Source organism: Frigoribacterium sp. PhB116 (assembly GCF_004364285.1).
Lineage (GTDB): Bacteria > Actinomycetota > Actinomycetes > Actinomycetales > Microbacteriaceae > Frigoribacterium.
This window is the reverse complement of record NZ_SOBE01000001.1, coordinates 1032460-1259945: the sequence shown is the minus strand read 5'-3', so window position 1 is coordinate 1259945 and position 227486 is coordinate 1032460. Positions and strand designations below refer to the sequence as shown.

The following is a 227486-nucleotide window of genomic DNA, read 5'->3' as shown; positions in this document are numbered from 1 at the left end:
GACGTGCGGTGGCCCGCGTGGCGGAGGCCACCAGGGCCGCGGCCGTCGAGGCGGGCCGGGCTGCCGACGACGTCCGCTTCATCGTGCAGGCCGGCGTGATCACGGCCGAGACCGAGGAGGCGGTGGCCGAGAAGCTGGCCCTCTACGAGTCGTTCGCCAGCGAGCAAGGCGCGCTCGTGCACCGCAGCGTCCCCTTCGACGCGCCGTCGCACGACCCCGCGACGACCGTCCGCGAGGCCCTCGTGGCCGAGGGGCGCCTCGAGCACCCGGCGGCCGCCTCCCTGCCTCTCGACATCACGGTCGGCGAGCTGATCGCGAGCGTGGACGAGGCCTGGGGCGGCGCGTTCTTCGTCGCCGGGACGCCGACGGTCGTCGCCGACGAGATCGAGCGGTGGCTCGACGAGGAGGGGATCGACGGCATCAACCTGCGGCAGTACCACTCGTACGACACGCTGCGCGACTTCGTCGAGCTGGTCGTGCCCGAGCTGCGCCGTCGCGGGCGCGTGCGCGAGGCGTACGTGCCGGGCGAGACGCTGCGCGAGCGGTACACGGGAGGCGGGCCGCGGCTCCCGGCGTCGCACCCGGCGGCGGCGTACCGGCGCTGAGGCGCTGACGCGCTGACGCGCGCCGGGGCGACACGACGCGGCTAGGCGGCGCGACGGACGCGGTAGCGCGCGGGCACCGACGGCACGCGCAGCCAGGTGGTGCGGCGGACGCCGTCCGACGAGGTCCACTCGACGAAGACGGTGCCGAGCTCGGCGAGGGCGCCGATCTCGGTCGGCGTCGCGACGCCCATCGCCGAGCGGCGACGGAGGGCGTCGGAGCGGCGGGCGACGCCGCCGGGCAGCTCGACGACGACGTCGCGGGGGGTCTGGCCGCCGACGCGGCGGAGCACGAGGCAGGCACCGAGCGGCAGGGCCGGGTCGCTGCCGTCGTTCGGGACGTCGAGCCAGGTGAGGAAGAACGACGGCGCACGGCGCAGTCCGACGACGCGCTCGGGGCGCACCCGGCGATCGTGGCGGAGCTGCTGCGGAGCGGAGGCGCGGACGGCGTCGGTGCCGTGTGCGGTCGAGTCCATCGTGGTGTTCCCCTGGGTCGTGGTCGGTCGGCGGCGGTCTCCCGGGGCCTGTACCCAGCGAACCGCGTCCTGGCCCGGGGGACAACGGGGGACGCGGCCCCGGTCCGGGGGGTCGGCGGTCCCCAGTGAGGGGGACATGAGCACCGGCACGGGCTCGGCCCGCTCCGAGTGAGCGCTCACTAGACTGGACGCCGCCACCGAGTCGAAGGAGTCTCATGCACAACTGGGCCGAGAACGTCGAGTACACGACGACCGACCTCCGCACCCCGACCTCGGTCGACGAGCTGCGCGACGTGGTCGCGTCCAGCCGTCGCGTGAAGGCGATCGGCTCGCGGCACTCGTTCAACCGGGTGGCGGACACCGACGGGGTGCTGGTCTCGACCGAGGCCCTGGGGCTCCCGATCGAGCTCGACCAGGCAGCCGGCACGGTGCGTGTCGGGGCCGGCACGACGCACGCCGTCCTCGCCCGCGAGCTGCAGGCACGCGGCCGTGCCCTGCTGAACCTCGCCTCGCTGCCGCACATCAGCGTGGCCGGCGCCGTGCAGACGGGCACCCACGGCTCCGGGGTGCGCAACCCCGCGCTCTCGGCGAGCGTCGCCGCGGTCGAGATCGTGCGGGCCGACGGCTCGCTCGACGTCGTCCGACGCGGTGACGAGGCGTTCGGCGCCTCCGTCGTCGGCCTCGGTGCCCTCGGGATCGTCACGGCGCTCGTGCTCGACACCGTGCCGACGTTCGACGTGGTGCAGACCGTCCACCACGACCTCCCGTGGGAGGCGGCCCTCGAGGACTTCGACGCACTGATGGCGCACGCCTACAGCGTCAGCCTCTTCACGAGGTGGACGGGCGACGTCGTCGGCCAGGTCTGGGCGAAGGCGCGGGTCGGCGACGCGCCGCTCGCGACGCCGCTCGACCTCGTCGCGCTCGGCGCGCGCCCCGCCTCCGAGGCCGTGCACATGCTGCCCGACACGGCGGCCGACGCCGTCACCCCGCAGCTCGGCGTCCCCGGCCCGTGGCTCGACCGGCTGCCGCACTTCCGCGCCGAGTTCACGCCGAGTGCGGGGGAGGAGATCCAGAGCGAGTACCTCGTCCCCGCCGAGCACGCCCCGGCCGCCGTCGAGGCTCTCCGAGCGATCGGCGAGAGCCTGGCCGACGTGATCTTCGTCAGCGAGATCCGCAGCGTCGCCGCCGACGACGCCTGGCTCAGCCCGAGCGGCGGCCGCGACAGCATCGCGTTCCACTTCACCTGGCGTCGCGACACGGAGGCGGTGCTCGCGGTGCTCCCGAGCGTCGAGGAGGCGCTGGCCCCGTTCGACGCCCGCCCCCACTGGGGCAAGGTGTCCGGCCTCGACCACGGGGTGCTGCGTCGTCGCTACCCTCGACTGGACGACTTCGCGGCCCACGCCGCCGCCGTCGACCCCGAGGGCCGGTTCCGCAACGCGCACCTCGACCACACCGTCTTCGGAGGAGCCGCCCGTGCCTGAGACCACCACCGCCACCACCGCCGTCACCGACCCGGCGACGCCTGCCGCCGTCCCCGTCAGCGGCGTGCCCACCGTGCTCGAGCACGGCCCGTACCGGGCCGAGATCGCCGGGGTCGGTGCCACGCTGCGTTCACTGACGCACGACGGTCGCGACCTCGTCGTCCCGTTCGGCCTCGACGAGGTGCGTCCGCTGTACCGCGGCGCGCTGCTCGCCCCGTGGCCGAACCGGGTCGTCGACGGCTCGTGGGACGACGACGGGGCCGAGCGCCAGCTGCCCCTCAACGAGGTCGAGCGGGGCCACGCGCTGCACGGGCTGGTGCAGTGGGCGGACTGGGCGTCCGACCCGGCCGACGAGGCCGACGCGCACCGCGCCTCCCTCGTGACCCGGCTCGCACCGAGCGACGGCTACCCCTACCGCCTCGAGCTCCGGGCCGTGTACGAACTCGGCGACGCCGGCCTCGTCACCACGGTCACGGCGACGAACGTCGGGCAGGGCACGGCTCCGTACGGCGTCGCGCCGCACCCGTACCTCGTCGCCGGCGAGGGCCGGGTCGACGACTGGTCGCTGCTGCTCCCGGCGGCGAGCTACCTCGAGGTCACCGAGGAGCGCCTCGTCCCCACCGGCGTGCACGGCGTCACCGAGCGCGACGGCTTCGACTTCCGCGAGGCCCGCCCCGTCGGCGACCTGTTCGTCGACCACGCCTTCACCGAGATCGACGCGGACGCCGAGGGCCGCGCCACGGTCGAGGTCGTCGCCCGCGACGGCCGCGGCGTCGCGATGTCGTGGGCCGTCTCCGAGCTGCCCTGGGTCCAGGTGCACACGGGCGACCGCCCCGAGCCCGAGCTCGACCGCCTCGGCCTCGCCGTGGAGCCGATGACCTGCCCGCCGGACGCCTTCACGAGCGGCGTCGACCTCGTCCGGCTCGCGTCGGGGGAGTCGCACACCGTGTCGTGGACGATCGCCGCGATCGCCTGACCCGGCCAGGCCGGGGCGCCTACGCGCCGATCGGCTCCGCGTCGAGTCGCTCCGCCTGCCAAGTGACCGCCGAGACGGCGCCGAGCGACCAGCGGTCCAGCACTCCGTCGAGGGCGCGCCGGGTGCGGCGGGCGGCGAGCTCGTCCCGCACCACGACGTCGAAGCGCAGCATCTCGGGCAGCTCGGTGAGCAGCACGGTCCCGGCGTCGGCGAGCTGCACGAGGTACTGCCCTTCGTCGACGCGTGCCGTCGTGTGCTCAGCCAGGAGCCGCCGCGACAGCCAGAACAACCCGGCGCTGTCGTGCGCGGTGTGGACGGTGGCCGTGACGGTGATCATGCGCACATCGTGCCCCGCGTTCCGCTCAGGCCCGTGAACGGCGTGTATCCGGCGTGTGAACCCTGGCCCCCGAGCGCGCGACTTGACATCGGTCGCGGCCTGCCTCATAGTTGCCCCGGACCACAGATGTGAGCGCTCACATGAAACGGTCACATCCGCTATGCCGGGTCGGCACAGCAGCCGCACCGGTGACGCACGGCCCCGACATCGGAGCCGCCCAGCACCACCTGTCACACCCCCCCCGCACCGTCCCGCGCACCAGCGACACACCACCTGACGAAGAGGTCACCTGTGAACCGCACCGCTCGCACCACCCCCGCCGCCTCGGCCCCGCCCCAGGCCGCAGCTGGCTCCTCGGCCGCTCGCGCCGCTTCGTCGGCAGCGCCGACCGCTCGCGTCGCCGCCGCCTCCTCGGCCCTCCGCGCCTCCGCCCCCGCCTAGGCCCCTCTGCTCCGGCGCGCCTCCCCGTGCGCCGGCCGGCTCGCCGTGACCCCGGTCGCGACCCGCCGCCCCCCGGCCCGGTCCCGCGACGTCCCGCCGCTCGCCCCCGCCGATCCCTGCACCACCCACGCAGCACACCATCCGTCATCGACGACGCCGTCGAGATGACACGGACACGAAGGAATCCCCGTGAACAACAAGAAGCTCATGGTCGGCATCGTCGCCGCCGGACTCGCCATCTCGCTCGCCGGCTGCGCCGGCGGCGGTCGTGGCGGCGACAGCGGCAGCGGCGACAGCGGCGGAGACAACTCGGGCGCCCTCATCGGCGTCGCGATGCCCACGAAGGTCTCCGAGCGCTGGATCAAGGACGGCGACGCCGTCAAGAGCGCCCTCGAGAAGAAGGGCTACAAGGTCGACCTCGAGTACGCCGACAACAAGATCCCGCAGCAGGTCCAGCAGGTCAGCAACATGATCACCAAGGGCGCGAAGGTCCTCATCGTCGCCTCGATCGACGGCGGCTCGCTCAGCGACCAGCTCGACTCGGCCGCCAAGGCCGGCATCGACGTCATCTCGTACGACCGCCTCCTGACGGGCAACGAGAACGTCGACTACTACGTCTCGTTCGACAACTACAAGGTCGGCGTCGACCAGGGCACCAGCCTCCTCACCGGTCTCGGCCTCGCCGACGCCGACGGCAAGAAGATCGACGGCGCCGAGCCGAAGAACATCGAGGTCTTCGCCGGCAGCCCCGACGACAACAACGCGACCTTCTTCTTCAACGGCGCGATGGACACCCTCAAGCCCTACATCGAGGACGGCTCGCTCACCATCGGCTCCGGCCAGGCCGAGTTCACGCAGGCCGCCACGCTGCAGTGGGACCCTGCCACCGCCAAGGCGCGCATGCAGAACCTGATCGCGTCGACCTACTCGGGCGGCACCAAGCTCGACGGCGTGCTCTCGCCCTACGACGGCATCTCGATCGGCATCATCTCCGCCCTCGAGGGCGCCGGCTACAGCTCGGACGCGCTGCCGATCGTGACCGGCCAGGACGCCGAGGCCGCCTCGGTCAAGTCGATCATCGCCGGTCAGCAGTACTCGACCATCTACAAGGACACGCGTCAGCTCGCTGACCAGTCCGTCGTGATGGCCGACGACATCCTCAACGGCAAGACGCCCGAGACGAACGACGACAAGACGTACGACAACGGCGAGAAGGTCGTCCCGACGTACCTCTTCCAGCCGACCATCGTCACGAAGGACAACTACAAAGAGGTCCTCGTCGACAGCGGCTACTACACCGAGGCCGACCTCAAGTAGGTCTCCCCTCCCCGGGGCGCAGGAGGTGCGGTGCACCCGCTCCGCACCTCCTGCGCCCCACAGCTCCGCCCCACCCCATGCACGAAAGAAGGAACACGTGGCGAACACGATCCTCGAGATGCGCGACATCACGAAGACGTTCCCCGGCGTCAAGGCCCTGCAGGACGTCACGCTGGAGGTCGAGCGCGGCCAGGTCCACGCGATCTGCGGCGAGAACGGCGCCGGCAAGTCGACGCTGATGAAGGTGCTGTCGGGGGTCTACCCGTCCGGCTCGTTCGACGGCCAGATCCTGCTCGACGGCCAGCCCGTCGACTTCAAGAACATCAACGACTCCGAGGCCGCGGGCGTCGTCATCATCCACCAGGAGCTGGCCCTCAGCCCCTTCCTGTCGATCGCCGAGAACATCTTCCTCGGCAACGAGCAGTCCAAGGGCGGCTTCATCGACTGGAACAAGACCAACCTCGACGCCGCCGGCCTGCTGGCCCGCGTCGGGCTGCGCGACAACCCGGTGACCAAGGTGACCGACATCGGCGTCGGCAAGCAGCAGCTCGTCGAGATCGCCAAGGCCCTCTCGAAGCGCGTGAAGCTGCTCATCCTCGACGAGCCGACCGCGGCGCTGAACGACGACGACTCCGCCCACCTGCTCGACCTCATCAAGAGCCTGCAGGGGCAGGGCATCACGTCGATCATCATCAGCCACAAGCTGAACGAGATCAAGGCGATCGCCGACAAGGTGACGATCATCCGCGACGGCAAGACGATCGAGACGCTCGACATGCACGCCGGCGAGGTCACCGAGGACAGGATCATCAAGGGCATGGTCGGCCGCGACCTCGAGAGCCGGTACCCGGCGCACGAGTCGAAGGTCGGCGAGGAGCTGCTCCGCATCGAGGACTGGACCGTCCACCACCCGCTCGACGCGACCCGCGAGATCATCCACCAGGCCAACCTGAACGTGAAGGCCGGCGAGATCGTCGGCATCGCGGGCCTGATGGGGGCCGGGCGCACCGAGCTCGCGATGAGCGTCTTCGGCAAGAGCTACGGCACGGGCATCTCGGGCACCGTCTACAAGCGCGGCGAGAAGATCGACACGGGCACGGTGAGCAAGGCCATCGACGCCGGCATCGCGTACGCGACCGAGGACCGCAAGAAGTACGGCCTGAACCTGATCGACGACATCACCCGCAACGTCTCGGGCTCGGCGCTCCGCAAGCTGGCCAAGGCCGGCTTCGTGAACAGCTCGGAAGAGAGCACGGTCGCCGAGCGGTACCGCAAGAGCATGAACATCAAGGCGCCCAACGTGGCCGCCCTGACGGGCAAGCTCTCGGGCGGCAACCAGCAGAAGGTCGTGCTCTCGAAGTGGATGTACACCGACCCTGACGTGCTCATCCTCGACGAGCCCACCCGCGGCATCGACGTCGGCGCGAAGTACGAGATCTACACGATCATCAACCAGCTCGCGGACGCCGGCAAGGGCGTGATCGTCATCTCGAGCGAGCTGCCGGAGCTGCTCGGCATCTGCGACCGCATCTACACCCTCTCGGAGGGGCGCATCACGGCCGACGTGCCGATCGCCGAGGCGACCCCCGAGTTCCTCCTGAAGTACATGACCCTCGAACGAGAGAGCCCCGTCAATGAGCGCGCCTAGCCCCACCCAGGCCACCGACCCGAAGCCCACGGGCGGGTCGCCCACCTCCCGTCAGCCGCAGAGCGGCTCCGGCGGCAACCCCCTCGTCGGTGCGGTCTCGTACCTCGGCGGGCAGCTGCGCCAGATCGGCCTCTTCATCGCGCTGATCGTGATCGTGCTGTTCTTCCAGATCACGACGAACGGCATCACGCTGGCGCCGATCAACGTGTCGAACCTGGTGGTGCAGAACAGCTACATCCTGATCCTCGCCATCGGCATGGTGATGGTCATCATCGCCGGCCACATCGACCTGTCGGTCGGCTCCATCGTCGCCTTCACGGGCGCCATGGCCGGCGTGATGATCACGCAGTGGGGCCTGCCCTGGCCCGTCGCGGTCGTCCTCTGCCTCGTGCTCGGCGGCCTGGTCGGCGCCTGGCAGGGCTTCTGGATCGCCTACTTCGGCATCCCGGCGTTCATCGTCACCTTGGCGGGCATGCTGGCCTTCCGCGGCGCGGCGCAGATCGCCCTGCAGAACCAGCAGATCTCGCCCTTCCCCCAGGGGTTCCGCGACATCGGCTCGGGCTTCCTGCCCGCATTCGGCTCGACCGGCTACGAGCCGCTGACCCTGGTGCTCGGTGCCATCGCCGCCCTCGCGCTGATCGGCACGGGCCTCCGCGGCCGTGCCACGCGTCGCAAGTACCAGCTCGAGGACGAGCCGTTCCTGTGGTTCATCACGAAGATGGTCTTCACGGTCGCCCTCGTCATGTACATCGGGTTCCTCCTCGCCAGCTACTCGGGCACCCCGATCGTCCTGGTCGTGCTCGCCGTGCTCGTCGTCGTGTACTCGACCGTCATGAAGAACTCGGTCTTCGGCCGCCACGTCTACGCCATCGGCGGCAACCTGCACGCCGCCGAGCTGTCGGGCATCAAGACCAAGCGCGTCACCTTCCTGCTCTTCGTGAACATGGGCGTCATCTCGGCCCTCGCCGGCCTGGTCTTCACCGGCCAGCTGAACCTCGCCAGCCCCAGCGCCGGCAACGGGTTCGAGCTCGACGCCATCGCGGCCGTCTTCATCGGCGGCGCGGCGGTCACGGGCGGCATCGGCACGGTCACCGGCGCCATCGTCGGAGGCCTGATCATCGGCATCCTGAACAACGGCATGTCGATCCTCGGCGTCGGCACCGAGTACCAGTCCCTCATCAAGGGGCTCGTGCTGCTCGCCGCGGTCGCGTTCGACGTCTTCAACAAGCGTCGCGCCGCCTCGAGCGGCAAGTAGCGGCGAGCAGCGAGCGAGCGAGCACCAGCTCAGCTCGGCTCGGCGAGACTCGTCGACCGGTCGGTCGGTCGACGGATCAGGAGGCGCGGCCCAGGGGGGACCGCGCCTCCGTCGTCCCCGGGGGGTGGCGACGCCGGTGCCTGAGTCCTCGACGAGGCCCGGTGACCTGGCCACCCGGCCATCCGGCCACCCGGCTGGGTCCGGCACCACCGGCCCGAGCAGAAACCGAACGACCTTTAGGATCAGACAGTGGCAACCCTCTTCGACGTCGCGGCCGAGGCCGGCGTCTCGCACCAGACGGTGTCGCGCGTCGTCAACGGCGACCCCACCGTGCGCCCGACGACCAAGGCCAAGGTCGACGCCGCCGTCGAGAAGCTGAACTACCGGCCGAGCCTCACCGCGCGGGCGCTCGCCAGCCGCAAGACCCGGTCGATCGGGCTGATCAGCACCGGGTTCCCCTTCTACGGGCCGTCGAGCACGATGCACGGCTTCAACGGCGCGGCTCGCCGAGCCGGCTACCAGGTGTCGATGGCCACCCTCGACGGCGACGACGCCCGGGCCGTCCAGCAGGCCGTCGACGCGTTCGTCGGCCAGGCGGTGGCCGCCATCGTGCTGATCGCGCCGGACGCCGAGGCTCTCGACGTGCTGCGCTCCTCCCGGGTGGCGGTTCCCCTGGTCACCGCCGACAGCGTCGCCGAGGACGGCCACCACGCCGTGTCGATCGACCAGGCCGCCGGCGCCGAGCTCGCCGTCGAGCACCTCGCCTCGCTCGGCCACCGTTCCGTCGCCCACGTGGCGGGGCCCGAGGCCTGGATGGACGGGCGCGACCGCGAGCGCGGCTGGCGCGACGCGTGCGATCGGCTCGGCCTCGACGCGGGGCCGCTGCTGCGGGGTGACTGGACGCCCGCCTCCGGGCACAGGCTGGGCCTCGAGCTCGCCGAGCGCGGAGGCGTCACCGCGGTGTTCTGCGCCAACGACCAGATGGCCCTGGGCGCCATGCACGCGTTCTGCGACGCCGGCCTCGAGGTGCCCCGGGACGTGAGCATCGTCGGCTTCGACGACGTGCCGGAGGCGGCGCACTTCCTGCCCCCGCTCACGACCGTCAGGCAGGACTTCGAGGCGCTCGGCCGCCGCATCATGGACACGGTCGAGGCCGTGCTCGCGGGCGACGACGAGACCGTCGACGCCGTGCTGCCCGAGCTGGTCGTCCGGCGCTCGACGGCGTCGCCCCGGCGCTGACCCGTCGTCGAGCCCGCGCTGAGCCGTCCCCGGACCGGCGTCGAGCCGACACTGAGCCGGCCTCGGCGGCTCCTCTCCGGGGCCCCCTCCGCGTTGCACGCACGACCCGCGGCGTGTGAGAATGTGAGCGCTCACTTTCGCGTGGGCCCCCCACCAGACCCGCCCCTCCGGGGCTCGCACCACCAGGACAAGGACGTTCCATGGCAGACACCACCGCCGCGCCCGACGCACACGTCGTCGGCGTCGACTTCGGCACGCTGAGCGGACGGGCGGTCGTCGTCCGCGTGTCCGACGGGGCCGAGCTCGGCACCGCCACCCACGACTACGCGCATGCCGTGGTCGACCGGACCCTGCCCGTCGGCGGGGCTCGACTGCCCGCCGACTGGGCACTGCAGGTGCCGAGCGACTACGTCGACGTGCTCAAGCAGGCCGTGCCCCGTGCCCTCGCCGAGTCCGGCATCGACCCGGCCTCCGTCATCGGCATCGGCACCGACTTCACCGCCTGCACGATGGTCCCCACGACGGCTGACGGCACGCCCCTCAACGAGCTCGAGCAGTTCGCCGACCGGCCGCACGCCTACGTCAAGCTGTGGCGTCACCACGCCGCCCAGGGCCAGGCCGACCGCATCAACGAGCTCGCCCGCGAACGCGGCGAGTCGTGGCTGCCGCGCTACGGCGGGCTCATCTCGAGCGAGTGGGAGTTCGCCAAGGGGCTCCAGCTGCTCGAGGAGGACCCCGAGGTCTACGCCGCGACCGAGCACTGGGTCGAGGCGGCCGACTGGATCATCTGGCAGCTCAGCGGCCGCTACGTCCGCAACGCCTGCACGGCCGGCTACAAGGGCATCCTGCAGGACGGCGAGTACCCGAGCGCCGAGTTCCTCGCCGCGCTCAACCCCGACTTCGCCGACTTCGCCGAGACGAAGGTCGTGCACGAGATCGGCGCCCTCGGCGACGCCGCCGGCACGCTGACCGCGGAGGCGGCCGGCTGGACCGGCCTGCCCGAGGGCATCGCCGTCGCGGTCGGCAACGTCGACGCCCACGTCACGGCCCCCGCCGCCAAGGCCACGCAGCCAGGCCAGATGGTCGCGATCATGGGCACGAGCACCTGCCACGTCATGAACGGCGCCGAGCTGGCCGAGGTCCCCGGCATGTGCGGAGTCGTCGACGGCGGCATCACCGAGGGCTTCTGGGGCTACGAGGCCGGCCAGTCGGGCGTCGGCGACATCTTCGCCTGGTACGTCCGCAACCAGGTGCCGCAGTCGTCGGTCGACGCGGCGGAGGCGGCCGGCACCAGCGTGCACCAGTACCTGACCGACCTCGCCTACGAGCAGCCCGTCGGCGCCCACGGCCTCGTCGCGCTCGACTGGCACAGCGGCAACCGCTCGGTGCTCGTCGACCACGAGCTGAGCGGCGTGATCGTCGGCCAGACGCTCGGCACCGCCCCCGAGGACGGCTACCGGGCGCTGCTCGAGGCCACGGCGTTCGGCACGCGACGCATCGTCGAGGCCTTCAACGACTCCGGCGTCCCCGTCACCGAGTTCATCGCCGCCGGCGGCCTGCTCAAGAACCGTCACCTCATGCAGACCTACAGCGACGTGCTCCGCATGCCGATCTCGACGATCCGCAGCGAGCAGGGCCCCGCGCTCGGCTCCGCGATCCACGCCGCCGTCGCCGCAGGTGCCTACCCGGACACCCGCGTGGCCAGCGACGCGATGGGCAGCCTGGACCGCGCCTCCTACACGCCCGACCCCGCCGCCGCCGACGCGTACGACGCGCTCTACGCCGAGTACCTGCTGCTGCACGACTGGTTCGGACGCGGCGGCAACGACGTGATGCACCGCCTCAAGGCGATCAGCAGGGAGGCGCGGGGCGGCTCGCACGCACCGGTCGCCGAGCCCGAGGCGCCCGCCGCCTCCGGCGGCTCGGCCGCCGCCGACACCGCCGCGGAGGTGACCCCGTGAGCTTCATCGACCGCGCGACCGAGACCGCCATCGACGAGACGCGTCGCGCCGTGTGCGACCTGCACGCCGAGCTGACCCGGTACGGCCTCGTGGTCTGGACGGGCGGCAACGTCTCGCAGCGCGTGCCCGGCACGAACCTGTTCGTGATCAAGCCGAGCGGCGTCGACTACGACGACCTGACGCCCGAGAACCAGATCCTCTGCCACCTCGACGGCACGGTCGTCGAGGGCAGCCCGGGCAGCGAGCGGAGCCCGTCGAGCGACACCGCGGCGCACGCCTACGTCTACCGCCACATGCCGAAGGTCGGGGGAGTCGTGCACACGCACTCCACGTACGCCACGGCCTGGGCCGCCCGCGGCGAGTCGATCCCGTGCGTGATCACCGCGATGGCCGACGAGTTCGGCGGCGAGATCCCGATCGGCCCGTTCGCGATCATCGGCGACGAGTCGATCGGCGAGGGCATCGTCGGCACGCTGGACGGCCACCGCAGCCGCGCCGTCCTGATGCAGAACCACGGCGTCTTCACCATCGGGAAGGACGCCCGCGACGCCGTCAAGGCCGCCGTCATGACGGAGGACGTCGCCCGCACGATCCACCTCAGCCGCCAGCTCGGCGAGCCGATCCCCATCCCGGCCGAGAGCATCGACGCTCTCTTCGACCGCTACCAGAACGTCTACGGCCAGAAGCCCTCAGGAGCACTCGCATGAGCATCGACACCACCAGCACCACGCCCTCCCACGTCGTCGACCCCGAGGCCTTCCTCGCCTCGAAGCAGGTCTGGTTCCTCACCGGCAGCCAGGGCCTCTACGGCGAGGAGACGCTGCGCCAGGTCGCCGAGCAGTCGAGGGCCATCGCCGACGAGCTCGCCGCCGCCTCGGGCGTGCCCGTCGAGCTGGTCTGGAAGCCCGTCCTCACCGACGCCGAGACGATCAAGCGCACCATGCTCGAGGCGAACCTCGACGACTCCGTGATCGGCGTCACCGCCTGGATGCACACGTTCAGCCCCGCCAAGATGTGGATCGGCGGCATCGACGCCCTCCGCAAGCCCCTGCTGCACCTGCACACGCAGGCGAACGTCGAGCTGCCCTGGGCCGAGATCGACTTCGACTTCATGAACCTGAACCAGGCCGCGCACGGCGACCGCGAGTTCGGCTACGTCCAGACCCGCCTCGGCGCCCCGCGCAAGACGGTCGTCGGGCACGTCAGCGACCCCCGCGTGCAGCAGCAGGTCGGCACCTGGATGCGTGCCGCAGCCGGCGCCGCCGCCATGCGCTCGCTGAAGCTCGCCCGCTTCGGCGACAACATGCGCTTCGTCGCCGTCACCGAGGGCGACAAGACCGAGGCCGAGCTCGCGTTCGGCGTGCAGGTCAACACCTGGGGCGTCAACGAGCTGGCGGAGGCGGTGGCCGCGGCCCCCGAGTCCGCGGTCGACGACCTCGCCGCCCTGTACGAGCGCGAGTACGACGTCGTCCCCGAGCTGCGTGCCGGGGGCGAGCGCCACCAGTCGCTGCGCGACGGCGCGGCGATCGAGATCGGGCTGCGCTCGTTCCTCGAGGCCGGCGGCTTCGGCGCCTTCACGACCAACTTCGAGGACCTGGGGGCGCTGAAGCAGCTCCCCGGCCTCGCCGTGCAGCGTCTGATGGCCGAGGGCTACGGCTTCGGCGCCGAGGGCGACTGGAAGACCGCGGTGCTCGTTCGTGCTGCCGCCGTGATGGGCGCCGGCCTGCCGGGGGGCGCCTCCTTGATGGAGGACTACACCTACCACCTCGTGCCCGGCGCCGAGAAGATCCTCGGCGCGCACATGCTCGAGGTCAGCCCGTCGCTGAGCACGGCCCGCGCGTCGCTCGAGGTGCACGAGCTCGGCATCGGCGGCAAGGACGACCCGGTCCGGCTGGTCTTCACGGCCGACCCCGGCGAGGCCGTCGTCGTCGCGATGAGCGACGTCCGCGACCGCTTCCGCCTCACGGTCAACGTCGTCGACGTGGTCGAGCCCGACGCCGACCTGCCGAACCTGCCCGTCGGCCGTGCCGTCTGGGAGCCCCGCCCTTCGTTCGCCGTCTCGGCCGAGGCCTGGCTCACGGCCGGCGCCGCCCACCACACCGTGATGTCGACGGCCGTCGGCCTCGAGGCCTTCGAGGACCTGGCGCGCATCCTCGAGACCGAGCTGCTGATCATCGACGAGCACACCACCATGCGCGAGTTCACGCGCGAGGTGCGCTGGAACGCGGCGTACCACCGCCTGGCGCGCGGCCTGTAGCCGCCGGCAGAGCCAGCCGAGGAGGCGGTCCGCGCGGTCCTGAGGGACGGCGCGGGCCGCCTCCTCGTTCGTCTGCGCAGCACGTGCGGGAACACCACCCGTGCCTCCGTGGTTGCAGCCTGCATGACCGTTCCCCTCTCGATCTTGGACCTCGCCCCCATCGCACCCGGAGAGACGGCGCGCGACAGCTTCGCGGCGTCGGTCGCCCTCGCGCAGCAGGCCGAGAAGAGCGGGTACCGACGCGTCTGGTACGCCGAGCACCACAACATGGCGACGATCGCGTCGAGCGCGACGTCGGTGCTGATCGCCCACGTGGCGAGCCAGACGTCGACGATCCGGCTCGGCTCGGGCGGCGTGATGCTGCCGAACCACTCGCCGCTGACCATCGCCGAGCAGTTCGGCACCCTCGAGACCCTGCACCCGGGGCGCATCGACCTCGGCCTCGGCCGCGCGCCCGGCAGCGACCAGGCGACGTTCCGCGCGCTGCGCCGCGACCCGGCGTCGTCCGAGCGGTTCCCGCAGGACGTCGTCGAGCTGCAGGCGTTCCTCGCCGGGCAGTCGCGCATCCCCGGCGTCAGCGCTACGCCCGGGGCCGGGACGAACGTGCCGCTGTACATCCTCGGCTCGTCGACCTTCGGGGCGCAGCTCGCCGCCGCGCTCGGCCTGCCGTTCGCGTTCGCGTCGCACTTCGCGCCGGACATGCTGCACGACGCCGTGGCGATCTACCGCCGCGAGTTCCAGCCGTCGACCCAGCTCGACGCCCCGTACGTGATCGCCGGCGTCAACGCCATCGCCTCCGACGACTCGGACGAGGCTCACCGGCAGCTCGCCGACGTGAAGCGCGCCCGCCTGCTCATGCTGCTCCGCCAGAGCGGGCAGATCACGGTCGACCGGACCTTCGGCGACGACGAGCTCGACCACCTGCTCCGCACGCCCGTCGGCGCGCACGTCGCCAGCATGACGACCTTCACGGGCGTCGGCACGGGCGAGGAGGTGGCGGACTACGTCGCCGAGTTCGCCCGCAGCGCCGATGCGGACGAGGTCATCGTCGCGCACTCGTCGCTCGCCACGTCGGCCCGCCTCCGCTCGGTCGAGCTGCTGGCCGACGCGCACGCCCGCGTCGCCGCGTAGGCCGCGGCAGGCCGACGCGCCCGACAGCCCGACGCCGCCGGGCGTCGACGAGTCAGGAGTCGACGTCGTTCGCGGTCCCGTCGGGAGGCGTCGCGACCGCGGTGGGTCGCCGTCGCCTGAGTCCTCGACGCAGCCGGTGTGGCCGCGTCGTGTCGACGAGTCAGGAGACGACGTCGTGGGCGGCGCCGTCGGAGGGCGCCGAGCCGGGGCCGCGACGACGTGACCTGATCCGTCGACGGGACGGGTCGAGGCGGACCTCCGCAGGGGCCGGGACGTGCAGGAGGCGCGGGCCCTGTCGGACCCGCGCCTCCGGTCGATCTCCCGCCGGGGCTACAGCCCCGAGTGGTCGATCACGGTGCGGCGTCGCCGACGTGCCACGAGCACCGTGCCGGCGCCCGCGAGCAGCAGCGCGAGCACGAGGGCGGGGAGCGCGTCCGAGCCGGTGAAGGCGAGCGGACCGGACCCCGCGGCCGTGCCGGAGCCCGACCCGCCGGTGCCGGTGCCGCTGGCCCCGCCGGTGGCGGGAGCGGAGGGCGAGGGCGAGGGCGACGCGACGGGGTCGGCCACGACCGAGACCGCGGCGCTCCGCACGGTGCCCGTCTGCACGCCCGTGACCGTGACCGTCCGGTCGCCCAGCCCGGCCGGTGCCGTCACCGTGAACGTCGCGACGCCGTCGATCACGTCGACCGTGCCGAGGCTGTCTCCGTCGAACGTGCCCGACGCCTGGCGGTCACCGTCGAGGCCCGAGACGACCACGTCGAAGGTGGCACCCGGCGCGACCTGCGTCGGCGCGGCGATCGTCGCGTCGGCGCTCAGCGAGACCAGGTCGCGGTCGAGCTGCAGCGCGTTCGCGATGGTGAAGAAGTTGTCGGTCTGGTCGATCAGGCCGACGACGTTCGCGGCTCCCGGGCCGTAGCCGGCGACGCGCAGCTGCGTGCCGGTGTGCTGCTGCGACCCGCCCGCCGCGGCGGTGCCGTAGGCGATCTTCATCGTGCTGCCGTCGACGGTGGTCAGCGCGGTGCTGAGCGTGGCCGGGGGAGTCGAGTCGACGATCTGGCTGGTGTGGGCGTGGTCGGCCGTCACGATGACGAGCGTCTCGCCGTCGGCCTCGGCGAAGTCGAGGGCCGAGCGGACCGCCTCGTCGAGGTCGAGCACCTCGCCGATCTGGCCGCACGCGTCGGCGCTGTGGTCGCGCTTGTCTATGGAGGCGCCCTCGACCTGCAGGAAGAAGCCGTCGTCGCCGTCGAGCAGGTCGATCGACTTCTCGGTCAGCGAGGCGAGCGACAGGTCGGTGCTGAGGCGTGCCGGGTTCGGCTGGCAGGTCTGCGGTGCGAGGTCGGCGCCTCCCACGGTCGCGGTCGTCGAGGCGAAGCGCGTGGGGAAGTTGCCGTCCGCGAAGGTGCCGAGCACCGGTGCGGTCTGGTCGGCGGCCGTCAGGGCGTCGAGGCCGGCCTGGTCGGTGACGCGCTGGTAGCCGCGGTCGGTCGCCTGGGCGTCGAGGGTCTGGCCGGTCCACTGGCCGGCGCGCGCCGTCTGGCGGAACGACGCCGCGCCTCCTCCGAGGGTGAGGTCGGCACGGGTGCCGATGATCTGCTCGCTGATCGAGCCGAGGCCGCCCTGGTCGAGGGCGTCCTTGCCACATGCCGCGACCGTGTCGGGGCCGTAGCAGCTGCGCGCCGCGACGTGGGCTGCCTGCACGGCCGGCGTCGCGTCCTGCAGCTCGGCGGTCGACACGTTGCCGGTCTTGAGGCCGTTGGCCTTGGCGATCTCGACGAGCGTGTCCTGCGGGGTTCCCGCGATGTCGACCGAGATCGCGTTGTCGTAGGTCTTCGTGCCGGTGGCCCAGGCCGAGCCGGTCGCGGCGGAGTCGGGCACGTAGTCGGGCTTGCCGTCCTTGCCGAGCGAGTAGGTCGTGTACTGGCCGGTGAGGGGCAGGGCGTCGATGCCGGGCAGGGTCCCGCCGGCGCCGTAGGCGTAGTTGCGGGCCGACGTGATCTCGCTGTCGCCCATGCCGTCGCCGATCAGCAGGATGACGTTCTTCGCCGGTCCGGCCTTCACCGACTCGAGCAGGGCGGCGGTGCTGTCGTCGGCGCTGCGGGCGGCCCCGCCGTTGTCGGCGACGTCGGCCGGCGTCGCCGCGAGGGCGACGGCCGGGCTGAGGACGAGGGCGAAGGAGGCGAGGGTCGCCGCCGCCCCCGTGGCCAGTGCCGCGCGGCGGCGGCGGGTGTTCGTGGGGGTCACGTGTCTGCTCCAGTGATCGTGGTCGCGGGCGGGCGTGCACTCCCTGCACGTCCGAGCCCAGCAGAACCCGCGGTCGTGTCCGCCCGGTGAACGGACGCGGTGCGGCAGGTGAACACCCCCGGACGGGGCGCGTGAGGCGACTGCGGCTACGGCGTGACCACGCTGCGGCTACGGCGCGCCCGCGCTGCAGCTACGGCGCGACGTACAGCCAGAGCAGCACGACCGCAACCGGCTGCAGCACGATCCCGCCGACGAGCAGCGTCCGGCGGACGACGGGCCGCTCGGAGACGGCCGGCGCGCCGAGCAGCGGCGTCAGCGGCAGCAGCAGCCGGAACAGGCTCTGCTGCGGCAGGAACACCGCCACGAGGTAGAGCGCGAAGCTCGCCGTGAACGCGACGGTCTCGTGGCCGAGGCGCAGCGTCGACCGGCGGGTGAACCACACGGCGGCGAGCACGAGCAGCGCGACGACGAGGGCGATGCCCGCGATGCCGAGCCACCGCCCGGCGAGCAGGAACCACGGCGTCAGCGGCACGAAGGCAGGGCGGCCGACGTAGTCGACCCACCAGGCCATCTCGGTCTGCAGGTAGGCGTCGTGCTGACCGGTGGCGAGGTGCGCGACGACGGGCCAGGCGAGCCCGGCCGCGGCGACGGCCGCTCCCGCCGTGACGATCTGCACGAGGTCGCGCCGGGGCAGCACCTGCCACGGCCACGGCCGCAGTCTCGGCCATGACGCCCACGACGCCCACCACGCCCACGACGCCCACGACGCCCCCGACACCCCGGCAGCAGGCTCGTGACCCGACGACGGGCCCGCAGCCCGCTCCGTCCGCCACCGCACCACCAGGTGCACGGCGAGCGCCAGTGCCAGCGCCAGCGCTCCCGGGCGCGTGAACGCCGCGACCACGCCGCACGCGAGCACGAGCCCGTACCGCCGCTGCTGAATGGCGAGCACGCCGCCGAAGAGGAGGAACAGCATCAGCCCCTCCGCGTACCCGACGGAGAACAGGAACCCCAGCGGCCCGAAGCAGAGCAGCAGCACGGCCCAGATCGCGCCGCGGTGCCCGACGGCCCGGTCGACGAGCCGGTAGAGGACGAGCGCGGCGCCCGCGCCGAAGGCGGTCGACAGCAGCAGGGCGGCACCGCTGAACGGCATGCCCGTCGCCACCATCAGCAGGTGGCAGAGCGTCGGGAACACCGGCAGGAACGCCCACTCGTTCGGCAGCACGTTCCCCGCCGCGTCGGTCGGCAGCACGGTCGGGTAGCCCTGCAGGGCGATCGTCCGGTAGCGGTCGGCGTCCCACGACGTGGTGAAGTCGAGCAGCGAGAGCTCGGCGCCCGGCGTGCGGAACTCGACGCCGGCGAGGCGCGCGGCCTCCCACACCACGGCGAGCAGCACCAGGGAGAAGACGCGCGACACCAGGTAGACGGTCAGCACCGTCGACCAGCGGGCGGGCAGCCACGACGCGAGGTCCGGCGACCGGCGCCGACGGACGTCGGGGCGCAGCGAGGAGGCGGTGGTCGCCCCGTCGCTCACGGAGCGTCCCCGAAGCTGGTCATCCGGAAGACGTTACCCCGCGACGGCCGGCGGGGCGGCCCCGGGGCACGCCGGGGTCGCCCAGGGGCCAGCCGGGCCTGCCGGGTCGCCACGGGACGCCCCGGCAGGGCACGATGGCCAGATGACCCTGCCCTCCCTCGCCGCGCTCGGCATCGACCCGGTCACCGCCGCGGTCTACGAGTTCGTGCTCACCTGCGGCGACACCGTCGACGTCGCCGCCATCGCCTCGGCCCGCGAGCTGGACGACGCCGTCGTCGTCACCGCCCTCGAGCAGCTGCGCAACATCGGCCTCGTGCACCGCACCGCCGAGGGCCACGGCCGACAGGCCCCCGGCTACGGGGCCGTCGACCCCCGCGTCGCGGTGTCCGCCCTCGTCGCCGCCCACGACGAGCAGCTCGCCGACGCCCGCACCGCGGTCTCGGGCCTGGGCGCCCTCTTCGACGACGGCCGCCGGGTGGCCGACCCGTCGGGCACGACGACGGTGCTGACCGGCCACGCGGCGGTGGGCGACTGGTACTCCCGGCTGCAGCACCGGGCGAGGGGCGAGTTCCTCGCGTTCGACCGGCCGCCGTACGTGGTCGCCACGAACGAGTCCGTCGAGCGCGGTGCGCTCAACCGCGGCGTGCACTGGCGCGCGATCTACACGGTCGCGAGCTTCACGGTCGACGGCAGCCTGCAGGGAGTCCACCGGCTCGGGGCGGACGGCGAGGAGGCGCGGGTCACCCACGACCTGCCGGTCAAGCTCGCGATCGCCGACCGCCAGGTCGCGCTCGTGTCGGTCGGACCGCTCGACGACCCGACGGCCGCCCCCGAGGCCCTCCTCACGGAGTCGCCCGCGCTGATCGCCGCCCTCTGCGACCTGTTCGAGTCGCGCTGGCGGACGGCCGTCCCCGTGCCCGCCCTGGCCGAGACGGCCGGCGCCGCGGGCGAGGGAGCAGGCGCCGCCGTCGACTGGTCCGAGGTCGCGGCCCGGCTCGCGGCGGCCACGCAGGGCTCGGGCCCCGGCGTCCCGTCCGACGTGCTCGGAGCGGCGGGCGGCCGTGTCTCCGCCGACGGCCCGCCCGACCCCACGACCGGCCTCCGCGCGCCGACCGTCGACGAGCGCGACCTGCTCGCGTTCGTGGCCGCGGGCGCCACCGACGACGTCATCGCCCGCCAGCTCGGGATCTCGCCCCGCACCCTGCGCCGTCGCCTGCACGACCTGTTCGACGAGCTCGGCGCGAGCAACCGCTTCCACGCCGGCGTCGAGGCGGCGCGACGCGGCTGGGTCTGACGCGCGCGTTGACCGGTCGCCCCGCGCCTCCTCGGTCCGTACCCCGTCGAGGAGGCGCGGGTCGGCGGGCGGCCTCGTCCAGTGGGCATCGTGGGGGACCGGGCGTACCCCGTTCGGCTGCGTCCGTGTAAATTCCGTGGCCGATCGAGGACAGTGGCCGGGTTCGGCCATGGCCCCCGGTTGAGGGTCGTCGCATTCTCAGGTAATTCTTACGGATCGACCGTGCCCGACCGGGTGCGGCACCCGGAAGGCACCCTGTGATCACATCGTCCGGCCGACGACGGCCGAAGGCTCCACTCTCCGCACTGCTCATCTCGGGACTCGTCGCCGCCGGCGTCGTCGCGCTGCCGGCCACCTCGGCCCTGGCGGCCGACGGTCCCGCCGTGGTCGGCGACTCCCAGTTCGCGAGCGGGTCGTACATCGTCACCCTGCGCGAGCCCGCGGCCGCGACCTACGAGGGCGGCAAGGCCGGCTTCGCCGCCACGGCCGCCCCCGAGGGCGCGCGCCTCGACGCGCAGGCTGCACCGGTGCAGGAGTGGTCCGAGCACCTCGAGCAGACCCAGGCAGAGGTGGCCGACGCGGTCGGCGCCACCGTCGACGCGCACTTCTCGGTGACGACGAACGCTTTCGCCGCCGACCTCAGCGCCGACCAGGCGCGGGCCCTCGCCGCCGACCCGTCGGTCGCGGCCGTGTCGAAGAACGAGCTGCTGAAGCTCCAGGCGACGCCCTCGACCGAGTTCCTCGGGCTCGGCGACGCCGAGGGGAACGGCGGCGTATGGGACGAGATCGGCGGCCGCGACGCCGCGGGCGACGGCGTCGTGGTCGGGATCATCGACTCGGGCATCGCCGCGGGCAACGCCTCGTTCGCGGGCGACTCGCTCGGCGAGCAGGACAGCGCCGAGCCGCACCTCGAGGGCGACTCGATCGTCTACGACAAGAGCGACGGCGGCACCTTCACCGGCGTGTGCCAGACGGGCGTCCAGTTCACCGCCTCGGACTGCAACACGAAGCTGGTCGGCGCGCGCTACTTCGTCGACGGCTTCGGCGTCGACAACATCGGCACGGAGGAGCAGGGCGAGTACCTCTCGCCCCGTGACGGCAACGGCCACGGCTCGCACACGGCCTCGACCGCGGCGGGCAACGCCGACGTCGAGGTGACCATCGGCGACCGCGACTTCGGCACCATCTCCGGGGTGGCACCGGCCGCGAAGATCGCGGCCTACAAGGTCTGCTGGGACGGCCCCGACCGGGTCGCCACCGACGACGACGGCTGCGCCACGCTCGACCTCGTCGCGGCGATCGAGGCCGCGGTGACCGACGGCGTCGACGTCATCAACTACTCCATCGGCGGAGGCGGCGCGACGAGCACCTTCTCGGCCACCGACCAGGCGTTCCTCGGCGCGGCCTCGGCGGGCGTCTTCGTCGCGGCCTCGGCCGGCAACGACGGCCCCACGCCGACGACCGCGGACAACGCGGCGCCCTGGATCACCACCGTCGCCGCGAGCACGGTCCCGAGCTACGCGGCCACGGCCCTGACCGGCGACGGCGCCTCGTACCTCGGCGGCTCGATCACGGTGCCGACCGGCACCGAGGGCGTCAGCGGCTCCCTCGTCGACGCGGCGACCCTCGCGGCCGACGGGGCGACGGCGGCCGACGCGGCCCTGTGCCGTCCCGACTCGCTCGACGCCGACGCGGCCGCCGCCTCCGGCGCGATCGTGCTCTGCGACCGCGGCGTCTACGACCGCACGGCCAAGAGCGCCGAGGTCGAGCGCATCGGCGGCGTCGGCATGCTGCTCGTGAACCCCGCGCCCAGCTCGGTCGACCTCGACGAGCACGTCGTCCCCACGGTCCACGTCGACGCGGCGTCCTACGACGCCCTGCACGCCTACGCGGCCACCGAGGGCGCGACGGTCACCCTCGTCGACGGCAACCCCGCCGGCCTGCCCGAGCCCGCCACGCCCCAGATCGCCGGCTTCTCGTCGCGTGGGCCGGTGACGGCCGACGGCGGCAACCTGCTGAAGCCCGACATCTCCGCGCCCGGCGTCGCGATCCTGGCCGACGGCGCCAACGCCGCCGGCGAGCCCGGCAGCTACGAGTTCCTCTCGGGCACCTCGATGTCGTCGCCGCACGTCGCGGGCCTCGCGGCGCTCTACCTGTCGCGCACCGTGCACCCCGACTGGACCCCGGCCGAGGTGAAGTCGGCGATGATGACCACCGCCTACGACCTCGTCGGAGCCGACGGCGCGCCGACCCAGGACGTCTTCGCGCAGGGCGCCGGCCACGTCGACCCCACGGCGTTCCTCGACCCGGGTCTGCTCTACCGCAGCGGGACGGCCGACTGGCAGGCGTACGTCGACTCGATCGACACGATCGAGGGCACCGACTCGTCGCTGAACCTGCCGTCGATCAGCGTCGGCTCGCTCGCGGGCACGACGACGGTCACCCGGTCGGTCACCGCGACGGGCCCCGGCAGCTGGACGGCCGAGCCGGTCACCCTGGCCGGCGTCACGGCCGAGGTCTCGCCCTCGACGCTGACCTTCGCGGAGGCAGGCGAGACGCAGGACTACACGGTCGCCTTCACCCGCACCACGGCCGCGCTCGACGAGTTCGCCACCGGCTACCTGACGTGGACCGACGGCACCCGTGACGCGCGCAGCCCGCTCGCGGTGCGGCCCGTCCAGCTGGACGTCGCCGCGGAGTTCGCGGGCGAGGGCGTGACGGGCGAGGCGACGGTCGACGTGACCGCCGGCGACGCGCTGTCGCTGCCGCTCGCCGCCGAGGGCCTCGCCCTCGGCCAGGTCGCGACGGGCTCCGGCACCGCCGGCGCCGACGCCGCCCAGGTGCCGCTCACGGTCGCCGAGGGCACGACGCACGCCCGCTTCGTGCTCGACTCGGCCGAGGACACGGCCGACCTCGACCTGCTGCTCTACACGGCTGACGCGTCGGGCCAGCCCGACGAGCTGGTCGGGGCCGCGGCCACCGGCTCGGCCGACGAGCAGCTCGACGTGGAGACGCCGGCGGCAGGCCAGTACGTGCTGCTCGTCGACTTCTACTCGGGCGCGGGCGACCTCGGCTGGACGCTGACGTCGTACCTGCTCGACCCGGCTGCGGCCCAGGGCGGCCTCGTCGTCGACCCGGCCGTGCTCGAGGCCGGGCTCGGCGAGACCACGACGGTCACCGCCTCCTGGTCCGACCTCGCGTACGAGAGCAGCTACCTCGGCCGCGTCGTCTACGGCGACACGGGCACGGCGAGCTACCTCACCGTCACGACCGGCGAGGAGCCCGAGACGCCGGTCGACCCGGGCCCCGGCCCGGGGGAGCCCGGCGGGCCCGGCCACGGCGGCCCCGGCCACGGCGGCTTCGACCTGCCCGGCCTGATCGGCTGGATCTGGGGCGCCATCGGCGACCTGTTCTACCGCTGGTTCCCGGGGCTGCCCTGGCGCTGAGCCGAGGCTGACGCCGTCGCGGGCTGACGCGATCGCGGGCTGATCGCGCAGGAGGCGGTCCGCACCTTCCCCCCGGAGGGTGCGGACCGCCTCCTCGTCCGCTGTCGGACGACGCGCCGGATGGCCCCTTAGCGCACCCTGCGCCTCCGCGAAACACGAAGGGACTAGGTTCGTCACTCGTGACTGGACAGAGCGGCAACACCATGCGCGTGGTGAGCTACAACCTGCGCGAGCACACGGCCAAGGGCGAGATCCGGGCCCTCGCAGAGGACCACAGCGCCGACGTGCTGTGCCTCCAGGAGGCCGACACGAAGGACATCCCCGACGAGTTCGGCGAGTTCTCGCTCGCCGCGTCGACCCGGAACAACCGTCTCGGCCTCGCGGCGTACTACCGCCGCTCCCGCTTCGAGCTGCTGGGCACGAACGTCTACGCGCTGAAGAAGAGCATGCACGACCGCGTCATGTCGCCCGCGCACGAGCGCCTGCTGGCGATGCACCTGCACGACCGCATCTCGGGCGCGGACGTGCTGATCGGCTCGTTCCACGCCGCGCCGCTCACCGCCACGAACGGGCTGCGCAAGAAGCAGGTCGAGTCGGCCCACCAGCTGATGCGGGCCCTCGCGCCCGGAGTGCCGATGCTCATGGTCGGCGACTTCAACTACCCGTGGTTCCACGGCGGGCTCAAGAAGCGCATCGAGCGCGACGGCTTCGTCCTGACCCGCAGCAGCACGCCGACCTACCTCGGCTACAAGTACGTCAAGGGCCACTTCGACTTCGCGACGAGCTACGACCTCACCATCGAGGACGTCGTCACGCTGCCCGCCGGCATCAGCGACCACCGGCCGATCCTCGTGCGCGCCACCGGGCTCGCCACGGCGTAGCGGCGCTGCCGACGACGAGACCACGACGAAAGGCCCCCGTGCGCGTGCACCGGGGCCTCTCGTCTGTCGTGCTGTCGCGCCGTCGACGCGCAGGGCGCGACGGGCGTCGAGGAGGCGGGTCGCGCCTCCTCGGGACCGCCTAGGCGGCGAGCGCGAGGGCGTGGGCGCTCACGGCGTAGGCCTGCACGATGGTGCGGCTCGGCTCGCGGCGCCAGCTGCGGCCGGGGATGACCCAGCCCTGGGCGCCCTCGACCGTGACGGTCGCGCCGATGCGGACGTCATCGGTGACGACGTCGCTCCAGGCGCGGACGACGAACTCGGCGCCGGAGGCGTCGACGACGACGAACTCGGCGAGGCGGGCGGTGGACAGGACGAGCTCGGTGGTGACCGTCCCGCTCAGGATGGTGATGTTCTCGTTCATGCGTGTTCTCTTCTTCGATGTGTGCTGTGTTGCTCAGCGTCGTGGCACGCAGCGCGGGGCATGCGTGGACCGCCGTTCTCGGCGGTGGGGCGGACGGGTGTCCTCAGGCTCGGGGAGCCTGGTCGGGCCTCGTCTCGGGCGACGACCGGTGAGTAGGCGAGCGGGTGAGGCTCGGACCGGGGTTCTCGAGATGTACAGACAAGATCTGCAGGCTTTTCGACTCGGCCTGCGTGTGGACGACAGGGCCGTGAGTCGGGAACGATCTGAGAGGATCGTTGCCAAGCGACCTGCAACGGTAACACGGCGGGGCCGGATGCGCCAGGGCTGATCCGTGACGTCGCTGAGAACGCCGGGGGAGGCGGTGGTTCGATGGGTGCATGACATCGATCCCCACCATCACCCTGAACAACGGCGTCGAGATCCCCCAGCTCGGCTTCGGCGTCTACCAGGTCGAGCCCGACCAGACGAAGGACGCGACGCTCACCGCCCTCGAGGTGGGCTACCGCCACATCGACACGGCGCAGATGTACGGCAACGAGGCAGGCGTCGGCGAGGCGCTGCGCGAGTCGGGCATCGACCGCTCCGAGATCTTCGTCACCTCCAAGCTCAACAACGGCTTCCACCGTCGCGACGACGCGCTCAAGGCGTTCGACGGCACGCTCGACGCTCTGAAGGCCGACTACGTCGACCTGTTCCTCATCCACTGGCCGCTGCCGACCACGGACGTCGACTACCTCGAGACCTGGAAGGCGCTCGAGGAGATCTACGCCACGGGGCGTGCCAAGGCCATCGGCGTCTCGAACTTCCAGCAGGCGCACCTGCAGCGGCTGCTGGACGAGGCCGACGTGATGCCCGCGGTCAACCAGATCGAGGTGCACCCGTACCTCACCAACGACTCGCTGCGCCTCTTCGGCGTCGAGCATGGCATCCACACTGAGGCGTGGTCGCCCATCGCCCAGGGCAAGGTCCTCGAGGACCCGACCCTCGTCGAGATCGCGGAGCGCGTCGGCAAGTCGACCGCCCAGGTGACCCTGCGCTGGCACGTGCAGCGCGGCGACATCGTGTTCCCCAAGTCGGTCACGCGCTCGCGCGTCGAGGAGAACTTCGCGCTCTTCGACTTCGAGCTGTCCGACGCCGACGTCGCGGCCATCACGGACCTCGACAAGGGCGAGCGAACGGGCCCCGACCCCGACACGTTCGACTACATCCCCAGCTGAGCTGAGCTGAGATGAGTTGCGGTCTGGTCAGGTCCGGCGACTGATCTGACCCGTCCGGCCCGCGGGCCGGACCCGGCTGTGCCGACGGGCCGGTCTCCCCGCAGGGGGAGACCGGCCCGTCCTAGTAGGGTCGTCGTCTGCACGGGAGGCCTACCCGAGGCGTCCCCGCGCTACCAGGAGCGAGTGAACAGGGTGCGAACAGTCGTCGGCGTGCTGCGCCTCGTCGTCGCCGCCGTGGGCACGGCCGCCCTCGTGTCGTACTTCTTCTACACGCTCGGCTTCTCGACCTTCTCGACGGTCAACTACTTCGCGTACTTCACGCAGCAGAGCAACATGGCGAACGTGCTCGTCCTCGCCGTGTCGGGGGCGCTCTCGCTCCGGGGCCGACCCGAGGGCCGCGCCTTCGCCGCGGTGCACGCCCTGGTGACGACCTACGTCGTCGTGTCGGGCATCGTCTACGGCATCATCCTGATCGAGTCGCTGAGCAACGACTTCGCGATCGGCGTTCCCTGGTCGACCCAGGTGCTGCACTTCTGGATCCCGGGGTTCCTCGTCGTCGACTGGGTGCTCGCCCCCGGGCGCACCCGCGTCAGCTGGGCGATGCTGTCGGTCGTGCTCGTGTTCCCGGTCGTCTGGGGCATCGCGACGATCGTGCGCGGCGCGGACGTCGGCTGGTACCCGTACTTCTTCCTCGACCCCGCGCAGGTGCGCTGGCCGGACGAGTTCGTGATGTACAACGCGATCGCCCTGGCCGTCATCGCGGGGGTGATGTCGGCCCTGATCGCCCTCAGTCACCTGCGGCCCGGGCCGCGGCCGGGCGTGCTGCTGCGGCGCGGCCAGCGCGCCGAGGTCGTGGGGGCTGAGGGCGGCGGCGCCCAGGTCGGTGGCGCAGAGGTCGGCGGCGCGGAGGTGTGCGGCTCCGGCGGGGATCAGCCGGCCGGCGCCTCCGACGAGTCCGGGCCCGCGTCGGGGTCGGACGTGGACTCGGGTGCTGCTTCCGGCACGAGGTCGAAGTAGGGCGCGAGGCCGGCCAGCGCGTCGGCGACGGCCTCGTCGTCGCCGAGCTCGAGGCTCGCGACCGCGTCGTCCCCGCCCGCCAGCGCGACGAGCACCGGCTCGCCCGTCGAGGGCATCAGGTTGACGAAGACGCGGAAGCCCGACGAACCGTCGACCGTGGTCAGCACCGTCGCCTCCGTGCTCCAGGCGCGCTCGTCGAAGCGCAGCCAGAGCACCTCCTGCTGGGCAACGCCGAGCGTCTCGATCGCCGCCGTGTGCGTGGTCGGCAGCTCCGGGGCGAACTCGGTCGTCCCCTCCTTCAGGACGCCCAGCGGCAGGGTGACCACGACGCGGTCGACCGACAGGCTCTCGCCGGTGGCGAGGCGGAGGCCGACGCCGCGGTCGCCGTACTGGATCCGGGCCACCGTGCTGCCCCGCAGCACGTCGAGGCCGTCGAGCTGCGCCTCGACGAACGCGGACAGGTCGCCGGTGACGAACGGCTCGCCGAGCGGGAACAGGCTGCCGAGGTCGGCGGCGGCGAGCTCGCCGACGTCGCCCGGGTCCTGTCGCTCGGCGAGGTCGTCCGGCCCGGCGCCCCAGCGGACGGGCAGCGCCTCGTCGAGCACGAACTGGAGGCGGGCGGCGTCGGACACGCCCGTGGCGTCGGGCTCGAGCGACTGCTGCTCGGGCCCCGCGCCGGCGCCGGCGACGGCCTGCGCGACCGTCACGGAGGCCGCCTGGTCGTCGGCCCACCCGGCGGCCGACGCGAGGGAACGCTCGGGGACGCCGACGAGCGAGGTCGCCTGCCCGCCGGAGGACCGCACCTCGAGCACCCCGCCGAGGCGCACGGTGTCGACCCGGCCGAGGGCGAGCGCGGCGACGAGGGCGGCGGCCGCCTCGCCGTCGAGGGAGGCGGCGCCCAGCTGGACGGGGAACGGCCAGTCGCCCCCGGTGTACGAGGTGACCCGGCCGCCCACTCGGTCGCGGGCCTCGACGACGACGACGTCGTAGCCGCGCGCCGCGAGGCTCCTGGCTGCGGTGGCGCCGGACATCCCGGCGCCGACGACGGCGATGCGCTCGCCCTGCTCGGCGACCCCGGCGACGGCGTCCGCGACGTCGAAGCCGCTGGCGCGGGCCCCGCCCAGGGTGCCCGGCGCCGTGCTCGCGGTGGCCTCGCCAGCGAAGAAGACCCGGTCGTCGACCGGCTGGCGGAGCGCCGCGCGGTCGTCGTCGGACGACGACGTGGTCAGGTAGCTGCCCGAGCCCCGCGCGAACGGGTCGTCGGCCCAGCCGCTGCGGCGGAACGCGGACGGCGTCGGCCCGGCCGAGGGCGTCGCGGTCGGGGTCGGGGTGGGCGTCGGCGTGCTGCTCGGGGCCGTCGGCGCGGGGGAGGGGCCGTCGGTCGTGCAGGCCGCGAGCAGCAGCACGGCGGCCCCGGAGGCCGACCCCGTCAGGAACGCTCGACGACTGATGCCCATGGTGCGTCCATCATCGCAGGGCGGGGGCCCGCGCGGCGACGCGCACCGCGAGGTGCGCGGAGGGGCGCACCACCAGGTGCGCGGCGGGGCGGGCCGCGACGCGGTCGCGCTTCAGGCGTCGACGGCCTCGAGCCAGGTGCGCAGCAGGTCGGTGACCTGGTCGACGGGCATCAGCGACGACGCGTGGTCCTGCCCGACGAGCTCGAAGAACGCCGCGGTCGGCATGCGGCGGGCGGCGTCCTGCGACTCGCGGTGCCGTGCCTCGTCGCGGGTGCCCGCGATCAGCAGGGTGGGCACCGACACGTCGTCGAGCTGCTGTGCCGTGAGCCCGCCGCCCGTCTCGGCCGCCCGGAAGAACGCCGCGAGGGCCAGGGGATCGTCGTTCATGAAGGCCAGGCGGGTCGCCGGGTCGAGGCGGCGGCCCATGGTGTCCTCCCAGCGCCCGATGAAGGCGGGCATGCCCCCAGTCAGGAGCGCCTCCTCCCAGTCGTGCGCGAAGGTGGCGCCGATGTTGCCGTTCATCGGTGCCCAGCTGCCGCCGATCGTGGTCAGGGTGCGGAGCAGCTCGGGCTCGTGCGCGGCGATCGACAGGCCGACGCGGGCGCCGAACGAGTAGCCGACGAAGTGGACCGGCGCGAGGCCCGTCGTGGCGAGGACGGCGGCGACGTCGCCGCGGTGCAGGGCCATGTCGTACGAGGCGGCGTCGTGCGGCGCGCCGCTCCGGCCGTGGCCGCGCAGGTCGAGGGCGACGACGGTGAAGTCGCGCTCGAGGTCACGCAGGTAGCCGAGACCGCGCCACGCGCCGCGCGACAGGCCGGAGCCGTGGACGAGCAGCAGGGGCGGGCCCTCGCCCGCCACCTCGTACGCGATCTCGGTGCCGTCGACGGGGTTCTGGACGTGGTCGCGCATCGGACCAGTCTGGCAGCGCGGCGACCCGTCGACGATCCAGGCGTCCTCGTCGCCAGGTCGCTCGGCAACGGCGCGGCTCGTGCCCGCCGGCCCGCGCCTCCTGAGTCCTCGACGCGTCCCGCGCGCCCCGGCGCCGCCGCGGTGATCCGCCGCCGCATCCGTCGAGGGCGGGTGTTCAGGCTCGAGGGCGGGTAGCCCGCGACCCGCCCTCGACCCGGAACGCCCGCCGCCGGCGCGGTCGGGTCGGCGGGGCGGCCGGGCGGCTGGGCGGGCGGCGTGGGCGGCGCGCGGGCACGATGGAGCGATGATCGACGGGTGGACTGCCGCACAGGTGAAGGCGGCCGAGCAGCCGCACCTCGACGCGGGCGAGCCGCTGATGCAGCGGGCGAGCGCAGGGCTCGCGCACGAGGTGGAGGGGCTGCTGCGGGCCCGGGACCGGTGGCCCGCGCCCGTCGTGCTGCTCGTCGGCAGCGGCAGCAACGGCGGCGACGCGCTCCTCGCGGGTGCCGCACTGGCCGACGCGGGATGCGCCGTCACGGTCGTCCCGACCGGCAGCCGGCTGCACGAGGAGGCGCTGGTCGCGGCCCGCGCCTCCGGTGCCGTCGTCGACGACGCGGCCCGGTGGTCGACCGTCGAGGAGGCGGGCGCCCGGCTCCGGGAGTCGGGCGCGGCCGTCCTCCTCGACGGCGTGCTCGGCACCGGCACGAGCACCGACCCGGCCCTGCGAGGCACGGCTCGTGACGTCGTCGCGGCGCTGCTGCCCTGGGTCACGACCGCGGACGGCCCGCCCGTCGTCGCGGTCGACGTGCCGAGCGGCATCGGCCCCGACGGGGGTGCCGTGCCCGACCCGACCGTGCTGCCCGCGGCCCTGACCGTCACCTTCGGCGCCCACAAGGCCGGGCTCCTGATCGAGCCCGCCGCCGCGCTCGCCGGCGACGTGGTGCTCGTCGACATCGGCCTGCTGCCCGACCTCGCGGCGGTGCCGCCCGTGATCAGCATGCCGGAGCCCGCCCCCTGACGGCGGTGTCCTGACGGCCCGTGTCCGAGGGCGCGGCCCGGCAGGTCAGATCTCGCCCGCTACGACTTCCCGGTGCCGCCGCCCTTGCCCGGCGGCACGACCGACAGCGGGCTCGTGATCGACTCGAGCGACTTCCGCTCGGCCGACACCCCGAAGACGAACGCGACCACGCCTCCCACGAGCATGATGCCCGCGCCGAGGAAGTACCCCGCCGTCAGCGGCCCGCGGTCGGTGCCGTCGCCGATCAGCGAGCCGTAGAGCGTCGGGGCGACCGCGCCGGCGATCTGGCCGAGGGCGAAGAAGTAGCCGATCACCTGGCCGCGCAGCTCGAGCGGGAAGATCTCGCTCACCGTGAGGTAGGCCGAGGAGGCGCCCGCCGACGCGAAGAAGAACGACACGCACCAGAACACGGTCTGGGTCGTCGCGCTCAGGACGTCCATGTGGAACAGCACGGCCGACACGGCGAGGACGACCGCCGAGACCCCGTAGGTCAGGAAGATCATCTGGCGGCGGCCCCACGTGTCGAAGAGGTGGCCGAGCAGCAGTGGCCCGAGCAGGTTGCCGATGGCGAACGGGAAGAAGAAGTACTGCGTCGACGCCGGGTCGGTGCCGTAGAAGTTCTGCAGCACCAGCGCGTAGGTGAAGAAGATCGCGTTGTAGAGGAACGACTGCGTGATCATCATCGTCGCGGCGACGAGGGTGCGCTTCGGGTAGTCCTTGACCAGGGTGCGGAAGATGACGCTGAAGGGGATGCGGCCCTGGTCGGTCACCTCGAGCGCCTGGTCGTCGCTGACCGGCTCCAGGGTGCGGCCCTCCGCCTCGACGCGGTGCTCGATGTCGGTGACCGTCGCCTCCGCCTCCTCCTCGCGGCCGTGGGTCATCAGCCAGCGGGGGCTCTCGGGGATGTGCCGGCGCAGGTAGATGATGATCAGGCCGAGCACCGGGCCGATGAAGAAGCCGATCCGCCAGCCGACGTTCTCGGCGAAGTAGTCGGTGTTCAGCAGGAAGAGGTTGGCGGCCGAGCCGAGGGCGGCGCCGCCCCAGTAGGTGCCGTTGATCGCGATGTCGACGCGTCCGCGGTAGCGCGAGGGGATGATCTCGTCGATGGCCGAGTTGATCGCGGCGTACTCGCCGCCGATGCCCATCCCGGCGATGAACCGGAACACCGCCAGGAACGCGAAGTTCGGTGACAGCCCGGCCAGGCCGCTGGCGACGAGGTAGATGGCCAGCGTGAGGATGAAGAGCTTCTTGCGGCCGAGCGTGTCGCTCAGCCGGCCGAAGACCAGGGCGCCCGCCACCTGCCCGAGCAGGTAGATCGTGCCGAGGTAGCCGACCTGCGCGGCGGTCAGGCCGAGGTCGGCCTGGAAGCCGGCGGAGGCGACGATCTGGATCTCGAGGCCGTCCAGCACCCACGAGAAGCCGAGCCCGACGACGATCGTCCAGTGGAACTTGGTCCACGGGAGGCGGTCCATGCGGGCCGGGACCAGGCTGCGGACGCTGCCGCCGCCTCCTCGGGCCGTGGTCGACGACGAGCTGCTCATGGTGGTCTCCCCTGTGCGCGATGTGCATCCGTGCAGAGGGTGCACGAACACCGGCGACGGTACTCCCGGCGCCGGACGCACGACCGCCCTCCCCGGTGGTCGGGGAGGGCGGTCGTGGGGGAGGTGCGGCTAGTGCGCCACGATCGGCTCGGCGCCCTCGGTCACCGGGGGACGACGGACGAAGAACGCCCCGACCACGGCGAAGAGCGAGATGATCGCGCCCACCAGGAACGCGGCACGGACGCCGGCGCTCGCGGCGGCGATGTCGCCGGCCCCGCCGCTCGCCGCGGACACGGTGGCCAGCGTCATGACGGTCACGAACACGGCGGTGCCGGCGGCGCCCGCGACCTGCTGCACCGTGCCGACGATCGCCGAGCCGTGCGAGTAGAGACGGCCGGGCAGCGAGCCGAGGCCCGACGTGAAGAGCGGCGTGAACATCAGCGCGAGGCCGACGCTGAGGGCGACGTGCGCGCCGAGCACCATCGGGATGGGCGTCGACTCGGACACCGTCGAGAGGAACCACAGCACCGCGCTGACGAGCATCGTGCCGGGCACGAGCAGCACGGTCGGGCCGTGCTTGTCGAAGATGCGGCCGACGATCGGCGAGAGCACGCCCTGCAGCAAGCCGCCGGGCAGGAGGAGCAGGCCCGTCGCCAGCGGGTCGAGGCCGTGGACGTTCTGCAGGTAGATCGGCAGCACGATCAGGGTGCCGAAGAGGGCGATCATGCCGACGCCGAGCACGAGGACCGACGTGGTGAAGGTGCGCGACAGGAAGGTGCGGAGGTCGAGCAGCGCCTTGTCGTCACGCTGGAGCGCGCGCTGGCGCAGGACGAACGCGAGCAGGGCGACGACCCCGACGCCGATCGGCAGCCACGCCGGCACGGCCGCCTCGGCGCCCTCGCCGATCGAGCTGAGCCCGAACACGATGCCGCCGAACGCGAAGGCGGACAGGATCACCGAGAAGACGTCGAGCGGCACCGTGCGGGGGATGGTGACGTTCTTGACGCGCGCGGCGCCGAGGGCGAGGGCGCCCAGCGCGATGGGCAGCACGAGGATGAACATGAACCGCCACTCGAAGACGCTGAGGATGATCCCGGAGATGGTCGGCCCGATGGCGGGAGCGACCGAGATGACGATCGAGATGTTGCCCATCGTGCGTCCACGCGTCGCGGCGGGCACGAGCGTGAGCACCGTCGTCATCAGCAGCGGCATCATGATCGCGGTGCCGGACGCCTGCACGACACGGCCGAGCAGCAGCACGCCGAAGCCGGGCGCGATCGCCGAGATGGCGGTGCCGAGGCTGAACAGGCTCATGGCCGTGATGAAGACCGGGCGCGTGTTGAACCGCTGCAGCAGGAACCCGGTGATCGGGATGACGACCGCCATCGTCAGCATGAAGCCGGTCGTCAGCCACTGGCCGGCGGTCACGGTGATGTCGAGGTCGCGGGTCAGGCTCGGCAGGGCCACGCCCATGATCGTCTCGTTGAGGATGACGACGAAGGCGCTGACGAGCAGCAGGCCGATGACGAGCTTGTTGCGAGCCGCGAGGCCTGCGTCGTCCCCGTCGGGGGTCGCGCCGACCGAGCCGGTGTCGGCGGCGGTGGACGCGGCGGTGTCGCTCGTCATGTGATCTCCCTGGGGGCTGGCGGGTCGCGGGGGCGGTGTCTCGCCGTCGAGACACCGGTGCAGCGCTCGACAGGCGTCGTTCATTCCCGATCTGAGGTGAACGGCAGGGGCCGGACGGCAGAGCAGCCGGCCGAGCAGCCGGCCGAGCTGACGACAGGCGGGCACGAGGCGGGGGGCCGACGCGACCGGGTGGTCGCGTCGGCCCCTGCCGTCGAGGAGGCGCGGCTGCGGACTAGACGTCGCGTCGCTTCACGAGGGCGAGCGCGATCGCGAACAGCACCACGACCCAGCCGACCAGCACGAGCAGCGCCTGCCACGGCTCGAGCACGAGCGAGCCGTCGAGGCCCGGCAGCGCGGTGAGCGACTGCCCGTCGACCGGGTAGTCGTAGACGCGCGTCGCGGCCTGCGGCGGGATGAACTCGTAGAGCGAGTAGATCCACGACTTCGCGATCAGCGCCTGGCCGATCGAGAAGATGATCGGCAGCACGAAGACGATGCCGATCGCCGAGGCGATCGCGCCGGCCCCGTTGCGGATGATCGCGCCGAGACCGAAGGCGATCATGGCGATGAAGCCGATGGTCGCGGCGCCGCCGAGCATCGACAGCCAGATGCGACCGTCGGCGAGGTCCGTGTCGACGCCCGAGCTCGAGAGCAGCGGCGTGGACACGAGCAGCGCGACGGCCAGCGCGAGGGCCGACACGACGAAGGTCGTGACGCCGATGAGCAGGACCTTGGCGACGAGCGCCGCCGTGCGGCGGGGGACGGCCGCGAAGGTGGAGCGGACCATGCCTGTGCTGTACTCGCCGGTGATGACGAGGGCGCCGAGCACCGCGGCGACGAGCTGTGCGAACGGTACGCCGATCGTGGCGACGCTGACGGCGAGCGACTGCTGCTGCTCGTCGGTGGCCGGTGCCCCCTCGAAGCCGGACGCGAAGGCGCCGAACAGCAGGGCGAAGCCGATCAGCAGCACCACGATCACCGCGAAGCACCAGGCGGTCGAGCGGAGGCTGCGGAGCTTGATCCACTCCGAGCGGAGCACGTGGGCGAACGAGACCCCCGAGCCCGCCGTGTGGGCGTGGGTCGTCGGGCGGGGCGTGGTGGTCGTGGTCATCGCGTCGCTCCCGACGTCGTGGCGGATGCGGCGTCGGCGGCCGCGGGGGCGCCTCCTGCGTGGGCTGTGCCTCCCGCAGGGACCGTGCCTCCTGCGTGGTACTCGACCGAGTCCTGGGTGAGGGTCATGTAGGCCTCCTCCAGCGATCGGACCAGCGGGGTGAGCTCGTGCAGCACGATGCCCTGGGCGGCTGCGGCCTCGCCGACCTGTGCGGCGGTGACGCCCCGGAGGTCGAGCGCGCCGTCCTCGGTCGTCGTCACGACGACCTCGGTGCGGCTGCGGAGCAGGTCGGACAGCTGGGCGAGGTGCGGGCTGCGCACGCGCACGCCGTCGCCGGACGCCTGGGCGATGACGCTGCTGACGGGGGCGTCGGCCAGGACACGGCCGCGACCGAGGACGATGAGGTGGTCGGCGGTCTGTGCCATCTCGCTCATCAGGTGCGAGGAGAGGAAGACGGTGCGGCCCTCGCCGGCGAGGTGGCGGGCGAGGGTCCGCACCCACACCACGCCTTCGGGGTCGAGGCCGTTGACGGGCTCGTCGAAGATCAGGGTCGCCGGGTCGCCGAGCAGCGCGGCGGCGATGCCGAGGCGCTGGCCCATGCCGAGCGAGAAGCCGCCGACGCGCTTCTTCGCGACGGACTCGAGGCCGGTCAGGGCGATGACCTCGCGGACGCGGGCCTTGCCGATGCCGTGCGTGGCTGCCATCGCGAGGAGGTGGTCGTGGGCGCTGCGACCGCTGTGGACGGCCTTCGCGTCGAGCAGCACGCCGACCTCGCGGAGCGGCGCGCGGTGGTCGGCGTAGGGGCGGCCGTTGACCGTCACCGAGCCCGAGGTGGGCCGGTCGAGCCCGACGATCATGCGCATGGTGGTCGACTTGCCCGCGCCGTTGGGGCCGAGGAACCCCGTGACGACGCCGGGTCGCACGGTGAAGCTGACGTCGTCGAGCGCCACCTTCGAGCCGTATCTCTTCGTGAGTGATCGAGCTTCGATCATGGGGGTGCCTCTCGTCGTCGTGCGGGTGTCGTCGCCGCGGGCACGCATCGTCGCGTGCGGGGGCTGCCGACCTGCGTCGAGACTAGGAGAGGGGCACCGCCGCCGACATCCGCCGACCGGACGACACCCGGCGACCCCGGCCTGCGACCACCGGGGGAGGAGGCAGGCCGGAGGAGCCTGTCGTTACACTCGCCCGGTGACGACAGCCACCCTCCTCGCCTCCCTGCCCCTCGCCTCCGGCGGCTTCCTGCTCTTCGACCCCGAGGCGCTGCTGCCGGCGCTCGGCCCCTGGGCGCTCGCGGGCATCTCGCTGATGGTGTTCATCGAGTCGGGCGTGCTGTTCCCGTTCCTGCCGGGCGACTCGTTGCTGTTCACGGCCGGGCTGCTGCACGAGGCCCTCGAGCTGCCGGTCTGGCTGATCGCCCTCTGCGCCTTCGCCGCCGCGTTCCTCGGCGACCAGGTGGGGTACTTCCTCGGCAACCGCTTCGGCCGGCGCTGGTTCAAGCCCGACGCGCGTGTGCTGAAGACGGCCCACCTCGCCAAGGCCGAGGCGTTCTTCGCCAAGTACGGCGGCCTCTCGCTCATCCTCGGCCGCTTCGTGCCCATCGTGCGCACCTACGTGCCGCTCGCCGCGGGCACGGCCGGCTACCGCTACCCGGCGTTCCTCGCGTTCAACGTCATCGGCGCGTTCCTCTGGGCCGTGGGCCTCACGGTGCTCGGCTCGCTCCTCGGCGGGGTGCCGATCATCGCCGACCACATCGACGTCTGGGCGATCGTGATCGTGCTCGTCTCGGTGCTGCCGATCCTGATCACCGTGCTCCGCAAGGCGATCTCGGCGCGGCGCGCGACGCCCACGCCCGGCGCCTGAGCCGAGCTCGCCGGTCGTGACGTCGCCCGCCGACGTGCCAGCCCCGGGTCCTGAGCCGCTCGGCGTGGACGACGCCGTCGCGAGCCTCGTCGGCCTCCGGGCCCGGACGGGCCGTCGCGTCGTGGTCGGACTCGCGGGCGAGCCGGGCAGCGGCAAGAGCACGACCGCGACGCTGCTCGTCGATGTGCTGGTCGCGGCGGGCACCCCGGCCGTCGTCGTCCCGATGGACGGCTTCCACCTCGCCGGCGCGACCCTCGCCCGCCTGGGCCGGCTCGATCGCAAGGGCGCGATCGACACGTTCGACGGCACGGGCTGGCTCGCCCTCCTCCGTCGCATCCGACGGGTCGAGCTCGGCGAGACGGTCTGGGCGCCCGACTACGTCAGGGGCCTCGAGGAGGCGGTGGCCGGTTCGATCGAGGTCGCCCCCGACGTCGAGGTCGTCGTCGTGGAGGGCAACTACCTGCTCGTCGACGACGAGCCGTGGCGGAGCGCCCGCGCCGAGCTCGACCTCGTCTGGTGGGTGGAGGTGCCGCAGCCCGAGAGGCTGCGGCGGCTCGTCGCGCGGCACGTGCGGCACGGCATGGCCGACGAGGCGGCGCTCGCCTGGGCGACCGGGCCCGACGAGCGCTCGGCCGCGCTCGTGCGGGCCACCCGCCCCCGTGCCGACGGCGTGCTCGCAGGCTGACCCCGGGCCCTGGCCCTGGCCCTGGTCGGTGTCCATGGCGTCGGTGGCCGTCCGTAGGGTGGTGAGCCATGCGCCTCTACCTCATCAGACACGGTCAGACCCCCGACAACATCCGCGGCGAGCTCGGCACGACCGTGCCCGGCCCGGGCCTCACCGACCTCGGCCTCGAGCAGGCCGCCGCGCTGCCCGAGGCGCTCGCAGCGGCGGGCATCGGCGCGATGTCGACCAGCACCATGCTGCGGACGCAGCTGACCGCCGCGCCGCTCGCCGCCTCCCTCGGCCTCGTGCCGACCGTCCGTGACGGCCTCCGCGAGGTCGAGGCGGGCGAGCTCGAGCTCCGCTCCGACCAGGAGGCCGTGTCGACCTACCTCGGCACCGTGCTGCGCTGGGTCGACGGCGACCTCGACGCCTGCGTCCCCGGCGCCGAGGACGGCCACGCGTTCTTCGCCCGCTTCGACGGCGCGGTCGACGAGGCCTGCGCCGCTGGCCACGACGTGGTCGGCGTCGTCAGCCACGGGGCCGCCATCCGCGGCTGGGCGGGGCGACGTGCCTCCAACGCCGACGCCGCGTTCGTGCGCGCCCACCAGCTCGCGAACACCGGCGTGGTCGTGCTCGAGGGGTCGCTCGACGAGGGGTGGGCGCTCGTCGAGTGGGCCGGCGAGCCCGTCGGCGGCGCCCTGCTCGACGACCCGGCCGCGAGCGACCCGACCGGTGAGGCCGTCTGACCTGCGATCCGCGCGACGGGTCGACCGGCTGACCGGCCACGCTCGCTGCGCCCGGATCGGGGGACAGATCACGGGGTCGATGTGACTCGTGTGACTCGAGTGAAGTCTTGTGGCCCCAGCTCTGGGGGTCGTCGGGTGACACCTGAACCTTCTACCTCGGGTTTACCCTCGCCCTCTTCCGCCGTAGGGTGGTCACGCATCCGACCTCGGTGACGAGCTGCCGACAGGCAGCTCGACGCAGGTCGCCCCCCTCGAGTCAGGACACGACCACGTGAGTTCTCCGCTGCCTGCACCGCTCCTGCCGGCCCTGCGTTCGCGCAGCGCGTTCGCCGTCGTCTCGACGTTGCTCCTCGCGCTCGTCTTCGTGGTCGCCGGTGTCGTGGTCGGCGGCTCGCCCGCACGCGCGGCGACCTACCCGACCTGGGACGACGTCAAGGCCGCCCAGGCGAACGAGTCGTCCAAGCAGGCACAGATCTCCGAGCTGCAGGGCCTGCTCGACCAGCTGCAGTCCGACGCGGTGAACGCGCAGGCCGAGGCCGAACGCCTGGGCGCCGCGTTCCAGGCCGCTCAGGACCTCGCCGACCAGGGCGCCGCGAAGCTCGCCGAGCTGCAGGCGCAGGTCGACGAGAAGAACGCGATCGCGGACGAGAGCGAGAAGCGCGCCGGCCAGGTCTCGGCCCAGCTCGCCCGCACTGGCGGCGGCGACGTCTCGACGCAGCTGGTCGGCGACGGCGAGGCCGCCGACGACCTCCTCTACCGTCTCGGTGCCATGAGCAAGATCACCGAGCAGGCCGACGGCATCCGTGAGCAGGCCGTCTCCGACCGCAACGTGGCCCAGTCGCTCGGCGACCAGGCCGCGGTCGCGAAGCAGGCGCTGGTCGGCCTCCGTGACACGGCGCAGGTCTCGATGGACGAGGCGCAGGCCGCGGCCGACGCCGCCACGGCCGCGGTGACCGCTCAGCAGGAGAACGAGTCGCGCCTCCAGGCCCAGCTGGCCGTGCTGCAGGACACGACCGCACAGACGCAGGAACAGTACGAGGCCGGTGTCGAGGCGGAGCGTCAGCGCGTCGCCGCCGAGCAGGCCGCCCGAGCCGCCGAGGCCGCCCGCCAGGCGGAGGAGCTGCGTCAGCAGCGTGCCGCCGCCGCGGCCGCGGCTGCTGCGGCGGCCGCCGCGCGTCCTGCCCCGAGCGCCGGCGCCCCTGCCCCTGCTCCGGCGGCGCCCCCGGTGTCGTCCGGCGGAGGCGGCGGGTCGGGATCCGGCTCCGGCTGGGTCCGCCCCAGCGGCGGCGGCATCTCGAGCGGCTACGGCTACCGCGTCAACCCCGTCTCGGGCCAGTGGAAGCTGCACGACGGCGTCGACCTCGCGCCCGGCTGCTCCACGCCGATCTACGCGGCGGCCTCCGGCACGGTCAACTACGCCGGTGCCTACGGCGGCTACGGCAACTACGTGCGGATCGCCCACAGCGGCGGCCTCAGCACGGCCTACGGCCACATCGTCAACGGCGGCATCAAGGTGCGCAACGGCCAGTCCGTCGTCGCCGGCCAGCTCATCGCCCTCGTCGGCTCCACCGGCAACTCGACCGGCTGCCACCTGCACTTCGAGACGCGCGTCAACGGCGCCTCGACCGACCCGGTGCCGTTCATGGCCGCCCGGGGCGTCAGCCTGCGGTAGCGGGCCCCGGCTCACAGGCCCAGGCTGACCAGCCCCGGCCCCGGCCCGGCCCGGCCCCGGCTCCGGCTCCGGCGCGACGTGCACAGCGTGCAGGGAGCGTCCGGGCAGGGATGGCAGGATGTCGCGGTGACGAACACCGCTCCTCCTGCCCAGGTCTCTCCTCGACACCCACCCCTCGAGCCGGGCGTCCCCGCCGCCTCGTCCGGGGCGGCGCTGCACGTGCAGCACGTCGCGTGGGACGACCCCCGGGCCCTCGAGCTCCGGGCACGCATGGACGCCGAGATGAACGAGCGCTACTCCGACCCCGGCGTCGTGGAGGACCCGGCGGTCACGGCCGCTCGCGACGACGCCCTGCGCGTGCACCCCGAGCAGGTCCACGCGACCGTGCTCGTCACCGACGACGTCGGCCGTGCCGTGGCGCACGCCGTGCTGCGCGACCTCGACGGGGAGTGGGAGGTCAAGCGCGTCATCGTCGACTCGACCGAGCGCGGCCGTGGCCTCGGCCGGGTGCTGATGGCCGAGGTCGAGGCCGTCGCCCGGGCCGCCGGGGCGCCGCGGCTCATCCTGCAGACGGGCGACCGCCAGCCTGAGGCCGTCCGCCTCTACGAGCGTGTCGGCTACCGGCCGATCCCGACCTACGAGCCCTACGTCGAGGCGCTCCCGAACTCGATCTGCTTCGAGAAGGTGCTGGTCGCCCTCTAGGCTGGGCGCGATGATCACGCGACGAGACGCTGCCCTGCAGCTCGACATCCCGCTCGAGATGGCGGTGCGGCACGGCATCCCCGCGAGGCTGACGCTCGACGAGCTGCTCGCGCTCGAGAAGTCACCGCCCGCGTGGCTGCTGCAGTCCCGGGCCAACCGCACGGGCAAGCCCGTCTGGGTCGATCTCGCCTGCGTCGTGTGCGGCTACCACGAGGCCGCCCGGCCGAAGAAGTGGTGGCCCTCATGGACGCACCTCAGCTGCGACGACCACGGCGTGGACGAGCTGCCCGAGCCCGAGCAGGGCACGGCGCGCAGCGAGGTCGCCGGCGTGGGCAGCCGCTTCGTGGCCATCGTCGACGAACGGCCGTAGCCCCCGTCCTCGTGCCGAGCCGGTCAGTTCCGGCCGTGTCCCGAGACCGTCCGGCCGGTCAGTCGCGGTAGCCGACCGACGCCGGCGCGTCGAGGCCGGCCAGCAGGTGCACGAGCGCCTGGCGGGCGTCGTCGGCGAGCATCTGCCGCTGGATGTGCTGGTCGTGCCAGTGGACCAGGTCGGCCGGGACGACGTCGGCCGACCCCTCGGCCCGAGGCGCCTCGACCTCGTCGACCACGACGTAGCGGAACGCCCAGGGGTCGCCCTCGTCGGCGAGCGTGGTCCGGTGCCCGAGCAGGCGGCCCGTCGAGACGTCGACGAGGACCTCGTGGCCGGGGTCGCCGGGGTCGGGCAGGCGGACGTCGACCCGTCCGTGACCGGACTCGGCATCCGGCCCGGCGACGCGGGTGCCGAGGACCGCCGTGCCGGTCGTGTGCCCGGGGGCGCCGTCCGGATCGTTGACGACGTCGTCGTCCGCCGGCGTCGAGGTGGATCGAGGAGGTGCGCTCCGGTCGAGCCCCGACACGACGTCGTCGACCACCCGGGTCACCGCGACCTCGATCGCATCGCTCTCGGTCGCGAGGCGTCGCGCCGCATCGCGGAGCCACCCCTCGAGGACGACCAGGTCGTCGGACGAGAAGGGCTCCGGCTCGAGCGAGTGCACCGAGAAGTCGGCAGCCTCGACGGACCACTCCCACGACAGCACGACGCGCACCATCGCGGTGCTGCGGGGGAGCAGCGCCAGCACGCCTCGTCGCAGGCCGGGCGACCAGTGGAGCTCGGGGTCGTCGAGCAGGGGGCGGACGAGGTCGGCCGACGCCCTCGCGTCGTCCGGCACGTCGAACTCCGCCACCACGTCGCGCCAAGGGGTCGCCCGCTCCGGAACGACGTCGTGCTCGCGCCGGACGGTCAGGACCGTCGCGGGATCGTCGGCGAGTGGTCGTGGGCCCCGGGCGTCGGGGGCGTCACGGGCGGCAGGGTCGGCAGGCACGAGGACGGATCCTGCCACGCCGACCTCCGGCCGAGCCGAGTCGACCGGGCCGGGCCCGGCCGAACCGGGCCGAGACCCGACCCGACCCGGCGTGCCCCGCTAGAACGTCAGTTGGTCGGGCGAGTCGAGCGGCACCCACCCCTCGGGGAGCCCCGAGGGCGGCCGGACCGTCGGGACGACCTGCAGGGAGTCGGCCTCGGCCAGCTGCGCGAGCTCGAGCCCGGTCAGCGCGGCGATGTCGCGCACCGGCACCTGGAAGGTGCGGTACGGCCCGAGCGGGGGCAGCTCGCCCTCGTCGCCGGCCCGTGCGGTCGCCCGCCCGAGGTCGGCGTCGTCCAGCTGGGGCGACTGGTCGAGCATGTAGCCGGAGGTCCGCAGCGCGGCGCCGTCGCGTGTCGCCCAGGCCGCGATCTTCCAGAAGCGGAGCGGCAGCTGGACGCCCCGGTAGGTCGGGTCGTCGGGGTGCAGCACCGGACCGGTCAGCACGCTGAGGCGCTGCTGGTGCACGGCCGCGTACTCGAGCACGAGGTCCTCCAGGCCGAGCCAGAGCTCGGACGACTGGTTGAAGTCGCCCGCCTGCGGGGCCGCGTTCGTGTAGGTGAACGTGTCGAGGTTCGCGCGCGACGCGACCGCCGGCGTGCCCCAGACCGGGTCACGGCGTCGCACGAGGTGGCCGCGGTCGAGGTCGTTGCGGGCGTAGACCTCGGGCCCGCACTGCTCGTCAGCGGCGACGCGCTCGTCGAGGTGCCAGTCGTCGCCCCGTTCGAGGTCGACGAGCGAGGACCCGTCGACGTTCACCGCGGTCAGGGACGCGAGGCGCCGGCGCGGGTCGAGCAGCACGGTGAAGTGCGCGTAGGGCAGCTCGCGCACGGCACGCGGGCCGGGGCGGGGCAGCGGCACCTGCACGGCGAGGAACCCGGGGTCGTACCCGAGGGCGGCCGACGCCTCCGGCTGGTCGTCTGCGATCGTCATCCGCGCCTCCTGGTGCTCGGTCGGTGGTCTGGGTCCATCGTGCACCGCACCTCCGACACCGGTCCGTGCCCCCGAGCCGCCTCAGCTCAGGCGCGGGCGACGAGCGCCGTCTCGCAGAGCCGGCTCAGCTCGGCGGGGCCGCCGCGCCGCACGGCCGCCCGCTGCCGCTCGGCGCCCGTGCCGTCGGTCGTCACGCGGTCGAGCAGGGCACGTGTCCGCTCGTGGTCGCCCGACGCGTCGAGCGCGTCGCCGACGTGCACGAGGAGGCGGTGCAGCACCTCGCGGGATCCGCGAAGCTCCCCGGCGACGGGGTCGAGCAGCTCGCCGCCGAGCCCGTCGCGCGCGGCGTGCCAGAGGCCCGCGTCGAGCAGCTCGGGCTCGACCTCGAGCGGGGCGACGTCCGCCTCGGCCTCCTCGCGGGCCGTGTCGACGAGGGCGCGCACCAGGGTCGCGGCGAGCAGGGCCCCGCCCGTGTCGAGCTGGGCGTCGGCGACCCTGACCTCGACGGTGGGGTGGTCCTCGGCGAGCCGGGCGTTCCACCAGATCGTGCGCGTGTCGTAGGTGCCGCCGACGCCGACGAGCCGACGGATCCGCCGGTCGTAGTCGGCCGCGTCCGCGAAGGGAGGCGGGCAGCCGCCGGTCGACCAGCGCCGCATGTGCATCGCGCGCCAGCTCGCGAAGCCGGTGTCGGCGCCGTGCCAGTACGGCGAGTTGCCGGTGAGGGCGAGCAGCGTCGGCAGCCAGGTGCGGACCCGGTTCAGCACGGCCACGCCGACGTCCCGCGACGGCACGCCGACGTGGACGTGCGTCCCGTTGATGAGGTGGTCGGTGACGAGGCCGCGGAACTCCTCCTCGACACGGTGGTACCGCTCGGTGTCGGTCACCGCGGGCCAGCCGCTGCACATGAAGGGCGTGCCGACGGCCGCGGCGACGACGCCGCGGCTGCGGGCCTGGGCGGCGAGCCGCGTGCGGAAGGTCACGAGGTCCGCCTCGGCCTGGTCCATCTGCGTGAAGACGGGGCTCGACCGCTCGATCTGCGACGCCAGGAACTCGTGGCTGACGAACTTCGACTCGTGGGCCGAGCCGAGCAGCTCGGCGTGCACGGAGGCGGCGACGTCGGCCGGCGTCAGGGTCACGGGGTCGACCAGGATGAACTCCTCCTCGATGCCGAACGTCGTCATGCGGCCCCCTGTCGTCGGGGGGATGCTAGCGACCCGGCCGGGGAGCGCCCGCCGATCGGCCGAGAGGTGACCGTGACGACGGGGTACGCGCCTGGCGTGTGCGGGACGGGCGAGACACGCGGGCCGGGCGCCGAGCCGTCGCGGCCGGGCACGCGAAGGAGGCGCGGTGCAGGCGTGCCTGCACCGCGCCTCCTGGGCGGGACCCGTCCGACGTCAGTCGGCGAGGATCGCGTAGAGCGCGCGACGCGTCTCGTCGAGCTTGGCGGTGGCCGCCGCGCGCTGCGCGTCGGTCACGCCCGAGCGGAACTGCTGCACGACGCCGAAGAGCTTGCCGAGGCTCTCGCGGAACTCGTCCGAGGCCTCGTCCCCGGTCGTGGCGGCCCAGGCCGCCTCGACGGCGTCCGCGTGCTCGGCCACGTAGGTGCGGCCGGCCTCGGTGAGCGAGTACTCGCCCTTGGCGGCCTCGTCGCCCGCGACGATGAGCTCTTCGTCGACGAGCTGCTGCAGCGTGGGGTAGACCGAGCCGGGGCTCGGCTTCCAGACGCCGTCGGTGCGCTCGGCGATGGCCTTGATCAGGCCGTAGCCGTTCGACGGAACGTCGGCGAGCAGCGACAGGACCGCGAGGCGGACGTCGCCCTTGCGGGCTCGGCCGCGGCCGCCGCGGTGGCCGCCGGGGCCGAAGCCGGGGAACCCGGGGAAGCCGCCGAAGGGGCCGGGGCCCCCGGGGCCGAAGCCGGCGCCGCCGGGGCGGCCGCCGCGGGCGAAGGGGCGGCCGAAGCGGCCGCCGCCGGCGAAGCGGTCGTGCTGGTCACGGTGGTCGGAGTGGTCGGGGTTCATGTGGTGTGCGTTGCCCATGGCGAACGTCCTCTCGATCTCAAGTCTGTGTCGCGGTGGTTGTCGCGATGTGTCAAAGATATGTCGCTGACTATCGCTTGTCAAGAGTCGGCAAAAAGAAGGAGGCGCACCCCGGTGGGGGTGCGCCTCCTCGGCCCTGCTCTCGACCAGTCGGCCGGTCGGGCGGTTAGCTGGCCGGTGCGACGCCGAACGCCGTGGCGAGCTTCTCGATCTTCTGCGCGCGGCCGAGACGGGGCAGGTCGCTGCCGTCGCGGATGACGCGGCCGCGGCCCTCGAAGTCGGCCAGGAAGTCCTGGGCCCAGGCGACGTCGGACGGCGTGGGGCTGATGACCTCGTTGATGACGGGCAGCTGCTCGACGTCGAGGCAGAGCTTGCCCGTCAGGCCGAGGGCGACGGCGACGCCCGCCTGCTCACGGAGCACGGGGTGGCTGCTGCCGACGGTGGGGCCGTCGATCGGGCCGGGCAGGCCGCCGATGCGGCTCGCGACGACCAGGCGGGAGCGGGGGTAGGCCATGGCGAGGTCGTCGGCGCTGGTGCCCGTGTCGCGGCGGTAGTCGCCGCTGCCGAAGGCCAGTCGGAAAGCGCCGCGCGCCTTGGCGATCGAGGGGCTCTCCTCGATGCCCAGCGCGGACTCGACCAGTGCGAGGACCCGCACCGCGCCTCCCAGCCGGTCGAACGTCTCGGTGACGTGCTCGGGCGCCTCGGTCTTGGCGAGCATGACGCCCTGGAGGCCCGGCAGGCCGAGGAGGGCGTCGACGTCGTCCGACCAGAAGTCGGTCGAGCGGTCGTTGATCCTGACCCAGGCGCTGCCGCCGGCCGTGAGCCAGGCGACCACGTCGTCGCGGGCGGCGGGCTTGCGGGCCGGGTCGACGGCGTCCTCGATGTCGAGCACGATCTGGTCGGCGCGGGAGCGCGCGGCCTGGTCGAAGCGCTCGGGGGCCGTGCCGGGCACGAGCAGCCAGGAGCGGGCGATGTCGGCCGGCGGCTTCGAGCGGCCGGTCGCGGTCGAGCCCGTCGTGGTCGAGTCCGTGGCGGCGGAGCCGGACGGGGCGGCGTCCGGGGCGCCGGCGGTGGTGGCTGTGTCGGTCATGGGACGTCCTCGTCTGTCTCGTCGTCGCGTCTCGCCGGCTCCGCTCGTCGCGGGCGGCGTGCTCCACCACGCTACCGGGCCGCCCGGAGCCCGCGGGCGACGGCGCGCAGCGACGCGCGGCCACGGGTCTCCGCTCGGCAGGCGAGGGGTCCAGCCCTGACGCGGCTGTCGGGCGTACCGTTCAGGAAGACCACAGGCGACACCCGGGGTCACGGAGCACCGGCGACGTGCCCCTGGGGCGTCGCGAGGCCACGATCACGAGGAGCTGCCATGACCGACGCGAACACCCCGAGAGACCGCGCCGACGAGGGCGACGCCCGCGACCGCGCCCCGCGCGAGCCCGCCCGCGACCCGCTCGACGACGCACCGCTGACCCGCGACGACCACGACCCGGACGCCGACACCGACACCGACGATCGTCGTGCCGCCGACGGCCCCGCCGTCGACTTCGGCGCCCCGGCCGCCGATCGACCCGCCGTCGACTTCGGCTCGCCCGCCGCGTCCGACGGACCCGCCGAGCCTGCCGTCGCACCCGAGGACCGTGTCGAGGACTCAGGTGCCGACGACCGCGACGACGCCGCCGGCCGTCGTGCCGACGACACGTCGACCACGTCTCCTGACTCGTCGACGGACCCGGCCGCGCCGCCTGCGGTCGCGTTCGGCGACGCCCCCGCTGACCGGTCGAGCGACACGGACTCGGCCGACGTCGACCGTTCAGGCGACGACGACGTCCGTGCCGGCGACGGCGCGTTCGCGGCACCGGCCGCGACGACGACGCCTGAGTCCTCGACCGGCGACGAGCACCTCTCGACCTCCGACGAGCGTGCGTCGTCCGACCACGCCGACACCGAGGTCCTCCACGACCGCGTCGAGCCCGCACCCCGCGACGACGCCGACACCACCACCGCCCGTGCGGACGACCCGGACGGTCGTGACGACGAGGCCCGCGTCGTCCCGCCCGTCGTCGCCCCGACGCCCCCCGCGTCGCGTGCCTGGTCCGCCTCGCCCCAGGACGACTCGGGCCGTCCCCTCCACGACGACGACGCCCTCCGCGCCGCCGAGGCCCACCGTGCTCCGGGCGAGGACGGCTCGCGCGTCGACGGCGACGCCGCGGACGACGGCGACCGACGCGACGACTCGCCGACCGTGGTCGCCCCCGTGGCGGCACTCGGCCGCGGCGACGACGCCCCCACCTCCTCCTGGCGCACCGACGACGGCCGTGTGGCCGGTCGTCCGGGGGGCGCCGGTCCGGCCACCGGGTCGCAGGCGTACCCGCTCGTGGCCGAGACCGCGGACCCCGTGGCCCTGCGCCGCGAGCTGCTCACGGAGCAGAAGCAGGAGTTCTCCGGCATCCGCCCCGGCGCCGGCCTCCTCGGCTGGTTGGCCGCGACGGGCTTCGGGGTCTCCGTGTTCGTCGTCTTCGCCGCGATCGCGTCCGCCGTCGTCGCCGCGTCGTCCGGCTCCAGCTCGGGGGGCTTCCGCGGCTACCTGGGCGAGAACGCCGAGGTCCTCTCGATCACGACCGGGATCGTCGTCCTCGTGATCGTCTTCGCCGGGTACTTCGTCGGCGGGTTCACGGCCTCCCGCGTCGCCCGGTTCTCCGGCTTCAAGCAGGGCCTGGCCACCTGGCTGTGGGGCCTCGTCATCACGATCGTCGTCGGGGTGGTCGGCGCCGTCGTCGGCGTCCAGGCCGGCGACCAGTCCGCGCCGAACCCGATGATCCCCTCCATGGACGACATGTCGTCGACCTCGGTCGAGTCGTTCGTGTTCCTGGGCCTCCTCGTGGTGCTGAGCTTCGTCGGGGCCGTCCTCGGCGGCCTCCTCGGACAGCGTTGGCACCGCAAGGTCGACCGCTTCGTGCCCGACCACCAGGTCTGATCCCCTCGGGTCCCGACGGCGGCAGGTCGCCGTCGGGCCCCGCCGTGAGCGGGTCCGGCAATCCGGCAGGGCCCCCGAGTCGAACCACCGACGCACCGAACCACCGACGCACCGAACCACCGACACCGGCCCGCGACGCCGCGCAGCAGCGACGACACGGGCAGCGACACGCAAAGGACCCTCATGCACCTCCTCGACCGCTCCTCCCTCGTCCGCAGCACCCTCGCCGTCGTCGCCGCGGGCACCCTCGTGCTCGGCCTCGCGGCCTGCTCGTCCACCTCCGACTCGGAGAGCAACAACACCGCGCCGACGCACCCCGTCAACGCGACCGAGCCCGCCGAGGAGTCGACGGAGGAGCCCCTGGCGACGATCCCCGCGCTCACGGGCGGCGTGGACACCCAGGTCGCCGTCGACGCCTCCTTCGTCGACGCTCTCGGCACCCTCGGCCTCACCCCCGGGGTCGTCGGCGACGCTACGTTCACCGACGGCACGTTCTCGTTCCCCATCACGGGCGGCAACGTGACCTACTACGACCCCGAGGGCGACGTGCGTCCCTACGTGCAGGGCAACATCGACCACGACGACTCGGGCCTGTCGCTCACCGCCGCCGACGGCACGGTCGTCGAGCTGAGCGACTTCCGCATCGACCCGGGCGAGAGCAAGCTCTACGGCACCGTCACCGCGAACGGGACGATCGCGGCGCAGGACGCCTACCTCTTCACGCTCTGGGGCGGCACGCTCGAGCCCCTGAAGACCGAGGGGACGAACGCCGTCCTCGAGGGCACGACCGTGCACGTCAGCCCCGACGCCGCCGCCCTGCTGAACACCACGTTCGACACCGACGCGGTCCAGGACCAGATGCTCGTCGGCGTCGCGAAGATCACCGTCGCCACCCAGTAGCCCACCGGGTGCAGCCCGTCGGCACCCGTCGGCGTCGCCGAAGGAGCTCCGTCCCGCACCTGCGGGACGGGGCTCCTCTCGTCCCCGGCCTCCGCCTCCTCCGCGCCCCCTCGGCGCGAGGCCGGGCAGGGCTCTTTCGTCGTGCAGCAAGTGAAAGTTCGGCATGCCGAAACCTGTGTAGGGTCGACGCATGGCGACGACACGACCTCGAGGCTCCGCCGTGCAGGAGGCGCCCGTCCGCAACCCGGAACGGCACCCGTACCCGAGGCCGCGCGGCACCCTGCTCGGCCCGGCGTTCGTCGCCGCGATCGCCTACGTCGACCCGGGCAACGTCGCGGCGAACCTGACCGCCGGCGCCCAGTTCCAGTACCTGCTGCTGTGGGTGCTCGTCGCCGCGAACGCGATCGCGGTGCTCGTGCAGTACCTGTCGGCCAAGCTCGGCGTCGTCACGGGGCAGTCGCTGCCCGAGGTGATGGGCCGCCGGCTGCCTCGCCCGGCCCGGCTGGCGTACTGGGGCCAGGCCGAGGTCGTCGCGGCGGCCACCGACGTCGCCGAGATCATCGGCGGCGCGCTCGCCCTGCAGCTGCTCTTCGGCGTCCCGCTCGTCGTCGGTGGCCTCATCACGGGCGTCCTGTCGCTGGGGCTGCTGATGCTCACGCAGTACCGCGGGGGCCACGTCTTCCAGTCGGTCATCATCGGCATGCTGGCGATCCTCACCGTCGGCTTCTGCGCCGGCCTGTTCTTCTCGCCTCCGTCGGGTCCTGGCATGCTCGAGGGCCTGGTGCCGCGCTTCGAGGGCGCGCAGTCGGTGCTGCTCGCCGCCTCCATGCTGGGTGCGACCGTCATGCCGCACGCCGTCTACCTGCACTCTGCCCTCGTGCGCGACCACCACGGCACCGTCGCCGAGGGTGACGACCGTCGTCGGGTGCTGCGGGCCACGCGGTGGGACGTCGTGCTGGCGCTCGTCGTCGCCGGCGGGGTCAACATCTCGATGCTCGTGCTGGCCGCCTCGACGCTGCCCGGCCGCACGGGCACCGACACCATCCCTGGCGCCCACGACGCCATCCGCGACGCCCTCGGGCCGGTCGTGGGCGTGCTCTTCGCCGTCGGGCTGCTCGCGTCGGGCCTCGCCTCGACCTCGATCGGCTCGATGGCGGGCGCCGAGATCATGCACGGGCTGCTGAAGGTGCGGGTGCCCCTGTTCGTACGCCGCGTCGTCACGCTCGTGCCTGCCCTGGTGCTGCTCGCGACGGGCGTCAGCCCGACCTGGCTGCTGGTGCTGAGCCAGGTGGTGCTCAGCTTCGGGATCGCGTTCGCCCTCGTCCCGCTCGTCGTGGTGACGAGCGACGCCCGCCTGATGGGCACGGGGCGGAACGCGACCGGTACGCGCGTCACCGCATGGGCGGCGATCGCCGTCGTCATCGCGCTGAACGTCGCGCTGATCGTCCTGACGGTGACGGGCGGGGGCTAGGGGCCGCGAGCCTGGGAGCAGCGAGCCTAGGAGGCGGTGGTCCGGCCGTCCCGCTCGGTGCGTCCGGTGCGGCTTGCGGCGTCGTCGTCGTCGACCCGCGCTTCCTCGTCCGACTGCGCCTCCTCCGACTGCTCGTCGGCCCGGCGTCGCTCGGCGCGGTCGTGGGCGGCGAGCATCGCCTCCGCGTGCTCGGACTTGGCCTCGCCGACAGCGGCGTCGTCGCCGCGGGCGATGGCGACGCCTTCGCGGACGGTGGCCAGCACCGCCTTGGCTGCCTCCTCCGGGGTGAAGTCGAACTCGCCCCGCTCGCTGCCGTCGCCGGCGTCCGCGTAGTGCTGCAGCTCGTCGCCCTCGCCGGGCCGCGGGGGCTGCTCGGCGTGCTCGACGCAGAGCCGCGCCACCTCCTCCGCGTGGGCGTGCATGACGGAGTGGGCCGCGCCGGGCATCTCCCAGAGCCGCGACGACGGCACGAGCCGTCCGATCTGCTCGACCCAGCTGCGCGGCGCGACCGCGTCGTGCTCGCCGCGGATGACGAGCGTGTGGGCGCGCACCTTCGGCAGCTGCTGCTCGATCGGGTAGGTCATCATCTTCGGCAGCACCTGCGAGAACCAGTGCACCCCGCAGACGAGGTAGGCCCGCAGGGCGAGCACCTTGACCCGGCCGGGCTCGTGCCAGGCGGCCTGCAGGAACCGCCGCGCCGCGACGGTCACGCGCCGCTCGGCCGGGTTGACGACGGGGCCGATCAGCACGAGTGTCGACAGCTCGGGGCGCCGGGCCGCGAGGTCGGTGACGATCTGGGTGCCCATGGAGTGGCCGACGACGATGGGGTCCCTCAGCCCGAGGTCGTCGATGGCGGCGCCCACGAGGTCGGCGAACTGGCGGATCGTGAGCGCCGTGCGGGGATGCGTCACGCCCGCGAAGCCCGGCAGGTCGAGGGCGTGCACGGGGCCGAACGAGTTGAGGTTCGGGGCCAGCCGCTCGAAGTAGTCGGACGAGACCCCGATGCCGGGGACGAGCACGAACGGGCGCTCGCCGGTCGTGCCGATGGTGCTCACGCGCACCCAGAGGTCGCCGCGCTCGACCCGGCTGACGCGCACGCGGGTGCTGGACTCGTCGCGGCCTCGCCTGCGCGTGTGCCCGCGTGTGCCTGTGACGGCCATGCGCCTCCTCGTCGGTGTCCGTGCCGCAGCGCTGCCGGGGCAGGAGGTGCGGGACGGTGGGCGACCAGTCTCGCACCCCGCGGGAGGCGTCGGTCTGGCAGGATCGGCACCACCGTCCCGCGCCCCCGAGGAGGCTCTCGTGCCCCGAGCAGACATCACCAGGACCATCACCGTCGCCGCGCCTCCTGAGGTCGTGTTCGAGGCGGTCACGACGGGGTCGGCCGGCTGGTTGTGGCCCGTCGACGTCGAGCCCCGGGTCGGCGGGGCAGCGGGGCCGGGCGTCGTCACCGTGTGGGATCCGCCGAGCCGGTGGGCGAACCGGATGGAGCAGGGCGACTGGTGGAACGAGCTCGAGCACGTGATCGACGAGCTCGACGGGGCGACGCGGCTGCGGTACCGGCAAAGCAGCGTCTTCGCGGACGACGGCCAGCTCGACGGCGCCGAGACGCACACCGACTTCTACCTGCACACCCTGGCCGAGTACGTCGCGTGGTTCCCGGGGCGGCCAGCGACGTGGATCTCGGCCGAGGCTCCGGCGACGTCGCGCGAGCTGGGGTCGTTCGACCGCGTCGTCGAGGCGCTCGGGCTGACCGCCGGCCACGAGGTCGGCGATGCGCTCGTGATCGACCTGCCGGGCGTCGGCGCGGTCATGTCGGGCATCGACTGGCGCTCAGGGTCGTTCCTCGGGCTGCGGACCGCGGACGCCCTGTACCGCGTCTTCGGACGGGAGCGCTGGGGCGGCGGGGTCGCCGTCACCGTGCACCACTTCGCGGACGACGTGGACGCCGCTGCCGTGGCCGCGGCCTGGGAGCAGCGGCTGCGCGAGGTCTTCGCCTGAGGCAGGCAGGCAGGCAGCGCCTCCGTGTCGGGAGGCGTCGGCTCAGCGGCGCAGGACGGGGTCGAGGGCGCGGAGGTTGCGGCGCAGCAGGAGGCGCAGCGCGAGCCCGGACGCCGGGCCCGCCAGGCGCATCCACCAGGCTCCAGGGCGCCAGACGACGCGGATGTCGAGGGTGACGCGGTCGTCGGGGTGGTGCGTGGCGAGGTAGCTCTCCCAGCCGCGCTGCGGGTGCCCGACCAGGGCCGCGTGCAGGAACCCCGTCGAGCGGGACAGCACCGGCGCGCCGCCGCGCCGCGCCGGTCCGCGCGCGTCGGCGGGCTCGTCCGCGGTCTCGCCGACGGGCTCGTCGTCGAGCACCCGGACGACCTTGCAGGCGACCCGCGGTCGCAGCGGCCCGAACGGGATCGCCCACGAGCTGACGGCGCCGACCTGCACCCGGTCGGGCACCTGCAGAGCCACGAAGCCGGAGCCCCTGTGCACCTGCCAGCCGAGGACGGCGTCCCCGGCGATCCGCGCGTCGTCCGCCCCGTGGCCGACGAGTCGCGAGACGGCAGTCACGTGGAAGCCCTCGGGGACGGGGCCCGACAGCGTGGGCTCGCCCTCGAAGGCCCACGCGTCGACGAACCCGGGCGGGACGCTCTGTGACGACATGGGTCGAGCCTGGCACGTCCGTCGGCACGGCTCGGGCAGGATCGGCGGATGACGACGAGCGCGCCCGGGTTCCTGCTGCTGCACGGCTGGCAGAACAGGCGTCCCGCCGACCACTGGCAGCACCTCCTCGCCGACGAGCTGCGGAGGCGTGGCTCCGCCGTGCGCTACCCGCAGCTGCCCTCGCCGGACGAGCCCGACCTCGCAGAGTGGGAGGCGGCGGTCCGGTCGGAGCACGCCGCCCTCGGCCCCGGCCCGGTGACGGTCGTCTGCCACAGCCTCTCGACCCTGCTCTGGCTGCGGATCCAGGCCGGGGCCCGCCCGCTCGCGGCCGACCGGGTCGCGCTCGTGTCGCCTCCGTCGCCCGAGCTCATCGCCGGGCAGGACGCCGTGCACGCGTTCGTCGACGGCGGCGCGGCCCTCGGCACGGCTAGCGGTGAGGCCGGTGGTCAGGCCGCCGGCGCAGAGTCGCGGGACACGCTGCTGTTCGACGGCCGTCTCCTGGGGACGGGGGCCGTCGGCGACTCGGTCGTCGTGGCCGGCGACGACGACCCGTGGCTCCCGCTCGGCCTCGGCGACACGTGGCGCGGCCGCCTCGACGGCCGCCAGGTCGTGGTGCGCGGCGGCGGGCACCTCAGCCCCGACTCCGGCTTCGGGGCGTGGCCGGCGATGACCGCCTGGGCCCTCGGTCAGCGAGGCGAGGTCGCGCTCGGCTGACGTGCGAGTCGGCTGGCGGCCGCCGGCTCGCAGCTGGCGGCCGCGTGGCTGCGCCGGCAAGGCGGGCGGGTTCGTCCTGCACGGGCGCACGTGACGGACCGCTGACGACGGACCCGCCCGCCCCGCGAGCATGAGCCCCTAGGAGGCGGGGGCCAGGAACGCGGCGGCGGCAGCCGACAGGGAGGCCGGGTCGTCGACGCCGCAGAGCTCGCGGGCAGAGTGCATGCCGAGCAGGGGGACGCCGACGTCGATCGTGCGGATGCCGAGGCGGGTCGCCGTGATCGGCCCGATGGTCGAGCCGCACGGCACGCTGTTGCTCGAGACGAACTCCTGGAACGGCACGCCGGCCTGCTCGCACGCCCGCACCCACTCGGCCGCGCCGAGACCGTCGGTGGCGTACCGCTGGTTCGCGTTGATCTTGAGCAGCGGCCCGCCGTTGACGACGGGCTGGTTCGCGGGGTCGTGCCGCTCGGGGTAGTTCGGGTGGACGGCGTGCCCGGCGTCGGCGCTGAGGCACCACGAGGCCGCGAGCGCGCGCCGGTGGTCGGTCGCGTCGGCGCCGAGGCCCGCCGAGACACGGGCGAGGACGTCCTCGAGGAACGGCCCGGCGGCCCCGGACGGAGTGGCCGAACCGACCTCTTCGTGGTCGAACGCGGCGAACACGGCGACGTGGTCGAGCTCGGCGTCGGCCGTCGCGAGGAGGGCCGCGAGCCCCGCGTGGGTCGACGAGAGGTTGTCCATCCGCCCGGCCGCGAAGAGCTCGCCCGAGAGGCCGAGCACGGCAGGGGCGGCAGTGTCGGCGACGACGACGTCGTAGCCGACCACGTCTGAGCCCGCGAGGCCGGCGAGGCCCGCGAGGTGGCCCAGCACGTCGGCCTGGTCGAGCGGGCCGGCGCCGACCACCGGGGCGAGGTGGCGCTGGGGGTCGAGCTTGAGCCCCTCGGCGTTGACGCCCCGGTCGAGGTGCACCGCGAGCTGCGGGATGCGGAGGAGGGGCCCGGTGCGCACGAGGGGGGTCTCGCCTGAGCGGGTCACCAGCCGCCCGGCGAACTCGAGGTCGCGGTCGAGCCAGGAGTTGAACAGCGGGCCGCCGTAGACCTCGACGCCCGCCTGCACCCAGCCCCGTGTGCCCGTCGTGGGCTTCGGCTTGAGCTTGAAGCCGGGGGAGTCGGTGTGCGCGCCCACGATCCGGAACGGAGTGGTCGACGAGGCGCCGCCCGGCTCGACCCACGCGATCACGGCGCCGTCACGGACGACGTAGCGCCGTCCGGGGCCGGTCGGCCACTCGGCCGTCTCGTCCAGGGCCGTGAAGCCGGCCGCGTCGAGCCGACGAGCGGCCTCGGCCGCGGCGTGGAAGGAGGAGGGGGACGCCTGGATGAAGGAGGCGAAGTCGTCGAGGTGCGCGCGCGAGGAAGTCATCCCCACCAGCTTGCACCATGCCGGCGACGGGTCGGTGTCGCCAGCGGGGCGTCAGTGCCCGGTCTGCCGCGCGACGTCGTCAGCGCACGGTCGTCAGCGCCTGGCCGACTGCACCCGGTCGTCAGCGACCGCCGCTGCCGGTGACCTGGGCGCCGGGCTCGGCCCCGCTCTCGCCGCGGCCGTCCTCGTCGTCGGCGGTCAGCCCGTCCGTCCGGTTCCCGGAGACACCCGAGGGGTCCACGGCGACGTAGCCGTCCTCGCCCGACAGCGGGCCGCCGAGGCGCTCGGTGACGTCGCCCTCGGGAGTCGCGTCCCCGCTCCCGGCGGGGCGGCCCTGGGTGTCGGTGTCCCCGTCGGCCGGGTGCCCGGCGGAGGTCGTGGCGGCGTCGTCGTCGTGGGAGGCGAGCGCGGCCTCCTCGAGGCGCTCCTCGAGGGCGCTTCCCTCGGTGGCGTGGCTCTCGGTCGCGGCGTCGTGGGGCTCGTGGTCGTGGCTGGTGCTCATGGATCGTCCTCTCGTGGGCGGAACTCGTCCGACAGTAGGCGTGGTGCGGGAGGCAGGTCAGGGGACGGTCGGCAGGGCGTGCGACCACAGGTGGAAGAGGGCGTAGGCGCGCCACGGGGCCCAGGGCGCGGACGCGACCTCGGCCTGCTTCGTGGTCACGCCGCCGAGCGCCCGCCTGAGCACGAGGTCGCCCGCGGGGTACGCGTCCCGGTCGCCCAGGGCCCGGACCGACAGGTAGTCGACCGTCCACGGACCGATGCCGGGCAGGGCCAGCAGCGACGCACGGACGGCTGCGACGTCGCGGTCGGGCGCGATGACGAGACCGCCGGCCACGGCCTCGGCGACGGCGTGCAGCGTCCGGCCCCGGGCGCCGGTGACCCCGACGGCGGCCCGGAGCTCGTCGACCGGCAGGGCCGCGACGACGTCGGCGCGGGGGAACCTGCGGAGTCCCGTCCCGGCCACGTCGGTGCCGAGCGCGGCGACGAGCCGTCCCGCGAAAGTGCGGGCCGCGGCGAGCGAGACCTGCTGGCCCAGCACGGTGGTGACCGCCGCCTCCCACCCGTCGGGGCTGCCGGTGATGCGGATGCCGGGCCGTGCGCGGACGAGCGGGCCGAGCACGAGGTCGTCGCCGAGCGCGGCGAGCACGCCGGAGGAGTCGGCGTCGAGGTCGAGCCACCGACGGACGAGACGCTCGACCCGGTCGCGGTCGTCCGGCGAGGGGGCGAGCCCCGGGGAGGCGGTGGCCACGACGTCGACGCCGCTCGGCTCGAGGCGCAGGTCGAGCCGCAGCACGCGCGACGGCTCATCGGCCGCTGCCACGTCGACGAGGCGGGAGTGCGTGCCGGCCGTGACGTCGGTCAGCTCCGCCCCCGGCACGCTGTGCGCCGCGAGGAGGCCGATCGCGTGTGCGGCGTCGTACGGGCCGTCGGTCTCGAGGCGCAGCTCGAGCGGGGCGAGGACGAGGTCGGTCACCGTGCCGCCTCCCACACGCCCGACGACCCTCGTCGGTGGCTGTCGACCAGGTGGGTGTCGACGATCCCGGTGGCCTCCATCAGCGCGTGCATCGTCGTCGGGCCGACGAAGGCGAAGCCGACTGCCTTGAGCGACTTCGAGAGCGCGACCGACTCGGGGGAGGTCGTGGGGACGTCGGCGAGCTCGACGGGACGCGGGGTCGCGGTCGGCCGGTGCGACCACACGAGGTCGACGAGCCCGCCGCGCTCGCGGAGGGCCACCGTCGCGCGGGCGTTCGTGATCGTCGCGTCGATCTTGAGCCGGTTCCGCACGATGCCCGCGTCGGCGAGCAGACGCTCGCGGTCGGCGTCGTCGAAGCCGGCCACCACGTCGGGGTCGAAGTCGCGGAACGCGGAGCGGAACGCCTCGCGCTTGCGGAGGATGGTGGCCCACGACAGCCCCGACTGGAAGGCCTCGAGGCTCAGCCGCTCGAAGAGCCCGCGCTCGTCGCGGACGGGCATGCCCCACTCGGTGTCGTAGTACTCGCGCATCAGCGGGTCGACGGCAGCCCACGGTGGTCGGGCCAGGCCGTCGTCGCCGACCACCACGCCGCTCACGAGCGCGCTCCGGCCGAGAGCTGCGACTCGAGCCCGAGCAGGACCGCCTTGGCGGCCTCGCCGCCGCGGTAACGACCCGGGGTGCCGTCGCTGCGGACCACGCGGTGGCAGGGAACCACGACCGGCAGGGGGTTCGTCGCGCAGGCCGTGCCGACGGCTCGGACGGCCCTCGGGCTGCCGCTCGCGGTGGCGACGCGGGCGTAGCTCGTCGTCTCGCCGTAGGGGATCTCGGGCAGGTGCTCGAGCACGGTCCGCTGGAAGCCCCGGGACAGCCTGCGGTCGAGCACGAGGTCGAAGTCCCGGCGCCGCCCGGCGAAGTACTGGTCGATCTCGACCGCCACCTCGTCGAGCTGCCGGCCGGACCGCAGCACCCGGGAGCCGACCTGCGCGGCGACGCGGTCGAGCACGGCGTCGTGGTCCTCGATGTCGAAGGCCACGCGGACGAGACCGACGTCCGTCGCGCAGAGCAGCAGCAGCCCGACTGGCGAGGGGATGGTTCGCCAGAAGACGTCGACGGTGCCGACGACCGCAGCCTGGTCCGCGAGTCGGGCGCGGAGGAGGTCGAGGTGTGCGTCGAGGCCGGGGCCAGGCTCGGTGTCGGTCGCCTCGACGAGGCGGTGCTGCGCCGTCGTATCGACGTCGGGTGCGGTGTCGTTCACGGGCGTGCTCCTTCTCGGGGTCTCGTACGTCGGGGCCCCTCGGGTCGGGGTGCCTCGGGTCGGATCGCCGTCGAGCCGGTCGAGCCGGTCGGGCCGGTCGGGCGGGTCGGGAGGGTGGGAGTGGAGCCTTTCTCGTCGCGCTCGCCGAGCACGTTGCGCAGGGCGGCGACGCCGTCGGCCGCCGAACGTCGACACGCGGCGTGGCTGCGGCCGGTCAGCTCGGCGACCTCGAGGTGGCTCAGCCCGGCGAGGTGGTGCAGCACGACCGCGTCGCGTTGCCCCTCGGGCAGGGACCGGACCGCGCGGAGGAGGGCGTCGTCGCGGGCGAGGACCTCGTCGAAGGCCGCCGACGACGACTCGCCGTCCGCCCCGGGCTCCGGCAGGTGCTCGACGGGCTGGGGCCGACGGTCCCTGGCACGGATGACGTCGAGGGCCTTGCGACGGGCGACGGTCACGAGCCACGCCTCGACGTTGACGTCGGACGGGAGGTCCGGCCAGGCGACCAGGGCGGCCAGGAACGTCTCCGACCAGGCGTCGTCGGCGTCGGTCGGCTCGAGCAGGGCACGACAGACCCGGAGGACGGTGGTGCCGTGCAGCTCGACGACGCGATCGAAGGGCGGCATCTCAGAAGAGCCGACCGGAGCCGGCCGACGCCGGTGCCTCGTGGTCGAGCAGGAACCGCTTGCGGACCAGCCCGCCGGCGTACCCGGTGAGCGAACCGGCGGAGCCGACGACTCGATGGCACGGCAGGAGGATGTTCAGCGGGTTGGCCCCGTTGGCGGTGCCGACGGCTCGGGCGAGCCTGACGTCGCCGAGGGCGGCCGCGAGCTGCCCGTAGGTGCGGGTCTCGCCCCAGGGGATGGTCGCGAGCTGCTGCCACACGCGCTGCCGGAAGTCCGTGCCGACCGGCGCGAGGGGCAGGTCGAAGGCACGACGCTCGCCGGCGAACCACGCGGCGAGCGGGCTCTCGACCTCGACGAAGTCGGACAGGCCGGTGCCGACCGACGATCGGGCGCCGAAGCTGGCAGGGTCGGGCAGACGACGGTGGTCGGAGAAGAACAAGCCCGTGACGCCGTCCTCGCCGCCGACGAGCGTCAACTCGCCCACGGGGCTGTCGATCGTCGTGTGGACGACGGAGATCGTGCTCATCGGGGCTCCTGTCTCGGCTGATCGTACTCATCATGGAGACGCGCGCCGCGCCTCCTGTGTGAGGTGAGGCGCGGGAACTTGCGGAGGGTGCACGGATCAGAACATGAGCCGCGAGTCTCAGCAGACGCCCCGGCGCGGCCTGGTACTACTGAGGGCGCGCCCTTCACGGGCGCCACCGGCCCGGTCCGGGGACTCCACGCTGTCGGGTGCGTGCGAGCACCCGGGCCGGGTCCTCCTCGTCCAGGGCCTCGTAGGTCGGCGACGCCTCAGCGCCGCGTCTCGAAGCCGCCCTCGCCGGTGGGGGCGAGCTCCTCCACCTCGACGCGCGACACGTCGGCGCCGGCGGGGCCCTCCTCGAGCCAGGCCAGCAGTCGGCCGACAGCCTCGGGCTCGCCCTCGACCTCCACCTCGACGGTGCCGTCGGAGCGGTTGCGCACGAAGCCGTCGACGGCGAGGCGGTCCGCCTCGCCCTCGGTCGAGAAGCGGTACCCGACGCCCTGCACGGTGCCGTGCACGAGGGCGCGTCGTCTGATCACGTCGTCCATCGGTCGACCGTACCCGCGCCTCCCCGTCCCCGGACGCGTCGAGGGCGGGCCTCCGGGCCGAGGACGGGTCGAGACCGACCTGCCGCGCGCTGGGAGACCCGCCCTCGAGGACCGTGCTCAGCGGTCGATGGTCGACATGTCCGAGTAGCGGTCGCCCTTCGGCGCGGCGACGTCGTCGAGCTGGTGCACCTGCTCCTCGGTGAGCTCGATCGCGTCGGCGGCGACGTTCTCGTCGAGGTACGTGCGGCGCTTCGTGCCCGGGATCGGCACGATGCCCTCGCCCTTGGCGAGCAGCCAGGCGAGGGCGACCTGGCCGGGCTTCGCGCCGACCTGGCGGGCGACCTCGTCGACCTGCTCGACGATCCGCACGTTGGCCTTGAGGTTGTCGCCCTCGAACCGCGGGTTGAACCGGCGGAAGTCGTCGTCGGCGAGCTCGTCGACCGAGCGCAGGGTGCCCGTCAGGAACCCGCGGCCGAGCGGCGAGTACGGCACGAAGCCGATGCCGAGCTCGCGGACGGTCGGCAGCACCTCGGCCTCGGCCTCGCGGCTCCACAGCGACCACTCCGTCTGCAGCGCCGTGATCGGGTGGGTGGCGTGCGCGCGGCGGATCGTCTCGGGCGACGCCTCAGAGAGACCGAGGAACCGCACCTTGCCGGCCTCGACCAGCTCGCCCATGGCCCCGACGGTGTCCTCGATCGGCACCAGGGGGTCGACGCGGTGCTGGTAGTAGAGGTCGACGTGGTCGATCCCGAGTCGCTTCAGCGAGCCGTCGATCGAGGTGCGCACGTACTCCGGGCGACCGTCGATCGTGCGTTCGGCCCGCGCCTCCGGATCGGTGACGTTGCCGAACTTGGTCGCGACGACGGCGTCGTCGCGACGGCCCTTGAGCGCCCGGCCGAGCAGCTGCTCGTTGGTGTGCGGGCCGTACATGTCGGCCGTGTCGAGCAGGGTGACGCCGTGGCCGAGAGCGGCGTGGATCACGCGCACCGACTCGTCGTCGTCGGTCCCGCTGCCGGTGTAGAAGGCGGACATGCCCATGAGGCCGAGGCCGATGCGGCCCACGTCGAGTCCGCCGTCGACGCTGCCGAGTGTGGTGTTCTTCATGGCGTCAGGCAACACCCGTGCGCTGTGCGGCGACCGAATGCAGGAGGTGCGATGCAGGTCGTCCCTGCACCGCACCTCCTCGTTCGCCTCGCGCCCCGAGGGGCCGGGGCCTACGCGGTCGTCAGCTCGACCTTGAGCCAGCCCGGCTCACGCCGGTCGAACGCTTCGTACGCGGCGATCGCGTCGCCGACGGGCTCGCGCTCGGTGATGAGCGCAGTCGGGTCGAACAGCCCGGCGGCGACGCGCTCGATCAGCGGGGGAGTCACCGAGTGGTGGTCGCAGTTGCCCATCCGGATCGTGAGGTTCTTGAGCATGGCCGCCCCGATCGGGTACGACTCGACGGTGGGCGAGTAGACGCCGATGATGCCGATCCGGCCGTACTTCGCGACGATCTCGACGGCCCAGCGCGCCGCCTGCGACGGCGCGCTGCCGGGCACCCACAGGTCGCCCTGCGGAGCGGCGTCGGGTGCGACCTGCGCGACCTCCTGCTCGAAGCTGCCCTTCTCCTCGTCGGAGGGAGCGGCAGGGCCCGAGACGGGGTGCTGCGCGTCGACCCCGACGGCGTCGATGACGGCGTCGACGCCGATGCCCCCCGTGAGGTCCTTCACGGCCTGGACCGGGTCCTCGCGGTTGAAGTCGACCACCTCGGCGTTCTGGGCCAGAGCCTGGGCCAGGCGGTCCTCGAGGCCGTCGATCGCGATGACGCGGGAGGCGCCCTGCTGGAACGCGGACGCGATCGCGAACTGCCCCACGATGCCCGCCCCGAGCACGGCGACGACGTCGCCGCGACGGACGCCGGCGAGCTCCGCGCCGAACCAGCCGGTGGGGTAGATGTCGCTGAGCAGGATCGCCTGCTCGTCGCTGACCGTGTCGGGCAGCGGGTGCAGCGTGTTGCGCGCCCAGGGGACGCGCACGTACTCGGCCTGGAGGCCGTCGATCGGCCCGGTCGAGGCCGGCCCGCCGAAGAAGGCGGTGCCCGCGTCCGGCCCGTTCGCGTTGGCGACGTCGCACTGGGCGGTGTGGCCCTCGCGGCAGTACCGGCAGGCGCCGCACGACACGGTGCTGTTGATCACGACGCGGTCGCCGGGGCTGAAGCCGCGCACCGCGTCGCCGACCTGCTCCACGACGCCGACGGCCTCGTGCCCGAGGACGGTGCCCTCTTCCATCGGCGCCATCGTGCCGCGCACGAAGTGGAGGTCCGTGCCGCAGATCGCGCTGCGGGTGATGCGGACGATCGCGTCGTTCGCGTCCTGGATGGTGGGCTTGTCGACCTCGTCGAGACGGATGTCCCCGATGCCGTGCCAGACGACTGCCTTCATGTGTGCCTCCTCGATCGGTGCGGCTGCGCCCACGGGAGTCCGCCGGGCACGGCGTGCACGGTAGGCCCGGGCGACCGGCGGCACCCGCCGAGTCGCCTCCGCGTCCGGGGTACAGACGTGGCTCGTCGGGCGTGCGGGCCCAGGCCGAGACGCGACGACGCCCCCGACCCAGAGGAGGTCGAGGGCGTCTCGCGCTCGTTCCCGAGCCGGTCAGCGCAGGCGGGTCGTCGAGTCCCACAGGTCCTTGCACGGACCCGTCGCCGTCTCGGCCGCCTTGCCGGCGCCCTTGAGGACGCTGCCCCAGTTCTTCTTGACGACGCCTCCGGCCGCGGTCAGCAGCGCGCCGCCCATGCCGTGGTTGCACTCCAGCATGAGCGTCCTCTCCTTCTGGGTCAGGTCGGGGGTGTTGACGAAGATGCGGTCGCCGGTGACCGGGTCGACGGCGCAGCCGACGGAGGGCGCGCAGTAGTCGGCGGGGGCGGCCGTGGCGGCCTGCGCCTGGGCTGCGGTGCCGGCGCCGGTGAACAGGGCGACGGCCAGGACGGTGGTGCCGATGGAGTGACGCTTCTTCACGGGGACCTCCTCAGGTCGAGGCGGCGCCGGGCGGCGTCGCCGATCGTGCGTCCTGGACGCTACCGATCCCGCGGCGGCCGGCGGAAGGCCCCTTGACATCCGACTCGTTCGGTGGGCGGTGGCACAGAGGCGTCCCGATACCCACGGCGGCGCGGAAGTCCGGACGCGTCAGGGGCGTCCGGACCTGCGTGCAGACCGTTCTGTTCGGAGGTCATTCCCAGCTCCGAGCCGAGGAGGCGCGAGTCAGCCTCGCGAGGAGCGGGCCTCCGCCGCCGTGGCCAGCGCTGTGCGACGACGCCGCAACGCGGCCCCACCGGCCACGAGACCCAGCCCTGCGGCGAGCAGCCCGCCCGCGAGCAGGAGCGGCTGGTCGACGTCGCTGCCGGTGAAGGCGAGGGGCCCGCGACCGCCGGCCGTGCCGGTGCTCGTGCCGGCGCCGTTCCCGCCGGTGCCTGCGCCGCCTGCGGGGGGCGTGCTCGGCGTTCCCGCACCGGGGTCGGTGACCGGCGGCTCGACCGGGGGCGCCTCGGTGGCGAGCAGGGCGAAGGTGCCCAGGGTGCGGTCGACGTACGCGACGAACTCGGTCGGGTCTCCTGCGCCCGTCACCGCGAGGCGGTACGTGGTCCCGGGCGTCAGGTCGGCGAACACGAAGCGGCCGGCTGCGTCGGTGGTGGCGGTCGCCACGGGCACGTCGCTGCCGACCGGGAGGACGCTCACCACGACGCCGGGGGCGAGTGCACCGGCCGAGTCGACGACCGTGCCGTCCACGGCGACGGCCGCGGCCGTGGGCACGACGAGGACGAAGGGCGCGGGCGTCTCGCCCAGCTCGGGCGCCGTGAACGGGATGGGGTGCTCGGCGTCGTCCCCGACGACGACCACGTAGTCGGCGCCGGGCGTGAGCCCGTCGGCCTCGAAGCTGCCGTCGGGACCGGTCACGACCGACACGTCGGGGCCAGTCGGCTGCGCGGTGCCCTCGTCGGGCACCGGGATGAAGTCGAGCGTCTCGTTCGCCGCGGGCGTGCCGTCGGCGTTCGCGACCGTGCCGGTGACGTCGACCGTCGGGGCCGGGGAGTCGACGTCGTAGAAGGTGGTCCCGTCGGCGTCGGGGTCGTCCGGCGCGATGGCCTCGAACTCCGTCCCCGAGGCCACGTCGACGACCGAGTACAGGCCGTCGGGGTCGAGCCCGGCGAACTCGAACGTGCCGTCGGCGCCGGTCGTCGTCGTCCCGAGCGGGTCGGTGTCGCCGTCCCCGAACAGCTGGACCACGCGGTCGGGGGCGCGCTGGCCGTCGACCGTCACGACACCGGTGAGGACGGCGGTCGCCGGAGGCGCCACGACGGTCGGGAAGGCGAAGTCCAGCCCGACCTGGTCAGCGGTGGCGAGGGAGAACGACAGGTCCGCGGCGGGAGCGGAGCCGTCCGGCTCCGCGATCGACACCGAGTAGCCGGGAGCGGCGACCAGCGCGGCGAACGAGTACGTCCCGTCCGGGCCCGTCTCCGTCGTGCCGACGACGTCACCTGCGGCGTTCGTCACGGTGACGCGTGCGCCGGCGTACGGCGTCGCCGCGTCGCCCGTCCCCACGGTCGCCGTCCCCGAGGCGCTGAACGTCTTGGTGGCGAACCAGGTCTGGTACACCGGGAACCCGCTGCGCTGCTGGTACGTGATGGTCAGCGTCTCGAGCGGCACGCTCGGGCTGAACCAGCCCGCCGCGCCCTCGGTGTCGGCGGCGGCGGGGTTGCCGACCAGCGTCGCCGTGGCGGCGTCCCAGCGCGGCTGGTCGCCGGTGCCGGCGCTGTCGCACGACGGGGTGCCCGTGCCGGCGCAGTAGTTGTAGGTGCCCTGGAAGCCGAGCTGCGCCGCCGTCACGACCGCGCCTCCGACGCCCGTGGCGGTGATCGTCGCCTGGTCGGCGTCGATGTCGCCGAGCACGAACGACCAGCCGGACGACGGCGTGGCCGACTCGAACGAGTAGGTGGTCACGGCGGCGCCGGCCGCGGTCGGCGAGTCCTGTGAGGGCCGCTGGTTCAGGTACGGCAGCCCGCGGCTGGTGCCGTACTGGGCGCCGGGCGGAGTCGAGGCCGCCTGCCACGTGCTCGAGCCGCTCGGGACCGTCGCCTGCCGTGAGGTCGAGGTGAAGGTCGTGACGGGGAACCCGCCCGCCAGCGTCATCGTCCCGGTGTAGCCGCGTGCCGAGCCGGAGACCTGGAACTCGCCCCAGGACGAGCCCTGGGCGGCGGAGGCGCCGGTCGCGCCCCCGAGGGCGAGGGCCAGCGCGACGACGCCGGTGGTGGTCGCGGCGGCGAGGCCGCGGAGCGAGGCTCGACGCGGCAGCCGCGAGGGCCGGCCAGAACGGGCAGTGGAACGGTCGAGCATGCGGGCCTCCCAGACGGGGGCCGTGGTGCCCCCGGCTGAGGTTATTTCACGAAGGGCCCGCTTGTCACCCGCTGGCCGGATCGCGAGTACGAGAGGCCCCTGCGGTCAGGGGGATCACGTCGCCGTGACGTCCCCCGACCGGCGGTCTAGCGCTTCTTGACGTTCGAGACCGCGTCCTCGGAGTGCGACGCGGTGCCGCTCTTGGCCTTCTTGTCCGCGCGCTTCTCCTTGAGGCTGCGGACGGCGACCTTCGCGGTGGTCTTCTTCGCTGATTTCTCTGCCATGGTGGTGCCTCCGTCTCGGACCGAGCTGGTCCGGTGCGCGGAGCCTACGGGCACATCGTCCTCGCCCCGTCCTCGCCGGGCACTCTCACGGCTCGTGCACTGCGGGCATGGTCCGCGCTTCCTCGATCGGCCGTCAGACCGGTCCCGTCTCCGCGGCGCACCTGCGCGAGGTCGCCGTCGCCCGGACCGCCGCCCAGCGCATCTCCGTCGCGGGCGAGCCGACGGTCGCGGCGACGACGCGGGCGATGCTCGGCAGCGGAGGCGGTGGTCTCGGCCCTCGCCGAGCACGGCGAGCTCTCGAGGCCCGACCTCCTCGGGGCCGTCGCCCGTCACGGCGTCGACACCGCCGGCGAGCGCGGCTCGCACCTGCTGCGCTGGCTGAGCGCCCGGTGCGTGATCGTGTTCGCGGCGCCCCGGGGCACGCAGCAGCGCTTCGCCCTGTTCGAGGAGTGGATCCCCGGCTCCCGCCGCATCGACGACCGGGAGGAGGCGCTCGCCGAGTACATCCGCCGGTGGCTGGCACGGCGCGGCCCGGCGACGGTGCGCGACCTCGCGTGGTGGGGCGGGCTGACGCTGACCGAGGCGCGGCACGCGGTCTCCCTCGTCGACGACGTGGAGGCCACCGTGCTCGACGGCGAGACCTGGATCGAGCGGACGGAGGGGGAGGCGGAGCCGGGGCGTCCCGCACGAGGCGACCTGCGCCTCCTGCCGCCGTTCGGCGAGCTGCTGCTCGGCTACGGGGCCCGGGAGGCGTCGCTCGACCCGGCCGACGCCTCCCGTCTCGTGCCGTCCTCGAACGGGCTGTTCCTGCCGGCCGTCACGGTCGACGGGCACGTGGTCGGCACCTGGCGACGCACGGTCGCGCGCGGCACGGTCGCGATCGAGGTCGATCCCTGGGTAGCGTGGACCGAACGTCGACGCGCCCAGGTGCGACGCCGGGCCGAGCAGTACGCGCAGCACCTCGGCCTCGCGCTCGCCGAGGGCCCCGCGTCGGCGCCCACGTCGCCCTGACCCTGCGTCGTGCCGTCCTCAGCACAGGAACCTCGATGACCGACGACGTCGCGACCCCCACGCCCGGCACGCCCGGGCCTCCCACCCGCACCGAGCGGCTCGACGAGCTGCCGTTCACCCGCAAGCACGGGCGCCTGCTCGTCGGGTCGGGCCTCGGCTGGGCCCTCGACGCGCTCGACGTCGGGCTGCTCTCGTTCGTGATCGCCCAGCTCGCGGTCGTGTGGAGCAGCGACAAGGGGGCCCTCGCCTTCGTCGCCTCGGCCGGCTTCGCGGGCATGGCGATCGGCGCCGCCGTCGGCGGGTCGCTCTCCGATCGGCTCGGCCGCAAGACGGTCTTCGCCCTGACCCTGCTCGTCTACGGCCTCGCGACGGGCCTCAGCGCCCTCAGCTGGTCGGTCGGGGCGCTGCTGGTGCTCCGCTTCGTGGTCGGGCTCGGCCTCGGCGCCGAGCTGCCGGTGGCCTCGACGCTCGTGTCCGAGTTCTCGCCCCGCCGCATCCGCGGGCGCGTCGTCGTGCTGCTCGAGGCGTTCTGGGCCCTCGGCTCGATCGCCGCCGCGCTGGTCGGCTGGCTGGTGATCCCCCTGAGCGACGACGGCTGGCGCTGGGCGCTCCTGATCGGTGCGCTGCCGGCCCTCTACGCCGTGTTCGTGCGGCTGCGGATGCCCGAGTCGGTGCGGTTCCTCGAGGGGAAGGGGCGGCACGACGAGGCCGAGCGGACGGTGCGCGCGTTCGAGGAGGCGGCGGGCATCGCCCAGCCCTCGGCGGCACCGCGAGCGGCGGCCGGCACACGCCCGGCCGACCCGAGCCGGGCCGATGCCCGCCCTGCCGACCCGAGCCGGGCCGACGCGCGCCCGGCCGACGCGCCCCGCGCCTCCTCGGCGGCTGCACTGCTCCGTGACGGCCTCCGGCGTCGCACCGTCGCGATCTGGGTCGTCTGGTTCATGACCAACTTCTCGTACTACGGGGCCTTCGTCTGGCTGCCGACCCTGCTGGTCGAGGCGGGCTTCCCGCTCGTGAAGTCGTTCGAGTACACGCTGCTGATCACGCTCGCGCAGCTGCCCGGCTACGCCGCGTCGGCCTGGCTGATCGAGCGGTGGGGGCGTCGCGGCACGCTCGCCGTGTTCCTGCTCGGGTCGGCCGTCGCGGCGACCGCCTTCGGCTTCGGCGCGGTCAGCGGCAGCGCGACGCAGATCGTCGTGTCGGGCATGTTCCTGTCGTTCTTCAACCTCGGCGCGTGGGGCGCGCTGTACGCCGTCACCCCCGAGCTCTACCCGACTCGGCTGCGCGGCACGGGGGCGGGCTGGGCCGCGGGCGTGGGCCGGATCGCGTCGATCGCGGCCCCGCTGACGGTGCCGCCCCTCCTCGTGCTCGGCGGCACGCCGGTGCTCTTCGCGGTGTTCGGCGGCGTGTTCGTCGTCGCGGCCGTGGCGGCGCTGGCCCTGCCCGAGCTGCGCGGCACGAGGCTGGCCGAGTGAGCCGCTCGACCGCGGCACAGCGTCGCCGCAGCCGCTCTCGCGCCCGGACCCGGGGCGCAGGTCGCCGTGCCCTCATCGGCCTCGCCGTGGTGCTGGTCGGGGCCGTCGTCGTCATCGCGTTCCCGCAGCTGCTCGACGGCGGGGCGACCGGCGGCTCGTCGGGCGGCTCGTCCGACGGGACCGTCCGGCCCCCCTCGGCCGACGCCTCCGTCCCGTCGAGCGTCCCTGCCTCGGCCGTGCCGGCGACCGTCGAGCGCGTCGTCGACGGCGACACGGTCGTGGTGGTCGCCGCCGACGGCGCTCGCGAGCGCCTCCGCCTGATCGGCGTCGACACCCCCGAGACCGTCAAGCCCGATGCCCCCGTCGACTGCTTCGGCCCCGAGGCGAGCGCGTTCACGACCGACGCCCTGCCCGTCGGGTCGACCGTCTGGCTCGAGGACGACGCCTCGCAGGGCGACGCCGACCGCTACGACCGGCTGCTGCGCTACGTCTGGACCGAGGGAGGCGGCCTGCTGAACCAGCAGCTGGTCGCCTCCGGCCTCGGCGAGGAGGACACCTACGACCAGCCGTACCGCTACCGCGACGCGTTCGTCGCGGCCGAGGCCGCCGCCCGTGACTCCGGCGCCGGCCTCTGGGGCGCCTGCCGCTGACCTGGCCTGCCCTGCCCGGCCGGACTCCGCCCCGGCGCCCCGGCGCCCCGGCGCCCCGGCGGCCCGGCGCCCCGGCGCCCTGGGCGCCGAGCCGTCACGACGTGCTCTCGCCGGCCGCCGGGGGAGCACTTCCCGCCGGCTCGTCCCGGCCGGGAGGGGCGAGAGGCCTCAGATCGACGTCTCGAGGGGCTCGGAGGTCGATCCGCGGGCTCTCGACGGACCTCGCCGGCTCGGCCACCAGAACGCCTCGCCCGTGAGGAACACCAGCGCCGGGACGAGCACGGTCCGGACGACGAGCGTGTCGAGGAGCACCCCGATGCAGACGATCACGCCGACCTGCGTCAGCGCGACGACCGGCAGCACCCCGAGCACCGCGAACACGGCGGCGAGCAGCACTCCGGCGCTGGTGATGACCCCTCCCGTCGACGACAGGGCGCGCACCATCCCCTCGCGCGTGCCGTGCCGCAGCCGCTCCTCCTTCGCCCGCGTCGTGAGGAAGATGTTGTAGTCGACCCCGAGCGCGACGAGGAAGAGGAACGCGTAGAGCGTGACGCTCGTGTCGAGGGCCGGGAACCCGAGGAGGTGCGTGAACAGCCACGTCGCGGCTCCGAGGCTCGCCGCGAAGGTGGCGAGCACCGACGCGATGAGCAGCACCGGCGCGACGAGCGAGCGCAGCAGCACGGCGAGGATCGCGAAGACGATCGCGAGGATGACCGGGGCGATCAGCCCGAGGTCGTGGGAGGCGGCGGTGCGCTCGTCGTACGCGGTCGCGTCGGTGCCGCCGACGAGGGCGTCGGCCACCGGGCCTCCGTCGTCGTGCAGGGCGTCGCGCAGGTCCTGCACGGTCGCGGACGCCTCGTCGCTCTCGGGCTCGGCGTCGAGCCGGACGTCGACGCGGGTCAGCCCGTCGGCCTGCTCGCCGGGCGCGGCGCTGGCGACGCCGTCGACGCCCTCGACGACGCGCACGACGTCGTCGGTCGCCGCGGTCGGGGCGAGCACGATCGTCTGGCTCGTGAGCCCCGCCGAGAACGAGTCGTCGACGATCCGCTGGGCCGTGACGGAGTCGGGGTCGCCGAGCAGCTGGTCGGTCTGCGAGAGGCCGACGGCGTAGCCGCCGAGGCCGAGGCAGAGCACGCCGAGGCCGGCGACCGCGGCGACGGCGACGCGGCCGGGCCGGCGCTGGACTCCGCGGCCGAGGCGCTCCCAGAAGCCCTGGCGGGGGCGGGCGTGGCCGGCGTTCGCCCCGTGCGTCGAGGCCGCCGCCGACCCGTCAGCCGAGGGCGAGGCGGAGGAGGCGCGGGGCACGAACGGCCAGAACAGCCCGCGTCCGCAGACCACGAGCGCCGCCGGCAGCACCACGAGGGCGAACGCGATCGCCACGACCACGCCGATCGCGCAGGCGGCCCCGAGTGCGCGGTTGCCCGAGAGCTCGGCGAGCATCAGTGTCGCGAGGCTGAGAGCGACGGTGCCGCCGCTCGCGGCGATCGCCGGGCCGGCGCTCCGCACGGCCGTCCGCATCGCCTCGTGCCGGTCGGGCCGGACGAGCAGCTCCTCCCGGTAGCGGGCCACCAGCAGCAGGGCGTAGTTCGTGCCGGCGCCGAAGACGAGCACCGAGAGGATGCCCGAGATCGACGCGTCGACGGTGACGCCGAGGGGCTCGGCGAGGGCGGCGACCACCCGGCCGGCGAGGAAGTCGGCGACGCCGACGACGACCAGGGGCACGATCCAGAGGACGGGGCTGCGGTAGGTCACGATCAGCAGCACGGCCACCACGAGCACGGTGACGAGCAGGAGGCGGAAGTCGGCCCCCGCGAAGGCGTTCGAGACGTCGTCCTGGAACCCCACCGGCCCGGTCAGGTACGCACGGAGCCCGTCGGGCAGCCCGACGGAGGCGGCGTCGCGGAGGCTCGTCGCCGTGCCGCTCACGTCGGCCTCGACGTCGGCGGCCGAGAGCGGCACCGCGACGAGGGCGGCGGCGCGGTCGTCGCTCACCTGTGGGCGGACGGCCTGCGGCGTGGTCGACTGCTCCGCGAGAGCGGACGCGGCCGTGTCGACGGCCGCGAGGTCGGCGCTCGACAGCTCCGCGCCTCCTCTGCTCCAGACCAGGATCCCCACGGTGGCGTCGGCCGACGGGAACTCGTCGAGCAGCGCGGTGACCTGCGCGGCCTCGCTCGAGTCGGGCAGGCCCGACGGCGGGAACGCCTCGTCGTCGCCCGAGGGCAGTAGGGAGAGCAGCAGCGCGACGACGACGAGCGCGCCGCCGAGCACCGCCCAGGCGGTGCGGTGTCCGCTGACGAGTCGGGCGAGTACGCGCACGGGGTCCTCCGAGAATGATCGAGCAGGATGAGTTGATTCGCTGACAAAGAGTCTTAGCAAGTAAGACTATGGTACACCGGGCGCCGTGCGTCCGGGAGAATCAGACGAGGAGGCGCGATGACCGACACGACGACGACGCCCGGCCCGCGAGGCGGCGGCACCGCAGCCGACGGCGAGCACGGCGGTGCGCACACGGGCGCGCACGACGACCCCGTCCGCCGCGACGTCATCGCCTCGATGCAGCGCCTGACGACCGAGTCGCAGCGCGTCGCCCAGGCGTTCGCCGGCCAGCAGGGGCTCGGCCACATCGACCTCGAGGCGCTGCTGCACGTGATGCAGGCCGAGCAGCGCGGCGACCCTGTGACGTCGGGCCGGCTCGGCGACCTGCTCGGGGTCACCTCGGGCGCCGCGACCGGGGTCATCGACCGTCTCGAGCGCGCCGGCCACGTGCACCGCAGCCGCGACGACGCCGACCGGCGCCGCGTGCTCGTGCACTACTCGGAGGCCGCCCGCGCGGTCGCCGGCCAGTTCTTCGGACCGCTCGGCCGGCTCAGCGCGACGGTGATGGACCAGTTCGACGCCGCCGAGCTGCGCACCGTCCAGCGGTTCCTCGCCGACATGTCCGACGCGATGGCCGAGCACGCCCGCAGCACCGGCGACCGCTCGCCGGCCGCCTCCGCCGCGGGCGCCTCTGCGCCGACACCCGATTCCCCGACAGCACCAGGAGCAGCACGATGACCGACTACGTCTCCGGCCTCGACCTCTTCTCGATCGGCATCGGCCCGTCGAGCTCGCACACCGTGGGTCCGATGCGCGCCGCCCGCCTGTTCCTCGAGACGGTCCGCGACGCCGGCCGCCTGGGCGACGTCGCCCGGGTCGAGGTCGTGCTCTACGGCTCCCTCGCCGCCACCGGCCTCGGGCACGGCACCCCGTCGGCAGTGCTCGCGGGCCTCGCGGGCCTCGCGCCCGAGACGGGCGACCCGGCGACGATCTCGCGCATGCAGGAGGCGGTGGAGGCGGGCGGCGGCATCCGCCTGCTGGGCACGCACCAGATCGCCTTCGCCCGGGGAGACCTGCGGATGGCGCCGCTGACGCGCATCCCGCGGCACCCGAACGCGATGGGCCTCGAGGCTCTCGACGCCGACGGGCAGAGCATCGCGCGCGACACGTTCTTCTCGATCGGCGGCGGCTTCGTCGTGCGCGACGGCGACGACGAGCACGCCGTGCCCGCCCGCGAGGCGCCGCTCGCCTTCCGCGACGCCGACGATCTGCTCCGGCTCTGCGACGCCGAGGGCATCGGCATCGCCGAGCTGGCCTGGCGCAACGAGGTCGCCCTGCACGGTGGAGAGACGGCGCAGGCCGGCCTCGACGCCCGCTGGGCCGCGATGGAGGCGTGCATCGACACCGGCCTCGCCGCCTCCGGCGTCCTGCCCGGCTGGATGAAGGTGCCTCGCCGCGCCCGACAGGTCGCCGAGCGGCTGCGCCTGCAGGAGGAGCGGGCCGAGCGGTACGCCCTCTCCGGCACCGCGATCGAGCAGGGCCAGGCCTCGTCGCTGCTCACCTCCGACCTGCCCGCCCAGTGGCTGCAGGCCTACGCGATGGCCGTCAACGAGGAGAACGCGGGCGGCGGACGCGTCGTCACCGCGCCGACGAACGGCGCCGCGGGCATCGTGCCGGCCGTGGGCTACTACGCGATGCGGTTCCACGGGGCGAGCCGCGCCTCCTTGGCTCGCGACTACCTGCTGACCGCCGCCGCGATCGGCTCCCTCTACAAGCGCAACGCCTCGATCTCGGGCGCCGAGGCCGGCTGCCAGGGCGAGGTCGGCTCGGCCTCGTCGATGGCCGCGGGGGCGCTCACCGGCCTGCTGGGCGGCACGCCGCGCCAGGTCGAGAACGCCGCCGAGATCGCGATGGAGCACCACCTCGGCCTCACCTGCGACCCGGTCGGCGGCTTCGTCCAGGTGCCCTGCATCGAGCGGAACGCCATCGCCGCCGGCACCGCCGTGGCCGCCGCGCGCATGGCCCTGCTGGGCGACGGCAGCCACGTCGTCAGCCTCGACACCGTGATCGAGACGATGCGCCAGACCGGGCGCGACATGGCCGACAGCTACAAGGAGACGAGCCGGGCGGGCCTCGCGGTCAACGTCGTCGAGTGCTGACGGAGGCGCGGGGCCGGCTCGAGACCGGGGCCGCCGAGGAGGCGCGGGCGCTGTCGGACCCCGCCGCTACCGTGGTCGCATGACCCCGCCGCGCCGCCCCTCGTCCCGTTCCGTCGCCAGCGTGAGCGGCGGCACCGACGCCCCGCGGCTCGACCCGCTCGACCCGCAGGGCCTCGTCGACATGGGCGCCGACCTGCTGGGGTCGCGCGACCACCGCGAGCTCGAGCGCTTCGTCGACGCCGACCTGGCCGGCCGCGATCTCGAGGGCTCGTCGTTCTCCGAGTGCGTGTTCGAGTCACCTCGGCTCGACGGCGCCCGGCTGCGCGGCACCCGCATCGTCGAGTCGGTCGTCTCCGACTCCTTCGCCCCCGAGCTCTCGTCGGCCCGGGCGACCTGGCGCGACGTCCGCGTCGAGCGGCCGCGCTGGGGCTCGGCCGAGCTGTTCGACGCCTCGTGGCAGTCGGTGCGGATCGTCGGCGGCAAGATCGACTACCTCAACCTCCGGGGCGCCCGGCTGACCGACGTCGTGCTCGAGGGCTGCGTCGTCGGCGAGCTCGACCTGCAGGGGGCCGAGGCCCTGCGCGTGGCGTTCGTCGACTGCCGTGTCGGCACGCTCGACCTGACCGGCGCCTCCCTCGCCCACACCGACCTGCGCACCACCGACCTCGACCGCGTCGACGGGCTCGACGGCCTCCGCGGCGCGACGATCGACCACCTCCAGCTCGCGTCGATGGCGGGCGTGTTCGCCGCGCACCTCGGCGTCGTCGTCGACTGAGCGGACGCGGGCGCCTGCACCCCCGAACGTGCACCGCACCCCTGAATCAAGGGGTGCATTGCACGTTCGGGGGTGTGGCGCATGAGGCACGCGTCCGTGGACGAGCGTCCGGCGTCCTCGTCGGACGCGGTGCTAGGGTCGCCGTGAGCAACGCGCTCCGGGGTCAGTGCAAATCTGAACCGGCGGTCACAGCCCGCGACCCGGCACGACGCCCTTCGGGGAGTCGTCCGGTTGAACCGGTGGAACTCCGGTGCCGACGGTCACAGTCCGGATGAGAGGAAGCGCGGGCCGGGCGTCGTCTCGTGAGAGCGCGCCCAGCTGAGCGATCCTGCGTCGTCCCCCGGAGCCGCCCCTTCCGGACGGAGACCGACATGACCTCGCTGCACCGCACCTCCTCGTGCGCCCCTGACTCCACGCCACGGGCTGCCGCCTCCGTGACGGCCTCCGTGGCCGCTGCCTCGACCATGACGGCGGGCCGCTGATGTTCACCGGGCTCGTGGAGGAGGTCGGCGAGGTCGTCCGGATCGACGACGTCGGCGACAGCGTCCGGCTCACCGTCCGCGGACCGCTCGTCGTCGACGACGCGGGGCACGGCGACTCGATCTCGGTCAGCGGCGTGTGCCTCACCGTCGTCGACCGCAGCGAGGGCGCGTTCACCGCCGACGTGATGAAGCAGACGCTGAGGGTCAGCACCCTCGCCGGGCTCGGCGCCGGGTCGCCGGTCAACCTCGAGCGCGCCGCGCGGGTCGGAGACCGCCTCGGCGGGCACATCGTCCAGGGCCACGTCGACGGCACGGCGTCCGTCTTCGAGATCGAGCCGGGCGAGGCCTGGCGCCGTGTCCGGCTGACGCTCGACGACGAGTTGTCGCCGCTGCTGGTCGACAAGGGCTCGGTCACCCTCGACGGGGTCAGCCTCACGGTGAGCGCGATCAGCGAGCCGCACGAGCAGCCCGGCTGGTTCGAGGTCAGCCTCATCCCCGAGACGCTCGCCGCAACGACCCTCGGCGGCGCGGTCGCCGGCAGCCGGGTCAACGTCGAGACCGACGTGGTCGCGCGGCACGTGCGCCGCATGCTCGCCCTCAGGGCGGGGGCGACGTCGTGACCGGCGCGGCAGGCGTGGCCGGCGCGGCAGGAGCAGGCGACGCGGCAGGAGCCGGCGACGCGGCCGGCGTGCCTCCCGTCACCGACCCGGGTGCCGCGGCCGACACGGCCGAGGCGACGGGTGCCTCCTCGATCGAGGCCGCGCTCGACCACCTGCGCCAGGGGCGTCCCGTCATCGTGGCCGACGACGCGTCGCGCGAGGACGAGGGCGACGTGGTGCTCTCGGCCGAGCTGGCCACGCCCGAGTGGCTCGCCTGGACCGTCCGGGTCTCGTCCGGCTTCGTCTGCGCGCCGATGGCGGCGGAGATCGCCGACGCGCTCGACCTGCCGCCGATGGTCGCCCACAACGAAGACGCGCGGGGCACCGCCTACACGGTCAGCGTCGATGCGTCGGCGGGCGTGACGACGGGCATCAGTGCCTCCGACCGGGCGACGACGCTGCGGGTCCTCGCCGACCCCGCGTCCGTCCGCGACGACCTGCGTCGCCCGGGGCACGTGCTGCCCCTGCGCGCCCGCCCCGGCGGCGTCCGCGAGCGGAACGGGCACACGGAGGCGGCGGTCGACCTGATGCGTGCGGCCGGCCTCCGTCCCGTCGCCGCCATCAGCGAGATCGTCGCCGACGACGGCGAGATGATGCGCTGGCCCGGGCTCGTCGCCCTCGGCGCCCGCGACGGCGTGCCCGTCGTGTCGATCGCCCAGCTCGTGGTCTGGCTCGACGAGCGCGACCGCCAGGGCTGAGCCCGACGGCCCGACGGCCTGACGGCAGTCACGGTCACAGTCGCTGCCGACCCGTCACTGCCGGTCCGTCGTCCACCTACCCCACCCGCACCACACCACCCGAGGAGACACACATGAGCGTCGAGGGCGCCCCCACCGAGATCGACGTCGACGGGACCGGCGTGCGCGTCGCGATCGTCGCCGGGACCTGGCACGAGACCATCACCGACGGCCTGCTCGCCGGGGCGCTGGCCACCGTCGAGCGCCTCGGCGCGACCGCCGAGGTGCTGCGCGTGCCCGGTAGCTTCGAGCTGCCCGTGGTCGCGAAGGCCGCCCTCGAGGCGGGCGCCGACGCGGTCGTGGCGCTCGGCGTGATCATCCGGGGCGGCACGCCGCACTTCGAGTACGTCTCGGACGCGGCCACGTCGGGCCTGCTGCGCGTCTCGCTCGACACAGGCAAGCCCGTCGGGTTCGGCGTGCTCACCCTCGACGACGAGCAGCAGGGGCTCGACCGGGCCGGTCTGCCCGGCTCGAAGGAGGACAAGGGCGCCGAGGCCGCCCACGCCGCCGTCGCGACGGCCGTCCAGCTCCGTGCGATCGCCGCGGGCGGCTCGGCCCGAGCCGGCTCCGCCGCCTGACGGTCGGCCCTGGTCCTGGTCCTGGTCCTGGCCCTCTCGCCCCGGCCGCCGGCCCCCGGCCCGCGGCCCGCGCCTCCGGCCCGCGCCTCCGGCCCGCGCCCCCGGCCCCCGGCGGGCGTCAGAGCGCGAACGGGACGTCTCGACGTGGGGCCCACGGCTGAGACGTCCCTTTCCCGGCAGGTCGTGTCCTCCGCGGCTGCCGCGGGAGGCTCGGCAGGTCGCGCCTAGAGCACCTCGTCGAAGAAGGCGCGCATCTGGGCCCACGAGCGCCGGTCGGCGACGGCCTGGTACTGGGCGCCGTGCTCGGGGGAGTCGGTGCCGGGCACCGCGAAGGCGTGCATCGCGTCGCTGTAGCTGACGACCTGCCAGTCCGTGGCGCCGGCGGCGCGGAGCTCGTCCTCGAAGGCGACGACGGCGTCGTCGGGGACGACCGGGTCGGCCGTGCCCGTCATCACGAGCAGCGGCGCCGTCACGGCGCCCTCCTCGGCGGGCAGCTGCGTGCCGAGACCGCCGTGGAACGACGCGACCGCTGCCACGTCGGCGCCCGAGCGGGCGAGCTCGAGGGCGCCCGAGCCGCCGAAGCAGTAGCCCATCACGGCGATGCGCGCGGGGTCGACGCCGGGCTCGGCCCGCAGCCGCTCCAGGTTGGCGGCGAGGCGTGCGCGGAACGCGGGGACGTCGCCGTACCAGGCACCGGCCTGGGCGCCCGCCTCCTCGGGCCCCGGGCGGACCCCCTGGCCGTAGACGTCCCCGGCGAGGGCGACGTAGCCGAGGCGGGCGAGCATCACCGCTCGCACCTTGACGTGGTCGACGACGCCGAACCAGTCGTGCAGCACGAGCACCGCGGGACGCAGCTCGTCGGGTTCGGCCGAGGCGGCGGTGTCCGGGGTCGCGAGCCAGCCCTCGAGGGGCGTCCCGTCGTCGTCCCAGACGACGTCGCCGCCCTGGACGGTGCCGGTGTCGGGCACCGTGTCGAGCACGGTGCGGAGTTCGGGGGAGAGGTCGGGCAGCAGCTCTGTCGTGGTCACGAGCGCGACGCTACTCCCGGCCCGTGAGGCGAGGACGTGCGCAGGCGAGGAGGCGACGACACGACGACCCGAGGAGGCGCGGGTCAGCCGACCAGGCGCCTCACGGCCTCCTCCACGACGTCGCAGCGCCGCTCGTGCGGGCCGCCGTGCAGGTTCGTCGCGGACGGCGTGACGAACCAGCCGAGGACGACCCCGAACACCATGGTCAACAGCTCGTCGGCGTTCCAGCCGGGCGCGATGTGGCCGGTCTCCTGCGCCTCCTGCACCGCGGCGCGACGCGCCTCGAGCTGGGCGTGGTCGACCACCCCGGGGCTCGGCAGCGAGGCGCCCTCGATCTGGCCCCAGAGCAGCATGCGCGCGTCGTCGGGGTGCAGGGCCAGGTGGTCGTAGAGGCGCCGGGCCCAGCCGGGAAGGTCGTGGGCGTCGAACGGGATGGCCTGCACCCACCGGTCGATGCTCTCGCCGAGGACGGCGTCGAAGAGGTCGCGCTTCGTCGAGAAGTGGGCGTAGAGCCGTTCCTTGCTCGCCTCGGCCTCGCGCGCGATCGCGTCGATCCGGGCACCGGCCAGGCCGGTGGCGGCGAACTCGCCCCTCGCGGCGGCGAGGATGCGCTCACGGGGCGGGGTCGCACGGCGTTCCATGGCCCGAGTGTAGGGCCGGGCGCGACCGGACGCGACGGTCCGGTCGCCGATCGGCCAGGGCGGCCGCCGCGGCCCAGTGGTCTAGTCGTGCGTCGCGGACGACACGGCCTCGGGCGGCGTCGCCGCCCGCGACATCGGCACGTGCGGGATGCCGTCCTCGCGGAACCCGGGGCCGTCGACGACGAACCCGAAGCGCGCGTACCAGCCCTCGAGGTGCGCCTGCGCGTCGAGCCGCACGAGCCGCCCCTCGGCGCGGTCGAGCGCGAGGCGCATCAGGTCGGCGGCGAGGCCGCGTCCCCGTGCGGCGGGCGTAGTGGCGACCCGCCCGATCCGCAGGGCGTCGGCAGCGGCAGCGGCGCCGGTGTCGTCGGCGTGGTCCACGAGCAGCCGCACGGTGGCGAGCACCTGCTCGTCCTCCTCGGCCCAGAGCATCACCGCGTCGGGCTCGACGTCGCGGCCGTCGAGCTCGGGGTAGGCGCACTCCTGCTCGACGACGAAGACGTCGACGCGCAGCCGCAGCAGGTCGTAGAGGCGAAGGGGGTCGATCAGGGCGACGGAGGAGATGCGGAACTGGACGGTCACCTCACCAGGCTAGGGCCCGAGGCACGCGGTCGCGGCACCGGCGGGTGCATGCAGCGCTCCGTCAGCGCGCCGGGACGGCCCGCACGCCGATCGTCTGGACGCGGGGCGTGCTCTCCGGCGTCAGCCGGATCTCGATCCGCAGCGATCCCCGCCGGGCAGGCAGCTGCCAGACCCGGTGCGAGGGCACGGCCGAGGAGGCGGCTGGCACGTCGGGCTCGTCGCGCACGATCGAGGAGGCGCCGGTCGAGGTCGCCTGCGCGTCCACGAGACCGCCGAGCGAGCCCACCGCCTCGGCCCAGAGCCGACGTCGCCGCTCGAGCGGCACGTCCAGCTCGACGTTCTCGCTGAGCAGGCCCGCGGGCACCTCGCCGCCGCGCACGACGGCCTCGACTGCGGCCGCCGCCGCGAGCGTCTCGGGCCAGGGCTCCACGACGACCCGCGCCTCCTCGGTGTCGGCCATCATGCCGTCGAGCGCGAGCCCCACGGGCACGGACACCTGGGCGTACGTCGCGTTCTCGAACCCGACGACGCCGAGCCCGGTGGCGGTCTGCCAGCGCATGTGGGCCGAGAACCCCGGGTAGCCGCCGCTGTGCGAGACGACCGTGCCGAGGTCGGGGTAGTGCTCGACGACGAGGCCGAAGCCGTAGCCGGCGGGATGCGCCCCGAGGCCGGGCACGAAGCGCTGCAGCTGCTGCATCTCGCGCCGGGAGGCGCGGCTCAGGACGCCGTCGACGTCGCCGCGGCCCTCGTCGTCGAACGCCGATGCGAGCCAGCGGGCCCAGCGGGCGAGGTCGGTAGTGGTGCCGAACAGGCCGCCGATCGGAGAGAAGGCACCGGGGCCGGAGAAGGGGAGGGGCTCCCAGCCGTCGTCGCCGCGGCGGTGGCCCACGGCGAGGCCGCCCGAGGCGTCGACGTCGCTCGTGAAGCCCGTCGACCTGAGGCCGAGCGGCTCGAGGACCGTCTGCTCGACGACCTCGCGGTACGGGCGACCCGTGACCGAGGACACGACGCGGCCGAGCAGGGCCCAGCCGAGGTTGGAGTAGGCGAAGGCCGTGCCCGGCACGCTGTCGAAGCGGAGGCCGCCGCGCAGCAGGTCGTCGAGCTCGTCGTCGGTGATCGACTCCTGTCGGTCGCCCCACGGGTCGTCGGTGGGCAGGCCGCCCGACATGGTCATCAGCATGCGCACCGTCGGCACGGGGGAGTCGGCGGTCGGCAGCGCGACGTCGGCGAAGGCGGGCACGAAGTCCGTGACCGGCGCGTCGAGCACGAGCCGCCCCTCGTCGCGGAGCGCCAGCAGTGCGACGGCGGTGAAGCTCTTCGTGCACGAGGCGATGCGGTACGCCGTGTGGGGCCCGGGCACGGCACCGCCCGGGGAGCCGTCGAGCGTGCCGCGGCTGCCGTGGTGCGTGACGCCGTCGTGGTCGAAGGTCGCGAAGACCGAGCTCGGCGCCTTCTCGTCGGACTGGCGGGCGTCGAACACGGCGTCCACGCCGGAGGTGCGGGGCGAGCTGGTCATCGTGTCTCTCGTCGGGAGGCGGGGCGCGTCAGGCAGGAAGCGTCAGACAGCGGGCGGCGGGGTGCGCCGCATCTTCTCGTAGGCGTCGAGCGCCTCGCGTCGGGACTGCTTCAGGTCGACCATCGGCTCGGGGTAGGCGTCGTCGTCGACCTCGGGCACCCACTCGCGCACGTAGCCGCGGTGCCCGTCGAACTTGCTGGCCTGCAGCTCGGGGTTGAAGACCCGGAAGTACGGTGCCGCGTCGGCGCCCGAGCCGGCCGTCCACTGCCAGTTGGCGGGGTTGTTCGCCTCGTCGGCGTCGACGAGGGTGTCCCAGAACCACGCCTCGCCCACGCGCCAGTCGACGAGCAGGTTCTTGACCAGGAAGCTCGCGGTCACCATGCGCACGCGGTTGTGCATCCAGCCCGTCGTCCAGAGCTGGCGCATGCCTGCGTCGACGAGCGGGACGCCGGTCGTGCCCCGCCGCCACCGGTCGAGGTCGGCCTCGGGGAGGTCCTCCCACGGGAACGCGTCGAACTCGGGCCGGTAGTTCTTCGTCGCGAGGTGCGGGTTCGCGAACAGCACGGTGTGGTTGAACTCGCGCCAGACCAGCTCGCGGAGGAACCCCTGCGCCTGTTCGCGGGAGGCGGCGGGCAGGTCGGCCTGCATGCGGTGCCAGACCTGGAACGGGCTGACCTCGCCCCAGCGGAGGCGGGGCGAGAGACGGCTGGTCGCCTCCTGCGAGGGGAAGTCCCGCTGCTCGTAGTCGGCGAGGTGCCCGGTCGCGAACTCCTCGAGGACGTCGAGGGCGGCGGACTCGCCCGGCGTCCACGTCTCGCGGAGGCCCGCGGCCCAGTCGGGCTGCGTGGGCAGCAGCTGCCAGGAGTCGAGGTCGTCGCTGGCGGGGAGCGCGTCGGGCGCCGTGAGCCGCTCGGGCGCGGCGAGCGGCTCCCGCGGCTCGGGCCGGCTGAGGCACGCGCGCCAGAACGGGGTGAAGACCTTGAACGGCTCGCCTGAGCCGGTCTGCACCGTCCACGGCTCGAACATCAACGAGCCCTGGAAGCTGTGGGCGTCGACGCCGTCGTCGTGCAGCGCTGACTTGAGGGCCGCGTCGACCTCGCGGGCGGCGAGGCCGTAGCGGCGGTTCCAGGACACGGCGCCGGCGCCGGTCTCGGCGACGAGCGCGGGCACCTCCGTGGCCGCCGCGCCCCGGCGCAGCGTCAGCGAGGCGCCGAGCTCGCGGAGGTCGTGGTCGAGCGAGGCGAGGCTGTGGTGCAGCCACCAGCGCGCGGCGCCGCCGAGCGCCCTGATGCCCGGCGACTGCTCGTCGAGTAGGTAGAGCACGACGACGGGGCCGCCGCGGGTGACCGCGGCGTCGAGCGCGGGGTTGTCCGCGATGCGGAGGTCGTCGCGCAGCCAGACGATCGTCGGGCTGGTGGTCGAGGAGGCGGTGCTCACGCGGTGCCGTCCGTCCCGGGCGCCGACACGGCGCCCTCGTCGTCGGGTTCCGGGTCGCCGCCGGACGACCCGGCGCGCAGCCGGGTGCAGAGGTCGGTGAGGGCCACGAGCTCGTCGTGGTCGAGGCTGCCGCCGACCCGCTCGGCGATCGCGGCGGCGTGGCTGACCGCGGTGCGACGGTAGAGCGCCGACCCCTCGTCGGTCATCGACACGATGATGCCGCGGCCGTCGCCCGGGTCGCTGTGCTTCGCGACGATCCCGCGCGAGGCGAGACGGTCGACGAGCCGGCTGATGCTCGGCTGCGTGAGCAGGAGATGACGCGTGAGGTCACGGATGCGCGCGCTGCGGCCCGGCTGGTTCGACAAGTTGAACAGCACGTCGTACTCGTTGAACGAGATCTCGTCGGTGGGGAAGCGCGCGTTGAGCTCGCGCATCACCGTGACCTGTGCCCGGAAGAGCGACTCCCAGGCCCCGACGGCCACCGCTGTGTCGCTCATGCTGCTCCTCGTGCTCGCGGTCCTCTCGAGAGTCTAGGGAAGACAGCCGACACGGGGCCGACGAGGGGCCGGTGGCCGCGCACGCCTCCGGGAACGACAGAAGGCCGGTCGCTGAGCGACCGGCCTTCATTCCCTTGCACCAGAGTTGTCCTGCAATCACATCCTGCCTCGGCCGCCACAGCAAACGACCTCGACCCGCTCACGATATAACGGCCAGGTAACGGTCGTCTAGTTATCGAAACGTTATTTTCCTGGGAACTCTCCGCGAGCGCCCATCACACGGTCGTCCCCCGCCGCGTACCCCGATCGGACGACCGTGCTGGGGTCCTAGAAGAGGTCGGGCGAGGGGGTCGACGCGTGGCGGATCGAGACGTCGGCGTGCCGGTCGAAGCGGTAGCCAGCGCCGCGCACGGTGCGGACGACGTCCTCGAACGCGCCGAGCTTCGCGCGGAGGCGACGCACGTGGACGTCGATCGTGCGCTCGTTCGGCACCTCGTCGTCGCCGTCGGCCCAGAGCCCCCCGATCAGTTCGGAGCGCTCGATCGTACGGCCCTCGCGGAGCACGAGGTACTGCAGCAGCTCGAACTCCTTGTAGGTGAGGTTCGCGGCCTCGCCGTCGAGCAGCACGCGCTTGCGCGAGATGTCGACGACCACGCCGCCGCGGGCGCCGGGCTCCTCGGCCACCTCGGCGGCCTGGCGACGGGCGGCGACGGCCGACGGGTCCTGCAGGGCGAGGCGGACGACGTCCACGTCCCGGCCGCCGGCGCCGGTGGGGGCGATCGCGACCGCGGCGTGCGTCTCGGCGGCCGGGGCGATCTGGGCGACGAGGGCCTTGATCTGCGCCACGATGTCGCCGAGCTCGGTGCCGGTCTGGGCGGCGGTGACCTCGTCGATGCCGACGTAGAGGGCGAAGCCGCGGGCCTCGGTGCCCTCCGGCAGGGCGCGGGGTCGGGGAGCAGCCGGCTCCGCGGGTGCGGCCGCAGTGGCGGCGGCGGCGGCAGTTGCGGTCCGGCTCAGCGGAGCAGCGGTCGAGGAGGTGCGAGCCGGCGAGACGGTGCGGGCTGCGGTGACGGGGCGGTCGAGGATGAGGGACATGACAGGCAGGGTCCTTGCGGGAGGGCGGCAGGACGACTCCGTGCCCGGCGGCGGCCAGGGGCAGGAGCGTCGTGCTCGATGTGTGTCGGTGCTCGATCCCGCCGGCGATGGTGCCGTGCGTCACGAGCAGTCGGTGCGGTGCACCGTCCAGACGCGCGTCGGGTGACGACGCGGATCGTCCGGGAGTCGATGACTCGACGTCCGGGTGGGGACGTGAGCTCAGCTGGCGGTGTCAGCAGCTGCGACTCGGCGAGGTGTGTGGCCGGGTCAGGCACACATTCGACACATGACCGCGTGCATCGGCATCATGATGCCGGCGCTCCCGAAGGCCTCGAGGGAGGTCGGAGCGAACACGTGGGAAGTCATGGAGCGATTCTCGGCCAGGGGCCGGACGCGTGTCAAGGCGACACGACGGAGCGCCCGATCCGTGCGCACGCCGCGAGGGCGTGGCCGGATCGGGCGCTCGGGTCGTGCAGGAGCTGGGTCGCTCAGGCGAGGCCGTAGAGGCGGTCGCCCGCGTCGCCCAGCCCGGGCACGATGTAGCCGTTCTCGTCGAGCTTCTCGTCGACGGCGCCGAGGACGACGTGCACGTCGCGTCCCTCCATCGCGGCCTCGACGGCCGCGAGGCCCTCGGGGGCGGCGAGGATGCAGACGGCGGTGACGTCGACCGCGCCGCGGTCGAGCAGGTAGTCGATGGCGGCGATGAGCGAGCCGCCCGTCGCGAGCATCGGGTCGAGCACGAAGCACTGGCGGTTCGAGAGGTCGTCGGGCAGGCGCTCGGCGTAGGTCGTCGGCTGCAGCGTCTCCTCGTCGCGGACCATGCCGAGGAACCCGACCTCGGCGGTCGGGACGAGCTTCGTCATGCCCTCGAGCATGCCGAGGCCAGCGCGCAGGATCGGCACGACCAGCGGGCGCGGCTGGCTGATCTCGAGGCCGGTGGCCGGGCCGACCGGCGTCTCGATCTCGACGGGGGAGGTCCGCACGTCGCGCGTCGCCTCGTAGGCGAGCAGCGTGACGAGCTCCTCCGTCAGGGCCCGGAAGGTCGGCGACGGCGTGTTCTTGTCGCGGAGCACGGTCAGCTTGTGGGTGATGAGGGGGTGGTCCGCTACGTGCACTCGCATAGGCTCCACGGTAGCGGAGTCGACCGGCCCGCGAGTCCCGTCCCTGGAGCGTCGCCGTGCCCCTCGTCCCGTCGCAGATCGAGGCGTGGATGGGCGACGCGCTCGCCCAGGCCGAGGGCTGCCGGGCGTCCGACGACGTGCCCGTGGGCGCGGTCGTGCTGGACGCCTCCGGCGAGGTGATCGGCGCGGGCCGCAACGAGCGGGAGCTGCTGCAGGACCCGACGGCGCACGCCGAGGTCCTCGCCTTGCGGGCCGCGGCCCGGCACACGGGCGACTGGCACCTGACCGGCACGACGCTCGTCGTCACGCTCGAGCCGTGCCCGATGTGTGCCGGTGCGATCCTCGCGGCGCGCGTGCCGCGGGTGGTCTACGGTGCGTGGGACGAGAAGGCAGGAGGCGCGGGCAGCGTCTACGACATCCTCCGCGACCGCAGGCTGCCGCACCGCGCCGAGGTGTTCGCCGGCGTGCGCGAGGCCGAGTGCCGGGCCCAGCTCGACGCGTTCTTCGCCGAGCGCCGCTAGTCCGCGATGCCGACCCGCCCATGCCCCCGCCCCCGCCGGTGCGGGTGCGGGTGCAGTCGCGGGTGCGGCCGCTAGTCGGCGGCCTTGATCACGATCGCGTCGGTGGGCGGGTCGACCCGGTCCGGCTCGTGCCAGACGTCGGGCTCGACGTAGATGACCCGCGCGATCGGCACGGCCTCGCGCACGCGTGACTCGATCGCGTCGATGGTCGACGACACGTCGCGCAGCGCCGTGCGGCCGTCCATGGCGACCTTGACGGCGACGAGCAGCTCGTCGGGGCCGAGGTAGAGGGTCTTCATGTGCACGATCTGCTCGACCTCGGGGCCGGCGGTGATCGCGGTGCGGATGGCCTCGACGTCGCCGGCGGAGGCGCCCTCGCCCACCAGCAGGCTCTTCGTCTCGATGCCCAGCACGACCGCGACGGCGACGAGCAGCAGGCCGATCGCGAGCGTCCCGATCGCGTCGAAGACGCCGTTCCCGGTGATCCAGGTGAGGACGACGCCGATCATGGCGAAGCTGAGGCCGAGCAGCGCGGCGGCGTCCTCGAGCAGCACCACCGGCAGCTCGGGCGCCTTGGCCCGGCGGATGAAGGCGGGCCAGCTCTGTGCGCCCTTGGCGGGGCGCGCCTCCTTGATCGCGGTGCGCAGCGAGAAGCTCTCGAGGCCCAGCGAGATCGCGAGCACGAGGACGGGCAGCCAGGGCACGTCGAGGGGGTGCGGCTCGCGGAGCTTCTCGACGCCCTCGTAGAGCGAGAAGACGCCGCCGACGCTGAACAGGATGATCGAGACGACGAAGGCGTAGACGTAGCGTTCGCGGCCGTAGCCGAAGGGGTGCTCGGCATCGGCGGCCTTGCGGGCCTGCTTGCCGCCGAGCAGCAGCAGCAGCTGGTTCCCCGAGTCGGCCAGGGAGTGAACGCCCTCGGCGAGCATCGACGACGACCCCGAGAAGAACCAGGCGACGAACTTCGTCACCGCGATCCCGAGGTTGGCGCCGAGCGCCGCGAAGATCGCCTTGTTGCCGCCGGACGTGCTCATGTGGAGGTCCCCTCGTGTCTGGGTCGATCTTAGGATGGCCCGATGGTCACGACTCTCCCCGCCACCGCAGTTCTCGGAGCCGGCTCGATGGGCGGTGCCGTCCTCGCGGGCCTGCTCGGCCCCGACGTCGTCGTCGAGGGAGGCATCCGCGTCACGAACCGCACCGAGGCCAAGGCGGGCCCGCTCCGGCAGCAGGGCGTCACCTCGCTGGCCACCGAGACCGACCCCGGCGCCAACACGGCCGCGGTCGAGGGCGCTCGCCTGGTGCTGATCGGCGTGAAGCCGCACATGGTGGTCGACCTGCTGGCCGAGATCGCCCCGGCCCTCGAGCCCGACGCCGTCGTCGTGAGCCTCGCGGCGGGCGTCACCACGGCCACGATGGAGGCGGCGCTGCCCGCGTCCGTCGCCGTCGTCCGCTCCATGCCCAACACCCCGTCGCACGTCGGCCTCGGCGTCACGGGCCTGAGCGCCGGCTCGCGCTCGTCCGACGACGACCTCGCGCTCGCGAGGCGGCTCTTCGAGGTGGTCGGCGACGTCGTCGTCGTGCCCGAGTCGCAGATCGACGCCCTGAGCACGATCTCGGGCTCCGGTCCCGCCTACGTCTACCTGCTGGTCGAGGCCCTGCAGGAGGCGGCGGTCGGCCTGGGCTTCACGCCCGCCCAGGCCGCGACGATGGTCCAGGGCACCTTCCGCGGAGCGAGCGAGCTGCTCGCCGCGAGCGAACTGACACCCGCCGAGGAGGCGCCCGCAGAGCTCCGCAGGCGAGTCACTAGCCCCGGCGGCACCACCGAGCGGGCCGTCGCCGTGCTCGAGCAGGGCGGACTCGCCGACCTCTTCGGCCGAGCTGCCCAGGCCGCCCTCACCCGCAACCGCGAGATCGCCGAGGGGCGCTGAAGCCGCTGAGGCCGCCCGACCGCGTCGCCCCCCCCGAGGGCGTCAGCCCTCGAGCGCCGCGAACTTCTCGATGGTCCGGCTGTCGCCCGACACGATGATGAGGTCGTGGTTGCTGATGACCGTCTCGGGCGTCGCCTCCTTGAAGGCGCCTCCCGGGCTCTTCACCCCCACGACCGTGACGCCGTACTTCGTGCGGATGTTCGAGGCGGCCAGGGAGGCGCCCCGCACCGGCTTCGGCGGGTACATCTTGACGATCGCGAAGGCGTCGTCGAACTCGATGTAGTCGAGCATGCGTCCCGAGACGAGGTGCGCGACGCGCTCGCCGGCCTCGCGCTCCGGGTAGATGACGTGGTTCGCGCCGATCCGGGCGAGGATCTTGCCGTGCGACTGGCTGATCGCCTTCGCCCAGATCTGAGGCACCTTGAGGTCGACGAGGTTGGCCGTGATGAGCACGCTGGCCTCGATGGACGAGCCCACCGCGACGACCGCGATGGAGAAGTCCTGCGCGCCGATCTGCTTGAGCGCGTCGATGCTGCGGGCGTCGGCCTGGACGGCGTGCGTGACCCGGTCGGCCCACTTCTGCACGAGCCCGGCGTCGGTGTCGACGGCGAGAACGTCGCGGTCCTGCCGCTCGAGCTGGCCTGCGGTCGCGGCGCCGAAGCGGCCGAGGCCGATGACGAGCACCGGCGCGTCGTGCTTGATCCTGTCAACCAACGATCGGTCGCTCCTCGGCTCTCGTGAACAGCTGGCGTCGCTGGCTGGCGGCCAGGGCGACGGAGAGCGTCACTGTACCAACGCGCCCCATCCACATGGTGACCGCGAGGATGTACTTCGCGGAGTCGGGCAGCCGGTCCGTGAGCCCCGTGCTGAGGCCGGAGGTCGCGAAGGCGGAGATGCACTCGAAGAGCACGTGGTCGAGCGGCTCCTTCGTGATGTGCATGATGAGGATGCTCGAGACGGCCACGATCGTCGCGCCCCAGAGCACGACGCTGACCGCGAGGCGCAGCACGTCGCTGGGGATGCGACGGCCGAACGCCTCCATCGAGCGCTGGCCGCGGGCCTCGGCGAAGGCGGCGAGGAACAGCACGGCCAGGGTCGTGACCTTGATGCCGCCGGCCGTCGACGCCGAGCCTCCGCCGATGAACATGAGCATGTCCGTCACGAGCAGCGACGAGCCGTTGAGGTCCGAGATCTGGATCGTCGAGAAGCCGCCCGACCTCGTCATCATGCTGAGGAACAGGGACTGGAACACGGTCGGACCGGCCTCGATGCCGCCGAACGTCTTCGGGTTGTCGAACTCGAGCACGATGTAGAGCACCATGCCGAAGACGATCAGGACGGCCGTCGTCAGCAGGGTCAGCTTGACGTGCACCGACCAGCGGCGGGGGTTCCGCGGGTTGCGGGCCAGGGCGTAGATCACGGGGAACCCGATGCTGCCGAGGAACACCCCGACCATGATCAGGCTGAGGAACCAGTAGTCGTTCTCGAAGGCGGCCAGGCCCTCGGCGTTGGGCGTGAAGCCGGTGTTCGTGAAGGCCATCGCCGAGTAGTAGAAGCTGTCGAGCACGGCGTCGCCGAGGGCGATCCCGTCGATGACCATCCGGGGGATCATCAGCAGCGCGATCACGAGCTGGATCACGAACGAGCTGAGGGCGACGGTCGTCAGCAGGCCGCCGATCTCGCCGAGGCGGACCGCCTGGCCCTCCGGCACCGGGCCCGCGTGGGCGCGGAGCGGGTTGCTGTCCCCGGCGGCCATCAGCCGCGCCCGGAGGCCGAGCTTCCGCGAGACGACGAGGCCCATGATCGAGGCGAGGGTCAACACCCCGATGGCGCCGATCTGCACGCCGACGAAGATCACGACGTGGCCGAAGAGCGACCAGTGGGTCGCCATGTCGACGGTCGCCAGGCCCGTCACGCAGATCACGGACACCGCGGTGAAGAGCGAGTCGGCCAGCGGGGTCACCGTGCGGTCCGCGGACGAGACGGGCAGCGAGAAGACGACCGTGAAGACGAGGATCAGCCCGGTGAAGATGAGGATCGCGAAGCGCGCGGGCGACTTGCGGCCGATGTCGTCGACCCAGTCGGACAGGCGGTGGAACACGCCCCGGGGGCCGGGGGAGGGTCCGCGCCGCGGCGCGACGGAGGCGCGCGTCACAGCCGTCATGGTACATCCGGCCCGTCGTCGTTACTGTGGCTGCATGCCCGACATCTTCGCCGTGATCGCCGACGGCACGCGCCGGGACATCCTCACGGTCCTGCTCGACGCCCACGTCTCCGCCGACTCGCGCACCGGCGACGTCAGCGTCGGCGAGATGGTGACGGCGCTCGGGCTGAGCCAGCCGACCGTCTCCAAGCACCTCCGGGTCCTCCGCGACGCGGGGCTCGTGCACGTGCGCGAGGACGGGCAGCACCGCTACTACGGCATCGAGACCGGGCCGCTCGAGGCGGTCGACGACTGGCTCGTGCCGTTCCTCGGGGCGGACCTCGCCGGTGGCCTCGACGCCGCGTCGGGGGCCTTCGCCGCCTGGGCCGGCGCGAGCGTGCCGGCACCGATCCGGCGGGCCGCCGAGTCGCTGCCGGACGCGACCGACGTCGCGAGCGGGCTGGGACGGGCCGTGGCCGATGCGCAGCACCGCGCCTCCTCGGCGCTGCACGACGCCCAGAGCGCCCTGGACGAGCGCGTGATCGACCCGGTCCGCAAGCGCCTCGGGCGCTGAGCCCCGCGCCCCGACCCGTCCCGGCGGGAGGCCTGCCGCCGCGTCGTCCCCCGGCGGTGCCCGCGACCGTTGCACCCGCGGCACACGCGCCCCTAGAGTGACCACGAGTCACAGGAACACCTCCTGTCGCTCCTGCACCGGCGTCGTCGTCGGGCTCTGCCGACCACCAGCCCCAGGAGGCGACGTGACCCACGATCTCTCGGACGTGAGGTTCCTCACCGTCGCCGAGGTGGCCGGCATGATGCGCGTCTCGAAGATGACCGTCTACCGGATGGTGCACTCGGGCGAGCTCCCCGCGATCCGCTTCGGCCGGTCGTTCCGCGTGCCCGAGTCGGCCGTCGCGGCGGTCCTCCAGAACGGCGTCGCCGACGTCGGCTGACGCGCTTTCGACAATCACGGGTCGCCCTAGTACACTGACCCGAGGCATTTTTCCGCGGTTCTGTTTCGGACCCGGTCGTCCGATCCATGAATCAGTGAGGTCCTCTATGGGTTCTGTCATCAAGAAGCGTCGCAAGCGCATGGCGAAGAAGAAGCACCGCAAGCTGCTTCGCAAGACTCGTCACCAGCGTCGCAACAAGAAGTAGACGATGCGCGAAGTGTGCCCTCGACCGTTCGGTCGGGGGCCACTTCTCGTTGATCGACCTACTTCACCTCTCACGGCGCCCTGCCGGGCGCGGGGCGCCCTGTGGCGTCGCTCCGCCCCGCCGGCAGCGCAGGAGGCGACCGCGCGACCCAGCGCCTCCTGCGACGGCCGCGCTAGGGTCGAGGGCGTGCCCGTTCCCCGCATCTCCCTGCTGACGAAGCCCGGCTGCCACCTCTGCGACGAGGCGCGCGCCGCCCTCGACGCCGTGCTGGCCGAGCCCGAGTTCGCGGCGGCCGAGCTCGGCTACGCCGAGACCGACATCCTCGGCGACGAGGCCCTGCGCGCCGAGTACGCAGAAGAGATCCCGGTCGTCCTGCTCGACGACCGCGTGCACACCATCTGGCGCGTCGAGCCCGAGCGCCTCCGAACCGCCCTCCGGAAGGCCCTCGCATGACCGTCAAGCACGTCGTCATCTGGAACCTCGTCGCCACCGACGACGCGTCGCGCGAGCACGCCGCCGCGCGCATCGACGAGCTGCTCACCGGCCTGGTCGGCACGGTCGAGTCGATCCGCTCGCTCGAGGTCGTCCGCAACGTCGCCTACCCCGACACGAACGGCGACGTCGCGGTCGTCGCCGAGTTCGACGACGCAGCGGGTCTGGACGCGTACGTCGTCCACCCGGCACACCAGGAGGCGGCGGCCGAGATCCGCACGCTCGTCACCGGACGCGGCGCCATCGACTACGAGGCCTGACCAGGCAGGACGAAGGAGGCGCGGTGCAGGTCATCCCTGCACCGCGCCTCCTTCGACGTCGGGCCCTCGGGCCCTCGTTCCCTACGGCGTGAGGCGGGTCGGTCCGCGGAACAGGAACGTCACCTCGCGGAGGTTCGGCTGGTGCAGCATGAGCATCAGCACGCGGGCCAGGCCCATGCCGAAGCCGCCGTGCGAGGGGGCCCCGTAGCGGAAGAAGTCGAGGTAGCCGCCGAGCTCCTCGGGCTTCATGCCCTTCTCGCGGATCTGGGCCTCGAGCACGTCGACGCGGTGCTCGCGCTGGGCGCCCGTGGTGATCTCGGTGCCGTTGTAGATGAGGTCGTAGCTCTTCGTGAGCTGGGGGTCGTCCTCGTGGCGCATGTGGTAGAACGGCCGGATCGACGCGTCGTAGTCCGTGAGGAACACGAAGTCGTGGTCGAACGTCTCCTTGACGTAGGCCGCGATCTGGCGCTCGCCCTCGGGGTCCATGTCGGCGTCCGCGCGGGGCACGACGTAGCCGCGGTCGGCGACGATCTGCTTCGCCTCGGCGAGGGGGATGCGGGGGAACGGCGTCGTCGGCACCGTCAGGTCGACGTCGAAGAGCTCCTTGATCGCCGCCCCGTGCTTCTCGACGACGGCGGTGAACGCGGCGACGAGCAGCTCCTCCTGCATCTGCATGACGTCTTCGTGGCTGTCCACGTAGCTGATCTCGGCGTCGACGCTCGTGTACTCCGTCGCGTGGCGCGAGGTGAACGAGGGGTCGGCACGGAAGACCGGGGCGATCTCGAATATCTTGCCGAAGCCGGCCGACTGGGCCATCTGCTTGAAGAACTGCGGGCTCTGCGCGAGGAACGCGCTGCCCTCGAAGTACTCGACCTTGAACAGCTCGGCGTTCGACTCGCTCGCCGACGCCATGATCTTGGGGGTGTGCACCTCGACGTAGCCGCGCTCGACCCAGTAGGTGCGCATCGCGTGCTCGAAGGTGGTCTGGACACGGAAGATCAGGGCGTTGCGAGGGACGCGCAGGTCGAGGAACCGCCAGTCCATCCTCTTGTCGATCCCGCTGTCGGCGGCGATCGGCGTCTCGGGGTCGGCGAGGCTGTCGACGACGAGGCCGTCGATCTTCACCTCGATGCCGCCGAGCTTGACGCGCTCGTCGTGCTTGAGCTGGCCCGTGACCGTCACGAAGCTGCCCTGCGAGAGGCCCGAGACCGCGTCGGCGATCTCGTCGGTCTCGCCTGCCTCGGCGAGCACGTCGGCGGCCGTGCGGGGACGGACGAGCTGGACGGCGCCGGACTCGTCGCGGAGGACGACGAACTGCACCTTCTTCTGGTCACGGACCGTGTCGACCCAACCGGACACCGTCACGGGGCCGTCGGGGAGGGGCGAGAGGTCGCTGATGAGGGTGCGTTCGATCACGGGGCCAGAGTTTACCGCGACGTCGAGCTTTCGGCCTCCCGTGAGGGACGTGGGAGTGCAGGCCCGATCTAGACTGGTGGCCATGCCCGCCCAGCAGATCCACCTCGTGCGCCACGGCGAGGTGCACAATCCCGACCACGTGCTCTACGGCCGACTCGAGGGCTTCGGGCTCAGCGAGCTCGGCCACCGGATGGCCGCCTCCTCGGCCGCGATGCTGCAGGCGCAGGGCGCCCCCGTCGCCGCCGTCGTCGCGAGCCCGCTGCAGCGCACCCGTGAGAGCGCCGCGCCCTGGGCCGCGGCGTTCGACCTCGACGTGCAGGTCGACGAGCGCCTGATCGAGCCGACGAACAAGTACGAGGGCCGCCGTTCGGACTTCACCGTCGCGAAGCAGCTCGCCGTGCCGGCCGAGTGGCCGTGGATCGTCAACCCGCTCAAGCCCAGTTGGGGCGAGGCCTACGTCAGCATCGCGGCGCGCATGCTCGCGGCCGTCGACGAGGCCTGGTCGAGCGTCGACTCGGGCGACGTCGTGCTGGTCAGCCACCAGCTGCCGATCTGGATGGTGCACCGCAGCGTGACGGGCGCCCGCCTCTTCCACGACCCTCGTCGTCGTCGCTGCTCCCTCTCGAGCATCACGACGCTCGAGCGGCACGGAGGGCGGTTCGTCGAGGTCGGCTACCAGGACCCCGCGGCGGACCTGCTCGAGCGTGCCGTCGACCTCGGGGCCGTCTGATGCGCCGCGTCTCCTTCGCCGTGGGCGTCGTCGCGGCGGCCTCGGCCCTCGCCCTCGTGCTCACCGGCTGCACCTCGCAGTCGGACCCCCTGGCCGAGCAGTACCGTGCGGGCGGCACCGAGAACTACATCAGCGGCGCCGGCACGGTCACCGAGGTGCCCGAGGCCGACCGTGACGACCCGGTCGAGTTCACCGGCACGACCGACGAGGGCGACGACTTCTCGCGGGCCGACCACGACGGCGAGGTCGTCGTCCTCAACTTCTGGTACGCCAGCTGCCCGCCCTGCCGCAAGGAGGCGCCCGACCTGCAGCAGCTCAGCACCGACTTCGCCGACGACGGGGTCCAGTTCGTCGGCGTCAACGTGCGCGACCAGGCCGACACCGCCCGCGCCTTCGCCGAGAAGTTCGACATCACCTACCCGTCGATCGTCGACACGAACGACGGCGCGGTCCAGCTCGCCCTCGCCGGCACCATCGCGCCCAACGCGGTGCCGACGACGATCGTCCTCGACAAGCAGGGCCGCATCGCGGCGCGCGTGCTCGGCGGCCTCGACGGCCCCAGCACGCTGAAGACCCTGATCAGCGACGCCGTCGCCGAGCAGGCCTAGAGGTGTACCAGGGCAACCCCTTCTTCGAGGCGGTCGCGGGCGGCCAGCTCGCGGTCGCCCTGCCGGTGGCGTTGCTCGCCGGCCTGATCTCGTTCCTCTCGCCCTGCGTCCTGCCGCTCGTGCCGGGCTACCTCGGCTACGTCGGGGGCCTCGCCGGAGGCGGTCGTCGCGCCGCCGGGACGCCCACGACCACCGCCTCCTCGACCGCCTCCCGCGACCGTCGACGGATGGTGATCGGCGTCCTCCTCTTCATCGCCGGCTTCTCGCTCGTCTTCGTCGGCGGCAGCCTCGCGTTCTCGGCCGCGGGCTTCTGGCTGATCCAGTGGCGCGACCTGATCGTCCGCCTGATGGGCCTCGTCGTGATCGCGCTCGGCCTCGTCTTCGTCGGCCAGTTCACGTTCCTGCAGCGCACGATCAAGCCCGGGTTCGCCCCGGCGACCGGCTTGGCCGGCGCCCCCTTGCTCGGCATCGTGTTCGGCATCGGGTGGACGCCGTGCATCGGCCCCACCCTCACCGCCATCTACGCCCTGTCGTTCACGAGCGGCTCGGCCACGTCGAGCGTGCTGCTCGGGCTCGCCTACTGCGTCGGCCTGGGCGTTCCCTTCCTGCTCGCCGCCCTCGGTTTCGGCTGGGCGACGCGCTCCATCTCGTTCGTCAAGCGCCACATGCGCGCCGTCAACATCGTCGGAGGCTCGATCCTGATCGCCATCGGTCTGCTCATGGTCACCGGGCTCTGGTCCTCCCTCATGTCGCACCTCGGGGCGGTGATCGCGAGCTATGGCACGATCGTCTGACCCCGAGCGCCGCACGTCGGTCGACCAGGGGGACGGGCCCGACCAGGCCGACGTGACCGACGTCTCGTCCGACCCGCTCCGCCCGAGCGACCACTACGACTCCGCTCCCGCCCGCACGCCGGGCGACCAGGGCGCGGGCTCCGCCGACATCGTCCAGCCGCGCCTGGGGCTCGTCGGCTACCTGCGCTTCTTCTGGCGGCAGCTGACGAGCATGAAGACGGCGCTGTTCCTCCTCATGCTGCTCGCCGTCGCGGCGATCCCAGGCTCGCTCGTGCCGCAGCGCACCTCCGACCCCAACGGCGTCGTCCAGTACCGCGCCGAGCACCCCGACCTGTTCCCGGTGCTCGACAAGCTCGGCGTCTTCGACACCTACTCGTCGCCGTGGTTCTCCGCCGTCTACCTGCTGCTCTTCATCTCGCTGATCGGCTGCATCGTGCCGCGCACGAAGCACCACTTCGAGGCCCTGCGCTCGAAGCCGCCGAAGACGCCCGCGAGGCTCTCGCGGCTGGCGGGCTACCGTTCCGTGACGCTGCAGACCGCAGGAGGCGCGGCGGACGCCGCCCTCGCCCCCGCCTCCGTCGTCGAGCAGGCCCGCGCGCAGCTGAGGCGCGCGGGGTACCGCACGCAGGTCTTCGGCGACTCCGTCAGCGCCGAGCGCGGCTACCTGCGCGAGACCGGCAACCTCGTCTTCCACACCGCGCTCGTCGGCGTGCTCCTGACCGTCGGGATCGGCGGCGGATTCGGCTACACGGGGCAGCGGGTGGTCGTCGAGGGCCAGACCTTCACGAACGCCCTCGTCTCGTACGACTCGTTCAACCCCGGCCGCTGGTTCAGCGACGCCCAGCTGTCGCCGTACAACATCACGCTCGACAAGTTCACGACGACCTACGAGGAGTCGAACGCGGACGCTCTCGGACAGCCGCTCGACTACACGGCCGACGTGACCACGACGACCCAGTCGGGCGAGACGAGCGAGCACGAGATCAAGGTCAACAGCCCGCTCTCGATCGGGGGCTCGAACGTCTACCTGCTCGGCAACGGCTACGCGGTCGACGTCACGGTGAAGGCGCCGGACGGCTCGGTCGCCTTCCGCGACACCATCCCGTTCCTCCCGCAGGACGCGAACCTCACCTCGCAGGGCGTCGTCAAGGTGCCGGACGGACTGTCGGACCAGATCGGCATGATCGGCTTCTTCTACCCGTCGGCCGTCGAGACCGGCGACGGGTCGGGCATCCTCGCCTCGAGCTACCCCGACCTGCTGAACCCGGTGCTGAGCCTCAACGTCTACCAGGGCGACCTCGGCCTCGACGCGGGCGTGCCGCAGTCGGTCTACTCCCTCGACACCGACGGCATGACCGAGATCGCGGGCGCCGCCGCCGACCAGTCGGCGCTGCAGCTCTCGCCCGGCACCACGGCCGACCTGCCCGACGGCCTCGGCACGGTGACCCTCTCCGACGTCAAGCGCTTCGCCTCCCTCGACGTGCACCACGACCCGTCGCAGCTCTGGGTGCTGCTCTTCGCCGGGCTCGTCTTCGCCGGCCTGCTCACGGCGCTGTTCGTGCCGCGCCGCCGTGTCTGGGTCAAGGCCACCACGACCGACGGGGGAGTCCTGCTCGAGTACGCCGGCCTCGCCCGCGGCGAGGACCCGACGCTCGCCCGCGCCGTCCGGGACATCGCTCGGACGCACCTCGCCGGTCTCGGCGTGCCCGCCGACGCGGCGCGTGCCGCGACGAGCGACGACGACCGCAGCGACGACCAGAGCGACGACCCGAGCGCGGCCGCTGCGTCTCCGTCCGGCTCGACCTCGAACGACCCTGCCCGCTCGACCGAGGCGCCCAGCCGCGCCGGACGTAGGATGCGACCGTGACCGAAGACCTCGCCAACTTCTCGCTCGTCGCCGTGTACTCGGCGATGGCGATCTACACGATCTCGTTCGTGGCCTTCGCCCTCGACCTCGCCAAGCGCTCGGGCGATGCCCAGCAGGCGCCTGCGTCGAGCGTCGCCGCGACCGCAGGGCCCGATGTGGGCTCGGCCCGCGGTGCAGGTCGCGGCTCGGCCCGCGCCGCCGTGTCGGGCGGCAGCACCATCGTGCTCGACCGCGAGGCCGCGACCGCCGTGTCGACGGGCGACGGCCGGGGCGACGGCCCCGACGGCACCTCCGGTCCCGGCTCGACCCGACGCCGTCGCGGCTCCAGCTTCGAGCGCGTCGCCACGGCGATGATGGTGCTCGGGCTGCTCGTGCACGTCTCGAGCGTCGTGACCCGAGGCCTCGCCGCGGACCGCGTGCCGTGGGCCAACATGTTCGAGTTCTCGCTCACGGGCACGGCGATCATCGTCGCGGTCTACCTGGTCGCCGGTCGCTTCGTCGACCTGTCGTTCCTCGGTGCCTACGTGATGGGCCTGAACCTGGTGCTGCTCGCGATCGGCAGCGTCAACTACTACGTCGAGGTCGTCCCGCTCCAGCCGGCGCTCCAGTCGGCCTGGCTCGTGATCCACGTGCTCGTGGCCATCCTCGGCACCGGCTTCTTCGCGATCGCGGCCGGCCTCTCGATCGCCCAGCTGATCCAGACGAAGCGCGAGCAGGCCCGGCTCTCCGGCCTCCGCTTCATGGACACCCTCCCGGCCGCGGACCGCCTCGAGGACCTCGCCTACCGCGTCGCCCTCGTCGGCTTCGTGCTGTGGACCTTCACGCTCATCGCGGGTGCCGTCTGGGCCGAGCGCGCCTGGGGCCGCTACTGGGGCTGGGACACCAAGGAGGTCTGGACGTTCATCATCTGGGTCCTCTACGCCGGCTACATCCACGCCCGCGCGACCCGCGGCTGGCGCGGCGCCCGGTCGTCGTGGCTGTCGATCATCGGCTTCGCCGCGGTGCTGTTCAACTTCGGCGTCGTCAACGTCTTCTTCAAGGGCCTGCACGCCTACTCGGGCCTCTGACCTGCCTCCTCATTCAGGAAGATCTGTCCTGATCCCCGCACCGGGGCGACCATTCGTCCTGATCCGTGCACGAATCAGGAAGTCTGCGGCCGCAGCTCCTGAGTTGTGGTTCGGGAGCGGCAGGCGCTCCGCTCGGGCCTCAGCGCGCGAGCAGCCCGTAGGAGGCGCGCACCCGTCCCAGCCACCACTCCCGTCGGGCGTCGGGCGCGGCGTGCTCCCGCAGCAGGTCCACGTCGACGTCGATCCGCCGTACGTCGACGGAGCCGTCCACGGGCACGAGCGGCTCGCGCGTGACGTCGGCGGCCAGCAGGGCCGCGGTGCCGAGGCCGCAGTCGTAGGGCAGGTCGGGCAGCGCGGCGGCCAGGTACGCCCCCATGCTCAGGCCGACCGAGGTGTCGAGGGCGCTCGAGACGACCACGGGCAGCCCGGCCTCCGACACGATCCGGAGGGCCGTGCGGATCCCGCCGAGCGGCTGTGCCTTGACGACGAGCAGGTCGGCCGCGCCGGCACGGGCGACGGCGAGCGGGTCGGCGGCCTTCCGGACGCTCTCGTCGGCGGCGATCGGCACGCCGAGGTCGGCCGTGCGGCGTCGCAGCGCGGCGAGCTCGGGCACGGTGGCGCAGGGCTGCTCCGCGTACTCGAGACCGAGCGGGGCCAGGGCCCGCAGCGCCTCCTCGGCTCGGTCGACGGTCCAGCCGCCGTTGGCGTCGACCCGGACGCGGCCCTCCGGCCCCACGTGCTCGCGGGCCGCGGCGACGCGGGCGACGTCGTCGGCGAGCGACTGCCCGCGCTCGGCGACCTTGACCTTGACGGTGCGGCAGCCGGGGAACCGGGCCAGCACGCCCGCGACCTCGTCGGGCCCGACCGCGGGCAGCGTTGCGTTGACGGCCACGCGGGAGGTGCGGGGCGAGGGGGCAGGACCCCAGCCGAACTCGACGGCCGCCGCCAGCCAAGCCGCCGCCTCCTCGGGCCCGTACTCGACGAAGGGACTGAACTCGGTCCAGCCGCGAGGGCCCTCGACGAGGAGCGCCTCGCGGACGTCGATGCCCCGGAACCTCGTGCGGAGGGGCAGCTGCACGACGTGCGCACCGGCCAGCAGGTCGTCGAGCGGCGGCAGCTCGGTGCGGGGGAGGAGGGGGTCGGCGGGCGTGGTCACCTCGCCAGTCTCGCACCGCGCCCGCTAGGGTCGGTCTCCATGGCCGCGCCCGATCTGACCCCGTCCGACGACGCCGAGACCCCCGCCGCCGAGCACGCCGAGAGCACTGAGGACGTCCAGCGAGGCGATTCCGTCGAGCCCGTCGAGCGCACCGACGACGTCGAGTCCACGGACGGCGGGTCGCGCGACGCCGAGGGGCTGGCCATCTTCGACGACCAGACCCATGACGACTCGGTCGAGCCGGGCCGCAGCTCGCGGCTGGGCGTCGTCGTCCTCGTCCTCGCCGTGGTTCTGCTCGCCCTCGACGGCGTCGCGATCGCCCTGCTCGCGGCCGACGGCGTCACGGCCGCGGCGTCGATCGCCCTCGTCACGATGCTCGCCTCGATCGGCGTGGGCGTCGTCGCGCTCGTGGCCGTGGCCACGCGCCGGGGCCGCTGGCCCGCCGTGGCCGCGGTGCTGCTGAGCGTGCTCGCCAACCCGTTCGTGTTCGTCTGGCTGCTGGGCACGCTCGTCCCCTCGCTCTGACCGTCGGCGAGCTGCCCCCGGTCGTAGGCTGGTGGGCATGTCCGCAGCCGTCTCCGACCTGTTCGATCCCGCTGAGTGGCGAGAGGTGCCGGGCTTCGACGGCCTGACCGACGTCACGTACCACCTCGACGTCGAGGGCCGGGTGGCCCGCGTCGCGATCGACCGGCCCGAGGTCCGCAACGCGTTCCGGCCGCGCACCGTCGACGAGCTGTACCGCGTGCTCGACCACGCGCGGCAGCAGAGCCGCGTGGGCGTCGTCCTGCTCACCGGCAACGGCCCCAGCCCCAAGGACGGCGGCTGGGCCTTCTGCAGCGGCGGCGACCAGCGCATCCGCGGCCGTGACGGCTACAAGGCCGAGGGCGCCGAGGCGAACGTGGCCGACCCTGCCTCGGCGGGGCGCCTCCACATCCTCGAGGTGCAGCGGCTGATCCGGTTCATGCCCAAGGTCGTCATCGCGGTCGTGCCGGGCTGGGCGGCGGGCGGCGGCCATTCGCTTCACGTCGTCTGCGACCTCACGATCGCCAGCCGTGAGCACGGCAAGTTCAAGCAGACGGACGCCGACGTGGGCTCGTTCGACGCCGGCTACGGCAGCGCCTACTTCGCGAAGCAGATCGGCCAGAAGCTCGCCCGCGAGGTGTTCTTCCTCGCCGAGGAGTACAGCGCCGACCGCGCCCACGAGATGGGCGCCGTCAACCGCGTCGTCGCGCACGCCGACCTCGAGCAGGAGGCGCTGGCCATGGCCCGCGTCGTCCTCACGAAGTCGCCCACCGCGATCCGCATGCTCAAGTTCGCGTTCAACGCCACCGACGACGGCATCGTGGGCCAGCAGGTCTTCGCGGGCGAGGCGACCCGCCTCGCCTACGGCACCGACGAGGCCGTCGAGGGGCGCGACTCGTTCCTCGAGAAGCGCGAGCCCGACTGGTCGCCGTTCCCGTGGCAGTACTGACGCCGACGCCGACGCCGACGGCGCAGGCGGCAGGACACGACACGAGGAGGCGCGGCGCGTGACCCGCCCCCTCCTCCCCGTCGACGCGCGTCGCCCGCTCGACGTGCTCGAGGCGCTCCGCGAGGCCCTCGCAGGCGGTCCGGCCGTCGCCCCGCGGACCGACGACCACGTCCCCGCCGACCTTCCCGCCACCGTGCCGCAGCCCGTGGCGCTCGTCGTCGAGACGAGCGGGTCGAGCGGCGTGCCCAAGCGCGTGATGCTGCCCGCCGACGCCGTGCTCGCCGGCGCGGCCGCCGCCGACGGCGCGCTGAGCGGCCCCGGGCAGTGGGTGCTGGCGCTGCCGGCGCACTACGTCGCGGGCACCAACGTCCTCGTCCGGAGCATCGCCGCCGGCACCGAGCCCGAGGTCCTCGCGCCGGGGCACTTCGACCCGGTCGCGTTCGCCGAGGCAGCGAGTCGCCTCGAGCACCCCGTGCGCTACGCGTCGCTGGTGCCTGCCCAGCTCGCCGCGGTGCTCGACGCCGCCGAGCACGACGCCGACGTGGCCGACGCGGCGCGGAGCTTCGCCGCGGTGCTGGTGGGCGGGCAGGCGACGCCCGCGTCCCTCGTCGACCGGGCCCGCGCCTCCGGCATGGCGGTCGTCCGCACCTACGGCTCGAGCGAGACGAGCGGGGGCTGCGTCTACGACGGGGTGCCCGTCGGCCGCACCCGGGTCGCCGTCGTCGACGGGCAGGTGGAGCTCGCCGGTCCTTCGCTCGCCCTCGGCTACCTGGGCGACGACGCCCGCACCGAGGCGGCCTTCGTCGTCCGCGACGGGGAGCGCTGGTACCGCACCGGCGACGCCGGCAGCGTGTCCGACGACGGCGTGCTCACCGTGAGCGGGCGTCTCGACGACGTCGTGGTCTCGGGCGGCGAGAAGGTGTCGCTCGGGCTGGTCGAGCGGCTCGTCCGCGAGCAGCCCGGCCTCGCCGACGCCGTGGTCGTGCGGGCGCCGCACGACCGGTGGGGCGAGGTGCCGGTCGTGGTCGTGGGCGAGGGGGGAAGCCCCGGGCCGCGCCTGCTGCCCGGGTCGCCCCGCCTCCCGGAGCTGTCCGAGCTGCGCGCGGTCACCGCCGCCGCCCTCGGCCGCGCCGCGGCGCCCGACCGGCTCGTCCTGCTCCCCGAGCTGCCCCTCCTCGCGAGCGGCAAGCCCGACCGCCGCGCCCTGGAGGCCCTCGTCGCAGGCGAGGACCCCGCCCGGAACTAGGATCGGTCCCGTGGCACGAGCGACGACATCCCAGAAGAAGAAGCGCGGCGGCCGACCGGGAGGCCGGCCGGGCGCCCAGCGCGCCCGCCGCGTCACGCCCGGCGACTGGATCGGCGGCGCCCGCCTCCGCACCCTGCCGCTCGGAGTCGCGCCCGTCGCACTCGGCACGGGAGTCGCGCGGGCGAACGGCAGCTGGGACCTCCCGCTGGCCCTGCTCTGCCTCGCGATCGCCGTGTTCCTCCAGATCGGCGTCAACTACGCGAACGACTACTCGGACGGCATCCGCGGCACCGACGCGCACCGGGTCGGCCCGGCACGTCTGACGGGTTCGGGCAGCGTCCGGCCCAGGACCGTCCTGCGCGTCGCCCTCGTCTTCTTCGGCCTCGCCGCGCTCGCCGGCCTCGTCGTCGTCGTGACGACCGGCTACTGGTGGATGCTCGCGGTCGGGGCCGCCGCCGTCGTCGCCGCCTGGTACTACACGGGCGGCAAGCGCCCCTACGGCTACAACGCCCTCGGCGAGGTCTTCGTCTTCGTGTTCTTCGGGCTGGTCGCCACCGTCGGCACCGCCTTCGTGCAGGTGCACAGGTTCCCCGCCGACGCGTGGGTCGCCGGCATCGCCGCCGGGCTGTTCGCCTGCGCCGTGCTGATGGTGAACAACATCCGCGACATCCCGCAGGACGCGGCGGCGGGCAAGCGCACCCTCGCGGTCGTCGTCGGCGACACCGTGGCACGGGCGCTCTACGCCCTGTTCCTGCTGCTGCCGTTCCTGCTGCTCGTCTACTTCGGCTTCCTGTACTTCAACGCGCCGTACGTCTACTTCGTGCTCATCACGGCGGTGCCGGCAGCGGTCATCGGCGTGACCGGCAAGACGCCGCGCGAGCTGATCCTCGCCCTGCAGCTGTCGTCGTTGACGGCGCTGCTGTTCGGCCTCGGCCTCGGGGCCGCGCTCTTCTTCTAGATCAGGAGGCGCGTCCCGCGTTGCGCTCGTCGCGTGCGGCCTCGTCGTCGCGGGCGTCGCGCTCGGCCAGCTCGGCGTCCTCGGCGAGGCTGTCGCCGTCGAGCGGCTCCGGCTTCGAGCGGCGCTCCGCGAGCTCCAGCGCGACCTGCCGACGCAGCGGCGCGAAGAACAGGTACGAGACGCAGAACGCCACGACTGCAGCGATGAGCGTCGCGAGGTACGGGTTCGGCAGCAGGAGCACGAGCACGACCAGCGCGACGAGGAACACGCCGAGGCGGACGATCGTGTACTTGACCCAGGGTTTCACGCGGCGAGTCTACGCGCGCCACCTGCGCCTCCTCGTCCCTGCGCGCACCTCCCTGCCCACCATCAGGCGACGCCCTGCCGGCCCGCCTATGCTCGGTCCATGGTGAAGTTCTTGGTCGTGGCGATCGTCGCAGCGTCAGCGTTCGTCATCTATGCCCTCATCGACTGCCTCTTCGCTGAGTCGTCGAGGTTCCGGGCCCTCAACAAGCCTCTCTGGGCTCTCATGATCGTGCTGCTGCCGGTCATCGGCGCCGTCCTCTGGTTCTTGATCGGCCGTGCGCGCAAGTCCGGCCAGTCCGAGACGCGACGCTTCGTCGCCCCCGACGACGACCCCGAGTTCTCGGGTCGTTCGAGCTCGACGGTCAGCGACCTCGACCGCGAGACGACCGACGAGCGCATCCGCCGCCTCGAAGAAGAGCTGGCCGAGCTCGACGGTGACGACAAGAACGACAAGAACAACGCCTGAGGCCGACTCCGTGACACGTCTCGAGGACGACCGGCCCGACGTCGCCGAGTCGGAACTGCCTGAGAGCGCCGGCCAGATCGGTGCGGACCAGGTCGATGCCGACCGAGCTGCCTCCTCGCCGTCGACCTCGGGCAGCGTCGCCACCGACTACGCCGTGGCCCTGCTCGCCGGCCTCGTCGACGCCGGGGTCCGCGAACTGGTCCTCAGCCCGGGTTCCCGATCGCAGGCGATCGCCCTCGCCGCCGCCGAGTTCGAGCGTGCCGGCCGACTGCGACTGCGTGTGCGGATCGACGAGCGCTCGGCGGGCTTCCTCGCGCTCGGCCTCGCCGTCGAGTCCGGCGTCCCGGCCGTCGTGGTCACCACCTCCGGCACGGCGGTCGCCAACCTGCACCCGGCGGTGCTCGAGGCCCACCACTCCGGGGTCCCGATGATCGTGCTGACGGCCGATCGTCCCGTCGAGCTCCGGGGCATCGGCGCCAACCAGACCACGCAGCAGCCCGGCATGTTCGGCGTCGCCACCCGGGCCGGACACGACCTCGAGGCTCCCCGGTCGGGCCCGGTCGACCCGGCGGCCGTGCGCTCGGTCGCGCGTGCCGCCGTCGCGACGGCCCTCGGCGCCCCCGACGCCGACCGGGCCGAGAGCGCCCCCGCCGTCCCTGGTCCCGTTCACCTGAACGTCGCGTTCCGCGAGCCGCTGTCGGCAGCGCTCGACTCGCTCCCCGCGGCCCGTCCCGAGCCGGTCGAGGCCGCCTCCTGGTCCGACGCCGCCCGTGTCGCCGCCGTGAGCGTCGAGGTCGACGTCGAGCCGGGCACGGTGGTCGTCGCCGGCGACGGGGCCGGTCCCGAGGCGGAGTCGCTCGCCCGTGCCCTCGGCGCACCGCTCGTGGCCGAGGTCTCGAGCGGAGCCCACTTCGGCCCGAACCTCGCACTCGGCTTCCGCACGCTGCTCGGCGACGCCGAGCTCGGCGGCGCCGTGCGTCGGGTCGTCGTGCTCGGACACCCGACCCTGACCCGCCAGGTCCCTGCCCTCCTCACGCGCGCTGGCGTCGAGGTCGTCGTCGTGCGCGGGGCGACCGCCGACGCGTACGACCCGGGCCGATCGGCCACGGTCGTCGACGCCGTCGACGTGGTCGAGACCGCAGGAGGCGCGCCCGACGACCGTGCCCACCGCGCCTGGGTGGGTCGCTGGGTGCACTCCGGACGCCGCGTCGTCGGCGACGACGAGGCCGCGCCCGACCTCGAGGCCGCGACGAGCGACGACGGCTCGGCCCGGGCCGAGTTCCTCCGGGGCGAGGTGGCCCTGCTGCGGCGTCCCGTGACCCGGCGCGCGCTGGCCGAGACCCTGTGGCGCGTGACGTGGCCGCACGACCGGCTCGTCCTCGGCGCCTCCCGCCTCATCCGCGAGGTCGACGAGGTCGTGCCCGGCAAGAAGATCCGCGTCCACGCCAACCGCGGTCTTGCGGGCATCGACGGCACGGTGGCGACGGCCACCGGCATCGCCCTCGCCAGCCAGGCCGACGACCGGGCACGCGGCGTCACCCGCGTGCTGCTGGGCGACCTGACCCTGCTGCACGACGTCGGCTCGCTCCTGTTCGGCGACGGCGAGGTGCGGCCCCGGCTGCAGGTCGTGGTCGGCAACGACGGAGGCGGGACGATCTTCGACGGCCTCGAGGTCGCGGCCACGGCCCCGGCCGACGCGATGCGCCGCGTGCAGTTCACGCCGCACTCCGTCCGGCTCGCGGGGCTGGCCGCCGCGTACGGCTGGCACCACGTGCTCGCCTCGACCCGGGCCGAGCTCGACCAGGCGCTCGCGAGGGCCTGGGACGGCCCCGTGCTGATCGAGGTGCCGCTCGCACGCTGACCGAGCGGCGATCAGGACCCGGCCGTAGGCTCGGGCCCATGGCCAAGACCTGGACGACCCAGCCCACCGAGATCCTCCGTGCCGGCCCCGAGCTGAGACTCGCCGAGATCGATCCTGCCTCGACCCCCGGCTTCTCCGGCGACAAGCGCTACGCCGCCCAGGTGCTCGAGTCGGGCCGCGACACGCTCGGCGAGCTGCAGGAGAAGCTCTTCGCCGGCAGCCGCACCGGGGGGTCGCAGGGGAACGTCCTGCTCGTGCTCCAGGGCACGGACACCGCGGGCAAGGGCGGGATCGTGCGCCACGTCGTCGGCGCCGTCGACCCGCAGGGCGTCGCGCACCACGCCTTCAAGGCCCCCACCGAGGAGGAGCTGGCCCACGACTTCCTCTGGCGCGTGCGTCGCGAGCTGCCCGGGCCCGGCATGATCGGGGTCTTCGACCGGTCGCACTACGAGGACGTCCTGATCGGGAAGGTCCGGCGGCTCGCCCCGCCGGAGGAGATCGAGCGCCGCTACGACGAGATCGTCGAGTTCGAGCGCGAGCTCGTCGACGCCGGCACGACGATCGTGAAGGTGATGTTGCACCTGTCGCGCGACGAGCAGAAGGAGCGTCTCACCGAGCGGCTCGACCGCCCGGACAAGCACTGGAAGTTCAACCCCGGGGACATCGAGGAGCGCCTGGTGTGGGACGACTACCAGGACGCGTACGAGACCGCCCTGCGTCGGACGTCGACGGACGCGGCGCCGTGGTTCGTCGTGCCCGCGGACCGCAAGTGGTACGCCCGCGTGGCCGTGCAGCGCCTCCTCGTCGACGCCCTCGAGGCCCGGGGGCTCGGCTGGCCGCCCGCCGGCTTCGACGTCGAGCTCGAGCGGACCCGGCTCGCCTCGACCTAGGCCCGGCTCCGCAGGGAGTCGCCCGCGCCCCTCGGCAGCCGCAGCCCCTCCGGCAGGCTCAGCAGGGCCAGCGCGGCGAGCACGACGAGCGCGACCTGGTAGCCGGTGGCGGCGCCTCCGACGCCCTCGGCCGTGGCGACCGTGTCGGCCACCCGGACCGTGAGGGCGGTCAGCGCGACTCCGAGCCCGACGGCGAGCTGTCCCGTGATCGACGCGATGGCGTTCGCCGGGGCGATCTGGGCGGCGGGCACGTCGGCGAACTGGAGGGTGTTGTAGGCCGTGAACCCCACCGAGCGGAAGACGCCGCTGACGAGCAGGATCGCCGCGACGAGCACGGGCGACGTGTCCGGCCCGACGAGCGCCGCGGCGACGAAGGTCGCGGCCAGGCCCACGGTGGCGACGACGATGATCGGCACGATCCGGAACCGGTGCATCAGGGGAGTGGTGAAGGGCTTGACGCCGAGGTTGCCGACGAAGACCCACATCAGCATCAGGCCGGCCTCGACGGGCGACCAGCCGAAGCCGTCCTGCAGCAGCAGCGGGACGACGAAGGGCACCCCGTTGACGACGGCCCGGTAGAGCGAGCCGCTGAGGTTCGTGACCCGGAACGTCGCGACGCGGAACGGCTCGAGATCGAGGAGGGGGTGCCTGGCTCGACGGAACCACCGGCCGGCCGCGAGCCCGAGGCCCACCGCCAGGACAGCGAGCACGACGCCCGCCAGCACGGTCGCCTGGTCGCCGAGCAGCTCGAACGCGACCACCAGGGCCACGATCGCGCCGACGACGAGCAGCAGCCCCGGCCAGTCGAGCGGGTGCCGGTCGCCGACCTCGGGCGACGGCACGACCCGCCAGGCCGCGACGAGCAACAGGGCGCCGATCGGCACGTTGACGAGGAACACCCACTCCCAGCCGAGGTGCTCGGTGAGGAGGCCGCCGATCAGGGGCGCCACGACGGGCGCCGCGAGGGCCGGCCAGGTCAGGTAGGCGATCGCCTTGATCAGCTCGGACTTCTCGGTGCTGCGCAGCACGATGAGGCGCCCGATCGGCACCATCATCGCGCCCGCGGCGCCCTGCACGACCCGAGCCGTCGTCAGCGCGACGAGGTCGGGGCTGAGCGCGCACGCGAGCGACGCCAGCGTGAACAGCACCACGGCGGCGAGGAACACCCGCCGTGCGCCCCACCTCTCAGCGAGCCAGGCGCCCAGCGGGATGAACGCGGCCACGGCGACCAGGTACCCGGTGACCGCGATCCCCAGCTGAGCGGGCTGCACCCCGAAGTCGCGAGCCACGGAGGCGGTGGCCGTCGACAGGATCGTGGCGTCGAGGTTCTCCATGAAGAAGGCCGCCGCGACCACCAGCGCCACCGGTCGCGACCAGCGCGGCGCGGCCGCCGCCTCCTCGGCTCCGGGCCCCGGCGCGGGGGTCGACGTCACAGCGAGAACGCCCCGACGACGGGCTGGAACTTCATCGTCGTCTCGGCGACCTCGCGCTCGGGGACGGACTCGGCGACGACGCCGGCACCGGCGAACGCCCGGACGGTGCCGTCGGGGTGCACCTGCGCGCAGCGGAGCGCGATCGCCCACTCGCCGTCGCCGTCGGCGCCCACCCAGCCGACGGGCCCGGCGTAGCGGCCGCGGTCGAACGGCTCGAGGCGGCGGATCAGGTCCAGCGCCCGCGGCGTCGGGGTGCCCGCGACGGCGGCGGTCGGGTGCAGCGCGGCGATCAGGTCGAGCGACGACGACCCGTCGGTGAGCCGCCCGCGCACGTCGCTGGCGAGGTGCCACAGGTTCGGGAGCTTCAGCGTGAACGGCTGCTCGCCGGTCACGACGTCGTCCGCGTGCGGGCCGAGCGAGAGGAGCAGGCTGCGCAGGGCGAACGCGTGCTCGTCGAGGTCCTTGGTCGAGGTGGCGAGGGCGTGGGCGGCCTGCTCGTCGGTGACGGCGTCGACGCCTCGCGCGCTGCTGCCCGCGAGGACGCGCGCGCTGACCTCGCCGCGCTCGGTGCGGACGAGGGTCTCGGGACTGGCCCCGATCAGGCCGTCCACGGCGAACGCGTAGCAGTCGGGATAGGCCGTGAGCAGGGTGGCGGCGACGAGCCGCAGGTCGGCCTCGGCGGGCATCCTGCCCACGAGGTCGCGCGCGAGCACGACCTTGCTCACCTCGCCGTGCCGGATCGCCTGCACGGCCTGCGCGACGGCCGCGCCGTAGCCGGGCCCGGACAGCTCGCCGTCGACCAGCCGGAGCTTCGCGGCCGCGCCCACGGGCGACGCCGGGGGCAGCTCGGCCCCGTCGACCCTCGTGATCCAGGCGACCCCGTCACGTCGCCCGAGCACGATGCGCGGCACGATCAGGACGCTCGTGTCGGCCGACTCGTCGTCGAACGCGAACGAGCCGAACGCCATCAGGCCCGTCCCCGGCACGCCGACCTCGTCGACGACGGAGGCGCGGCTCGCGACCGCGCGCCAGGCGTCGGCGGCGTCGCGCATCCGGTCGGGCCCGGTGAACTCGAGCCGCAGCGCCTCGCCGATGCCGGCCATGCCCGCGCCGCCGCGGACGAAGACGAGCGGGCTGCGCCGGTCGACGACGTCGAGGAGGGGGCTGATGTGGTCGATCTGCGTGGTGCGGACGGACAAGGAGGGGACGTGCAGCGACGAAGGGACCACGTCTCGACCCTACTCGGGCCACGCACGGGGCATGCCGGTAGGATCGACCATCGTGACCAAGGCCGATATGAACAAGCAACCCGACGAGGTCGCGTCCATGTTCGACGGCGTCGCCCGCCGCTACGACCGCACGAACGACGTGCTCTCCGCGGGCAACGCCGTCCTGTGGCGCGTCGCGACCGTCAAGGCGATCGGCGCGGGCCCGGCAGACCGGGTCCTCGACATCGCCGCGGGCACCGGCACCAGCTCGGCGGCCATCGCCGCGCGGGGCGCCGAGGTCGTCGCGCTCGACTTCTCGCACGGCATGGTCGAGGTCGGCCGCGAGCGCCACCCCGAGATCGAGTTCGTCGAGGGCGACGCCGAGCAGCTCCCGTTCGACGACGCGACGTTCGACGCCGTCACCATCTCGTTCGGCCTGCGCAACGTCAACCGGCCGAAGCAGGCGCTCGCCGAGATGTACCGGGTGCTCAAGCCCGGCGGCCGTCTCGTCGTCTGCGAGTTCTCGACGCCGCCGTTCGGCCCCCTCCGCGCCGCCTACGGCACCTACCTGCGGCACGTCATGCCGGTCGTGGCCCGGGCCGTGAGCAGCAACACGCCCGCCTACTCGTACCTCGCCGACTCGATCGGCGCGTGGCCCGAGCAGCAGGTGCTGAGCCAGTGGCTGCGCGGCGCGGGGTTCACCCGGGTGGCGCACCGCAACCTGACGCTGGGCATCGTCGCCCTGCACCGGGGCCGCAAGCCGGCCGACCCGTCGACCCGCGCCTCCGCGGCGAAGAAGAAGTAGCCGCCGCCCCCGGGCGGTCGACCAGACCAGACGAAGGTGACCCCTGTGAACCCGAGTGTGCCGCTCACCCGCCGCAGCAGCTCCCTGAGCTCGTCGCTCGGCCTGGGCGAGAAGCTCTTCGCCTCGCCCGCCGACCGGCGCTTCGTGCAGTCGGTCGACGACGGCCTCGAGCTCGTCGAGCAGGGCCTGCTCCGCGAGATCGCGTTCGCCGACGAGATCGCCGACGCGACGACGCGCTACCTGCTCGCCGCCGGCGGCAAGCGCGTGCGCCCGACCCTGACCCTCCTCATCGCGCAGCTCGGCGACGGCGCCACCCCGGGCATCGTCGCGTCCGCGCAGGCGACCGAGATCACGCACCTCGCGTCGCTGTACCACGACGACGTCATGGACGAGGCGCAGATGCGTCGAGGGGTGCCCAGCGCCCAGACCGTGTGGGGCAACAACGTCGCGATCCTCGCCGGCGACCTCCTCTTCGCCCGGGCGAGCACCATCGTGTCCGGCCTCGGACAGGAGGCGATCCTGCTGCAGGCCGAGACCTTCGAGCGGCTCTGCCTCGGCCAGCTGCACGAGACCGTCGGGCCGCGCGAGGGCGACGACCCCATCGCGCACTACATCGACGTGCTCGGCGACAAGACGGGCTCGCTCATCTCGACCGCGGCCCGTGCCGGCGTCATGTTCTCGGGGGCGCCCCGCGAGTACCTCGCCCCCGTCGCCGAGTTCGGCGAGAAGATCGGCATCGCGTTCCAGCTGATCGACGACGTGATCGACCTCTCCGACCAGGCCGAGGAGACGGGCAAGCGCGCCGGCACCGACCTGCGCGCAGGCGTCGTCACCCTCCCGCTGCTCTACCTCCGTCAGGAGGCGCAGACCGACATGGAGGCGGCGGCCCTGCTGGGCGTCATCGACCAGGTCGTCGACGCCACCCGTGCGGCGGAAGACGGCGCAGACCCGGTCGACGAGGCCGAGTTCGCCGAGATCGTCCGTCGGCTCCGCGAGCACGAGGTCACCGACCGCACGCGCCGCGAGGCGCACCGGTGGGCGTCGGAGGCGCTGGCCGCCCTCGAGGCACTGCCGGCGGGCCCCGTCAAGAAGGCCCTCACCCGGTTCGCCGACCGCGTCGTCGAGCGGTCCGCCTGACCGGCGACGCGCCTCCTCGGAACCGACTGCACCGCTGCACCGCACCTGATCACCACAGACACCGCACCGTCCGCACGGCCGGCACCGCCGAGCCGTACACCAGCAGAGAGAGACAACTCGTGACCACCCTTCGACTGGCCATCGTCGGAGCCGGCCCCGCCGGCATCTACGCCGCCGACATCCTGCTCAAGGCCGAGAAGGCCTTCGACGTGTCGATCGACCTGTTCGAGCAGCTGCCTGCCCCCTACGGCCTGGTCCGCTACGGCGTCGCCCCCGACCACCCGCGGATCAAGGGCATCGTCAACGCCCTGCGCGACGTGCTCGACAGCGGCGACATCCGCGTCTTCGGCAACGTCCGCTACGGCGAGGACATCACCCTCGACGACCTCAAGCAGCACTACAACGCGGTCATCTTCTCGACCGGCGCCATCAAGGACGCCGACCTCGACGTCCCCGGCATCGAGCTCGAGGGCAGCTACGGCGCCGCCGACTTCGTCAGCTGGTTCGACGGGCACCCCGACTTCCCGCGGACCTGGCCGCTCGACGCGCAGTCCGTGGCCGTGGTCGGCGTCGGCAACGTCGCCCTCGACGTCTCGCGCATCCTCGCGAAGCACGCCGACGACCTGCTGCCGACCGAGATCCCGGACAACGTCTACGCCGGGCTCAAGCAGTCGTCGATCACCGACGTGCACGTCTTCGGCCGTCGCGGACCTGCCCAGGTCAAGTTCACGCCGCTCGAGCTGCGCGAGCTCGGCGAGGTGCGCGACGTCGACATGGTCGTCCACGACGAGGACTTCGACCACGACGAGGCCTCGAAGACCGCGATCGCGACGAACAAGCAGGTCTTCGTGATCGACAAGGTGCTGAACCAGTGGCGTCAGCGCGAGGTCGGCACGGCGTCGCGTCGGCTGCACCTGCACTTCTACGCGAAGCCGCTCGAGGTCGTCGGCGACGACGAGGGCCGTGTCGCGGCGTTCCGGTACGAGCGCACCCGGCCGGACGGCCAGGGCGGCGTCGAGGGCACCGGCGAGATCCGGAAGGTCCCGGTGCAGGCGATCTACCGCGCCGTCGGCTACTTCGGCTCGCCCCTCGACGGCATCCCCTTCGACGAGCGTCGCGGCGTGATCCCGAACCACGAGGGCCAGGTCATGGACGACGACAACCAGATCATGCCCGGCGTCTACGCCACCGGCTGGATCAAGCGCGGGCCCGTCGGCCTGATCGGGCACACGAAGTCCGACGCCATGGAGACCGTCAAGCACGTCATCAACGACCAGGCGAGCTGGTGGCAGCCCGCCGACACGTCCGACGAGGCGATCCCCGCCCTGCTCGAGCAGCGCGGCGTCGAGTACACCGACCTCGAGGGCTGGCACCGCCTCGACGAGCACGAGCAGTCGCTCGGCGCGCAGCACGAGCACGAGCGCGTGCGCGTCAAGGTCGTGCCCCGCGACGAGATGGTCCGCGTCTCGCGGTCCGGCTCCGGTGCAGGCCCGGACACGGGCTCCGACTCCGACGCGGCGGTCGTCTCCGTCTGACCTGCCGTCGCCTCCTCTCGGAGGCGACCCGCGCCTCCTGCGCCCTGCCCTCGGGCGGACCGCAGGAGGCGCGTCGTCGTCTCCGGGGCGCGCTCCCGGCGCTGGCGTCACCGGCCCCGGCGCTCGTGGCTAAGCTGGTCGACATGGCAGACAGCTCTTTCGACGTGGTCAGCAAGGTCGACAAGATGGAGGCGGACAACGCCCTCCACCAGGCGCAGAAGGAGATCGAGCAGCGCTACGACTTCAAGGGCGTGGGCGCGTCGGTCGACTGGAGCGGCGAGAAGCTGCTCCTCAAGGCGTCGACGGAGGAGCGGGTCAAGGCCGTCCTCGACGTCCTGGAGTCGAAGTTCATCAAGCGCAGCATCAGCCTCAAGCACCTCGACGCGGGAGAGCCCTTCGCCAGCGGCAAGGAGTACCGCATCGAGGCCGCCCTCAAGGAGGGCATCGAGCAGGACGCGGCGAAGAAGATCGGCAAGATCATCCGCGACGAGGGCCCCAAGAGCGTCAAGAGCCAGATCCAGGGCGACGAGCTGCGCGTGCAGTCGAAGAGCCGTGACGACCTGCAGGCCACCATGGCCCTGCTCAAGAAGGCCGACCTCGACGTCGACCTCCAGTTCGTCAACTTCCGCTGACAGCCGGCCCGGCCCGGCCCGCACCCGCCGCCTCTGCCTGCCCCGGCCGCCTCTGCCCGTGGGCCGCTGCCGCCTGGTCTGGCACCGTCGGCCCGAAATTTGAGAGGGATCCGAGCGCGGGTCGCTGTTGGTGCCGTTCATCTCAGTGCGCGGAGGCGAGGAATGTCTCCCTTTGAGATGCCGAGCGTCCACATTGCCGCTTCGACCGTGGCGAGGACGCCCGGCCAGGCGAACATGACGTCCGGGTAGGGGAACTCGAGCACCGTGTAGCCGAGGACGACCATCTCGGAGATCCGTCGTCGGTCGGAGTTGTACGACGCGGCCGAGGAGTGGTGGTCGACGCTCACGCACTCGACGATGAGCCGGTCGCCGATGAGCAGATCCGGCCGGATCGACTCGGTGAGTCCCGGTTGCACGAGTGTCTTGATCCCCGCGTCCGCGAGTCGAACGCGCGCGATCGACTCCGTCCCCGACTCCGCCCGGGGGTCTGCGAGATCGACCGCGGCGCGCAGGCGAGCAGGCAGCCGTCGGCGAACCAGCTCGACGTCGACGGGGTCGACGACGTGTCCCGCTCGTTGGACCGAGTCGAGCACGGCCACCGCCTCCCACACGGGGAGGTGCAGCAGGGACTGGGCCACTGCAGGGACGGGCGAGACGACCAGCCTGTCGGCCAGCGGGTCGAGGTGGTGCGCGTCGCGGAGGACGACGACCGACTCGTCTCGTCGGGTGAGGCGGCGGCCCGCGTCGTCGGGGTGACGGAGCCGGTGGTCGTTCGAGCGGACGCTGACGAACAACGGCGCACCGTGCGGTTGCCATCCGCCGATGAGCGCCGTCGAAGACGGGCCGGCCAGCGCGCCGCCTACGCGGGCGGACCGGATGATCTCCGGCGCGAGATCCGGCGCCGCGTAGAGGCCGTGGCGGACGCGGAGCAGGTGACCAGCGCGCCACGCTCGGTCCAGCATCTCCTGCGAGGCGCCGTCCTCCAGGAGCTGACGGCGTGAAGCGAGGCCACCGTGACGAGCCAGCGGCTCGGAGAGAAGAGCGTCCATCAGCTGAGGGTGCTGAATCGGCTGCGGTCTCTCCCGCCGCGCAGAGCGTGCTGTGGACAAGACGAGGTGTCCAGGGGCCGGGGGAGGGCTCGACCGTGTCGATCAAGTCGAACATGCAAACGGAGACAGATTCGCGCTCTGGCGACGGCAGCGCGTGATGATCGACGGCAGGAGGGCGCGGATCGCTCTCAAATCACGGAAGAAGAGGCGGAAGGGCGGAAGGGAGGGAGGGGGTGGGGCGGGGTGGTCAGCGGGAGGCGCCGGAGGCTGTATATTTGTCTGGCGCCTCCGGTCGGTGATTACATGGGCCGGGCGTGCATGGCAAGTTACCCAAGCGGCCAAAGGGATCTGACTGTAAATCAGCTGGCGTAGCCTTCGGGGGTTCGAATCCCTCACTTGCCACAGTTCACCGCTCCTCCGGGAGCAGGCGACACCACGACGGACTCGAGAGATCGGGTCCGTTCGTCGTTTCTGCGGTCGATCGAGCACGACCGCCAGGAGACCTCATGGACGACACCAGCACCAGCACCGAGAACAGCACCAGCACCGGCACGAGCCCCCGGGACGTGGCCGAGCTCCTGGCCCTCGCCGTCGACGTCACCACGGCCGCAGCCCGGCTCGCGGCCGCGCGGCGTGCCGAGGGGGTCGAGGTCGCCGACACGAAGAGCAGCCTCGTGGACGTGGTCACGCACACCGACCGCGAGGTCGAGTCGTTCCTCCGTGCCCGTCTCGCCGCGCTGCGTCCCGGCGACGGCTTCCTCGGCGAGGAGGGCGACCCCGACGACTCCTCCACGGGCCTCACGTGGGTAGTCGACCCGATCGACGGCACCGTCAACTTCCTCTACGGGATCCCGCAGTGGGCGGTGAGCGTCGCCGTCGTCGAGGGCGGCCCCGATCCGCTCACCTGGTCGGCCCTCGCCGCCTGCGTCGTGAACCCGCTCTCGGGCGAGGTGTTCACGGCGAGCCGAGGAGGCGGCGCCTGGCTGGGCGAGGACCGTCTCGTCCCGTCCGCCCCCGCCTCGCTCGCGGAGTCGCTCTTCGCGACGGGGTTCTCGTACGAGGCCGGCCGGCGGGTCGAGCAGGCCGCCGTGGTCGGCCGCCTGATCGGGCAGGTGCGCGACCTTCGTCGCCTGGGAGCCGCCTCCCTCGACCTCTGCGCCGTCGCGGCCGGTCGTCTCGACGTGTACGCCGAACGTGGCCTCAAGCCGTGGGACCACGCCGCCGGCGTGCTCGTCGCGCAGGAGGCGGGCGCGGTGGTGCGCGGCGAGAACGGCCAGGCGCCGAGCGGCAGGCTCGTGGTCGCGTCGGCACCGAGCGTCGCCCGGGCGGCCGATGCTCTCCTCGAGGATGCAGGGTTCTGACCTGCGTCTCGCGAAAAGGTCTCTGATCAGGCCTTCCTGCGAGAAGTCCGGCGTCTGCACCACCGTGACACCCGAAGGCGGGTAGCCATCTGGTGAACGAGCGGCTACCCTTGACGAGTTCGTTACTTCTCCGTGACCTTCGTCCGGAGTCGTCTCGTCCTCGACCTCGAGAGCCGATGAGCCCTCTCCCGCCCGAACCCCGAGGATCCATCACCCGTGTCGAAGTCCCACCCCATCGCCGAGCCCGAAGGCGACCAGCAGTCGCGTCGTGCACCCGTCGATCAGCGGGATGACGCGACCGGAGCCCCGGTGCAGCAGGTCTTCACGACCCGCCGCGAGGCCCGTGAGGCCGAGCGTCGCGCCGCAGCTTCCGTGTCCGTCCCCGTCGCGTCCCCTGCTCCCGACGTGTCCGGTCCCGTCGCTCCCGTGCCTGCTCCCGCCGTGACCGCTCCTGTCGCGTCGACCGCCGCCGAGACCGCCCCGGCCCACGCCACGAGGGCCGAGCGCCGCGCCGCCGAGGCCGAGGCTGCTCGCCGTCGAGGCCGTCGCCCGGCCGTCGCCGAGGCTGTGTCCGCCCCTGAGACGAACCGCGCGACCGCGCGTGCCGCGCAGCGCCCCGTGGCCCCGCGAGCTGCCGCCGCCCCGCGAGCCGCTGCCGCCACGACGGCTCGGGCTGCGGCCCCCCGTCAGCGCAGCGCGTTCCGCAGCGCGGGCAAGCGCGTCACGGTCGTCGGCGCCATGGTCTTCGCCGGCGCGATGCTCGTCTCCACCTCCGTCCCCGCCAACGCCTTCTTCGTCGACACCGCCGAGCGGACCGTGGCCAAGAAGGCCACCGCGAGCCAGACCTTCGTGGCCGGCGCCGCCGCCGACGACGCCGCGTCCCGCGACGGCTACTCCGTCACCGAGATGAAGGTCGCGCCCGTCAGCGAGTACGCCTCGACGAGCTCGAGCACCTTCTCCAACGACGTGGCCGGCACCGTCCAGTGGCCCTTCGCCACCGGGGTGCCGATCAGCAGCGGCTTCGGCGCTCGTCACGTCTCGAACTGCGGTTTCTGCAGCACCTTCCACAACGGCCTGGACTTCGTGCCGGGTGCGGGCTCGCCCATCCAGGCGATCGCCGACGGCACCGTCAGCGCGGTCACCGGTCCGGGCGGCGCCTTCGGCAACCACGTCGAGATCGAGCACGTCATCGGCGGCCAGAAGGTCACGTCCACGTACTCGCACATGCAGACCGGCTCCGTCCAGGTCTCCGTCGGCGAGAAGGTCACCGTGGGGCAGCTCGTCGGCAAGGTCGGCAGCACCGGCAACAGCACCGGCGCCCACCTGCACTTCGAGATCCACCTCGGCGGCGTGCCCGTCGACCCGTACCCCTGGCTCACCGCCAACACGAACTGACCCGTCGGAGGTGCCTACGGGCCCGAGCGGGTCGGTGACCGGCCCGGTGCGGCCAGTGACCAGCCGGCGCACGAGCTGCGGGGCTCGCCCCCGACACGACGAAGCCCCCGACCTCGGTCGGGGGCTTCGTCGTGCGGGACGGCAGGGGCGCGGCGCTCAGCCCACGTCGTCGACCGAGGCGAGCCACACGGCGGCGTTGGGCGGCAGCGCCGGCCCGTCGAGCGCCATCGTCGACAGCAGCACGTCGCCGACCGGCAGCTCCACCGCCACTTCGCCCGTGTTGGCCACCACAGTGACGCCGCCGCTGCGGAAGGCCACGACGCTCGCGTCGTAGCCCTCGACCCAGGTGAGGTGGGCGGCTCCGAGCTCGTGCTCCGCGCGCAGGGCGAGGGCCGAGCGGTAGAGCTCCAGCGTCGACCCGGCGACGCCCTGCTGCTCGTCACGGGCGTAGGTCGACCAGTCCTCGGGCTGCGGAAGCCAGGAGGCGCCGGTCGCGCTGAAGCCGAAGGCCGGCGCACCCGACTCCCACGGGATGGGCACGCGGCAGCCGTCGCGCCCGTAGCGCTCGCCCTCGGTGCGGAACCACGTCGGGTCCTGGCGGCTCTCGTCGGGCAGGTCGACCGCCTCCGGCAGTCCGAGCTCCTCGCCCTGGTAGAGGTAGGCGCTGCCGGGCAGCGCGAGCATGACGGCGGAGGCCGCCCGGGCACGGGCCAGGCCGAGCTCGGGGATCGGCAGGCCCGCGCTCTTCGGGCCGATGCCGTGGCCCTGCGGGTTCTCGGCCGTGAGGGCCAGGCGGCTGGCGTGGCGCACGACGTCGTGGTTGCTCAGGACCCAGGTGCTCGGGGCGCCGACGCTCGAGAACGTCTCGATCGACTGGTCGACGACCCGGCGGATCGCCGTGGCGGACCAGCCCGTCTCGAGGTAGGCGAAGTTGAAGGCCTGCTGCATCTCGTCGGGACGCACCCACTTCGCGAGCTTCGACAGGGGCTCGACCCACGCCTCCGCGACCATGACCCGGTCGCCGGGGTACTCGGCCAGCACCTGGTGCCACTCGCGGTAGATCTCGTGCACGCCGTCCTGCGCCCAGTAGGGCGGGGTGGCGTCGGCGGTCTCGCCGCCGCCCATGCTGCCGGCGTCGGCGGGCGGCGTGTAGTCCGGCAGGCCGTCGGCCTTGATCATGCCGTGGGCGACGTCGACGCGGAACCCGTCGACGCCCCGGTCGAGCCAGAACCGCAGCACGTCGACGAAGTCGGAGCGCACGAGCGGGTTCGTCCAGTCGAGGTCGGGCTGGGAGGTGTCGAAGAGGTGCAGGTACCACTGCCCCGGTCGGCCGTCGGGCTCGACGAGGCGCGTCCAGGCCGGTCCGCCGAAGACGGACTGCCAGTTGTTCGGCGGCAGGTCGCCGTCGGGCCCCGTGCCGTCGCGGAACATGTAGCGCGCACGCTCGGCCGAGCCGGGGGCCGCGGCCACGGCGGCGCGGAACCACGCGTGCTCGGAGGACGTGTGGTTGGGCACGAGGTCGACGATCAGCCGGAGGCCGAGCTCGGTCGCCCGGGCGCGCAGGGCGTCGAAGTCGTCGAGCGTGCCGAAGAGCGGGTCGACGTCGACGTAGTCGGCGACGTCGTAGCCCGCGTCGTGCTGGGGCGACGTGTAGAACGGCGAGAGCCAGACCGCGTCGACGCCGAGGTCGGCGAGGGCGTCGAGCCGCGAGGTGATGCCGGGCAGGTCGCCGACGCCGTCGCCGTCCGCGTCGGCGAACGAGCGCGGGTACACCTGGTAGATGACGGCCGTGCGCCACCACTCGCCGCCGCGCTCGGCGCCGGACGACGGGGTCGACTCGATGTCGGGGGCGGTCGTGGTGTCGGTCTCGGCGGGGGAGTCGAGCGTGTCGCCCGTGGTCTCGTGTGAGGACATCCCGCCACGATACGGCAGCGGCAGGGCGGCTCCGCCCGGTAGCGTGGGGCTCCCACGACACGGATCGGCGGACCTCTGGACTCCTTCATCGACCTCGCGAACGGCGACTGGTCCGACGACCCCCGCCCGTTCCCCCTGGCCCTCGGCACGAACGTCTTCGGCTGGACGGTCGGTGCCCCGACGGCACTCGAGCTGCTCGACCTGTTCGTCGGCGACGGGGGCCGCGTCGTCGACACGGCCGACGTGTACTCGGCATGGCTGCCCGGCAACTCGGGCGGCGAGTCCGAGGCGATCATCGGCCGCTGGCTGGCCCGCCCGGGCAACCGCGACCGCGTGCTCGTGAGCACGAAGTGCGGCCAGCACCCGGCCGCGCCCGGCCTGTCGCGGGCGAGCATCCGCAGCGCCGTCGAGGCCTCGCTGACCCGACTCCGGACCGACCGCATCGACCTGTACTCGGCGCACTTCGACGACGACGAGACGCCGCTCCGCGAGACGGTGACCGCGCTGAGCGAGCTCGTCGACGAGGGGAAGATCCGCTTCGCCGGCGCCTCCAACTACTCCGCCGGGCGGCTGCGCCAGGCCCTGGCCATCGCCGACAGCGACGGCCTGCACCCGTTCGTCGCCGTGCAGCACCCCTACAACCTGGTGAGGAGGGGCGAGTACGAGACCGAGACCGCCCCGGTCGTCGACCACTTCGGCCTCGCCGTCCTCCCGCACTCGTCGCTCGCCAGCGGCCTCCTGACCGGCAAGTACCGGGGCAGCGACGCTCCCCGGTCGTCGCCGCGCGAGGGCCGTGCGGCGAGCTACGCGACCCCGCAGGCCCTCGGGGTCGTCGAGGTCGTGGCCGAGGTCGCGGAACGGCACGGGGTCGCGCCTGCCGCCGTCGCCGTCGCGTGGCTCGCGTCGAGGCCCGGCGTCGTGGGCGCACTGGCCAGCGCCCGCACCGTCGAGCAGCTGGACGACCTGTTGGGCTCGGCGTCGGTCGAGCTCGACGACCGCGACCTGGCGGCCCTCGACGCGGCGTCCGCACCGCCGGCCTCGTAGGAGGAGGAGGAGGCGCCTCGCTGGCGGCGTCGACTCCCGGCAGGCGCCCCGTCAGCGTCCGAGGACGACGATCGTGCGGACGCTCGGGTCCCACCGCCGACCCGCGACGAGGCTCGGGGTCGTGGCGGGCGCCGGGGCGCCGGCGCCCTCAGGGGCCTCGCGCGCCTCCTCGTCCTCGAACGCCTCGACCGCGGCGAGGGCCCGGCCGACCGCCTCGGCGTCGAGCCGGCTCGCCAGCGTGACGTGCGGCACCCAGAGACCGGGGGAGGAGTGGGTCACGTCGTCCTCGCCGCCCACGATCGCGTGCACCTCGGCCTGGAGCTCGAGCAGGGCACGCGTCGCGACGATGGAGCGCACGAGCACGTGCCCCCGGCCGTGCCCGAAGACCAGGGGCGCGCCGAGCACGACCGGCAGCGGGAGCAGGCGGTCGAGCAGCTCGGTCAGCGCCGGGTCGGCCGCGCCGTCGATGCCCCGCCGCGCCAGCAACGTCACGTGCGGGGAGTTGGAGCTGCTCGCGTGGTCGGCCTGCGAGGGCAGACCGGCGTCGGAGAGCGCAGCCCACTGGGCACGGATCCGGGCGTCGGCGGGCCCGTCGAGCAGGAGTTCGATGCTGTGCACCCGTCGATGATGGCCTCGAGGAGGAGGCGCGCGCCCGGTGTCCTCAGAGGGCTCGCGGCTCTGCTACCCTTGTCTGGTGCCGATCGGCAGTCGCCCTCCTGGGCGACTGAGCGAGGTCACGCCCCGATAGCTCAGTGGTAGAGCACTTCCATGGTAAGGAAGGGGTCGTCAGTTCAAACCTGACTCGGGGCTCCGGCTGGTCACGGTCACACCGTGCAGACAGCTTGCGGCGGGGTAGCTCAGTTGGTTAGAGCACACGGCTCATAATCGTGGTGTCGCGGGTTCGAGTCCCGCCCTCGCTACCGCAAGGCCCTGAACGTGCATCCGCACGAGCGGGGCCTTTCTCCTTCTTCGGGCTGTTCGTGTTCGGGCTGTGCCTCCTGAGGTTGTGCATCCTCGGGCTGTCCCCCTCCGGCCTCCGTTCCTGATCACCGTGCGCCGCCGGTCGCCTACGCTCGAGGGATGTCCCCGAGCATCCACAGCATCGGCACGGCCGTTCCCTCGACGATCATCGGGCAGGACCACATCCGTGACGTGTTCCGCAGCCAGCCGGGGCTCGGCCGCCTCGCACCGCGGCTGATCGGGGCCGTCTTCGACGGTGCCCAGATCGACACCCGCCACACGGTGATCGACGAGCTCGGCGCCGAGCAGCCCGGCCAGCCCGAGCAGCCCGGCCAGCCCGACGCCGCCCCTGTCTTCTTCGACCGTGCCGAGGGCCGCATCCTGCGCCCCGGCACCGGAGCCCGCAACGACGTCTACGTCGAGCGGAGCCCCGACCTCTTCGTCCGGGCAGCCGAGGAGGCGCTGGCCGGCGTCCCGGGGATGACGGCCGCCGACGTCACCCACGTCGTCACCGTCTCGTGCACCGGCTTCTTCGCGCCGGGCCCCGACTACCTCCTGGTGCGCCGGCTCGGCCTCGCGGCCTCGACCCGTCGGCTGCACATCGGGTTCATGGGCTGCTACGGCGCCTTCCCCGCTCTGCGGGCGGCCCGCGACACGTGCCTCGCGGAGCCGGACGCCGTCGTGCTCGTGGTGTGCGTCGAGCTCTGCACCCTGCACCTGCGCAGCTCGGACGACACCGACGCGATCGTCGCCTCCTCGGTCTTCGCGGACGGCGCCGCGGCGGCCGTCGTGTCGTCCCGGCCTGCGGCGGCCGGTGCGCCGGTGCTCGACCTCGACGTGCTCGAGACCGTGCTCACGCCCGTCGGCGAGGACGACATGGCGTGGAGCATCGGCGACCAGGGCTTCGACATGGTGCTGAGCAGCTACGTGCCGCACATCGTCGAGGAGCACGTCGACTCCGCGCTCGCCCCGCTGCTCGAGGCCGGCGGCGTGGCCGTCGACGAGATCGACGGCTGGGCCGTGCACCCCGGCGGCCGCAGCATCCTCGATCGCGTCGAGTCGCAGGTCGGCGTCAGCGAGGCGCAGATGGCGCCGTCGCGCCGGGTGCTGCGCGACTACGGCAACATGTCGAGCGCGACGGTCCTGTTCATCCTCCGTGAGCACCTCGAGGGCCGTGGAGGCGCGGACGACTCACCGGCACCTCCCGCCGTCCGCAGGGTGTGCGCCATGGCCTTCGGGCCCGGCCTCACCGTCGAGAGCGCCTTGCTCACCCGCCGGGTCGGCGGCTGACCGTGGTCGTCTCCGAGACGAGGAGGTCGCGGGATCCCCGCGGCCCCCTCGTCGACGTGGGGCAGCGCGACACCGGGCTCCGTGAGCTGATGGACGACCCTGCCTGCGACCTGGGCCGGCTGAGGCGCACCTACGCCGTCTTCCCGCTCGTCAACGGGCTGGTGGCCGGCTGGCGACGCGCGTACCGAGAGCGGATCCGGCCGCTCCTGTCGGCCGACCGGGCGACCACCCTGCTCGACCTCGGATCGGGCGGCGGCGACCTCGCGCGCTCGCTCGCCCGGTGGGCCCGCCGCGACGGGCTGCGCCTGGAGGTGACGGCCGTCGATCCCGACCGGCGTGCCCACGACTTCGCGAGCGCCCGTCCGGCCGACGGCGTCGTCCACCGGTGCGCGTCGAGCGGAGACCTCGTCGAGGCGGGCGCGCAGTTCGACGTCGTCGTCTCGAACCACGTGCTGCACCACCTCGACGACGCGTCCCGGGCCGACGTCCTGGCCGACAGCGGTGCGCTCGCCCGCCGGCTCGTGCTGCACAGCGACATCCGGCGGTCGCGCGCTGCCTATACCGGGTACTGGGTGGGGACACTGCCGCTCGCGCGCACCTCCTTCGTCCGGGTGGACGGGCTGCGCTCGATCCGCCGCAGCTGGACCGACGCGGAGCTGGCCCGCGAGCTGCCTGCCGGATGGAGGGCCGTCCGCCGACCGCCCTTCCGCGTCTGGGCCGTGCTCGACCTCGCCGCCGACGCCGCCGCTCCGGGCTCAGGCGAGGCCCGACGCGCAGGCGACGTCGAGCCCGGGCCGCGCTCGTGATCACCCACGACGTCGTCGTCGTCGGCGGGGGGGCGGTCGGCGTGCTGGCCGCGGCCCTGCTGTCGGCGCGCGGCCTCGACGTCGCGGTCTGGGAGCGCCGTGCCGAGGCGCCGACGCTCTCGCGTGCCATCGGGGTCCACCCGCCGTCCCTCGACGTGCTCGACCGGGTGGGCGCGGCCGAGCCGCTCGTCGCCGACGCGGTGCCCGTGCGTCGCGGGGTCGCCCGCATCGGCGGGCGCACCCTCGGCACGGTCAGCTTCGACCGGGCGCACCCCCGGTGGCCGTTCGTCGCCGCCCTGCCGCAGCACCGCACGGAGCAGCTGCTGCGCGACAGGCTGGAGTCGCTCGCGCCGGGCTCGCTCCGGCGCGGTCTCTCGCTCGACGGGCTCGAACAGGAGCCGGACCGGGTGCTGCTCCGCGGCACGGCCGACGACGGACCGGTGGAGGCGGCCGCCCGCTTCGTCCTCGCGGCCGACGGTGCCCGCAGCCCGTTGCGAGACGCCCTCGGCATCGACGCGCCCCTGCGCCGCTACCCCGACCGCTACGTGATGTGCGACGTGGACGACAGCACCGGTCTCGGCGCCGACGCGGTCGTGCACCTCGAGCGTCGGGGCGTCGTCGAGTCGTTCCCGTTGCCGGGCGGGGTGCGGCGCTTCGTGGTGCTGCTCGATCCTCACGCCGCCGACACCGGGACCGCGGCCGAGGCAGGCGCCGCGCCCGGCGCCGAGCTGGTCGCGGGCCTCGTCGCCGAGCGCACCGGCCTCGACATCGACCCCGGCACGGCGACCATGACGAGCGCCTTCGGGGTGCAGCGCCGGCTGGCGCGGCGCACCGTCGCCGGGCGGGTCGTCCTGATCGGCGACGCCGCCCACGAGATCAGCCCGATCGGCGGCCAGGGGATGAACCTCGGCTGGCTCGACGCGGACGCCGTCGCCCCCGTCCTCGCGCGGGCCCTGCGCTCGGCGGGCGGGCGCCGCCTCGACCCGGCCGTGTTCCGGGCGTACGAGGAGGCGCGTCGCCGGTCGGTCGCCCGCTCGGCCCGGCAGGCGGAGGTCAACATGGCCCTCGGCCGTCCCGTCGGGCCCGTGGTCGGCGCGCTCCGGCAGGTCGGCCTGTCGGCGGCGCTGCACCTTCCGACCCGACGGCTCCTCGCGTCGCTGTACTCGATGCGCTTCGTCTGACCCGGAGCTGCGCGCCGGGGCGGAGGGGACGTCTCGTGCCGGTCAGGCGACGAGGGCCGTGCCCGCCAGCGCGAGGGAGGCGACCAGCACGAGTGCCGCCGCGATGACCAGCCGGAACAGCCCCCGAGTCGCGCCGCCCCGACGGACGAGCCTCGCCCCGACCACGGACAGCACGAGCGCGGCGGCGGACCCGACGAGGCCCGCGCCGGTGCGGACCGGCGTCAGGGAGCCGTCGAGGAGGAGCCCCCCAGCCGTCACGACCGCCGCCGTCCCCAGGGCGGCGAACGCCACGAGCCCCGCCCGCAGGCGTCCGAGCCGGTGGGGCAGCCCGACGACGCCGGTCCGGGCGTCGTCGTCGAGGTCGGGCAGCACGTTGGTGAAGTGGATCGCGACGCCGAAGGCAGCGCCCACGACCAGGGCCCAGGCCGCCGGTGCGGCCGGAGGCGCAGCAGCGAGGGTGACCACGGCGGGCAGGGCCCCGAAGCCGACGACGAAGGGAACGGCCGACCACGCCGTGCGCTTGAGCCCCAGGTTGTAGGCCCAGCCGGAGGCGAGGAAGACGAGGTGGGCGACGCCGGCGGCCCAGCCGAGGACGAACGTGAGGCCGACGGCGAGGACGGTCACGACGGTGACGGCGGCCACCGCGGTGCTCGTCGAGACGAGTCCGAGCGCCAGGGGCTTGTCGCGCCGACCGACCTGGCGGTCGCGCGCGGCGTCGACGAGGTCGTTCGAGAGCCCGATCGAGAGCTGGCCGGCCAGCACGGCGGCACCGAGCAGCAGGGTGCGGCCGACGCCGAGGCCGACCGCCGCCCCGAGGACGACCGAGAGCACGGTCACCGCCACGGTCGGACCGGGGTGTGTGGAACGCGCCAGGGCGACGACGGTCGAGCCGTCCGATCCCGTCACGGTCGCGGCCTGGCTCGACGAGGACGCGCCCGAGCGCTGGTCCGAGGCGAAGCCCTGGAGCAGATGCGGGCTGAGTCGACGCGGGACCATCCACGGAGGTGAGATCGAGTGAGCACGCCCGGGCCGGGGGAGACCCGGACGTGCTCGTCAGCCGCTCGCAACCTTCGGTGGGACACGTGGATCAGGACCTGTCCCTGGCTGTCGATCGAGGGCTCGCGTCGAGTTACCATCCCAGACGTGGGGGAAGTGTACGACGCGAGCCCTCGCACCGGTAGAGCCATCGAGCAGACTCGGCTACTGGCCGCGACCGGTCTTCTCCTGCAGGCGGTCGATGTGCTCGCTCGCCTTGGCCTTGCTGAGGTCGGCGGGCAGCTCTTCGCCTGCCTCGCGGGCGAGCGTGTCGAGGTAGCTCTTCTGCGGGCCGGTCATCGGCTCGTCGCCGGTCACCCAGTCCTCAGGGTCCTTCGAGGCGGTGGTGGAGGGGTCGGGACGTTCGCCGCCCAGGGTCTCGCCGCTGCCTTCGTCGGCGCTGCCCGCGTCGGCGCCGGAGGCAGGTGCCCCGCCGCCCTCGGGTGCTGCGGGGTCGACGGGCGTGATGTCAGGGTCGATGTTCGAGTCGCTCATGGGGAGAACGTACGCCGCGCCCCCGACATCGGCCCCGGTTAGACTCGACGCCGTGCCTGTGAACCCCGATCTGCAAGGGCGGGTCCTCCCGCCGGCCCCCGCCTACCTCGTCGGCCGGGAGAAGGTGCGCGAGTTCGCCCGTGCCACCGGCTCGACCAGCGCCCTGTCGCTCGACCCCGAGGCCGCGCGCGCCGCCGGCCACGCCGACGTCGTCGCCCCGCCGACCTTCCCCGTCGTGGTGCAGGAGGCGACCCTCGCGCAGCTCCTCGCCGAGCCCGACGCGGGCATCGACTTCTCCCGGGTGGTGCACGGCGAGCAGCGCTTCCGCTACAGCCGCCCCGTGGTGGCGGGAGACGAGCTCACGGCCACGCTCACGGTGACCAGCGTCAAGTCCCTCGGCGGCAACTCCATGGTGACCGCCTCCTCCGACATGGTCGACCAGGCCGGGGCGCACGTCGTCACCGCCGTGTCCACCCTCGTCGTGCGGGGGGACGACGCGTGAGCGCCCTCGAGGTCGGCCAGGTCGTGGCCCACAAGACCTACCCGCTGACGCGCGACTCGCTCGTCCGCTACGCCGGCGCGTCCGGCGACTTCAACCCGATCCACTACCGCGACGACGTCGCCGAGTCCGTCGGCCTGCCGGGCGTGCTCGCCCACGGCATGCTGACCATGGGCACGGCGGTGCAGCCCGTCGTCGAGTGGCTCGACGGGTCGGGCGACGACGCCGGCGTGATCGGCTGGGTCTCCGACTACCAGGTCCGCTTCACGCGTCCGGTGGTCGTGCACCCGGCCGACGGCGCCGAGCTGTCCGTCACCGCGAAGGTCGCGGCGCTCGACGACGAGGCCGGCACGGCGCGGGTCGACCTCACCGTGACGGTCGACGAGAAGACCGTGCTGGGCAAGGCCCAGGTCGTGGTGACCCTGGCGTGACCTCCTTCTCCGAGCTGACGACGATGCGGGTCGGAGGCGAGCCCGCGCGGTTCGTCACGGCCGACGCCACGGACGAGCTGATCGACGCCGTCCGCGCGGTCTGGGCCGACGACGAGCCCTGGTTCGTCCTCGGCGGCGGCTCGAACACGGTCGCCTCCGACGAGTCGTTCGACGGCACCGTCGTCCACGTCCGCACGCGCGGCGTCGAGCGGCTCGACGACGTCGACGGCCGGGTCCGCCTGCGGGTCGCCGCGGGCGAGCCCTGGGACGACCTCGTGGCACGCACGGTCGACGAGGGCTGGTCCGGTCTCGAGGCGCTGAGCGGCATCCCCGGCTCGACGGGCGCCTCCCCGATCCAGAACATCGGCGCGTACGGACAAGAGGTGTCCTCGACGGTCGTCTCGGTCGACTTCCTCGACGCCGACACCGGGGAGTTCGTCCGCGTGCCCGCCGCCAACCTCGGCCTCGGCTACCGCACGAGCGTGTTCAAGCAGGGCCGGGCGGGCGTGGTGACCGCGGTCGAGTTCGCGCTCCGCGACGCAGGAGGCGCGAGCGAGCAGGTCTCGTACCCGCAGCTCGCCGGGGCCCTCGGCGTCGACCTCGGGGCCCGGGTCTCGGTCGCCGACGTGCGGTCGAGCGTGCTGGCCCTCCGCGCCTCCAAGGGCATGGTGCTCGACGCCGACGACCGCGACACGTGGTCGAGCGGCTCGTTCTTCACGAATCCCGTGGTGTCCCGTCAGGGGGCCTCGGAGCTGCCCTCGGACGCCCCGCGCTGGCCCATCGACCCGGAGCCCGAAGATCAGGTGGTGCCGCTCGGCGAGACTCCGGCACCGCCGCCTCCGCCGACGAGCGGGGCCGTCAAGCTCAGCGCTGCGTGGCTGATCGAGCACGCGGGCGTCGCGCGCGGCTTCCGTCTGCCGGGCTCGGGGGCCGCGATCTCGACGAAGCACACGCTGGCCCTCACCAACCGGGGCAGCGCCTCAGCCGACGACGTGGTCGAGCTCGCCCGCTTCGTGCAGCAGCGGGTGCTGGCCGAGTTCGGCGTCCTGCTCCGCCCCGAGCCGGTGCTGCTCGGCCTCGACCTCTGACCTGACGTCAGGCGCGTGTCGAGGGCAGCCAGCCCCGCTCCATCGCGAGGGTGACCGCGCGCGTGCGGTCGCCCACTCCGAGCTTCTCGAAGACGTGCTGCAGGTGGGTCTTGACGGTGGCCTCGCCGACGAAGAGGCGCAGTCCGATCTCGCGGTTCGAGCAGCCCTCGGCGACCAGCACGAGCACCTGGGTCTCGCGGGGGCTCAGGGGCGTCGGCGTCGAGCCCGAGGAGCCGTCCGCGGCAGCTCCGCCTGCGCCCTCTGATCCCGAGGCGTCCGCCTGCGACGCCGTCCGGCGAGCACGCCCCACGAGCAGCGCGGCCATCGACGGCGCGAGCGCGACCTGCCCGGCGACGACCGAGCGGAGCCCCGCGAGCAGCTCCTCCTCGGGCGCCGCCTTGAGGAGGTACCCGCTGGCCCCCGCCTCGACGGCGCCGAGGATGGCGTCGTCCGACTCGTAGGTGGTCAGCACGACGACGCGGGCGGTCGGCACGTCCCGCAGCACCGCCTCCGTCGCGGCGACGCCGTCGAGCCTCGGCATGCGCAGGTCCATGAGCACGAGGTCCGGTCGCAGCTCGGTCGCGAGCTCCACCGCCTCGACGCCGTCGGAGGCCTGGCCGACCACCTCGAAGTCGGGCGTCGCCGTGAGCATCGCGGTCAGCCCCTGCCGCATGATCGGGTGGTCGTCGACGACCAGGGTGCGCACGCTCACGACTGCTCGCCGCCGGGCAGGTGCGCCGTCACGGTCGTGCCGCCGGGCGCGCCCGCGTCGCCGGTGCCGCTCACGATCTCGAGCCGGCCGCCGGCCAGCCGCAGCCGCTCGTCGAGGCCGTCGAGCCCGAAGCCGTCGCGGGACGCAGCAGGATCGAACCCGCGGCCCTCGTCTCGCACCGAGAGGACGACGTCCCCGGCGATGCCGGCCCCGCGGGCGAGCGCGACGTGCGCCGAGCGCGACCCGCTGTGCTTGCGGACGTTGGCCAGCGCCTCCTGCGCCGCCCGGATCACCACGACCTGGTGGTCGCGCGGCAGGACGAGCCCCGGCTCGACGTCGACGCTCACGGCCACGCCGCTCTCGCGCGAGAACCGCCCGGCGAGGCGTCGCAGGGCGTCGGCGAGGTCGCCGCTGTCGAGCCCCGAGGAGGCGGTGGCCGCGACGAGCGTGCGGGCGTCGGTCAGCGCGTCCCTGGCCGACGACTCGATGAGCTCGAGCTGGGCGAGGCCGGCGGCGGCGTCCCCGGCGGCGACCGACGACCGCGCCTGCTGGCTGAGCATCACGAGCCCGGTGAGGCTCTGAGCGACCGTGTCGTGGATCTCGCGGGCGAGGCGCTCGCGCTCGGCCACGGTGCCGGCCTCGCGGTGCCGGGTCGCCAGCTCGTCCTGGGCGGCGCGCAGCTCGTCGAGCAGCCGGCCCCTCTCGACGCCGGTGTGGGCGATCGACGAGATCCAGAAGCCGAGCGCGATGCTGAAGAGCAACGAGAGCCCCTCGCTCGTGGCGGCGGTCGCGAGCGTGTCCGCCGACCAGCCGAGGCTGACGACGAAGCCGGCCGAGATCGCGAGGCACAGGGCGACGTTGGCGACGATCGCCGAGCGGGGCGTCGGGAGCACGGTCCAGAGCAGGGGCATCAGGAACGCCTGCACCACCGCGAGCTGCGGGGCGCCCGAGACGGCGAGCCCGCCGACGACCACCACCGCCGCGACCACCACGACCTCTGCCCTGCCCACGTGGTCGTCGTCCCTCCGCACCACCGGCCGAGCGAGCAGCAGCCAGGTCAGGACGAACAGCCCGGACGCGGCCAGGGCGAGCGGGCGGCTGCCGACGGCGCTGCCGCCGTCGGACTCGCCCGCGAGGGCGAGCACGACGAGCACCACGGCGGTCGCCCCGGCCCCGACGTCCCACCAGCGCATCGCGACGCGGCTCGTGCCGCGGCTCACGCCAGGCCCCGCGCCGCGGTCGGCGGTGCGGGCGCCCTCGGCTGCCGTGGCGGTCATGTCCGTCACCGTACCGTCCCGCGCAGCCGCGGTCAGGCGTCCTTCCGGCCCCAGCGGAACGTCAGTCGGGCCGCGATCGCGCCGGCCACGAGCCAGACGCCCAGCCAGAGGGCCACGCCCGGCAGGTCCCAGGTGCCGCCGACCTCGGCCGCCGCCGACGACTCGGGCAGGAACACGCTCCGCATGCCCTGGGCGAGCCACTTCAGCGGGAACGCCGAGGCGACCTGCTGCAGCCACGTCGGCAGCTGCGCGAACGGCAGGTAGACACCGGACACGAACTGCAGCACGAGCGTGATCGGCACGATGACGGCGGAGGCGCTGCGCCCGGTGCGAGGGACCCGGGACAGGCCGATCCCGATCAGCGCCGAGCCGGCGAGGCCGAGCAGCCACACCCACGCGAACGTCGCCCACGACGACGCCTCGGTCGGCAGCGGCACCCGGAACAGCACCCGGGCGACGACGAGGAGGAGCGCCACCTGCAGCAGGTTCGTCACGACCACCTGCCCCAGCTTCCCGAGGAACCAGGAGGCGACGGGCAGCGGCGTGCCCGCGAGCCGCTTGAGGGTGCCGTCCGAGCGCTCGACGGCGATGTCGATCCCGAGGGCCTGGACACCCGAGAGCAGGATGCCCGCGGCCATCATCCCCGGCAGGTAGTACGCGGCGGCGTCGACGACCGAGCCGTCGGGCCTCACCCCGAACGAGCCGGACGCGCTGAAGGCCGTCGAGAAGATCGCCAGCATCACGACGGGGAAGAGGAACGTGAAGAACACCGTGTCGCCGGCGCGGAAGTAGGTCCGCACCTCGTGGCGCACCTGGACGCCGGCGAGGGCGAGCACGCGGCGGAGGCCGGCCGTCGAGGAGGCGCCGGTCCGGTCCGAGGGACCACGGGACGAGCGCGTCGCGGTCGCGGTCCGCGGAGCCCCGGTCACGACGCCGCCGCCTCGGCGACGAGCTCGAGGTAGACGTCCTCGAGCGACGGGCGCACGACCTCGAGGTCACGCAGCTCCGCGCCCGCGCCGTGCAGGCGCGCGACAAGGCCGCCAGGGTCGGCGGTCCGCTCTTCGTGACTGCCCGCGGCGTCCGACCACCGCACCAGCGGGGTCCGGGCCGCGACGCTGCCGATCTCGTCGGGGCGTCCCTCGGCGACGACCCGCCCCTCCGTGATGACCGCGACCCGGTCGCTCAGCTGGGCGGCCTCGTCGAGGTAGTGGGTGGTGAGCAGGATGCTCGTGCCGTCGTCGGACAGCGACCGGATCAGCCCCCAGAACTGCCGCCGCGCCTCCGGGTCGAAGCCCGTCGTCGGCTCGTCGAGGAACAGCAGCTCGGGGTCGCCGACGATGCCGAGAGCGACGTCGACGCGGCGCCGTTGGCCGCCCGAGAGCGCCCGGACGCGGCTGCCCGCCTGCGCCTCGAGCCCGACGGCGGCGACGACCTCGTCCACGTCGCGCGACCGCGGGTAGAGAGCGGCCATGTGGGCGACTTGCTCGCGCACGGTCGAGGTGCCCTGCTCGGCCGAGGTCTGCAGCACGATGCCGATGCGCGCCTTCCAGTCGAGCCCGCCGTGTCGCGGGTCGGTGCCGAGCACGAGGGCCTCGCCGCCGGTGCGGTCGCGGTGCCCCTCGAGGATCTCGATCGTCGTCGACTTGCCGGCGCCGTTCGGGCCGAGCAGGCCGAGCGTCTCGCCGGCCCGGAGGTCGAACGAGACGCCGTGCAGGGCGGTGGCGTGCCCGTAGGTCTTGGTGAGGTCGCGCACTCGCACGACGGGCTGTGGGGTCATGCTCCGAGCCTCGGGGAGGAGGCGCGGGCGCGGCACCCCGGACCGGGCTACCCGCATCCCCCGACCGGTGGATGCAGCCGGGGGACCGCCTCGCCGGAAGGCGCTGGAGGCCGCGACGGCGAGCCGGTCCGGCCGACCCGGCCCGCGCCTCCTACGAGAAGAGGCGCTGGAGGCGCTGCACGCCCTCGAGCAGCTGGTCGTCGCCGAGGGCGTACGACAGGCGCAGGTAGCCGCTCGGCCCGAAGGCCTCGCCGGGCACCGTCGCGACGTCGGCCTGGTCGAGGACCACGTCGGCGAGCTCGAGGGAGGTGGTGGGCGTGACGCCGCCCCACTCGCGGCCCAGCAGGCCGCTGACGTCGGGGTAGACGTAGAACGCGCCCTCGGGGGTCGGGGCGACGACGCCGTCGATGGCGTTCAGCTCGTCGACGATGCGGCGACGACGGACGTCGAAGGCCCGTCGCATCGACTCGACCTCGTCCTGCGGGCCGGTGAGGGCCGCGAGAGCGGCGCGTTGCGAGACGTTCGACACGTTCGACGTGAGGTGCGACTGCAGGTTGGAGGCGCCGGCGATCACGTCGGCCGGGCCCACCATCCAGCCCACGCGCCAGCCGGTCATCGCGTAGGTCTTGGCGACGCCGTTGACGAGGATCGTCTGCTCGGCGAGCTCGGGCACGGCCTCGGTGATCGAGACGGCGCGCACGCCGTCGTAGACGAGGCTCTGGTAGATCTCGTCGCTGATCACCCAGGTGCCGGTCTCGAGCGCCCAGCGGCCGATGGCCTCGACCTCGGCGGGGGAGTAGACGGCGCCCGTCGGGTTGGAGGGCGAGCAGAACAGCAGCACCTTCGTGCGGGGGGTGCGAGCGGCCTCGAGCTGCTCGACGGTGACCTTGTAGCCCTGGTCGGCGCCGGCGAAGACCTCGACCGAGACGCCGCCGGCGAGCGAGATCGCCTCGGGGTAGGTGGTCCAGTACGGCGCCGGCAGCAGGACCTCGTCGCCCTCGTCGATCAGCGCCTGGAACGCCTGGTAGACCGCCTGCTTGCCGCCGTTGGTCACGACCACCTGCGTCGACCGCACCGTGGTGCCGCTGTCGCGCAGGGTCTTCTCGGCGATCGCCTCGCGCAGCTCGGGCAGGCCCGCGCCGGCCGAGTAGCGGTGGTTGCGCGGGTCGCGGGCCGCCGCGACAGCCGCCTCGACGATGTGGTCGGGCGTGGGGAAGTCGGGCTCGCCCGGGCCGTAGCTGATGATCGGCCGGCCCTCGGCCAGGAGCGACTTGGCCTTGGCGTCCACCTTGAGGGTGGCCGACTCGGCGATGGAGGCGATGCGGGACGAGAGGCGGCGTGTCGGCTGGGTCACGACGGCCACCCTATCCGGCGGTCCGCGGCCCCGACAGGGCGCTCCGGCGCGCCCCGGCTTTGCAACACCGCAGGCCCTCGCCTACACTTGACGAGGCGGTCGGACACCGCGGAGTCGGCGCGCGCCTCAGGGCGAGCACGAGTCGCAGTCCGGCCCGGGGGCTCCGGCCCCATAGGGCGGTGGCTCAATTGGTAGAGCAGCGGTCTCCAAAACCGCAGGTTGCAGGTTCGAGTCCTGTCCGCCCTGCAGCCCGGCCGGGTCGCCCCGACTGGTCCACCAGAGACCAGCGGTGCGGCCCGGATCACGGACCAGGCCCTCGGGTCGACCCTCGGAAGGTAGTACGACAGTGGCGAGAAAAGACCTCGACGTCCCCAGTGAGGACGTCGTCGACAAGGCGAAGTCGGACAGCGCAGCGCGTCGCAGCCCCTTCGCCCGCATCGCCTTGTTCATCCGCCAGGTGATCGCCGAGCTCAAGAAGGTCGTCACCCCGACCCGCAAAGAGCTGCTGAGCTACACCGGCGTCGTGCTGGTCTTCGTCGTCATCATGATGGCGCTGGTCACCGGCCTCGACTCCCTCTTCGGCCTCGTCGTCGGCTACGTCTTCGGCAACGGCCCCACCGGCAGCTGACGCTGCCCGCCGGCTGACGGGCCACCTGGTCCGCGCCGTGCCCCTCGACCCCGTGGGATCGGCGAGGGCGACCCGGTCCGCCGGCTCCCTCTCCACACGGCCCCACTCTTCAAACGGAAGTTGAAATCCAGTGCCTGACAACGAGCGCGACGACATCGATCTCGCCCCCGCCGCCGAGCAGTCCTCCGAGGTCGCCGAGACGCAGGAGGGCGACGTCGCCGACGTCGACTCTGACGGCGACCAGGGCTCGGCCGAGGAGTCCGCGATCACCGTCGTCGACGAGGGCGACGAGGGCACCACCGACACGGACGACCTCGACGGCCTGCTCGACACGCTCGCCGAGGCCAGCGACCCCGAGGCCGACGCCGTCGTCGACGACGCGCTCGACATCGACGACGCCGCCGAGGCAGAGGCCGCCGTCGAGGCGACCGACGACGAGGCCGACACCGAGGCCGAAGAGCTCGCGAACGAGGGCGACGCCGTCGGCGCGAACGCCGTCATCGCCGAGGCCGAGCAGTCCGTGCAGGACGCCGACGCGCAGGTCGCCCAGAACGACGTCGACCTCGACGTCGTCAGCGAGCAGGCCGACGCGGTCGCGACCGACGCCGAGGACGAGGCCGAGGCCGAGGTCGACCCCTACGAGGCCTTCCGCTACGACCTCCGCGGCAAGCCCGGCAAGTGGTACGTCATCCACAGCTACGCGGGCTTCGAGCGACGCGTCAAGCAGAACATCGAGAACCGCATGGTCTCCCTGACCATGGAGGACTACATCTACCAGGTCGAGGTCCCCATGGAGGACGTCGTCGAGATCAAGAACGGGCAGCGCAAGCTGGTCACCCGCGTGCGGATCCCCGGCTACGTGCTCGTCCGCATGGACCTCAACGAAGACTCCTGGTCGGTCGTCCGCCACACCCCCGGCGTCACCGGCTTCGTGGGCAACGCCCACAACCCGACTCCCCTCCGCTTCGAGGAGGCCTTCCAGATGCTGAAGAGCCTCGTCCAGGTGCAGGAGGCGGCACCCGCCGCCAAGGGCTCGGCCAAGGGCGGCAAGCAGGCCCAGCGGGTCATCCCCGCCGAGGTCGACTTCGAGATCGGCGAGACGATCACCATCAAGGAGGGCTCGTTCGCCGGTCTTCCCGGTACGATCAACGAGATCAAGCCCGAGAGCGGCAAGCTCACGGTGCTGGTCTCCCTGTTCGAGCGCGAGACTCCCGTCGAGCTCAGCTTCGACCAGGTCACCAAGCTCTAGTCCTCAGGACGACAGCCCCACAGCTCCCCTAGATCACCGGAGTCCGCACCGCGGACCACCGGGAGAGCGGACCGCGACCGCGGCCAGCTCGAAGCCCACGAGAAGGAAAAGAACATGGCACCGAAAAAGAAGGTCACGGGTCTGATCAAGCTTCAGATCAACGCCGGCGCCGCGAACCCGGCCCCGCCCATCGGCCCGGCCCTGGGTCAGCACGGCGTGAACATCATGGAGTTCTGCAAGGCGTACAACGCCGCGACCGAGTCGCAGCGCGGCAACGTCGTCCCCGTCGAGATCACCGTCTACGAGGACCGCTCGTTCACGTTCGTGCTCAAGACCCCGCCCGCCGCGGAGCTCATCAAGAAGGCCGCCGGCGTCGCCAAGGGCTCGTCGACCCCGCACACCGACAAGGTCGGCAAGCTCACGATGGACCAGGTCCGTGAGATCGCCACCACCAAGCAGGCCGACCTCAACGCCAACGACATCGACGCCGCGGCGAAGATCATCGCCGGCACCGCCCGTTCCATGGGCATCACGGTCGACGCCTAGCCACACCCCCTCGTGCAGGCGACCCGCCTGCACGCACCAGACACCAGTGGGAGAGCCGGCCAGGCTCGCTACCACGTCCCCAGTACGAAGAGGTCCAACATGGCTCAGAAGTCCAAGGCGTACCGCGCCGCCGCCGAGAAGATCGAAGCCGGCAAGTTCTACAGCACCAGCGAGGCCGTCGCCGTCGCTCGTGAGACCGGCTCCAAGAAGTTCGACTCCACCGTCGAGGTCGCGCTGAAGCTCGGCGTCGACCCCCGCAAGGCGGACCAGATGGTGCGCGGCACCGTCATCCTCCCGCACGGCACGGGCAAGACCGCCCGCGTCATCGTCTTCGCCACGGGCGCTGCGGCCGAGGCCGCCATCGCCGCCGGTGCCGACGAGGTCGGCGGCGACGAGCTCATCGAGAAGGTCGCGGGCGGCTACACGTCGTTCGACTCGGCCGTCTCGACGCCCGAGCTCATGGGCAAGGTCGGCCGCCTCGGAAAGGTCCTCGGACCCCGCGGCCTCATGCCCAACCCCAAGACGGGCACCGTGACCCCCAACGTCGCGCAGGCCGTCAACGACATCAAGGGCGGAAAGATCGAGTTCCGTGTCGACAAGCACGCCAACGTGCACTTCGTCATCGGCAAGGCCGGCTTCTCGGAAGAGCAGCTGAACACCAACCTCGATGCCGCCCTCGACGAGGTCGTCCGTCTGAAGCCGTCCTCCTCCAAGGGCCGCTACATCACCAAGGGCACGCTGTCGACGACCTTCGGTCCCGGCATCCCCCTCGACATCAACGTCTTCTAGGCCGCAGCTGCTCAGGCAGCGCACCTCGATCACCTGATCGTCACGACAGGCCGTCCCGCTCTCGAGCGGGGCGGCCTTCGTCGTCCCCGGCACACGGGCGCGGCGAGCACGAGGAGGTGCGGGTGCGGCACCATGGAGGCGTGACCGTCACCGCCCGCCCCGCCACCGCCTCCGACGCCCCTGCCCTCGCCTCCGTGGCGGCCCTCACGTTCCCCCTGGCCTGCCCGCCCGGCACCGCCCTGGCCGACATGGCTCGCTTCGTCACCACGGTGCTGAGCGAGCAGCGCTTCGACGAGTACCTCGCCGACCCGACTCGGCACGTGCTCGCCCTGCAGGACGACGCGGCCGCCCCGGGCACCCCGCTGCTCGGGGCCCCGCTCCTCGGGTACGCGATGCTCGTCACGGGCGACCCCGCCGACGCCGACGTGGCCGCCGTGGTCGAGGCGCGACCTGCCGTCGAGCTGAGCAAGCTCTACGTGGCGCCCGACGCCCACGGGCAGGGCGCGGCGCGGGTGCTCATGGAGGCGGCGCTGGCGACGGCCACGGCGACCGGCGCCTCCTCGATCTGGCTGGGCGTCAACCAGCAGAACGCCCGCGCCCAGGCCTTCTACGCCAAGCACGGGTTCGAGCGGGCCGGCACGAAGCAGTTCACGGTGGGCACGGAGACGCACGACGACTTCGTCCTCGTGCGCGCGCTCTAGGCCGCGACCCGGACCCGACGCCAGCGCGGCGACGTCACTCGTCGGCGACCCTCAGGACGAGCTTGCCCCGCGTGTGGCTCTGCTCGAGCCTGCTGTGCGCGTCGGCGGCGTCGGCGAGGTCGTAGATGTCGTCGACGTGCACGCGGAGGTCGCCGGAGTCGATCAGGCGCGAGAGGACCGCAAGGGTCGACGCGTCGGGGCAGACGGCGAACCCGGTCGAGCGGATGCCCCTCGCCTCGGCCTTCTCGGTGAAGGCGCGCCACGAGCGGAGCGGGGCGTGGACCGCGAGGCCGCCCGGGCGCAGCACGGCCAGCGACTGCTCGGCGACGTCGTCGTCGTCGACCAGCCCGATGACGACGTCGACGTCGCGAACGCTCCGGGCCAGCTCGGCCGAGCCGTAGTCGACGACCTCGTCCGCGCCGAGGTCGCGGAGCCAGCCGCTGTTGCGTTGCGACCCGGTGGCGACGACGTGCGCGCCGAAGTACGACGCGAGCTGCACGGCGAAGTGCCCGACGCCTCCTGCACCGGCCTGGACGAGCACACGCTGGCCCTCGTGCGCCTTGGCGACCTCGACGACCATGCCCCAGGCAGTGAGTGCGGCGAGCGGGACGCCCGCGGCCTCGACGTGCGAGAGGGTCGCGGGCTTCCGGGCGAGGGAGGTGGCGGGCACGCTGATGTACTCGGCGTACGTCCCGCTCGTGTGCGGGAACGCGGCCATGCCGAAGACCTCGTCGCCGGGGCGGAGCGGGTGTGCGGCGTAGGGGGCCTCGACGACGACGCCGCTGAAGTCGTGGCCGAGCACCGCGGGCCAGGCACGGACGCCTCCGCTGTCGGCGCGGCCGGCGCGGGCCTCGGCGTCGACCCGGTTCACGCCCGCGGCGTGCACCTTGACCAGCACGTCGGAGCCGACGCGGCACGGCCACGGCACGTCCGCGGCGATCAGCTCCTCGGGTCCGCCGGTCTTCTCGATCACCATGGCACGCATCGTCGTGTGCGTCATCGGGCTCCCCTGTCCGTCCGCGGCACCCGACAGGGGCGCCCGTCACCCCAGTGTCGACAGCAGATGAGTCGGTCGTGTTTCGCGGGTGTCACCGTCTGGCGAAACCTCGCTACGGTGACGGGATGAGACCGTCGACGACCACCGTGCCCGCCGTCGTGCCCGCCGCGCTCCGCCTTCTCGCGGCCCTGGCCGTCGTCGCGGCGGTCGTCGGCCAGTGGGTGCGCAGCATCGAGAGCCCCGTGTACCAGTTCGCCAACTTCTTCGGCTACTTCACGATCCAGTCGAACCTGATCGCGGCCGTGGCGTTCGTCGTCGGGGCGGTGTTCCTGCTGCGCCGCCGGGCCGCGCCCGAGTGGAGCGTCGTGCTGCGCGGCGCCGCGGCGACCTACATGGTCACGACCGGCATCGTCTACAACGTGCTGCTGACGAACGTCGCCCTCGACAACTCGTTCAACGTGCAGTGGTCGAACGACGTCCTGCACAAGTGGATCCCGTTGTTCGCGCTGCTCGACTGGGTGCTGGTGGGCGACCGGGGGCGCATCGCCTGGCGGCGGCTCGGGGTGTTCCTGGTCTACCCGCTGGTCTGGCTCGTCGTGGTGCTGCTGCGCGGGCAGTCGTTCGTGCCGTACCCGTTCCTCGACGTGGAGCGCCTCGGCGCGGGCGGGGTCGCGGTCTGGTGCCTGGTCATCGCCGTGGTCATCGCCGGGCTGAGCGCGGTCGTGATCGGGCTGAGCCGGGTGCGGGTCCTCGGGGTCGACCACGAGGCAGCGCGCCGCGGGGCTCAGCGCAGCGGATCGTAGGGCGGCGGTTCGTAGGCCCGGACGCCGGGGGCGAACGGGTCGACGGGAGCCTGGCGGGCCAGCGTGTCGAGCACGGTGTCGGCGAGGCCCACGAGGCGGTGGATCTCGTCGTCGTCGCGGTCGACCCACCGGCACTGCGGCACGGAGTCGACGGGGACGAAGTCGAGGTGCTGCTCCCACACGACCAGGGTGCGCTCGGCCCCGAGCACGTACTGCTGCCAGAACACCTGCCGCAGGTACGACCGCGGGATGCTCGTCCAGGCCTTCTTCGTGGTCTTGATCTCGCAGAGCTCGACGGTGCCGTCGTCGCGCACGGCCACGCCGTCGGGCGTGGCGAGGTGGCGCTGCTGCTCGTGGGCGTGGAACAGCTTCGAGCTCGGCGCGATGCGGTGCTCGGACAGCACCCAGCGGGCGATCTCGGGCTCGCGGGCGCGCCCGTGGTCGGTGTAGGCGTTGCCGCCGAAGCCGTTGCCGTACAGCTTGTCGAGCACGACGGCCTGCACGGCCCGCGGGCTCGAGAGGCGCGCCACGTCGGTGGCAGTGATGCCCCGGCTGCGGGCCCGCAGCCACGCGATGCGGTCGGTCGAGTCGGCGAGCACCCGGAGCTCGTGCGCCGGACGGCGCGGAGCCGGGGGAGGCGCGGCGAGGGTCTCGTCGTCGTCCCAGAGCGAGAGCATGGGCTGGACGACGGACATGCCTCCATTGTCGCTCGTGACCGGGGCAGGTCGCGACAGGGCGCCTCCTCGTGTCGGCCGCAGCGGAGGCGAGACGGAGGCGAGACGGAGGCAAGAGGGAGCCGCGGTCGGCGCCGGCCGGGCGTCAGACGGCGGCGGCGAGCTCGTCGATGGCTGCGGGGGAGAGGGCGTGGTGGATCGCGAGCATGCTCGCGCCGATCACGGCCGCCTTCTCGCCCGACCGCGACTGGACGATGCTGAGGTGCTCGGTGGCGAGCGGCATCGAGCGGGAGTAGACGACCTCCCGCACGCCGGCGATGAGGTGCTCGCCGGCCTGGGCCATCGAGCCGCCGATCGCGATCGTCGACGGGTTGATCATGTTCACGCAGGCCGTGAGTACCTCGCCGATGTCGCGTCCGGCCTGGCGGACGGCCTGGATGGCGTCGATGTCGCCGGCGCGCACCAGGTCGATCACCTCGGCGCCGCCGGCGACGTCGTGGCCCTCGCGGCGCAGGGCGGCCGCGATCGCCGGGCCGGAGGCGACGGCCTCGAGGCAGCCGACGTTGCCGCAGTGGCAGGCGATGCCGGCGCCGCGCGGCACCTGCACGTGGCCGATGTCGCCCGCGATGCCCTGGGCGCCGCGCTGCAGCCGGCCGCCCGAGATGATGCCGGAGCCGATGCCGGTGGCCACCTTGACGAACAGGAAGTGGTCGACGCCCGGCCAGGCGAAGCTCCGCTCGCCGAGGGCCATGATGTTGACGTCGTTGTCGACGAGGACCGGCACGTCGAGGTGCCCGCGCACCCAGCCGGGCACGTCGAAGCCGTCCCAGCCGGGCATGATCGGCGGGTTCACGGGCCGACCGGTGCTGAACTGCACGGGGCCGGGGAGCCCGATGCCGACGCCGATCAGGTCGCGGCGGGTGCGCCCCAGCTCGGCGAGCAGGGCGTCGGCCTCGGCGACCATCGTCGCGAGCACGCGCTCGGGACCGTCGGCGATGTCGAGCAGCGAGCGTCGCCCGATGAGGGTCTCGCCGACGAGGTCGGTGAGCACGAGGTTGAGGTGGCCGGCACCGAAGTCGGCCCCGAGCACGACCCGGGCCGACGGCACGAGGGCGACGCGGGAGGGCGGGCGACCGCCCGTCGAGACGGCGTCGGCGAAGGGCCCGACGAGCCCGAGCTCGACGAGGGCGTCGAGCCGCAGCCCGACGGTCGACCGGGCGAGGCCGGTCATCGCGGCGAGCTCGGCACGGGTGCGCGGGCGACCGTCGCGGAGCAGCTGGAAGAGCTCGCTGGCACCGGTGCTGCCGAGCGCGGACGACCGCGTCGTGTCGGACATGCTGAGCAGTAAAGCACAGGGCGAGGCGACTGCCGAGACAAGGGCGCCGATCGATGACGACTTTTGCTTGCGCTCCGACAGAAGTGGTCCTATGGTCGGTCTCGATCAGCGGTGATCGACTCCCCACGAGGGGCAGCGGCGCCGTACTCGCCCCACTCGAAGAGGAGTCCCCCTGGTGACATCACCGATCTCGGTCCAGCTCTACACGGTCAGGGACGCCATCGCGGCCGACCTGCCCGGCACCCTCCAGCGCCTCGCCGACATCGGCTACACGCAGGTCGAGCCGTGGGGCTTCGTCGAGCGCGTCGAGGAGTACGCCGAGGCGCTGCCCGCCGCCGGCCTCACCGCGCCGAGCGCCCACGCCAAGCTCGTCGGCCAGGACCTCGAGCCGATCTTCGCCGCGGCCGTCCGGCTCGGCGTCGGCACCGTCATCGACCCGCACATCCACGAGACGCGCTGGGTCACCCGCGAGGACGTCGAGGCGATCGCCGCCGAGTTCGTCGCGATCTCTGACGCCGCAGCGGCCCACGGCCTCTCGGTCGGCTACCACAACCACGAGTTCGAGCTCGAGTCCGTCATCGACGGCACGCCCGCCCTCGAGATCTTCGCCGCGGCCCTGCCGGCCGGCGTCGTGCTCGAGGTGGACACCTACTGGGTCGAGGTCGGCGGCGTCGACGCGGCCGAGCTGCTGGCCCGTCTCGGCGACCAGGTGCAGTTCCTGCACGTCAAGGACGGCCCGAAGAGCAAGGACGACTCCGAGCAGGTCGCCGTCGGCAAGGGCGTCATGCCCGTCCGCGACATCCTCCGGGCCGCCCCGCAGGCCCTCGCCGTCGTCGAGCTCGACGACACCCGCGGCGACGTGTTCACCGCCCTGACCGACAGCTACGAGTTCCTGCAGGGAGTCCGCGCATGACCGACACCGCCACGACCGCCGACACCGTCGCCGCCCGCGACGCCCGCACCGGCCCCGTCGGGGTCGGCGTGATCGGCGCCGGAGTGATCAGCGACCAGTACCTCGGCAACCTGACGAAGTTCCCCGACCTCGAGGTGCTCTTCGTCGCCGACATCGACGAGCCCCGCGCCGCGGCCCAGGCCGAGAAGTGGGGCGTGCCCGGGAGCGGCTCGGTCGACGAGCTGCTCGCCCACGACGGCGTCGAGATCGTCGTCAACCTCACGATCCCCGCCGCCCACGTCGAGGTCGCGCTCAAGGCCGTCGCGGCCGGCAAGCACGTCTGGGGCGAGAAGCCCTACGCCCTCGACCGCGAGAGCGGCGCCCGTCTGCTGCAGGCCGCGAAGGAGGCGGGGGTGCGGGTCGCCGTCGCTCCCGACACGTTCCTCGGGTCGGGCATCCAGACCGGGCTCCGCGTCGTCCGCCGCGGCGACATCGGCACGCCCCTCACCGGCCTGACGCTGTTCCAGGTGCCCGGCCCCGAGTCGTGGCACCCGAGCCCCGAGTTCCTGTTCGCCTACGGTGCGGGCCCCATGTTCGACGTCGGCCCGTACTACCTCACGACCCTCGTGCAGGTCTTCGGCCCGGTCGCGAAGGTCACCGCCACCTCCTCGAAGGCCCGCGAGACGCGCGTCATCGGCTCCGGCCCCAAGGCGGGCACCGAGTTCCCCGTCGAGGTGCCCACGCACATCAGCGCCCTGCTGCAGTTCGAGAACGGCGCGAGCGCGCAGGCCGTCTTCAGCTTCGACTCGAAGCTGGCCCGAGCCGGGTTCGTCGAGATCGCGGGCACCGAGGGCACGGCCGTGTTCCCGGACCCGAACGAGTTCGAGGGCGACACCGTCGTGCACACCGGCGGCGAGGAGCCGACCGTCGTGCCCGCGTCCGGCTCGACGTTCACCCGCGGCACCGGCGTGGCCGAGCTCGCCCAGGCGATCCGCGAGGGCCGTCGCGAGCGCGTCCCCGGCGAGCTGGCGTTCCACGTGCTCGACGTCATGGTCTCGCTGGCCGAGTCGGCCGAGCGCGGCGAGGGCGTCGTCGTCGAGTCGTCGCTCGAGCCCACGCCCGAGCTGCCCGAGGACTGGGACCCGTCGGTCCCGACGCTCGGCTGAGCCGTCGGCGGGCCGGCCTCGACGACGAGGCCGGCCCTCCACCGGGACACCGTCCCCCCTCCACTTCCCCTCCCACAGCACCACAGCACCACAGCGTCGAAGCACCACCGCACCACCGCACCACAGCCACACAGCACTTCCCCCGCTCGATGAAGAGACCTCTCGAAGATGAGAAACCAGGAGAAGACATGAACACGAAGAAGTTCCGCTGGGTCGCCGCCCTCGCCGTCGGCGTCGTCGCGGCAGGCTCGATGACCGCCTGCTCCGCCTCCGGCGGCAGCGGCGACAGCGACACGATCACCTACTGGGCCAGCAACCAGGCCCCGACGGTCGAGCGCGACGCCGAGATCCTGCAGGAGTCGATCGACCGGTACACCGAGGAGACCGGGGTGGAAGTCGACCTCGAGGTCATCCCGTGGTCCGACCTCTACAACCGCATCCTCACCGCCGTCTCGAGCGGCGAGGGCCCCGACGTGCTCAACATCGGCAACACCTGGGCGGTGTCGCTGCAGTCGAGCGGCGCGTTCGTGCCCTGGGAGGGCGAGGCCCTCGACGAGATCGGCGGCCAGGACCGCTTCGTCCAGTCGAGCTTCGCCACCGGCGGCGCCGAGGGCCAGGCCCCGACCTCCGTGCCGATCTACGGCCTGTCGTACTCGCTGTACTACAACACGGCCATGTTCGAGGCGGCCGGCATCACCACGCCGCCCGCCACGTGGGACGAGTTCGTCGAGGACGCCAAGAAGCTGACGATCGACACCGACGGGGACGGCCAGATCGACCAGTGGGGCGTCACGATGGCCGGCTCGAGCATCACGAACAACGCCCACCAGGCGTTCGTCCGCGGCCTGCAGAACGGCGGCTCGCTCTACGACGACGACGGCAACCCCGACTTCGGCAACGACGGCGTCGTGACCGGCGTCAAGGAGTGGGTCGACCTGATGGCCGTCGACAAGGTCGTCTCGCCGTCCGACGCCGAGAGCGTCAACGGCTCCGACATGGCCGCCACCTTCGCCGACGGCCAGGCCGCGATGTTCTTCGACCAGGCCCCCGGCGACAACCTGAAGTCGCGTGACTTCACCGACTACGCCGCGGCCCCCGTGCCGATGGAGACCGCCGACGCCACCGGCCTCGAGGGCACCCAGAGCCACGTCGCCGGCATCAACGTCAGCGTCTTCGAGAACTCGGGCAACAAGGAGGCGGCGATCGACTTCGTCAAGCACCTCACGAGCGACGACGAGCAGAAGTACCTCAACGAGTCGTTCGGCTCGCTGCCCGTGGTCACCACCGCGTACGACGACCCGGCGTTCCAGACGGACGTCATCAAGCTGAAGCAGACGATCCTCGCGGACCACGCCCAGCCCATGCCCCTCTACCCCTCCGAGGGACAGATGGAGACCCTGGTCGGCACCGCGATCAAGGACCTCCTCGCCACCGCGGCCCAGGGCGGCTCCGTCAGCGAGGCCGACGTCAAGTCGGCCCTCGAGGACGCGAACAGCCAGATGACCACGGGTCAGTAGCCCCGTCCCACCGTGCGGGGACCCGTCCGGTCGGCAGCGCCACCGCTGCCGGCCGGACGGGCCCCCCTGCCCCGCCCGAGAGGACCGTCATGACCGTCAACGTTCTGCCCCCCGCCACTGCCGAGGAAGAGTCGGCCCCCGATCCGCACCAGCTGGCTCCGATCGAGCCCGCGAAGCGCAAGAAGCACCGCTCGCCGCTCGCCTACTTCCTGGTCGCCCCCGCGGCCCTGGCCGAGCTCCTCGTCCACATCGTCCCCATGGTGCTGGGCATCTGGATCGCGTTCATCACGCTGAACCAGCTCAGCATCGCCAACTGGGTCAACGCGCCCTTCGTCGGCCTGCAGAACTTCGTCACGGCCCTCGACCCCAGCTCGCCGATCGCCGGCCAGCTCTACGGGGCCCTCGGCCGCACCCTGCTCTTCACCGTGATCGTCGTCGCGATCGCGTGGAGCATGGGCATGCTCGGCGCCGTGCTGCTGACCAGCTCGTTCAAGGGACGGGGCCTGCTCCGCACCCTGTTCCTCGTGCCCTACGCGCTGCCCTCGTACGTCGGCACCATCGCCTGGGCCTTCATGTTCAACCAGCGCGACGGGGCCATCAACCGGTTCCTGGTCGACGACCTCGGGATCCTGCAGGACCGGCCCTTCTGGCTCCTCGGCGGGAACTCGTTCTGGGCGATCGTCATCGTGACCGCGTGGCAGTTCTGGCCCTTCGCGTTCCTGATGCTGCTCGCGGCGCTGCAGAACATCCCCGGCGACGTCTACGAGGCCGCCAGCCTCGACGGCGCCAGCCTGTGGAAGCAGTTCACGAACATCACGCTGCCGATGGTCAAGCCGGCCAACGCCGTGCTGCTGCTCATCATGAGCCTCTGGATCTTCAACCAGTTCAACGTGCCCTACGTGCTCTTCGGCCCGGCCTCGCCCGAGCAGGCGACGCTCATCTCGCCGCTGATCTACCAGCAGAGCTTCAACAACTGGAACTTCGGCCTCGGCGGTGCCATGAGCGTCATGCTCCTGGTCGTGCTGCTGATCGCGTCGGCGTTCTACATCCGGATGGTCCTCCCGAAGGGGCAGAACGACAATGATTGAGACCCGCGGCTTCAAGATCTTCCGTTTCTTCGGGCTGGCGTTCCTGTCGCTGGTCGTGATCATCCCGCTCTACGTGGTGCTCACGACCTCGATCAAGCCGCTGGCCGACGTGCAGGGCCTCTTCACCTGGATCCCCTCGCGCGTCACCCTCGAGCCGTACGTGCAGATCTGGCAGACGGTGCCCCTGGCGTCGTACTTCAAGAACAGCCTGATCGTGACCATCTCGGCGACGATCCTGTCGGTGGCGATGGCCGTGCTGGCCGCCTACGCGCTGGCTCGCCTGCGCTTCCGGGGCCAGCGCAGCTTCAGCCTCGTGGTGCTGTCGACGCAGATGTTCCCCGGCATCCTGTTCCTCCTGCCCCTGTTCCTGATCTTCGTGCAGATCCAGCGCACGGTCGGCGTGCAGCTGACGGGCAGTTACCTCGGCCTGATCATCACCTACATGACGTTCAGCCTGCCGTTCTCGATCTGGATGCTGACGGGCTACTTCGCCTCCATCCCGAAGGAGCTCGAGGAGGCCTCGATGATCGACGGCACGGGTCGCCTCGGCGCCCTGTTCCGCGTGATCATCCCCGTCGCGAAGCCCGGCATCATCGCCGTCGCGGTCTACGCCTTCATCACGGCCTGGGGCGAGGTGCTCTTCGCCTCGGTGCTCACGAGCAAGGACACCCGCACCCTGTCGATCGGCCTGCGGGCGTACGCCTCGCAGCAGGACGTCTACTGGAACCAGCTGATGGCGGCCTCGGTCGTCGTCTCGCTGCCCGTGCTGATCGGCTTCATGCTCGTGCAGAAGCACCTCATCACCGGTCTGTCCTCCGGTGCCGTCAAGTGACGCCGACCGGCCGGGCCTGACGGGGGCGGAGCGGTGACCGACGTGGGGGAGGCGGCGCCTCCACTCGCGGACGTCGCCCCGACCCGGCGGGCCGCGGCCTCGGTCGCGCCCCTCCGGGTCGGGGTCGTGGGCGGCGGGTTCATGGGGCGGGTGCACACGGCCGCCGCCAGGGCGGCCGGCGCGCAGGTGGTCGCGGTCGCGTCCTCGAGCCCGGCCAGCGCCTCCTTCGCGGCCGCCGCCCTGGGCGTCCCGACCGCCCACGACAGCGTGCAGGACCTCCTCGACGACCCCGGCGTCGACGTCGTCCACCTCTGCACGCCGAACGCCCTGCACGCAGGGCTCGCCCTCGCCGCGTTCTCGGCCGGCAAGCACGTGGTCTGCGAGAAGCCCCTCGCGACCTCGACGGCGGAGGCCGACGAGCTCGTGCGGGCGGCCCGGGCGGCCGGCAGGACCGCCGCGGTCCCGTTCGTCTACCGGTACCACCCGATGGTGCGGGAGGCACGGGCCAGGGTGGCCTCCGGCGTCACGGGACGCGTGCTCAGCGTCCGCGGGAGCTACCTGCAGGACTGGCTGCTCGACCGCGACGACGTCGACTGGCGGGTCGAGTCGGCCTCGGGCGGCCCCTCGCGCGCCTTCGCCGACATCGGCAGCCACCTCGTCGACCTGGTCGAGTTCGTCCTCGGCGACCGCGTCGCAGCCCTCTCGGCCGTCCTCGACCGGGCCCACGCCGAGCGCGGCGGCCGCCCGGTCGACACCGAGGACGAGGCAGCGCTCGTCTTCGAGACGGCCGCCGGGGTCATCGGCACCCTCTTCGTGTCACAGGTGGCGCCGGGGCGGAAGAACCGCCTCCTCGTCGACGTCGCCGGCACGGCGGAGAGCCTGGAGTTCTCGCAGGAGGAGCCCGACCGGCTCTGGATCGGGCGTCGCGCCGCGTCCGAGGTCGTGTCGCGCGACGCGGCCCGGCTGGTGCAGGACGCGGCCCGTCTCTCGACGCTCCCGGCCGGGCACCCGATGGGCTACCACGACGCCTTCGCCGCGTTCGTCCGCGACGTGCACGACGCCGTGCGCGGCGGCCGGCCGGAGGGACTGCCGACCTTCGAGGACGGCCGCCGCGCCGTCGTCGTCACCGAGAGCGTCCTGCTCGCCGCCGCCGAGCGGCGCTGGGTGGACGTCCCCTCGTGATCGACCGCCCCGTGGACCAGGATGGAGCTGCGCCGGGCGCCGACGCACCGACGACGAGAGAGGCCGACATGGGCGAGAGCTCGCACCCCGTCACGCTGTTCACCGGCCAGTGGGCCGACCTGCCGCTCGAGGAGGTGGCGGCGCTCGCCGCGGGCTGGGGCTACGACGGCCTCGAGATCGCCGCGTCGGGCGACCACCTCGACCTCGAGCGCGCCGACGAGGACGACGCCTACCTCCGCGGCCGGCTCGACGTGCTCGAGCGGCACGGCCTCGGCGTCTGGGCCATCTCGAACCACCTCACGGGGCAGGCCGTCTGCGACGACCCGATCGACTTCCGGCACCAGGCGATCGTGCGGCCGAGCACGTGGGGCGACGGCGAGCCCGAGGGCGTCCGCCAGCGCGCGGCCGAGGACATGAAGCGGGCGGCCAGGGTCGCCCGGCGGATGGGCGTCGACACGGTCGTCGGGTTCACCGGCTCGTCGATCTGGCCGTACGTCGCGATGTTCCCGCCCGTGCCCGAGAGCGTCATCGACGCCGGCTACGAGGACTTCGCCGCCCGCTGGAACCCCATCCTCGACGTCTTCGACGGCGAGGGCGTGCGGTTCGCCCACGAGGTGCACCCGTCCGAGATCGCCTACGACCACTGGACGAGCGTCCGCGCCCTCGACGCGATCGAGCACCGCGATGCCTTCGGCTTCAACTGGGACCCGTCGCACATGCTCTGGCAGGGCGTCGACACGATCGGGTTCATCGTCGACTTCGCCGACCGGATCTACCACGTCGACTGCAAGGACACGCGCGTCCGGCCGAGCAGCGGCCGCGCCGGGGTGCTCGGCTCGCACCTGCCCTGGGGCGACCCTCGTCGCGGCTGGGACTTCGTCTCGACCGGGCACGGCGACGTCGACTGGGAGTCGGCCTTCCGCACCCTCGACGCCGTCGGCTACGCCGGGCCGATCTCGATCGAGTGGGAGGACGCCGGCATGGACCGGCTGCACGGGGCGCCCGAGGCGCTGGCCCACGTGCGCTCGCTGCTCTGGCCGCGGCCCACCGCCTCCTTCGACGCGGCCTTCTCGAACCAGTAGCCGCTCCGCCCACGAACAGGGAGAACCCCGTGCCCCGCACCCTCCAGCCCGGACAGTCGAGCCGCGTGCTCGTCGTCGACCCCGCGACCGGCGAGGTCGAGGTCGCCCTCGAGAGCTCGAGCGTCCTCGTCGAGGCGCCCAACTGGAGCCCCGACGGCCGCTGGCTCGTCGTCAACGCCGACGGGCTGTTGTGGCGGCTGCCCGCCGAGGCACGGGGGGTCGACGAGACGGCCCTGGTGCCCGTGCCGATGGGCGACGTGCCCGAGATCAACAACGACCACGTGATCGCGCCCGACCAGGGCAGCGTGTTCGTCAGCTCGCGCGACGGCCACCTGTACGAGGTCCCGTGGGACGGCGTCGCGCCCGGCGGCGAGGCACGCCGCGTCACGCACGAGCACCCTGCCGACCGGAACCACAAGAACTACCTGCACGGCGTCTCGCCCGACGGCGCGACGCTCAGCGTGATCGTCGGTGCCCTGCCCGAGGCCGCGGCCGACCCGGACGACGAGGAGGCGCGGGCCGGCTGGCAGACGAACGTCGTGCTGGTCTCGGTGGCCGACGGCGCCCCGACCTCCGTCACCGCGGACGGCCACCCCGACGACGGTGCGGAGTTCTCGCCGGACGGTCGGCACGTCTGGTTCAACTCGGAGCGGGCGTCGGGCGGCGTGGCGGGCCACGCGCAGCTGTTCCGCGCCCGGCCCGACGGCGGCGAGCTCGTGCAGGTCACCGACGACGAGCTCGTGAACTGGTTCCCGCACGTCTCACCCGACGGGGCGACCCTGCTCTGGCTCGGCTACCCGACGGGCACGCTCGGCCACCCCGAGGACCACGACGTCGTGCTCCGCACCCTGCCGCTCGGCACCGACGGGCTGCCGACGCCGGGGGAGCAGCCGCGCGACGTGCTGCGGCTGCTCGGCGGCCAGGGCACGGTCAACGTGCCGTGCTGGGCACCCGACTCGGCTCGCTTCGCCTGCGTGGACTACCCGCGCGGCTGAGCACCCACGACGTCAGACGCTGAGGGCGGGACCCGGCGCCGAGCCGGGGCCCGCCCTCGGGCTCGGACGTCAGGCCGTCGGCAGCAGCTCGGCGACCTTGCCGCCGGCGATGCGCAGGCGCCGCTCGGCGCGCCGGGCCACGGCCGAGTCGTGCGTCACGATGACGAGGGTCAGCCCGCGGTCGCGCCAGACGCCCTCGAGCAGGTCCATGATCTCGTCCCGGGTGGCCTCGTCGAGCGACCCCGTCGGCTCGTCCGCCAGCAGCACGGTCGGCTCCTTGACCAGGGCGCGCGCGATGGCGACCCTCTGCTGCTGGCCGCCGCTGAGCTCGCCCGGCAGGTGGTCGGCCCGCTCCGCGAGCCCGACCGAGGCCAGCGCCTCCTTCGCCCTCGTCCGTCGCTCGGGGCGGGGCACCGAGTCGTCCGCGAACGCCGTCTCGACGTTCTCCGCGGCCGTCAGCGTCGGGATCAGGTTGAAGCCCTGGAACACGAAGCCGACGTCGCGGGCCCGCACCGCCGCCAGCGAGCGGTCGCCCGCCGCCGAGAGGTCGGAGTCGCCGAGCCTCACCGTGCCGCTCGTCGGCCGGTCGAGCGCGCCGAGCATCTGCAGCAGGGTCGACTTGCCGCCTCCGGTCGGGCCCTGGATCGCGACCATCTGGCCCGCGGGGATCTCGAGGTCGACCCCGTCGAGGGCCGTGACGCTCTTCTTCCCCTGCGAGTAGGTCTTGGTGACGGCGGTGAGCGTGTACATGGGCGTGGTGCCTCCGGAGGCGGTGGTCGGGTCGGTGAGTCCGGCGGGTGCCGGCAGGGCGGTGGCGCGGACGTCTGTGCCGGTCGGCTCCGAGGCCGCCCCGGTCACGCGACGCTCCTCAGCGCCTCGGCCGGGCGCAGCCGCGACGCGCGCCACCCGCCCACGGCGCCGGCGAGCAGCCCGCCGACGACGGCAAGGCCGACCGCGAGGAGCACGACCGAGATCGTGACCGGGGCGTGCAGGACGACGTCCGTCGTCGCCGTGGCCAGCTGCTGGCCGAAGCCGCCGCCGCCTGCTGCGGCCGCACCTCCTGCGTCGGTTGCCGCTCCGGGCCCGCCGGCAGCCCCGCCGGGACCTGCCGCGGTGGTCGTGGCCGCAGCCGACAGGGTCGGGGCGACGAGGTTCACCACGAGCAGCCCGACGAGACCTGCCGCGACGCCGACGACGCCGCCGACGAGGCCCTGCACGAGCGACTCGCCCGCGACCTGGCGGGTGATGCGCGCGTTGCTCCAGCCGATCGCCTTGAGGGTGCCGAACTCGCGGGTGCGCCGGCTGACGCCCGCGACGGTGAAGAGGATCGCGATGAGGAACGCCGCGGCCAGCACGATGACTGAGAGCCAGGTGCCGAGCTTGCCGATCAGGTCGGAGGCGGTCGTCAGCGAGCCGGAGACGCTCGACGCGAGGTCCGACTGCGTGCTCACGGTCGCGTCGGGCAGGGCGGCCTGCAGGTCGGTCTTCAGCGCGTCGACGCCGCTGGCGCTCGCCGCGGTCACGTACACGTCGCTGATCTGGTCGGTCAGCCCGCTGAGCGCCTGCGCGGTGTCGAGGGGGACGTAGGCGTCGGAGGCGGTGGCCGCGTCGGACGACGTGGACGCGACGATCCCGACCACGGTGAAGTCGGTGCCGCCGATCGCCAGGGTGTCGCCGACCGCGAGCTCCGCGCTCGTGGCGTACGTCTGGTCGAGGACGACGACGTCGGCGCCCGCGTCGTCGGCGGTGAGCGTCCGGCCGTCGACCAGCGACGCGCTGGTCAGGGGGCCGACCGCGGCCGCGCTCGGGTCGAGGCCCGTGACCGAGAACTGGTCGACGTCGAAGGCGCTGCCGCCGGCGCCGTCCGCCCCGCCCGTGGGAGGTGCGGGCTGGCTGCCCGAGTCGGTCCCGTCCGTGCCGTCGGTGCCGGTGCCGGTACCGTCTCCGGTCGTGCCGTCGGTGCCGGCGCCTCCTGCGCCCTGGGAGAAGTCGGGCAGCGTGCCCGAGAAGCTGGAGTTCTCGAGGCTCAACGTGGCCGTCGCGGCGGACACGCCGTCGACGCCCTCGACGGTCGCCAGGGCCGACGAGGCGAAGGTCGCCGTGCCGCGGGCGGCCGAGAGGGTGCTCTGCGCGACCTCGGTGCTGCCGTCGTCGGTGGTCGTGCCGTCGCCCGAGCCGAAGGCGAACTGCTGGCCGGGCCCGCCGCCGTCGGCGCCTGGCTCGGCGGTCTGCGTGATCGTGACGTCGGTGCCGACGCCGTAGACGGACTCGAGCACGGACGACTGGGCGTTCCGCACGCCGGCCGCCACGCCGCTGACGACGATGACGAGCGCGATCGCGAGCGCCATGCCGGCCGCGATCACCACGGTCTGCTTGCGTCTGTTGCTCAGCTCTCTGAGCAGGTAGGTCAGGAACATCGGGGTCTCCTCGGTGCAGGGGGGATCCGCGGGGGATCAGGTCGGAGGCGACGCTAGGGAGGCGGTCTCGCAGCACCCGATGGGCCGTCCATGAGCTTCCTATGAGAGACGCGCAGGCAACGCATCGGAGCAGCACAGTCCGTTCATAGGAACCGGCTCGAAGCTGAGTGCGTGACCACGACGACCCCCACCCCCGCGCAGGCCCCCCGACTCACCCGGGCCGACGGCTCGCCCCTCCGAGTCCTCGTCGTCGACGACGAGAACAGCCTCACCGACCTCCTCTCGATGGCCCTCCGCTACGAGGGGTGGGACGTCAAGGCCGCCGCCGACGGGCAGGGCGCCCTCGCGCTGGCCCGCGAGTTCCAGCCCGACGCGATCGTGCTCGACTGGATGCTGCCCGACATCGACGGCATCCAGGTGCTCGGCCGCCTGCGTGCCGGGGGCGACGACACCCCGATCCTGTTCCTCACCGCGAAGGACTCCGTCGAGGACCGCGTCTCCGGGCTGACGGCGGGCGGCGACGACTACGTCACCAAGCCGTTCTCCCTCGAGGAGGTGGTGGCCAGGCTCCGCGGCCTCATCCGTCGGTCCGCGTCGGCCGTGAGCGAGGCCGGCGACAGCCGCATCGTCGTCGGCGACCTGGTGCTCGACGAGGAGAGCTACGAGGTGCACCGCGGCGACCGCGAGGTCGAGCTGACCGCCACCGAGTTCGAGCTGCTGCGCTTCCTGATGCGGAACCCGCGCAGGGTGCTCAGCAAGGCGCAGATCCTCGACCGCGTCTGGAGCTACGACTTCGGCGGCAAGTCGAGCGTCGTCGAGATCTACATCTCGTACCTCCGCAAGAAGATCGACGCGGGCGAAGAGGCGATGATCCACACCGTGCGCGGCGTGGGCTACGTCATCAAGCCCACGTCGTGAGCGCGGCCGCACCCGGAGGGTCCCGTCTCGGCGGGCTCCTCGGGCGCGTGCCCCGCGCCTCCGCCCCCCTCACGCTCCGCAACCGCCTGATCCTCAGCATCGTCGCGATCGTGGTGCTCCTGACCGTGGTCATCGGCAGCGTGAGCGTGGTCGCGCTCCGCGGCTCGCTGATGCGCCAGCTCGACGACGACCTCACGAGCGCCACCGGCCGTGCCGTGGCCGCCGCCTCCGTCGGGGGATCGTCCGGCCGCCCGAGCCTGAGCCCGGACAGCGACGCGCTCGGGGCACCGCGCCAGGCGCCGGGCACCTTCACCGCCGTGCTCGTCGGCGACGTCGTGCAGCAGGCCTTCACCGTCACCGAGGCGGGCGAGCTCGAGGATCCCCTCACCGACGAGATCACCTCTGCGCTCGCGACCGTGCCCGACGCGGGCGGCCCGGTCACCGTGTCGCTCGGCTCGGACCTCGGCGGCTACCGGGTCGAGGCGGTCCCCGTGACCCTCACGTCGCGGGGCGGCGGCACCGTGTCGTCGGGCTACCTCGTCGTGGGCCTGCCCACCGACAGCGTGACCCAGACCGTCGCCGGGATGATCGCCTCCATCGCCTTCGTCACCCTGCTCGGCCTCGTCGTCGCGATCCTCATCGCGTACGCCGTCGTGCGGCGGGCGCTCCGCCCCCTCGAGCGGCTCTCGGACACCGCGCTGCGCGTGGCCGAGCTGCCCCTCGACCGCGGCGAGGTGGCCCTCGCCGAGCGGGTGGACGAACAGGACACCGACACGCGCACCGAGGTCGGCCGGGTGGGAGCCTCGCTCAACCACATGCTCGGCCACGTCGCGGCGGCGCTGGAGGCGCGGCAGCAGAGCGAGAACAAGGTGCGGCAGTTCGTCGCCGACGCCTCGCACGAGCTGCGCACCCCCCTGGCGTCGGTGCGCGGTTACGCCGAGCTGACCCGGCGGATGGGCGCGGGCCTGCCCGACGACGTCGTGTACGCGATGGGCCGCATCGAGTCGGAGTCGCTGCGCATGACCTCGCTCGTCGAGGACCTGCTGCTCCTCGCCCGCCTCGACGAGGGCCGCGACATCGTCGTGGCCGACGTCGACCTCACCCGCGTGGTGCTCGACGCCGTCAACGACGCAGGGGTGGCCGACCCGGCCCACGACGTCGACGTCGTGCTGCCCGACGAGCCGGTCGTCGTGCCCGGGGACGCGATGCGCCTGCACCAGATCGTCGCGAACCTGCTCACCAACTCGCGGACCCACACGCCGGAGGGCACGCCCGTGCACGTCGCCCTGGGCGTCGACGAGTCGGCGCGCCGTGCCGTCGTCACGGTGTCCGACGAGGGCCCGGGCATCGACCCTGCGGTGCTGCCCGTGCTGTTCGAGCGCTTCGCCCGGGCCGACAGCTCGCGCTCGCGCAAGGCCGGCTCGACCGGCCTCGGGCTCGCCATCGTCGAGGCCGTCGCGCACGCCCACGGCGGCGACGTCTCGGTCGCCAGCAGTGCCGACGGCGCCGTCTTCACGGTGCGGCTGCCGCTCGCCGCGCCGCCCGCCTCGGCCGTCTGACGCTCGCCGTCTCGGGTCGGGACCGGCCGCGGCCACGACCCGACCGCAGGAGGCGCGACTTGCGTGGACGCGCCTCCTGCGTCTACTGTGTACCCAGCCCAAGACCGCCGGTTGTCCCTGTCTGCTCGCAGACGGAGACCGAAGGTTCTCGAGAGAGAGCGACCAGCGCAGGTGTGTGAAGTCGTTCCTCGCTTCTGCGAGATCCAGCTCCGTGCGCCAGCGCCGGAGCTTTTTCCATGCCCCGTCCTCGGACGAGACGTGAGCGAGTGCCCGGGGGCTGCCGGCACACCCACGTTTTAGGAGAGCCATGGCGAACAAGGAAGCATCGGTCGCCGAGCTCACGGAGAACTTCCGTAGCTCGACCGCCGTTCTGCTCACCGAGTACCGCGGTCTCACTGTGGCAGAGCTCAAGGAGCTCCGCACCGCCATCAGTGCAGACGCGACGTACGCCGTGGTGAAGAACACGCTCAGCAAGATCGCGGCGAACAACGCCGGCATCAGCTCGTTCGACGACGAGCTCGTCGGCCCGTCTGCGATCGCCTTCGTGCACGGAGACCCTGTCGCCGTCGCCAAGAGCATGCGTGACTTCGCCAAGGCACACCCCGCGCTGATCGTGAAGGGCGGTTACTTCGACGGTAACGCCCTGACCGCAGCCGAGGTCACCAAGCTCGCCGACCTCGAGTCGCGGGAGGTGCTGCTGGGCAAGCTGGCCGGCGCCTTCAAGGCCTCGCTGTTCGGCGCTGCTTACCTGTTCAACGCTCCGCTGTCGCAGGCCGTCCGCACGGTCGAGGCGCTGCGCGCGAAGCAGGAAGCCGACAGCTAACAGCTGTCGCAGCAACCACCACCACTTACAGAACACAACAAGGAGAACACCATGGCGAAGCTCACGCAGGACGAACTGATCGAGGCCTTCAAGGAGCTCACGCTCATCGAGCTCAGCGACTTCGTGAAGAAGTTCGAAGAGGTCTTCGAGGTCACCGCTGCTGCCCCCGTGGCCGCTGCCGGTGCCGCCGGCCCCGCCGCCCCCGCCGAGGAGGTCGAGGAGAAGGACAGCTTCGACGTCGTCCTCGAGGCTGCCGGCGACAAGAAGATCCAGGTCATCAAGGAGGTCCGCGCGCTCACGAGCCTCGGCCTCGGCGAGGCGAAGGCCGTCGTCGACGGTGCCCCCAACACCGTCATCGAGGGTGCGAACAAGGAGACGGCCGAGAAGGCCAAGGCTCAGCTCGAGGCTGCCGGCGCCACCGTCACCCTCAAGTAGTCAGGGGGGCCGCACGGCCCCTCGCGACCTCGGTCGCACAGCACTGCCTGCTCTCACGAGCACAGGAGGCGCCGCTCCCCACGGGGAGCGGCGCCTTCGTCGTTCCCGGGTGCGGTCCACGGCAGCGGGTTCGGCGGGTCCCCGTCACCCACGGCGGGTCAGCGCGGACCCGCAGTGGGCGACGCGGACCCGCCGGATGCCGCTCCGACCCGCCGCGCGCAGCCTCAGCCGCGGGCGACGACCGAGTGGCGGCGGCCGTAGAGCGCGTACACCGCGACCCCGACGCCCATCCACACGGCGAACGCGGCCCAGGTGATGCCGCCGAGCGTCACCATGAGCAGCACGCACGTCGCGAAGCCGAGCAGCGGGACGACCGGGTACAGCGGCACGCGGAACGTGCGCTCGAGCTCGGGCCGGTTGCGGCGCAGCCAGATGACCGACAGGTTGACGAGCGCGAACGCGAAGAGCGTGCCGATGCTCGTCGCGTCGGCGAGGGCCCCGAGGGGGATGAACGCCGCGGTGACCGCGACCGCGCCGCCGACGATCAGGGTGCCGGCGACGGGCGTGCGCGTCCGCGGCGAGATCCGGCCGAGGACGGACGGCACGAGCCCGTCCCGGGCCATCGACAGGAAGATGCGCGTCTGCCCGTAGAGCACGGTCAGGACGACGGAGGCGATGGCCGCGACCGCGGTCACCGCGAAGAGGAAGGCCACCCAGGGCTGGCCCGTGATGTCGGCGACGATCGTCACGAGGGTCGCCTCGCCGTCGGTGAAGTCCTGCCAGGGGCGGGCGCCGACCGCGGCCACGGCGACGAGGATGTACAGCACCGTGATGACGACGATGGAGGCGACGATCGCCCGCGGCAGGTCCCGCTTCGCGTCCCGCGCCTCCTCGCCGGCCGTGGACGCCGCGTCGAAGCCGATGTACGAGAAGAACAGGCGGGAGGCGGCGGCCGAGACCCCGGCCGCCCCCATCGGCGCGAGGGGCTCGAAGTTGCCTGCGCTGAAGGCCGTGAACGCGACGGCGACGAAGAAAACGAGCAGGCCGACCTTGGCCACGACCAGGACGGTGTTGACCCAGGCGCTCTCGCGGGCCCCGGGCACGAGCACGAGGGTGGCCAGCAGGACGAGCGCGGCGGCGGGGAGGTTCAGCAGGCCTCCCTCGGCGGGCGGGCCCGCGACGACGTCGGGCAGCGAGAGGCCGAAGACGCGCAGGGCCTCGTCGACGTACTGGCCGGCGCCCACCGCGACGGCCGCGACCGACACGGCGTACTCGAGCACGAGGCACCAGCCGCAGACCCAGGCGACGCCCTCGCCGAGGGTCGCGTAGGCGTAGCTGTAGCTCGAGCCGGAGACGGGCACGCTGCCCGCCATCTCGGCGTACGACAGTGCCGAGAGCAGGGCGGCGACGCCGGCGAGGACGAACGCGAGGAACACCGCGGGCCCGGCGAGGGGCACGGCGGTGCCCAGCACCACCAGGATGCCCGTGCCGAGCGTGGCCCCGATGCTGATGGCGGTCAGGTGCCAGACGCCGAGGGTGCGCCGGAGGCCCCGGGCGTCGGACGCCTCGGCCTCGCGCGCGAACGCCTCGAGGGGCTTGCGACGCAGCAGCTGCTCGCCGAGCCGCGGGCGAGCAGGAGCAAGGGCAGGGGCAGGGGCAGAGGCAGAGGAGGCGGGGGTCAGGTCGTCGGGCACCGCGAGAGGCTACCGCCTCGGGTCAGTCCTCGTCGACGTGCAGCCCCAGCTGTCGCACCCGGGCGATGGCCTCGCGGCGAGACGTCGCCTGCAGCTTGCGGTAGATGCTCCGGACGTGGCTCTTGACCGTGTTCACCGAGATGAACAGCTGGCTGCCGATCTGGCCGAGGGTCTGGCCGGTGGCCAGGTGGCGAACGATGACGAGCTCGCGGTCGCTCAGCGGCTCCGCGAGGGGCGCCACGTCGGGGCCCTCGGCCGAGTGCAGGCGGGCGAGCACCCCGAGGGTGGCCTGCGGCTGGTCGCGCTGCACGGCGCGGGCGACGAGGTGGTCGAGGAGGGGCTCCGGCAGGGTGCCGAAGATCCAGCCTGCGCCCGAGTGGCCGGCCTCGAGCAGGGCACGGTCGAAGGCGATGTCGGCCTGGGCGGTGTCGCCCTGGGCCAGGTGGGCGGCCGCGGCGACGGCGTGCACGTGCCCGATGGTCCGCTCCGAGTGCAGGTCGCCGAGCACCAGGCACGCCTCGAGGTCGTCGAGCGCCGCCTGCGGCTCGCCGGTCGAGAGGTGGATGAGGGCGAGCACGCGGGCGGGGCACTCGATGTGGCGGTCGCCGGGCGAGAGGGGCTGGGCCAGGCGTCGCGCCTCCTGCGCCTGTCCGAGCTGGAGCATCGTCTCGGCGCGGAGGGCCGTGGCCGACCGGCCGAGCACGACGGCGCCCGTGAATCCCTGCACGAGGCGCGAGATGCGGCCGAGGTGGTCGAGCACCTCGATCGACCGGCCCTGGGCGAGCAGCACGCTGGCCTCGGCGAACCAGCCGAGCGCCTCCCAGTCGCTGCCGCGCGCCGCCAGGTGCACGCGCGCGACGAGGTCGTCGTGTCCGCCGGGGGACTCGTCGCGCTCGAGGGCGAGGTGCAGCCGCGCGATCTGGGCGAGGGCGCCGAACGAGCTGGCGAGCAGGTCGGTGCCGTCGGCGAGCTCGGCGGCGTTCTCGAGGTGCTCGTCGGCGAGCGCGAACTCGCCGAGCAGCACGGCGACGTAGGCGAGGGCGGACAGGCACTCGACGCGCTCGGCGATGCTGAGGTGCTCCTCGCCGAGGCCCGAGGCGAGCCCCAGCGCGAACTGGGCCTGGTCGTACTCGCCGTAGTGCAGCCGGATGAGGCCGAGCTGCAGAGAGAAGGAGGCGCTGAGGCTGATGCGCGCCGTGATCGACTCGGAGAGGTCGCTCTCGATCATCGTGCGCGCGACCTCGAGGTGCTCGTGGGCGACGACGAGGTTGCCGAGGGTCCGCAGTGCAGCGCCGAGGTGCACGTGGTAGCCGGCCCGCACCTCGAGGGGCAGCCCGGGGTCGGCGTCGATGGCCTTGGCCACGCCGCGGAACCACGGGAGCGCCGCGCTGCGCGAGCGGGAGCCGACCGAGCGGTAGCTGGCGGCGAGGGCGAGCAGGATGAGCGGCCTGCCGCTCCACTCGGCCTCGGGAGCCGAGCGGACGGCCTCGCGCAGGCGGGCTCCCTGCAGGGGGGCTATCTGCGTCCAGGCCTGCTCGATGGCGTCGAGCGAGGCCCGCGCGTCGGCGGGCTGGAGCTCGACCCCGGTCGGGTCGGGTGATGCATCGTCAAGGGTGCGCACGGGTCCTACCTCTGCCGCATCGGGTAGTTCCCCGTCGGGTAGGGGAATGCGGCGTCAGGGCGTGGTCAGGAACCCTGAGCTCCTAGCATAAATGAGCGATGTTCCCGTCCGCGCGCATCGCGGCCAGATTGCCCCAGGAGTGGGGGGACGCGCCGCGGGCGTAGCCTCGCTCCATGAGCAGGATGGACTCCGTCGCCGCGGGCGGCGGCATGCGCGGTGCGGGCGGCACGGGCGGCGGCGGAGGCGGTGGCGCAGCCGGCGGGGCGGGTGGCGGCCGTCCGGGCGGAGGCGGTGGAGGCGGCGGCCGTGGCGGCCGCGTCTCGAGCGGCGACGCGGCGGCCCAGAAGGCGGCCAACGCCGCCGCGCCCAAGATCCCCGACCTGTTCCGACGGATCCGCGGCCTCTTCTCTCCCCACCGGAGGGCCCTCGTCGTCACCGTCGTGCTGGTGCTCGTCGGCGCGGCGATCAGCGTCGCGCCTCCGCTGCTGACGAAGCAGGCCTTCGACCGCGGGCTCTTCCCCGCGGGCGGCCCCGACGTCCCGGTGCTGATGGAGCTCGTCGGCCTGATGATCGGGCTGTGGGTGCTGTCGGCCGGCATCGGCGTCTGGCAGACCTGGCTCACCGCCACGGTCGGGAACAGCGTGATGGGCGCCCTCCGCATCCGGCTGTTCGGGCACCTCCAGCGCATGGAGCTCGCGTTCTTCACCCGGACGAAGACGGGCGTCATCCAGTCCCGCCTGCAGAACGACGTCGGCGGCGTCGCGAACGTGCTGAGCAACACGATCTCGAGCGTGCTCGGCAACACCGTCACGGTGATCGCCGCGTTCATCTCGATGCTCGTGCTCAGCTGGCAGATGACCGTCGTCACCGTCATCCTGCTGCCGCTGCTCGTCGTGGCGCAGCGCCGCGTCGGCCAGGTGCGCGCACGCATCGCGACCAAGACGCAGGAGTCGCTGTCGGACATGACGGCGATCACGCAGGAGGCGCTGAGCGTCAGCGGCATCCTGCTCGCGAAGAGCTTCAACCAGCAGCGCAGCGAGGTCGAGCGCTACTCGGCCGAGAACCGGACGCAGATCGGCCTGCAGGTGCGCCAGCAGATGAGCGGCCAGTGGTTCTTCGCCGTCGTCCAGATCTTCCTGTCCGTGATCCCGGCGCTGATCTACCTGGTGGCCGCGTGGCTGATCCTCCGCGACGTCCCCGTCACCGCCGGCACGATCGTCGCCTTCACCACGGTGCAGGCGCGGCTGACCTTCCCGCTGATGGGGCTCCTCCGGGTGGCGCTCGACCTGCAGACCTCGGGCGCGCTGTTCGCCCGCATCTTCGAGTACCTCGACCTGCGGCCCGCCATCACCGACGGCGGGGCCTCGGCGACGGTCGACGAGGCGCAGCTCGGCCGCGTCGAGTTCGACGACGTCGAGTTCGCGTACCCCGACGCCGAGCCGGGGCAGCGGACCCTCCGCGGCGTCTCGTTCGACATCGAGCCGGGCCAGTTCGCGGCGTTCGTCGGCCCGAGCGGCGCCGGCAAGACCACGGTGTCGTACCTGATCCCGCGGTTCTACGAGGCGACGGGCGGCAGCGTGCGCTTCGCCGGCACCGACGTCCGCGACCTGCGGCAGGAGTCGCTGGTCGAGAACATCGGCATCGTCAGCCAGGAGACCTACCTCTTCCACGCGACGATCGGCGACAACCTGCGCTACGCACGTCCGGACGCCACCGACGAGCAGCTCATCGACGCCGCCCGGCAGGCGAACATCCACGCGACGATCGCGTCGTTCCCCGACGGCTACGACACCGTGGTGGGCGAGCGCGGCTACCGCCTCTCCGGCGGCGAGAAGCAGCGCATCGCCATCGCCCGCGTGCTGCTCAAGGACCCGGCCGTGCTGGTGCTCGACGAGGCGACGAGCGCGCTCGACACCGTGTCCGAGCGGGTCGTGCAGGAGGCGCTGGACACGGCCACGAGAGGGCGGACGACGATCGCCATCGCCCACCGCCTCTCGACCGTCCGCCACGCGGACGTCGTCTTCGTCGTCGACGGCGGCCGGATCGTCGAGCGCGGCACCCACGACGAGCTCGTCGCGCTCGGCGGCGTGTACGCCGACCTCTACGGGCAGCAGGTGGCGTCGACGACGTGACCGGCGCCTCCTCGACGGGTGTCGGAGAACGCGGACGGGGTACACGCCACGTCGACAGTGTGTAACACCTCTGGCGCTGAGGCTCCGATCAGTGGTACTTCTGGGGGACGGATCAGATGAGGCTGCGTCATGTCGAGCGAGGCTCGGCCGACGCACCAGGGGAAGAGGCCACGCGTGTCCAGCTCCACCTCCACCACCACCAGCATCGACGAGGCGACCACGACGCCGACCCGGCGGCGCTCGCCGCTGCGGGCCTTGTTCGGGCGCGGCTCGCTCGACATCCAGTCGACCCTGCTCGTCATGCTGCTCGCCGTCAGCTTCCTGGCGGCGATCGTCATCGGCAGCGTCGGCTACGTCAACGGGCGGGACTCGCTCCGTGCGGCGGTGTTCGAGCAGGTCACGAGCATCCGCGAGTCGCGGGCCCGCGACGTCGAGCGCACCCTCGCGGGCGTCCAGCAGGCCGTCGTGCTCGACAGCCGCAACGACAGCGCCGCGCAGGCGTCCCTCGACTTCAACGCCGGCTTCGCCGCGCTCGACGAGCAGCCCGTCGACCCCGCGCGCCAGCAGGCGGTCACCGCGTACTACGAGGACACGTTCGTGCCCCGGCTCGACGAGGCGACCGGCTCGACGACCGACCCGTCGCTGATCGAGCCGACCTCGCCGGCCCAGACGTACCTGCAGTCGCTCTACACGGTGCCCTTCGACGACGACTTCGACGCCTCGCTCGCGCTCGACGTCGCCGACGACGGCAGCGCGTGGTCTCAGGCCCGGGCCGACCACCACGACTACTTCCGCGAGATGGTCGACCAGCTCGGCTACGAGGACGTCCTGCTGCTCGACCTCGACGGCGACGTCGTCTACTCGGCCTTCTCCGGCGTCGACCTCGGCACGAACGTCGAGGACGGCCCGTACTCGCGGACGGCGCTCGCCGACGTCTGGGCGACGGCGCTGGAGTCGAACACGGTCGACTCGTCGTTCACGACCGACTTCCAGCCGTACGCCCCGTCGCTCGGCGTCCCGACAGCGTGGATCGCCTCGCCGGTGGGCTCGGGCGCGGACGTCACCGGCGTGCTGGCCGTGCAGGTGCCGACCGACACGATCGACTCGGTCATGACGGGCGACCAGGGCTGGGCAGACCAGGGCCTCGGCCGGACGGGCGAGGCCTACCTCGCCGGGCCGGACGAGACGATGCGCTCGACCTCGCGCGAGCTGATCGAGCACCCCGACACGTTCGTCGACGACGTCGTCGACCACGGCACCCCGACCGGCGTCGCCGAGCGCCAGGTGGCGACCGGCAGCTCGGTGCTGCTGCAGCCGGTCGCGACCACCGCCGTGGACGCGGCCCTGCAGGGGCGCGCCGCCACGACGGTCAACACGGACTACCTCGGCCACGAGGTCCTGGCGGCCTACGCGCCGATCGACGTCGACGGCCTGAACTGGGTGATCGTCGCGAAGGTCGACACGTCCGAGGCGTTCGCGCCCGTCGACGTCTTCACCCGGAACCTGCTGCTCTCGACGGCGGCGATCATCGTCGTGGTGTCGCTGCTCTCGCTGCTGCTGGCGCAGGTGTTCGTCCGGCCGGTGCGGCGCCTCCAGCACGCGGTCAACCGCGTCAGCGGGGGCGAGATCGGCGTCGAGGTGCCCGTCAAGGGCCACGACGAGTTCAGCGAGCTGGGCGGCGCCTTCAACGACATGAGCCGCAGCCTCCGGGTCAAGCAGGACCTGATCGACGAGCAGCGGCGCGAGAACGACCGCCTGCTGCTGACCCTCATGCCGGAGGCGATGGCCAAGCGCTACAAGGAGGGCGAGGAGACGATCGCCGAGGACCACACCGACGTCGCGGTCGTCTACGCCGACGTCGCCGGGTTCGACGACTTCAGCCGGGGGATGCGCTCGGGCGAGCGGCTCGCCCTGCTCAACGGGTTGTGGCGGTCGTTCGACGAGGCGGCGGAGCGGCTCGGCGTCGAGAAGGTGCGGAGCAGCCAGCAGGGCTACCTCGCCAGCTGCGGGCTCACGGTGCCCCGCATCGACAACGCCCGCCGGGTGGTCGACTTCACCCTCGAGCTGCAGGGCATCATCGAGCGCTTCAACGCGACCAACTCGTCCCGCGTCGCGCTGCGTGCGGGCATCGACACCGGCCAGGTGACCAGCGGCCTGGTCGGCCGGACGAGCATGGTCTACGACATGTGGGGCGACGCCGTCACGCTGGCCCACCGGGTGCAGGACGTCTCGTCGCAGGCGGGAATCTACGCGACCGAGCGGGTCGTGCAGAAGATCGGCGACGGGGTGCCGGCAGTCGACTCGGGCACGGTCACGACCCAGTCGGGCGAGCAGCGCGTGTTCCGCCTCGAGCGGCCGGCCGCCTGATGACGTCGCTCTGGCAGCAGCCGTGGTTCTGGCCGGTGCTCGCCGTGGTGGTCGGGCTGCCGGTGCTGCTCATCGTGCTCACCGAGATCGCGAGCACCCTGCAGCGTCGCGGCAACCCCGGCGCACGAGTCGTGCGGCTGCTCCGCACCTACGTGGTGCCGACGGCCGCCGTGTCGATCTTGGTCGCCCAGGTGACGATCGCCGTCGACTCGGAGGACTTCACCTGGACGCGCGTCGCCGCGACCGCCTTCGGGTTCCTCGTGATCGTCGCCGTGCTGAACGCGGTGAACCTCGCCCTGTTCACGAACGCCGAGAAGGGCAGCTGGCGCGACCGCCTGCCGTCGATCTTCGTCGACATCGGCCGCATCGTGCTCATCGCCATCGGGCTCGCCGTGCTGTTCAGCACGGTCTGGGGCACGGACGTCGCGGGGCTGTTCACGGCGCTCGGCGTCACCTCGATCGTCCTCGGCCTCGCGCTGCAGGGCGCGATCGGCAGCGTCGTCTCCGGGCTGCTGCTGCTGTTCGAGCAGCCGTTCCGCCTCGGCGACTGGCTCGACGCCGGCGGCGTGCGCGGCCGTGTGGTGCAGGTCAACTGGCGCGCGGTGCACATCGACACGGGCAACGGCATCCAGATCACCCCGAACGCGTCGCTCGCCGGCTCGTCGTTCACCAACCTCAGCCGCGGTGACGGCAGCTACACCGTGACCGCCCCCGTGGCCTTCACCACCGACGACCCGCCCGCCGAGGTCGTCGCGCTGCTCCAGAGGGTCGCGGGCGGCCTGCCCGAGCTGTGGCCCGGCACGACGCCGGTCGCCGTCCCGCTCGGCGGCGCGGCCTACGAGGTCTCGTACGAGGTGCGCGGGCCCGCCCACGAGGGCTCGTCGCTCGCGACGCTGCGCAGCTGGCTCTGGTATGCCTCGCGCCGTGCGGGGCTCGGGCTCGACGGCGACACCACCGACGCGTTCGTGACGCCCGAGCGGATCGAGCAGGCCGTCTCGGCCGTCGCCCCGACCCTGCAGGTGACGGCGGACGACGTGCCTGCCCTCGTGCCGTCGGTGCGCCTCGAGCGGTACGCCGCCGGCGAGGTCGTGCTGCCGCTCGGCGTCGTGCCGGAGGCCCTGCGCTTCGTGCTCAGCGGCGCGGTGGCCCTCGGGGTCCCGACGCCGGGCGACGCGGTCCTGCCCGTGTCGCGCGTCGAGCGGGGCGACTTCGTGGGGCAGACGGTGCTCACGCGCCAGCCGACCACGACCCGGGCGGTCGCGGTCTCCGAGGTCGCGGTGCTCGTCGTCTCGGGCGACACACTCGACGCGCTCGTGCGGGTGAGGCCTCGCCTCGCGCGGGAGCTGGGCGAGGTCATCGACCGGCGGGGTGCCGCCGCGCGCGAGGTCGCGGAGGCGTCGGGCGAGGCCGGAGGCCCCCAGGGGCAGCTGGCGTCCTGACGGGCCGGCGCCGCGCCTCCTCGGCCCGGGCGGTCAGCTCGTGCAGCCGGCCGGTGCAGGCGGCTCGGGCCTTCGGCTCGGGCGGTCGGCCCGGGGGCCGCGCTGGGCTGTGGATGGAGGGCGAGCGTCGTTCAGTCGCGGAGGGCGAGCATCGCCCGCATGGCGTCGACGTCGCTCTGCTGCGTCATGATCATGCCGCTCGCGAAGGCGTCGACCTGGGGGTCGTCGCTGCGGGCGAGGACGGCCTGGGCCATCTCGATGCCGCCCAGGTGGTGGTCGATCATCAGGGTGAGGAACAGCCGCTCGGCGTCGACGCCGTCGGCGGCCCGCAGCTCGGCCATCTGCTCGGGCGTCGCCAGGCCGGGCATCGGCTCGCCGGGGACGTGGCTCGGCGCGGGGGAGCCGGACGCGGCGCCGCCGTGCTCGTGCCCGGAGAGCTGCCCGTCGAGCGTCGGCTGCGTCATCCAGGTCATCACCGGCTGGGAGGGAGCCTGCGGCACGCCCCACACCTCGAGCCAGGCGTACATCTGGCCGGCCTGCTGCGACTGGGTCGCGGCGATGTCGTAGGCGATGGTGCGCACGTCGTCCGAGGTCGAACGGTCGCGGATGGCGAACGACATCTCGACGGCCTGCTCGTGGTGCACCTGCATGTCGCGGGCGAACCCGGCCTCGACGCTGTTCGTGCCGGGCACGACGGGGGCCGACGAGGTGAGGCGCCCCACGGCGACGCCCGTCCCGAGCGCGAGCAGCAGCGCGACCGCGGCGGCGATCACGAGGCGCAGGCGACGACCGGAGGAGGCGCCGGCAGCGCCCGCCTCGGTCGTCACGTCGTCGAGGTCGTCGCGGTCGTGGGCCCTGCGGAGGTCGTCGGTCACGACACCTTGCCGGGGCCGTCGACGCCGCCCGTGCAGGGCGCGCCGGGCTCGGGGGCGTCCGCCGACTTCCAGTACTTGGTGACGAAGTCGGAGACGGCGTCGGCCTCGGGGTCGTCGAAGGCGAGCTGGGCGCCCCAGGCGCTGACGGCCATGGGGCTGTCCATGCCCTCGTAGGGCGAGACGACCGAGTAGGTGGAGGGCGCGAGGTCGGTGATCTGCTCGATCTGCTCGTCGGTGACCTGGGCCGGGTCGTAGGTGAACCAGATCGCGCCGTGCTCGAGGTCGTGCACGGCGTTCTCGTTCGGCACCTGCTCCGTGTACACGCCGCAGTTCATCCAGACCGCGGCGTGGTCGCCGCCGGCCGGGGGAGTCATCTCGTAGTCGACGGCCCCCGTGACGTGGTTCGCGGTCAGGTCGTCCCAGGTCTGCACGCCGGCGACGTCGATCTCGCTGCGGTCGGCCCGGGGCGTGCCGCTCGTCACGACGACGGTGACGATCAGGGCGACCGCGGCGGCGCCCGCGACGGAGGCGGTCACGATGCCGATGGTCCGGTTGCGCTTCGACCTGGCCTGCTCGCGCTTGAGCGCGGCGACCTTCTCCTGCCGGCGCGCGTCCCGCTGCTGCTTCACGCTCATCGAGCTCGGGTCGGGCGTCGCGCCCGGGTTCTTCTTGTCGCTGCTGGCCACGGATGGGGTCCTCTGGTGTCGGGGATCTCGGGGTCTGTCGGTGCCCGCCCAGTCTGCCCCGGCGGGTCGTCCCCGGCGACAGCGCGCGCCGTGCGGCGGCAGGACGTCGGGGATGTGTCACCGATTTGTCCCACACCTGTCTGGGAAGACCGTCACAGCCGACCCGACTCGCCCCGTCATCTGCCGGGGGCCGCCGGTAGAGTCGTGGGGCCGGGGCGACACGTCCCTGCCCCACCCGCCACCGCCTCCTGGTGCCGCACGACGGCCCACGAGGTGCGGAGCAACCGCGAGGGAGCGATCCCGACCGTGAAGGAGCACCCGTGAAGTACGCCGAGACCGTCCTCGACCTGGTGGGCGACACCCCCCTGGTGAAGCTCAACAAGGTCACCGAGGGCATCACGGCCACGGTGCTCGTCAAGGTCGAGTACCTCAACCCCGGCGGCTCGTCGAAAGACCGGATCGCGACTCGCATCATCGACGCGGCAGAGCGTGACGGACTCCTCCTGCCCGGCGGCACCATCGTCGAGCCGACGAGCGGCAACACCGGCGTGGGCCTCGCGCTCGTCGCCCAGCAGCGCGGCTACCGCTGCGTCTTCGTGCTGCCCGACAAGGTCGGCGACGACAAGCGGAACGTGCTCAAGGCCTACGGCGCCGAGATCGTCGTCACCCCGACCGCCGTCGAGCCGTCCAGCCCCGAGTCGTACTACAGCGTGAGCGACCGGCTCGTCCGCGAGATCCCCGGCGCCTTCAAGCCGAACCAGTACGCGAACCCCGCCGGCCCGCAGAGCCACTACGAGACGACCGGTCCGGAGATCTGGCGCGACACCGAGGGCCAGGTGACCCACTTCGTGGCCGGCGTCGGCACCGGCGGCACGATCAGCGGGACGGGCCGCTACCTGAAGGAGGTGTCCGGAGGATCGGTCCAGATCATCGGCGCCGACCCCGAGGGCAGCGTCTACAGCGGCGGCACCGGCCGCCCCTACCTCGTCGAGGGCGTCGGCGAGGACTTCTGGCCCTCCGCCTACGACCCCACCGTCGTCGACCGCATCATCGCGGCGTCCGACGCCCGGTCGTTCGAGCTGACCCGCCGTCTCGCCCGCGAGGAGGGCCTGCTGGTCGGCGGGTCGTCCGGCCTCGCCGTCGCCGCCGCGCTCGACGTGGCCCGCGACCTCGGTCCGGACGACGTCGTCGTGGTGCTGCTGCCCGACGGCGGACGCGGCTACCTCGGCAAGATCTTCAACGACGCCTGGATGCGCTCGTACGGCTTCTCCGACAGCGTCGACGGGCGCACGGTGCGCGACCTGCTCGCCTCCAAGACCGGCTCGCTGCCCGCCCTGGTGCACGCCCACCCGTCCGACACCCTGCACGACGTGATCGGCATCATGACGACCTACGGCGTCTCGCAGATGCCGGTGCTCTCGGCCGAGCCTCCCGTCGTGATCGGCGAGGTCGTCGGCGCGGTCGAGGAGAAGACGCTGCTCGAGGCGGTCTTCGCCGGGGGAGCGAGCATGGGCGACGCCCTGTCGACCGTGGTCGGCGCCCCGCTGCCCCTGATCGGCGTCAACGAGTCGGTCGAGAGCGCGCGCGCCGCGCTCGAGACCACCGACGCGCTGCTCGTCACCGACGACGGCAAGCCCGCCGGGGTCGTCACGCGGCACGACGTCCTGGCCTTCCTCTCTTCCTGACGGCCCTCCGGCCGCGCCTGGCTCCTCTCGCAGGGATCCTCGGGCCGGACTCCTCCCGCCAGATCCCCCAGACACTGAAGGGCACCTCCATGAGCACCTCCGACCACGGCTTCTCGACCAGGGCCATCCACGCCGGCCAGGAGCCCGACTCGCGCACGGGCGCCGTCGTGCCGCCGATCTACCAGTCGTCCACCTTCGTGCAGGACGGCATCGGCGGCTTCCGCGACGGCTACGAGTACGCCCGGTCGGCGAACCCCACCCGGGACTCGCTGCAGGAGCTGCTGGCCTCGCTCGAGGGCGGCACCGCGGCCTTCAGCTTCGCCTCCGGCCTCGCGGCCGAGGACGCGCTGCTGCGGTCCGTCCTCCGCCCCGGCTCGCGGGTCGTGATGGGCAACGACGTCTACGGCGGCACGCACCGGCTGGTGAACCGGGTCTGGACGCCGTGGGGCGTCACCCTCGAGACCGTCGAGATGACCGACCTCGACGCCGTCCGGGCCGCGGTGCGCCCCGGCGAGACCGACGTGCTCTGGGTCGAGACCCCGAGCAACCCGCTGATGAAGGTCAGCGACGTCACGGCGCTCGCCGAGATCGGGCACGCCGCGGGCGCGCTCGTCGTGGTCGACAACACCTTCGCGTCGCCGGCCCTGCAGCAGCCGCTGGCCCTCGGGGCCGACGTCGTCGTGCACTCGACGACGAAGTACATCGGCGGGCACTCCGACGTCGTCGGCGGCGCCGTCGTCGTGCGCGACGACGAGCTCGCAGAGAAGATCGGCTTCGTGCAGTTCGGCGCGGGCGCCGTCTCGGCCCCGATGGAGGCCTGGCTGACGGTGCGCGGCATCAAGACGCTCGCGGTGCGCGTCGAGCGGCACTCGTCGAACGCCCTCGCGATCGCGCGGGAGCTCGAGGGGCACCCCGCGATCGAGCGCGTCTTCTACCCGGGCCTCGAGTCGCACCCGGGGCACGAGCTGGCCGCCCGCCAGATGAGCGCCTTCGGCGGGATGCTCTCCGTCTCGTTGACGGCGGGGGCCGCCACGGCCCGCCGCTTCGCCGAGTCGACCGAGATCTTCCAGCTGGCGGAGTCGCTCGGCGGCGTCGAGTCGCTGATCGGCTACCCGACCGAGATGACGCACGCGTCCGTGCGCGGCACCGAGCTCGAGGTGCCCGACACCGTCGTCCGCCTGTCGGTCGGCATCGAGGACGTCGCCGACCTGCTCGCCGACGTTCGTCAGGCGCTCGACCGCGCGCAGGCCTGATCCCGAGAGGCGCCTCCCGGCGGGGCGCCTCCCGGCAGGACCCGGCGTCGGAGGCGGCACCTAGGGTGAGAGCATGACGACCGCCCCCGAGAGCACCCTGCCCGCGGGCGGCGTGCTCTCGTCGGCGTACCGGCTGGCCACGCTCGGCATGGTGGCGCTGATCGGCATCGCGGCGTTCGAGTCGCTGGCGATCACGACGGTGATGCCGATCATCGCGCGCGACCTCGACGGCGAGGCGCTCTACTCGGTCGCCTTCGCCGCCCCGCTCGCATCGGGGGTCGTCGGCATGGTGGTGGCCGGCAACTGGGCCGACCGCAGCGGTCCCCGGGTCGTGGTCACCGCCTCCATGGTCCTCTTCGCGGTCGGCCTCGCCATCGTCGGGACCGCGCCCGACATGGTCGTGCTGCTGCTCGGCCGTCTCGTGCAGGGGCTCGGCAGCGGCGCCGTCATCGTCGGCCTGTACGTCATGGTGTCGAAGCTGTACCCGCCGGCGCTGCACCCGTCGATCTTCGCCGGGTTCGCGGCGGCCTGGGTGGTGCCCGGCCTCGTCGGCCCCGTGGTCGCCGGCACCGTCGCCGAGCTGGCCAGCTGGCACTGGGTGTTCCTCGGCGCGGTCGTCATCGCCCTGCCCGCCTTCGCGATGATCCTCCCGAGCCTCCGGCGCGTCCCGCCGACGCTGCCGGGCGTCGACGGCGACCGCGTGCCGTGGAGCATCGGGCGCATCGCGTGGTCGGTCGCCGCAGCCCTCGCCGTCATGGCCCTGAACCTCCTCTCCGAGCTGCCGCTCGCGGCCGCTGCGGCCGTGCTCGCCGCCTCCGTCGTGGTGCTCGTCGTGGCGCTCAGGCCCCTACTGCCCCGTGGCGCCCTCGTCGCGGCCGCGGGCGTGCCGGCCCTCGTGCTGCTGCGCGGTCTCGTGGGCGCGGCCTTCCTCGGCAGCGACGTCTACCTGCCGTACATGCTGTCGGCGCAGTACGGCTTCGCGCCTGCCGCCTCCGGCATCACCCTGACGCTGGGCGCCGTCGCCTGGGCCGCCGCGAGCTGGGCGCAGGGGCGGCTCGGCGACCGGGTCGCCCAGCGGACCGGCATCCGCATCGGCATCGTGCTGGTGCTCGTGGGCGTCCTCTCCGCCGGTGCGTCGGCCCTGGGGCACCTGCACCCGGCCGTCGTCATCACCGGCTGGGCCCTCGCCGGCGCGGGGATGGGCTTCATGTACCCGCGCTTCTCCGTCCTCGTGCTGCGCTGGTCGCGCGACGACGAGAAGGGCTTCAACAGCTCGGCCCTGACGATCGCCGACTCGTCGGGCTCGGCGATCGCGCTCGCCGTGACCGGGGCCGCGTTCCTCCAGCTCGGCGGTGCCGACGAGCCCGCCGCCTTCGTCGCGTGCTTCGCCGTCGCCGCGGTCGTGGCGCTCACCGCGCTGCTGGTGAGCGGTCGCGGGGCGCCGCGCGGTCGTTGAGCGCGGCTCCTCGCCCCTCGGTCGAGGGGTGCCCGTCGAAGTCTGCATAATGGTCTGCAGCGCGCGATGTGTACGGTCACATCGCCGATCAGCGATGGAGCGACGTGAAGCACGAGGTCGAGAAGGTGCGCGCGCCGAACATCCGCGACGTCGCGGCCCTCGCGGGCGTCTCGTACCAGACGGTGTCGCGGGTCCTCAACGACAGCCCGAGCATCCGCCCCGCGACGCGGCAGCGCGTGCTCGACGTCATCGACCAGATCGGCTACCGCCCGAACCAGGCCGCCCGGGCGCTGTCGACGAGCCGGTCGAAGGCGATCGGCGTCCTCACCCTGCAGAACGTCCACTTCGGGCCGCAGACCATGGTCAACGCCATCGAGGTCGAGGCGAGGGCGGCCGGGTACCGGCTCAGCATCGCCAGCACGTCGCGCGCCGACGACGACGTGCGGGCGAGCGTCGACCTGCTGAGCAACCAGGCGGTGGAGGCGATCATCGTCATCGCGCCCCAGCGCAAGTTCTTCGCCGTGCTCGACGAGCTCGAGCTGAGGGTGCCGATCGTCGCGCTCGACTCGTCGCCGCGCACCAACGCGCACAGCCTCGCCGTCGACCAGCACGCCGGTGCCCGCCTGGCGACGCGGCACCTGATCGACCTCGGCCACAAGCACATCGTCCACGTCGCAGGCCCGCAGGACTGGATCGAGGCCGACGAGCGGATGCAGGGCTTCCTCTACGAGATGGCCGAGGCCGACCTCTCGGTCGAGCCGCCGATCCTCGGCGACCTGACGGCCGACTTCGGCTACCTCGCCGGCCGCGAGCTGCTGAGGCGACGAGACTTCACCGCCGTCTTCTCGGCGAACGACCTCATGGCGGTCGGGCTGCTGCACGCGTTCCGCGAGGCCGGTGTCGACGTGCCGCGCGAGGTCAGCGTCGTCGGGTTCGACGACTCGCCGACCGCACCCCACCTCTGGCCCCCGCTCACGACCGTGCGCCAGGACTTCGCGCTGATCGGTCGGCGCGCCGTCGAGCTCGTCGTCGCCGAGCTCGACGGCAAGCCCGTCGAGGGGCGCACCCTGATCGCGCCCGAGCTCGTGATCCGGGGCTCGACCGATCGTCCGTGGTTCCTCTAGGGGGTGGCCCCGTGCTCGTGCCGGGCGGCGGCCGGGCATCCTCCCGAGGGCCCGGCGACACGCGGTGGACGGAGGCATTTGACAGGGACCCCCGCCGGGATTAGCTTTGCTCCAGTCGCGGTGTGAACGGTCACATCCCGAGTCTCACAGGCCTTCCCGAAGGGCCTGGACCGGGGCGACGAGAGAAGACGATGGTTCCCGCCGGCCCTGGCCGACGGTGACGACGACGAAGTCGATACATGGAGGTCAGCGTGCGCGCAGCACAGATCACGATGAGCGGGAGCCGCGGGGGTGCCGGCCGTGGCCGTTGACTCTCCCGTCATCCTCGAGATGCGCTCCATCACGAAGGAGTTCCCGGGCGTCAAGGCGCTCGACGACGTGTCGATGCAGGTGCGCGCCGGCGAGGTCCACGCGATCTGCGGCGAGAACGGCGCCGGCAAGTCGACGCTGATGAAGGTCCTCTCGGGGGTCTACCCCTTCGGCACCTACGCCGGCGACATCGTCTACCAGGGCGACGTGATGAAGTTCCGCGACATCAAGTCCAGCGAGTCGTCCGGCATCGTGATCATCCACCAGGAGCTCGCGCTGATCCCCGAGCTGTCGATCACCGAGAACATCTTCCTCGGCAACGAGCCGACCCGCTTCGGCGCCATCGACTGGCCTGCCGCGAAGACCCGCGCCGTCGACCTGCTCGCGCGCGTCGGCCTGAAGGACGACCCCGACACGGCGATCAAGAACCTCGGCGTCGGCAAGCAGCAGCTCGTCGAGATCGCCAAGGCGCTGAACAAGAACGTCAAGCTGCTCATCCTCGACGAGCCCACCGCGGCCCTCAACGAGGCCGACTCGCAGCACCTGCTCGACCTCATCCGCGGCCTCAAGGGCCGCGGCATCGCGTCGATCATGATCAGCCACAAGCTCAACGAGATCGAGGCCATCGCCGACTCGATCACGATCATCCGCGACGGCAAGACGATCGAGACCCTCGACGTCCAGGCCGACGGCGTCAACGAGGACCGCATCATCCGCGGCATGGTCGGGCGCAACCTCGCGAGCCGCTTCCCGGACCGCACCCCCTCGATCGGCGAGGTGTTCTTCGAGGTCAAGGACTGGTGGGTCCGTCACCCGCAGACCGCCGAGCGCTTCGTCTGCAAGGGCTCGTCGATCACCGTCCGCAAGGGCGAGATCGTCGGCCTCGCCGGGCTCATGGGCGCCGGCCGCACCGAGCTGGCCATGAGCATCTTCGGCCGATCGTACGGACAGTTCGTCTCCGGCGAGATCGTCAAGGACGGCGAGCGCATCGAGATCAAGAACGTCCGCGACGCGATCGACCACGGGCTCGCCTACGTCTCCGAGGACAGGAAGGTGCTCGGCCTCAACCTGCTCGACGACATCAAGCGCTCGACCGTGGCGGCCAAGCTCAGCAAGATCTCGCGCGCCTCCGTCGTGAACACCTACGAGGAGCACTCGATCGCCGAGGAGTACCGCAAGAGCCTCCGCGTCAAGACGCCCACCGTCGACGAGGGGGTCGCGAAGCTCTCCGGCGGCAACCAGCAGAAGGTCGTGCTGGCGAAGTGGATGTTCACCGACCCCGACCTGCTCATCCTGGACGAGCCGACCCGCGGCATCGACGTGGGCGCGAAGTTCGAGATCTACAACATCATCAACCAGCTCGCAGCCCAGGGGAAAGGCGTGATCGTCATCTCGTCCGAGCTCCCCGAGCTGCTGGGGCTCTCCGACCGGATCTACACGATCTTCGAGGGCACCGTCACCAACGAGATCGACGCGGCGGACGCCGACGCCGAGACGCTCATGCGCACCATGACGTCGAAGAAGAAGGAGCAGGCCGCATGAGCGGAATCAAGGACCTGAAGAAGGTCTTCGGCGGCAACACGTCGAACGCCCGTCAGTTCGGCATGATCGCGACCCTCGTGGTGGCCATCGTCATCTTCCAGTTCCTGACGGGCGGGCTCACCCTCGAGCCGACGAACCTCATCGCCCTGGTCAGCCAGTACTCGTACATCCTGATCCTCGCCATCGGCATGGTGATGGTCATCGTCGCCGGCCACATCGACCTCTCGGTCGGCTCGGTCGCGGCGTTCGTCGGCATCATGGTGGCGACGTCCATGACCACCTGGAACTTCCCGTGGCCCGTCGCCATCGTCTTCGGCCTCGTCGTCGGCGCGGCGATCGGTGCCTGGCAGGGCTTCTGGGTCGCCTACGTCGGCGTCCCCGCCTTCATCGTCACGCTGGCGGGCATGCTGCTCTTCCGCGGCGCCAACCAGTTCGTCGGCAACGCGACCACGCTGCCCGTTCCCGAGGCCTACACGGTCATCGGCGCCGGCTACCTGCCCGAGTTCGGGCCGAACACCGGCTACAACAACGCGACCCTGCTGCTCGGCCTGGTCCTCGCCGCCGTCGTCGTCTGGCGCGAGTTCCGCCTCCGTCGGGTGCAGCGCACCATGGGCAGCGAGATGGCCCCGCTGTGGGTCAGCTTCGTCAAGCTCGCCGTGCTCGTCGCGATCATCCTGTACGCCGCCACGCTCTTCGGCGGCGGCCGGGTCGGCACCTCGTTCCCCGTGTCGGGCATCATCCTCGGCGTGCTCGTGCTGGTCTACGGGTTCATCACGCAGAACACGATCTTCGGCCGGCACATCTACGCGGTCGGTGGCAACTCGCACGCCGCCGAGCTCTCGGGCGTCAACGCGAAGCGCATCAACTTCTTCGTGATGATGAACATGTCCGTGCTCGCCGCCCTCGCCGGCATGATCTACGTCGCCCGGGCCGGGGCCTCCGGTCCCCAGGACGGCCTGAACTGGGAGCTCGACGCCATCGCGTCGGTCTTCATCGGCGGCGCGGCCGTCGCCGGCGGCATCGGCACCGTGACCGGCTCGATCGTCGGTGGTTTCGTCATCGCCGTGCTGAACAACGGCCTGCAGCTCATGGGCGTCGGCTCGGACAAGGTGCAGATGATCAAGGGCCTCGTGCTGCTGATCGCCGTGGCCGTCGACGTCTACAACAAGAGCCAGGGCCGACCGTCCATCACGGGCTTCCTGACACGCGGCCTCCGTCGCGACAAGGACGGCATCGCCGCACCTGCCGCGTCGATCGAGACCTCGACCGCCGGCCGCCAGTCCGGCGTCGGCTCGACGACCGATGCCCCCGCCGGCGCGGTCCAGCCGAACGGCGACCTGACCGACGTGCAGCGACCCAAGTCGACCACGCCCAACTAGACCCGCACCGCCGCGTGCCCGTCCACCGACGGCCGGGCTCGCATTCCCCGGGAGCACCAGTTCCCACACCTGCAACCCCCCTACAAGAAAGTAGACACAGCATGCGCAAAATCGCGCTGGCGACCATGGCGGTCGCCGCAGCAACGACGCTGATCCTGAGCGGCTGCTCGAACTCGGCTCGCACCGACGCCGGCTCGGGCGACGCGGCCTCCGGCTTCGAGCAGGGCTCGACCATCGGCGTGGCCCTGCCCGCGAAGACCAGCGAGAACTGGGTCCTCGCCGGCGACCTGTTCACCGACGGCCTCACCGAGGCGGGCTTCAAGCCCGACGTGCAGTACGCGGCCGCCTCCGGCACCGTCGCGAACCAGCAGGAAGAGATCCAGTCGATGGTGACCAAGGGCGCGAAGGTGATCATCATCGGCGCGGCCGACGGTGCTCAGCTCGGCACCCAGGTCAAGGCCGCGCACGACGCCGGCGCCGTCGTCATCGCCTACGACCGCCTCATCCTCAACACCGAGGACGTCGACTACTACGTCGCCTACGACAACTTCAAGGTCGGCGAGCTCCAGGGCCAGGCCCTGCTCGACGGCATGAAGGCCAAGAAGGCCGAGGGCCCGTACAACATCGAGCTCTTCTCCGGCTCGTCCGACGACGCCAACTCGGCAGTCTTCTTCGACGGCGCGATGAGCGTCCTGCAGCCGGCCATCGACGACGGCTCCGTCGTCGTCGCCTCCGGCCAGACCGACATCAAGCAGACCGCGACCGACGGCTGGAAGGCCGAGAACGCCCAGCGCCGCATGGACTCGCTGCTCACCAGCACCTACAGCTCGTCCGAGCTCGACGGCGTCCTGAGCCCCAACGACACGCTGGCCCGCGCCATCATCACGTCGGTGCAGTCCGCCGGCAAGGACGTCCCGGTCGTCACCGGTCAGGACTCCGAGGTCGAGTCGGTCAAGTCGATCATGGAGGGCGTGCAGTACTCCACGATCAACAAGGACACCCGCAACCTGGTCGCGCAGGCCATCGACATGGTGACCTCGCTGTCCGAGGGCGACAAGGCCGAGACGAACGACGACGAGTCGTACGACAACGGCTCGAAGATCGTGCCCGCGTTCCTGCTGCCCCCGCAGATCGTCACCAAGGAGAACGCCGCTGAGGCGTACGCCAACGACCCCACCCTGGGTCCGCTGACGAAGTAGCACCACCCCGCACCACCCGCACCACCACGAGAGCCGATCGCCCTGCACCGGGGCGGTCGGCTCTCGCCGTTCCCGACCACTACGGTGGTGCCGTGACGGCAGGGGACGAGGAGGCGACGGTCGCGAGCCCGCACCCGGTCACGATCGAGCTGTTGCTCGCGTCGCCCCGCTCCCGCTACGTCGGCCGCCCCGCCGACGGGCCCGAGCCGCCTCCGGCCGGGCCCGAGGTTCACGACAGCATCGAGCTCCGCGCCGGCCTCGGGATCGTCGGCGACCGCTACTTCGCGAAGCCCGCGCACCGGGGCGCGTCGGTGACGCTGTTCGCGGCCGAGTCCCTCGAGACGGTCGCGCGCCTCCTCGGCCTCGACGAGCCGCTCGACGTGGTCGCGACCCGGCGCAACGTCGTCACGCGCGGCCTCGACGTCGACGCCCTGCGCGGACGCACCATCAGCCTCGACACGGGCGACGGCCCGGTCCTGCTGCGCGTGAACAGGCCGGCGAACCCGTGCGCCTGGATGGACCACGTGCTCGCTCCCGGGGCGTTCCGGGTCATGCGGGGGCTGGGCGGGATGCGCTGCGAGCCGCTGACAGACGGCGTCTTGCGGCTCGGCCCCGCGAGGGTCGAGCTCGACCCGGCCGACCCGGCCGACGCGCACCCGGCCTAGGGGCGCGAGGAGGTGGCGGTCACTGCCACCAGGACGGCGTCATGGCGGCCATGGTGTCGAGCAGCGCCTTGCGGCTGGTGCGCTTGCCCCGCAGCCAGGCCTCGATGGCCCCGACGAGGGCGTGGGCGAACCAGCCGGCGGCGATGTGGACCGACAGCCCCTCGGGCAGCGAGCCCTCGGGCAGCCGCTCGATGTGCTGCAGGGACGAGGTCTCGAAGTGGCCGGCGAGCGCCTGGTGGATCGACGCGTCCAGCGCGTCCGGCAGCGCGAGCCGGTACATGTCGCGGTAGCGGACGACGTGGTCGACGACGCGCTCGATGGCCCGGCTGGTGAACTCCGCGCCGTCGGCACCGGTCGAGGCCGCGCGGGCGGCCTGGTCGTCGAGGCGGATCTGGTCGAGCTCCGGCGTGATCACGTCGGTCAGAAGGCCGCCCGGCGACGTCGCGTGGCTGTAGAACGTCGCACGGTTGATCCCCGCGGCGCGCGTGACGTCGGCCACCGTGATGGTCGACACGGGCTGCTTCGACGCGAGCTCGACGATGGCGCCGTGCAGCGCCTTGGTCGTCTGGACGATGCGGGCGTCGACCATGGAGGCCTCCTGGATGTCGTGCCGTGGCCGCGGCGGGGGCCCCGGCTGAGCCGATCCTAGTGGTGCTCGACAGCCGTCGGCCTCGGCGACGCTGTGTCGCGAAGTCGGACTCCGTCGTGCGGCGGAGGCCGAGACTGAGGCCGAGACTGAGGCACTGTCGGCGGGGCCGAGGCGGGGCTACGATCGATGTCGACCACGCCCGTCGTCCGTGCGCAGCGTCACCCCTCCCACCCACCACCACGTCCAGGTCGCACGGTGTCGGATCGAACCGATTCGAGTGCGCCTGGCCGGCCCTGTCGTGAGGACACCCCCGTGAGCATCGTCGTCCACCCCGGTGACGCCCTGACCCGCCGCCAGAGGCTCGTCTACGTGATCGTCCTGGGCGCGCTGACCGCGCTCGGCCCGCTCACGATCGACCTCTACCTGCCGGCGTTCCCCTCGCTCGAGGACGACCTGCGCGTCACCGCGGGCCTCGTGCAGCTCACCCTCACGGCGACGACGATCGGCTTCGGTGTCGGGCAGCTGCTCGTCGGGCCCTGGAGCGACAAGGTCGGCCGCCGACTGCCCCTCATCGTGGCCACCGCCGTCCACATCGGCGCCAGCATCGGTGCCGCCGCCGCGCCCGACATCACGTGGCTCGCGGTCTTCCGCGTCCTGCAGGGCATGGGCGCCGCCGCCGGCGGCGTCGTCGCCATGGCCACCGTGCGCGACCTGTTCGGCGGCCTGCCGCTGGTGCGCATGCTGTCCCGCCTCGCGCTCGTCACCGGCCTCGCGCCCGTGCTCGCCCCGGTCGTCGGCTCGCAGCTGCTCCGGTTCACCGACTGGCGCGGCATCTTCTGGTTCCTCGTCGCCTACGGCGTGCTCATCCTGCTCGCGGCGATCTTCCTGATCGTCGAGACCCTGCCCGAGTCGGACCGACACGGCGCCGGCCACACGACCCTCCGGCAGCGCTACAAGGCGCTCTTCAGCGACCGCGTCTTCGTCGGCGTCGCGCTGATCGGCGCCATGGTCTTCTCCGGCCTCTTCACGTACCTGTCGGCCTCGTCCTTCCTCTTCCAGGACGTCTACGGCCTCGACGCCCAGCAGTACGGCTACCTCTTCGCGGTCAACTCGCTCGGCATCGTCGTCGGCGTCCAGGTCAGCTCGCGACTCGCCCGTCGGGTGCCCCCGGCCTACATCCTCGCGGGGTCGACGACCGTGCTGATCGTCAGCGCCGGCCTGATCGTGCTGCTCGACTCGCTGCACGTGGGGCTGCTCGGCATCCTCGTGCCGCTGTGGTTCTTCATCGCGGCGTGCGGCTTCACGTTCCCGCAGGTGCAGGTGCTCGGCCTCGCGAACCACGGCGCGGAGGCCGGCACGGCGGCGTCCCTGCTCGGGGCCCTCAACTTCGGCCTCGCCGGAATCATCTCGCCGGTCGTCGGGTTCCTGGGGATCGACACCGCCGTGCCGATGGGCAGCGTGATGATGGTCACCTCGGCGGTGGCGATCCTCAGCCTGTGGCTGCTGGTCCGGCCGCGCAGCGTCCCGGCGCTCGCCCACTAGGGCGGGCCGCGGAGGCGCGGAGCAGCCCCCAGGAGGCGCCGGCCGGCCCGGGCGGGCCGCGCCGCACCTCCGTCGGTACTGTCGGCGGATGGACACCTCCCCCCTCGCCCCGAAGTCGGCCACCCCGCGGGAGGCGACCGTCGCGCGTCGCGTGCAGCGCCGGTGGTGGGTCTTCAGCGCGCTCGGCGCGATCGGGGTCGTGCTGCTGATCGGCGTGGTCGTGACGGCGAGGGCGGGGCGGCTCGGCATCGACGAACGGGTCATGAACGAGCTCGTCGAGCACCGCAGCGACTTCTGGATCGCCCCGGCCCTCCTCTTCGACACGGTCGGGGCAGGGCTGATCGGCGTCTTCGTCGTGCCGATCGGCGTCGCCGTGGTCTTCCTGTTGCGGCGGCGCCCGTGGGCGGCTCTCTACTGGATCTGCGCGTGCGCCCTGAGCGCCGGCGTCGTCCAGGTGATCAAGCACACCTTCGGGCGGGCGCGGCCGACCGAGATCCTCGTGGTGAGCGACTACGGCTCGTTCCCGTCGGGCCACACCGCCAACGCGGCGACCCTCGCCGTCGTGCTCGGGGTCGTGCTCCGCCGCGTCTGGGTCTGGGCGGCCGGCGTCGTCTGGACCGTGCTGATGCTGCTCAGCCGCACCTACCTCGGGGCGCACTGGCTGACCGACACGATCGGCGGGCTGCTGATCGGCGCCGGCGTCGCGGTCGTCCTCTGGGCCCCGGTCGCCCACCGGCTGCTCGACGAGCAGGAGCGGGTCCGGGGCCGCGGCTGGGCGTGGCAGACGCGCGTCGGCACGGGTGCCTAGGCTGACCCCATGACCGACCCCCTCGACCAGGCCAGGGCGGAGGCCGCGGCGGCGGTCGCCGCCGCCGAGCAGGCGAAGCGCGACGCGGAGTCGGCGTTGGCGCGGGCCGAGCAGCTCGCGGCCGAGGCCGAGGCGGCGGCGCAGGAGGCGGGCGACGCCGAGCGGGACGCACGGGCGGCAGCGGGAGCGGCGGCAGCGCAGGACGCAGGCGCGTCCGACCCGGTCGCCGCCGCCGGTCCTGCCGAGGCGACGACCGCCTCCTCGGGTCCGCTCTCGTCCGGTGCCGTCGACGCGGTGCGCGCCGGCTACGCCCCCGAGGGCCCGGCCCTCGAGATCGGCTCGCTCGTCAACGGCGACGCGCTCGCCGACGTCCCCGTGCGGATCCCGCTCGGGATGCTGAACCGGCACGGCCTGATCGCGGGCGCGACGGGCACGGGCAAGACGAAGACGCTGCAGGTGCTCGCCGAGCAGCTGTCCGCGGCGGGCGTGCCCGTCTTCGCGGCCGACGTGAAGGGCGACCTCTCCGGCCTCGCCGCCCCGGGCGAGTCGAGCGAGAAGCTGCTCGCGCGCACCCGCGGCATCGGCCAGGACTGGACGCCCCTGGCGGCGCCGGCCGAGTTCTTCTCGCTCGGCGACGGCGGCCCTGGCGTCCCGGTGCGGGCGACGGTGAGCGGCTTCGGGCCGATCCTGCTCAGCAAGGTGCTCGGCCTGAACGACACGCAGGAGTCGAGCCTCGGCCTCGTCTTCCACTACGCCGAGCAGGCGGGGCTGCCGCTGCTCGACCTCGCCGACCTCCGCAGCGTGCTCACCTACCTGACGAGCGACGACGGCAAGGCCGAGCTCGCCGAGCTCGGCGGGCTCAGCAAGGCGACCGTCGGGGTGGTGCTGCGCGAGCTGATCACCTTCGCCGACCAGGGCGCCGACGCGTTCTTCGGCGAGCCCGAGATCGACACGGCCGTGTTCCTCCGCACCGCGGCCGACGGTCGCGGCATCGTCAGCCTGCTCGAGCTGCCCGGCGTCCACGACCGGCCGGCGTTGTTCTCGACGTTCCTGATGTGGCTCTTGGCCGACCTGTACAACGACCTCCCCGAGGTGGGCGACCTCGACCGACCTAAGCTCGTGTTCTTCTTCGACGAGGCCCACCTGCTCTTCGCGGGCGCCTCGGACGCGTTCCTCGACCAGGTGACGCGCACCGTGCGGCTGATCCGGTCGAAGGGCGTCGGCATCGTCTTCGTCACGCAGACCCCGAAGGACGTGCCCGGCGACGTGCTCGCCCAGCTCGGCTCACGGATCCAGCACCAGCTGCGGGCCTTCACGCCCGACGACGCCAAGGCGCTGCGGGCGACCGTCTCGACCTACCCCACGAGCGACTACGACCTCGGGGCCGTGCTGACCAGCCTGGGCACGGGGGAGGCGGTCGTCACCGTGATGAACGAGAAGGGCGCGCCCAGCCCGGTCGCGTGGACGCGGGTCCGGGCGCCCCAGGGCTCGATGTCGCCCCTGCCCGCCGACGAGATGGCCGCCCAGGTGGCTGCCTCGCCGCTCTGGCCGGTCTACGGCACTCCGGTCGACCGCGACTCCGCGCGCGAGATGCTGGCCCGCAAGCTCGAGGCCGCCGCGCTGCGCCGTCGCGAGCTCGACGAGGCGACCGCGCGCGACGAGGCCCTCGTGCTCGAGGCGAAGGAGGCGGCGGCCCGGGAGAAGCACGACGCCGCGGCCCTGAAGGCGGCCGAGAAGGAGCGGAAGGCCGCCCAGGCCGAGTACGAGCGACAGCAGCGAGAGTTCGAGAAGGCCGAGCGGGCCGCCGCGTCGACGAGGGCGCGTCGGGCGGGCGGCTCGACCCGCTCCTCCTCTGGTTCGTCGTCGGGGCGCGGGCGTGTGGGCGGCAGCGGCGCGGGCGGCGTGCTCGGCGACGTGCTCGGCTCGAGCGCCGGCAAGACGATCGTGCGCGAGGTCGTCAAGGGGATCTTCGGGACGCTGCGCCGGCGCTGAGCCCGGCGGGGCCCGGGGCCCACGGTCTCGGGCTCGCCCGGGGTGCTCCGCGCGACTCGGGAGGGCTCAGCCCGTGAAGGCCTGCCAGAAGAGGGCCAGCAGGCCCGTCGTGACGGCGAAGGCCAGCACGACCAGCGTGGTGCTGAGCCACCGTCGGCCCTCGTACCACGACCGGCTCTCGGGCCAGGTGCGGTAGAACTCAGGCCCCGACATCGGCCGCGAGACGGTCGTCACGGCACTGCCGAGCGCATCGGTGACGGCGGTGATCGCCTCGTCGGGCCAGTAGCCGCCCCGCATGCGGAAGAGCACCTCGCCGTCGTGGCCGAGGGCGATGAGCTGCGGCACGGTCTCGGTCGAGGCGCCGCGGTAGGTGCGCGCGACGAGGACGGTCGCGACGGCGTCTCGGGGGAGCCGTACGCTGCCGGGGAGCCAGCCGCGCTTGAAGAACTCGGTCGAGCTGACGCCGGCGTGCGAGACCCGGAAGCGCCAGTACATGAGGAGCCCCACGACGACGGCGACATCGGCGACCCACAGCACGGCCGGCCAGCGACCGGTCGGCCAGGTCAGCCACAGCAGGGCCGCGAGCACGGGCACGAGGCTGAAGACGGCGGTCAGTACGGCGGTCCGGGCGATCGTGCGCCGGGGCACGGCGATCACCTCGAAGTCGTCGCGCGCGACGCCAGTCACCATGTCAGCCCCCTCGGCCCTCGGCTGCCTCCCCCCTCAGAGAGGACGGCCGTCTCCCGACGGCCTGCCGTGGCACCGATCATAAGGGAGGCGTCCCCCGGGCCGGACCGCTCTGTCCGGTCCGCGAAAGCCCGGCGCGGCGTCCTCCCGGCGTCGGTGGCCGGTGTGTGCCCGACAGCCGCGTCAGCGGTCGCGGAGCTTCTCGAGGTCGCGCCGTTCGCGCTTCGTCGGTCGACCGGCCCCCCTGTCCCGGACCGCCACCACGGCAGTCTCCTCGCGCGGGGGAGGAGGCGGTGTCAGGTCGGTCATCGCCTCGGCGGCGACGGAGGCGCCGACCCGCTTCACGAGGCACGTGCGGACCACGAGGATCCGGTCGAACCCGGCCACGCGGACCCGGACCTCGTCGCCGGGCCGGACCGACTGCGACGCCTTGACCCGCTCGCCGTTCACCCGGACGTGCCCGGCGCGGCAGCCCGTCGTCGCCGCCGAGCGCGTCTTGTAGACACGGACCGCCCACAGCCAGCTGTCGACTTGGGCGGAGGCGGGGGAGTCCATCCGACGATGCTACGTCGGGCCGGCCGCGCGCCGCGTGCCCGCCGCCCGCCGCAGGTGCGTCCGCAGCACCTCGCGCCGTCCGCTACCATGGACGAGGTCGTGCGCCAGTGATGCTGTCGCTCGCCCTGGAGGATTCGCCTAGTGGCCTATGGCGCACGCTTGGAAAGCGTGTTGGGTGCAAGCCCTCAGGGGTTCGAATCCCCTATCCTCCGCGTCGCGATGGCCCTCCCCTTCGGGAGGGCCATCGCTCGTCCTCCTCTGGTTCGCCCTGCGGGCGACACGAGAAAGGCCCTCCCCTTCGGGAGGGTCTTTCTCGTTCTCCTTGCGGGCGACACCGGGCGGCGGGCCTAGGAGGCGGCGGTGCCGTCGAGCATCAGCGTCATGTACCGAAGGTCGAGCCAGCGGCCGAACTTGACGCCGACCTCGCGCAGCAGCCCCGCGTCCTCGAAGCCGAGCGACCGGTGCAGGCGCACCGAGCCCTCGTTGCCGGCCTCGACGAGGGCGACCATGACGTGGTGGCCGGCCTCCGCGGCCCCGGCGACCAGCGCCTCCAGCAGGCTGCGGCCGATGCCGGCCCCCTGGTGCCCCTCGCGCACGTAGACGCTGTTCTCGACCGTGTGGCGGTAGCCGTCCTTGGCGTGGAACGGGCCGAAGCTCGCGTACCCGACGACGAGGTCGCCCTCGACGGCGACGACGGCGGCCGTGCCCGGGCGGCTGTGGGCGGCGAGCCAGTCGCGGCGCCCCTGCAGGTCGGGCTCCACGTCGGTCCAGATGGCGGTCGAGCGGGCGACGGCGTCGGCGTGGATCTCGAGGACCCCCGGCAGGTCGGATTCGGCGGCAGCGCGGATGATCACGGCACGATCATAGGAGGGGCCGACCCCGGCGAGGACACCGACGTGCGAGCCGCCCGACCCTGGGAACCGTCGGAGGCGCCGGTCAGACCCGAGGGCGCCCGCGTAGGTTCTGGTCATGACTGACGACACCTACACCGCGTCCTTCCTCGGCGACGACGGCCAGGAGGCCCGCACCGAGCAGCTCGAGTCGATCGGCGGCCAGCCGCAGAAGAGCCTCGTCCGGCCCGCGGCCGACGGCGGCGACGACGTCAACTGGGAGCTCGACCCCGACGCCTCGACCGAGGGCAACGCGGTGTACCGCTCCCTCGGAGTCGCGCAGCACGACTACTCCTGAGCCGTCGAGCCGCGGTGACCGGATGACCGGGACCCACCGAGAGCTGTCGCGGGGGTAACATATCGCCACGGCGCACCCGCGCCCCTCGGCCAGACCGCGCACGACGGCGTGCGCACAGGAGGCGCTCGTGACCACACGACGTGACGGATCCCGCTCGGTGCTGCGCAAGAAGCCCGTGCAGCAGATCGAGGACGAGACCGGGGGCACCGGCCTCTTCAAGAGCCTCGGCCTGTGGCAGCTGACGGCCATCGGCGTCGGCGGCATCATCGGCGTCGGCATCTTCTCGCTGGCGGGGCTCGTCGCCCACGGCGACGACGCGAACCCGGGCGTCGGGCCGGCCGTCCTGTTCTCCTTCTTGATCGCCGGTCTCGCGAGTGCCGCGGCGGCGCTCTCGTACGCCGAGTTCGCGGGCATGATCCCGCGGGCCGGCTCCGCCTACACCTACGGCTACGTCGCCCTCGGCGAGATCATCGGCTGGTTCATCGGCTGGGACCTGCTGCTCGAGTACGTGGCCATCGTGGCCGTCGTCGCGATCGGCATCTCGGGCTACTTCGACGCGTTCCTCTCGGGGCTCGGGCTGCACCTCCCCGACGCGATCGCCTCGACGCCCGACGCGGGGCAGGGCGGCGTGGTCAACCTGCCCGCGATCGTCGTCTGCCTGGTCGTGACCTTCATCCTGAGCCGGGGATCGAAGGCGTTCGGCCGCTTCGAGATCGTCGCCGTCGGCATCAAGGTGCTGCTGGTGCTGTTCATCATCGGCATCGGCCTGTTCCACCTGAGCGCCGAGAACTTCTCGCCCTTCGTGCCCAACGGCTTCGGGCCGGTCTTCACCGGGGCCGCCACCGTCTTCTTCGCCGTCTTCGGCTACGACGCGATGAGCACCGCGGCGGAGGAGAGCGTCGACGGCAAGAAGCACATGCCGAAGGCGATCATCCTGTCGTTGATCATCGCGATGATCCTCTACGTCGCCGCCACCCTGGTGCTCACCGGCATGCAGGACTACCGCGAGATCGACCCGGCCGCCGGCTTCGCCTCGGCGTTCAGCAGCGTCGGCCTGCCGGTGGTGGCCACGATCATCTCGGTGTTCGCCGTCATCTCGATCCTCACCGTCATGCTGACGTTCCTGCTCGGCGTCACGCGGGTCTGGTTCTCGATGAGCCGCGACGGCCTGCTGCCCGGCTGGTTCGCGCGGACCGATCGCAAGGGCGTCCCGCAGCGCGTCACGTGGATCGCGGGCATCGCCTCCGCGCTGCTCGCCGGGGTGTTCCCCATCCGCGCCGTCGCCGACCTGACGAACATCGGCATCCTCGCTGCGTTCGTGGTGGTCTGCGTCGCGGTCATCGTGTTCCGCTACCGCAAGCCCGACGAGCCGCGCACGTTCCGCCTCCCGTTCATGCCCTTCGTCCCGGCCTTCGGGGTGCTGGCGAGCGGGTTCCTCATCTCGCAGTTGCACTGGGAGACCTGGCTGCGCTTCGGCATCTGGCTGGTCGTCGGCCTCGTGCTCTACTTCGGCTACGGCCGCAGGCACTCGCTGCTGAACCCGGACAGCCCGCGCCTGCCGCGCTGAGCTCCCCGGCGCCTCCGAGCCCGCCGGACGTAGGCTGGGCGACGTGTCCACCCGCATCTACATCACGTCCGCAGAAGGCCACACCGGCAAGTCGACGATCGCCCTCGGCGTCCTCGACACGCTGAGCCACGAGGTCGGCCGGGTGGGGGTGTTCCGTCCCGTGGCGCGGTCGACGCGCGAGCGCGACTACGTCCTCGAGCTGCTGCTCGCCCACGACAGCGTCGACCTCGACTACGAGGAGTGCGTCGGCGTCACCTACGACGACGTGCACCGCGATCCCGACGCGGCGCTGGCCGCCATCGTCAGCCGGTTCTCCGCCGTCGAGCGGCAGTGCGACGCCGTCGTGGTGATCGGCTCCGACTACACCGACGTCGGCAGCCCCACTGAGCTGTCGTTCAACGCCCGGGTGGCCGCCAACCTCGGCGCCCCCGTGCTGCTCGTGCTCGGCGGCCGCAGCGCCGCCGACGGCACGACTCCCCGCACCGGCGCGGACATGCGCCAGGTGGCCGAGGTCACGACGGCCGAGCTCCGCAACGAGCACGCCAGCCTGCTCGCCGTCGTCGCGAACCGGGTCGACCCCGAGCACCTCGACGACGTCGTCGAGGGCGTGGGCCAGGCGCTCGCCGGGAGCCCCTCGGGCACCGTGCCCGTCTGGGCGCTGCCGGAGGACCGCCTCCTCGTCGCGCCCACCGTCCGCGCCGTGCTCGAGGCGACCGGCTCGACGTTCCTGCGTGGCGACGAGGCCCTGCTCGACCGTGAGGTCGAGGGGGTCGTCGTCGCCGCCATGTCGATGGAGAACGTCCTGCCGCGGCTGATCGAGGGGGCCGTGGTGGTCGTGCCCGGCGACCGGTCCGACGTGCTCGTCGCGACGGTGCTCGCCCACGCGTCCGAGACGTTCCCGTCGCTCGCCGCGGTCGTGCTCAACGGCGGCTTCGCGCTCGCCCCCCAGGTCGACCGGCTGATCGAGGGCCTCGGCAGCACGCTGCCGATCGCCCGCAGCGAGCTCGGCACCTACGACGCCGCGCTGGCCATCACCCAGACCCGGGGTCGCCTCGCCGCCGACTCGCCCCGCAAGTACGACCTCGCGCTGTCGCTCTTCGAGACGCACGTCGACGGCGCCGAGCTGCTGCGCCTGCTCGAGGTGAGCCCCTCCGGCGTCGTCACGCCGCTGATGTTCGAGCACCAGCTGCTCGAGCGCGCCCGCAGCGTCAAGAAGCACATCGTGCTGCCCGAGGGCGACGACGACCGCATCCTGCGCGCCGCGTCGACGCTGCTGCAGCGCGGCGTGGCCGACCTGACGCTGCTGGGCGACGAGGGCGTCATCCGCGCACGCGGCGCCGAGCTCGGCCTCGACCTGGCCGACGCCCGCGTGCTCGACCCCTTCGACGCCAGCCTGCAGGTGCAGTTCGCCGCCGAGTACGCGAAGCTGCGGGCGCACAAGGGCATCTCCGCGAGCATGGCGATGGACACGGTCACCGACGTCTCGTACTTCGGCACGATGATGGTCAAGCTCGGCCTCGCCGACGGCATGGTCTCCGGGGCGGCGCACACGACGGCCCACACCATCCGTCCCGCGTTCGAGGTGATCAAGACGGTGCCGGGCGTCGGCGTCGTCTCGAGCGTGTTCCTCATGGCGCTCGCCGACCGGGTGCTGGTCTACGGCGACTGCGCCGTCATCCCCGACCCGACCGCCGAGCAGCTCGCCGACATCGCGATCTCGTCGGCCGAGACCGCGGTGCAGTTCGGCATCGAGCCCCGCGTGGCCATGCTCAGCTACAGCACCGGCGACAGCGGCTCGGGCGCCGACGTCGAGAAGGTCCGCGCCGCGACGGCGCTGGTGCGCGAGCGCCGCCCCGACCTGCTCGTCGAGGGACCGATCCAGTACGACGCCGCGGCCGACCCGGTCGTGGCCGCCGCCAAGATGCCCGACTCCGAGGTCGCGGGCCGCGCGACCGTGTTCATCTTCCCCGACCTGAACACCGGCAACAACACGTACAAGGCCGTGCAGCGGAGTGCGGGGGCGGTCGCGATCGGGCCCATCCTGCAGGGCCTCCGCAAGCCGATCAACGACCTCTCCCGCGGCGCGCTCGTCGGCGACATCGTCAACACGGTGGCCATCACCGCCATCCAGGCCGGCACCGAGGCGGCCGCCGCCGAGACCACCACCACCACCGAAGGGAACACCCCGTGAGCGCAGTGCTCGTCGTCAACTCCGGCTCGTCGTCGTTCAAGTACCAGCTGATCGAGCTGGACGACGAGACGACGCTCGCGTCGGGTCTGGTCGAGCGCATCGGGGAGGCGGTGGGCCAGACCCGGCACCGCAACCACCTGACGGGTGCCGAGAGCAGCAACGACTCGCAGCCGATCGCCGACCACGCGGCCGGGTTCGAGGCGATGATGGCCGCCTTCGCCGCACAAGGCCCCTCCTTCGACGAGCACCCGCCCACGGCCGTCGGCCACCGTGTCGTGCACGGGGGAGTGGACTTCGACCGGGCCACGCTCGTCACCGACGAGGTGGAGAAGGCGATCGACCGCCTCTCCGCGTTGGCGCCGCTGCACAACCCCGCGAACCTGCAGGGCATCAGGGCCGCGAAGGAGGCGTTCGCCGACGTGCCCCACGTGGCGGTGTTCGACACGGCGTTCCACCAGACGCTGGCGCCCGCTGCGTACACCTACGCGATCGACGCGGAGCTGGCCGAGAAGCACCACGTGCGCCGGTTCGGGTTCCACGGCACCTCGCACAAGTACGTGTCCGAGAAGACCGCCGAGTTCCTCGGCCGTCCGCTGGCCGAGCTCAAGATCATCGTCCTGCACCTCGGCAACGGCGCCTCCGCCGCAGCGATCGACGGCGGCCGCTCGATCGAGACGAGCATGGGCATGACGCCCCTCGAGGGGCTCGTGATGGGCACGCGGTCCGGCGACATCGACCCGGCAGCCGTCTTCCACCTGCACCGCGAGGCGGGCCTCGACTTCGACGAGCTCGAGACGCTGCTCAACAAGGGCAGCGGCCTGCTCGGCCTGACGGGCAGCGGCGACATGCGCGACGTGCAGGACAGCGCCTCGCGCGGCGACGCCGTGTCCGAGTCGGCGCTGGCCGTCTACCGCCACCGCATCCGCCACTACGTCGGCGCCTACGTCGCGCAGCTCGGCGGACTCGACGCGGTCGTCTTCACCGCGGGCGTCGGCGAGAACAACGCCCTGCTGCGCCGCCGCACGCTGGCCGGGCTCGACTTCTTCGGCATCCGGATCGACGACGACCGGAACGAGCTGGCCTCGCGCGACGCTCGCCGGATCTCGCCCGAGGGAGCGTCCGTCGACGTCCTCGTCGTCCCCACGAACGAGGAGCTCGAGATCGCCCGGCAGGCCGCCGCGCTCCGCTAGGACGTGCCAGGCCGGCCGCGTGCCGGACGACAGAGGCCCCGGAGGCGCACGTCGCGCCTCCTGGGCCTCTCTCGTCGACGGCAGGGGCAGCCCCCTGCGTCGACCTCAGTACTTGATCGTGGCGAGCGCGTCCGAGACGGGAGTCTCGCCCGAGACGAGCTCGAACTGGGTCTTCACCGCGGTGCCCTCGATGATCGCGGTGGCGATCACCTCCGCCACGTCGGCGCGGGAGACCGTGCCCCGCTCGACGGTCTGGCCCACCGTGACCTGGCCGGTGCCGGGGTCGTCGGTGAGGCCGCCGGGGCGCACCACGGTCCAGTCCAGGCCGTCGCGGGCGCGCAGGTCGGCGTCGGCCTCGCTCTTCGCGCGCATGTACACCTGGTAGACGGCGTCGTCGTCCTCGGCGGGCAGCTGGGCCTTCTCGGCGTCGAAGTCGTCCGTGCCGATGGCCGAGACCATCACGTAGCGGCCGACGCCCGCCTTCTCCGCCGCGTCGGCGAGCAGGACCGCTCCGTCGCGGTCGATCGTGAGCTTGCGCTCCGCGCCGCTGCCGCCCCCGCCGCCGGCAGCGAAGACCACGGCGTCGGCACCGTCGAGGTGGCCCGCGAGGGTCTCGACGTCGGTCTGCTCCAGGTCGAGGACGAGCGCGCGAGCACCCGCCGCCTCGAGGTCGGACGTGTGGTCGGGGTTGCGGACGATGCCCACCGTGTCGTGCCCGGCGTCGGCGAGTCGGCGTTCGAGGAGCTGGGCGATCTTGCCGTGTCCTCCGGCGATGACGATTCTCATGCACCCAGGGAACACCCCGTGTCGCGCAGACCACCCAGGAGCCGCTAAACTTCTGGAGGCTCCTCACGTGGCGCCATCCAGGCCAACTCCCCCAGGGCGGAAACGCAGCAAGGGCAACCGGGCTCTGGCGGGTGCGTGAGGGGTCTCTACTTTTTAACGCGCCGCCGCCCCTGCGGCGCGTCGGCGCGGCCTCGTGCCTGGTGCGGACGGGACCAGCCGGTCACCTTCTCGAGACGGGCGCCGCTGCCCCTGCGGCGCTTCGGCGCGGCGTCCTGCCTGGTGCGGACGGGACCAGCCGGTCGCGTCCTCGAGACGGTGCGCCGCCGCCCCTGCGGCGCTTCGGCGCTGCGTCCTGCCTGGTGCGGACGGGACCAGCCGGTCAGGTCGCTGTGCTGCAGGTGACTCCCAGCAGGCCGAAATTGACCGTTCGAGTCCCCGAGACGGGCGACGACCACGGCGCGGTACCGGCCGTGCCCTGCACGCGGTAGGTCGCGGCGCTGACGCCGAGGATCTCCGCTGGCACCTGGTAGCTCTTCACCGTCACGGTGGCGACCGGCAGCGTCACGCCGTTCCGGTACACGTTCCACGACGGCGGCTCGACTCCGCCCGCGGGGAGCGGCGTCGGGACGTCCCACGACAGCACAGGGGCCCCGAGGAGACCGCCGCCGGTGCACCCGATCGTCGAGGCGCCCACGAGGGTCCCCGTGGTCGCCGTCCCGGTCGCGCGGGTCGTGTCGGCGAAGGCGGCGAGGGTGGACTCGGGGGGCACCGCAGCGAGGCTGGCCGCGAGGGCGAGCGCGACGACGGTCGACACGGCGGCGGTGCCGGCAGTGCCGGAGGTGCGGTGCCGGCCGGCCGCGTGGCGCGGCCCGTCATCGTGGCGGGCACGCACCTCCTCGGCTCGGCCTCCGTCGGCAGGTGCCGGCTCGTGGGCGGTCGCGGCGAGGTCCTCGGCGCGCGGGCGGCGGAAGCCGATCATGGCGAGCATGCCGAAGAGCGTGCCGATCACGAACACCCAGCCGGGGGCGAGCGCCTGGTCGACCCACTCGCCGAGGCGGGGCGTCGACCAGAAGACACGGTCGGCCTCCGCGACGACGATCGGGTCCGGGTCGGTCACCGGGTTCGCGTCGCCCTTGAGGACGAGGGACCGGGAGGCGCCGCCCGCGTCGTCCGTCTCGACCACGCGGTGGGTGACGCGGACGCCGTCCGCGCGGGGGACGCTCACGACGTCGCCGACGGCCACGTCGGCCGCCGGCACCGTCCGCGCCAGCGCGAGGGCACCCGTGGGGATGTCGGGGGACATCGAGCCGGACCGGAAGATGAGGGGGGTGACGCCCGCGAAGACGGCGAGGGCAGCAGCCGTCAGGCAGACCACGCCGGTGAGGGCGCCGGCCCAGAGGACGACCTCGCGCGCGAAGAAGCGCGCCCGGGCGTTGCGGCGGGCGTGGTCGACCGGCGGCCGGTCGTGCCGCGCGCGTCCGGGGGAGGACGCCATGCGTGGCTCCCCTCGTCGCGCGTCGGGCAGGTGGATCGTGAGGGGAACGGCGGAGTCGGGCACCCGACGCCGGACTCCGCCGTTCCCGTGTCCGGGCCGCGTCCGCCACGGGTGGCGGGGGCCTCGGGACGCCCGCCCTGGGAGGCGGGGGCTGGGAGGAGCTGCGGGGCAGCTACTGCTGGGTGGCGGTCACCGTCATGGTCGCCGTCACGGTCTTGCCCTGCACCGTGTTGGTCGCGTCGGCAGGGACCTCGGCGCGGACGCAGAGGTACTCGACCTGGGTGGCCGCCAGGGGCCGGGCGGCAGCCGTGGCCGGGCCTGCGCTGAGCTTCGTCGTGCTGGGCGTGACCACCGTGGCGGGGGTCGTGCCGAACGTGGCGGAGCTGCAGGTCGGGGGCGTGCCGACGTTGTAGGTGCCCGTGCCGAGGCTCGCGACGCCGAAGTTCAGCACAGGGCCGAGGACAGCCGCGTCGGCGCCGCCGGCGACCGTCGTGTACGTGTAGTTGAAGGGCAGGCTGCCGCCGTTGCGCACCGTGAGGAGCGCGTACGTCGAGTCGCCGGGCTTCGCCGCGGTCATCGTCAGGCCGGTGAGGGCCGTCGTGACGTCCTGGTCGTTCAGCTTGAGGTCGAGCGTGCCCGTGCTGAAGCTGCCGGTCGCGGTCACGGTGTCGGTGAACGCCGCGAGGGTCGCGACGGTGCCGAGCCCGAGCACGGTGCCGAGCGCGAGGACCGCCCTGACCTTGCCCGAGACGGAGAGGCGGTGGGCGCGTGAGGACGCCGTGGCTGCAGACATGCGGGTGTCTCCTGATCCTGATCCTGACCGGTCTGCCGCGAGGGTGGGTCGCGGCCGGTGCGTCACCGCTGGTGAGACGGTTCGGCACGAGCTGGTGAGGCTCGTCCGGTGGGTCGAAGATACCAAGGAGGCGCGGGTTGCGCCAGAGGTCGCACCCACCCCCGATGAGGGGTCGCGTCGCCCCCTGCCCGGCGCGGACGTCGGTGGCCCCGACTACTCTTGTCCCGTGGTCACAGCCCTGTATCGCCGTTACCGGCCAGAGAACTTCGCCGAGCTGATCGGACAGTCGCAGGTGACCGATCCGCTCCGCACGGCGCTGCGCGCCGACCGCGTCAACCACGCCTATCTGTTCAGCGGCCCCCGGGGCTGCGGCAAGACGACGTCGGCCCGCATCCTGGCGCGCTGCCTCAACTGCGCCCAGGGCCCCACCGACACGCCGTGCGGCGTCTGCGACTCGTGCGTCGAGCTCGCCCGCGACGGGGGCGGCTCGCTCGACGTCATCGAGATCGACGCCGCCAGCCACAACGGCGTCGACGACGCGCGCGACATCCGCGACCGCGCCGTGTTCGCCCCGGCGCGCGACCGGTTCAAGATCTTCATCCTCGACGAGGCCCACATGGTCACGCCGCAGGGCTTCAACGCGCTGCTGAAGGTCGTCGAAGAGCCGCCGGAGCACGTCAAGTTCATCTTCGCCACGACCGAGCCCGACAAGGTGATCGGCACGATCCGGTCGCGTACCCACCACTACCCGTTCCGGCTGGTCCCGCCCGCGCAGATGCTCGAGTACGTGCAGCAGCTCGCCGAGAGCGAGGGCGTCGCAGCCGCCCCCGGCGTCCTGCCCCTCGTGGTCCGGGCCGGCGGCGGGTCGGTGCGCGACACCCTGTCGTTGCTCGACCAGCTCATGGCCGGCAGCGAGAGCGGCGGCATCGAGTACGAGCGCGCCGTCGCCCTGCTCGGCTACACGCACGCAGCCCTCCTCGACGACGTCGTGGTCGCCCTCGGGCAGCGCGACGGCGCGGCCGCCTTCGCGGCCGTCGACCGGGTCGTCCAGACGGGCCAGGACCCGAGGCGCTTCGTCGAGGACCTGCTCGAGCGGCTCCGGGACCTCATCGTGGTCGGCGCGACCGTCGAGGGCGCCTCCGCCGTCCTGCGCGGCGTCACGCCGGAAGAGCTCGACCGGCTCGTGCAGCAGTCGCACGCGTTCGGAGCCGCCGAGCTCTCGCGCTCGGCCGACGTCGTCAACCGGGCCCTCACCGACATGACGGGCGCCACGTCGCCGCGCCTCCACCTCGAGCTGATGATCGCCCGGGTGCTCGTGCCCGAGGCCGACGAGACGACGCGGGGCGCGCTGGCCCGCGTCGAGCGGCTCGAGCGCCGCGTCGGCGTCGACGGCGCCGCAGGCGACGCCGCCCACCCCGCACGTCCCGTACAGGCGGCCGTGGCCGCGTCGGCTGCCCCGGCCCGAGGAGCAGGTGCCGCCGGTCAGCAGGCCGGCGGCCCGTCGTCCGTCTCGCAGACGGCGGCCGCCGGCCCGGCGGCGACGTCGTCGGACCCCGCCGCGGCCTCGGCGGCCTGGGGCGCCGTCGCCCCCGACATGCCGAGCACGCCCGCGGCTCCTGGCCCTGACGTGTCCCCGGCCGCCTCCGACGGTCCCGCCGCTTCCGACGGTCCGGCTGCCGCCGAGTCGGCCGCGACCGAGCCGGCGACGCCCACGGCTGCGCACTCGGCCGCCTGGACGCAGACGCCTGCGGTCGAGGGGGCCGTCCCGCCCGGTGCCGGTGCGGGTCCCGACGGCTCCGCCTCTCCTGTCGGCCCGGTGTCGCTGCAGCAGATGCGTGACGCCTGGCCCGAGATCGTCGAGGCCGTCGAGAAGGCGCGTCGCACCGCGTGGATGGTCGTCGTCACCGCGAGCGTGCAGGGCTATGCCGACGAGGTGCTGACCCTGGCGTTCCCCAGCTCGCACGACGTCGACGAGTTCAAGAAGCCCCAGGGCTCCGGCGAGGGCGTCAGCGAGTACCTCCGCCGCGCGATCCAGCAGGTGCTCGGCGTCCGGGTCAAGTACATCGCCCGAGTGGAGGGCCCGGCCGACGGCCCGACCCCGGCGGCCGCCGCCGCCGTGGCTCCGACCGAGCCGGCCACGGCGCGCGACGAGCCGGCGCCGGTCGTCCCGGACGAGAGGGCGGCCTCGTCTTCTCCTGCTCCCGAGTCGCAGGCAGCGTCGGCACCCGCCTCGGCTCCGGCACCTGCCTCGGCCTCCACCGCGGCTGCCTCGGCCCCCCGGGAGTCGCGCCCGGCATCGCGGCCTGCGCAGCCCGAGGCGCGGCCGACGTCCGGCCCCGTCACCGGCTGGGACGTCGCGACGATCCCGCAGACGCCCCCGCCCGAGCCCGACGAACCCGAGTTCATCACGGAGGAGCCGCCCGGCGGTGCCCCCACGGTCGACGCGACGCCACCGCCCTCCGACGCGGCCCCGGCCGCACCGGCGACGCCGTCGACCGCTGCCGCAGCACCTGCCTCGGCACCCTCACCGGCGCAGGGCCCGAGTGCGAGCCAGCGCCGCGCCGCCGCGGGCGACCCCCGGCGGGGCATCCCGGCCGGGTCGCGCTACGGCGAGGCCGTCGTCCGCGAGATCCTCGGCGCCCAGTTCATCGAAGAAGAGACGATCGCTCCCCGCGTCACGCCTCAGAGAAGCGAGTAGTCCGTGTACGAGGGCATCGTCCAAGAGCTGATCGACGAGTTCGGCCGCCTCCCGGGCATCGGGCCGAAGTCGGCGCAGCGGATCGCCTTCCACATCCTGCAGACCGAGACGTACGACACGACGCGGCTGTCGGAGCTGCTGGTGGACGTCCGCACCAAGGTGCGGTTCTGCGAGGTCTGCGGCAACGTCACCGAGCAGGAGCGCTGCTCCATCTGCCGCGACCCGCGGCGCTCACCGGCCACCATCTGCGTGGTCGAGGAGGCGAAGGACGTCCAGGCGATCGAACGGACCCGCGAGTTCCGCGGGCTCTACCACGTGCTCGGCGGGGCCATCAGCCCCATCGACGGCGTGGGGCCGGACGACCTGCGCATCCGGCAGCTCGTCCAGCGCCTCGCCGACGACACGGTGCAGGAGGTCATCATCGCGACCGACCCCAACCTCGAGGGCGAGGCCACGGCGACCTACCTGTCCCGGATGCTCGCGCCGTTCGGGCTGCGCGTCACGCGTCTCGCCTCCGGGCTGCCGGTCGGCGGCGACCTCGAGTACGCCGACGAGGTCACCCTCGGGCGCGCGTTCGAGGGGCGGCGGCTCGTCTCCGAGTAGACCAGTGACTCAGGGTCGAGCGGCTCAGGGTCGAGCGGCTCAGGGTCGAGCGGCTCAGGGCCGGACCGCTCCAGGGCGGGCGGCTCAGAGCCGCGCGCGACGGGCACGGACGACGCTGTAGAGGCCGAAGGCGATCAGTCCGATCGCCACGACCGACAGCACCACGACGCCAGCTGGCAGGCCCGCGAGAGCCTTGAGGGCGCCGTCCAGCCCGCTGGCCTCCTCGGGGTCGGCTGTGAGGGCCGCGACCGCGAAGAGCACGCCGACGACGGCGATCGCGACGCCCTTGGCGACGTAGCCGACGACGCCGAGCGCGACGGTCACGCGACCGGCGGTCCCCGACGGCACGACCAGGTCCTCACGGAACTCCTGCCGGAGGCCCTTGGCGACGAAGTAGACGCCGATCGCGACGACGGCCAGCCCGAGGACGACGAGCAGCACGACTCCGCCGGGCGTCGCGATGAGGCGCGAGCTGAGGCTCTGCGTCTGGTCCGAGCTGTCCGACGACCCGCCCCGGGCGAAGGTGAACGCGGTGGCGCCGACGGCGAGGTAGGCGACGCCCTTGCCGCCCTCCTTCGCCCGCTCGGCCCACGCCTCCTTGTCCGTGCCCCGCACGAGAGCCGCCTCGAGCACCTGGAACAGGCCGAGGGCCCACAGGCCCACGACGACGACCCACAGCACGGCGGCGCCGCCGGGCCGCGAGGCGAGCTGGCCGAGCGCGCCGCCCTGGTCGGCCTCGCCGCCGCCGCCCGCCGCGACGCCGAGGGCGATGCCGCCGATCAGGACGTGGAGCAGCCCGTTCACGGCGAACCCCACCCGCGCGAGGGTGCGGAGGGCACGGCTGTCCTGGAGGCGGCTGGCGGATCCGCGGGCATCCGCGACGGCGTCGGTCATGCCCCCACGCTAGAGGTCGCGAGAGCAGTCGGCCCGGCCGGCCAGGGGCGAGGAGGCGGCCGTCCACAGGGCCGTCGCGACCGGTCGTCACACGGGCCGGGCACCTCCTAGAATCATCGGACGCAGGCGCCGCCAGCCCGACCGCGCCCGCCTCCTCCTGCCACCCACCTCCTGGAGCCGCCACCGTGAGCTTGATCGTGCAGAAATTCGGCGGGTCCTCCGTCGCCGACGCCGAGAGCATCAAGCGCGTCGCGAAGCGCATCGTCGAGACGCGCAAGGCCGGGAACGACGTCGTCGTCGCGGTCAGCGCCATGGGCGACACGACCGACGAGCTGCTCGACCTCGCCGCCGAGGTGACGCCGATGCCCGGCGGCCGCGAGCTCGACATGCTCCTCACCGCGGGCGAGCGCATCAGCATGGCGCTGCTCGCCATGGCGATCCGCAGCCAGGGCGTCGAGGCCCGGTCGTACACGGGCAGCCAGGCGGGCATGATCACGGACGCCCAGCACGGCAAGGCGCGCATCGTCGACGTCACGCCGGGGCGCATCCGGGAGGCGCTGGACGCCGGGTCGGTCGCCATCGTCGCGGGGTTCCAGGGCTTCAACCGCAGCACGGGAGACATCACGACGCTCGGGCGGGGCGGCTCCGACACCACGGCCGTGGCGCTCGCCGCCGCGCTCGACGCCGACGTCTGCGAGATCTACACCGACGTCGACGGCATCTTCACGGCCGACCCCCGCGTCGTGCCCCGCGCCCGCAAGCTCGACCGCATCACGAGCGAGGAGATGCTCGAGCTCGCCGCCGCGGGCTCGAAGGTGCTCTACATCCGCGCCGTCGAGTACGCCCGACGCCACGGCGTCACCCTGCACGTCCGCTCGTCGTTCCACAACGGCGAGGGCACCTTGGTCGTCAACCCGAAAGAGGGAGAGAACGTGGAAGAGCCCATCATCAGCGGTGTCGCGGGCGACCTGAGCGAGGCGAAGGTCACCGTCGTCGGCGTCCCCGACGTCCCCGGCAAGGCCGCACAGATCTTCCGCACGGTCGCCAAGACGAGCGCGAACATCGACATGATCGTGCAGAACGTCTCGGCCGCGTCGACCAGCCGCACCGACATCTCGTTCACGCTGCCGAAGTCCGAGGGCTCGGTCGTGCTGAACGCGCTCGAGTCCGACCGGGCCGAGATCGGCTTCGAGTCGCTGCAGTACGACGACCAGATAGGCAAGCTCGCCCTCGTCGGCGCCGGCATGCGCACCAACGCCGGCGTCTCGGCGCGCCTCTTCACGGCCCTGTTCGAGGCCGGCATCAACATCGAGATGATCTCGACGAGCGAGATCCGCATCTCGGTCGTGACGCGCGCCGACACGCTCGCCGAGGCCCTCCGCGTCGTGCACACGGCCTTCGAGCTCGACGCCGACGTCGAGGCCGTCGTCTGGGGCGGCACCGGTCGCTGACCGGACCGCCCGCGACGATCCTCCCCGGTCACCATCCCCCCACCCTCACCACCCCCAGGAGCACGAGATGTCTGAAGGTCTGCGCGTCGGCGTGGTCGGAGCCACCGGCCAGGTCGGCAAGGTCATGCGGAAGCTGCTCGCCGAGCGCGAGTTCCCGATCGCCGAGATCCGCTTCTTCGCCACGGCGCGCTCGGCAGGGACGACCCTGCCGTTCCGCGGCGTCGACGTCGTCGTCGAGGACGTCGAGACGGCCGACCCGAGAGGGCTCGACATCGCGCTCTTCTCGGCCGGCGCCACCGGCAGCCGGGCGCACGCCCCCCGCTTCGCCGAGGCCGGCGTGCTCGTCATCGACAACTCGAGCGCCTGGCGGATGGACCCTGAGGTGCCTCTCGTCGTCAGCGAGGTCAACCCCCACGCGATCGACCAGGCCGTCAAGGGCATCGTCGCCAACCCGAACTGCACCACCATGGCCGCGATGCCGGTGCTCAAGGTCCTCGACGCCGAGGCGACGCTCGAGCGACTGATCGTCAGCACGTACCAGGCCGTCAGCGGCAGTGGCCTCGCGGGCGCCGACGAGCTGCTCGGCCAGGCACGTGCGGCCCTCGAGGGCGACGCCGCGGGCCTCGTCCACGACGGAGGCGCGGTGCAGATGCCTCAGCCGGCGGTCTACGTGCGCCCCATCGCCTTCGACGTCATCCCGCTCGCCGGCTCGATCGTCGACGACGGCCTCGACGAGACCGACGAGGAGAAGAAGCTCCGCAACGAGAGCCGCAAGATCCTCGAGCGTCCCGACCTGCTCGTCAGCGGCACCTGCGTGCGCGTGCCGGTCTTCACCGGGCACTCCCTGTCGATCAACGCCGAGTTCGCGACCGAGCTCACCGCCGCTCGCGCCCGTGAGCTCCTCGCGGACGCGCCGGGGGTCGTCCTCACCGACGTGCCCACGCCCCTCGAGGCCGCCGGCAAGGACCCGTCGTTCGTCGGTCGCGTCCGTCAGGACGAGGGCGTGCCCGGCAACCGCGGCATCGCCCTCTTCATCAGCAACGACAACCTCCGCAAGGGCGCGGCCCTGAACGCCGTGCAGATCGCCGAGATCGTCGCGGCGCGCCGTCTCGCGACGGCGTAGGTCCCGCCACCGAACCCGCACCTCCGTCGCTCCGAAGACCGGGCATGACCCGTCTCGTGCCCGGCCTCGTCGCCCTGCTCGCCGCTGCCGCCGCAGTCCTGACGGGCTGCGCCGGGGCCGTCACCGACGGCCCGGCCGCCTCGTCGGCGATCCCGGAGGGCGACGGCCCGGTCGTGGCCTTCTACGGCGACTCGTACACCCTCGGCACGGGGGCGTCCGATGCGTCGCACCGCTGGTCGACGATCGTCAGCGAGGAGCGCGGCTGGCGCGAGTACAACCCCAGCGTCAACGGGCTCGGCTTCGTCAACCACCGCACGTCGTTCGAGGGCGGCGACCTGCCCGGCCTCGTCATCGACGTCGACCCGGACATCGTGTTCGTCACGATGGGGCTGAACGACAATTTCTCGTACGACGCCCGCGCCGACGAGATCCGCGCCCAGATCGGCGACGACCTCGACCGCATCGCGTCCGCCCTGCCCGATGCGCGCCTCGTCGTCGTCGAGCCGTTCTGGTACACCGACGATCGACCGGCGAGCGTCGACGTCATCACGGGGTGGGTCCACGACGCGGCCGACGAGGTCGGCGCGGACTGGGTGCCGGGCGCCTCCCGGTGGCTCGAGGGGCACCCCGAGTGGATGGCCGCGGACGGTCTGCACCCGAACGACGAAGGCTACGCGGAGATGGCCCGGCGGATGGACGCCGAGCTGACGACACTCGGGCTCTGAGCCGGGGCTGCCCGTCGGCCCCCTCCGTGAGCTCGTCGTCGAGCCGGGGGCCGGTCCGTACCCAGACGCCGCGCCTAGACTGCACCTCGTGACCGAAGCATCGAAGGCAACGAAGCCCGTCGACGTCGCCCTCATCGGGGCCGGCGTCATGAGCGCCACGTTGGGCGCCATGATCAAGCAGCTCGAGCCCACCTGGACGATCCAGGTCTACGAGGCGCTCGGCGACGTCGCCCAGGAGTCGAGCAACCCCTGGAACAACGCGGGCACCGGCCACTCCGCCCTCTGCGAGCTCAACTACACGCCCGAGCGCGCCGACGGCACGATCGACACGAGCAGCGCCGTCAAGGTCAACGAGCAGTTCCAGGTCTCACGTCAGTTCTGGTCGTTCCTCGTCGCCGAGGGCGCCCTCCCCGAGCCGTCCGCCTTCATCAACTCGACGCCGCACATGAGCTTCGTCTGGGGCGAGGCCAACGTCGAGTACCTGCGCAAGCGGCACGAGGCGCTGCAGGGCCACCCGCTGTTCGCCGGCATGGAGTTCAGCACCGATGCCTCCGTCATCCGCTCGTGGGCCCCGTCCCTCATCCTGGGCCGTGCCAAGGACCAGCCGATCGCCGCGACCCGCATCGAGGCCGGCACCGACGTCGACTTCGGCAGCCTCACGCGCCTCCTGCTGACTTACCTCGAGGAGAACGAGGCGCGCATCGAGCTCGACCACCGCGTCACCGGTCTGACGAAGCTCGCCGACGGCACGTGGCGCGTCGCCATGCGCCGTCAGGTCGGCGGCACGCCCACGAGCGTCGACGCCCGGTTCGTCTTCGTCGGCGCCGGGGGAGGCGCGCTGCACCTGCTGCAGAAGTCGGGCATCGACGAGATCAAGGGCTTCGGCGGCTTCCCGGTCAGCGGCGAGTTCCTCCGGACCGACGACCCGGCCGTCGTGGCGAAGCACGCCGCCAAGGTCTACGGCAAGGCCGCCGTCGGGTCGCCCCCGATGTCGGTCCCGCACCTCGACACCCGTGTCGTGGACGGCCAGGCGAGCCTGATGTTCGGGCCCTACGCCGGCTTCAGCCCGAAGTTCCTCAAGAACGGCTCGTGGTTCGACCTCTTCGCCTCGATCCGTCCGCACAACCTGTACCCGATGATCCGGGCCGGGCTGGCGAACCTCTCGCTCGTCAAGTACCTGGTCGGCCAGCTGATGGCGAGCAGCGACAGCAAGTTCGAGTCGCTGCGGGAGTTCATGCCCGACGCCGACCCGGCCGACTGGTACCGCATCACGGCGGGCCAGCGCGTGCAGGTCATCAAGAAGGACGCGAAGAAGGGCGGCGTGCTGCAGTTCGGCACCGAGGTGGTCTCGGCGGCGGACGGCACGATCGCGGGCCTCCTCGGGGCCTCGCCGGGCGCCTCCACCGCCGTCCCGATCATGCTGTCGGTGCTCGAGCGCTGCTTCCCCGACCGGATCGCCGGGTGGACCCCGACGCTCCGCCGCATGGTGCCGACCTACGGCGACCAGCTCGCCGACGACGAGGCGCGCGCCGCCGCGACGCTCGGGGCGACCGCCGAGGCCCTGCGCATCCACGCGTAGCGGCTCGATCCGCCCCGCGGCCTGCCGAGCCGACCTGAGGAGGCGCGGACCGCTCCCGGCTTGACGTCCGATCGAACGTGTGTTCGACTCTCGTCATGAGATGGAGCGAACAGGCGACGACGGCGACCGACTCGTCGGCCCTGCCCGGGCTGGCGAAGCTGTCGAACCTGGTCGCCTCGGTCACGACGCCCGAGTTCGCGGGGGTGACGTTCCACGAGATCCTCGCGAAGAGCGCCCTGAACCGCGTGCCGGGCAGCGACTCCGCCCTGCCCTTCGGCTGGACGATCAACCCCTACCGCGGCTGCAGCCACGCCTGCGTCTACTGCTTCGCGCGGCCGACGCACGAGTACCTCGACCTCGACGGCGGCGACGACTTCGACCGGCAGATCGTCGTCAAGGTGAACGTCGCGGAGGTGCTGTCCCGAGAGCTACGTCGCCCGACGTGGCAGCGCTACCCCGTCGCGCTCGGCACGAACACCGACCCGTACCAGCGCGCCGAGGGCAAGTACCGGCTCATGCCGGGCATCATCGCGGCCCTGGCCGACTCGGGCACCCCGTTCAGCATCCTGACCAAGGGCACCCTGCTGAGGCGCGACCTGCCGCTCCTCGTCGAGGCGGCCCAGCACGTGCCGGTCGACATCGCGATGTCGATCGCGATCCACGACGACGACCTCCAGCAGTCGGTCGAGCCGGGCACGCCGACCACGGCCGCGCGTCTCGCGACCGTCCGCGCGGCGACCGACGCGGGGCTCCGCTGCTCCGTCTTCATGATGCCCGTCCTGCCGTGGCTGACCGACGACCTCGACCACCTGCACCGGGCCCTGGCAGCCGTGCGCGCCTCCGGGGCGACGAGCCTGCTGTACTCGGCCCTCCACCTCAAGCCCGGCGTCAAGGAATGGTGGTCCGCCTGGCTCGAGCGTGAGCACCCGGAGCTCGTCACGCGGTACCGCGACATGTACGCGACGAGCACCTACGCGCCCCTCGGCTACCGCAAGTGGCTCGCGGCCCGCATGCGACCCCTCCTGGCCGAGCACGGGCTCGAGCACGGCGCGGCCGACCCGGCGACGGGCTCCACCCGTTCGAGTGCGCTCGACGACGCCGCGACGGCCAGGGGCACGCTGGGCTTCGGCGCGGACGGACGGCCCCGGTCGCTCATAGCCCACGAGCTGCCGGGCGGTGCACGGTCGTCTCAGCCACGTCTCTTCTGACCGCGGCAGCGCTCGTCGTCCCTCCGTCCCCGAGGTCGGGGCACAGCCGTCCCGGTGGCTCGGCCCGTCCCGCGAGGTGACCCTAGATAACGGGGTACAGCACGAGTCCTCGTTCTGGCATGATCGTCCTGCCCGACACGTCGACCAGGAGGGGGCCGCCATGCTGCTCGGCCTCCCTGCACACCTCGTCCCGCAGACCGTGGGCCGGGCGCTGTCCCGTGCCTGCCACGTCATCGCGAGCGTCGTCCTCGCGAGTGCCGGCCTGTTGCTGATCGTGAACCAGGTCGCCGAGCCGTCGTACCTGCTCTGGCCTGCCCTCGTGGCGTTGTTGCCGATGCTCGGCATGCTCTTCGTCGTCGAGCGGTTCCGCAGCACGACCGCCGTGCTCGCGTACCTCGCCATCGGCTCGGCGTGCCTCTACTGGTACGCCGTGACCCTGTTCGCTCAGATCCCGGCGGTCCAGGCGTCGGACGCCTTCTCGCTCTCCCTGCCGAAGATCGCCCTCGTCATGGTCGGCGGCAGCGGGCTGCGTTCCCGGGGCAGCCTGCTCTGGGCCACCGCGGGCTTCGCCCTGGGAGAGCTGGTCACGCAGCTGGCGACGTGGCAGACCGGCGCGACGCCGCGTCTCGACGTCGCGGTCCTCTTCGCGTGGCTCCTCGTGTCCGTGACGGCGACGTCGTCCCTGCTCGCACGGGGACGGGTCGGCCGTGCCCAGCCGAGCCTGCACCGGGCGGCCTTCGACCAGCAGAAGCAAGCCATCCGCCACGACGTGGAACAGCAGGCGTCCGCGCTGCTGCACGACACGGTGCTGAACCACCTCGCCTCCATAACGGCCGGCGGGCCTGGTCCGCTCGACCCGGCGACCGCGGCGTCGATGGCGACCGACCTCGAGGTGCTCGTCGGCCAGGAGTGGCTCGTGGACGAGACCAGGACCCCGGCCCCGGCCTCCCCGACGACCGGGCCGGGCGACTGGACGACGTCCGAGCTGGGCCTCGCCGTCGCACGGGCGCGCGAGGGCGGGCTCGAGGTCGGCGTCACGGGAGACCTCGGCTCCGTGACGCGGCTCGCGCCCGCGGTGTGCCGCGCCCTGGGCCTCGCCGTGGCCCAGTGCCTCACCAACGTCGCCGTGCACAGCGGCACCGATCGTGCCGAGGTCGTCGTGTACGGCGACGGCGTCGACCTGACGGTGATGGTCATCGACGACGGGGTCGGTTTCGACCCCGCGGCCACGGCGCCCGACAGACTCGGCCTCAAGAACTCGGTCGAGGCCAGGACGAGGCGCGTGGGGGGCTCGGCGCAGATCTGGTCCTCGCCCGGCCGCGGCACGTCGGTCATGCTCCGCGTCCCGGTCGCGCCGGCCGAGTCGGTCGTCCCGCCTGGTTCGGCGACGGAGGCCGGCCCGATCGCCGCCGGTCCCGGCCCCGTCGACCTGGCGTCCCGCACAGCCGGCGGGGGAGCACCGTGACCCGCCGCAGCCCGCAGCAGGTCGATCCGCTCGGCGCCCTCAGCTCCCGCCCCGTCACGGCGCTCGCCGCGGTCGCGGCGGTCGTCTACGCGACGGTGTCGACCGTCCTCACGCGCGACGAGATCGTGATGCCCGCTGCTGCCGTCGGGGCCCTCGCGGCGCTCGGGGCGGCCGGGGTCGTCCTGGTGCTCGCGTCGAGTCCGCTCCGGGCACCGCTCACCCGGTGGTCGGTCGCGGGCGTGGTCGCGCTCGGTGCCCTCGCCGCCGTCCTCGCCGCCGTCGCCTCCGCGGGCCACAACTCCATGGTCCGCGACGACTGGGCCTCCCTCGCCGTCGGGCTGCTCCTCGTGGGCCTCGCACCGTACCGGCCCGCGCTCGACCTCGTGGCGGCGGGGCTGGCGTCGGCCGTGGTCCTCACGGCGATCGTGCTCGTCGAGAGGGAGGCGTTCCTCACCGACGTCCCCGTCCTGGTGTTCGTCGTGGTCGCCGTGACCCCGGTGCTGGCGCTCTCGCTCGCCGGGGCGTCGTTCTCGGCCGCCTTCACGACGCTGGTGGAGCGATGGATCGCGGGCGCCTCCTCGGCTCGTCAGGCGAGCGCGGACGAGTTCCGCTCGAGCGTCGCCCGGAGCGTGCAGCAGGACAGGGTGACCATCCTCAACCGCGACGTCGCGCCGTTCTTCGGCGAGGTCGTCGCCGCGGGCGTCGTCACGGAGGCGGATGTCGAGCGGGCCCGCCGCATCAGCGCCGACCTCCGCAGCACCATGGTCGCCGAGGCGGACCGCAGCTGGCTCGAGCAGGTGCTGGCCGACCCCGCCACCCGCGTGTCCGGGGTCGTCGTCGACGTCGGCCGGGCAGCTGGCCGGATGACGGCCGCGCACCGCACGTCGCTGCGGGCCCTGCTCGTCGCCTTCGGCGAGAGCGACGCCGTGCTGCCCGACACCGTCCGCATCGAGCTCGAGCAGGGGCTGGACGCCGAGGAGGAGCGGGTCGAGGCCCGCATCAGCGTCGCCACCGCCTCGTCCGAGTCCGCCGTCCGCCACCGTTTCGCGCCCTACCTCGCCGTCGTGCGGATCGTCTTCGACGACCTGCAGGTCGATCCCGCCCCGCCCCTCCTGACACTAAGGTTTTCTTATGACCAGCACTGAGCCGAGCGGCCGCTCGTCCCTCCGTCCGGGCTTCGGCCGGCCAGCCGCTGCCCCGTCGTGGAGCACCGTCGGGCCCGGTTCCGAGGGGCCTGCGACCCGTCGCGTCCGCCTCGCCATCCTCGACGACCACGAGGTCCTGCTCGACAGCCTGTCGAGCTGGATCAACGTCAACGCCTACGACTTCGACCTGGTCCTCACGGCGCACACCTGGCTGCAGCTCGTGCACAGCGACAACTTCCCGACCGACCTCGTATTCCTCGACTTCCAGCTGAAGGAGCCGGTCTCCATCGAGGCCCGGGTCCGCACGTGCCGCGCCGCCGGCGCCAAGGTGATCGTGCTGTCGAGCCTCGACACGCGCGAGTCGCGTGAGCGCGCGCTCGACGCGGGTGCGTCGGCGTTCCTCTCGAAGGCGCTGCCGATGCGCGAGGTGATGGACGCGGCCCGCCAGGTCATGGGCGTGGCTCGTGACGCGTCGCCTCAGCGCGACTGGCGCCCGCTGCCGGTGGGGGCCGCGAACCAGAGCCGCCCGAAGCTCAGCGCGGGCGAGTCGGAGGCGTTCCGTCTCTACGTGTCCGGCTTCAGCACCAACGAGGTCGCCGCCCAGATGAACGTGCAGTACGAGACGGCGAAGACCTACCTCCGTCGGGTCCGCGAAAAGTACGCGAAGGCCAACAGGCCCGCGAGCAAGAAGTCCGAGCTGATCCGTCGCGCGGCGGAGGACGGCTACCTGCAGTAGTGGCGAAGCTGTACTTCCGCTACGGCGCGATGAACAGCGGCAAGAGCACGGCGTTGCTCCAGGCCGCGTACAACTACGAGGAACGCGGTCAGCGCGTCCTGCTGGCCAAGCCGCGGGTCGACACCAAGGGCGACGACGCGATCGTCTCCCGGCTGGGCGTCACCCGGCCCGTGGACGTGACGTTCGCTCCCGACGACGACGTGCGGGAGGTGTTCTGCCGTTCGCGGGAGCGCGTCCGGGCTGAGACGGGGACCGACCTGTCGTGCCTGCTCGTCGACGAGGTGCAGTTCCTCACTCCGGTCCAGGTGGACGACCTGTTGCGCATCGCAGTGCTCGAGGGCGTCCCCGTCCTCGCGTACGGCATCAGGACCGACTTCCGGACGATCGCGTTCCCGGGCAGTCGCCGACTCCTGGAGGTGGCGCACTCGCTCGAGGAGCTCAAGACCATCTGTCGGTGCGGCCGCAAGGCGGTCTTCAACGCGCGCAAGGTCGGCGACCGCTTCGTCTTCGACGGTGACCAGGTCGCCATCGACGGCCGAGAGGTCACGTACGAGTCGCTCTGCGGCGCCTGCTACCTCGCCGAGAGCGACGGCCGCCTCGCCTGACCCCTCAGGGCGTCTCCAAGCACGTGATCCCGCGCGCCCTCGGTGAGTCGGCGGGTTCCCGTAGCCCGCAGCGGGTCCGCGCCCACCCGCCGACGGCGACGCCGACCCGCCGGCTGCGACTGTGGCCCGCCGTCGGCGACACCGACCCGCCGGCTGCGACGCCGCCCCGCAAGCGGCGACGCTGAGCCGCCGGCGGCCATCGTGACCCGTGGTCGGCGAGCGTGGCCCCGAGCTCTGCTCGGTGGTGCGTCGACGCCCGCGGGAGCACGATCGCGGGGCGTGATCTCAGCCGAGGGCGGGTCAACCGGGTCGAGGACGGGTCCGTGTGGACCCGCCCTCGACCCGAATGACCCTCCCTCGAGCAGGGGCGGGGCGGGTGGGGACCGCGCCACCAGCAAGCACACGAGAAAAGGCCAGACCCGAAGGGTCTGGCCTTTTCTCTTCTCGTCGGGGTAGCGGGATTCGAACCCACGACCTCCTCGTCCCGAACGAGGCGCGCTACCAAGCTGCGCCACACCCCGAGGTGTCGCTCGGCCCACGGGCCGAGTGGAGCAACCTGACAAGGATAGCGGATCTTTCGACCTGCTCGCACCACCCGGCCGAGTGAGCTCGGTCAGGCCGTCAGCGTCACCACGACGGCCTCAGGCCGGCAGTCGAAGCGGACGGGCGCGTAGATCGAGGTGCCGAGCCCGGCCGAGATCTCGAGGTGTGCCGTCTTCCTGGCATGGCTCCATGTGCTGAGGCCGCTGACCTTGCTCCGTGGCACGTCGCAGTTCGTCACGAGCGCCCCGTAGCCGGGCACCCGCACCTGGCCGCCGTGCGTGTGGCCCCCGAAGATGACGTCGGCCCCGTTGTTGACGAACGAGTTGAGCACGCGCTGATACGGCGCGTGGGTGACCCCGATGCTGATGGGGTCAGGCCCGCGACGGTCGTCGTGCCAGCGGACGTTCTCGCGCAGGTCGTCCAGTGCCCCGGGGAGGCGGTCGAGGCGGTCCCAGCCCCGGTGGGCGTCGTTCACGCCGAACAGCTCGAGGCGCGACCCCCGGATCTCCATCGCCCGGGCTGCGTTGTTGAGGTCGAGCCAGCCGAGGTCGGCGAAGAACGACTCCATCCGGCCGATGTCGAGCGGTGTCGGCGTCCGGGTGATGCCGCTGGGCCCGCCGAAGTACGCGAACGGGTTCTTGGCGACAGGCCCGTAGTAGTCGTTGGACCCGTTGACGAAGACGCCGGCCACCCCCCGGAACGGCTCCAGGGTGTGTTCGAGCGCCGCGTGAGCGTCGACGTGCCCGATGTTGTCGCCCGTGTTGAGGATGAGGTCGGGCTCGTAGACGGAGAGCCCGCGGACCCACTCCTGCTTCTCGGTCTGCCAGGGAGCCAGGTGCAGATCGCTCAGGTGCAGGATCGTCAGCGGACGGGACCCTGCCTCGAGCACGGGCAGCACCTCGTGCCGCACCGTGAACCGGTTGCGCTCGACGAGGCTGCCCCAGGCGAGGGCACCCAGGCCGACGGCCGCGCCCGCCAGTGCGGTCGCGGCCGTCGCCCTGCCGAGGGGGAGCGGCGTCACTTGCAGTTGCCCGGGTCGGCGCCCTGGGCGTTGCCGTACAGCGTCAGGCCCACGGCCGAGTCCTTCGCGACGGTGGTCGCCGCCGCAGGATCGGTAGCCGCCACACGACACTGGTTCTTGCCGTCGCCTGCGGTGAAGGCCGTGACGGACACCTTGTCGCCTGCGAAGCCCGCCCGTGTCAGGGCCTTCGTCGCGTTCCCGATCGATTGGCCGGTCACGTCCGGGATCTGGGCCGCTCCCGAGCCGTCGCTGGTGTAGACCTGCACCGTCTCGCCCTTGGGGATGACCGCGCCGGGGCCGGGATACGTCCCGACGACCTGACCGGCGGGCAGAGCCGACGCCTGGGTGCCGCCGTCCGCGTAGACCAGCGACAGGCCCTTCAGTATCGTCTTGGCAGCCTCGACACTGCTCCCCGTCACGTTGGGGACGGACACGCCAGAGCCTCGGAGGACCGAGGAGTTCGGACGCGGGAAGGGCGTGCCCGGGTAGACCGTGTTGTTGATGGTCTGCACGGCCTTGAACAGAGAGGTGCGGGTGTTCGCGTAGGTCCCGCCCATGATCGGGGAGCCCACCTGGCGGAGGCTCACCTTGGCGCCGTCGGCGTTGCCCTGCCAGACCGCCGTCGCGAGCTTCGTGGTGGCCCCGATGATCCAGATCTGGTCCTTCGCGTCGGTCGTGCCCGTCTTGCCGATCTCGGGGAAGCCGTCGGCCGGGAGCCCGCCTCGTCCGGTGCCGTTCGTCCAGAGACCGGACATCGCCTGCGCGGCGGCAGCTGCCACCTCGGGCCCGACAGCCTGGTTGCAGTCCTGCGGCTGGCCGCCGAGGGCGTTGCCCTCGTCGTCCACGATGTTGTCCACGACGATCGGGGCGCAGTACTTGCCGCCTGCGGCGATCGCAGCATAGGCAGTCGCCATTGTCAGGGGCGCGATCTCGTCCGCGGTGCCGAGGATCGACGACGAGTAGGCGCTGAGCTCGCCGCCGTCGGCGCGGTGCACGCCGAGCTTCTGGGCGACGCCGCGGATGTCGTTGAGGTCGAGCTTCGACGCCATGGCCGCGTAGGCGGTGTTGACCGACTGGGCGGTGGCTGTCGTGACCGACATGAGACCGGGTCGCTCGCCGGCGTCGTTCTTGGGGGCCCAGCCGCCCTGCCGCTGCCCGTCGGCGGTCAGGTAGAAGGTGCGCGGCGACGCGTTCACCGACTCGGTGATCCCGTGGCCCTGCTCGATCCAGTCGATCAGGGTGAAGGGCTTGTAGGTCGAGCCGGGCTGGAACCCGCTCGAACCGCCGTAGTCACGGTCGGTGCTGTAGTTGACGGAGGTCTGGGTGCGGTCGCCCGCGTCGACCTCGGAGAAGGTGGTGTTCTGCGCCATGACGATCACGCGGCCGGTGCCGGCCTCCACGCTGTTCACCACGCTGCCGAGCTTGAGGCGCGTCTCCGTCGCCGGGGCCCACTTGTCGAGCTCGATCTTCGCGTTCGAGGTCATGTCGAGGTTCAGCGTCGTGTAAACGTTGAGCCCGCCGGTGTTCCACGTCGCGAGACGCTCTTCGGCGGACGCGCCCAGGACGGCCAGGTTCTTGATGTTCTTCTTCACGAAGTCGCAGAAGTACTGGGCGCCCGTGGCCGTCACGGCTGCGCAGCCCTGTGTCGGCGCCGTGAGGACGACGTAGCTGGCGACGTCGGTCGCCAGCGACACCTCCTCGGTCTCCTTGTCGATGAAGCCCTCGGCGTACATCGACTTCAAGATCACGTCGCGACGCGCCTTGTTGCCCTCGTACTTCTCAGGGGTCGACAGGTTCCGCGTGTCCGGGTATTGGACGATCGCGATGAGGCTCGCGGCCTCTTGGGTCGAGAGGTCGCTGGCGTTCTTGTTGTAGTAGTGCTGCGCGGCGGCCTGCACGCCGTAGGTCTGGTCGCCGAAGTAGGCGATGTTGAGGTACGCGAGGAGGATCTCGTCCTTCGTGTACTTCTTCTCGAGGCCGATCGCGAACTTCATCTCCTCGAGCTTGCGATCGATGGTGGTCTTGATCGCGTCCTTGTAGGCCGCTTCTTTCTCGTCGGGGTCGGCGATGAGCTGCGACTGCGCGATCCGGATGTTGCGGACCAGCTGCATAGTCAGGGTCGAGCCGCCGCCGCTCGCTCCGAGCTCGCCGCCGCCCAGCGACCCGACGCCCGCACGCACGAGGGAGGTGACGTCGACGCCGCCGTGCTCGTAGAAGCGTCGGTCCTCACCGGCCACGACAGCGTCCTTCAGGGTCTGCGAGACCTGGTCCCACTTGAGCTCGACGCGGTTCTCGCTGTAGAGCGTCGCGAAGGGGACGTCCTGCCCGCCCTGCTTGGCGTAGAGCGTGTTCCGCTGCTGGAGCTTGCCGATCTCGATGTACTCGGGGATCGACTCGAAGACCCCGATCGTGCTGGAGGCAGTCATGCCGGCGACCGCGATGGCGGGGGTCACCCCGATGGTCACCAGGAGGCCGGCCAGGACGCTGAAGCCGACGAACCCGAAGAGCGCCCCGATGACGGACGTGGGCTTCGATTTTTGGGCAGACATAAGATCAGGGTAAGTGACACCGCTGACATCCGAGCTGACAGGAACCACAAATGGTCCTTTGGGAGTACATGACCACGCCGCTCATGGTGCACAACAGCACCGCGATCCTGAACAACTGGGGGAGCGACGGCTGGGAACTGGTCCAGGTGACCCAGGGCCCTGAGGGCGGCCCCGTCGCCTGGCTGAAGCGCCAGAAGCAGGAGGCGTAGTGGCCCGCGTCGACGACCGCCTCGCGGAGCTGGGCCTCGCCCTCCCCACGGTGGCGGCCCCCGCGGGCGTCTACGTGCCGGCCGTCCGGGTCGGGACGTCGGTGTACACGGCGGGGCAGCTGCCCTTCGTCGACGGCGCGCTGCCCGCGGTCGGCAAGGTGGGCGACGGTCCGGGGCTCGTCGCCCCCGCGCTCGCCCGCGAGCTCGCCGCGACCTGCGTCCTCAACGCACTCGCCGCCGCCGCCTCCGTGCTCGGCTCGCTCGACGACGTGGTGCGGGTCGTGAAGGTCACCGGGTTCGTCTCGTCCGACCCGGCGTTCTCCGGTCAGCCGGGCGTGCTCAACGGGGCGTCCGAGCTGCTGGGCGAGATCTTCGGCGAGGTCGGCGTCCACGCGCGGAGCGCCGTCGGCGTCGCCGTCCTGCCCCTCGACTCCCCGGTCGAGGTGGAGCTCCTGCTCGAGGTCGTGCCGACCGCCTGATCGACGCCGGGCCCGAGGCCCCGGGACGAGCGCGGGGCCGGCGTCGCGTCTCGGGGCCTCGTCCGTCAGCGCATCTCCGCCGAGATCACCGTCATGACGGCCGAGTCGGCCAGGGTGGTCGTGTCGCCGACCTCGCGTCCCTCGGCGACGTCGCGGAGGAGGCGCCGCATGATCTTGCCGGAGCGCGTCTTGGGCAGCTCGTCCACGAGCACGATCGAGCGGGGCCGGGCTATCGCGCCGATCTGCTGCGCGACGTGCGCCTTCAGGGCGACCGCCGCCTCCTCGGGGGTGAGGCTCTTCTTCTTCTTGTTGCGCAGCACGACGAAGGCCACGACGGCCTGGCCGGTGGTCTCGTCCGCCGCGCCCACGACGGCCGACTCGGCGACGATGGGGTGCGAGACGAGCGCCGACTCGATCTCCGCCGTCGAGAGCCTGTGGCCGGACACGTTCATGACGTCGTCCACGCGGCCGAGCAGCCAGATGTCGCCGTCCTCGTCGAGGCGTGCGCCGTCGCCGGCGAAGTAGCGGTCGCCGAAGCGGCTCCAGTACGTCTCCGCGTAGCGCTCAGGGTCGCCCCAGATGCCCCGGAGCATCGACGGCCAGGGCTCGGCGACGACGAGCAGGCCGCTCTCCCCGTCGGCCACGGAGGTGCCGTGGTCGTCGACGACGTCCACCGTGATCCCCGGCAGCGGCGTCTGCGCCGCACCCGGCTTGGTCGACGTGAGCCCGGGCAGGGGGGAGATCATGATCGCCCCCGTCTCCGTCTGCCACCAGGTGTCGACGATCGGCGTCCTGCCCGCGCCGATGACCTCCTGGTACCAGAGCCACGCCTCCGGGTTGATCGGCTCCCCCACCGACCCGAGCAGGCGCAGGGACGACAGGTCACGTGCCTGGGGGATCTCGCGGCCGGCCTTCATGAAGCCGCGGATCGCGGTGGGGGCCGTGTAGAAGAGCGAGACGCCGTACTTCTCGACGATGTCCCACCACCGGCCCGGCGCGGGGGAGTCGGGCGTGCCCTCGTAGAGCACCTGGGTGGCGCCGTTCGCGAGCGGCCCGTAGACGACGTAGCTGTGGCCCGTGATCCAGCCCACGTCCGCGGTGCACCACCACACGTCGGTCTCCGGACGGAGGTCGAAGACCGTCGCGTGGGTGGTCGCGACCTGCGTCAGGTAGCCGCCGGAGGTGTGGAGGATGCCCTTGGGCTTTCCGGTGGTCCCGCTCGTGTACAGGATGAACAGGGGGTGCTCCGCCTCGAAGGACTCGGGCTCGTGATGGTCGGAGACGCCCTCGAGTGCCTCGTGCCACCACCGGTCACGCCCGTCGACCCACCCGACGTCGTTCCCGCCGCGGCGGACGACGAGCACGTCCCGGACGCTGGACTCGCCCCCGACGGCGAGCGCGGCGTCGACGGCGGGCTTGAGGGGGGCCACGGAGCCCTTCCGCCACCCGCCGTCCGCGGTGATGACGAGCACGGCCTGCGCGTCGTCGATGCGGGCTCGGAGGCTCTCGGCGCTGAAGCCGCCGAAGACCACGCTGTGGACCGCGCCGAGCCGGGCCACGGCGAGCATGGCGACCACCGCCTCCGGGACCTGGGGCAGGTAGATGACGACGCGGTCGCCGGCCGCGACGCCCATCGAGGCGAGGACGTTCGCGGCCCTGCTCACCTCGGAGGTGAGCTCGGCGTAGGTGACCGACCTGCTGTCGCCCGGCTCGCCCTCCCAGTGGAGCGCGACGCGGTCGCCGTGCCCGGCCTCGACGTGCCGGTCGAGGCAGTTGTACGCGACGTTGAGGCGACCGTCGGCGAACCAGCGGGCCACGGGCGCTCCCGACCAGTCGAGGGTCTCCGTCGGCTCGACGTCCCAGGACAGTCGCCGACGCGCCTGGTCGCCCCAGAAGAGCAGCCGGTCGGCGGCGGCCGACTCGACGAGCTCAGCTCCGGCCACGGCCCGCGCGGCGAAGTCGGGCGACGGGGGGAAGGCGGCCGCGGACGGGGACTGCAGCACCTCCTCGTCCGTGGCGGGGCTGGTGGGGGAGTCCTGGCGGTCGACCATCGTCGTCCTCTCGCGTCGTTGCGGATGCGGGCGCCTCGCGCCCCGAGCGAGACTACTCCGGGCCGCGCCGCCGCCCGGGCCAGGGGCCTGGCCGGAGAGCGAAGCGCCCGGACCGGACACGGGCGCGATGCTGGCACCCGTCCGCCTCCGTGGGGTACAGTGGACTCGTCCGGATTCAACCCCGGTGTGCAGCGCGAGCGATTCCCCCCGATCCAGCGCTGCCGTGGCGGCACCAGTTCCCCCCAACTGGTGCCGCCCCTCTTTTTTCCCGGTGGATCGTCCGACGATCACCCGGGTGATTCCTCCCCAGCGCGTGCCGCCTGGTCTTCTTCCCCAGGATGCACAGCCCTGTCTGTCTTGATCGTGCCGGGCAGCTAGCGTCCGGACATGACCGGAGCGCCTCCCGCCCCCACCCCGGGCCTCACCCCCGACCACCCGTTCGTCGCCCTCGCCTCGGAGCCCGGGCGCTTCGTCGCGGCGGCCCCGCCGGGTGCCGCCGCGAGATGGGGTACACAAGTCGCGAACGGGGTACACAGCCCTCGGGTCGACAGGTCGTGGCTGGGAGCGCTCGCTCCCCTCCTGGACGACCCCGGCGTGACGGACGTCTTCGTCACGGGCGGGGCGGGCACGTGGGTCGACCGGGGAGGCGGCGCACGCCCCGAGCCGCGCGTCCACCTCTCCGAGGCGGCCGTGCGCGACCTCGCCGTGCGGCTCGTCGCCCGGGGAGGGCGCCACGTCGACGAAGCGAGCCCGTGCGTCGACGTACGGCTCCCGGGCGGCGTGCGCGTGCACGTCGTCCTGCCGCCGATCTCGACATCCGGCACGGCGTTGTCCATCCGCTTCCCCCGGGCCGTGCCCCCGACGCTCGACGACCTGAGCCGGGCCGGCTTCTTCGCCGACGCCGACGAGGGCGTCGTCCGGTCGTGCGTGGACCGACGAGCCAACGTGCTCGTGACGGGCGCGGGAGGCACCGGCAAGACCACGTTCCTGGCGGCCATGCTGTCGGCGGCGTCGCCGGGCGACCGCATCGTCACCGTCGAGGACGTGGCCGAGCTCCGCGTCGTCCATCCCCACGTGGTCTCGCTCGAGGCCCGCCAGCCGAACCTCGAGGGGGTGGGTGGCGTCGACCTCGCGCGGCTGCTGCGGGAAGCGCTCCGCATGCGTCCCGACCGCCTCGTCGTGGGGGAGGTCCGTGGAGTCGAGGTCCGCGACCTCCTGTCGGCGCTGAACACCGGACACGACGGCGGGGCCGGGACCCTGCACGCGAACGGCCTCGCAGACGTCCCCGCACGTCTCGAGGCGCTCGGGGCGGTCGCCGGTCTCGCGCCGACGGCCCTGGCACGCCAGGCCGTCAGCGCTCTCGACGCCGTCTTCCACCTCGACCGGGCAGGCGGACGGAGGCGGCTGGCCGTCATCGGCAGCCTCGGCACGTCGGCGTCGGGCGAGCTCACGGCCCGGGAGGGCCTCGTCGGCGCCGACGCCGGCGGCCGACGGGGCCGGTGACCGGGCGGGGGCGTCGTCGACCTCCGCCCACCCCCGCGGCGACCGTCGTCGATCGACTCGCCGTCCTCCTCTCGGCCGGCGTCACGCCAGCGTCCGCCTGGAGGCACGTGGGCGAGGCCGAGCCTGACGGGCCCGTCCGTGCCGTGGCGTCCCACGTCGGCCGTTGCGCGGACGAGGGCATCCTCGTGTCGGCGTCCCTGCGGCAGGCCCTCGAGCACCGGCCCTTCGGCACGGCCCGGGACGGGGAGCGGCACGCGGTCGAGTGGGCCCAGGTCGCCTGCGCCTGGCACGTGGCCGAGCGGAGCGGGGCTCCGCTGGCCGAGTGCCTGGGCAGCTTCGTGGCCGCCCTCCGCCAGGCCGACGCCGCTCGACGCGAGGTGGAGGTGGCGCTGAGCGGCCCGCGCTCGACCGGGCGGATCGTCCTCGCCCTCCCCCCGGTGGGTCTCCTCTTCTCCCTGGGGCTCGACTTCGACACCGCCTCGGTGCTCTTCGGCAGCCCGGTGGGCTGGGGCTGTCTCGTGACGGGAGGGGCTCTCGTCCTCGCCGCCCGTGCCTGGAACGGTCGGCTGGTGCGCTCGGCCGTCCCGAGCGCCTCCGTGCCGGGCCTCCGCCTCGAGCTCCTCGCCGTGGCCGTCTCGGGGGGCGGGTCCTGGCAGGGCGGGCTCGACCTCGTCGACGAGGCCTGTCGGGACAGCCCGGCAGCCGGCGCCGAGGACGACGGGGGCGGAGAGACGGTCCTGGAGCTCTCGCGGCGAGCGGGAGCCCCGGCGGGCGCGCTGCTGCGCGCGGCGGCCGCGGAGCGCCGTCTCGACGCGACGACGGCGGCGCGCTCAGCGGCGTCCAGGCTGGGATCGACCCTGATGCTGCCCCTGGGTGCCTGCGTGCTGCCGGCGTTCCTCGTGGTGGGGGTCGTCCCGCTCGTCGTCGCGCTCCTCTCCTCCACAGCCGACGTCCTCTGACCGTCCGTGCCCAGGAGGCGCGGCGCGGTCGGCGGCAGCATGCCCCGTCGTCGGAGACTCGCTCCCGACCACGACACGTGGTCGCCACCGACGAGAGAGAGCAGCACATGAGCACGAGCCCCACGACCACGACCACCGCCGACGACCGTACCTTCCCGCGCGTTCCCGTCCCCGTACCCGTACCCGTCCACGCTGCCGGGCGGGCCGACCGCGCCTCCCGGACCAGGAGGCGGTGGCTGTCGGAGGACGGGGCCGCCACGGCGGAGTACGCGATCGTGATCATGGCCGCCGTGGGCTTCGCGGGGCTCCTGGTCGTGATCATGCGGTCGGACGAGGTGCGCGGGGTCCTGAGCGACCTCGTGCGCTCGGCCTTGTCGGTCGGCTGAGACACGGTGAGCAGGGTCCTCCGCGACACCGGGAGCGTCACGGCCGAGTTCGCGGTCGTCCTTCCCGCCGTCCTCGCGGTCGTCGCGCTGGCCGTCGGGGCGGTCGGGGCCTCAGCACAGTCCGTCCGGCTGGCCGACGCCGCCGCGGTGGCCGCCCGGCAGACGGCGAGGGGAGACGTCGACTCCGTCTCGGCGACGCTGGCCGCGCTGGCGCCGGGTGCCGAGAGCAGCGCGTCCATCGAGGGCACGATCGTCTGCCTCACGGTGGCCAGGGCAGTCTCCCTCGGGCCCCTGTCCGGCGTCGTCACCCTGCGGGCCCGCAGCTGCGCGCCGGCCGCCGGCGGATGAGGCGGCGAGAAGAGACGAGGGGGAGAGAGGGGACGGCCGTGGCCGGCCGGACCGATGACGACGACGCGGGCAGCGCCTCCGTCTTCTCGGTCTCGGCCGTCGTCGTGGTCGCGGTCCTGGCCGCGGCGGCCCTCGCGGGGACGCAGGCGCTCGCTGAGCGCAGCAGGGTGGCGGGCGCCGCGGACGCCTCCGCCCTGGCCGCCGCGGACGCCGCCGCCGGGCTGGTCACGGGCGGCGGCGGGCCGTGTTCCGTGGCAGCGTCGCTGGCTCGGGCGAACACGGTCGAGCTCTCCTCCTGCGACGTCGACGGGCTCGTCGTGACGGTCGTCGTGACAGGGTCGGCGCCCCTGCTCGGGGTCGCCGTGCGCGCCTCGGCGACGGCGGGACCGCCGCCCTCCGCAGGGCGCCGGACGGGCCCCGGGCCGTGAGCCGGTGCGCCGGAGGGTGTGTGTATGGTGTGCCTGTCGGCAGCGCACGATCCGTCGGTCCCGTGTCAGGGACGGCGGGAGGACCGCCCGCCTCCGACCACTTGACCGGTCCTCGAGATCGGGTACAGACGTTCCCCGAAGCAAGGAGTCCCGTGCCAGGCACGAAGAAACTGGTCATCGTCGAGTCGCCCGCGAAGGCCAAGACGATCGGGCAGTACCTCGGCAGCGGCTACGAGGTGCTCGCCTCCGTCGGGCACATCCGTGACCTCGTCGAGCCCAAGAACCTGCCCCCCGAGCTCAAGAAGGGGTCGCTCGGCAAGTTCAGCGTCGACGTCGAGAACGGCTTCGAGCCCTACTACGTCGTCTCCGACGCGAAGAAGAAGACGGTCTCCGAGCTCAAGCGTGCGCTCAAGGGCGCGGACGAGCTCTACCTCGCGACTGATGAGGACCGCGAGGGCGAGGCCATCGCGTGGCACCTGCTGCAGGAGCTGAAGCCGAAGGTCCCCGTCAAGAGGATGGTCTTCCACGAGATCACGAAGGACGCGATCCAGAAGGCCCAGGAGAACACCCGCGAGCTCGACACGGCTCTCGTGGACGCCCAGGAGACCCGCCGCATCCTCGACCGCCTCTACGGCTACGAGGTCTCGCCGGTCCTCTGGCGCAAGGTGGGTCCGGGCCTCTCGGCCGGTCGCGTGCAGTCGGCGGCGACCCGCCTCGTCGTCGACCGCGAGCGCGAGCGGCTCGCGTTCGTCTCCGCCTCCTACTGGGACCTCACCGCCACCTTCGAGCCTGCCGCCGACGCGCTGCCCTTCTCCTCCCGCCTCGTGCGGGTCGACGGCACCAGGGTCGCGAGCGGTCGGGACTTCGACGACCGCGGCCAGCCCAAGGGGCAGGCCGTCGCGCTCGACGAGGCCTCGGCCGGGGCGCTCTCCCGTGCGCTCCAGGCGTCGGACGTCGACATCGTCGTCTCGTCGGTCGAGTCGAAGCCCTACACGCGCCGTCCCGCCGCCCCGTTCACGACGTCGACCCTGCAGCAGGAGGCCGCCCGCAAGCTGCGGTTCTCCGCCCGCCAGACGATGAGCGTCGCCCAGTCGCTGTACGAGAACGGGCACATCACCTACATGCGCACCGACTCGCCGTCGCTCTCGCAGCAGGCGACGAACGCCGCCCGGTCCCAGGCCGCCTCCCTGTACGGTGCCGACACGGTGCCCGAGAAGCGCCGCGTCTACACGGGCAAGAGCAAGAACGCCCAGGAGGCGCACGAGGCGATCCGCCCCTCCGGCGACACGTTCCGCACGCCGAGCGACATGCAGTCGACCCTGAGGGGCAACGACTGGAAGCTCTACGACCTCATCTGGAAGCGCACCGTCGCCTCGCAGATGGCCGACGCCAAGGGCTCGACGGCCTCCGTCGTCGTGACGGCGACGACGCAGACCGCCGTCGCGGGCGTGTCCGCCGAGGGGGCCGCCCGCACGGCGGCCGAGTTCGTCGCCACCGGCACCGTCATCACCTTCCGCGGCTTCCTGAACGCGTACGAGGAGGGTCGCGACGAAGACCGACACGGCGCGGCCGACAGCGCCGAGGCCAAGCTCCCGCCGCTGACGGAGGGCCAGCAGCTCACCCTCGACGAGATCGAGGCGAAGGGGCACGACACGAGCGCGCCGCCGCGCTACACCGAGGCGAGCCTCGTCAAGACGCTCGAAGAGCTGGGGATCGGGCGGCCGTCGACGTACGCCGCCATCATGTCGACCATCGTCGACCGCGGCTACGTCACGCCCCGGGGCACGGCCCTCGTGCCGAACTGGATCGCGTTCTCCGTCGTCCGGCTGCTCGAGGAGTACTTCGGCGACCTGGTCCAGTACGACTTCACGGCCAGCATGGAGGACGACCTCGACCTCATCGCCGGCGGCGACGCCGACCGGGTCGACTGGCTCAACGGCTTCTACTTCGGCAACGACACGCACCGCGGGCTCCGCAAGGTGATCGACAACCTGGGTGAGATCGACGCGAGGGACATCAACTCCATCCCGCTCGGCGAAGGGCTCACCCTGCGCATCGGGCGCTACGGCCCCTACCTCGAGGCTCCGGGCGACGACCCCGAGACCCCCCGCCGGGTCAACGTCCCCGAGGACATGGCTCCGGACGAGCTGACGCCGGCCCGCGCCCGTGAGCTCATCGACGCTCCCGTCATCGGCGACCGCGTCGTCGGCGTCAACCCCGAGTCCGGCAAGGAGGTGCTCGCGAAGGACGGCCGTTTCGGTCCGTACGTGACCGAGCGCACCCCGGAGGAGATCGCTGCGGACCCCGCCACCGGCGAGGTCGTCGAGGCGGCGACCGCCACCGCCTCACCTGCCGCCACGGACGGCACCGCGACGAAGAAGGCGCCCGCCAAGAAAGCCCCGGCGAAGAAGGCCGCCCCCAAGGAGCGGACGGCGTCCCTGTTCAAGAGCATGAGCGTCGACACCATCGACCTCGAGACCGCTCTCGCGCTGCTCGACCTGCCGCGGACGGTCGGAGTCGACCCGGAGACGGGCGACGAGATCCAGGCCCAGAACGGCCGCTACGGTCCGTACCTCAAGAAGGGCACGGACACCCGGTCGCTCACCAGCGAGGACCAGATCTTCGAGATCGACCTGCCCGGCGCCCTCGAGCTCTACGCCCAGCCCAAGTACGGGGCGAAGCGGGCCAGCAGCGCCCTCGCCGAGTTCGAGGCCGACCCGGTCAGCGGCAAGCCGATCAAGATCAAGGACGGCCGCTTCGGGGCCTACGTGACGGACGGCGAGACGAACGCCACCATCCCCCGCGGGGAGACCGTCGAGGAGGTCGACTTCGAGCGCGCGATCCAGCTGCTCGCCGACAAGCGCGCCAAGGGCCCGGCCAAGAAGCCGTCTGCGAAGAAGCCCGCTGCCAAGAAGCCGGCTGCGAAGAAGCCCGCGGCCGCGAAGAAGCCCGCCGCCGCGAAGCCGGCTGCTGCCGGGGCCGCTGCCGCGAAGCCGGCGGCCGTCAAGAAGCCGGCTGCCGCGAGGAAGCCCGCCGCCGCGAAGGCCGCTGCCACGGCGGCGGCCACGGACGGCGACGCGCCGGAGGCCTCGTAGTGGCCGGTCTGTTCATCACCCTCGAGGGCGGCGACGGATCGGGCAAGACCACGCAGGCGGCCCTCCTCGAGGCGTGGCTCGGTGAGCAGGGTCGCCGTGTCGTCCGCACCCGGGAGCCCGGAGGCACCGACCTGGGCCTCGAGCTCCGGCAGATCGTCCTGCACCGCCGGGGACACATCGCGGCCCGGGCTGAGGCCCTGCTCTACGCGGCCGACCGAGCCCACCACGTCGAGACCCTCGTGCGCCCGGCCCTCGACCGCGACGAGGTCGTCCTGCAGGACAGGTACGTCGACTCGTCCGTCGCCTACCAGGGCGCGGGCCGCGTGCTGGGCGGAGACGAGGTGCGCGAGCTGTCCGTCTGGGCGACCGGCGGACTGACGCCTGACCTCACCGTGCTGCTCGACCTCGACCCGCAGGTCGGCAGGTCGCGCCTCGACGCTGCCGAGAAGTCCTGGGACCGGCTCGAGTCGGAGGCCGCGGCGTTCCACGGCCGGGTCCGGGACTCGTACCTCGCGATCGCCCGTGCCGAGCCCGCCCGGTTCCTCGTGGTCGACGCGACGCTGCCGGTCGCCGAGGTCGCGGCGGCCGTGCGGGCGAGGGTCGCCGACCTCCTCACCGAGCAGTGAGCAGCGAGCGATGAGCGGCTGGGACGGCCTGACCGGCCAGGCCGACGCCGTCGAGCTCCTCGAGGCGGCTGCCTCCGCCGATCCGTCCCGCTCGGCGATGACGCACTCGTGGTTGATCACCGGCCCGCCCGGTTCCGGCCGTTCGAACCTCGCCTACGCCTTCGCGACCGCGTTGCTGTCCCGGGGCCACGACGACGAGGCGACGAGCCGCCAGGTCGACGCCCGGTCGCATCCCGACCTGGCCGTGCTCAGCACGGAGCGGATCATCATCACCATCGACGAGGTGCGGTCGCTGGTCGCGTCGTCCCAGTTCTCTCCCTCGGTCGGCCGCTACCGCGTCGTCGTCATCGAGGACGCCGACCGGATGACCGAGCGCACCAGCAACCTGCTGCTGAAGGCCCTCGAGGAGCCGCCGCCCCGCACTGTGTGGATCCTCTGCGCCCCGAGCGAGGCCGACCTCATCCCGACGATCCGGTCCCGCGTCCGCAGCATCCGCCTCCGGACGCCGACCGTGGCCGACGTGGCCGCCCTGCTCGAGCGTCGCGACGGCATCGACCACGAGACGGCCGTCACGGCGGCCCGTGAGGCGCAGAGCCACATCGGCATGGCGCTCCGTCTCGCGACGGACGAGGAGGCGCGCGAGCGCCGCCGACGGACGCTCGAGACCGCGCTGGCCATCCGCAGCGTGTCCGACGCGGTGAACGCGGCGACCACGATGCTCGCCGTCGCCGGGGACGACGCCAAGGCCATCACCGAGCAGCGTGACGCCCAAGAACGCGCGAGCGCCCTCCGGTCGCTCGGCGTCGAGCCGGGCGGGACCGTGCCCCCGGCCCTCCGCAGCCAGCTCCGCGCGCTGGAGGACGACCAGAAACGTCGGGCGACCCGGAGCCTCCGCGACGGCATCGACCGCATCCTCGTCGACCTGCTCTCGCTGTACCGCGACGTCCTCCTGCTGCACCTCGGGGTGGCGGAGGAGCCCATCAACCAGGCGGTCCGTGGCCGGCTCGACGAGGCGACCGCGGCCTCGACGCCGGCGAGCACTCTCGCAGTCATGGACGCGATCGCCGTCGCACGTCGACGGATCGAGTCGAACGTGGCCCCGGCGCTGGCGCTCGAGGCCATGCTGGTGGCCGTCAGCCGACACGCGGTCAGGTGAGGCAAGATGGCGGCATGACCGACCCGACTGCCGCCCCGGGCCTGCGTGAGCGCAAGCGCCTGGCCACCCGACGGGCCATCCAGCTCTCCGTCCTCGACCTGATCGGCGAGGAGGGACTCGAGGCCGTCACCGTCGACATGATCAGCCGCCGCGCCGACGTGTCGCCCCGCACGTTCTTCAACTACTTCACGTCGAAAGAAGAGGCCGTCGTCGGCGACCTGCCCGACCTGCCCGAGGGCGAGTCCCTCGACCGGTTCCTCGGGGCGCACGACGAGCCGATCATCGACGGCCTCATCCGCCTCCTCGACGAGGCCGTCGTGACCGCGACGTTCGACCGCGACCTGGTGCAGCGTCGACGCATGGTGCTGCGCAGCCACCCCGACCTGCTCGCCCGCCGGATCGCCTCCACCCGCGTGCTCGAGGAGCGCCTCACGGGCATCGTCGCCCGTCGTCTGGCCACGGCCCCCGGCCGTGCCGACGACGCCACTGAGGAGTCCGACCTCAGCAGCGCCCACCTCCTCACCCTCGTGGCCATCGCCGCCCTCCGCCACGCCTGGGGCGAGTGGATCGACGACGACGACGCCGACCACGCGACCGACCACCGCTACGGCCTGCGCGCGCGCATGGAGGCGTCGTTCGCCGAGCTCGGCCGAGTCGTGACGCGACAGGTCTGAGAATCCGCTACAGTTGGTGATCGTGCCGCGAGGCACGGGTTCTCGATCTGATCGAGATCCGCCGCTTTAGCTCAGTCGGCAGAGCGTCTCACTCGTAATGAGAAGGTCTGGGGTTCGATTCCCCAAAGCGGCTCCCACGAAGGCCCGGTCCGTCAGGATCGGGCCTTCTGCCGTCCTGAGCGTCCCCGGAGACCCCTCCTCCGCAGCCCCGCCGACCAGCGGCCCCGCCGACCAGCCTGACTGGTAGACAGGTCGCATGAGCATCCGATGGGGAATCCTCGGCGCCGGCGGCATCGCCGACACCTTCGTGAACGACCTGGCCGCCGCAGGCATCGCCGTCGCGGCCGTCGGGTCGCGTGACGCCGACAAGGCGAGGCGCTTCGCCGACGACCACGGCATCACGACCGCGCACGGCAGCTACGACGACCTCGTGGCGGATCCGGAGGTCGAGGCGGTGTACGTCGCGACGCCGCACGTGTTCCACGAACAGAACGCCCTCCTCGCGATCCGGGCGGGCAAGCACGTCCTCGTCGAGAAGCCGTTCACCGTCAGCGCCGACGAGGCGGGGCGCGTGCTGGCCGCTGCTCGTGAGGGCGGCGTCGTGGCCCTCGAGGCGATGTGGACCCGGTACCTGCCGCAGCAGGCGCGCCTCCGTGAGGTGGTCCGCAGCGGCGCTATCGGCGAGCCGCGCCTCCTCACGGCCGCCCACATGCAGTCGTTGCCGACCGACCCGCAGCACCGTCTCAACGACCCGGCCCTCGGCGGCGGCGCCCTGCTCGACCTCGGCGTCTACCCGGTCTCGTTCGCCCACGACCTGCTCGGGCCGGTCGCGGCCGTCGCGGCCACGGCCGTGCTCAGCGACCAGGGCGTCGACAGGCGCACCGGGATCACTCTGCGCCACGCGAACGGAGCGACGTCGAACCTGTTCTGCGCGCTCGACACCGCGGGCCGCAACGACGCCGTCCTGCACGGCAGCGCGGGCCGCATCGAGATCGACCACACCTTCTACGCTCCCGGCGGCTTCACCGTCCTCGACGCGGACGGCGAGGTCCTCGAGCGGTTCGACTCCGACGAGGGCGACCTCCGCGGGATGCACCACCAGGCGCTCGAGCTGGCCCGCCTGGCCGATGCCGGCGAGCTCGAGAGCCCGGCGCTCACCTCCGACGGGATCGTCGCCGTGATGGCCACCATGGACGAGGTCCGCCGCCAGGTCGGCGTGCAGTACCCCGAGCGCTGAGCCTGCCCACTGGATGGGCCCGCTGAGTCGGCCCGCTGAGGTCCGGAGCCGGGGAGGCGCGGACGCGGCCCCCGGAGGAGGCACGCGTTTCGTAGGATGTCCTCGATGAGCGAGCAGGACGCGACCCCCGACGACCGCCCCTCCGACGACGGCGCCCCCGAGGTACGCGCGGAGGCGACCGAGACGCGGGCCGAGGGCACGGACGTGACCGCAGGGCGAGGCCGGACGCGAGACGTGCGCGCGTCTGCCGCGCGCCTCCTGCGGGAGCACCCCCGCACCGCTCTCGTGACCGCCGGCGTCCTCGCGTTCGCCCTGCTCGGCGGCGGTGCGGTCGCCGCCGGAGCCGCGACCGCCCCCGATGCCCCCGTCGCGTCGAGTGCCCTGTCCGGAGCGGACGGCGACGGCAGCGCCGAACCGGCCGACGTCGTCACCGTCACGCCCGGCCCCACCGAGGCGCCCGACCCCCAGCGGGTCGCGCCTGCGGTCGTGCCCCCCGCGACCAAGCTGCGCACCTGCTCGGTCGCCGCTGCCGCCTCCGACCCGCGTCTCGCCCAGTTCGAGGGATCGGTCGTCAACGCCACGACGGGCGAGATCCTGTTCGACCGGAACGGGTCGACCCCGGCCCGGACCGGCAGCGTGCTCAAGACGCTGACGAGCGCCGTCGCCCTCGCGGTCCTGGGCGGCGACCACCGTCTGACGACCACGGTCACGGGCGACCCGGGCAGCGGGACGATCGCCCTCGTGGGCGGCGGTGACGCGACCCTCAGCGCGACGGGCCGCAGCGTGTACTCCGGCGCGCCGACGCTCAGCGACCTCGCGGGGCAGGTCGCCGCCTCCCTCGGCGGTCAGCCGGTCTCGCAGATCACGCTCGACGCCACCTGGTGGAGCCAGGCCGACAAGTGGGACCCGTCGTGGAAGCGCACCGAGCAGACCATCGGCTACCACAGCGAGGTCACCGCGTTGATGGTCGACGGCGACCGGGCCGACCCCTCCGCGGTCACGAGCCCCCGCAGCACCGACCCGGTCGGCCGGGCCGGCGAGGCCTTCCGGTCCGCGCTCGTCGCCGCGGGCGTCTCGGGGGCGGCGTCGGCGTCGATCTCGCAGGGCACGGCGAGCAGCGCGACGGTGCTGGGCTCGGTGCAGTCGCAGCCGGTCTCGACCCTCATCGGCCAGATGCTGCCGAACTCGGACAACACGCTGGCCGAGATGCTCGCGCGGGCCTCGTCGCGGGAGTCGGGTGCGGACGGGTCCGCCGCCTCCTTGACGGCCCTGTACCGGTCGGCGCTGAGCGGCACCTACGGGCTGGACGCGTCCGTCGTGACGATCGTCGACGGCTCGGGGCTCAGTGAGGACAACGCGGTGCCGTCGACCTTCGTGGCCCGTCTGATGATCCAGGTGCGTGACCGCGCCCACGGTCTCGGGGCCGTCTACGACGCCCTGCCGATCTCGGGCCAGACCGGGACGCTCGCGTCGCGCTTCACCGGCTCGAACGCCGCCGCGCGCGGTGCCGTCCACGCCAAGACCGGCTGGATCGACACCGCGTACACGCTCGCTGGCTCGATCGACTCGGCCGACGGGACGCCGCTGACCTTCGCCTTCTACGCCATCGGCCCGGTGCAGGACAACGCCCGCAGTGCCCTCGACACCCTCACGGCGTCGGTGTGGCGCTGCGGGAACTCGCTCGCGAACAGCTGACCGGGACAGCCCGGCACAGGCACAGCACCAGCACCAGCACCAGCACCAACACCGGCACCAGCACAGCACCAGGCCACAGAGGGAGGATGGGAGCATGACCACCGCGCTCTTCGTCATCGACGTCCAGAACGACTTCACCGAGGGAGGCGCCCTCGCCGTCACCGGGGGCGCAGGCGTCGCCGCCCGGGTGACGGAGCGCCTCCGGGGCGAGCGGGCCCGCTGGGACGTCGTCGTCGCCAGCCGCGACTGGCACGACGACCAGGGCGACAACGGCGGCCACTTCTCGGCCGAGCCGGACTACGTGGACACCTGGCCGCCGCACTGCGTCCGCGGCACGGCGGGCGCCGAGTACCACCCCGAGCTCGACGTCTCGCTCGTCGACGAGCACGTGCGGAAGGGGACGGGCAGCCCGGCCTACTCGATCTTCGAGGCCGCCACCGAGCACGGAGAGTCGCTCGTCGAGCTCGTGGCCCGGCACGGCGTCACCGACGTCGACGTCGTGGGCCTGGCCACCGACCACTGCGTCCGCGCCTCCGCGCTCGACGCGGCGAAGGCCGGGCTCCGCGTCCGGGTCCTCACCGACCTCGTCGCCGGAGTCGCAGAGGGGCCGAGCGTGGCCGCCCTCGACGAGCTGCGCGCGGCCGGCGTCGAGACGGTGAGCTCGTGAGCGCCGCCGACGAGGCCCGCGTCCTCGCCGCCGTGCCCACCGGCCTCCACGTCGACGGGGCCTGGGCCCCGGCGACCGCGGGCCGCACCTTCGACGTACGCGACCCGTCGACCGGCGACGTGATCGCGACGGTCGCCGACGGCGACGCGACCGACGGGCTCCGCGCCCTCGACGCCGCCGTCGCCGCGCAGGCGGCCTGGGCGGCGACGCCTCCCCGCACCCGCTCCGACGTCCTGCGGCGGGCCTTCGACCTGCTGCGCGAGCGCGCCGACGACCTCGCGCTGCTCATGACGCTCGAGATGGGCAAGCCGCTCGCCGAGTCGCGCGGCGAGGTGGCGTACGGCTCGGAGTTCGTCCGCTGGGCCAGCGAGGAGGCGGTGCGCGTCTCGGGCCGCTACGGCACGAACCCGGAGGGGACCGGCCGGACCGTGGTGCTGAAGCGCCCCGTGGGCCCGTGCCTGCTGATCACCCCCTGGAACTTCCCCCTCGCGATGGCGACGCGCAAGATCGCGCCCGCCCTCGCGGCCGGCTGCACCGTGGTCGTGAAGCCCGCCGACCTCACGCCGCTCACGACGCTCGCCCTCGTCGGGATCCTCGCCGAGGCCGGGGTGCCCCGCGGCGTGGTGAACGTGGTGACGACGACCTCGGCCGGCGACGTCTGCGAGCCCCTCATCCGTGACCCGCGCCTCCGCAAGCTCAGCTTCACGGGGTCGACGCCGGTCGGCTCGACCCTGCTCGCCCAGGCGTCCGAGCGCGTGCTCCGCACGTCGATGGAGCTCGGCGGCAACGCGCCGTTCCTCGTCTTCGACGACTCGGACCTCGACGCGGCCGTCGAGGGCGCCCTGCTGGCCAAGTTCCGCAACGTCGGACAGGCCTGCACCGCCGCCAACCGGTTCCTCGTGCACGAGGCGGTCGCGGACGAGTTCGTCCGCCGCGTGACCGAGCGCGTCGCGGCGATGACGCTCGGCCGCGGCACCGACGACGGGGTCGACGTCGGCCCCCTGATCGACGACCGAGCCGTCGAGAAGGCCGAGCGCCTCGTCGGGGACGCCGTCGCCCGCGGCGCCGTCGTGCGGACCGGCGGCGCGCGCGTCGACGGCCCGGGCACGTTCTACGAGGCGACCGTCCTCGACGGGGTGCGGCCGGGCAGCGAGCTGCTCACGACGGAGATCTTCGGCCCCGTGCTGGCCGTCTCGACCTTCGCCGACGAGGAGGAGGCGGTGCGGCTGGCGAACGACACCGAGTTCGGTCTCGTGGCCTACGCGTTCACCCGTGACCTCGCCCGCGGGCAGCGACTGGCCGAGACGCTCGAGACCGGGATGCTCGGCCTCAACGTCGGCGTCGTCTCGAATGCCTCCGCCCCGTTCGGCGGCGTCAAGGCGTCCGGCCTCGGCCGCGAGGGCGGCCTGGAGGGCATCCAGGAGTACCTCGAGACCGTGTACCTGATGACCCCCGACCCCTTCGCCGCATGAGCGCCCCGGCCCCGCAGCAGTCCGAGCGAGCCACGGAGTCGCAGCAGTCCCGCCTCCGGGTCGGCATCGTCGGCTACGGCCTCGCCGGCCGGGTGTTCCACGCGCCGCTCGTGGCCGCCGACGACTCGTACGACCTCGTCGCCGTCGTCACGCGCGACTCGGACCGCGCCGACCAGGCCAGGACGTCCCACCCCGGGGTCGAGATCGTCCCGCGCGCGGGCGACCTGCACGCGCTCGGCCTCGACCTGGTGGTCGTCGCGACGCCGAACGCGACGCACGCCGACGTGGCCGCGGACGCCCTGCGGGCCGGGTCCGCGGTCGTCGTCGACAAGCCCGTCGCGACCACCGCCTCCTCGGCTCGTCAGCTGATCGAGCTCGCCGAGTCGCTCGGCCGGTCGCTGACGGTGTACCAGAACCGTCGCTGGGACGGCGACTACCTCACGGCCTCGCGCCTGGTGCGGGACGGCGCACTCGGCGACGTCCACACCTTCGAATCGCGCTTCGAGCCGTGGAAGACCGCGAACCGCGCGGGCTGGAAGTCGGAGGCGACGGCTGCCGAGGGCGGCGGGATCCTGTTCGACCTCGGTCCGCACCTCGTCGACCAGGCCCTGCACCTCTTCGGCCCGGTCGTCGACGTGCACGCGGAGATCGCGCGGCGACGCCCGACGGGAGCCGCCGACGACGACGTGTTCGTGTCCCTCCGGCACCAGGGCGGTGTCCGGTCGCGGCTCTGGATGAGCCACGTCGCGGCGCAGCCCGGCCCGCGCCTCCGGGTGCTCGGCACGGCCGGTGCGTACGTCGTCGACGGGCTCGACCCGCAGGAGGCGCAGCTCGCGTCGGGCACGTCGCCCCGTGACCCCGGGTACGGTCGCGTCCCCGACGAGCGACACGGCCTCGTCGGGATCGGAGCGGAGGCCCGGCCCGAGCCCACCGACCGGGGCCGGTACCCGCTGTTCTACGAGCAGCTCGCCCGTGCCCTCCGCGGGGCCGGGCCGCTGCCGGTCGACCCGCGCGACGCCCTCGCGGCGCTCGAGGTCATCGAGGCGGCACGGGAGTCGGCCGGCGCGGCCTGACATGCGGCGCGGCCTGACACCGGGCACCGCGGCATCGACCCGCGGCCGGTCCGTGGTGGGTCAGATCCGTGTGTCCCAGTCGACGC

Annotated in this window: 211 protein-coding genes, 7 tRNA genes, 1 other RNA gene, 1 pseudogene and 1 riboswitch (2 of these 221 only partly in view); of the genes and pseudogenes, 140 read left to right on the top strand and 80 right to left on the bottom strand. The window is 73.0% G+C overall.

Annotated features, from left to right (window positions below; translation table 11 throughout):
- A protein-coding gene (locus EDF20_RS05725; protein WP_243833380.1) for an NtaA/DmoA family FMN-dependent monooxygenase crosses the window boundary here: on the top strand, positions 1–605 show its end. 823 nt of this gene lie to the left of the window's left edge; only the last 605 of its 1428 coding nucleotides appear in the window; the start codon falls outside the window, past its left edge; its stop codon occupies positions 603–605.
- A 41-nt stretch (positions 606–646) separates the two neighbouring features.
- Here EDF20_RS05725 and EDF20_RS05720 read toward each other — a convergent pair whose 3' ends face one another.
- Positions 647–1078, bottom strand: coding sequence for a hypothetical protein (locus EDF20_RS05720; protein ID WP_133737946.1), 432 nt, complete (start codon positions 1076–1078; stop codon positions 647–649).
- A gap of 215 nt (positions 1079–1293) precedes the next feature.
- Between EDF20_RS05720 and EDF20_RS05715 the strand changes: the two genes are divergently transcribed.
- Complete coding sequence (locus EDF20_RS05715; RefSeq protein WP_133737945.1) at positions 1294–2559, top strand: D-arabinono-1,4-lactone oxidase; 1266 nt, start codon at positions 1294–1296, stop codon at positions 2557–2559.
- Positions 2552–3535 (top strand): aldose 1-epimerase family protein, encoded by a 984-nt coding sequence (locus EDF20_RS05710; RefSeq protein ID WP_243833379.1) that lies wholly within the window; start codon positions 2552–2554, stop codon positions 3533–3535. Before EDF20_RS05715 ends, EDF20_RS05710 begins: the two co-directional genes overlap by 8 nt.
- Before the next feature lie 19 nt (positions 3536–3554).
- Here the strand turns inward: EDF20_RS05710 and EDF20_RS05705 are convergent, their stop codons facing one another.
- On the bottom strand, positions 3555–3872 hold the full coding sequence (locus EDF20_RS05705; RefSeq protein WP_123546797.1) for a hypothetical protein: 318 nt from the start codon (positions 3870–3872) through the stop codon (positions 3555–3557).
- Between the two features lie 291 nt (positions 3873–4163).
- On the opposite strand from EDF20_RS05705, the gene EDF20_RS15605 reads away from it, so the two are divergent.
- From EDF20_RS15605 to EDF20_RS05660, 9 genes are all read left to right on the top strand, one after another.
- Entirely contained in the window at positions 4164–4313 is a 150-nt protein-coding gene (locus EDF20_RS15605; protein ID WP_158614623.1) for a hypothetical protein, read from the top strand.
- 189 nt (positions 4314–4502) lie between these two features.
- Positions 4503–5630 carry a multiple monosaccharide ABC transporter substrate-binding protein gene (gene chvE / locus EDF20_RS05695; protein WP_233568993.1) on the top strand — a complete coding sequence of 376 codons (1128 nt, stop codon included), beginning with the start codon at positions 4503–4505 and terminating at the stop codon, positions 5628–5630.
- Between the two features lie 97 nt (positions 5631–5727).
- Positions 5728–7278, top strand: a complete 1551-nt coding sequence (gene mmsA / locus EDF20_RS05690; RefSeq protein ID WP_123546795.1) for a multiple monosaccharide ABC transporter ATP-binding protein — start codon at positions 5728–5730, stop codon at positions 7276–7278.
- Positions 7265–8533, top strand: a complete 1269-nt coding sequence (mmsB, locus tag EDF20_RS05685) for a multiple monosaccharide ABC transporter permease (protein ID WP_123546794.1) — start codon at positions 7265–7267, stop codon at positions 8531–8533. Before mmsA (EDF20_RS05690) ends, mmsB (EDF20_RS05685) begins: the two co-directional genes overlap by 14 nt.
- A gap of 249 nt (positions 8534–8782) precedes the next feature.
- On the top strand, positions 8783–9772 hold the full coding sequence (locus EDF20_RS05680; protein WP_133737943.1) for a LacI family DNA-binding transcriptional regulator: 990 nt from the start codon (positions 8783–8785) through the stop codon (positions 9770–9772).
- A gap of 200 nt (positions 9773–9972) precedes the next feature.
- Positions 9973–11733: a ribulokinase gene (gene araB, locus EDF20_RS05675; protein ID WP_123546792.1), complete on the top strand. Its 1761-nt coding sequence runs from the start codon at positions 9973–9975 to the stop codon at positions 11731–11733.
- Between the two features lie 5 nt (positions 11734–11738).
- Entirely contained in the window at positions 11739–12440 is a 702-nt protein-coding gene (locus EDF20_RS05670; RefSeq protein WP_233569060.1) for an L-ribulose-5-phosphate 4-epimerase, read from the top strand.
- Positions 12437–13990 carry an L-arabinose isomerase gene (araA, locus tag EDF20_RS05665; protein WP_133737942.1) on the top strand — a complete coding sequence of 518 codons (1554 nt, stop codon included), beginning with the start codon at positions 12437–12439 and terminating at the stop codon, positions 13988–13990. The genes EDF20_RS05670 and araA overlap by 4 nt, the downstream gene beginning before the upstream one ends.
- 123 nt (positions 13991–14113) lie before the next feature.
- On the top strand, positions 14114–15121 hold the full coding sequence (locus tag EDF20_RS05660) for an LLM class flavin-dependent oxidoreductase (protein ID WP_123546789.1): 1008 nt from the start codon (positions 14114–14116) through the stop codon (positions 15119–15121).
- Positions 15122–15451: 330 nt separating this feature from the next.
- Here the strand turns inward: EDF20_RS05660 and phoA are convergent, their stop codons facing one another.
- Together phoA and EDF20_RS05650 are read right to left on the bottom strand one after the other, a co-directional pair.
- Positions 15452–17362, bottom strand: coding sequence for an alkaline phosphatase (gene phoA, locus EDF20_RS05655; protein WP_243833378.1), 1911 nt, complete (start codon positions 17360–17362; stop codon positions 15452–15454).
- A 190-nt stretch (positions 17363–17552) separates the two neighbouring features.
- Positions 17553–18896, bottom strand: a complete 1344-nt coding sequence (locus EDF20_RS05650; RefSeq protein WP_133737941.1) for a hypothetical protein — start codon at positions 18894–18896, stop codon at positions 17553–17555.
- A 142-nt stretch (positions 18897–19038) separates the two neighbouring features.
- Here EDF20_RS05650 and EDF20_RS05645 point away from each other — a divergent pair, with 142 nt between their 5' ends.
- The 3 genes from EDF20_RS05645 (at position 19039) to EDF20_RS05635 (ending at position 24517) form a co-directional block, all read left to right on the top strand.
- On the top strand, positions 19039–20190 hold the full coding sequence (locus EDF20_RS05645; protein WP_166644755.1) for a helix-turn-helix transcriptional regulator: 1152 nt from the start codon (positions 19039–19041) through the stop codon (positions 20188–20190).
- Positions 20191–20447: 257 nt separating this feature from the next.
- A complete protein-coding gene (locus EDF20_RS05640; protein WP_133737940.1) occupies positions 20448–23636 on the top strand; it encodes a S8 family peptidase in 3189 nt (1062 codons plus the stop codon).
- Positions 23637–23815: 179 nt separating this feature from the next.
- Entirely contained in the window at positions 23816–24517 is a 702-nt protein-coding gene (locus tag EDF20_RS05635) for an endonuclease/exonuclease/phosphatase family protein (RefSeq protein ID WP_314103501.1), read from the top strand.
- A gap of 139 nt (positions 24518–24656) precedes the next feature.
- Here the strand turns inward: EDF20_RS05635 and EDF20_RS05630 are convergent, their stop codons facing one another.
- Complete coding sequence (locus EDF20_RS05630) at positions 24657–24938, bottom strand: hypothetical protein (protein WP_133737939.1); 282 nt, start codon at positions 24936–24938, stop codon at positions 24657–24659.
- 377 nt (positions 24939–25315) lie between these two features.
- Between EDF20_RS05630 and EDF20_RS05625 the strand changes: the two genes are divergently transcribed.
- Both EDF20_RS05625 and EDF20_RS15600 read left to right on the top strand, forming a co-directional pair.
- The gene (locus tag EDF20_RS05625; RefSeq protein ID WP_133737938.1) at positions 25316–26155 is read left to right on the top strand and encodes an aldo/keto reductase; all 840 of its coding nucleotides are present in this window, start codon (positions 25316–25318) and stop codon (positions 26153–26155) included.
- Positions 26156–26347: 192 nt separating this feature from the next.
- Positions 26348–27172, top strand: a complete 825-nt coding sequence (locus EDF20_RS15600; RefSeq protein ID WP_148050049.1) for a Pr6Pr family membrane protein — start codon at positions 26348–26350, stop codon at positions 27170–27172.
- On the opposite strand, the gene EDF20_RS15595 is transcribed toward EDF20_RS15600, so the two are convergent.
- Positions 27085–28629 (bottom strand): FAD-dependent oxidoreductase, encoded by a 1545-nt coding sequence (locus tag EDF20_RS15595; RefSeq protein ID WP_166644754.1) that lies wholly within the window; start codon positions 28627–28629, stop codon positions 27085–27087. The two genes, EDF20_RS15600 and EDF20_RS15595, sit on opposite strands and share 88 nt — an antisense overlap.
- A gap of 111 nt (positions 28630–28740) precedes the next feature.
- Positions 28741–29538, bottom strand: coding sequence for an alpha/beta hydrolase (locus EDF20_RS05615; RefSeq protein WP_123546782.1), 798 nt, complete (start codon positions 29536–29538; stop codon positions 28741–28743).
- Between the two features lie 304 nt (positions 29539–29842).
- Here EDF20_RS05615 and EDF20_RS05610 point away from each other — a divergent pair, with 304 nt between their 5' ends.
- A complete protein-coding gene (locus EDF20_RS05610) occupies positions 29843–30556 on the top strand; it encodes an NAD(P)H-hydrate epimerase (protein ID WP_133737937.1) in 714 nt (237 codons plus the stop codon).
- Between the two features lie 59 nt (positions 30557–30615).
- Here EDF20_RS05610 and EDF20_RS05605 read toward each other — a convergent pair whose 3' ends face one another.
- From EDF20_RS05605 to EDF20_RS05590, 4 genes are all read right to left on the bottom strand, one after another.
- A complete protein-coding gene (locus EDF20_RS05605; RefSeq protein ID WP_123546780.1) occupies positions 30616–32097 on the bottom strand; it encodes an MFS transporter in 1482 nt (493 codons plus the stop codon).
- A 129-nt stretch (positions 32098–32226) separates the two neighbouring features.
- Entirely contained in the window at positions 32227–33723 is a 1497-nt protein-coding gene (locus EDF20_RS05600; protein WP_133737936.1) for a DHA2 family efflux MFS transporter permease subunit, read from the bottom strand.
- Between the two features lie 232 nt (positions 33724–33955).
- Positions 33956–34834 (bottom strand): ABC transporter permease subunit, encoded by an 879-nt coding sequence (locus tag EDF20_RS05595; RefSeq protein WP_133737935.1) that lies wholly within the window; start codon positions 34832–34834, stop codon positions 33956–33958.
- Positions 34831–35826, bottom strand: coding sequence for an ATP-binding cassette domain-containing protein (locus EDF20_RS05590; protein ID WP_133737934.1), 996 nt, complete (start codon positions 35824–35826; stop codon positions 34831–34833). Before EDF20_RS05590 ends, EDF20_RS05595 begins: the two co-directional genes overlap by 4 nt.
- Positions 35827–36022: 196 nt before the next feature.
- Here EDF20_RS05590 and EDF20_RS05585 point away from each other — a divergent pair, with 196 nt between their 5' ends.
- From EDF20_RS05585 to EDF20_RS05560, 6 genes are all read left to right on the top strand, one after another.
- Positions 36023–36694 (top strand): VTT domain-containing protein, encoded by a 672-nt coding sequence (locus EDF20_RS05585; protein ID WP_133737933.1) that lies wholly within the window; start codon positions 36023–36025, stop codon positions 36692–36694.
- A gap of 64 nt (positions 36695–36758) precedes the next feature.
- Entirely contained in the window at positions 36759–37379 is a 621-nt protein-coding gene (locus EDF20_RS05580; RefSeq protein ID WP_123546776.1) for a nucleoside/nucleotide kinase family protein, read from the top strand.
- Between the two features lie 68 nt (positions 37380–37447).
- The gene (locus EDF20_RS05575) at positions 37448–38104 is read left to right on the top strand and encodes a histidine phosphatase family protein (protein WP_133737932.1); all 657 of its coding nucleotides are present in this window, start codon (positions 37448–37450) and stop codon (positions 38102–38104) included.
- 271 nt (positions 38105–38375) lie between these two features.
- Positions 38376–39776, top strand: a complete 1401-nt coding sequence (locus EDF20_RS05570) for a peptidoglycan DD-metalloendopeptidase family protein (protein ID WP_133737931.1) — start codon at positions 38376–38378, stop codon at positions 39774–39776.
- A 126-nt stretch (positions 39777–39902) separates the two neighbouring features.
- On the top strand, positions 39903–40478 hold the full coding sequence (locus tag EDF20_RS05565; RefSeq protein ID WP_243833377.1) for a GNAT family N-acetyltransferase: 576 nt from the start codon (positions 39903–39905) through the stop codon (positions 40476–40478).
- A 10-nt stretch (positions 40479–40488) separates the two neighbouring features.
- Positions 40489–40848, top strand: coding sequence for a hypothetical protein (locus EDF20_RS05560; RefSeq protein WP_133737930.1), 360 nt, complete (start codon positions 40489–40491; stop codon positions 40846–40848).
- A gap of 58 nt (positions 40849–40906) precedes the next feature.
- Here EDF20_RS05560 and EDF20_RS05555 read toward each other — a convergent pair whose 3' ends face one another.
- The 5 genes from EDF20_RS05555 to EDF20_RS05535 all read right to left on the bottom strand — a co-directional run bounded on the left by EDF20_RS05555 (position 40907) and on the right by EDF20_RS05535 (position 45937).
- Positions 40907–41857, bottom strand: a complete 951-nt coding sequence (locus tag EDF20_RS05555) for a hypothetical protein (RefSeq protein ID WP_133737929.1) — start codon at positions 41855–41857, stop codon at positions 40907–40909.
- An 81-nt stretch (positions 41858–41938) separates the two neighbouring features.
- On the bottom strand, positions 41939–42811 hold the full coding sequence (locus EDF20_RS05550) for a DNA/RNA non-specific endonuclease (RefSeq protein WP_133737928.1): 873 nt from the start codon (positions 42809–42811) through the stop codon (positions 41939–41941).
- Between the two features lie 86 nt (positions 42812–42897).
- On the bottom strand, positions 42898–43992 hold the full coding sequence (locus EDF20_RS05545) for a glutamate--cysteine ligase (RefSeq protein ID WP_133737927.1): 1095 nt from the start codon (positions 43990–43992) through the stop codon (positions 42898–42900).
- Positions 43993–44205: 213 nt separating this feature from the next.
- Positions 44206–44847: a PadR family transcriptional regulator gene (locus EDF20_RS05540; RefSeq protein WP_243833376.1), complete on the bottom strand. Its 642-nt coding sequence runs from the start codon at positions 44845–44847 to the stop codon at positions 44206–44208.
- Positions 44848–45013: 166 nt separating this feature from the next.
- Entirely contained in the window at positions 45014–45937 is a 924-nt protein-coding gene (locus EDF20_RS05535; RefSeq protein WP_133737926.1) for a CoA ester lyase, read from the bottom strand.
- A 270-nt stretch (positions 45938–46207) separates the two neighbouring features.
- Between EDF20_RS05535 and EDF20_RS05530 the strand changes: the two genes are divergently transcribed.
- From EDF20_RS05530 to EDF20_RS05520, 3 genes are all read left to right on the top strand, one after another.
- Complete coding sequence (locus tag EDF20_RS05530) at positions 46208–47815, top strand: hypothetical protein (protein WP_133737925.1); 1608 nt, start codon at positions 46208–46210, stop codon at positions 47813–47815.
- A gap of 183 nt (positions 47816–47998) precedes the next feature.
- Positions 47999–48715 carry a hypothetical protein gene (locus tag EDF20_RS05525; RefSeq protein ID WP_123546766.1) on the top strand — a complete coding sequence of 239 codons (717 nt, stop codon included), beginning with the start codon at positions 47999–48001 and terminating at the stop codon, positions 48713–48715.
- Positions 48716–48905: 190 nt separating this feature from the next.
- Entirely contained in the window at positions 48906–50186 is a 1281-nt protein-coding gene (locus EDF20_RS05520; RefSeq protein ID WP_133737924.1) for an Nramp family divalent metal transporter, read from the top strand.
- Positions 50187–50212: 26 nt separating this feature from the next.
- On the opposite strand, the gene EDF20_RS05515 is transcribed toward EDF20_RS05520, so the two are convergent.
- Positions 50213–51346, bottom strand: a complete 1134-nt coding sequence (locus EDF20_RS05515; protein ID WP_133737923.1) for an alpha/beta fold hydrolase — start codon at positions 51344–51346, stop codon at positions 50213–50215.
- A 139-nt stretch (positions 51347–51485) separates the two neighbouring features.
- Here EDF20_RS05515 and EDF20_RS05510 point away from each other — a divergent pair, with 139 nt between their 5' ends.
- On the top strand, positions 51486–52184 hold the full coding sequence (locus tag EDF20_RS05510) for an SRPBCC domain-containing protein (protein ID WP_133737922.1): 699 nt from the start codon (positions 51486–51488) through the stop codon (positions 52182–52184).
- 42 nt (positions 52185–52226) lie between these two features.
- On the opposite strand, the gene EDF20_RS05505 is transcribed toward EDF20_RS05510, so the two are convergent.
- A complete protein-coding gene (locus tag EDF20_RS05505; protein ID WP_133737921.1) occupies positions 52227–52835 on the bottom strand; it encodes a DUF1990 family protein in 609 nt (202 codons plus the stop codon).
- Between the two features lie 48 nt (positions 52836–52883).
- Between EDF20_RS05505 and EDF20_RS05500 the strand changes: the two genes are divergently transcribed.
- A complete protein-coding gene (locus EDF20_RS05500; RefSeq protein WP_133737920.1) occupies positions 52884–53549 on the top strand; it encodes an alpha/beta hydrolase in 666 nt (221 codons plus the stop codon).
- 138 nt (positions 53550–53687) lie between these two features.
- Here the strand turns inward: EDF20_RS05500 and EDF20_RS05495 are convergent, their stop codons facing one another.
- From EDF20_RS05495 to EDF20_RS15590, 13 genes are all read right to left on the bottom strand, one after another.
- Complete coding sequence (locus EDF20_RS05495; protein ID WP_133737919.1) at positions 53688–54968, bottom strand: M18 family aminopeptidase; 1281 nt, start codon at positions 54966–54968, stop codon at positions 53688–53690.
- A 121-nt stretch (positions 54969–55089) separates the two neighbouring features.
- Positions 55090–55470, bottom strand: a complete 381-nt coding sequence (locus EDF20_RS05490; RefSeq protein ID WP_133737918.1) for a hypothetical protein — start codon at positions 55468–55470, stop codon at positions 55090–55092.
- A 57-nt stretch (positions 55471–55527) separates the two neighbouring features.
- Positions 55528–56442, bottom strand: coding sequence for an AlkA N-terminal domain-containing protein (locus EDF20_RS05485; RefSeq protein WP_243833375.1), 915 nt, complete (start codon positions 56440–56442; stop codon positions 55528–55530).
- Complete coding sequence (locus EDF20_RS05480; RefSeq protein ID WP_208292577.1) at positions 56439–57038, bottom strand: DNA-3-methyladenine glycosylase I; 600 nt, start codon at positions 57036–57038, stop codon at positions 56439–56441. The genes EDF20_RS05485 and EDF20_RS05480 overlap by 4 nt, the downstream gene beginning before the upstream one ends.
- The gene (locus EDF20_RS05475) at positions 57035–57697 is read right to left on the bottom strand and encodes a methylated-DNA--[protein]-cysteine S-methyltransferase (RefSeq protein WP_133737917.1); all 663 of its coding nucleotides are present in this window, start codon (positions 57695–57697) and stop codon (positions 57035–57037) included. The genes EDF20_RS05480 and EDF20_RS05475 overlap by 4 nt, the downstream gene beginning before the upstream one ends.
- Complete coding sequence (locus EDF20_RS05470; RefSeq protein WP_133737916.1) at positions 57694–58320, bottom strand: sigma-70 family RNA polymerase sigma factor; 627 nt, start codon at positions 58318–58320, stop codon at positions 57694–57696. The genes EDF20_RS05475 and EDF20_RS05470 overlap by 4 nt, the downstream gene beginning before the upstream one ends.
- 1 nt (position 58321) lies before the next feature.
- On the bottom strand, positions 58322–58846 hold the full coding sequence (locus EDF20_RS05465; protein ID WP_208292576.1) for a methylated-DNA--[protein]-cysteine S-methyltransferase: 525 nt from the start codon (positions 58844–58846) through the stop codon (positions 58322–58324).
- Positions 58847–59112: 266 nt separating this feature from the next.
- Positions 59113–59391, bottom strand: coding sequence for an acylphosphatase (locus EDF20_RS05460; protein WP_133737915.1), 279 nt, complete (start codon positions 59389–59391; stop codon positions 59113–59115).
- 117 nt (positions 59392–59508) lie between these two features.
- Positions 59509–60495, bottom strand: a complete 987-nt coding sequence (locus EDF20_RS05455; RefSeq protein WP_133737914.1) for an aldo/keto reductase — start codon at positions 60493–60495, stop codon at positions 59509–59511.
- A gap of 110 nt (positions 60496–60605) precedes the next feature.
- Complete coding sequence (locus tag EDF20_RS05450; protein WP_133737913.1) at positions 60606–61814, bottom strand: alcohol dehydrogenase catalytic domain-containing protein; 1209 nt, start codon at positions 61812–61814, stop codon at positions 60606–60608.
- Between the two features lie 210 nt (positions 61815–62024).
- A complete protein-coding gene (locus EDF20_RS05445; RefSeq protein ID WP_133737912.1) occupies positions 62025–62387 on the bottom strand; it encodes a hypothetical protein in 363 nt (120 codons plus the stop codon).
- Positions 62388–62630: 243 nt separating this feature from the next.
- Positions 62631–64760, bottom strand: a complete 2130-nt coding sequence (locus EDF20_RS05440; RefSeq protein WP_133737911.1) for a carboxypeptidase-like regulatory domain-containing protein — start codon at positions 64758–64760, stop codon at positions 62631–62633.
- Between the two features lie 146 nt (positions 64761–64906).
- On the bottom strand, positions 64907–65044 hold the full coding sequence (locus EDF20_RS15590; RefSeq protein ID WP_166644753.1) for a hypothetical protein: 138 nt from the start codon (positions 65042–65044) through the stop codon (positions 64907–64909).
- Between the two features lie 33 nt (positions 65045–65077).
- Here EDF20_RS15590 and EDF20_RS05435 point away from each other — a divergent pair, with 33 nt between their 5' ends.
- The 3 genes from EDF20_RS05435 to EDF20_RS05425 are packed head-to-tail and all read left to right on the top strand — an operon-like array spanning position 65078 to position 68180.
- A complete protein-coding gene (locus tag EDF20_RS05435) occupies positions 65078–66055 on the top strand; it encodes a winged helix DNA-binding domain-containing protein (RefSeq protein ID WP_133737910.1) in 978 nt (325 codons plus the stop codon).
- Positions 66056–66090: 35 nt separating this feature from the next.
- Positions 66091–67530: an MFS transporter gene (locus EDF20_RS05430; RefSeq protein WP_133737909.1), complete on the top strand. Its 1440-nt coding sequence runs from the start codon at positions 66091–66093 to the stop codon at positions 67528–67530.
- Positions 67527–68180 carry a thermonuclease family protein gene (locus EDF20_RS05425; RefSeq protein WP_133737908.1) on the top strand — a complete coding sequence of 218 codons (654 nt, stop codon included), beginning with the start codon at positions 67527–67529 and terminating at the stop codon, positions 68178–68180. The genes EDF20_RS05430 and EDF20_RS05425 overlap by 4 nt, the downstream gene beginning before the upstream one ends.
- 168 nt (positions 68181–68348) lie before the next feature.
- On the opposite strand, the gene EDF20_RS05420 is transcribed toward EDF20_RS05425, so the two are convergent.
- Complete coding sequence (locus EDF20_RS05420; protein WP_133737907.1) at positions 68349–70496, bottom strand: MMPL family transporter; 2148 nt, start codon at positions 70494–70496, stop codon at positions 68349–68351.
- Between the two features lie 117 nt (positions 70497–70613).
- On the opposite strand from EDF20_RS05420, the gene EDF20_RS05415 reads away from it, so the two are divergent.
- From EDF20_RS05415 to ribH, 6 genes and pseudogenes are all read left to right on the top strand, one after another.
- A complete protein-coding gene (locus tag EDF20_RS05415; protein WP_133737906.1) occupies positions 70614–71234 on the top strand; it encodes a MarR family winged helix-turn-helix transcriptional regulator in 621 nt (206 codons plus the stop codon).
- A complete protein-coding gene (locus tag EDF20_RS05410; RefSeq protein WP_133737905.1) occupies positions 71231–72655 on the top strand; it encodes an L-serine ammonia-lyase in 1425 nt (474 codons plus the stop codon). The genes EDF20_RS05415 and EDF20_RS05410 overlap by 4 nt, the downstream gene beginning before the upstream one ends.
- 79 nt (positions 72656–72734) lie before the next feature.
- A complete protein-coding gene (locus tag EDF20_RS05405; RefSeq protein ID WP_123546745.1) occupies positions 72735–73430 on the top strand; it encodes a pentapeptide repeat-containing protein in 696 nt (231 codons plus the stop codon).
- Between the two features lie 150 nt (positions 73431–73580).
- Positions 73581–73717: riboswitch (FMN riboswitch) on the top strand.
- 194 nt (positions 73718–73911) lie between these two features.
- Positions 73912–74532: a riboflavin synthase gene (locus EDF20_RS05400; protein ID WP_133737904.1), complete on the top strand. Its 621-nt coding sequence runs from the start codon at positions 73912–73914 to the stop codon at positions 74530–74532.
- 131 nt (positions 74533–74663) lie between these two features.
- Positions 74664–75251, top strand: a pseudogene (gene ribB / locus EDF20_RS05395) (3,4-dihydroxy-2-butanone-4-phosphate synthase); the annotation flags it as partial.
- 131 nt (positions 75252–75382) lie between these two features.
- Positions 75383–75886, top strand: a complete 504-nt coding sequence (ribH, locus tag EDF20_RS05390; RefSeq protein ID WP_133737903.1) for a 6,7-dimethyl-8-ribityllumazine synthase — start codon at positions 75383–75385, stop codon at positions 75884–75886.
- A 224-nt stretch (positions 75887–76110) separates the two neighbouring features.
- Here ribH and EDF20_RS05385 read toward each other — a convergent pair whose 3' ends face one another.
- The 8 genes from EDF20_RS05385 to upp form a co-directional block, all read right to left on the bottom strand.
- Positions 76111–76914 (bottom strand): dienelactone hydrolase family protein, encoded by an 804-nt coding sequence (locus EDF20_RS05385; RefSeq protein ID WP_123546742.1) that lies wholly within the window; start codon positions 76912–76914, stop codon positions 76111–76113.
- Positions 76915–76997: 83 nt separating this feature from the next.
- The gene (locus EDF20_RS05380; protein WP_123546741.1) at positions 76998–77555 is read right to left on the bottom strand and encodes a TetR family transcriptional regulator; all 558 of its coding nucleotides are present in this window, start codon (positions 77553–77555) and stop codon (positions 76998–77000) included.
- A gap of 81 nt (positions 77556–77636) precedes the next feature.
- Positions 77637–78137 carry a GNAT family N-acetyltransferase gene (locus EDF20_RS05375; RefSeq protein WP_133737902.1) on the bottom strand — a complete coding sequence of 167 codons (501 nt, stop codon included), beginning with the start codon at positions 78135–78137 and terminating at the stop codon, positions 77637–77639.
- A gap of 61 nt (positions 78138–78198) precedes the next feature.
- On the bottom strand, positions 78199–79653 hold the full coding sequence (locus EDF20_RS05370; RefSeq protein WP_123546739.1) for a serine hydrolase domain-containing protein: 1455 nt from the start codon (positions 79651–79653) through the stop codon (positions 78199–78201).
- 42 nt (positions 79654–79695) lie between these two features.
- Positions 79696–81090: a deoxyribodipyrimidine photo-lyase gene (locus tag EDF20_RS05365; RefSeq protein ID WP_133737901.1), complete on the bottom strand. Its 1395-nt coding sequence runs from the start codon at positions 81088–81090 to the stop codon at positions 79696–79698.
- Positions 81087–81587, bottom strand: a complete 501-nt coding sequence (locus EDF20_RS05360) for a MarR family winged helix-turn-helix transcriptional regulator (protein WP_133737900.1) — start codon at positions 81585–81587, stop codon at positions 81087–81089. Before EDF20_RS05360 ends, EDF20_RS05365 begins: the two co-directional genes overlap by 4 nt.
- Positions 81588–81914: 327 nt before the next feature.
- The gene (locus EDF20_RS05355; protein ID WP_133737899.1) at positions 81915–82682 is read right to left on the bottom strand and encodes a winged helix-turn-helix domain-containing protein; all 768 of its coding nucleotides are present in this window, start codon (positions 82680–82682) and stop codon (positions 81915–81917) included.
- A gap of 488 nt (positions 82683–83170) precedes the next feature.
- Positions 83171–83803: a uracil phosphoribosyltransferase gene (gene upp, locus EDF20_RS05350; protein ID WP_123546735.1), complete on the bottom strand. Its 633-nt coding sequence runs from the start codon at positions 83801–83803 to the stop codon at positions 83171–83173.
- A gap of 56 nt (positions 83804–83859) precedes the next feature.
- Here upp and EDF20_RS05345 point away from each other — a divergent pair, with 56 nt between their 5' ends.
- Positions 83860–84324, top strand: a complete 465-nt coding sequence (locus tag EDF20_RS05345; protein WP_279586169.1) for a nucleoside deaminase — start codon at positions 83860–83862, stop codon at positions 84322–84324.
- Between the two features lie 71 nt (positions 84325–84395).
- On the opposite strand, the gene EDF20_RS05340 is transcribed toward EDF20_RS05345, so the two are convergent.
- Positions 84396–85358: a cation diffusion facilitator family transporter gene (locus EDF20_RS05340; RefSeq protein WP_133737898.1), complete on the bottom strand. Its 963-nt coding sequence runs from the start codon at positions 85356–85358 to the stop codon at positions 84396–84398.
- Positions 85359–85400: 42 nt separating this feature from the next.
- On the opposite strand from EDF20_RS05340, the gene proC reads away from it, so the two are divergent.
- A complete protein-coding gene (gene proC, locus EDF20_RS05335; RefSeq protein WP_133737897.1) occupies positions 85401–86252 on the top strand; it encodes a pyrroline-5-carboxylate reductase in 852 nt (283 codons plus the stop codon).
- A gap of 42 nt (positions 86253–86294) precedes the next feature.
- Here the strand turns inward: proC and EDF20_RS05330 are convergent, their stop codons facing one another.
- Positions 86295–86966: a TrkA family potassium uptake protein gene (locus tag EDF20_RS05330; protein ID WP_123546732.1), complete on the bottom strand. Its 672-nt coding sequence runs from the start codon at positions 86964–86966 to the stop codon at positions 86295–86297.
- Positions 86959–88416 (bottom strand): potassium transporter TrkG, encoded by a 1458-nt coding sequence (locus EDF20_RS05325; protein WP_123546731.1) that lies wholly within the window; start codon positions 88414–88416, stop codon positions 86959–86961. The genes EDF20_RS05330 and EDF20_RS05325 overlap by 8 nt, the downstream gene beginning before the upstream one ends.
- Positions 88417–88450: 34 nt before the next feature.
- On the opposite strand from EDF20_RS05325, the gene EDF20_RS05320 reads away from it, so the two are divergent.
- The 5 genes from EDF20_RS05320 to EDF20_RS05300 all read left to right on the top strand — a co-directional run bounded on the left by EDF20_RS05320 (position 88451) and on the right by EDF20_RS05300 (position 90305).
- Positions 88451–88969, top strand: coding sequence for a metalloregulator ArsR/SmtB family transcription factor (locus EDF20_RS05320; protein ID WP_123546730.1), 519 nt, complete (start codon positions 88451–88453; stop codon positions 88967–88969).
- A gap of 184 nt (positions 88970–89153) precedes the next feature.
- The gene (locus EDF20_RS05315; protein ID WP_123546729.1) at positions 89154–89348 is read left to right on the top strand and encodes a helix-turn-helix domain-containing protein; all 195 of its coding nucleotides are present in this window, start codon (positions 89154–89156) and stop codon (positions 89346–89348) included.
- Between the two features lie 106 nt (positions 89349–89454).
- Positions 89455–89553 carry an AURKAIP1/COX24 domain-containing protein gene (locus EDF20_RS05310; protein WP_003792170.1) on the top strand — a complete coding sequence of 33 codons (99 nt, stop codon included), beginning with the start codon at positions 89455–89457 and terminating at the stop codon, positions 89551–89553.
- A gap of 186 nt (positions 89554–89739) precedes the next feature.
- Positions 89740–90006, top strand: a complete 267-nt coding sequence (locus EDF20_RS16030; RefSeq protein ID WP_233568987.1) for a glutaredoxin family protein — start codon at positions 89740–89742, stop codon at positions 90004–90006.
- The gene (locus tag EDF20_RS05300) at positions 90003–90305 is read left to right on the top strand and encodes a Dabb family protein (RefSeq protein ID WP_123546727.1); all 303 of its coding nucleotides are present in this window, start codon (positions 90003–90005) and stop codon (positions 90303–90305) included. Before EDF20_RS16030 ends, EDF20_RS05300 begins: the two co-directional genes overlap by 4 nt.
- Positions 90306–90386: 81 nt before the next feature.
- Here the strand turns inward: EDF20_RS05300 and aspS are convergent, their stop codons facing one another.
- A complete protein-coding gene (gene aspS / locus EDF20_RS05295) occupies positions 90387–91721 on the bottom strand; it encodes an aspartate--tRNA(Asn) ligase (RefSeq protein WP_133737895.1) in 1335 nt (444 codons plus the stop codon).
- 82 nt (positions 91722–91803) lie between these two features.
- Between aspS and EDF20_RS05290 the strand changes: the two genes are divergently transcribed.
- Genes EDF20_RS05290 through ccsB form a run of 5 tightly spaced genes read left to right on the top strand, consistent with a single transcriptional unit; the run spans position 91804 to position 96787 of the window.
- A complete protein-coding gene (locus EDF20_RS05290; protein ID WP_133737894.1) occupies positions 91804–92451 on the top strand; it encodes a histidine phosphatase family protein in 648 nt (215 codons plus the stop codon).
- Positions 92451–93059: a TlpA disulfide reductase family protein gene (locus tag EDF20_RS05285; RefSeq protein ID WP_133737893.1), complete on the top strand. Its 609-nt coding sequence runs from the start codon at positions 92451–92453 to the stop codon at positions 93057–93059. The genes EDF20_RS05290 and EDF20_RS05285 overlap by 1 nt, the downstream gene beginning before the upstream one ends.
- A gap of 2 nt (positions 93060–93061) precedes the next feature.
- Positions 93062–93853: a cytochrome c biogenesis protein CcdA gene (locus EDF20_RS05280; protein WP_133737892.1), complete on the top strand. Its 792-nt coding sequence runs from the start codon at positions 93062–93064 to the stop codon at positions 93851–93853.
- Complete coding sequence (locus EDF20_RS05275; protein ID WP_133737891.1) at positions 93837–95720, top strand: cytochrome c biogenesis protein ResB; 1884 nt, start codon at positions 93837–93839, stop codon at positions 95718–95720. Before EDF20_RS05280 ends, EDF20_RS05275 begins: the two co-directional genes overlap by 17 nt.
- Positions 95717–96787: a c-type cytochrome biogenesis protein CcsB gene (ccsB, locus tag EDF20_RS05270; protein ID WP_243833373.1), complete on the top strand. Its 1071-nt coding sequence runs from the start codon at positions 95717–95719 to the stop codon at positions 96785–96787. The genes EDF20_RS05275 and ccsB overlap by 4 nt, the downstream gene beginning before the upstream one ends.
- A 139-nt stretch (positions 96788–96926) precedes the next feature.
- Here the strand turns inward: ccsB and EDF20_RS05265 are convergent, their stop codons facing one another.
- On the bottom strand, positions 96927–97943 hold the full coding sequence (locus EDF20_RS05265) for an o-succinylbenzoate synthase (RefSeq protein ID WP_243833372.1): 1017 nt from the start codon (positions 97941–97943) through the stop codon (positions 96927–96929).
- A gap of 39 nt (positions 97944–97982) precedes the next feature.
- On the opposite strand from EDF20_RS05265, the gene EDF20_RS05260 reads away from it, so the two are divergent.
- The 4 genes from EDF20_RS05260 to EDF20_RS05245 are packed head-to-tail and all read left to right on the top strand — an operon-like array spanning position 97983 to position 101618.
- Entirely contained in the window at positions 97983–98468 is a 486-nt protein-coding gene (locus tag EDF20_RS05260) for a hypothetical protein (protein WP_133737890.1), read from the top strand.
- 37 nt (positions 98469–98505) lie between these two features.
- Positions 98506–99414, top strand: a complete 909-nt coding sequence (locus EDF20_RS05255) for a 1,4-dihydroxy-2-naphthoyl-CoA synthase (protein WP_133737889.1) — start codon at positions 98506–98508, stop codon at positions 99412–99414.
- Positions 99415–99472: 58 nt separating this feature from the next.
- Positions 99473–100660, top strand: coding sequence for an AMP-binding protein (locus EDF20_RS05250; protein WP_166644752.1), 1188 nt, complete (start codon positions 99473–99475; stop codon positions 100658–100660).
- Between the two features lie 10 nt (positions 100661–100670).
- A complete protein-coding gene (locus tag EDF20_RS05245; protein ID WP_233568984.1) occupies positions 100671–101618 on the top strand; it encodes a 1,4-dihydroxy-2-naphthoate polyprenyltransferase in 948 nt (315 codons plus the stop codon).
- A 1-nt stretch (position 101619) separates the two neighbouring features.
- Here EDF20_RS05245 and EDF20_RS05240 read toward each other — a convergent pair whose 3' ends face one another.
- Positions 101620–101925: a DUF4229 domain-containing protein gene (locus tag EDF20_RS05240; protein WP_123546720.1), complete on the bottom strand. Its 306-nt coding sequence runs from the start codon at positions 101923–101925 to the stop codon at positions 101620–101622.
- A 99-nt stretch (positions 101926–102024) separates the two neighbouring features.
- Between EDF20_RS05240 and EDF20_RS05235 the strand changes: the two genes are divergently transcribed.
- From EDF20_RS05235 to EDF20_RS05225, 3 genes are all read left to right on the top strand, one after another.
- Positions 102025–102390: a PLD nuclease N-terminal domain-containing protein gene (locus EDF20_RS05235; RefSeq protein ID WP_133737888.1), complete on the top strand. Its 366-nt coding sequence runs from the start codon at positions 102025–102027 to the stop codon at positions 102388–102390.
- 76 nt (positions 102391–102466) lie between these two features.
- Positions 102467–104251, top strand: a complete 1785-nt coding sequence (gene menD, locus EDF20_RS05230; protein WP_208292592.1) for a 2-succinyl-5-enolpyruvyl-6-hydroxy-3-cyclohexene-1-carboxylic-acid synthase — start codon at positions 102467–102469, stop codon at positions 104249–104251.
- Between the two features lie 38 nt (positions 104252–104289).
- Positions 104290–105141 carry a PPK2 family polyphosphate kinase gene (locus tag EDF20_RS05225; RefSeq protein WP_133737887.1) on the top strand — a complete coding sequence of 284 codons (852 nt, stop codon included), beginning with the start codon at positions 104290–104292 and terminating at the stop codon, positions 105139–105141.
- On the opposite strand, the gene EDF20_RS05220 is transcribed toward EDF20_RS05225, so the two are convergent.
- Together EDF20_RS05220 and EDF20_RS05215 are read right to left on the bottom strand one after the other, a co-directional pair.
- Positions 105138–106574, bottom strand: coding sequence for an MFS transporter (locus EDF20_RS05220; RefSeq protein ID WP_243833371.1), 1437 nt, complete (start codon positions 106572–106574; stop codon positions 105138–105140). The genes EDF20_RS05225 and EDF20_RS05220 overlap by 4 nt on opposite strands.
- Positions 106571–107803 (bottom strand): isochorismate synthase, encoded by a 1233-nt coding sequence (locus tag EDF20_RS05215; protein WP_133737886.1) that lies wholly within the window; start codon positions 107801–107803, stop codon positions 106571–106573. Before EDF20_RS05215 ends, EDF20_RS05220 begins: the two co-directional genes overlap by 4 nt.
- Before the next feature lie 52 nt (positions 107804–107855).
- Between EDF20_RS05215 and EDF20_RS05210 the strand changes: the two genes are divergently transcribed.
- The 4 genes from EDF20_RS05210 (at position 107856) to EDF20_RS05195 (ending at position 111891) form a co-directional block, all read left to right on the top strand.
- On the top strand, positions 107856–108587 hold the full coding sequence (locus tag EDF20_RS05210; protein WP_208292575.1) for a demethylmenaquinone methyltransferase: 732 nt from the start codon (positions 107856–107858) through the stop codon (positions 108585–108587).
- A 45-nt stretch (positions 108588–108632) separates the two neighbouring features.
- Positions 108633–109724 (top strand): polyprenyl synthetase family protein, encoded by a 1092-nt coding sequence (locus EDF20_RS05205; protein ID WP_133737885.1) that lies wholly within the window; start codon positions 108633–108635, stop codon positions 109722–109724.
- 119 nt (positions 109725–109843) lie between these two features.
- Complete coding sequence (locus tag EDF20_RS05200) at positions 109844–111259, top strand: FAD-dependent oxidoreductase (protein WP_133737884.1); 1416 nt, start codon at positions 109844–109846, stop codon at positions 111257–111259.
- A gap of 143 nt (positions 111260–111402) precedes the next feature.
- Positions 111403–111891 (top strand): YajQ family cyclic di-GMP-binding protein, encoded by a 489-nt coding sequence (locus EDF20_RS05195; protein WP_123546714.1) that lies wholly within the window; start codon positions 111403–111405, stop codon positions 111889–111891.
- Between the two features lie 137 nt (positions 111892–112028).
- On the opposite strand, the gene EDF20_RS05190 is transcribed toward EDF20_RS05195, so the two are convergent.
- On the bottom strand, positions 112029–112940 hold the full coding sequence (locus EDF20_RS05190; RefSeq protein WP_133737883.1) for a type IV toxin-antitoxin system AbiEi family antitoxin domain-containing protein: 912 nt from the start codon (positions 112938–112940) through the stop codon (positions 112029–112031).
- A 320-nt stretch (positions 112941–113260) separates the two neighbouring features.
- Here EDF20_RS05190 and EDF20_RS05185 point away from each other — a divergent pair.
- The 3 genes from EDF20_RS05185 (at position 113261) to EDF20_RS05175 (ending at position 115696) form a co-directional block, all read left to right on the top strand.
- Positions 113261–113342 (top strand) — tRNA-Tyr (locus tag EDF20_RS05185).
- Positions 113343–113446: 104 nt separating this feature from the next.
- On the top strand, positions 113447–114301 hold the full coding sequence (locus tag EDF20_RS05180) for an inositol monophosphatase family protein (protein ID WP_133737882.1): 855 nt from the start codon (positions 113447–113449) through the stop codon (positions 114299–114301).
- A gap of 216 nt (positions 114302–114517) precedes the next feature.
- Positions 114518–115696: a M23 family metallopeptidase gene (locus EDF20_RS05175; RefSeq protein ID WP_133737881.1), complete on the top strand. Its 1179-nt coding sequence runs from the start codon at positions 114518–114520 to the stop codon at positions 115694–115696.
- Between the two features lie 156 nt (positions 115697–115852).
- On the opposite strand, the gene EDF20_RS05170 is transcribed toward EDF20_RS05175, so the two are convergent.
- Positions 115853–117610: a glycoside hydrolase family 13 protein gene (locus EDF20_RS05170; protein ID WP_133737880.1), complete on the bottom strand. Its 1758-nt coding sequence runs from the start codon at positions 117608–117610 to the stop codon at positions 115853–115855.
- Between the two features lie 75 nt (positions 117611–117685).
- Here EDF20_RS05170 and EDF20_RS05165 point away from each other — a divergent pair, with 75 nt between their 5' ends.
- Positions 117686–118654: an aldo/keto reductase gene (locus EDF20_RS05165; RefSeq protein WP_347876489.1), complete on the top strand. Its 969-nt coding sequence runs from the start codon at positions 117686–117688 to the stop codon at positions 118652–118654.
- A 51-nt stretch (positions 118655–118705) separates the two neighbouring features.
- On the opposite strand, the gene EDF20_RS05160 is transcribed toward EDF20_RS05165, so the two are convergent.
- Entirely contained in the window at positions 118706–119272 is a 567-nt protein-coding gene (locus EDF20_RS05160; RefSeq protein ID WP_133737878.1) for a 2'-5' RNA ligase family protein, read from the bottom strand.
- A gap of 120 nt (positions 119273–119392) precedes the next feature.
- Here EDF20_RS05160 and EDF20_RS05155 point away from each other — a divergent pair.
- From EDF20_RS05155 to EDF20_RS05135, 5 genes are all read left to right on the top strand, one after another.
- Positions 119393–119464, top strand: a tRNA-Thr gene (locus EDF20_RS05155).
- A gap of 36 nt (positions 119465–119500) precedes the next feature.
- Positions 119501–119574 (top strand) — tRNA-Met (locus EDF20_RS05150).
- A gap of 160 nt (positions 119575–119734) precedes the next feature.
- Positions 119735–120904 (top strand): 3-oxoacyl-[acyl-carrier-protein] synthase III C-terminal domain-containing protein, encoded by a 1170-nt coding sequence (locus tag EDF20_RS05145; protein WP_133737877.1) that lies wholly within the window; start codon positions 119735–119737, stop codon positions 120902–120904.
- Positions 120905–120906: 2 nt separating this feature from the next.
- The gene (locus EDF20_RS05140; RefSeq protein ID WP_279586168.1) at positions 120907–121710 is read left to right on the top strand and encodes a class I SAM-dependent methyltransferase; all 804 of its coding nucleotides are present in this window, start codon (positions 120907–120909) and stop codon (positions 121708–121710) included.
- Positions 121707–122891 carry an NAD(P)/FAD-dependent oxidoreductase gene (locus EDF20_RS05135; protein ID WP_133737876.1) on the top strand — a complete coding sequence of 395 codons (1185 nt, stop codon included), beginning with the start codon at positions 121707–121709 and terminating at the stop codon, positions 122889–122891. Before EDF20_RS05140 ends, EDF20_RS05135 begins: the two co-directional genes overlap by 4 nt.
- Before the next feature lie 42 nt (positions 122892–122933).
- Here EDF20_RS05135 and EDF20_RS05130 read toward each other — a convergent pair whose 3' ends face one another.
- Complete coding sequence (locus tag EDF20_RS05130) at positions 122934–123887, bottom strand: UbiA family prenyltransferase (RefSeq protein WP_133737875.1); 954 nt, start codon at positions 123885–123887, stop codon at positions 122934–122936.
- A 204-nt stretch (positions 123888–124091) separates the two neighbouring features.
- Positions 124092–124301: a DUF3072 domain-containing protein gene (locus tag EDF20_RS16025; RefSeq protein WP_223269422.1), complete on the bottom strand. Its 210-nt coding sequence runs from the start codon at positions 124299–124301 to the stop codon at positions 124092–124094.
- A gap of 172 nt (positions 124302–124473) precedes the next feature.
- Here EDF20_RS16025 and EDF20_RS05120 point away from each other — a divergent pair, with 172 nt between their 5' ends.
- The 3 genes from EDF20_RS05120 to EDF20_RS05110 are packed head-to-tail and all read left to right on the top strand — an operon-like array spanning position 124474 to position 126439.
- Complete coding sequence (locus EDF20_RS05120) at positions 124474–124923, top strand: MaoC family dehydratase N-terminal domain-containing protein (RefSeq protein WP_133737874.1); 450 nt, start codon at positions 124474–124476, stop codon at positions 124921–124923.
- A complete protein-coding gene (locus tag EDF20_RS05115) occupies positions 124920–125351 on the top strand; it encodes a MaoC/PaaZ C-terminal domain-containing protein (protein ID WP_133737873.1) in 432 nt (143 codons plus the stop codon). Before EDF20_RS05120 ends, EDF20_RS05115 begins: the two co-directional genes overlap by 4 nt.
- On the top strand, positions 125348–126439 hold the full coding sequence (locus EDF20_RS05110; RefSeq protein WP_279586167.1) for a UDP-N-acetylmuramate dehydrogenase: 1092 nt from the start codon (positions 125348–125350) through the stop codon (positions 126437–126439). Before EDF20_RS05115 ends, EDF20_RS05110 begins: the two co-directional genes overlap by 4 nt.
- 7 nt (positions 126440–126446) lie before the next feature.
- Here EDF20_RS05110 and EDF20_RS05105 read toward each other — a convergent pair whose 3' ends face one another.
- The 5 genes from EDF20_RS05105 to EDF20_RS05085 all read right to left on the bottom strand — a co-directional run bounded on the left by EDF20_RS05105 (position 126447) and on the right by EDF20_RS05085 (position 131559).
- Positions 126447–127151 (bottom strand): response regulator transcription factor, encoded by a 705-nt coding sequence (locus tag EDF20_RS05105; protein ID WP_279586166.1) that lies wholly within the window; start codon positions 127149–127151, stop codon positions 126447–126449.
- Positions 127148–128428 carry a sensor histidine kinase gene (locus tag EDF20_RS05100; RefSeq protein ID WP_133737872.1) on the bottom strand — a complete coding sequence of 427 codons (1281 nt, stop codon included), beginning with the start codon at positions 128426–128428 and terminating at the stop codon, positions 127148–127150. The genes EDF20_RS05105 and EDF20_RS05100 overlap by 4 nt, the downstream gene beginning before the upstream one ends.
- 32 nt (positions 128429–128460) lie before the next feature.
- Positions 128461–129264, bottom strand: coding sequence for an ABC transporter permease (locus tag EDF20_RS05095; RefSeq protein ID WP_133738117.1), 804 nt, complete (start codon positions 129262–129264; stop codon positions 128461–128463).
- Between the two features lie 89 nt (positions 129265–129353).
- Positions 129354–130205 carry an ABC transporter ATP-binding protein gene (locus EDF20_RS05090; RefSeq protein WP_123546701.1) on the bottom strand — a complete coding sequence of 284 codons (852 nt, stop codon included), beginning with the start codon at positions 130203–130205 and terminating at the stop codon, positions 129354–129356.
- 151 nt (positions 130206–130356) lie between these two features.
- On the bottom strand, positions 130357–131559 hold the full coding sequence (locus EDF20_RS05085; RefSeq protein ID WP_123547306.1) for a pyridoxal phosphate-dependent aminotransferase: 1203 nt from the start codon (positions 131557–131559) through the stop codon (positions 130357–130359).
- Positions 131560–131732: 173 nt separating this feature from the next.
- Between EDF20_RS05085 and EDF20_RS05080 the strand changes: the two genes are divergently transcribed.
- The 6 genes from EDF20_RS05080 to EDF20_RS05055 all read left to right on the top strand — a co-directional run bounded on the left by EDF20_RS05080 (position 131733) and on the right by EDF20_RS05055 (position 135472).
- Positions 131733–131805 (top strand) — tRNA-Trp (locus EDF20_RS05080).
- Between the two features lie 100 nt (positions 131806–131905).
- Positions 131906–132187: a preprotein translocase subunit SecE gene (gene secE, locus EDF20_RS05075; RefSeq protein WP_123546700.1), complete on the top strand. Its 282-nt coding sequence runs from the start codon at positions 131906–131908 to the stop codon at positions 132185–132187.
- A 130-nt stretch (positions 132188–132317) separates the two neighbouring features.
- Positions 132318–133436 carry a transcription termination/antitermination protein NusG gene (nusG, locus tag EDF20_RS05070; protein WP_123546699.1) on the top strand — a complete coding sequence of 373 codons (1119 nt, stop codon included), beginning with the start codon at positions 132318–132320 and terminating at the stop codon, positions 133434–133436.
- Positions 133437–133550: 114 nt separating this feature from the next.
- Complete coding sequence (gene rplK, locus EDF20_RS05065; RefSeq protein WP_123546698.1) at positions 133551–133982, top strand: 50S ribosomal protein L11; 432 nt, start codon at positions 133551–133553, stop codon at positions 133980–133982.
- A gap of 99 nt (positions 133983–134081) precedes the next feature.
- Positions 134082–134771: a 50S ribosomal protein L1 gene (gene rplA, locus EDF20_RS05060; protein ID WP_123546697.1), complete on the top strand. Its 690-nt coding sequence runs from the start codon at positions 134082–134084 to the stop codon at positions 134769–134771.
- A gap of 140 nt (positions 134772–134911) precedes the next feature.
- A complete protein-coding gene (locus tag EDF20_RS05055; protein ID WP_123546696.1) occupies positions 134912–135472 on the top strand; it encodes a GNAT family N-acetyltransferase in 561 nt (186 codons plus the stop codon).
- A gap of 34 nt (positions 135473–135506) precedes the next feature.
- Here the strand turns inward: EDF20_RS05055 and EDF20_RS05050 are convergent, their stop codons facing one another.
- Positions 135507–136472 (bottom strand): NADP-dependent oxidoreductase, encoded by a 966-nt coding sequence (locus EDF20_RS05050; RefSeq protein WP_233568980.1) that lies wholly within the window; start codon positions 136470–136472, stop codon positions 135507–135509.
- A gap of 122 nt (positions 136473–136594) precedes the next feature.
- Here EDF20_RS05050 and EDF20_RS05045 point away from each other — a divergent pair, with 122 nt between their 5' ends.
- Positions 136595–137272, top strand: coding sequence for a Pr6Pr family membrane protein (locus EDF20_RS05045; RefSeq protein ID WP_166644751.1), 678 nt, complete (start codon positions 136595–136597; stop codon positions 137270–137272).
- Here the strand turns inward: EDF20_RS05045 and EDF20_RS05040 are convergent.
- Both EDF20_RS05040 and EDF20_RS05035 read right to left on the bottom strand, forming a co-directional pair.
- Entirely contained in the window at positions 137254–137967 is a 714-nt protein-coding gene (locus EDF20_RS05040; RefSeq protein ID WP_223269320.1) for a YqaJ viral recombinase family protein, read from the bottom strand. The genes EDF20_RS05045 and EDF20_RS05040 overlap by 19 nt on opposite strands.
- Before the next feature lie 124 nt (positions 137968–138091).
- Positions 138092–139282: an ROK family transcriptional regulator gene (locus EDF20_RS05035; protein WP_133737871.1), complete on the bottom strand. Its 1191-nt coding sequence runs from the start codon at positions 139280–139282 to the stop codon at positions 138092–138094.
- A gap of 175 nt (positions 139283–139457) precedes the next feature.
- Between EDF20_RS05035 and EDF20_RS05030 the strand changes: the two genes are divergently transcribed.
- From EDF20_RS05030 to EDF20_RS04995, 8 genes are all read left to right on the top strand, one after another.
- Positions 139458–140195 (top strand): sugar phosphate isomerase/epimerase, encoded by a 738-nt coding sequence (locus EDF20_RS05030; RefSeq protein WP_133737870.1) that lies wholly within the window; start codon positions 139458–139460, stop codon positions 140193–140195.
- Positions 140192–141340 carry a Gfo/Idh/MocA family oxidoreductase gene (locus tag EDF20_RS05025; protein ID WP_123546693.1) on the top strand — a complete coding sequence of 383 codons (1149 nt, stop codon included), beginning with the start codon at positions 140192–140194 and terminating at the stop codon, positions 141338–141340. The genes EDF20_RS05030 and EDF20_RS05025 overlap by 4 nt, the downstream gene beginning before the upstream one ends.
- Before the next feature lie 188 nt (positions 141341–141528).
- Complete coding sequence (locus EDF20_RS05020; RefSeq protein WP_123546692.1) at positions 141529–142857, top strand: sugar ABC transporter substrate-binding protein; 1329 nt, start codon at positions 141529–141531, stop codon at positions 142855–142857.
- Between the two features lie 89 nt (positions 142858–142946).
- Positions 142947–143945, top strand: a complete 999-nt coding sequence (locus EDF20_RS05015; RefSeq protein WP_123546691.1) for a sugar ABC transporter permease — start codon at positions 142947–142949, stop codon at positions 143943–143945.
- On the top strand, positions 143938–144777 hold the full coding sequence (locus tag EDF20_RS05010; protein WP_123546690.1) for a carbohydrate ABC transporter permease: 840 nt from the start codon (positions 143938–143940) through the stop codon (positions 144775–144777). Before EDF20_RS05015 ends, EDF20_RS05010 begins: the two co-directional genes overlap by 8 nt.
- Before the next feature lie 33 nt (positions 144778–144810).
- Entirely contained in the window at positions 144811–145959 is a 1149-nt protein-coding gene (locus tag EDF20_RS05005) for a Gfo/Idh/MocA family oxidoreductase (RefSeq protein ID WP_243833370.1), read from the top strand.
- 68 nt (positions 145960–146027) lie between these two features.
- Positions 146028–147041, top strand: coding sequence for a sugar phosphate isomerase/epimerase family protein (locus EDF20_RS05000; RefSeq protein ID WP_133737869.1), 1014 nt, complete (start codon positions 146028–146030; stop codon positions 147039–147041).
- A gap of 29 nt (positions 147042–147070) precedes the next feature.
- Positions 147071–148036, top strand: coding sequence for a PD40 domain-containing protein (locus EDF20_RS04995; RefSeq protein ID WP_133737868.1), 966 nt, complete (start codon positions 147071–147073; stop codon positions 148034–148036).
- A gap of 69 nt (positions 148037–148105) precedes the next feature.
- Here EDF20_RS04995 and EDF20_RS04990 read toward each other — a convergent pair whose 3' ends face one another.
- Positions 148106–148786, bottom strand: coding sequence for an ABC transporter ATP-binding protein (locus EDF20_RS04990; protein WP_133738114.1), 681 nt, complete (start codon positions 148784–148786; stop codon positions 148106–148108).
- Positions 148787–148890: 104 nt separating this feature from the next.
- Positions 148891–150453: an ABC transporter permease gene (locus tag EDF20_RS04985; protein WP_133737867.1), complete on the bottom strand. Its 1563-nt coding sequence runs from the start codon at positions 150451–150453 to the stop codon at positions 148891–148893.
- Between the two features lie 171 nt (positions 150454–150624).
- On the opposite strand from EDF20_RS04985, the gene EDF20_RS04980 reads away from it, so the two are divergent.
- The 4 genes from EDF20_RS04980 to rplL all read left to right on the top strand — a co-directional run bounded on the left by EDF20_RS04980 (position 150625) and on the right by rplL (position 154188).
- Entirely contained in the window at positions 150625–151371 is a 747-nt protein-coding gene (locus EDF20_RS04980) for a response regulator transcription factor (protein WP_123546686.1), read from the top strand.
- 47 nt (positions 151372–151418) lie between these two features.
- Positions 151419–152930, top strand: a complete 1512-nt coding sequence (locus EDF20_RS04975) for a HAMP domain-containing sensor histidine kinase (protein ID WP_133737866.1) — start codon at positions 151419–151421, stop codon at positions 152928–152930.
- Between the two features lie 307 nt (positions 152931–153237).
- A complete protein-coding gene (gene rplJ, locus EDF20_RS04970) occupies positions 153238–153753 on the top strand; it encodes a 50S ribosomal protein L10 (protein ID WP_123546685.1) in 516 nt (171 codons plus the stop codon).
- A gap of 51 nt (positions 153754–153804) precedes the next feature.
- Positions 153805–154188 carry a 50S ribosomal protein L7/L12 gene (gene rplL, locus EDF20_RS04965; RefSeq protein WP_123546684.1) on the top strand — a complete coding sequence of 128 codons (384 nt, stop codon included), beginning with the start codon at positions 153805–153807 and terminating at the stop codon, positions 154186–154188.
- Between the two features lie 224 nt (positions 154189–154412).
- Here rplL and EDF20_RS04960 read toward each other — a convergent pair whose 3' ends face one another.
- Positions 154413–155882 (bottom strand): amino acid permease, encoded by a 1470-nt coding sequence (locus EDF20_RS04960; protein WP_243833369.1) that lies wholly within the window; start codon positions 155880–155882, stop codon positions 154413–154415.
- 22 nt (positions 155883–155904) lie between these two features.
- Entirely contained in the window at positions 155905–157503 is a 1599-nt protein-coding gene (locus EDF20_RS04955; RefSeq protein WP_123546683.1) for a LuxR C-terminal-related transcriptional regulator, read from the bottom strand.
- 182 nt (positions 157504–157685) lie between these two features.
- Here EDF20_RS04955 and EDF20_RS04950 point away from each other — a divergent pair, with 182 nt between their 5' ends.
- The 3 genes from EDF20_RS04950 (at position 157686) to EDF20_RS04940 (ending at position 163441) form a co-directional block, all read left to right on the top strand.
- A complete protein-coding gene (locus EDF20_RS04950) occupies positions 157686–159635 on the top strand; it encodes an ABC transporter ATP-binding protein (protein WP_123546682.1) in 1950 nt (649 codons plus the stop codon).
- Positions 159636–159809: 174 nt separating this feature from the next.
- Complete coding sequence (locus EDF20_RS04945; RefSeq protein ID WP_208292574.1) at positions 159810–162002, top strand: adenylate/guanylate cyclase domain-containing protein; 2193 nt, start codon at positions 159810–159812, stop codon at positions 162000–162002.
- Positions 162002–163441, top strand: a complete 1440-nt coding sequence (locus EDF20_RS04940) for a mechanosensitive ion channel domain-containing protein (protein WP_133737865.1) — start codon at positions 162002–162004, stop codon at positions 163439–163441. Before EDF20_RS04945 ends, EDF20_RS04940 begins: the two co-directional genes overlap by 1 nt.
- 131 nt (positions 163442–163572) lie before the next feature.
- Here the strand turns inward: EDF20_RS04940 and EDF20_RS04935 are convergent, their stop codons facing one another.
- Together EDF20_RS04935 and EDF20_RS04930 are read right to left on the bottom strand one after the other, a co-directional pair.
- Positions 163573–164316 (bottom strand): DUF305 domain-containing protein, encoded by a 744-nt coding sequence (locus EDF20_RS04935; protein ID WP_243833368.1) that lies wholly within the window; start codon positions 164314–164316, stop codon positions 163573–163575.
- A complete protein-coding gene (locus EDF20_RS04930) occupies positions 164313–165002 on the bottom strand; it encodes a DUF3105 domain-containing protein (RefSeq protein ID WP_197980398.1) in 690 nt (229 codons plus the stop codon). The genes EDF20_RS04935 and EDF20_RS04930 overlap by 4 nt, the downstream gene beginning before the upstream one ends.
- A gap of 320 nt (positions 165003–165322) precedes the next feature.
- On the opposite strand from EDF20_RS04930, the gene EDF20_RS04925 reads away from it, so the two are divergent.
- From EDF20_RS04925 to EDF20_RS04890, 8 genes are all read left to right on the top strand, one after another.
- The gene (locus EDF20_RS04925; RefSeq protein WP_123546679.1) at positions 165323–166687 is read left to right on the top strand and encodes a cystathionine beta-synthase; all 1365 of its coding nucleotides are present in this window, start codon (positions 165323–165325) and stop codon (positions 166685–166687) included.
- An 89-nt stretch (positions 166688–166776) separates the two neighbouring features.
- A complete protein-coding gene (locus tag EDF20_RS04920; RefSeq protein ID WP_133737864.1) occupies positions 166777–167940 on the top strand; it encodes a cystathionine gamma-synthase in 1164 nt (387 codons plus the stop codon).
- A gap of 73 nt (positions 167941–168013) precedes the next feature.
- Positions 168014–169396 (top strand): MFS transporter, encoded by a 1383-nt coding sequence (locus tag EDF20_RS04915; RefSeq protein WP_133737863.1) that lies wholly within the window; start codon positions 168014–168016, stop codon positions 169394–169396.
- 104 nt (positions 169397–169500) lie between these two features.
- A complete protein-coding gene (locus EDF20_RS04910) occupies positions 169501–170520 on the top strand; it encodes a LacI family DNA-binding transcriptional regulator (protein ID WP_123547297.1) in 1020 nt (339 codons plus the stop codon).
- 330 nt (positions 170521–170850) lie between these two features.
- The gene (gene mmsA / locus EDF20_RS04905; protein WP_123547296.1) at positions 170851–172371 is read left to right on the top strand and encodes a multiple monosaccharide ABC transporter ATP-binding protein; all 1521 of its coding nucleotides are present in this window, start codon (positions 170851–170853) and stop codon (positions 172369–172371) included.
- 5 nt (positions 172372–172376) lie between these two features.
- Entirely contained in the window at positions 172377–173750 is a 1374-nt protein-coding gene (mmsB, locus tag EDF20_RS04900) for a multiple monosaccharide ABC transporter permease (RefSeq protein WP_199732383.1), read from the top strand.
- 101 nt (positions 173751–173851) lie between these two features.
- Positions 173852–174949, top strand: a complete 1098-nt coding sequence (locus tag EDF20_RS04895) for a sugar-binding protein (protein WP_123546675.1) — start codon at positions 173852–173854, stop codon at positions 174947–174949.
- Between the two features lie 92 nt (positions 174950–175041).
- Positions 175042–175614: an MOSC domain-containing protein gene (locus tag EDF20_RS04890; RefSeq protein WP_199732324.1), complete on the top strand. Its 573-nt coding sequence runs from the start codon at positions 175042–175044 to the stop codon at positions 175612–175614.
- Between the two features lie 19 nt (positions 175615–175633).
- Here EDF20_RS04890 and EDF20_RS04885 read toward each other — a convergent pair whose 3' ends face one another.
- Positions 175634–176203, bottom strand: coding sequence for a TetR/AcrR family transcriptional regulator (locus EDF20_RS04885; protein WP_123546674.1), 570 nt, complete (start codon positions 176201–176203; stop codon positions 175634–175636).
- A gap of 312 nt (positions 176204–176515) precedes the next feature.
- Between EDF20_RS04885 and EDF20_RS04880 the strand changes: the two genes are divergently transcribed.
- The 3 genes from EDF20_RS04880 to EDF20_RS04870 all read left to right on the top strand — a co-directional run bounded on the left by EDF20_RS04880 (position 176516) and on the right by EDF20_RS04870 (position 180545).
- On the top strand, positions 176516–177745 hold the full coding sequence (locus tag EDF20_RS04880) for a multidrug effflux MFS transporter (RefSeq protein ID WP_123546673.1): 1230 nt from the start codon (positions 176516–176518) through the stop codon (positions 177743–177745).
- An 88-nt stretch (positions 177746–177833) separates the two neighbouring features.
- Positions 177834–178553: a phosphatase PAP2 family protein gene (locus tag EDF20_RS04875; RefSeq protein ID WP_123546672.1), complete on the top strand. Its 720-nt coding sequence runs from the start codon at positions 177834–177836 to the stop codon at positions 178551–178553.
- A 9-nt stretch (positions 178554–178562) separates the two neighbouring features.
- The gene (locus EDF20_RS04870) at positions 178563–180545 is read left to right on the top strand and encodes a helicase HerA-like domain-containing protein (protein WP_133737862.1); all 1983 of its coding nucleotides are present in this window, start codon (positions 178563–178565) and stop codon (positions 180543–180545) included.
- Between the two features lie 66 nt (positions 180546–180611).
- Here EDF20_RS04870 and EDF20_RS04865 read toward each other — a convergent pair whose 3' ends face one another.
- Both EDF20_RS04865 and EDF20_RS04860 read right to left on the bottom strand, forming a co-directional pair.
- Entirely contained in the window at positions 180612–181235 is a 624-nt protein-coding gene (locus EDF20_RS04865) for a hypothetical protein (RefSeq protein ID WP_133737861.1), read from the bottom strand.
- A 180-nt stretch (positions 181236–181415) separates the two neighbouring features.
- Positions 181416–181787, bottom strand: a complete 372-nt coding sequence (locus EDF20_RS04860) for a S4 domain-containing protein (protein ID WP_133737860.1) — start codon at positions 181785–181787, stop codon at positions 181416–181418.
- Between the two features lie 127 nt (positions 181788–181914).
- Between EDF20_RS04860 and EDF20_RS04855 the strand changes: the two genes are divergently transcribed.
- Positions 181915–181999, top strand: a tRNA-Ser gene (locus tag EDF20_RS04855).
- A gap of 135 nt (positions 182000–182134) precedes the next feature.
- Here the strand turns inward: EDF20_RS04855 and EDF20_RS04850 are convergent.
- A complete protein-coding gene (locus EDF20_RS04850) occupies positions 182135–182641 on the bottom strand; it encodes a GNAT family N-acetyltransferase (protein ID WP_123546668.1) in 507 nt (168 codons plus the stop codon).
- A gap of 115 nt (positions 182642–182756) precedes the next feature.
- Between EDF20_RS04850 and EDF20_RS04845 the strand changes: the two genes are divergently transcribed.
- The 4 genes from EDF20_RS04845 (at position 182757) to EDF20_RS04830 (ending at position 187923) form a co-directional block, all read left to right on the top strand.
- On the top strand, positions 182757–182975 hold the full coding sequence (locus EDF20_RS04845; RefSeq protein ID WP_133737859.1) for a hypothetical protein: 219 nt from the start codon (positions 182757–182759) through the stop codon (positions 182973–182975).
- Positions 182976–183102: 127 nt separating this feature from the next.
- Positions 183103–184542 carry an amino acid permease gene (locus tag EDF20_RS04840; protein WP_123546666.1) on the top strand — a complete coding sequence of 480 codons (1440 nt, stop codon included), beginning with the start codon at positions 183103–183105 and terminating at the stop codon, positions 184540–184542.
- A gap of 43 nt (positions 184543–184585) precedes the next feature.
- Entirely contained in the window at positions 184586–186733 is a 2148-nt protein-coding gene (pta, locus tag EDF20_RS04835; protein WP_133737858.1) for a phosphate acetyltransferase, read from the top strand.
- Entirely contained in the window at positions 186730–187923 is a 1194-nt protein-coding gene (locus EDF20_RS04830; RefSeq protein ID WP_133737857.1) for an acetate kinase, read from the top strand. Before pta ends, EDF20_RS04830 begins: the two co-directional genes overlap by 4 nt.
- A 105-nt stretch (positions 187924–188028) precedes the next feature.
- Here EDF20_RS04830 and EDF20_RS04825 read toward each other — a convergent pair whose 3' ends face one another.
- A complete protein-coding gene (locus EDF20_RS04825; protein WP_133737856.1) occupies positions 188029–188709 on the bottom strand; it encodes an SDR family oxidoreductase in 681 nt (226 codons plus the stop codon).
- A gap of 54 nt (positions 188710–188763) precedes the next feature.
- Between EDF20_RS04825 and ffs the strand changes: the two genes are divergently transcribed.
- Positions 188764–188860, top strand: an RNA gene (gene ffs, locus EDF20_RS04820) — signal recognition particle sRNA small type.
- Positions 188861–189088: 228 nt separating this feature from the next.
- Here ffs and EDF20_RS04815 read toward each other — a convergent pair.
- Together EDF20_RS04815 and EDF20_RS04810 are read right to left on the bottom strand one after the other, a co-directional pair.
- Positions 189089–190204: a signal peptidase I gene (locus EDF20_RS04815; RefSeq protein ID WP_123546662.1), complete on the bottom strand. Its 1116-nt coding sequence runs from the start codon at positions 190202–190204 to the stop codon at positions 189089–189091.
- 172 nt (positions 190205–190376) lie between these two features.
- Positions 190377–190997 (bottom strand): TasA family protein, encoded by a 621-nt coding sequence (locus EDF20_RS04810; protein ID WP_123546661.1) that lies wholly within the window; start codon positions 190995–190997, stop codon positions 190377–190379.
- A 226-nt stretch (positions 190998–191223) separates the two neighbouring features.
- Here EDF20_RS04810 and EDF20_RS04805 point away from each other — a divergent pair, with 226 nt between their 5' ends.
- Positions 191224–193695, top strand: a complete 2472-nt coding sequence (locus EDF20_RS04805; protein WP_133737855.1) for a DNA polymerase III subunit gamma and tau — start codon at positions 191224–191226, stop codon at positions 193693–193695.
- A 3-nt stretch (positions 193696–193698) separates the two neighbouring features.
- Positions 193699–194298, top strand: a complete 600-nt coding sequence (gene recR, locus EDF20_RS04800) for a recombination mediator RecR (protein ID WP_133737854.1) — start codon at positions 193699–193701, stop codon at positions 194296–194298.
- 84 nt (positions 194299–194382) lie between these two features.
- Here recR and EDF20_RS04795 read toward each other — a convergent pair whose 3' ends face one another.
- Positions 194383–195192, bottom strand: a complete 810-nt coding sequence (locus EDF20_RS04795; RefSeq protein WP_123546658.1) for a DUF1206 domain-containing protein — start codon at positions 195190–195192, stop codon at positions 194383–194385.
- A gap of 185 nt (positions 195193–195377) precedes the next feature.
- On the opposite strand from EDF20_RS04795, the gene EDF20_RS04790 reads away from it, so the two are divergent.
- From EDF20_RS04790 to EDF20_RS04750, 9 genes are all read left to right on the top strand, one after another.
- Positions 195378–196643, top strand: coding sequence for an aspartate kinase (locus EDF20_RS04790; protein ID WP_123546657.1), 1266 nt, complete (start codon positions 195378–195380; stop codon positions 196641–196643).
- 67 nt (positions 196644–196710) lie between these two features.
- On the top strand, positions 196711–197766 hold the full coding sequence (locus tag EDF20_RS04785; protein ID WP_123546656.1) for an aspartate-semialdehyde dehydrogenase: 1056 nt from the start codon (positions 196711–196713) through the stop codon (positions 197764–197766).
- A gap of 44 nt (positions 197767–197810) precedes the next feature.
- Positions 197811–198491, top strand: a complete 681-nt coding sequence (locus EDF20_RS04780; RefSeq protein ID WP_123546655.1) for an SGNH/GDSL hydrolase family protein — start codon at positions 197811–197813, stop codon at positions 198489–198491.
- Positions 198492–198579: 88 nt separating this feature from the next.
- The gene (locus EDF20_RS04775; RefSeq protein ID WP_123546654.1) at positions 198580–200070 is read left to right on the top strand and encodes a malate:quinone oxidoreductase; all 1491 of its coding nucleotides are present in this window, start codon (positions 198580–198582) and stop codon (positions 200068–200070) included.
- Between the two features lie 95 nt (positions 200071–200165).
- Positions 200166–201278 carry an Rv2578c family radical SAM protein gene (locus EDF20_RS04770; RefSeq protein ID WP_133737853.1) on the top strand — a complete coding sequence of 371 codons (1113 nt, stop codon included), beginning with the start codon at positions 200166–200168 and terminating at the stop codon, positions 201276–201278.
- A 160-nt stretch (positions 201279–201438) separates the two neighbouring features.
- Complete coding sequence (locus EDF20_RS04765) at positions 201439–202743, top strand: ATP-binding protein (RefSeq protein WP_133737852.1); 1305 nt, start codon at positions 201439–201441, stop codon at positions 202741–202743.
- Positions 202740–203888 (top strand): hypothetical protein, encoded by a 1149-nt coding sequence (locus tag EDF20_RS04760; RefSeq protein WP_133737851.1) that lies wholly within the window; start codon positions 202740–202742, stop codon positions 203886–203888. The genes EDF20_RS04765 and EDF20_RS04760 overlap by 4 nt, the downstream gene beginning before the upstream one ends.
- On the top strand, positions 203875–204624 hold the full coding sequence (locus tag EDF20_RS04755) for a response regulator (RefSeq protein ID WP_123546650.1): 750 nt from the start codon (positions 203875–203877) through the stop codon (positions 204622–204624). The genes EDF20_RS04760 and EDF20_RS04755 overlap by 14 nt, the downstream gene beginning before the upstream one ends.
- Entirely contained in the window at positions 204624–205229 is a 606-nt protein-coding gene (locus tag EDF20_RS04750; RefSeq protein ID WP_123546649.1) for a thymidine kinase, read from the top strand. The genes EDF20_RS04755 and EDF20_RS04750 overlap by 1 nt, the downstream gene beginning before the upstream one ends.
- A 447-nt stretch (positions 205230–205676) precedes the next feature.
- On the opposite strand, the gene EDF20_RS04745 is transcribed toward EDF20_RS04750, so the two are convergent.
- The 3 genes from EDF20_RS04745 to EDF20_RS04735 all read right to left on the bottom strand — a co-directional run bounded on the left by EDF20_RS04745 (position 205677) and on the right by EDF20_RS04735 (position 209342).
- A tRNA-Pro gene (locus EDF20_RS04745) sits at positions 205677–205750 on the bottom strand.
- A gap of 92 nt (positions 205751–205842) precedes the next feature.
- On the bottom strand, positions 205843–206793 hold the full coding sequence (locus EDF20_RS04740) for a metallophosphoesterase (protein WP_133737850.1): 951 nt from the start codon (positions 206791–206793) through the stop codon (positions 205843–205845).
- Positions 206790–209342, bottom strand: a complete 2553-nt coding sequence (locus EDF20_RS04735; protein WP_133737849.1) for a transglycosylase domain-containing protein — start codon at positions 209340–209342, stop codon at positions 206790–206792. Before EDF20_RS04735 ends, EDF20_RS04740 begins: the two co-directional genes overlap by 4 nt.
- A 50-nt stretch (positions 209343–209392) precedes the next feature.
- Here EDF20_RS04735 and EDF20_RS15585 point away from each other — a divergent pair, with 50 nt between their 5' ends.
- Both EDF20_RS15585 and EDF20_RS04730 read left to right on the top strand, forming a co-directional pair.
- Complete coding sequence (locus tag EDF20_RS15585; protein ID WP_166644750.1) at positions 209393–209551, top strand: hypothetical protein; 159 nt, start codon at positions 209393–209395, stop codon at positions 209549–209551.
- Positions 209551–210030, top strand: coding sequence for a RidA family protein (locus EDF20_RS04730; protein WP_133737848.1), 480 nt, complete (start codon positions 209551–209553; stop codon positions 210028–210030). The genes EDF20_RS15585 and EDF20_RS04730 overlap by 1 nt, the downstream gene beginning before the upstream one ends.
- Positions 210031–210095: 65 nt before the next feature.
- Here the strand turns inward: EDF20_RS04730 and acs are convergent, their stop codons facing one another.
- Positions 210096–212081 carry an acetate--CoA ligase gene (acs, locus tag EDF20_RS04725; protein ID WP_133737847.1) on the bottom strand — a complete coding sequence of 662 codons (1986 nt, stop codon included), beginning with the start codon at positions 212079–212081 and terminating at the stop codon, positions 210096–210098.
- 387 nt (positions 212082–212468) lie between these two features.
- On the opposite strand from acs, the gene EDF20_RS04720 reads away from it, so the two are divergent.
- The 15 genes from EDF20_RS04720 (at position 212469) to EDF20_RS04650 (ending at position 227400) form a co-directional block, all read left to right on the top strand.
- The gene (locus EDF20_RS04720) at positions 212469–213584 is read left to right on the top strand and encodes a TadA family conjugal transfer-associated ATPase (protein ID WP_123546644.1); all 1116 of its coding nucleotides are present in this window, start codon (positions 212469–212471) and stop codon (positions 213582–213584) included.
- A complete protein-coding gene (locus tag EDF20_RS04715; protein ID WP_133737846.1) occupies positions 213581–214543 on the top strand; it encodes a type II secretion system F family protein in 963 nt (320 codons plus the stop codon). The genes EDF20_RS04720 and EDF20_RS04715 overlap by 4 nt, the downstream gene beginning before the upstream one ends.
- A gap of 107 nt (positions 214544–214650) precedes the next feature.
- A complete protein-coding gene (locus EDF20_RS16130; protein ID WP_133737845.1) occupies positions 214651–214929 on the top strand; it encodes a DUF4244 domain-containing protein in 279 nt (92 codons plus the stop codon).
- Between the two features lie 6 nt (positions 214930–214935).
- Entirely contained in the window at positions 214936–215277 is a 342-nt protein-coding gene (locus tag EDF20_RS04705) for a TadE family type IV pilus minor pilin (protein WP_123546642.1), read from the top strand.
- 38 nt (positions 215278–215315) lie between these two features.
- Positions 215316–215705: an Rv3654c family TadE-like protein gene (locus EDF20_RS04700; RefSeq protein WP_233568976.1), complete on the top strand. Its 390-nt coding sequence runs from the start codon at positions 215316–215318 to the stop codon at positions 215703–215705.
- Positions 215706–215857: 152 nt separating this feature from the next.
- The gene (topA, locus tag EDF20_RS04695) at positions 215858–218800 is read left to right on the top strand and encodes a type I DNA topoisomerase (protein ID WP_133737843.1); all 2943 of its coding nucleotides are present in this window, start codon (positions 215858–215860) and stop codon (positions 218798–218800) included.
- Positions 218800–219426, top strand: a complete 627-nt coding sequence (gene tmk, locus EDF20_RS04690) for a dTMP kinase (protein WP_123546639.1) — start codon at positions 218800–218802, stop codon at positions 219424–219426. Before topA ends, tmk begins: the two co-directional genes overlap by 1 nt.
- Positions 219427–219436: 10 nt before the next feature.
- A complete protein-coding gene (locus tag EDF20_RS04685; RefSeq protein ID WP_133737842.1) occupies positions 219437–220582 on the top strand; it encodes a DNA polymerase III subunit delta' in 1146 nt (381 codons plus the stop codon).
- A 14-nt stretch (positions 220583–220596) separates the two neighbouring features.
- On the top strand, positions 220597–221256 hold the full coding sequence (locus tag EDF20_RS04680; RefSeq protein WP_123546637.1) for a TetR/AcrR family transcriptional regulator: 660 nt from the start codon (positions 220597–220599) through the stop codon (positions 221254–221256).
- Positions 221257–221316: 60 nt separating this feature from the next.
- Positions 221317–221389: transfer RNA gene (locus EDF20_RS04675), tRNA-Thr, on the top strand.
- Between the two features lie 123 nt (positions 221390–221512).
- Positions 221513–222493, top strand: coding sequence for a Gfo/Idh/MocA family oxidoreductase (locus EDF20_RS04670; RefSeq protein WP_133737841.1), 981 nt, complete (start codon positions 221513–221515; stop codon positions 222491–222493).
- 105 nt (positions 222494–222598) lie between these two features.
- The gene (dacB, locus tag EDF20_RS04665) at positions 222599–224188 is read left to right on the top strand and encodes a D-alanyl-D-alanine carboxypeptidase/D-alanyl-D-alanine-endopeptidase (protein WP_133737840.1); all 1590 of its coding nucleotides are present in this window, start codon (positions 222599–222601) and stop codon (positions 224186–224188) included.
- Between the two features lie 94 nt (positions 224189–224282).
- Positions 224283–224855 carry an isochorismatase family protein gene (locus EDF20_RS04660; protein WP_133737839.1) on the top strand — a complete coding sequence of 191 codons (573 nt, stop codon included), beginning with the start codon at positions 224283–224285 and terminating at the stop codon, positions 224853–224855.
- Positions 224852–226327, top strand: a complete 1476-nt coding sequence (locus EDF20_RS04655) for an NAD-dependent succinate-semialdehyde dehydrogenase (protein WP_133737838.1) — start codon at positions 224852–224854, stop codon at positions 226325–226327. The genes EDF20_RS04660 and EDF20_RS04655 overlap by 4 nt, the downstream gene beginning before the upstream one ends.
- Entirely contained in the window at positions 226324–227400 is a 1077-nt protein-coding gene (locus tag EDF20_RS04650) for a Gfo/Idh/MocA family oxidoreductase (protein ID WP_133737837.1), read from the top strand. Before EDF20_RS04655 ends, EDF20_RS04650 begins: the two co-directional genes overlap by 4 nt.
- Positions 227401–227460: 60 nt before the next feature.
- On the opposite strand, the gene EDF20_RS04645 is transcribed toward EDF20_RS04650, so the two are convergent.
- Positions 227461–227486 carry the 3' end of a 3-hydroxyisobutyryl-CoA hydrolase gene (locus EDF20_RS04645; protein ID WP_133737836.1) on the bottom strand. The gene runs 1024 nt beyond the window's last position, so 26 of the gene's 1050 nt are visible here — the last part of the coding sequence; the start codon falls outside the window, past its right edge; the stop codon is at positions 227461–227463.

Excerpts from the sequence above, each read along its gene's own strand:
- EDF20_RS05720 (WP_133737946.1), bottom strand. The coding sequence starts at position 1,078 with ATGGACTCGACCGCACACGGCACCGACGCCGTCCGCGCCTCCGCTCCG.
- EDF20_RS05715 (WP_133737945.1), top strand. The coding sequence starts at position 1,294 with ATGCACAACTGGGCCGAGAACGTCGAGTACACGACGACCGACCTCCGC.
- EDF20_RS05705 (WP_123546797.1), bottom strand. The coding sequence starts at position 3,872 with ATGATCACCGTCACGGCCACCGTCCACACCGCGCACGACAGCGCCGGG.
- mmsB (WP_123546794.1), top strand. The coding sequence starts at position 7,265 with ATGAGCGCGCCTAGCCCCACCCAGGCCACCGACCCGAAGCCCACGGGC.
- araB (WP_123546792.1), top strand. The coding sequence starts at position 9,973 with ATGGCAGACACCACCGCCGCGCCCGACGCACACGTCGTCGGCGTCGAC.
- araA (WP_133737942.1), top strand. The coding sequence starts at position 12,437 with ATGAGCATCGACACCACCAGCACCACGCCCTCCCACGTCGTCGACCCC.
- EDF20_RS05660 (WP_123546789.1), top strand. The coding sequence starts at position 14,114 with ATGACCGTTCCCCTCTCGATCTTGGACCTCGCCCCCATCGCACCCGGA.
- EDF20_RS05645 (WP_166644755.1), top strand. The coding sequence starts at position 19,039 with ATGACCCTGCCCTCCCTCGCCGCGCTCGGCATCGACCCGGTCACCGCC.
- EDF20_RS05630 (WP_133737939.1), bottom strand. The coding sequence starts at position 24,938 with ATGAACGAGAACATCACCATCCTGAGCGGGACGGTCACCACCGAGCTC.
- EDF20_RS05625 (WP_133737938.1), top strand. The coding sequence starts at position 25,316 with ATGACATCGATCCCCACCATCACCCTGAACAACGGCGTCGAGATCCCC.
- EDF20_RS15595 (WP_166644754.1), bottom strand. The coding sequence starts at position 28,629 with ATGGGCATCAGTCGTCGAGCGTTCCTGACGGGGTCGGCCTCCGGGGCC.
- EDF20_RS05615 (WP_123546782.1), bottom strand. The coding sequence starts at position 29,538 with ATGCGCGACCACGTCCAGAACCCCGTCGACGGCACCGAGATCGCGTAC.
- EDF20_RS05610 (WP_133737937.1), top strand. The coding sequence starts at position 29,843 with ATGATCGACGGGTGGACTGCCGCACAGGTGAAGGCGGCCGAGCAGCCG.
- EDF20_RS05605 (WP_123546780.1), bottom strand. The coding sequence starts at position 32,097 with ATGAGCAGCTCGTCGTCGACCACGGCCCGAGGAGGCGGCGGCAGCGTC.
- EDF20_RS05600 (WP_133737936.1), bottom strand. The coding sequence starts at position 33,723 with ATGACGAGCGACACCGCCGCGTCCACCGCCGCCGACACCGGCTCGGTC.
- EDF20_RS05595 (WP_133737935.1), bottom strand. The coding sequence starts at position 34,834 with ATGACCACGACCACCACGCCCCGCCCGACGACCCACGCCCACACGGCG.
- EDF20_RS05590 (WP_133737934.1), bottom strand. The coding sequence starts at position 35,826 with ATGATCGAAGCTCGATCACTCACGAAGAGATACGGCTCGAAGGTGGCG.
- EDF20_RS05575 (WP_133737932.1), top strand. The coding sequence starts at position 37,448 with ATGCGCCTCTACCTCATCAGACACGGTCAGACCCCCGACAACATCCGC.
- EDF20_RS05560 (WP_133737930.1), top strand. The coding sequence starts at position 40,489 with ATGATCACGCGACGAGACGCTGCCCTGCAGCTCGACATCCCGCTCGAG.
- EDF20_RS05550 (WP_133737928.1), bottom strand. The coding sequence starts at position 42,811 with ATGACGATCGCAGACGACCAGCCGGAGGCGTCGGCCGCCCTCGGGTAC.
- EDF20_RS05545 (WP_133737927.1), bottom strand. The coding sequence starts at position 43,992 with ATGACGACGTTCGGCATCGAGGAGGAGTTCATCCTGGTCGACCCCGTG.
- EDF20_RS05540 (WP_243833376.1), bottom strand. The coding sequence starts at position 44,847 with ATGGGCAACGCACACCACATGAACCCCGACCACTCCGACCACCGTGAC.
- EDF20_RS05535 (WP_133737926.1), bottom strand. The coding sequence starts at position 45,937 with ATGACCGACACAGCCACCACCGCCGGCGCCCCGGACGCCGCCCCGTCC.
- EDF20_RS05530 (WP_133737925.1), top strand. The coding sequence starts at position 46,208 with ATGACCGACGCGAACACCCCGAGAGACCGCGCCGACGAGGGCGACGCC.
- EDF20_RS05525 (WP_123546766.1), top strand. The coding sequence starts at position 47,999 with ATGCACCTCCTCGACCGCTCCTCCCTCGTCCGCAGCACCCTCGCCGTC.
- EDF20_RS05520 (WP_133737924.1), top strand. The coding sequence starts at position 48,906 with ATGGCGACGACACGACCTCGAGGCTCCGCCGTGCAGGAGGCGCCCGTC.
- EDF20_RS05515 (WP_133737923.1), bottom strand. The coding sequence starts at position 51,346 with ATGGCCGTCACAGGCACACGCGGGCACACGCGCAGGCGAGGCCGCGAC.
- EDF20_RS05505 (WP_133737921.1), bottom strand. The coding sequence starts at position 52,835 with ATGTCGTCACAGAGCGTCCCGCCCGGGTTCGTCGACGCGTGGGCCTTC.
- EDF20_RS05500 (WP_133737920.1), top strand. The coding sequence starts at position 52,884 with ATGACGACGAGCGCGCCCGGGTTCCTGCTGCTGCACGGCTGGCAGAAC.
- EDF20_RS05495 (WP_133737919.1), bottom strand. The coding sequence starts at position 54,968 with ATGACTTCCTCGCGCGCGCACCTCGACGACTTCGCCTCCTTCATCCAG.
- EDF20_RS05490 (WP_133737918.1), bottom strand. The coding sequence starts at position 55,470 with ATGAGCACCAGCCACGACCACGAGCCCCACGACGCCGCGACCGAGAGC.
- EDF20_RS05470 (WP_133737916.1), bottom strand. The coding sequence starts at position 58,320 with ATGCCGCCCTTCGATCGCGTCGTCGAGCTGCACGGCACCACCGTCCTC.
- EDF20_RS05465 (WP_208292576.1), bottom strand. The coding sequence starts at position 58,846 with ATGAGCACGATCTCCGTCGTCCACACGACGATCGACAGCCCCGTGGGC.
- EDF20_RS05460 (WP_133737915.1), bottom strand. The coding sequence starts at position 59,391 with ATGGACGACGTGATCAGACGACGCGCCCTCGTGCACGGCACCGTGCAG.
- EDF20_RS05455 (WP_133737914.1), bottom strand. The coding sequence starts at position 60,495 with ATGAAGAACACCACACTCGGCAGCGTCGACGGCGGACTCGACGTGGGC.
- EDF20_RS05450 (WP_133737913.1), bottom strand. The coding sequence starts at position 61,814 with ATGAAGGCAGTCGTCTGGCACGGCATCGGGGACATCCGTCTCGACGAG.
- EDF20_RS05440 (WP_133737911.1), bottom strand. The coding sequence starts at position 64,760 with ATGCTCGACCGTTCCACTGCCCGTTCTGGCCGGCCCTCGCGGCTGCCG.
- EDF20_RS15590 (WP_166644753.1), bottom strand. The coding sequence starts at position 65,044 with ATGGCAGAGAAATCAGCGAAGAAGACCACCGCGAAGGTCGCCGTCCGC.
- EDF20_RS05430 (WP_133737909.1), top strand. The coding sequence starts at position 66,091 with ATGACCGACGACGTCGCGACCCCCACGCCCGGCACGCCCGGGCCTCCC.
- EDF20_RS05415 (WP_133737906.1), top strand. The coding sequence starts at position 70,614 with ATGACCGACACGACGACGACGCCCGGCCCGCGAGGCGGCGGCACCGCA.
- EDF20_RS05410 (WP_133737905.1), top strand. The coding sequence starts at position 71,231 with ATGACCGACTACGTCTCCGGCCTCGACCTCTTCTCGATCGGCATCGGC.
- EDF20_RS05405 (WP_123546745.1), top strand. The coding sequence starts at position 72,735 with ATGACCCCGCCGCGCCGCCCCTCGTCCCGTTCCGTCGCCAGCGTGAGC.
- EDF20_RS05400 (WP_133737904.1), top strand. The coding sequence starts at position 73,912 with ATGTTCACCGGGCTCGTGGAGGAGGTCGGCGAGGTCGTCCGGATCGAC.
- ribH (WP_133737903.1), top strand. The coding sequence starts at position 75,383 with ATGAGCGTCGAGGGCGCCCCCACCGAGATCGACGTCGACGGGACCGGC.
- EDF20_RS05380 (WP_123546741.1), bottom strand. The coding sequence starts at position 77,555 with ATGGAACGCCGTGCGACCCCGCCCCGTGAGCGCATCCTCGCCGCCGCG.
- EDF20_RS05370 (WP_123546739.1), bottom strand. The coding sequence starts at position 79,653 with ATGACCAGCTCGCCCCGCACCTCCGGCGTGGACGCCGTGTTCGACGCC.
- EDF20_RS05360 (WP_133737900.1), bottom strand. The coding sequence starts at position 81,587 with ATGAGCGACACAGCGGTGGCCGTCGGGGCCTGGGAGTCGCTCTTCCGG.
- EDF20_RS05355 (WP_133737899.1), bottom strand. The coding sequence starts at position 82,682 with ATGTCCCTCATCCTCGACCGCCCCGTCACCGCAGCCCGCACCGTCTCG.
- upp (WP_123546735.1), bottom strand. The coding sequence starts at position 83,803 with ATGCGAGTGCACGTAGCGGACCACCCCCTCATCACCCACAAGCTGACC.
- EDF20_RS05340 (WP_133737898.1), bottom strand. The coding sequence starts at position 85,358 with ATGAGCACGTCCGGCGGCAACAAGGCGATCTTCGCGGCGCTCGGCGCC.
- proC (WP_133737897.1), top strand. The coding sequence starts at position 85,401 with ATGGTCACGACTCTCCCCGCCACCGCAGTTCTCGGAGCCGGCTCGATG.
- EDF20_RS05325 (WP_123546731.1), bottom strand. The coding sequence starts at position 88,416 with ATGACGGCTGTGACGCGCGCCTCCGTCGCGCCGCGGCGCGGACCCTCC.
- EDF20_RS05320 (WP_123546730.1), top strand. The coding sequence starts at position 88,451 with ATGCCCGACATCTTCGCCGTGATCGCCGACGGCACGCGCCGGGACATC.
- EDF20_RS05310 (WP_003792170.1), top strand. The coding sequence starts at position 89,455 with ATGGGTTCTGTCATCAAGAAGCGTCGCAAGCGCATGGCGAAGAAGAAG.
- EDF20_RS05300 (WP_123546727.1), top strand. The coding sequence starts at position 90,003 with ATGACCGTCAAGCACGTCGTCATCTGGAACCTCGTCGCCACCGACGAC.
- EDF20_RS05290 (WP_133737894.1), top strand. The coding sequence starts at position 91,804 with ATGCCCGCCCAGCAGATCCACCTCGTGCGCCACGGCGAGGTGCACAAT.
- EDF20_RS05285 (WP_133737893.1), top strand. The coding sequence starts at position 92,451 with ATGCGCCGCGTCTCCTTCGCCGTGGGCGTCGTCGCGGCGGCCTCGGCC.
- EDF20_RS05275 (WP_133737891.1), top strand. The coding sequence starts at position 93,837 with ATGGCACGATCGTCTGACCCCGAGCGCCGCACGTCGGTCGACCAGGGG.
- EDF20_RS05260 (WP_133737890.1), top strand. The coding sequence starts at position 97,983 with ATGGCCGCGCCCGATCTGACCCCGTCCGACGACGCCGAGACCCCCGCC.
- EDF20_RS05255 (WP_133737889.1), top strand. The coding sequence starts at position 98,506 with ATGTCCGCAGCCGTCTCCGACCTGTTCGATCCCGCTGAGTGGCGAGAG.
- EDF20_RS05235 (WP_133737888.1), top strand. The coding sequence starts at position 102,025 with ATGGTGAAGTTCTTGGTCGTGGCGATCGTCGCAGCGTCAGCGTTCGTC.
- EDF20_RS05225 (WP_133737887.1), top strand. The coding sequence starts at position 104,290 with ATGGCCAAGACCTGGACGACCCAGCCCACCGAGATCCTCCGTGCCGGC.
- EDF20_RS05195 (WP_123546714.1), top strand. The coding sequence starts at position 111,403 with ATGGCAGACAGCTCTTTCGACGTGGTCAGCAAGGTCGACAAGATGGAG.
- EDF20_RS05190 (WP_133737883.1), bottom strand. The coding sequence starts at position 112,940 with ATGGACGCTCTTCTCTCCGAGCCGCTGGCTCGTCACGGTGGCCTCGCT.
- EDF20_RS05180 (WP_133737882.1), top strand. The coding sequence starts at position 113,447 with ATGGACGACACCAGCACCAGCACCGAGAACAGCACCAGCACCGGCACG.
- EDF20_RS05170 (WP_133737880.1), bottom strand. The coding sequence starts at position 117,610 with ATGTCCTCACACGAGACCACGGGCGACACGCTCGACTCCCCCGCCGAG.
- EDF20_RS05145 (WP_133737877.1), top strand. The coding sequence starts at position 119,735 with ATGTCCCCGAGCATCCACAGCATCGGCACGGCCGTTCCCTCGACGATC.
- EDF20_RS05130 (WP_133737875.1), bottom strand. The coding sequence starts at position 123,887 with ATGGTCCCGCGTCGACTCAGCCCGCATCTGCTCCAGGGCTTCGCCTCG.
- EDF20_RS05100 (WP_133737872.1), bottom strand. The coding sequence starts at position 128,428 with ATGACCGCCACGGCAGCCGAGGGCGCCCGCACCGCCGACCGCGGCGCG.
- EDF20_RS05090 (WP_123546701.1), bottom strand. The coding sequence starts at position 130,205 with ATGACCCCACAGCCCGTCGTGCGAGTGCGCGACCTCACCAAGACCTAC.
- rplK (WP_123546698.1), top strand. The coding sequence starts at position 133,551 with ATGGCACCGAAAAAGAAGGTCACGGGTCTGATCAAGCTTCAGATCAAC.
- rplA (WP_123546697.1), top strand. The coding sequence starts at position 134,082 with ATGGCTCAGAAGTCCAAGGCGTACCGCGCCGCCGCCGAGAAGATCGAA.
- EDF20_RS05050 (WP_233568980.1), bottom strand. The coding sequence starts at position 136,472 with ATGACGCACACGACGATGCGTGCCATGGTGATCGAGAAGACCGGCGGA.
- EDF20_RS05045 (WP_166644751.1), top strand. The coding sequence starts at position 136,595 with ATGAGACCGTCGACGACCACCGTGCCCGCCGTCGTGCCCGCCGCGCTC.
- EDF20_RS05040 (WP_223269320.1), bottom strand. The coding sequence starts at position 137,967 with ATGTCCGTCGTCCAGCCCATGCTCTCGCTCTGGGACGACGACGAGACC.
- EDF20_RS05035 (WP_133737871.1), bottom strand. The coding sequence starts at position 139,282 with ATGTCCGACACGACGCGGTCGTCCGCGCTCGGCAGCACCGGTGCCAGC.
- EDF20_RS05025 (WP_123546693.1), top strand. The coding sequence starts at position 140,192 with ATGACCGACACCGCCACGACCGCCGACACCGTCGCCGCCCGCGACGCC.
- EDF20_RS05020 (WP_123546692.1), top strand. The coding sequence starts at position 141,529 with ATGAACACGAAGAAGTTCCGCTGGGTCGCCGCCCTCGCCGTCGGCGTC.
- EDF20_RS05015 (WP_123546691.1), top strand. The coding sequence starts at position 142,947 with ATGACCGTCAACGTTCTGCCCCCCGCCACTGCCGAGGAAGAGTCGGCC.
- EDF20_RS05010 (WP_123546690.1), top strand. The coding sequence starts at position 143,938 with ATGATTGAGACCCGCGGCTTCAAGATCTTCCGTTTCTTCGGGCTGGCG.
- EDF20_RS05000 (WP_133737869.1), top strand. The coding sequence starts at position 146,028 with ATGGGCGAGAGCTCGCACCCCGTCACGCTGTTCACCGGCCAGTGGGCC.
- EDF20_RS04990 (WP_133738114.1), bottom strand. The coding sequence starts at position 148,786 with ATGTACACGCTCACCGCCGTCACCAAGACCTACTCGCAGGGGAAGAAG.
- EDF20_RS04985 (WP_133737867.1), bottom strand. The coding sequence starts at position 150,453 with ATGTTCCTGACCTACCTGCTCAGAGAGCTGAGCAACAGACGCAAGCAG.
- rplJ (WP_123546685.1), top strand. The coding sequence starts at position 153,238 with ATGGCGAACAAGGAAGCATCGGTCGCCGAGCTCACGGAGAACTTCCGT.
- rplL (WP_123546684.1), top strand. The coding sequence starts at position 153,805 with ATGGCGAAGCTCACGCAGGACGAACTGATCGAGGCCTTCAAGGAGCTC.
- EDF20_RS04950 (WP_123546682.1), top strand. The coding sequence starts at position 157,686 with ATGGACTCCGTCGCCGCGGGCGGCGGCATGCGCGGTGCGGGCGGCACG.
- EDF20_RS04940 (WP_133737865.1), top strand. The coding sequence starts at position 162,002 with ATGACGTCGCTCTGGCAGCAGCCGTGGTTCTGGCCGGTGCTCGCCGTG.
- EDF20_RS04920 (WP_133737864.1), top strand. The coding sequence starts at position 166,777 with ATGAGCACCTCCGACCACGGCTTCTCGACCAGGGCCATCCACGCCGGC.
- EDF20_RS04915 (WP_133737863.1), top strand. The coding sequence starts at position 168,014 with ATGACGACCGCCCCCGAGAGCACCCTGCCCGCGGGCGGCGTGCTCTCG.
- mmsA (WP_123547296.1), top strand. The coding sequence starts at position 170,851 with ATGCGCTCCATCACGAAGGAGTTCCCGGGCGTCAAGGCGCTCGACGAC.
- EDF20_RS04895 (WP_123546675.1), top strand. The coding sequence starts at position 173,852 with ATGCGCAAAATCGCGCTGGCGACCATGGCGGTCGCCGCAGCAACGACG.
- EDF20_RS04885 (WP_123546674.1), bottom strand. The coding sequence starts at position 176,203 with ATGGTCGACGCCCGCATCGTCCAGACGACCAAGGCGCTGCACGGCGCC.
- EDF20_RS04875 (WP_123546672.1), top strand. The coding sequence starts at position 177,834 with ATGGACACCTCCCCCCTCGCCCCGAAGTCGGCCACCCCGCGGGAGGCG.
- EDF20_RS04870 (WP_133737862.1), top strand. The coding sequence starts at position 178,563 with ATGACCGACCCCCTCGACCAGGCCAGGGCGGAGGCCGCGGCGGCGGTC.
- EDF20_RS04865 (WP_133737861.1), bottom strand. The coding sequence starts at position 181,235 with ATGGTGACTGGCGTCGCGCGCGACGACTTCGAGGTGATCGCCGTGCCC.
- EDF20_RS04860 (WP_133737860.1), bottom strand. The coding sequence starts at position 181,787 with ATGGACTCCCCCGCCTCCGCCCAAGTCGACAGCTGGCTGTGGGCGGTC.
- EDF20_RS04845 (WP_133737859.1), top strand. The coding sequence starts at position 182,757 with ATGACTGACGACACCTACACCGCGTCCTTCCTCGGCGACGACGGCCAG.
- EDF20_RS04825 (WP_133737856.1), bottom strand. The coding sequence starts at position 188,709 with ATGAGAATCGTCATCGCCGGAGGACACGGCAAGATCGCCCAGCTCCTC.
- EDF20_RS04815 (WP_123546662.1), bottom strand. The coding sequence starts at position 190,204 with ATGGCGTCCTCCCCCGGACGCGCGCGGCACGACCGGCCGCCGGTCGAC.
- EDF20_RS04810 (WP_123546661.1), bottom strand. The coding sequence starts at position 190,997 with ATGTCTGCAGCCACGGCGTCCTCACGCGCCCACCGCCTCTCCGTCTCG.
- EDF20_RS04795 (WP_123546658.1), bottom strand. The coding sequence starts at position 195,192 with ATGACCGACGCCGTCGCGGATGCCCGCGGATCCGCCAGCCGCCTCCAG.
- EDF20_RS04785 (WP_123546656.1), top strand. The coding sequence starts at position 196,711 with ATGTCTGAAGGTCTGCGCGTCGGCGTGGTCGGAGCCACCGGCCAGGTC.
- EDF20_RS04780 (WP_123546655.1), top strand. The coding sequence starts at position 197,811 with ATGACCCGTCTCGTGCCCGGCCTCGTCGCCCTGCTCGCCGCTGCCGCC.
- EDF20_RS04770 (WP_133737853.1), top strand. The coding sequence starts at position 200,166 with ATGAGATGGAGCGAACAGGCGACGACGGCGACCGACTCGTCGGCCCTG.
- EDF20_RS04765 (WP_133737852.1), top strand. The coding sequence starts at position 201,439 with ATGCTGCTCGGCCTCCCTGCACACCTCGTCCCGCAGACCGTGGGCCGG.
- EDF20_RS04755 (WP_123546650.1), top strand. The coding sequence starts at position 203,875 with ATGACCAGCACTGAGCCGAGCGGCCGCTCGTCCCTCCGTCCGGGCTTC.
- EDF20_RS04735 (WP_133737849.1), bottom strand. The coding sequence starts at position 209,342 with ATGTCTGCCCAAAAATCGAAGCCCACGTCCGTCATCGGGGCGCTCTTC.
- EDF20_RS15585 (WP_166644750.1), top strand. The coding sequence starts at position 209,393 with ATGGTCCTTTGGGAGTACATGACCACGCCGCTCATGGTGCACAACAGC.
- acs (WP_133737847.1), bottom strand. The coding sequence starts at position 212,081 with ATGGTCGACCGCCAGGACTCCCCCACCAGCCCCGCCACGGACGAGGAG.
- EDF20_RS04720 (WP_123546644.1), top strand. The coding sequence starts at position 212,469 with ATGACCGGAGCGCCTCCCGCCCCCACCCCGGGCCTCACCCCCGACCAC.
- EDF20_RS16130 (WP_133737845.1), top strand. The coding sequence starts at position 214,651 with ATGAGCACGAGCCCCACGACCACGACCACCGCCGACGACCGTACCTTC.
- EDF20_RS04685 (WP_133737842.1), top strand. The coding sequence starts at position 219,437 with ATGAGCGGCTGGGACGGCCTGACCGGCCAGGCCGACGCCGTCGAGCTC.
- EDF20_RS04680 (WP_123546637.1), top strand. The coding sequence starts at position 220,597 with ATGACCGACCCGACTGCCGCCCCGGGCCTGCGTGAGCGCAAGCGCCTG.
- EDF20_RS04670 (WP_133737841.1), top strand. The coding sequence starts at position 221,513 with ATGAGCATCCGATGGGGAATCCTCGGCGCCGGCGGCATCGCCGACACC.
- dacB (WP_133737840.1), top strand. The coding sequence starts at position 222,599 with ATGAGCGAGCAGGACGCGACCCCCGACGACCGCCCCTCCGACGACGGC.
- EDF20_RS04660 (WP_133737839.1), top strand. The coding sequence starts at position 224,283 with ATGACCACCGCGCTCTTCGTCATCGACGTCCAGAACGACTTCACCGAG.
- EDF20_RS04650 (WP_133737837.1), top strand. The coding sequence starts at position 226,324 with ATGAGCGCCCCGGCCCCGCAGCAGTCCGAGCGAGCCACGGAGTCGCAG.